The organism is Marinobacter litoralis (assembly GCF_016427555.1).
In the GTDB taxonomy this organism is placed as follows: domain Bacteria; phylum Pseudomonadota; class Gammaproteobacteria; order Pseudomonadales; family Oleiphilaceae; genus Marinobacter; species Marinobacter litoralis_A.
The window spans coordinates 1-179,554 of sequence record NZ_JAELVS010000006.1; the positions used below are offsets into that span (position 1 = coordinate 1).

The 179,554-nt window shown below is 54.1% G+C and carries 163 protein-coding genes, 5 tRNA genes and 1 riboswitch; of the genes, 41 read left to right on the forward strand and 127 right to left on the reverse strand.

Annotation, left to right across the window (positions count from 1 at the left end):
- Positions 1–194: 194 nt before the first annotated feature.
- From JAO79_RS14020 to JAO79_RS14045, 6 genes are all read right to left on the reverse strand, one after another.
- Positions 195–812, reverse strand: a complete 618-nt coding sequence (locus JAO79_RS14020) for a sulfite oxidase heme-binding subunit YedZ (protein WP_199007888.1) — start codon at positions 810–812, stop codon at positions 195–197.
- Complete coding sequence (gene msrP, locus JAO79_RS14025) at positions 812–1,783, reverse strand: protein-methionine-sulfoxide reductase catalytic subunit MsrP (RefSeq protein ID WP_199007889.1); 972 nt, start codon at positions 1,781–1,783, stop codon at positions 812–814. Before msrP ends, JAO79_RS14020 begins: the two co-directional genes overlap by 1 nt.
- A gap of 92 nt (positions 1,784–1,875) precedes the next feature.
- The gene (gene pssA / locus JAO79_RS14030; protein WP_199007890.1) at positions 1,876–2,688 is read right to left on the reverse strand and encodes a CDP-diacylglycerol--serine O-phosphatidyltransferase; all 813 of its coding nucleotides are present in this window, start codon (positions 2,686–2,688) and stop codon (positions 1,876–1,878) included.
- A gap of 90 nt (positions 2,689–2,778) precedes the next feature.
- Positions 2,779–3,795, reverse strand: a complete 1,017-nt coding sequence (gene ilvC / locus JAO79_RS14035; protein WP_199007891.1) for a ketol-acid reductoisomerase — start codon at positions 3,793–3,795, stop codon at positions 2,779–2,781.
- A 67-nt stretch (positions 3,796–3,862) separates the two neighbouring features.
- Positions 3,863–4,354, reverse strand: a complete 492-nt coding sequence (ilvN, locus tag JAO79_RS14040) for an acetolactate synthase small subunit (RefSeq protein ID WP_199007892.1) — start codon at positions 4,352–4,354, stop codon at positions 3,863–3,865.
- A gap of 2 nt (positions 4,355–4,356) precedes the next feature.
- Positions 4,357–6,075: an acetolactate synthase 3 large subunit gene (locus tag JAO79_RS14045; RefSeq protein WP_199007893.1), complete on the reverse strand. Its 1,719-nt coding sequence runs from the start codon at positions 6,073–6,075 to the stop codon at positions 4,357–4,359.
- A 470-nt stretch (positions 6,076–6,545) separates the two neighbouring features.
- Between JAO79_RS14045 and JAO79_RS14050 the strand changes: the two genes are divergently transcribed.
- Positions 6,546–7,001 carry a DUF4124 domain-containing protein gene (locus tag JAO79_RS14050; RefSeq protein ID WP_199007894.1) on the forward strand — a complete coding sequence of 152 codons (456 nt, stop codon included), beginning with the start codon at positions 6,546–6,548 and terminating at the stop codon, positions 6,999–7,001.
- A gap of 95 nt (positions 7,002–7,096) precedes the next feature.
- On the opposite strand, the gene clpB is transcribed toward JAO79_RS14050, so the two are convergent.
- From clpB to rluD, 3 genes are all read right to left on the reverse strand, one after another.
- A complete protein-coding gene (clpB, locus tag JAO79_RS14055; protein WP_199007895.1) occupies positions 7,097–9,673 on the reverse strand; it encodes an ATP-dependent chaperone ClpB in 2,577 nt (858 codons plus the stop codon).
- 158 nt (positions 9,674–9,831) lie between these two features.
- Positions 9,832–10,587 (reverse strand): peptidoglycan editing factor PgeF, encoded by a 756-nt coding sequence (pgeF, locus tag JAO79_RS14060; RefSeq protein WP_199007896.1) that lies wholly within the window; start codon positions 10,585–10,587, stop codon positions 9,832–9,834.
- On the reverse strand, positions 10,577–11,554 hold the full coding sequence (gene rluD / locus JAO79_RS14065; protein WP_199007897.1) for a 23S rRNA pseudouridine(1911/1915/1917) synthase RluD: 978 nt from the start codon (positions 11,552–11,554) through the stop codon (positions 10,577–10,579). The genes pgeF and rluD overlap by 11 nt, the downstream gene beginning before the upstream one ends.
- Positions 11,555–11,725: 171 nt before the next feature.
- On the opposite strand from rluD, the gene JAO79_RS14070 reads away from it, so the two are divergent.
- Positions 11,726–12,559, forward strand: coding sequence for an outer membrane protein assembly factor BamD (locus JAO79_RS14070; protein WP_199007898.1), 834 nt, complete (start codon positions 11,726–11,728; stop codon positions 12,557–12,559).
- Positions 12,560–12,570: 11 nt separating this feature from the next.
- On the opposite strand, the gene JAO79_RS14075 is transcribed toward JAO79_RS14070, so the two are convergent.
- The gene (locus tag JAO79_RS14075; RefSeq protein WP_199007899.1) at positions 12,571–14,235 is read right to left on the reverse strand and encodes an NAD+ synthase; all 1,665 of its coding nucleotides are present in this window, start codon (positions 14,233–14,235) and stop codon (positions 12,571–12,573) included.
- A 94-nt stretch (positions 14,236–14,329) separates the two neighbouring features.
- Here JAO79_RS14075 and JAO79_RS14080 point away from each other — a divergent pair, with 94 nt between their 5' ends.
- The 3 genes from JAO79_RS14080 (at position 14,330) to JAO79_RS14090 (ending at position 18,086) form a co-directional block, all read left to right on the forward strand.
- The gene (locus JAO79_RS14080; protein WP_199007900.1) at positions 14,330–15,973 is read left to right on the forward strand and encodes a sensor histidine kinase; all 1,644 of its coding nucleotides are present in this window, start codon (positions 14,330–14,332) and stop codon (positions 15,971–15,973) included.
- Between the two features lie 52 nt (positions 15,974–16,025).
- Positions 16,026–17,405 carry a sigma-54-dependent transcriptional regulator gene (locus JAO79_RS14085; RefSeq protein WP_199007901.1) on the forward strand — a complete coding sequence of 460 codons (1,380 nt, stop codon included), beginning with the start codon at positions 16,026–16,028 and terminating at the stop codon, positions 17,403–17,405.
- A gap of 111 nt (positions 17,406–17,516) precedes the next feature.
- A complete protein-coding gene (locus JAO79_RS14090; RefSeq protein WP_199007902.1) occupies positions 17,517–18,086 on the forward strand; it encodes a GspH/FimT family pseudopilin in 570 nt (189 codons plus the stop codon).
- A 19-nt stretch (positions 18,087–18,105) separates the two neighbouring features.
- On the opposite strand, the gene JAO79_RS14095 is transcribed toward JAO79_RS14090, so the two are convergent.
- The 12 genes from JAO79_RS14095 to murJ form a co-directional block, all read right to left on the reverse strand.
- Complete coding sequence (locus JAO79_RS14095) at positions 18,106–18,573, reverse strand: type IV pilin protein (protein WP_320158968.1); 468 nt, start codon at positions 18,571–18,573, stop codon at positions 18,106–18,108.
- 68 nt (positions 18,574–18,641) lie between these two features.
- Entirely contained in the window at positions 18,642–22,307 is a 3,666-nt protein-coding gene (locus JAO79_RS14100; RefSeq protein ID WP_199007903.1) for a pilus assembly protein, read from the reverse strand.
- Between the two features lie 36 nt (positions 22,308–22,343).
- Positions 22,344–22,901 (reverse strand): PilX N-terminal domain-containing pilus assembly protein, encoded by a 558-nt coding sequence (locus JAO79_RS14105; RefSeq protein ID WP_199007904.1) that lies wholly within the window; start codon positions 22,899–22,901, stop codon positions 22,344–22,346.
- A 5-nt stretch (positions 22,902–22,906) separates the two neighbouring features.
- Positions 22,907–23,929 carry a PilW family protein gene (locus tag JAO79_RS14110; protein ID WP_227664690.1) on the reverse strand — a complete coding sequence of 341 codons (1,023 nt, stop codon included), beginning with the start codon at positions 23,927–23,929 and terminating at the stop codon, positions 22,907–22,909.
- Between the two features lie 11 nt (positions 23,930–23,940).
- The gene (gene pilV / locus JAO79_RS14115; RefSeq protein WP_199007906.1) at positions 23,941–24,342 is read right to left on the reverse strand and encodes a type IV pilus modification protein PilV; all 402 of its coding nucleotides are present in this window, start codon (positions 24,340–24,342) and stop codon (positions 23,941–23,943) included.
- Between the two features lie 27 nt (positions 24,343–24,369).
- The gene (locus JAO79_RS14120) at positions 24,370–24,828 is read right to left on the reverse strand and encodes a GspH/FimT family pseudopilin (protein WP_199007907.1); all 459 of its coding nucleotides are present in this window, start codon (positions 24,826–24,828) and stop codon (positions 24,370–24,372) included.
- Between the two features lie 128 nt (positions 24,829–24,956).
- Complete coding sequence (ispH, locus tag JAO79_RS14125; protein ID WP_199007908.1) at positions 24,957–25,907, reverse strand: 4-hydroxy-3-methylbut-2-enyl diphosphate reductase; 951 nt, start codon at positions 25,905–25,907, stop codon at positions 24,957–24,959.
- An 11-nt stretch (positions 25,908–25,918) separates the two neighbouring features.
- A complete protein-coding gene (gene fkpB / locus JAO79_RS14130; RefSeq protein ID WP_199007909.1) occupies positions 25,919–26,371 on the reverse strand; it encodes an FKBP-type peptidyl-prolyl cis-trans isomerase in 453 nt (150 codons plus the stop codon).
- Positions 26,372–26,375: 4 nt separating this feature from the next.
- Complete coding sequence (lspA, locus tag JAO79_RS14135) at positions 26,376–26,900, reverse strand: signal peptidase II (RefSeq protein WP_199007910.1); 525 nt, start codon at positions 26,898–26,900, stop codon at positions 26,376–26,378.
- Entirely contained in the window at positions 26,900–29,719 is a 2,820-nt protein-coding gene (gene ileS / locus JAO79_RS14140) for an isoleucine--tRNA ligase (RefSeq protein ID WP_199007911.1), read from the reverse strand. The genes lspA and ileS overlap by 1 nt, the downstream gene beginning before the upstream one ends.
- Before the next feature lie 34 nt (positions 29,720–29,753).
- On the reverse strand, positions 29,754–30,722 hold the full coding sequence (gene ribF / locus JAO79_RS14145) for a bifunctional riboflavin kinase/FAD synthetase (RefSeq protein ID WP_199007912.1): 969 nt from the start codon (positions 30,720–30,722) through the stop codon (positions 29,754–29,756).
- 118 nt (positions 30,723–30,840) lie between these two features.
- Positions 30,841–32,430, reverse strand: coding sequence for a murein biosynthesis integral membrane protein MurJ (gene murJ / locus JAO79_RS14150; RefSeq protein WP_199007913.1), 1,590 nt, complete (start codon positions 32,428–32,430; stop codon positions 30,841–30,843).
- Between the two features lie 265 nt (positions 32,431–32,695).
- Between murJ and rpsT the strand changes: the two genes are divergently transcribed.
- Positions 32,696–32,965: a 30S ribosomal protein S20 gene (gene rpsT / locus JAO79_RS14155; protein ID WP_199007914.1), complete on the forward strand. Its 270-nt coding sequence runs from the start codon at positions 32,696–32,698 to the stop codon at positions 32,963–32,965.
- Positions 32,966–33,040: 75 nt separating this feature from the next.
- Here rpsT and proB read toward each other — a convergent pair whose 3' ends face one another.
- From proB to rplU, 4 genes are all read right to left on the reverse strand, one after another.
- Entirely contained in the window at positions 33,041–34,165 is a 1,125-nt protein-coding gene (gene proB / locus JAO79_RS14160) for a glutamate 5-kinase (protein ID WP_199007915.1), read from the reverse strand.
- 31 nt (positions 34,166–34,196) lie between these two features.
- A complete protein-coding gene (gene cgtA / locus JAO79_RS14165) occupies positions 34,197–35,387 on the reverse strand; it encodes an Obg family GTPase CgtA (RefSeq protein WP_199007916.1) in 1,191 nt (396 codons plus the stop codon).
- A 135-nt stretch (positions 35,388–35,522) separates the two neighbouring features.
- On the reverse strand, positions 35,523–35,783 hold the full coding sequence (gene rpmA / locus JAO79_RS14170) for a 50S ribosomal protein L27 (protein WP_114335894.1): 261 nt from the start codon (positions 35,781–35,783) through the stop codon (positions 35,523–35,525).
- A 35-nt stretch (positions 35,784–35,818) separates the two neighbouring features.
- On the reverse strand, positions 35,819–36,130 hold the full coding sequence (gene rplU / locus JAO79_RS14175) for a 50S ribosomal protein L21 (RefSeq protein ID WP_114335893.1): 312 nt from the start codon (positions 36,128–36,130) through the stop codon (positions 35,819–35,821).
- 241 nt (positions 36,131–36,371) lie between these two features.
- Here rplU and ispB point away from each other — a divergent pair, with 241 nt between their 5' ends.
- Positions 36,372–37,340, forward strand: coding sequence for an octaprenyl diphosphate synthase (ispB, locus tag JAO79_RS14180; RefSeq protein ID WP_199007917.1), 969 nt, complete (start codon positions 36,372–36,374; stop codon positions 37,338–37,340).
- A 126-nt stretch (positions 37,341–37,466) separates the two neighbouring features.
- Entirely contained in the window at positions 37,467–38,993 is a 1,527-nt protein-coding gene (locus JAO79_RS14185) for a WS/DGAT/MGAT family O-acyltransferase (protein WP_199007918.1), read from the forward strand.
- 32 nt (positions 38,994–39,025) lie between these two features.
- On the opposite strand, the gene JAO79_RS14190 is transcribed toward JAO79_RS14185, so the two are convergent.
- Positions 39,026–39,667 carry a DUF2057 family protein gene (locus tag JAO79_RS14190; RefSeq protein WP_199007919.1) on the reverse strand — a complete coding sequence of 214 codons (642 nt, stop codon included), beginning with the start codon at positions 39,665–39,667 and terminating at the stop codon, positions 39,026–39,028.
- A gap of 112 nt (positions 39,668–39,779) precedes the next feature.
- On the opposite strand from JAO79_RS14190, the gene JAO79_RS14195 reads away from it, so the two are divergent.
- Positions 39,780–39,980 (forward strand): DUF6316 family protein, encoded by a 201-nt coding sequence (locus tag JAO79_RS14195; protein WP_199007920.1) that lies wholly within the window; start codon positions 39,780–39,782, stop codon positions 39,978–39,980.
- A gap of 33 nt (positions 39,981–40,013) precedes the next feature.
- Here JAO79_RS14195 and JAO79_RS14200 read toward each other — a convergent pair whose 3' ends face one another.
- From JAO79_RS14200 to glyA, 8 genes are all read right to left on the reverse strand, one after another.
- A complete protein-coding gene (locus JAO79_RS14200) occupies positions 40,014–40,526 on the reverse strand; it encodes a phosphatidylglycerophosphatase A (protein WP_413785060.1) in 513 nt (170 codons plus the stop codon).
- Between the two features lie 11 nt (positions 40,527–40,537).
- Positions 40,538–41,488, reverse strand: coding sequence for a thiamine-phosphate kinase (thiL, locus tag JAO79_RS14205; RefSeq protein WP_199007922.1), 951 nt, complete (start codon positions 41,486–41,488; stop codon positions 40,538–40,540).
- A gap of 3 nt (positions 41,489–41,491) precedes the next feature.
- The gene (gene nusB / locus JAO79_RS14210) at positions 41,492–41,968 is read right to left on the reverse strand and encodes a transcription antitermination factor NusB (RefSeq protein WP_199007923.1); all 477 of its coding nucleotides are present in this window, start codon (positions 41,966–41,968) and stop codon (positions 41,492–41,494) included.
- Positions 41,968–42,444 (reverse strand): 6,7-dimethyl-8-ribityllumazine synthase, encoded by a 477-nt coding sequence (gene ribE, locus JAO79_RS14215; protein ID WP_199007924.1) that lies wholly within the window; start codon positions 42,442–42,444, stop codon positions 41,968–41,970. The genes nusB and ribE overlap by 1 nt, the downstream gene beginning before the upstream one ends.
- 49 nt (positions 42,445–42,493) lie before the next feature.
- On the reverse strand, positions 42,494–43,609 hold the full coding sequence (gene ribBA, locus JAO79_RS14220) for a bifunctional 3,4-dihydroxy-2-butanone-4-phosphate synthase/GTP cyclohydrolase II (RefSeq protein WP_114335884.1): 1,116 nt from the start codon (positions 43,607–43,609) through the stop codon (positions 42,494–42,496).
- A 60-nt stretch (positions 43,610–43,669) separates the two neighbouring features.
- Entirely contained in the window at positions 43,670–44,785 is a 1,116-nt protein-coding gene (gene ribD / locus JAO79_RS14225; RefSeq protein WP_199007925.1) for a bifunctional diaminohydroxyphosphoribosylaminopyrimidine deaminase/5-amino-6-(5-phosphoribosylamino)uracil reductase RibD, read from the reverse strand.
- 2 nt (positions 44,786–44,787) lie between these two features.
- On the reverse strand, positions 44,788–45,297 hold the full coding sequence (gene nrdR / locus JAO79_RS14230; RefSeq protein WP_199007926.1) for a transcriptional regulator NrdR: 510 nt from the start codon (positions 45,295–45,297) through the stop codon (positions 44,788–44,790).
- A 72-nt stretch (positions 45,298–45,369) separates the two neighbouring features.
- Complete coding sequence (gene glyA / locus JAO79_RS14235; RefSeq protein WP_199007927.1) at positions 45,370–46,623, reverse strand: serine hydroxymethyltransferase; 1,254 nt, start codon at positions 46,621–46,623, stop codon at positions 45,370–45,372.
- Between the two features lie 374 nt (positions 46,624–46,997).
- Between glyA and ettA the strand changes: the two genes are divergently transcribed.
- Positions 46,998–48,659 carry an energy-dependent translational throttle protein EttA gene (ettA, locus tag JAO79_RS14240; protein ID WP_199007928.1) on the forward strand — a complete coding sequence of 554 codons (1,662 nt, stop codon included), beginning with the start codon at positions 46,998–47,000 and terminating at the stop codon, positions 48,657–48,659.
- The gene (gene radA / locus JAO79_RS14245; RefSeq protein WP_133006471.1) at positions 48,659–50,038 is read left to right on the forward strand and encodes a DNA repair protein RadA; all 1,380 of its coding nucleotides are present in this window, start codon (positions 48,659–48,661) and stop codon (positions 50,036–50,038) included. Before ettA ends, radA begins: the two co-directional genes overlap by 1 nt.
- Before the next feature lie 269 nt (positions 50,039–50,307).
- On the opposite strand, the gene JAO79_RS14250 is transcribed toward radA, so the two are convergent.
- From JAO79_RS14250 to JAO79_RS14305, 12 genes are all read right to left on the reverse strand, one after another.
- Positions 50,308–50,676, reverse strand: a complete 369-nt coding sequence (locus JAO79_RS14250) for a PilZ domain-containing protein (RefSeq protein WP_199007929.1) — start codon at positions 50,674–50,676, stop codon at positions 50,308–50,310.
- A gap of 278 nt (positions 50,677–50,954) precedes the next feature.
- Entirely contained in the window at positions 50,955–52,022 is a 1,068-nt protein-coding gene (gene hemE / locus JAO79_RS14255) for a uroporphyrinogen decarboxylase (RefSeq protein ID WP_199007930.1), read from the reverse strand.
- 125 nt (positions 52,023–52,147) lie between these two features.
- Entirely contained in the window at positions 52,148–53,566 is a 1,419-nt protein-coding gene (locus JAO79_RS14260; protein ID WP_199007931.1) for an FAD-dependent oxidoreductase, read from the reverse strand.
- A gap of 75 nt (positions 53,567–53,641) precedes the next feature.
- Positions 53,642–58,090, reverse strand: coding sequence for a glutamate synthase large subunit (gltB, locus tag JAO79_RS14265; protein ID WP_199007932.1), 4,449 nt, complete (start codon positions 58,088–58,090; stop codon positions 53,642–53,644).
- A gap of 186 nt (positions 58,091–58,276) precedes the next feature.
- A complete protein-coding gene (locus JAO79_RS14270; protein ID WP_199007933.1) occupies positions 58,277–59,692 on the reverse strand; it encodes an AAA family ATPase in 1,416 nt (471 codons plus the stop codon).
- A 39-nt stretch (positions 59,693–59,731) separates the two neighbouring features.
- The gene (gene aroB, locus JAO79_RS14275; RefSeq protein ID WP_199008011.1) at positions 59,732–60,808 is read right to left on the reverse strand and encodes a 3-dehydroquinate synthase; all 1,077 of its coding nucleotides are present in this window, start codon (positions 60,806–60,808) and stop codon (positions 59,732–59,734) included.
- A complete protein-coding gene (gene aroK / locus JAO79_RS14280) occupies positions 60,795–61,379 on the reverse strand; it encodes a shikimate kinase AroK (RefSeq protein ID WP_199007934.1) in 585 nt (194 codons plus the stop codon). The genes aroB and aroK overlap by 14 nt, the downstream gene beginning before the upstream one ends.
- 126 nt (positions 61,380–61,505) lie before the next feature.
- On the reverse strand, positions 61,506–63,617 hold the full coding sequence (pilQ, locus tag JAO79_RS14285) for a type IV pilus secretin PilQ (protein WP_413785061.1): 2,112 nt from the start codon (positions 63,615–63,617) through the stop codon (positions 61,506–61,508).
- Entirely contained in the window at positions 63,617–64,174 is a 558-nt protein-coding gene (locus tag JAO79_RS14290; RefSeq protein WP_227664675.1) for a pilus assembly protein PilP, read from the reverse strand. Before JAO79_RS14290 ends, pilQ begins: the two co-directional genes overlap by 1 nt.
- Positions 64,175–64,176: 2 nt before the next feature.
- A complete protein-coding gene (locus JAO79_RS14295) occupies positions 64,177–64,788 on the reverse strand; it encodes a type 4a pilus biogenesis protein PilO (protein WP_199007936.1) in 612 nt (203 codons plus the stop codon).
- The gene (locus JAO79_RS14300) at positions 64,788–65,351 is read right to left on the reverse strand and encodes a PilN domain-containing protein (protein ID WP_199007937.1); all 564 of its coding nucleotides are present in this window, start codon (positions 65,349–65,351) and stop codon (positions 64,788–64,790) included. The genes JAO79_RS14295 and JAO79_RS14300 overlap by 1 nt, the downstream gene beginning before the upstream one ends.
- On the reverse strand, positions 65,351–66,415 hold the full coding sequence (locus tag JAO79_RS14305) for a pilus assembly protein PilM (RefSeq protein WP_133006481.1): 1,065 nt from the start codon (positions 66,413–66,415) through the stop codon (positions 65,351–65,353). The genes JAO79_RS14300 and JAO79_RS14305 overlap by 1 nt, the downstream gene beginning before the upstream one ends.
- Positions 66,416–66,684: 269 nt before the next feature.
- On the opposite strand from JAO79_RS14305, the gene JAO79_RS14310 reads away from it, so the two are divergent.
- A complete protein-coding gene (locus tag JAO79_RS14310; RefSeq protein WP_199007938.1) occupies positions 66,685–69,189 on the forward strand; it encodes a penicillin-binding protein 1A in 2,505 nt (834 codons plus the stop codon).
- Between the two features lie 90 nt (positions 69,190–69,279).
- On the opposite strand, the gene JAO79_RS14315 is transcribed toward JAO79_RS14310, so the two are convergent.
- Both JAO79_RS14315 and rpmE read right to left on the reverse strand, forming a co-directional pair.
- Positions 69,280–70,545, reverse strand: coding sequence for a malic enzyme-like NAD(P)-binding protein (locus JAO79_RS14315; protein WP_199007939.1), 1,266 nt, complete (start codon positions 70,543–70,545; stop codon positions 69,280–69,282).
- A 215-nt stretch (positions 70,546–70,760) separates the two neighbouring features.
- On the reverse strand, positions 70,761–70,982 hold the full coding sequence (gene rpmE, locus JAO79_RS14320; RefSeq protein WP_114335865.1) for a 50S ribosomal protein L31: 222 nt from the start codon (positions 70,980–70,982) through the stop codon (positions 70,761–70,763).
- Positions 70,983–71,215: 233 nt separating this feature from the next.
- Here rpmE and JAO79_RS14325 point away from each other — a divergent pair, with 233 nt between their 5' ends.
- The 6 genes from JAO79_RS14325 to hslU all read left to right on the forward strand — a co-directional run bounded on the left by JAO79_RS14325 (position 71,216) and on the right by hslU (position 79,902).
- Positions 71,216–73,387: a primosomal protein N' gene (locus JAO79_RS14325; protein WP_199007940.1), complete on the forward strand. Its 2,172-nt coding sequence runs from the start codon at positions 71,216–71,218 to the stop codon at positions 73,385–73,387.
- 448 nt (positions 73,388–73,835) lie between these two features.
- Positions 73,836–75,494, forward strand: coding sequence for an Ig-like domain-containing protein (locus JAO79_RS14330; RefSeq protein WP_413785062.1), 1,659 nt, complete (start codon positions 73,836–73,838; stop codon positions 75,492–75,494).
- Between the two features lie 134 nt (positions 75,495–75,628).
- Positions 75,629–77,314 carry an arginine--tRNA ligase gene (gene argS, locus JAO79_RS14335; RefSeq protein ID WP_199007942.1) on the forward strand — a complete coding sequence of 562 codons (1,686 nt, stop codon included), beginning with the start codon at positions 75,629–75,631 and terminating at the stop codon, positions 77,312–77,314.
- Positions 77,315–77,321: 7 nt separating this feature from the next.
- Entirely contained in the window at positions 77,322–77,969 is a 648-nt protein-coding gene (locus tag JAO79_RS14340; protein ID WP_114335861.1) for an SPOR domain-containing protein, read from the forward strand.
- A gap of 62 nt (positions 77,970–78,031) precedes the next feature.
- Positions 78,032–78,562, forward strand: a complete 531-nt coding sequence (gene hslV, locus JAO79_RS14345; RefSeq protein ID WP_199007943.1) for an ATP-dependent protease subunit HslV — start codon at positions 78,032–78,034, stop codon at positions 78,560–78,562.
- An 11-nt stretch (positions 78,563–78,573) separates the two neighbouring features.
- Positions 78,574–79,902 (forward strand): ATP-dependent protease ATPase subunit HslU, encoded by a 1,329-nt coding sequence (gene hslU, locus JAO79_RS14350; RefSeq protein ID WP_199007944.1) that lies wholly within the window; start codon positions 78,574–78,576, stop codon positions 79,900–79,902.
- Positions 79,903–79,985: 83 nt separating this feature from the next.
- On the opposite strand, the gene JAO79_RS14355 is transcribed toward hslU, so the two are convergent.
- The 3 genes from JAO79_RS14355 to JAO79_RS14365 form a co-directional block, all read right to left on the reverse strand.
- Complete coding sequence (locus tag JAO79_RS14355) at positions 79,986–81,227, reverse strand: patatin-like phospholipase family protein (RefSeq protein WP_199007945.1); 1,242 nt, start codon at positions 81,225–81,227, stop codon at positions 79,986–79,988.
- A gap of 91 nt (positions 81,228–81,318) precedes the next feature.
- Positions 81,319–83,616, reverse strand: coding sequence for a phosphoenolpyruvate--protein phosphotransferase (gene ptsP / locus JAO79_RS14360; RefSeq protein WP_199007946.1), 2,298 nt, complete (start codon positions 83,614–83,616; stop codon positions 81,319–81,321).
- A 12-nt stretch (positions 83,617–83,628) separates the two neighbouring features.
- Positions 83,629–84,159 (reverse strand): RNA pyrophosphohydrolase, encoded by a 531-nt coding sequence (locus JAO79_RS14365; RefSeq protein WP_114335856.1) that lies wholly within the window; start codon positions 84,157–84,159, stop codon positions 83,629–83,631.
- 182 nt (positions 84,160–84,341) lie between these two features.
- On the opposite strand from JAO79_RS14365, the gene JAO79_RS14370 reads away from it, so the two are divergent.
- Positions 84,342–84,998, forward strand: coding sequence for an HAD family hydrolase (locus tag JAO79_RS14370; protein ID WP_199007947.1), 657 nt, complete (start codon positions 84,342–84,344; stop codon positions 84,996–84,998).
- Between the two features lie 154 nt (positions 84,999–85,152).
- On the opposite strand, the gene JAO79_RS14375 is transcribed toward JAO79_RS14370, so the two are convergent.
- From JAO79_RS14375 to JAO79_RS14385, 3 genes are all read right to left on the reverse strand, one after another.
- Entirely contained in the window at positions 85,153–86,349 is a 1,197-nt protein-coding gene (locus JAO79_RS14375) for a class I SAM-dependent rRNA methyltransferase (RefSeq protein ID WP_199007948.1), read from the reverse strand.
- 186 nt (positions 86,350–86,535) lie between these two features.
- A complete protein-coding gene (gene gcvH / locus JAO79_RS14380) occupies positions 86,536–86,928 on the reverse strand; it encodes a glycine cleavage system protein GcvH (protein ID WP_199007949.1) in 393 nt (130 codons plus the stop codon).
- A gap of 47 nt (positions 86,929–86,975) precedes the next feature.
- Positions 86,976–87,866: a LysR family transcriptional regulator gene (locus JAO79_RS14385; RefSeq protein WP_199008013.1), complete on the reverse strand. Its 891-nt coding sequence runs from the start codon at positions 87,864–87,866 to the stop codon at positions 86,976–86,978.
- Between the two features lie 114 nt (positions 87,867–87,980).
- Between JAO79_RS14385 and metE the strand changes: the two genes are divergently transcribed.
- Positions 87,981–90,251: a 5-methyltetrahydropteroyltriglutamate--homocysteine S-methyltransferase gene (gene metE, locus JAO79_RS14390; RefSeq protein ID WP_199007950.1), complete on the forward strand. Its 2,271-nt coding sequence runs from the start codon at positions 87,981–87,983 to the stop codon at positions 90,249–90,251.
- A 73-nt stretch (positions 90,252–90,324) separates the two neighbouring features.
- On the opposite strand, the gene JAO79_RS14395 is transcribed toward metE, so the two are convergent.
- The 6 genes from JAO79_RS14395 to thiC all read right to left on the reverse strand — a co-directional run bounded on the left by JAO79_RS14395 (position 90,325) and on the right by thiC (position 97,619).
- Complete coding sequence (locus tag JAO79_RS14395) at positions 90,325–90,921, reverse strand: DUF2931 family protein (RefSeq protein ID WP_227664679.1); 597 nt, start codon at positions 90,919–90,921, stop codon at positions 90,325–90,327.
- Positions 90,922–90,933: 12 nt separating this feature from the next.
- The gene (locus tag JAO79_RS14400; RefSeq protein ID WP_199007951.1) at positions 90,934–93,015 is read right to left on the reverse strand and encodes a T6SS phospholipase effector Tle1-like catalytic domain-containing protein; all 2,082 of its coding nucleotides are present in this window, start codon (positions 93,013–93,015) and stop codon (positions 90,934–90,936) included.
- Positions 93,016–93,157: 142 nt separating this feature from the next.
- Positions 93,158–93,964 carry a 3',5'-cyclic-AMP phosphodiesterase gene (gene cpdA / locus JAO79_RS14405; protein ID WP_199007952.1) on the reverse strand — a complete coding sequence of 269 codons (807 nt, stop codon included), beginning with the start codon at positions 93,962–93,964 and terminating at the stop codon, positions 93,158–93,160.
- A 174-nt stretch (positions 93,965–94,138) separates the two neighbouring features.
- The gene (locus JAO79_RS14410; RefSeq protein WP_199007953.1) at positions 94,139–94,624 is read right to left on the reverse strand and encodes a DUF1249 domain-containing protein; all 486 of its coding nucleotides are present in this window, start codon (positions 94,622–94,624) and stop codon (positions 94,139–94,141) included.
- Positions 94,621–95,241 carry an NUDIX domain-containing protein gene (locus JAO79_RS14415; RefSeq protein WP_199007954.1) on the reverse strand — a complete coding sequence of 207 codons (621 nt, stop codon included), beginning with the start codon at positions 95,239–95,241 and terminating at the stop codon, positions 94,621–94,623. The genes JAO79_RS14410 and JAO79_RS14415 overlap by 4 nt, the downstream gene beginning before the upstream one ends.
- A gap of 500 nt (positions 95,242–95,741) precedes the next feature.
- Positions 95,742–97,619: a phosphomethylpyrimidine synthase ThiC gene (gene thiC, locus JAO79_RS14420; RefSeq protein WP_199007955.1), complete on the reverse strand. Its 1,878-nt coding sequence runs from the start codon at positions 97,617–97,619 to the stop codon at positions 95,742–95,744.
- Positions 97,620–97,698: 79 nt separating this feature from the next.
- Positions 97,699–97,812, reverse strand: a riboswitch (TPP riboswitch).
- A gap of 183 nt (positions 97,813–97,995) precedes the next feature.
- Here thiC and JAO79_RS14425 point away from each other — a divergent pair.
- Entirely contained in the window at positions 97,996–99,360 is a 1,365-nt protein-coding gene (locus tag JAO79_RS14425) for a TolC family outer membrane protein (RefSeq protein WP_199007956.1), read from the forward strand.
- A 47-nt stretch (positions 99,361–99,407) separates the two neighbouring features.
- On the opposite strand, the gene waaA is transcribed toward JAO79_RS14425, so the two are convergent.
- Positions 99,408–100,661 (reverse strand): lipid IV(A) 3-deoxy-D-manno-octulosonic acid transferase, encoded by a 1,254-nt coding sequence (gene waaA / locus JAO79_RS14430; protein ID WP_199007957.1) that lies wholly within the window; start codon positions 100,659–100,661, stop codon positions 99,408–99,410.
- 102 nt (positions 100,662–100,763) lie between these two features.
- On the opposite strand from waaA, the gene lpxL reads away from it, so the two are divergent.
- From lpxL to JAO79_RS14470, 8 genes are all read left to right on the forward strand, one after another.
- Positions 100,764–101,729, forward strand: coding sequence for an LpxL/LpxP family Kdo(2)-lipid IV(A) lauroyl/palmitoleoyl acyltransferase (gene lpxL, locus JAO79_RS14435; protein WP_199007958.1), 966 nt, complete (start codon positions 100,764–100,766; stop codon positions 101,727–101,729).
- Entirely contained in the window at positions 101,726–102,682 is a 957-nt protein-coding gene (locus JAO79_RS14440) for a mitochondrial fission ELM1 family protein (protein ID WP_199007959.1), read from the forward strand. The genes lpxL and JAO79_RS14440 overlap by 4 nt, the downstream gene beginning before the upstream one ends.
- Entirely contained in the window at positions 102,679–103,797 is a 1,119-nt protein-coding gene (locus JAO79_RS14445; RefSeq protein ID WP_199007960.1) for a glycosyltransferase family 4 protein, read from the forward strand. The genes JAO79_RS14440 and JAO79_RS14445 overlap by 4 nt, the downstream gene beginning before the upstream one ends.
- A complete protein-coding gene (locus tag JAO79_RS14450) occupies positions 103,794–104,822 on the forward strand; it encodes a glycosyltransferase (RefSeq protein WP_199007961.1) in 1,029 nt (342 codons plus the stop codon). Before JAO79_RS14445 ends, JAO79_RS14450 begins: the two co-directional genes overlap by 4 nt.
- Positions 104,819–105,541 carry a YrbL family protein gene (locus tag JAO79_RS14455; protein WP_227664680.1) on the forward strand — a complete coding sequence of 241 codons (723 nt, stop codon included), beginning with the start codon at positions 104,819–104,821 and terminating at the stop codon, positions 105,539–105,541. Before JAO79_RS14450 ends, JAO79_RS14455 begins: the two co-directional genes overlap by 4 nt.
- 84 nt (positions 105,542–105,625) lie before the next feature.
- Positions 105,626–107,047: a mannose-1-phosphate guanylyltransferase/mannose-6-phosphate isomerase gene (locus JAO79_RS14460; protein WP_199007962.1), complete on the forward strand. Its 1,422-nt coding sequence runs from the start codon at positions 105,626–105,628 to the stop codon at positions 107,045–107,047.
- Positions 107,044–107,949 (forward strand): lysophospholipid acyltransferase family protein, encoded by a 906-nt coding sequence (locus JAO79_RS14465; RefSeq protein ID WP_199007963.1) that lies wholly within the window; start codon positions 107,044–107,046, stop codon positions 107,947–107,949. Before JAO79_RS14460 ends, JAO79_RS14465 begins: the two co-directional genes overlap by 4 nt.
- Before the next feature lie 2 nt (positions 107,950–107,951).
- The gene (locus tag JAO79_RS14470) at positions 107,952–109,943 is read left to right on the forward strand and encodes an O-antigen ligase family protein (protein WP_199007964.1); all 1,992 of its coding nucleotides are present in this window, start codon (positions 107,952–107,954) and stop codon (positions 109,941–109,943) included.
- A 20-nt stretch (positions 109,944–109,963) separates the two neighbouring features.
- On the opposite strand, the gene JAO79_RS14475 is transcribed toward JAO79_RS14470, so the two are convergent.
- The 3 genes from JAO79_RS14475 to JAO79_RS14485 all read right to left on the reverse strand — a co-directional run bounded on the left by JAO79_RS14475 (position 109,964) and on the right by JAO79_RS14485 (position 112,956).
- On the reverse strand, positions 109,964–111,055 hold the full coding sequence (locus tag JAO79_RS14475; RefSeq protein WP_199007965.1) for a CDP-glycerol glycerophosphotransferase family protein: 1,092 nt from the start codon (positions 111,053–111,055) through the stop codon (positions 109,964–109,966).
- Entirely contained in the window at positions 111,055–112,149 is a 1,095-nt protein-coding gene (locus JAO79_RS14480) for a glycosyltransferase family 4 protein (RefSeq protein WP_199007966.1), read from the reverse strand. Before JAO79_RS14480 ends, JAO79_RS14475 begins: the two co-directional genes overlap by 1 nt.
- Positions 112,150–112,245: 96 nt before the next feature.
- Positions 112,246–112,956 carry a 3-deoxy-D-manno-octulosonic acid kinase gene (locus tag JAO79_RS14485; RefSeq protein WP_199007967.1) on the reverse strand — a complete coding sequence of 237 codons (711 nt, stop codon included), beginning with the start codon at positions 112,954–112,956 and terminating at the stop codon, positions 112,246–112,248.
- Positions 112,957–113,127: 171 nt separating this feature from the next.
- On the opposite strand from JAO79_RS14485, the gene JAO79_RS14490 reads away from it, so the two are divergent.
- From JAO79_RS14490 to JAO79_RS14510, 5 genes are all read left to right on the forward strand, one after another.
- Positions 113,128–113,889: a hypothetical protein gene (locus JAO79_RS14490; RefSeq protein ID WP_199007968.1), complete on the forward strand. Its 762-nt coding sequence runs from the start codon at positions 113,128–113,130 to the stop codon at positions 113,887–113,889.
- Positions 113,890–114,039: 150 nt separating this feature from the next.
- Positions 114,040–114,843, forward strand: coding sequence for a lipopolysaccharide core heptose(II) kinase RfaY (locus JAO79_RS14495; RefSeq protein WP_199007969.1), 804 nt, complete (start codon positions 114,040–114,042; stop codon positions 114,841–114,843).
- 84 nt (positions 114,844–114,927) lie between these two features.
- Positions 114,928–115,977, forward strand: a complete 1,050-nt coding sequence (locus tag JAO79_RS14500; RefSeq protein ID WP_199007970.1) for a glycosyltransferase family 9 protein — start codon at positions 114,928–114,930, stop codon at positions 115,975–115,977.
- Positions 115,968–117,296 (forward strand): O-antigen ligase family protein, encoded by a 1,329-nt coding sequence (locus tag JAO79_RS14505; protein WP_199007971.1) that lies wholly within the window; start codon positions 115,968–115,970, stop codon positions 117,294–117,296. Before JAO79_RS14500 ends, JAO79_RS14505 begins: the two co-directional genes overlap by 10 nt.
- Before the next feature lie 23 nt (positions 117,297–117,319).
- Positions 117,320–118,288 carry a glycosyltransferase family 8 protein gene (locus JAO79_RS14510; RefSeq protein WP_199007972.1) on the forward strand — a complete coding sequence of 323 codons (969 nt, stop codon included), beginning with the start codon at positions 117,320–117,322 and terminating at the stop codon, positions 118,286–118,288.
- A gap of 66 nt (positions 118,289–118,354) precedes the next feature.
- On the opposite strand, the gene JAO79_RS14515 is transcribed toward JAO79_RS14510, so the two are convergent.
- The 3 genes from JAO79_RS14515 to glnE form a co-directional block, all read right to left on the reverse strand.
- A complete protein-coding gene (locus tag JAO79_RS14515; protein ID WP_199007973.1) occupies positions 118,355–118,762 on the reverse strand; it encodes a DUF6165 family protein in 408 nt (135 codons plus the stop codon).
- Between the two features lie 87 nt (positions 118,763–118,849).
- Positions 118,850–119,776, reverse strand: a complete 927-nt coding sequence (locus tag JAO79_RS14520; RefSeq protein WP_199007974.1) for a branched-chain amino acid transaminase — start codon at positions 119,774–119,776, stop codon at positions 118,850–118,852.
- 80 nt (positions 119,777–119,856) lie between these two features.
- A complete protein-coding gene (gene glnE, locus JAO79_RS14525) occupies positions 119,857–122,751 on the reverse strand; it encodes a bifunctional [glutamate--ammonia ligase]-adenylyl-L-tyrosine phosphorylase/[glutamate--ammonia-ligase] adenylyltransferase (protein WP_199007975.1) in 2,895 nt (964 codons plus the stop codon).
- 80 nt (positions 122,752–122,831) lie between these two features.
- On the opposite strand from glnE, the gene JAO79_RS16465 reads away from it, so the two are divergent.
- The gene (locus tag JAO79_RS16465; protein WP_199007976.1) at positions 122,832–123,983 is read left to right on the forward strand and encodes a potassium channel family protein; all 1,152 of its coding nucleotides are present in this window, start codon (positions 122,832–122,834) and stop codon (positions 123,981–123,983) included.
- Positions 123,984–124,000: 17 nt separating this feature from the next.
- Positions 124,001–125,350 (forward strand): magnesium transporter, encoded by a 1,350-nt coding sequence (gene mgtE / locus JAO79_RS14535; RefSeq protein ID WP_227664685.1) that lies wholly within the window; start codon positions 124,001–124,003, stop codon positions 125,348–125,350.
- Here mgtE and JAO79_RS14540 read toward each other — a convergent pair.
- The 5 genes from JAO79_RS14540 to typA form a co-directional block, all read right to left on the reverse strand.
- Complete coding sequence (locus JAO79_RS14540; RefSeq protein WP_199007977.1) at positions 125,343–126,203, reverse strand: CYTH domain-containing protein; 861 nt, start codon at positions 126,201–126,203, stop codon at positions 125,343–125,345. The two genes, mgtE and JAO79_RS14540, sit on opposite strands and share 8 nt — an antisense overlap.
- Positions 126,204–126,295: 92 nt before the next feature.
- Positions 126,296–127,276 carry a porin gene (locus tag JAO79_RS14545; RefSeq protein WP_199007978.1) on the reverse strand — a complete coding sequence of 327 codons (981 nt, stop codon included), beginning with the start codon at positions 127,274–127,276 and terminating at the stop codon, positions 126,296–126,298.
- 400 nt (positions 127,277–127,676) lie between these two features.
- Positions 127,677–128,132, reverse strand: coding sequence for a D-aminoacyl-tRNA deacylase (gene dtd, locus JAO79_RS14550; RefSeq protein WP_199007979.1), 456 nt, complete (start codon positions 128,130–128,132; stop codon positions 127,677–127,679).
- A 109-nt stretch (positions 128,133–128,241) separates the two neighbouring features.
- On the reverse strand, positions 128,242–129,204 hold the full coding sequence (pip, locus tag JAO79_RS14555) for a prolyl aminopeptidase (RefSeq protein WP_199007980.1): 963 nt from the start codon (positions 129,202–129,204) through the stop codon (positions 128,242–128,244).
- 182 nt (positions 129,205–129,386) lie between these two features.
- Positions 129,387–131,198, reverse strand: coding sequence for a translational GTPase TypA (gene typA / locus JAO79_RS14560; protein WP_199007981.1), 1,812 nt, complete (start codon positions 131,196–131,198; stop codon positions 129,387–129,389).
- A gap of 392 nt (positions 131,199–131,590) precedes the next feature.
- On the opposite strand from typA, the gene glnA reads away from it, so the two are divergent.
- The 4 genes from glnA to ntrC all read left to right on the forward strand — a co-directional run bounded on the left by glnA (position 131,591) and on the right by ntrC (position 136,484).
- Complete coding sequence (gene glnA / locus JAO79_RS14565; RefSeq protein WP_199007982.1) at positions 131,591–132,994, forward strand: glutamate--ammonia ligase; 1,404 nt, start codon at positions 131,591–131,593, stop codon at positions 132,992–132,994.
- 197 nt (positions 132,995–133,191) lie between these two features.
- On the forward strand, positions 133,192–133,716 hold the full coding sequence (locus JAO79_RS14570) for a DUF4124 domain-containing protein (protein ID WP_199007983.1): 525 nt from the start codon (positions 133,192–133,194) through the stop codon (positions 133,714–133,716).
- Positions 133,717–133,953: 237 nt separating this feature from the next.
- On the forward strand, positions 133,954–135,054 hold the full coding sequence (gene glnL / locus JAO79_RS14575) for a nitrogen regulation protein NR(II) (protein ID WP_199007984.1): 1,101 nt from the start codon (positions 133,954–133,956) through the stop codon (positions 135,052–135,054).
- A complete protein-coding gene (ntrC, locus tag JAO79_RS14580; protein WP_199007985.1) occupies positions 135,051–136,484 on the forward strand; it encodes a nitrogen regulation protein NR(I) in 1,434 nt (477 codons plus the stop codon). The genes glnL and ntrC overlap by 4 nt, the downstream gene beginning before the upstream one ends.
- A gap of 81 nt (positions 136,485–136,565) precedes the next feature.
- Here the strand turns inward: ntrC and ssb are convergent, their stop codons facing one another.
- Positions 136,566–137,102: a single-stranded DNA-binding protein gene (gene ssb / locus JAO79_RS14585; RefSeq protein WP_199007986.1), complete on the reverse strand. Its 537-nt coding sequence runs from the start codon at positions 137,100–137,102 to the stop codon at positions 136,566–136,568.
- Positions 137,103–137,159: 57 nt separating this feature from the next.
- Entirely contained in the window at positions 137,160–138,530 is a 1,371-nt protein-coding gene (locus JAO79_RS14590) for an MFS transporter (protein ID WP_199008017.1), read from the reverse strand.
- Between the two features lie 179 nt (positions 138,531–138,709).
- On the opposite strand from JAO79_RS14590, the gene uvrA reads away from it, so the two are divergent.
- Positions 138,710–141,532, forward strand: a complete 2,823-nt coding sequence (gene uvrA / locus JAO79_RS14595; protein ID WP_199007987.1) for an excinuclease ABC subunit UvrA — start codon at positions 138,710–138,712, stop codon at positions 141,530–141,532.
- 217 nt (positions 141,533–141,749) lie between these two features.
- Here the strand turns inward: uvrA and rplQ are convergent, their stop codons facing one another.
- From rplQ to JAO79_RS14855, 52 genes are all read right to left on the reverse strand, one after another.
- Complete coding sequence (rplQ, locus tag JAO79_RS14600; RefSeq protein WP_199007988.1) at positions 141,750–142,145, reverse strand: 50S ribosomal protein L17; 396 nt, start codon at positions 142,143–142,145, stop codon at positions 141,750–141,752.
- 33 nt (positions 142,146–142,178) lie between these two features.
- Positions 142,179–143,183, reverse strand: coding sequence for a DNA-directed RNA polymerase subunit alpha (locus JAO79_RS14605; RefSeq protein ID WP_133006537.1), 1,005 nt, complete (start codon positions 143,181–143,183; stop codon positions 142,179–142,181).
- A 35-nt stretch (positions 143,184–143,218) separates the two neighbouring features.
- Positions 143,219–143,839 carry a 30S ribosomal protein S4 gene (rpsD, locus tag JAO79_RS14610; RefSeq protein WP_199007989.1) on the reverse strand — a complete coding sequence of 207 codons (621 nt, stop codon included), beginning with the start codon at positions 143,837–143,839 and terminating at the stop codon, positions 143,219–143,221.
- 18 nt (positions 143,840–143,857) lie between these two features.
- Positions 143,858–144,247: a 30S ribosomal protein S11 gene (gene rpsK, locus JAO79_RS14615; RefSeq protein ID WP_004580767.1), complete on the reverse strand. Its 390-nt coding sequence runs from the start codon at positions 144,245–144,247 to the stop codon at positions 143,858–143,860.
- Between the two features lie 13 nt (positions 144,248–144,260).
- The gene (rpsM, locus tag JAO79_RS14620; RefSeq protein ID WP_029655315.1) at positions 144,261–144,617 is read right to left on the reverse strand and encodes a 30S ribosomal protein S13; all 357 of its coding nucleotides are present in this window, start codon (positions 144,615–144,617) and stop codon (positions 144,261–144,263) included.
- 140 nt (positions 144,618–144,757) lie between these two features.
- Entirely contained in the window at positions 144,758–144,871 is a 114-nt protein-coding gene (rpmJ, locus tag JAO79_RS14625; protein WP_008174902.1) for a 50S ribosomal protein L36, read from the reverse strand.
- 31 nt (positions 144,872–144,902) lie between these two features.
- Positions 144,903–146,225, reverse strand: coding sequence for a preprotein translocase subunit SecY (gene secY, locus JAO79_RS14630; protein ID WP_199007990.1), 1,323 nt, complete (start codon positions 146,223–146,225; stop codon positions 144,903–144,905).
- A 17-nt stretch (positions 146,226–146,242) separates the two neighbouring features.
- A complete protein-coding gene (rplO, locus tag JAO79_RS14635) occupies positions 146,243–146,677 on the reverse strand; it encodes a 50S ribosomal protein L15 (RefSeq protein WP_199007991.1) in 435 nt (144 codons plus the stop codon).
- 1 nt (position 146,678) lies between these two features.
- Positions 146,679–146,867 carry a 50S ribosomal protein L30 gene (gene rpmD / locus JAO79_RS14640; protein WP_007153997.1) on the reverse strand — a complete coding sequence of 63 codons (189 nt, stop codon included), beginning with the start codon at positions 146,865–146,867 and terminating at the stop codon, positions 146,679–146,681.
- Positions 146,868–146,871: 4 nt separating this feature from the next.
- A complete protein-coding gene (rpsE, locus tag JAO79_RS14645) occupies positions 146,872–147,372 on the reverse strand; it encodes a 30S ribosomal protein S5 (protein WP_114335802.1) in 501 nt (166 codons plus the stop codon).
- A 12-nt stretch (positions 147,373–147,384) separates the two neighbouring features.
- Positions 147,385–147,732: a 50S ribosomal protein L18 gene (gene rplR / locus JAO79_RS14650; RefSeq protein ID WP_114335801.1), complete on the reverse strand. Its 348-nt coding sequence runs from the start codon at positions 147,730–147,732 to the stop codon at positions 147,385–147,387.
- A gap of 9 nt (positions 147,733–147,741) precedes the next feature.
- Entirely contained in the window at positions 147,742–148,275 is a 534-nt protein-coding gene (gene rplF / locus JAO79_RS14655) for a 50S ribosomal protein L6 (RefSeq protein ID WP_199007992.1), read from the reverse strand.
- A 9-nt stretch (positions 148,276–148,284) separates the two neighbouring features.
- On the reverse strand, positions 148,285–148,677 hold the full coding sequence (rpsH, locus tag JAO79_RS14660) for a 30S ribosomal protein S8 (protein WP_114335799.1): 393 nt from the start codon (positions 148,675–148,677) through the stop codon (positions 148,285–148,287).
- 88 nt (positions 148,678–148,765) lie between these two features.
- Positions 148,766–149,071 (reverse strand): 30S ribosomal protein S14, encoded by a 306-nt coding sequence (gene rpsN, locus JAO79_RS14665; RefSeq protein WP_199007993.1) that lies wholly within the window; start codon positions 149,069–149,071, stop codon positions 148,766–148,768.
- 12 nt (positions 149,072–149,083) lie between these two features.
- Positions 149,084–149,623 carry a 50S ribosomal protein L5 gene (rplE, locus tag JAO79_RS14670; protein ID WP_133006544.1) on the reverse strand — a complete coding sequence of 180 codons (540 nt, stop codon included), beginning with the start codon at positions 149,621–149,623 and terminating at the stop codon, positions 149,084–149,086.
- Positions 149,624–149,638: 15 nt separating this feature from the next.
- Positions 149,639–149,959: a 50S ribosomal protein L24 gene (rplX, locus tag JAO79_RS14675; protein ID WP_114335796.1), complete on the reverse strand. Its 321-nt coding sequence runs from the start codon at positions 149,957–149,959 to the stop codon at positions 149,639–149,641.
- A 17-nt stretch (positions 149,960–149,976) separates the two neighbouring features.
- Positions 149,977–150,345, reverse strand: coding sequence for a 50S ribosomal protein L14 (gene rplN, locus JAO79_RS14680; RefSeq protein ID WP_114335795.1), 369 nt, complete (start codon positions 150,343–150,345; stop codon positions 149,977–149,979).
- A gap of 18 nt (positions 150,346–150,363) precedes the next feature.
- Positions 150,364–150,630, reverse strand: a complete 267-nt coding sequence (gene rpsQ / locus JAO79_RS14685) for a 30S ribosomal protein S17 (RefSeq protein ID WP_114335794.1) — start codon at positions 150,628–150,630, stop codon at positions 150,364–150,366.
- Position 150,631: 1 nt separating this feature from the next.
- The gene (gene rpmC, locus JAO79_RS14690) at positions 150,632–150,823 is read right to left on the reverse strand and encodes a 50S ribosomal protein L29 (RefSeq protein WP_114335793.1); all 192 of its coding nucleotides are present in this window, start codon (positions 150,821–150,823) and stop codon (positions 150,632–150,634) included.
- A complete protein-coding gene (gene rplP, locus JAO79_RS14695; RefSeq protein WP_199007994.1) occupies positions 150,823–151,236 on the reverse strand; it encodes a 50S ribosomal protein L16 in 414 nt (137 codons plus the stop codon). Before rplP ends, rpmC begins: the two co-directional genes overlap by 1 nt.
- Before the next feature lie 12 nt (positions 151,237–151,248).
- Positions 151,249–151,932, reverse strand: a complete 684-nt coding sequence (gene rpsC / locus JAO79_RS14700; protein ID WP_011784249.1) for a 30S ribosomal protein S3 — start codon at positions 151,930–151,932, stop codon at positions 151,249–151,251.
- 11 nt (positions 151,933–151,943) lie between these two features.
- The gene (rplV, locus tag JAO79_RS14705; RefSeq protein ID WP_044387658.1) at positions 151,944–152,276 is read right to left on the reverse strand and encodes a 50S ribosomal protein L22; all 333 of its coding nucleotides are present in this window, start codon (positions 152,274–152,276) and stop codon (positions 151,944–151,946) included.
- Between the two features lie 16 nt (positions 152,277–152,292).
- Complete coding sequence (gene rpsS, locus JAO79_RS14710; protein WP_114335791.1) at positions 152,293–152,568, reverse strand: 30S ribosomal protein S19; 276 nt, start codon at positions 152,566–152,568, stop codon at positions 152,293–152,295.
- 23 nt (positions 152,569–152,591) lie between these two features.
- Positions 152,592–153,419 (reverse strand): 50S ribosomal protein L2, encoded by an 828-nt coding sequence (gene rplB / locus JAO79_RS14715; RefSeq protein ID WP_199007995.1) that lies wholly within the window; start codon positions 153,417–153,419, stop codon positions 152,592–152,594.
- A 17-nt stretch (positions 153,420–153,436) separates the two neighbouring features.
- On the reverse strand, positions 153,437–153,730 hold the full coding sequence (rplW, locus tag JAO79_RS14720) for a 50S ribosomal protein L23 (protein WP_114335789.1): 294 nt from the start codon (positions 153,728–153,730) through the stop codon (positions 153,437–153,439).
- The gene (gene rplD / locus JAO79_RS14725) at positions 153,727–154,332 is read right to left on the reverse strand and encodes a 50S ribosomal protein L4 (protein ID WP_114335788.1); all 606 of its coding nucleotides are present in this window, start codon (positions 154,330–154,332) and stop codon (positions 153,727–153,729) included. Before rplD ends, rplW begins: the two co-directional genes overlap by 4 nt.
- Before the next feature lie 11 nt (positions 154,333–154,343).
- Positions 154,344–154,982 carry a 50S ribosomal protein L3 gene (gene rplC, locus JAO79_RS14730; protein WP_114335787.1) on the reverse strand — a complete coding sequence of 213 codons (639 nt, stop codon included), beginning with the start codon at positions 154,980–154,982 and terminating at the stop codon, positions 154,344–154,346.
- 75 nt (positions 154,983–155,057) lie between these two features.
- Positions 155,058–155,369 (reverse strand): 30S ribosomal protein S10, encoded by a 312-nt coding sequence (gene rpsJ / locus JAO79_RS14735; protein ID WP_041341420.1) that lies wholly within the window; start codon positions 155,367–155,369, stop codon positions 155,058–155,060.
- Positions 155,370–155,556: 187 nt separating this feature from the next.
- The gene (gene tuf, locus JAO79_RS14740) at positions 155,557–156,753 is read right to left on the reverse strand and encodes an elongation factor Tu (RefSeq protein ID WP_199007996.1); all 1,197 of its coding nucleotides are present in this window, start codon (positions 156,751–156,753) and stop codon (positions 155,557–155,559) included.
- Between the two features lie 35 nt (positions 156,754–156,788).
- On the reverse strand, positions 156,789–158,894 hold the full coding sequence (fusA, locus tag JAO79_RS14745; protein WP_199007997.1) for an elongation factor G: 2,106 nt from the start codon (positions 158,892–158,894) through the stop codon (positions 156,789–156,791).
- Positions 158,895–158,912: 18 nt separating this feature from the next.
- Positions 158,913–159,383: a 30S ribosomal protein S7 gene (rpsG, locus tag JAO79_RS14750; RefSeq protein ID WP_114335783.1), complete on the reverse strand. Its 471-nt coding sequence runs from the start codon at positions 159,381–159,383 to the stop codon at positions 158,913–158,915.
- A gap of 111 nt (positions 159,384–159,494) precedes the next feature.
- Positions 159,495–159,869, reverse strand: coding sequence for a 30S ribosomal protein S12 (gene rpsL / locus JAO79_RS14755; RefSeq protein ID WP_012139854.1), 375 nt, complete (start codon positions 159,867–159,869; stop codon positions 159,495–159,497).
- 172 nt (positions 159,870–160,041) lie between these two features.
- On the reverse strand, positions 160,042–164,256 hold the full coding sequence (gene rpoC / locus JAO79_RS14760; protein WP_199007998.1) for a DNA-directed RNA polymerase subunit beta': 4,215 nt from the start codon (positions 164,254–164,256) through the stop codon (positions 160,042–160,044).
- A 77-nt stretch (positions 164,257–164,333) separates the two neighbouring features.
- Complete coding sequence (gene rpoB, locus JAO79_RS14765) at positions 164,334–168,410, reverse strand: DNA-directed RNA polymerase subunit beta (RefSeq protein ID WP_199007999.1); 4,077 nt, start codon at positions 168,408–168,410, stop codon at positions 164,334–164,336.
- Positions 168,411–168,652: 242 nt separating this feature from the next.
- A complete protein-coding gene (gene rplL, locus JAO79_RS14770; RefSeq protein ID WP_199008000.1) occupies positions 168,653–169,027 on the reverse strand; it encodes a 50S ribosomal protein L7/L12 in 375 nt (124 codons plus the stop codon).
- A gap of 39 nt (positions 169,028–169,066) precedes the next feature.
- The gene (gene rplJ, locus JAO79_RS14775; RefSeq protein ID WP_199008001.1) at positions 169,067–169,597 is read right to left on the reverse strand and encodes a 50S ribosomal protein L10; all 531 of its coding nucleotides are present in this window, start codon (positions 169,595–169,597) and stop codon (positions 169,067–169,069) included.
- A 214-nt stretch (positions 169,598–169,811) separates the two neighbouring features.
- A complete protein-coding gene (gene rplA, locus JAO79_RS14780) occupies positions 169,812–170,510 on the reverse strand; it encodes a 50S ribosomal protein L1 (RefSeq protein ID WP_199008002.1) in 699 nt (232 codons plus the stop codon).
- 1 nt (position 170,511) lies between these two features.
- Complete coding sequence (gene rplK, locus JAO79_RS14785; protein WP_199008003.1) at positions 170,512–170,943, reverse strand: 50S ribosomal protein L11; 432 nt, start codon at positions 170,941–170,943, stop codon at positions 170,512–170,514.
- A gap of 118 nt (positions 170,944–171,061) precedes the next feature.
- On the reverse strand, positions 171,062–171,595 hold the full coding sequence (gene nusG / locus JAO79_RS14790; RefSeq protein ID WP_114335776.1) for a transcription termination/antitermination protein NusG: 534 nt from the start codon (positions 171,593–171,595) through the stop codon (positions 171,062–171,064).
- Between the two features lie 11 nt (positions 171,596–171,606).
- Positions 171,607–171,975 carry a preprotein translocase subunit SecE gene (secE, locus tag JAO79_RS14795; RefSeq protein ID WP_199008004.1) on the reverse strand — a complete coding sequence of 123 codons (369 nt, stop codon included), beginning with the start codon at positions 171,973–171,975 and terminating at the stop codon, positions 171,607–171,609.
- A 33-nt stretch (positions 171,976–172,008) separates the two neighbouring features.
- Positions 172,009–172,084 (reverse strand) — tRNA-Trp (locus JAO79_RS14800).
- A 51-nt stretch (positions 172,085–172,135) separates the two neighbouring features.
- Positions 172,136–173,332 (reverse strand): elongation factor Tu, encoded by a 1,197-nt coding sequence (gene tuf, locus JAO79_RS14805; RefSeq protein ID WP_199007996.1) that lies wholly within the window; start codon positions 173,330–173,332, stop codon positions 172,136–172,138.
- 52 nt (positions 173,333–173,384) lie between these two features.
- Positions 173,385–173,460: transfer RNA gene (locus JAO79_RS14810), tRNA-Thr, on the reverse strand.
- Between the two features lie 12 nt (positions 173,461–173,472).
- Positions 173,473–173,547, reverse strand: a tRNA-Gly gene (locus tag JAO79_RS14815).
- 10 nt (positions 173,548–173,557) lie between these two features.
- Positions 173,558–173,641 (reverse strand) — tRNA-Tyr (locus tag JAO79_RS14820).
- A gap of 40 nt (positions 173,642–173,681) precedes the next feature.
- Positions 173,682–173,757, reverse strand: a tRNA-Thr gene (locus tag JAO79_RS14825).
- 31 nt (positions 173,758–173,788) lie between these two features.
- Positions 173,789–174,406, reverse strand: a complete 618-nt coding sequence (locus tag JAO79_RS14830; protein ID WP_199008005.1) for an SPOR domain-containing protein — start codon at positions 174,404–174,406, stop codon at positions 173,789–173,791.
- Positions 174,407–174,423: 17 nt separating this feature from the next.
- On the reverse strand, positions 174,424–175,158 hold the full coding sequence (locus tag JAO79_RS14835) for a type III pantothenate kinase (protein ID WP_199008006.1): 735 nt from the start codon (positions 175,156–175,158) through the stop codon (positions 174,424–174,426).
- Positions 175,155–176,120: a biotin--[acetyl-CoA-carboxylase] ligase gene (locus JAO79_RS14840; protein WP_199008007.1), complete on the reverse strand. Its 966-nt coding sequence runs from the start codon at positions 176,118–176,120 to the stop codon at positions 175,155–175,157. Before JAO79_RS14840 ends, JAO79_RS14835 begins: the two co-directional genes overlap by 4 nt.
- 106 nt (positions 176,121–176,226) lie before the next feature.
- On the reverse strand, positions 176,227–177,597 hold the full coding sequence (locus tag JAO79_RS14845) for a hypothetical protein (protein WP_199008008.1): 1,371 nt from the start codon (positions 177,595–177,597) through the stop codon (positions 176,227–176,229).
- Positions 177,598–177,667: 70 nt separating this feature from the next.
- Positions 177,668–177,874 (reverse strand): DUF6160 family protein, encoded by a 207-nt coding sequence (locus JAO79_RS14850; protein ID WP_199008009.1) that lies wholly within the window; start codon positions 177,872–177,874, stop codon positions 177,668–177,670.
- 14 nt (positions 177,875–177,888) lie between these two features.
- A complete protein-coding gene (locus JAO79_RS14855; protein ID WP_227664686.1) occupies positions 177,889–178,887 on the reverse strand; it encodes a hypothetical protein in 999 nt (332 codons plus the stop codon).
- Between the last annotated feature and the right edge of the window lie 667 nt (positions 178,888–179,554).

Sequence of the window (179,554 nt, forward strand, 5' to 3'; positions counted from 1 at the left end):
CTTTCTTCAACACTTTCAAGCAGTTATCGCTGCGTTGCTGACCGTATTTAGTGGCTAGCCCCTCAAGCGAGATGCGCATTCTACAGAGCCCAGCTGAGGAGTCAACAGACTTTCTGAAGAAATCTTACAACGCTTCGGTTTCCACCTACTCGCATGCTCAAAAGACCAACAGAACGATCAAATAACAGTCGAAATCAGGCCTTTTTCAAGGGCACTAGCGAAGACACTCCAAACCAATACACTCGGACCAACAACAAAAGCATCAACACAACGCCGTAAATCACCATTTCCAACACGTCGCTTCTTGCCTGCCAGAGAAAATGCAGCCACACAAAGATAGACGACAGATAGATAAGGCGATGTAACGGCTTCCAGCCTCGCCCCATTCGCTTCATCATCTTTTGAGTTGAGGTCAGCGCCAATGGCACCAGCAAAATAAATCCCGCGGCACCCATAATGATGTAAGGGCGACGGGTGAAGGTTGCCCACAAATCACCCCAACCTAAAATCAACTGCAAGAAAGCCATCACATGCAACACGGCATAGAAGAAAACAAACAACCCAAGCATTCGCCGGCAACGAATCCATCCAGCCCAACCGGTCAGTTTGCGTAAAGGTGTCATAAACAATGTCGCCAATAACAACTGGAACGCAGCCTTACCCAAGCTTTCCGTGATCGCCTGACCTGGATCAGGGCCTAAATCCCCAACCACAATGCGCTGGATCAAAATAAACAACGGAATCAAAGCCGCAATGAAAAGCCCGACCTTCACCACACGCAGCGTGGCTGCTTTACTCCAATTATCCAACATCAATAGTACTTCGCCAAATCCATACCCTTGTATAGGTGCGCCACTTGCTCACCATAGCCATTGAACTTCTCTGTTTCCCGCCAATTAGGGCTGAAGATACCAGACGGCAGCCTGCGCTCTCGTTTTTGACTCCAGCGTGGATGATCGACTTCCGGATTCACATTGGCGTAAAAACCATATTCGTTCGGAGCGATCATCTCCCAACTGGTTTTTGGCCGCTGTTCCATAAACCGGATCCGTACAATCGACTTAATGCTTTTGAATCCGTATTTCCAAGGCACGACCAAACGAATGGGGGCACCGTTCTGATTCGGCAGCTCACGACCATACAAACCGACGGCCAGGAACGACAACTCATTCATGGCTTCGTCCATCCGCAACCCTTCCCGATAGGGCCAATCGATGGTACTGAACACAGACCGCTGCCCCGGCATTTGCTCCGGACGCTCAAGGGTTTCGAAATAAACGTACTTCGCCTTTGATGTCGGCTCTAACTGCTTCAGCACATCCGCCAAAGGAATACCGACCCACGGAATAACCATCGACCACGCCTCAACACATCGTAGCCGGTATATGCGCTCTTGGTAGCTATGAGGTTTCAACAACTCGTCCAAAGCGTATCGCCCGGCGCGGGCGCACTCGCCTTCAACCTGGATAGTCCATGGGTCAGTCACCAACTGATCAGCATGGCGGGAAGGATCGTCTTTACCCGGCCCAAACTCATAGAAATTGTTGTAACGGATGACGTCTTTGTAGGGCGTAAGATCTTCGTTGGGCGCGTACTGATTCGCTTTCTTATAATCCAAAGCGGCCAGCTTGTCCTTTGAATTGGCCAACACAAGCCCGGGTGCAGCCAAAGCAGCGGCTGATACCGCAACGCCCGACATAAACATACGGCGGTTCAGGTAGACAGACTCAGGGGTGACTTCGGATTCTGAAATAGCCCAGGACGGGCGTTTCTTGAAATGCATTTGCAGGCTCCAGATGTCGTGGTTCTATCAGTAGACCACACTTCTCCGGAGAAATTCCCGCCCAATGACAATGGGCGGGAATGATTTAACAATTATGCGCGCTTGCCTTTGCGGCGGAACAACGCTCTTACTGGCCCGGAGGCCGCGTAAATCAAAAATGCGGAGAACAACACTGTCGCCGGATCCAGCGCAATCACCACAAAGATGAGCACGACCAAAAGAATCGCAGCAAAAGGCACCCTGCCCCGTAAATCCAGATCTTTAAAGCTGCGGTACAGAATATTACTGACCATCAGCACACCGGTTCCGCCCACAACGATCATGGTCAGTGCGGTCAACCAAACAGCTGGTTCAAACGTATGGAAACTCCACACCAGGCCCGCCACACAGGCAGCAGCAGCGGGACTCGCCAAGCCAACAAAGTACTTCTTGTCAACTGAGCCAATTTGGGTATTAAAACGCGCCAAACGAAGGGCTGCGCCAGCCACATAGATGAAGGTAACGGCCCATCCCAACTTGCCCATACCATTCAGCAGCCAGAAAAACGCCACCAGCCCCGGAGCGACCCCGAAAGCAACCATATCCGCCAGGCTGTCGTACTCCTCGCCGAATTTGCTCTGGGTATTGGTCATCCGCGCAACCCGACCATCAAGACCGTCAAGAATCATGGAAACGAATATCGCGATGGCGGCATTATCGAACACGCCGTTCGAGGCAGAGACGATTGCGTAAAAGCCCGAGAACAGCGATGCGGTTGTCAGAGCGTTGGGCAGTAAAAAGATGCCTTTGCGGCGGACCTTTGCACCCTCAACCACTTCCTCTTCTACCACCTCTCCCGCTTCAATCTCTGCTTCAGAGGCCAGGTGGGGATCAGTCTTGTTTGTCGATGTATTCTGTTCTGTCATTCCTTCAACTCCGGAAAGCATTTGTGCGGAGTATATACGAAAAACGCGGCCACTAGGGCCGCGCTTTCAAACCGTACCGGAAATTCCGGATCAGTTCTTATCCTTGTCCACGATTTTATTCGCGGAAATCCACGGCATCATGGAACGCAGCTTTTCACCAACCACTTCAATTTCGTGAGCGGCGTTTTCACGACGGCGCGCTGTCATTGACGGGTAGTTCAGAGCGCCCTCAGAAATGAACATCTTGGCGTATTCGCCACTTTGGATGCGCTTCAGAGCATTACGCATCGCTGCGCGGGACTCGTCGTTGATCACCTCTGGGCCAGTTACGTACTCGCCGTACTCAGCGTTGTTAGAGATGGAGTAGTTCATGTTGGCGATGCCGCCTTCGTACATCAGGTCAACAATCAGCTTCAGTTCGTGCAGACACTCGAAGTACGCCATTTCCGGAGCGTAGCCTGCTTCGGTCAGGGTTTCGAAACCGGCTTTAACCAGCTCAACCGCGCCACCACACAGAACAGCCTGCTCACCGAACAGGTCGGTTTCGGTTTCGTCTTTGAACGTGGTTTCGATGATACCGGTACGACCACCGCCTACACCGCTGGCGTAGGACAGAGCAACGTTCTTGGCGTTGCCAGACGCATCCTGGAATACGGCGATCAGATCAGGAATACCGCCACCTTTGGTGAATTCGGTACGTACAGTGTGGCCCGGAGCCTTAGGAGCAACCATGATTACGTCCAGATCTTTACGGGGAACGATCTGGTTGTAGTGGATAGCAAAACCGTGTGCGAAGGCCAGAGTAGCGCCCTGCTTCAGGTTCGGCTCGATTTCGTCGCGGTACAGTTCAGCCTGGAACTCGTCTGGTGTCAGAACCATAACAACGTCGGCAGAAGCAACGGCGGAGGCTACGTCGCTGGTTTTCAGGCCGTAGGCTTCAGCTTTAGCAATAGAAGAAGAACCCGCACGCAGGCCAACGACTACGTCTACGCCAGAATCGTTCAGGTTGCACGCGTGAGCGTGGCCCTGGGATCCGAAACCGAGGATGGCAACTTTCTTGCCTTGGATGATAGAAAGATCACAATCTTTATCGTAATAAACCTGCATTTCAAACCTCAACTTTTATAAGTATTGGCCGCGAGCGGCCAGGGTATTCGAATGTTCTTCCAGCCTATCAGAGGCTGAGTACCTTTTCGCCTCGCGCGATACCGGATACACCGGTACGCACCACTTCCAAGATTCCAGACGTGCCAACTGCCTGAATAAAGCCATCGAGCTTGCTGCTATCGCCCGCCAGCTGAACGGTATAAACCGAGCTGGTGACATCAACAATCTGGCCACGAAAGATATCCACCGTACGCTTGATCTCGGCGCGCTGAGAGCCTGTCGCCTTCAGCTTCACCAACATCATTTCCCGCTCGATGTGGGCACCTTCGGTCAGGTCCACCAGCTTTACCACTTCAATCAGCTTGTTCAGCTGCTTGGTGATTTGCTCGATAACCTTGTCGGAACCGGTCGTGGTGACGGTCAATCGTGACAAAGTAGGATCTTCAGTAGGCGCTACCGTGAGCGTCTCAATGTTGTAGTTGCGCTGGGAAAACAGCCCAACCACTCGAGACAATGCACCCGGCTCGTTCTCCAGCAATACAGAAATGATTCGACGCATGATCACACCCTCTCCGTCTTGCTGAGCCACATATCTTTCATCGAACCACGGGCAACTTGCATCGGGTATACATGCTCAAAACGGTCAACATAAATGTCTACGAACACCAGCTTGTCTTTCATCGCCAGAACTTCTTTCAGCTTGGGCTCAAGATCTTCTTTGCGATCGATGCGAACACCTACATGGCCGTACGCTTCCGCCAGCTTGATGAAATCCGGGAGAGATTCCATATAGGACTGCGAATGGCGCGACTCGTAGTTCATGTCCTGCCACTGCTTCACCATGCCCAGCGCCTGGTTGTTCAGGTTAATGATCTTGACCGGCAAATCGTATTGCTTGCAGGTAGACAGCTCCTGGATGTTCATCTGGATACTGCCTTCGCCGGTGAAGCACAAGACTTCGTCATCCGGGTGGGTCAGCTTGATGCCCATCGCCGCTGGCAAACCAAAGCCCATCGTGCCCAAACCACCGGAGTTAATCCAGCGGTTCGGCTTGTCGAACTTGTAGTACTGCGCGGTAAACATTTGGTGCTGACCAACGTCGGTGGTCACGAACGCATCACCGTTGGTGAGCTTCCAGAGCATCTCAACCACTTCTTGCGGCTTGATCACATCCGGGCTGGTTTCGTAACGCATGCCATGGAAAGCGCGCCATTCGTCGATTTGCTTCCACCAGGCTGCCAAGGCATCGGCGTCTGGTTTTTCTTTGGACTCTTTCACCAAAGCCAGCATTTCTTTGAGCACAGCATCCACCGGGCCAACAATCGGCACATCAACATCAATGGTTTTGGAAATCGATGCGGGATCGATATCAATGTGGATAATGCGCGCACCCGGGCAGAACTTCTCTGTGGCGTTGGTAACCCGGTCATCGAAACGGGCGCCTACGCAGAGAATCAGGTCCGAGTGGTGCATGGCCATGTTGGCTTCATAGGTACCGTGCATACCCAGCCAGCCCAGATGCTGCTTGTCCGTCGCCGGGTAACAGCCAATACCCATCAATGTGTTGGTAATCGGGAAGCCAAGCTTGCGCGTCAGGTCGGTTAACTGGTCGGAAGCCTTGCCAAGAATGACACCACCACCGGCATAGATCACCGGGCGCTTGGCGGCCATCAGCATATCAACGGCTTTCTTGATCTGCCCTGCGTGACCACGAACGGCCGGGTTGTAAGAACGCAATTTGACCTTTTTCGGGTACGAATACTCGAAACGCTCGTTGGGCGCGGTCATGTCCTTGGGAATATCGACGACAACCGGGCCTGGTCGGCCAGTTGAGGCAATGTAATAAGCCTTGCGGATAATTTCCGGGATTTCCTCCGGGTGCCGGACGCTGAGGTTGTGCTTAACCACGGGGCGGGACACACCGATCATATCGGTTTCCTGGAACGCATCCTCACCAATCAAGGTGGATGCAACCTGGCCACAAAGAACCACCATAGGAATGGAATCCATAAAAGCGGTGGCAATGCCAGTAATCGTGTTGGTAGCGCCAGGGCCAGAGGTCACCAGGACGGTACCTGGTTTTCCGGTTGCACGGGCATAGCCGTCGGCCATATGGACCGCTGCCTGCTCATGCCGCACCAGAATGTGTTTGACTTTATCCTGCCTGAACAGCGCATCATAAATATGAAGGGCTGCGCCACCCGGATAGCCGTATACGTGCTCGATACCTTCATCTTGAAGGGACCGGATCAACATATCGGCACCAGACAATAACTCCACGTTTTCTACCCTCTTCTACAAGTGAATGAGCCGGGATTCGCCCCGGTTGCCTGGATCCACGGTTTACCAGCTTCTTGTGAAAGCCGGACCGGCGTACTCCTCCACACCAATTCTTTAGAGGTTGTCTCTGGGCCAGCCGCACTCCTGAGGGTTGCGGAGAACGGCCAGCAACGGGTTGCAACGGTAGCAACAACCATCGCCCGCCTAGTAATGGCGCACTCGGTGTGGTGATTAACGGGGGATACTTATTCGGGATTGCCGAGCCGTATTTACCCCTATCTTCAGGCAGTCGGTAATTCTGACAGCGGGAAACTCGCTGTCAATAGCCGTTGTGGCTTAATTGGCACCATTTTATGCGCTTCTCTGCCATACTGCGAAAATAACCATGCTAGAGTTTTGAACCAGACGAAAGAAAAGTCCTCGCTCTGGTGGCACTATTTACAGGCGATAAACGAACAACGGGCAACGACATGAACCGAAAGATACTGATGTTTTCTATTCTGATGGCCGCGACTCCCGGCCTGGCCGCTGATAGTTCAGTATACAAATGGACAGACGACAACGGCGTAACCCATTTTGGCGACCGGCAACCCACCGGCAAGACAGCCGAACAAGTAAATGTTCGCTCGGGCACCAGCCGAAACTCCGGTTCTGAACGTGCTAGCCCGCAAGAGCGACTAAACCAGTTCGAAGAACAACAGCAAGCATCAGCGGAACGCAAAAAAGAAACCGCCGTTGAAGAAGCCAACCGAAAGCAACGTGAAGCCAACTGCAAAACGGCGAAAGAAAACCTGAAGGTGATTAGCAGCAACGCGCGCATCCGCGTGGAAGAGAACGGAGAACAGCGTTACCTGAGCCCCGAAGAAATCGACGAGCAACGGAAAAAGTTTGAAGCGTTTGCCGAAGAGAACTGCGGCCCGGCGTAAGGCGATAACACCGAACCACCACGGCGCCCTGAGCACATAAAAGCCAGAGAACGTTTATTCTCTGGCTTTTTATTTCAGTAGCTTTCGCGTTTACCTTATTCCTTAGTAAACGTCAGCTCACTGCCATCTACCCTTGCCTTGACGGTATCACCCGACACAAACTCTCCCTGCAAAAGCTTCTGCGCCAGCGGGTTTTCTATCAAGCGCTGGATAGCCCGCTTCAACGGCCGTGCTCCGTATACCGGATCGTAGCCCACTTCTGCCAGCAGATGCAGAGCATCTTCGCCTAATTCCAGATTCATATCCTGTTCGTTCAGGCGTTTTGCCAGATTCTCGATCTGGATACTGGCAATACCTTGAATTTGGCTTTCGGCCAGCGGATGGAACACCACCACATCGTCCACCCGGTTGATAAACTCCGGACGGAAATGGGTACCCACAACTTCCATAACGGCGGATTTCATCGCCTCGTAATTCTCTTCCCCGGCTTTCTCCTGAATGATGTGAGAACCCAGGTTTGAGGTCATCACCACCACCGTATTGCGGAAGTCCACCGTGCGACCCTGGCTATCCGTCAGGCGGCCATCGTCCAGCACCTGCAGCAGGATGTTGAAGACATCCGGGTGCGCCTTCTCCACCTCATCCAGCAACAGCACGGAGTATGGCCGGCGTCGAACCGCTTCGGTCAGATAACCACCTTCCTCATACCCTACGTAACCCGGGGGTGCACCAATCAGGCGAGCCACGGCGTGCTTTTCCATGAACTCGGACATATCGATGCGCACCATGGCGTCTTCGGTATCAAACAAGAACGCCGCCAACGCTTTACACAGCTCAGTTTTACCGACACCTGTGGGCCCAAGGAACAAGAAGGAACCGTTGGGGCGGTTGGGATCCGACAAGCCAGCGCGAGAACGGCGTACGGCGTTAGAAACCGCCTCCACCGCTTCGTCCTGACCAATCACCCGACCATGCAGCGCCTCTTCCATGCGCATCAACTTATCGCGTTCGCCTTCCATCATCTTGGAGACGGGAATACCGGTCCACTTGGAAACAATCTCGGCAATTTCTTCCTCGGTCACGCGGTTGCGCAGCAGCGTCATCTCCATCATTTCAGCCTGGCTGGCCATATCCAGCTGCCGCTCAAGCTCCGGAATCTTGCCGTACTGCAGCTCCGACATTTTGCCGAGATCGCCACTGCGGCGAGCGTTTTCCAGATCGATTCGCGTCTGCTCCAGCTCGCTTTTGATTTTCTGCGAACCGTGCAATGCGGCCTTTTCCGTGTTCCAGACTTCTTCCAGATCCGCATACTCACGTTCGACATCGCCAATCACTGACGACAACTCATCCAAACGCTTTTTGGATGCTGCATCGGTTTCTTTCTTCAGTGCTTCCCGCTCAATTTTGAGCTGAATCAGGCGTCGCTCGAGACGATCCAGCGCTTCCGGCTTGGAATCCATTTCCATGCGGATCTGACTGGCAGCCTCATCCACCAAATCAATCGCCTTATCTGGCAGCTGGCGATCGGTGATGTACCGATGGGATAGTTTGGCCGCAGCAATGATGGCGCCGTCTGTGACTTCCACACCGTGGTGTACTTCGTAGCGCTCTTTGAGACCACGCAGAATGGCAATGCTGTCTTCTTCCGTCGGCTCACTGACCAGCACTTTCTGGAACCTGCGCTCCAGGGCAGCGTCTTTCTCGATATTTTCCCGATATTCGTTCAGGGTTGTGGCACCCACGCAATGCAGCTCCCCGCGAGCCAACGCAGGCTTCAGCATATTGCCCGCATCCATCGAGCCTTCCGCCTTACCGGCACCCACCATGGTATGAAGCTCGTCGATGAACAGAATGATCTGACCTTCCTGTTTCGACAGTTCGTTCAGAACCGCTTTCAGACGTTCTTCAAATTCTCCGCGAAACTTGGCTCCCGCAATCAGGGCGCCCATATCCAGCGACAACACTTTTTTCTCTTTCAGGCTGTCCGGCACTTCGCCATTCACAATGCGCTGCGCCAAACCTTCGACAATGGCGGTCTTACCGACCCCCGGCTCACCGATCAATACCGGGTTGTTCTTGCGGCGACGCTGCAGCACTTGAATGGTGCGGCGAATCTCATCGTCCCGGCCAATCACCGGGTCCAGCTTGCCAGCAACAGCCTGCTCAGTCAGGTCGATGGTATACTTGGATAATGCCTGTCGGTTTTCTTCCGCACCGGGATCGTTCACAGCTTCACCACCCCTCACCTCATCAATGGCCTTTTCCAAAGCGACTTTGTCTACTCCGTGCTCACGCAAAATACGGCCTAGCGAGCCACGATCTTCAACCGCCGCCAGCAAAATCAGCTCACTGGAAATAAACTGGTCGCCACGCTTCTGGGCCAATTTGTCGGAGATGTTGAACAATCGCCCCATGTCGTTCGACATGGACACGTCCCCGGCGTTACCTTGCACTTCCGGCAGGGTTCCAATTTCATTCGCAACTGCCTGTCGTACCCGATTTGGCTCCACACCCACTTGTTGCAACAGTGGCTTGAGGGAACCACCCTGCTGGTCCAGTAGTGCCAGCATCAAATGCACCGGCTCAATAAAATTGTGGTCTTTTCCGACCGCAATGGACTGAGCGTCTGCAAGAGCGCTCTGCAACTTACTGGTCAACTTATCAATTCTCATAATGTCTTTTCCCCAAATAGCTCTTGCGCGCCGACATTTCCACACTTGGCGAGACACGTGGCATGAACGGCATTCGCGATGTCTTGATAACTAATGTAGGGGCTAGAAGAGGGACTTCAAGGAAGTAACCAGAAATAATGTCAGAAAATTGACGCCCGTCAGTCGAGCCAGATCAGGGTTGCCATGCGGCCGGTTTGGCCGTCTCGGCGGTAGGAGTAAAATCGTTCAGCGTCGTTCACGGTGCACAATCCGCCCCCGAAGACTTCGGACACCCCTGCGCGAGACAACCGCAAGCGGGCCAATTCGTATATGTCTGCGACAAAGTGGCCGGGGCGAGCACTTTGCTCGGAGAAAGCGTACTCGGCTTCGGCCTGCTGCTCGACAAAAGCCGCTCGCACCTCCGGGCCTACTTCAAAGTTCGTTGGCCCGATAGATGGCCCGAACCACGCGATCAGCCTTGAGGGCTCCACCGCCATGGCTCGAATCAGGTTCTCCAACACGCCGCCGCACAGACTGCGCCAACCGGCATGAGCGGCACCAACCACTTCGCCATCACGGTCCGCCAAAATCACGGGCAAGCAATCCGCGGTCAGGATGGCGCAAACCACGCCTTGCTCGCGAGTGAAGCTGGCGTCGGCATCGGGGCAGTCGTTCAGGTTATCGCCCACAAGCTCTACAACGCGAGTGCCGTGCACCTGATTCAGCCAACCAATTTGACCTGCTTCAACACCCATGAGCGCGGCCAAACGCTGGCGATTCTCCGTTACATTGGCCGGGTTATCGCCAACATGGCTGCCAAGATTCAGAGAATGCCAGGGCATCTGGCTAACACCACCCTTACGAGTCGTGCTAAGCGCCTGCACGGCTACAGATGCGGGCCAGTCAGGCCGGAGCAGATCGCTCTCAGAAATCATTTTCTTCCAACTCGCGGGCGTGCTTGCGCAAAGCCGCGATGAGTTGAACCATATCTTCCGGCAACGCGACTTCCCAGCTAAGAGTTTCACCGGTTTCCGGGTGCTCCAGCGTCAACTTGCGCGCGTGCAAAGCTTGGCGATTGAACGCAGCCAGTTCGGCTCGAAGCTCCTCGGTTGTGCCTTTCGGCAGGCGCAGGCGCCCGCCATACACCGGGTCACCCACCAGCGGATGCCGCACATGGGTCATGTGCACACGGATCTGGTGCGTTCGGCCACTTTCCAGTTTACAGCGCACATGGGTATGGGCTGCGAAACGTTCAATCAAACGGTAATGAGTCACGGCCGGCTTACCGGAAGACACCACCGCCATACGCTTGCGATCTTGCGGGTGGCGTCCAATCGGAGCATCTACCGTGGCACCGCCGGTCAGAGAACCCACCACAACGGCTTCGTATTCCCGGCCCATGGTGCGTTCCTGGAGCTGGTTTACCAGTGAGGTGTGAGCAATCAAACTCCGGGCCACCACCATAATGCCCGAGGTGTCCTTATCCAGCCGGTGCACGATGCCGGCGCGAGGCAGGTTTTCCACCTCTGGTGCATAATTCAGCAATGCGTTTACCAAGGTGCCATCGGCATGGCCCGCCGCAGGATGAACCACCAAACCCGCTGGTTTGTTGATCACCAGCAAATGCTCATCTTCGTAGACGATATCGAGCGTGATGGGCTCGGCTTCCCAGGTCACTTTCACTTCAGGCTCTGCATCCAGCTCAATCACATCATTGAGCATCACTTTGTCTCTGGGCTTGCAGGTTTTGCCATTCACGGTCAGTACGCCGCTTTTAATCCACGACTGCAAACGGGAGCGGGAGTGCTCGGGCATCAACTCGGCCGCCGCCTGATCGAGTCGTTTATCGCTCAACCCCGGGGGGATTTTGAACTGCCCGGTGATTCTGTTTTCGGAAGACATCAAGCCTCGCTTCGCCACTATGCTTTCAAATTTGAGGACACCGGCTTTGTACCGATGTTACGTTTCGGTCAGATTAGCCGGAGATACTTGCTTTAGCACTGCACATAGGCAGCCTTCCCCGTTACAATGGCCAATCCAATCATAAGTCTGACCATTATACGGGATTCCGGCATGAGATCAGTTGTCCGTTTACTGCTACTTTCCACCATCATTGCGCTGGCTGCCGGCTGCGCCTCCAATAAAGACGTGGAAGTACTCCCGGAACAAACCTACTACGAGAACGCCCGCAAGGCCATGAACGCCGGCAACTTCAACGAAGCCGAGCAAAACCTGGATGCACTAGAAACTTACTATCCATTCGGTCGTTATGCAGAGCAAGCCCAGCTGGATCTTATTTACGCTCGCTACCAGAACCTCGATCTGGAAGGTGCCCGGGCAGCTGCAGACCGCTTCATGCGCCTGAACCCGCAAAGTGAGCAGCTGGACTACGCCCTCTATATGCGCGGTTTGGCCTCTTACAACCTGGATTTAGGCTTGGCCGCCCGTTACTTCCCGATCGACGCCTCCGCCCGCAACCCCGGTGAGCAGCTGCAGGCTTTCCGCGACTTTTCACGGTTACTGAGCCGGTTCCCGGATAGCCAGTACGCGCCGGATGCGCGCCAGCGGATGATTTCGATCCGTAACCGCATGGCCGAACTGGAAATACACGCTGCACGCTACTACATCAAGCGGGAAGCCTATGTGGCAGCCAATAACCGCGCTCGCTACGTCGTCGAGAACTACCCGTCTTCGCCGGCCGTTGAGGATGCCTTGGTGATTCTGGCCGATACATTCCTGTTTATGGATCTGAACAAGGCCGCCAACGATGCCATTGCCACATTGCGCAAGAACTTCCCGAACAGCGAAGCCTTCGACGAGGACGGTCAATTCCAGGCGAACCAGTTCGAGCGGCAAAACCGCTCGCTGCTAAACGTTGTCACCTTCGGATTACTGGGCGACGAGTAAGGCGATACGCCTTACTTGCCTATCTTCCAGCCGTTGGTAATCGGATACCGGCGGTCTTTACCGAAGCCCCGCTCAGTGATACGCACACCAATCGGCGCCTGCCGGCGTTTGTATTCGTTGACATCCACCAAGCGAATCACCCTCTCGACGTCGGCACGCTCATACCCCTCCGCCACAATGGCCTCAGCGCTGTAATCCCGCTCAACGTATAGATTCAGGATGGCATCAAGAGTGTCGTAACCGGGCAGGCTGTCTTCGTCTTTTTGATCCGGCGCCAGCTCAGCCGAGGGCGGCCGAGTAATTACTCGCTCCGGAATCACCGGCGATAGGCTGTTTCGGTAACGTGATAAACGAAACACCAGGGTTTTGGGCACGTCTTTCAGCACATCAAAACCGCCAGCCATATCGCCGTACAGGGTGGAATACCCCACGGCCAGCTCGCTCTTGTTGCCGGTGGTTAATACCAGCGAACCAAATTTGTTGGACAACGACATCAACAACACGCCGCGCAAGCGAGCCTGCAGGTTTTCCTCTGTAGTATCCGGCTGGGTACCTTCAAACGGTGCTGCCAGAGTTTGCATGAACACGTCGTACATCGGCTCAATAGAGAACACGTCATACTGAACCCCCATAGCGGTCGCCTGAGCTTCTGCGTCTTCCAGGCTGGCACTGGAGGTGTAGCGGAACGGCATCATCACCGCCCTGACCCGCTCCTTTCCAAGCGCATCCGCCGCAACCGCCAAGGTCAAGGCCGAGTCGATGCCTCCAGACAAACCCAGCACAACCGATTTAAAGCCGTTTTTATTGACGTAATCCCGAACGCCGGTCACCAGAGCGTTATACACATTAGCTTCGAGAGACGGCTCAGGACAAAGCAGCTGAGACACCGGCTGACAATGGTGTTCGCACAAAAACTCAACCGGGAACAAACCTTCTTTAAATTGCGGCACTTCGACGGCTACCGTTCCCGAGTGGTCTACCACCATTGAACCGCCGTCGAACACCAACTCGTCTTGCCCGCCCATCAAATTGACATAAACAATACTGACGTTGTTGTTGGCGGCTTTGCGCTCCAGAAGGGCTTTTCGCCGAGCCTGTTTGTCGATGTCATACGGTGAGGCGTTCAGATTTAAAATCAGCTGGGCGCCTGCAGCGGCTGCGTCTTCGACCGGACCATCAGCCCAGATATCCTCGCACACGGTAATGCCGACCGGCACCCCTTTGATCTCCAGCACTTTGGCATTCCGGCCTTCGGCAAAATAGCGCTTCTCATCGAACACCTGATAATTAGGCGGGCATCGTTTGAAGTACTGCCCGGCCAAGTCGCCATTTTCAATCACCAGCGCCGCGTTGTAGAGCAAACCACCCGAACGCACCGGCGCCCCGATGACAATGGCCGGCTCCAGCTTCGCCTGCTTCAGCTGTTCCAGCGCATCCGACACACGAATACCCAAACTTGGCCTAAGCAGCAGATCCTCCGGCGGATAGCCGGTAATACACAGCTCCGGAAAGACCACGATATCGGCCTGGTGCTCCTGCCACGCATCTCTGGCGGCTTGGATAACCCGCTCTGTGTTACCGGGTATATCCCCTACCAAAAAATCCAATTGAGCCATCACCACCCGCAATTTTTTCACGGAATTAGAGGCTTCGGATGCTTTACCGGGTGCCGACATGCAAAAAGGCTCCTGTAACTTGTTGCCGTTAAAAGGCTATTATAACCACGCACCGACGAGGAATTCTCCTGACTGACAACAGATAACTTCCGATATGGCTTCAGACTCCCCTACAAGCGCTGCACGCTCGCCCTTCGGGCCTCACGCAAAATTCCAGCAAGCCAGATTATTTCGGATCTATAACCACTATCGGCTGGTTATCAGTGCCTTGCTGGCAGGCCTGATATTTATCGAGCCCTTCATGGCGGAAGCCAAATTTCGCTGGCTCGATACCTACCAAGTCGGTGCGCTGTCGTACTTTGCCGTCAACGGCTTTATTGCTTTGATACTACTTGCCGGCTTTCATCCCCGCCAGCGGCACATTACCCTATCTGTGCTGGCCGACATTCTTATCATTCACGGTTTGTTACTGGCCAGTTCAGGCATCACCAGTGGCTTGGCGAATCTGGTCATTGTCTCCGTAGCCGCGGGCAACATTCTTGCGCCGAACCGTCTCGGTACCTTTTACGCGGCGCTGGCGACCCTCTGTTCACTGGGCATTTCCATCTGGGCCACGCTGACCCTCCATGCCTCTGCTGACGATATCGTGCGGGCCGGCTCTCTGGGCATTTTGTATTTTGCCGCTGCTTTTGTTTTGCAAGGTATCTCAAAACGGGTTATCCGCAGCGAAGCCCTGGCCACCAGTCGCGCCAAAAGCATTGCCGAGCTTGAGCAAATTAACCAGCAGATTATTCAGCGCATGCGTACCGGTATTTTGGTGTTGGATCGATTTGGCCAGATTCGGTTGGCTAACGCCGCCGCCGAAGAAATGCTGTTTGAAGAAGCCGCCACCAACCCCTATGGCATGCGCCAGGCGCGTACGCTGCCGGCGCCATTGAAAGACGGTCTGGACATCTGGTTGCACGACCACCACGCCAAGATTGAGCCGTTCCAGGCCAACCCAACGTCTCCGCTGTTGCAAGCCAACTTTACTCAGCTGGATCAGGACCGCGGCGATCAGATCCTGGTGTTTATCGAAGACATGAGCAAGGTTACCCAACAGGCCCAGCAGATGAAGCTCGCGTCTTTGGGGCGGCTAACCGCAGGTATCGCCCATGAAATCCGCAACCCGCTAGGGGCCATCAGCCATGCCGCGCAACTCATGGAAGAATCACCTCACATAGATCCAGGCGACCAGCAAATGCTCGACATCATTCGGCGCCACTCCAAGCGGGTTAACGGTATTATCGAGAACGTTCTGGATCTGTCGCGACGGCGTATGGCCAACACCGAGCTTGTCGATGTCCAAGCGTGGTTAACGAGCTTTTGCAACGATTTCCAGCAAAGTCAGGCCGGCAGCATTCCCGCGAACATTGAGTTGCTGATTGAAGACGAGGTGCCCGGCGCCCGCTTTGATAAAAGCCAGATTGAACAAGTCATGGTTAACCTGTGCGACAATGGTTTGCGGTACAGCGAACAGAACACCGGTGAAAAAAGGATACAATTGCTGGTTGGCGCAACTCCCGACGGCGAGCGGGCTCGCATTGATATTCGGGATTTTGGAGCCGGCATAGCCCCCGAGTATCGCAACTCGGTCTTCGAACCGTTTTTCACCTTGGATAAGAACGGAACCGGGCTTGGGCTTTACCTTGCGCGAGAACTGTGTGAAGCCAATCAAGCACACCTGTCGCTGGTGGAAGACGAACAGCCGGGGTGCCGCTTTCGCATCACGTTCGCGCATCCCGGGCGGATGATTTAAGCAACAACGACCATCGGGCGTTAGCAATTCAACAGGGAACCGGTAACACATCATGAGTAACCAAACCGCGCTGATCGTAGACGACGAACCGGACATCCGCAGTCTCCTGGAAATTACTCTGGGGCGGATGGGCATCACCACCTACACCGCCGCCGACCTGAGCAGCGCGCGCGCCCTTCTGGAAGAACACAAACCCCAGCTGTGCCTGACCGACATGAACCTGCCAGACGGCAACGGCATCGAACTGGTGCAATGGATTCAACAACACAGCCCCAGCACCCCCGTGGCCGTTATCACCGCCTATGGCAGCATGGATACCGCCATTGAATCACTTAAGGCAGGGGCGTTTGATTTTGTCTCCAAACCGGTCGAACTGCCCCGACTACGTGAGCTGGTGAACAGCGCCCTGAAACTGTCGGAACCCAAAACCGAAACGACGGCCGAGGCAGACAATCCCGGCCTGCTGCTGGGCAACTCCCCGGAACTGCGCAAACTTCGCAACCAAACCCGCAAGCTCGCCCGCAGCCAGGCACCGGTGTTTATCAGCGGTGAATCCGGCAGCGGTAAAGAACTGGTTGCCCGAATGATCCATCTGCAAGGCCCGCGCGCGGAAGCGCCGTTCGTCGCCGTTAACTGCGGCGCGATCCCCTCAGAGCTGATGGAAAGCGAATTCTTCGGGCATAAAAAAGGCAGCTTTACCGGTGCCGTGGAGAATAAAGATGGCCTGTTCCGAAGTGCCGATGGCGGCACCCTGTTTTTGGACGAAGTGGCCGATTTGCCACTGGCCATGCAGGTAAAACTACTGCGCGCTATTCAGGAGAAAGCGGTTCGGCCAGTTGGCGATACCAAGGAAATTCCGGTAGACATTCGGGTGCTGAGCGCCACCCACAAGAACCTGCCGGAATTGGTGCTATCCGGAGACTTTCGCCAGGATTTGTTTTACCGCATCAACGTAATCGAGCTGGCCGTACCCGCACTTCGCGAGCGGCGAGACGACATTCCTCTGTTGGCCGAGCATATACTGGAGCGCATTGCCGGAGAGTATGAGTGTGATCCGGCCACCCTAACGTCTGCCGCTATTGACCGGCTGAAAAGCTATGACTTCCCGGGCAATGTGCGTGAGCTCGAGAATATTTTAGAGCGTGCCTTTACGCTGTGTGATGAGGACCGTATTGATGCCGACGACTTGCATCTTGGTGGCGCAGTGGCGCAAGGCAGCGCCGCACGTGGGCCAGGTAACGGCGGAGGTGAGCTGTCGGATTTAGTACCAGAAGGCGAAATTGACCTGGAAGACTATCTTGAAACCATCGAACGGCAGGCCATTGAGAAGGCGCTTGAAGCAACACGCTGGAATAAGACCGCGGCGGCCAAGAGGTTGGGGATCAGTTTTCGGGCGATGCGGTATCGGTTGAAGAAGTTGGGGATGGAGTGAGCTGAGACAAAGTTCACGAATTTACAACTCACTCGCCCTAAAACCTCTCAGCCTGATAACCTTTACGCCTTAGGAGCAGGATGCTCCCCGTACACACAAGGATGTAAGGTAATGCATAACCGCACTAACAAAACTTGCGGCTTCACTCTTGTGGAGCTGCTGGTCGCAATCGTCATCATTTCCGTCATCGCCAACTACACAGTTCCTTCGTTAGGCTCACTTCTGAACAGTGCTCGCCGCCAGAGCGCGGTTAGTGACATGATCGCCCTGATCAACTTCGCAAGAAATACCGCGATCATGGAGCAACGCACCATTACCATGTGCCCTTTAGACCAAACCAATCGTTGCTCAAACAACTGGAACAATACCCCCATAACTGTATTTCGAGACTCAGATGCAGACCGGGTGCTCTCGAGTACGAATGACGTTGTCAGGATAAAAGAGCTGACCAAAGGTGGCACCTGGAAAGCCAGTACCGCTAACCGCTCATACTTCCGCTTCTTTGCAACCGGGCAAGCAAGCTATGCGATCGGCAATATGGTTTGGTGCCCTGACAATAAGAACAGCGGGATGGCAGCCCAGGTTATCATCAACATGGGCGGCCGCCCACGACTATCAGGCGACCAAGACGGAGACGGTATATTAGAAGATGCTAATGGGAATCCGGTGGTCTGCAGGTGAGCCACTTCAGGTCACCAAATTAATCCGACCAAGTCGCCTCGCCGGCACCAATAGAACCTGAATTATCGGCATCCCACTCCCTTACTCCATTGGAGCGGAGTTGAAGGAACCCATCTCCTGCTTGACCATTTTTAGGAACCGCTCTCAAAATGAACGAGTTCGCCTGCAAATCAAAAATACGGATATCGTAGAATTTCACGCTACCGTCAAGCGGGGCCTCCGACGGGAATAAAGCGGCCGGGGGCGCGGTAAGAGTTGCAGTTATAGCGCTAGTACCGCCATCCGCCCCAATGTAGGTATTGTTCTGCGTATAAAAACGCTCCATCGCACTCGCGAATTGCATTAGTACCGCTTTTGCATCACCACGCCGGGTTCGCTCAACATACTCTTGATAACTGGGGTAAGCGATTGCCGCAATAATTCCGATGATCGCCACCACAATCATCAGTTCAATGAGCGTAAAACCCTGTGAACCTTTCAGCCTCATCAACCGTTATCCTTTTCATCTAAATGCTATAAAAATACAGGGCGGAACAAGTCCGCCCTGTAACATCATCAGTCATACAGCTCTTGCCAACTTCTACGGCCTGTTGCGGCCGAGCTTGCTCCCACATCAATTTCATCCGGCAAAATCTCGCTATTAGACAGCGGAGTTAATGCGTAATCATCGATAAAGCTTGTCTGGTTCGGTATACCGCCCTCTACTTTGTAACCAGCAACCGGCTTTCCAAGCTTTGGCCATATCGTTCTGTCCGCGGTTCTACCATCGAGGCCGAATGCCATTAACCATCCTTCACCGCCGATGTCACAAGGATTAGTCGTAGGAACCAGCGAATTCACAAAAATGTAGTCTCCCCGGACCTGTGCAGACAAATTGATTCGCTCTCCCGAATCAATCAGATCAACATACCATCCAGAATGGGTGGTCGGGTCGAAAGCATCGCCACCGGAGTAACGTACATCGTAATCAACCCCGTCTACAGTTACCTGCCCTGCACTCAACGTCCGATCAAGAAGATCACTTCGGTCAAGAGCTGCAGTGTTATCAAAAACACCGTAAAAAGACTGTACGTCTGTATTATTTACGTCGCCGAGCTCCAGGTATTTACCGGTACCAAAAAGCACCATGACCTTGGAATTGCTCCCTGAGTTACCACCGCCCTTATTACCACTCACGGTTTCAGGGTAACGAATCGCCAATGGAGCTGCAGTAATTGGCTGCGGGGTTGTAATAACTGCTTGAGGACTCTGGCCTCCTGTTGCCGTGAACAACGGCCCCCTGTAGGGATTCCCCCACCCTTGGTTGCCTAGCGTAGCTACCCAAAGATTTCCCTTTAGGTCACCAGCATAGATTCTATCGACAATACGATCACTGCCCTCAAGATCCACCTGACGTATCGGCGAGAGCCCCGTAGCATCAGTAGCGCTATCAAATTCAATGTATTTGTAGTCCGAACCCTCAGACCAAGTTCCATCTAGCCCACCCTCAATATCGAGCATGAAGAAGCCGGTGCTTGGGGTGTCTGACATATAGCCATTCGGCAAGAAAACCGTCCACTTGTTTGAACCGCCGCCCCAGTCCGCTAGCGAGATCGTTGGCGGCTCGGTGATGTAGCCCAAGCGAGAATCGTCAGCCGCAGAAAACTCCCACATAGGGATATTTGATGCCCCGCTGGCAAAACCATTCGGGTCTGTAATATCCAGAGCAAAAATACCTTTTCCGCCGGTCCGAGCTCCGCCTATAAGAACGCTACGCCAAGCTGCTGCGGATCCTCCAGCACCCTGGCTTTTAACTTCTGAAACCACTGGCGACAAATCAACGTAATAACGATGGGTATAAGCAGGGTCTGTCAGGTAGTGAAGCCCCTCTTGAGCGGTGTCGGAGGCAATAAATTCCGGGATATAGGCAAACAGCTCCTCTCCGGTATCCGCTGCAAACGCATGTAACATCCCATCATTGCCACCAACATAAATAACGCCCTTCCGGTTTTCATACGTTTTCGCGAAATTGGCGTGGGATCCCGAGTCAGTCCCAAAAGCGGAACTCTCTGGCCAGTTCATAGAGGGAGCCTCAATGTACACTGGCGTCGAGTTAACAATATCGCCTAACCGGCTGATCCTCGAACGCATCCCATCTATTGCTTCACCGCGCAGATACCTTATGCGTTTCTCAGCCAAATCCGAATCACCGCCAAATTCCAAATCATCCTGCATGGCCTGGGTCAGGCTAGCCAGGTTGCCGGCTGTGAACTCTACTCCACTGGTGCCGTTAAACGTGTATATGTTTCTCGGCTCCGCCACTAAATCCCTTTGGTCCAGAACCGCCCCAGCCTCCCATGAGTATGTGTTTGCAATTTTTGGAGGACCCGAGGCCGCGCGCTGAATAGACGTTGCAAATAATTTTCCGGTCCAGCTTGCGGAGTTAAATTGCGCTCCAAATAACAGGGTGTCGGACTCTATCGTAGCGGTATTAAAGGTTACTGCGGTTGAAGTACCTTCTGCATCAGAAACGATATTTTTAAAAGCTTCTTCTAAGCTTTCCACCATTTTTTCCGCATTGCCAGCCGTGTAGAAGTTTTTAGGGCGCTTCATGGTTCCATTGTTTGCGCACGCTAAGGTATCCCCATTGGTCCACCAGGATTCGGGCAAATCATCAGTACGGCTTGCATCGTAATCATCAGGCAGAGTGAAACCACCATACTTTGTTGCCAGGTAATACTGATTTCTTGTGGCACACTCCAGTTTCTGGTTTTCCATAACGTCCACCCAGTGGGTCGTCGCCAGCTGATCACCATCCAAATCAGGTCGCATATCATTTATCCGATTGTCATACGCCAACCCAGCGATATACGCCGTGTTTCTGCGGCCAGTGAACTCACCGTTCCCCAACGTGCCGTCCAACCCTGGCTCCATCACGCCGATAAGATTGGTCATTTCCGTTACATTGACGGTATTGTCTGCCGAAACCTCACTTGGAATCGCTGGCTCATCAACACTTCGGTAACTTGAACCCGGCAAATTTCCATCTCGGTGTGTATTTGCATCACCAATACCCAAAATAGCAGTAGGCTGACACTCGTAGGATACGGGATCCGTCCAGTTGGTTATCACTGGAAAGTTGTCTTTATGCTTTTCAGTTGGGTTACTCGAATAAGCCGCTACGTTCCCTTGGTTTTTCAAGTATCTTGTTGCGGCATAATAAAGTTCACTAACCGGGTCATAGGACTTATGGCTATTCGTGTTTAATTGTCCAAACTTGTTTATATAGTTGATAACGCCACTGTTTCCTTCGGTTGCGTTATCAGGGTTGTCGAAGATAATACCAGTTTGGGGGTCCCACTCAGCACTCACGTCTCGCTGGTCAGCCCTTAAAACCGCCCCATCACGCTTTACATTATTATCATTCAAGTAACCGAACACACTGTAATTCAAGCTATTCACATTGGCTTGTATCAAGCCTTCAGGCTTCCAGTTATTGCCATACTGAACACAGTTAGGCTCCAACCCAACATTGGCATCGCATACCTTAACGCGAACAGCTGCCATATAATTATCATCGGTATTTATCGGAACGTTAGGATCATAATCCTCCAGATCACTAGCCCCCCTCGATTTAAACCCGCCACTACCTAAATAAAATTGCAGGGATTTCTCCATGCCTTGAATTTTAAAATGCACAGTATCGGTAAAAGGCGTAGCCTTAGCCGCTTCAACGCCGCTTATGGAGCGCTCCGCGACATTCGAATTTCCTGCATGCCGGGCTTTTTCCAGCCAAGTTTCAGTCGCTGTGTCCTTGACTCGATAGCCGCCGGTCAATGCTTTTCGGAACGGGTCAATGGTTTGTGTTGTTACCCAGTTCAGGAAGTTACCGCTCCACTCGTTAACCCCGGAACACGCTCGGCTAGTTGCGATAGAACTCGGGTAAAAATGGCGTTCAGATTCGGTGCTGGAATAGCTGTACTTGTAGCATTTTTCAGAATCGAAATAGCCTACAAAAGCTTTATCCCGAGTATAGCTTCCGAGATTGGCCAAACTTTGTAGCGTTGGGAACTCAACGGACGGTGTTAAAACCAGATTCCCAGGAACGCCGCGCCCGCCAGCAAGGTAAAGAGGCCTATCGGCGAACGCTGAAATCCCCGTACCTGAGGCATTAGCATTCGCACTAATTGAACCAACAATTACAGCTAGCATGAGCCTCAACACATTTTTCGTATTGTTCATTTAGAACCTCCCAAGCGCGCCCTAAGGCACCCCTTATTAAATATTGCGAACATAATGGGCCTGAATAACCCGTTGTGCCTCGCCTGAAGAGCCCCCTGTCCACACAACAATCCGAAATGCCTGAGCCTCACCCGCTGCAGCACCTTGCTGCGCACCGGCGTGGCCTACGGCAATCGAGTCATGTTTTTCTTCGGTTACAGCATCACCCAAGTGCTGGATGAAGTAGCGTGGTGTCACGCCCCCTACCGCGCCGGCGTCCAACACATCATTGCTATTCGCCCAATCATAAGTTAGAGGGTCCGGCGTTGCGTTGTCCGCACCGTACAGTCCATTGGTGCCGTCGAATATTGCAGGGATATTGAAAACGGCCGGGATGTTCATTCCGTCAAGTGCCTCTTCCGCACTTCTTAATCCTGCCTCTGCAATTTCTAAGGACTCAATACCTCCAGTAAAGCCAGACACCATTCGCTGCTGCATGACGCTTCCCTGCATACTTGAAAGTGCAAGCAAGGTCAGAATAAGCAAAATAAGCAGGGATAGAATCAGCGCTGCTCCGGCTTGCCTTATTCCCATATTCTTTGTGCAATTTTTCATGACCATTAAATCCGGTTACGCATGGTGGATGTCGTGGTATACACACGGTACAAAAAAGTATCGTTCGCTCCAGCGGTAGTTAGTAGTGATGCATCGTTGGCACAATCAAGCCACCCGGGATAACAATAGCTCTGACCTCCGTCCGTCACCCTGTCATCTGGAGAACGAATAAGAAGACTAATCCTGATCGCAATTGCTTCATCCGCTTGATTAGGGTCACCAGGATCTGACCACACGTTCACCTGACCATTACCGTTGGTGTCACGGCCGTACTGAAACTGGAAGTTTCGAACGTCTTCAAACAGCGCAACAGAGCCTGCCGAGCCGAGAAGCGCCACTCCATCACGCACCAACTCACGTCGACCGGTTGTTACATTGTCCTGCAAATAATAGCTGCGTTTAGTAGGCTTGAATAAGAAGGCGCCATTCGGATCGTCGTTGTAACTCGGTTGGATATCTTTAAAGGCGTTGCCCGGGCCGGACGACACATTCCCGGTGTTGTGCACAACAACTTTTTGGCCGTTATTTTGCTTATCAGGCTCATTTGTTACCTGAAACATATGCCCACGCTGACAGTTAGTAACTAGGACAATATCGTTTTCCTTGAGTCCAGTAACTTCTGAAAGATGGAGATTTGCTGAGTTGCCACTAGGCTGCTTTACCACCTTGAGCGCTGAGTTAGGGTCTGTTCCCGCCAAAGAGAGAACATCCGAACCGCCAGGCCCCGTATCATTCTCCCCATCCACCCCACGAAGTATCGCGTCAACACCCGCAGCAGGATTCAACATATTAACTATATTACCCGCCATAACCCCTTCTGAGCTTTGGCACCCCCAATAATCAGCATTCCGTATCTCCCTCGACAAAATAGAGAGCGCAAGCCGACCAGTTTCCTGAGTCCGAGCACCCGCTTCACTCACATTGAAAGTCCTGCTGTTCGCCACAAATATCTGGGTAAGGCCCGCAATAAGAATCAACGATAGCGTGAGGGCGATCATGATCTCGATAATTGTGAAACCTTTCTGCATATTGTTCACTGTTAATCCACCCTCGCCGCTACTGTCATGGTTTGGGTTTCAGAGTCATTGCCTAAGTTTCTCTCATCCCAAGTGACCGTAACGGCTGCCGTTACTTCACTACCATTTATCGTAAAATTAACAGTCCCTGAGGCAGTAGGGACATCCTGTATCAGCTCAGCCTCCCAGGCATCAACACTTGAAGAATCCAAGGCGGCACCATCATTCGCTCGAATCAACTCAACCATGCTCTGTGCGTGCATCGCGACCTGTGAACGCAAATGGGTGTTGTTGACCTGCTTCAAAGAAAGGTATTGCATCCCAACAACCCCTAGTAGCCCTATAAGCAAAATCAACAAGGCCACCAAGACCTCGATCATGGTAAAGCCTGACTGCTGCGGAGTTTTCAAATCGCTTTTTTTCATGCTGTTTCTCAATGCTATTACCGCCTCTTAAGAACAAGCTGTTACAGGGATCCGAGAATTCAATCTGCCGCCAGGATCAACCACGATTTCCCGTCCCTCTGCATCACCAGAGCACACCCTGATCACAATCTCTTGATTGCCTGCCATACCGTTAGAGCGAAATACAACTTCGTTTGCTGCAATTGAAGTCACGACTGTAGTTCCGCTTTCCATAGTTTCAATAGCACGAATCACAGTACCGTCTTGTAGCTGAGCTGAAATCGGGTCGGCAGAAAAATCTACTTCTACGAGAACATTTCGCCTGATCGCCTCACCGCGCGCAAAGTTAAGTAGACCAACAATAGAATTGGTTTTTGACACCACTCGGTTACGTTCGATCATGTTTCCGAACTGTGGCACGGCAATAACCGCGATGATGGCGATTAAAGCTATTGTTACCAGCAACTCAATCAACGTAAAACCGCGCTGGCTCGTTAGCTTGGGCATGAACCCGCTCCCTGAATATATTTTCATCTTTAAAGAATATAAGAGCACAAAAAAACCGCCAGCGGTCATCGACAAGTGGCGGTTCGGGGAGGATAAGCGGTCAGCAACACATCAAAACATGATTGCCATCACACATTCACCGCATCAATCCGCAATTCCTTAGGCATAGAAAACACTATATTCTCTTCCCGCCCAGCAATCTCCTGCGGCTCTTCCCCGCCCAATTCCTTCAAGCGGTTAATCACATCCGCCACCAGCACTTCAGGCGCAGAAGCCCCGGCCGTCACACCCACCGCTTTCTTGCCTTCCAGCCACTGCTTATCGATTTGCGCTGCTTCGTCAATCAGGTAGGCGGGAGTGCCCATACGTTCCGCCAGCTCGCGCAAGCGGTTGGAGTTGGAACTGTTCGGAGAGCCTACCACCAGCATCAGGTCGCAGTCGCCGGCCAATTGCTTTACCGCATCCTGACGGTTTTGCGTGGCGTAGCAAATGTCGTCTTTGCGCGGGCCTTCAATTTTCGGGAATCTGGCTCGCAGGGCGTCAATTACTCGAGCGGTGTCGTCCATGGAGAGCGTGGTCTGCGTCACGTAGGCCAGGCGTTCGGGGTCTTTCACTTCCAACTTTTCTACATCGCCTTCGTCTTCAACCAGGTAAATGTTGCCGCCGTTGCTGTGATCGTACTGACCCATGGTGCCTTCAACTTCGGGGTGGCCGTGGTGGCCAATCAAGATGCATTCCCGGCCGTCGCGGCTGTTGCGCATGACTTCCATGTGCACTTTGGTGACCAGTGGACAGGTGGCGTCAAAGACTTTGAGGCCACGGCGAGCGGCTTCGTTTTGGACTGCTTGGGATACGCCGTGGGCGCTGAAAATCACCAAGGTGTCGTCTGGCACTTCGTGCAGTTCGTCGACAAATACGGCGCCCCGATTGCGCAGGTTATCCACCACGAATTTGTTGTGGACAACCTCGTGGCGCACGTAGATGGGCGCACCGAAGACGTCGAGCGCGCGGTTTACGATTTCTATGGCACGGTCTACACCGGCACAGAAGCCACGGGGGTTAGCTAATCGGATTTGCATATCTTTGCCCTTCAGTGTGTTTGCCCAGCGGGCTCCACATCGATGATCTGTACTTCAAAGCTCAGTGTACGCCCTGCCAGCGGGTGGTTGAAGTCGACTTCCACTTCATCGCCTTCCACTCGGCTGATCACGCCGGGCAGTTCCTGCTGCCGGGCATCGGCGAAGGAAATCACGACACCCTTCTCCAAGACCATGTCGGCACTGAATTCGTGGCGTTTGAAGGTTTGCAGGTTGCTCGGATTGTGCTGGCCGAAGGCTTTTTCCGGTGGCACTTCGAAGGTTTTGTGGTCGCCGGCTTTGAGGCCCATCAGGTAGGCTTCGAAATTCTCCGGCAGGTTCTCGTCGCCGATTTCCAGCGTCGCAGGCTGTTTATCAAAGGTGGAATCCACAATCTCGCCATCTTCAAACTTAAGGGCGAAATGCAGGGTTACCCGGGTACCCTTGTCTATTGGCAGGTCGTTCATAGGATCAGTTACTCCTGTCAGCATCCCCGCTGTCTCCAGCGGGTTTGCGGAATGCATCAAGTACCATCATAGCCGCGCCGATGGTGATGGCGGTGTCAGCCAGATTGAAAGCGGGAAAATGCCAGTCCTGCCAATAGAAGTGCAGAAAATCGACCACGTAACCGTGAACCACTCGGTCATACACGTTGCCGATGGCCCCTCCCAATATCAGCACGATGGCGATGGCGGTCCAGGTTTCATAGGCTTTAAGCTTCTTTAGCCAACCAATCAGAACCACGCTGACCACCAACGCCAAAGCCACGAAGAACCAACGCTGCCAACCGGCCGCATCGGCCAGAAAACTGAACGCCGCGCCCGTATTGTGCAGCAAGGTCAGGTTGAAACTGGGCATCACCGGTATCGGGTTGCCGTAGGTAAGCAAGGCGGTGGCCAGGTACTTGGTCCCAAGGTCCACCGCGATCACCAGTACGGCCAGCCACAGCCACTTCAGTTTGCTGCCTTCGCGCTCATCCACCATGACGGTATCCATCAAGCGTAGGCGCGGGTTTCGCCCGGGCCTTCCACGTTGCTGACACAGCGGCCACACAGGTCGGCATGGTTTTCATGCTGACCAACATCTTCGCGGTGGTGCCAGCAGCGCTCACACTTGGAGTGAGAGGCCGGGGTCACTTTCACCAGCAAACCTTCAAGGCTGGTCTGCTCCGCACCGTTAGCTTCGCTGACTGGCTTAACCGTCGCTTCGGAAGTGATCAGAACAAAGCGCAGCTCTTCACCCAGGAAGTTCAGGCGCTCGGCCAGACTACCTTCGCAGTACAAGGTAACTTCCGCACTCAAGGAGCCTTTGATATCACCACGAGCACGAACGTCTTCGAGGCATTTGTTCACCGCCTCTTTTACGCTGAAAATTTCACGCCAGTAGTCACGGCCCAGCTCTGCATCTTCCGGCAGTGCGGTCAGGCCTTCGTACCAGGTTTCGTAGAACACGGTTTCACCACGTTTGCCGGGCAGGTGCTGCCAGATCTCGTCAGCAGTAAAGCTGAGGATCGGAGCAATCCAACGCACCAATGCTTCTGCCACATGATAAAGCGCAGTCTGACACGAACGGCGTGCAACGCTGTCCGCCTGCGTGGTGTACTGGCGATCTTTGATGATGTCCAGATAGAAGCCGCCCAGCGTCGATTCACAGAAGTTGTACACTTTCTGGTAAATGCGCAGGAAGGCGTAGTTTTCGTAGTCTTCTTGCAGTTCGTCTTGCAGCTGCAAAGCGCGATCGACCATCCAGCGATCCAGCGCGATCATGTTTTCCGGTGCCACCATGTGCTGCTCCGGCTCAAAACCATTCAGGTTGCTGAGCAAGAAGCGGGCGGTGTTCCGGATACGGCGGTAACCGTCTGCAGTCTGGCGCAGAATGTCTTTGGATACCGACATCTCACCGCTGTAATCGGTGGCCGATACCCACAAACGCAGAATGTCAGCACCCAATTCGTTCATCACTTCCTGCGGCGCGATCACATTGCCCATCGATTTGGACATCTTGTAGCCCTTGGCGTCCACGGTGAAACCGTGGGTCAACACTTGCTTGTAAGGCGCTACGCCATTCATCGCGATCGAGGTTTTCAGGGATGACTGGAACCAACCGCGGTGCTGGTCTGAGCCTTCCAGATACAAGTCTGCCGGGAACTGACCCAGTTCCTCGCGCGCGCGCAGGACAGATTCGTGGGTGACACCGGAATCAAACCAAACGTCCAAGGTATCAAGCACCTTGTCGTACTGGTCAGCATCGTCTCCGAGTAATTCGCTTTGATCGATGTCGTACCAAGCGTCAATGCCATCGGTCTCAACCGCTTGCGCAACTTTTTCGATCAATTCCTGGGTGTTCGGGTGCAGGTCCTGAGTTTCCTTGTGGATAAACAAGGTGATCGGCACACCCCAGGTGCGCTGACGGGAGATACACCAGTCCGGGCTCTGCTGGAACATGGCCTCGATGCGGTTCTGGCCCCAGCCAGGCACCCAGCGGATACCTTTGATGGCTTCCAGTGCGTCGTCGCGCAGATTGAGTTTGTCCATGCTGATGAACCATTGCGGCGTCGCACGGTAGATCAGCGGTGTTTTGGTACGCCAGCAATGCGGGTAGCTGTGGCGGAATTTCTCGGCACGCACCAGTTTGCCTTCACGCTCCAGCGCAGAGCTGACCGGCTCGTCGGCTTTGTAGACGTGAATGCCGGCAAATTCGCCAGCGGCGTCGGTGTAGGTGCCGTCGGCTTTGACCAGGTTGATGGTTTCAATGCCGTAGGCCTTACCCACTTCAAAGTCTTCCATACCGTGGTCTGGCGCGGTATGAACTGCACCGGTACCGGCATCCAAAGACACGTGGTCACCCAGAATCAACGGTACCTGCTTGTCGTAGATCGGGTGATGCAGCAGTTGGTTCTCAAGCGCGGAGCCGCTGACATTGGCCAGCACGCGGAAATCTTCCACACCCCAGCGGGCCATGATGCCTGCAACCATGTCTGTGGCCAGTACCATCCGCTCAGGGCCATTGCCGGTGTCCACCTGCACCAAGGCGTATTCCAGATCAGCGCCTAGGGAAACCGCCTGGTTAGCCGGAATGGTCCAAGGCGTGGTGGTCCAGATAACCACGGAAACGTCGCCTTCTCCTTCGCTGGTCCCAAACAGCTTGAGTACCGCCGCCTGATCAACCGCAGTAAAACGCACGTCAATCTGGGTAGAAGTTTTATCCTGATACTCAACCTCGGCTTCTGCCAGTGCGGACTGACCAACCACACTCCAGTAAACCGGTTTGAAACCACGAACCAGATGACCTTTGGCGACGATCTTACCGAGGGCGCGAACGATGCCAGCTTCTACTTTCGGGTCCATGGTCAGGTAGGGCTTATCCCACTCACCCATCACACCCAAACGGATGAAGTCGGCTTTCTGGCCATCAATCTGTTTTGCGGCGTAATCACGGCAAGCCTGGCGGAAGGTTTTGTAGTCGACTTTCACACCGGCTTTGCCGATTTCCTGCTCGACCTTGTGCTCGATGGGCAGACCGTGGCAGTCCCAGCCCGGCACGTAAGGCGCGTCGTATCCCATGAAGCTGCGGGATTTAACGATCATGTCCTTCAGAATTTTATTGACCGCATGCCCGATATGAATGCTGCCGTTCGCATAAGGAGGGCCATCGTGCAGGATGAATTTCTCCCGGCCTTCGCGCTGCTTGCGCAGGTTGCCGTAGACATCGAGATCCTGCCAGCGTTTGAGCATATCCGGCTCACGCTTGGCCAGGTTACCGCGCATCGGAAAGGCGGTTTCCGGCAGATTCAGGGTATGCTTGTAGTCGCTCATGTTTGTGTGCGCACTCTCTGGTTGGTCAGTTAAATCAGTTATTGGGCCGGGCGGGATTATCCGCCAGCCAGGCCCGGGCATGCTCGAAATCCCGGGCGATCTGTTGCCGCAACTCATCAACAGAATCGAATTTCACTTCGTCCCGCAGGCCGTGGCGAAACACTACATTTATATGCTGGCCGTAGAGTGTGCCAGCAAAGTCGAACAGGTGCACTTCCAGCGCCGGCCGCTTGCCGTCCACCGTTGGGCGAAGGCCAATGTTTGCTATCCCATCTTGCCATTCGCCCGTCTCAAGGCGGGCGCGAACCACATAAACGCCGCGCAATGCGGGCATACGATTCAGCAAGATATTGGCCGTGGGTGCGCCCAACTGTCGTCCAAGCTGTCGGCCATACACCACCCGGCCGTGAATCCGGTAAGGGTGCCCCAAAAGGCGCTCAGCTTCCTCAAGCCCGTTCACATTCAAAACCTTGCGCACCCGGGTGCTGCTGACGCGCTCTCCATCCACCGTTACCGTGCGTGTATTCTCAACGGTGAAGTTGTACTCCCGCCCCACTTGTTCCAAAAGACGGAAGTCTCCCGACCGATCACAGCCGAAACGAAAATCATCCCCTACCACCAGATGGCGAACCGCCAAGCCGTGAATCAGCACGTTTTCGATGAATTCCATGGCCGAGAAACTGCGGAAGGTGTCGTCAAAACGAATGCACAGCACAATGTCGATGCCTTCCGCCAACAGCGCTTCGAATTTCTGCCGGAATGGCATCAGCCGGGGCGGCGCGTCACTGCCTTGGAAAAACTCCCGAGGCTGAGGCTCGAAAAACATCACCACCGACGGAACCCCCAACTCCAGCGCTTTTTGCCGCACCTGCTCGATAATCGTTTTGTGGCCCAGATGAACGCCATCAAAGTTACCGATGGTTGCAACGCAGCCACTCGCGAGCGGCGAGTCCGCTGATGCGGACAAACGCTTAAGATTGGTGAGGCCTCGGATCAGACGCATCTACTGCGAACCTTTACTTGCCAGCTGGCTTTGGGTGCACACACCTACGGAATATGCACTGGTGAGAAAACGCGCGATTATACCCCAGTCGCGAGTATGGTAAAAATCGTGAAGACGCTTACCTCTGCCGGAACTGACTCAGGCGCACGCCACACAGCAGCAATGTCACGAAATACGCCGCCACGCCGGCCGCTACGAGCACGGCCATATCAGCCGTTCTTTGCAACCCCCCGGAGACCAGCCAATCGGCCACCGGCGCATTCAACCAAACAACCACAGCAGCCAACACACTGTTCGCCACCATTAGTTGAATCAAAAACTTAGGCCAGCCCGGCTGACTTTCCCAAACACCGTCTTTGCGCAATCCACGCCACAAAAGATAGCCGTTCAGCCACGCAGACATAGACGTAGCCAAAGCCAGCCCGGCATGAGCCAAAGGTACAATCAATGCCAGATTAAACGCCATGTTGGCGACCATCGCGATAATGCCAATTTTGACCGGGGTTTTGGTGTCCTGACGGGCAAAAAAGCCCGGAGCCAGCACTTTGATCAACATAAACGCTAACAACCCGGCTGAGTAGGCCCGCAAACTTTGGGCTGACATAGCCACATCACGATCGGTCACTTCACCGTAATGGAACAACGTGGCAATCAAAGGCTCCGCTAACAGCGCCAGCGCCAGCGCCGCCGGCACTCCGATTAACAGGACTGCCCTGACCGCCCAATCCAGTGTGGCGGCAAACTGATCTTTTGACTCCGCCGCATGCTTGCGGGACAGGCTGGGCAAAATTACCGTTGCGATGGCGATGCCAAACACACCCAATGGCAATTCCGACAAGCGATCGGAATAATACAACCAGGACACGCTGCCAGTTTGCAGGAACGAAGCCAACACCGTATCCAGCAACAGATTGATCTGACTCACCGACACCCCGAATAGGGCCGGCATCATCAATTTCAAGATCCGGCTTACCCCTTCATGGCGATAATCCACCCGCGGCCGAGGCATCAAGCCAAGCCGCATCAGAAACGGCAGCTGGAAAAACAACTGCAGCGCACCAGCAATAAATACGCCCCAGGCGAGCGCCATAACCGGTTCGCTCATCAGCGGCGTAAGGAAAACGGCCGCCGCGATCATCGCGAGATTGAGCAATACCGGTGTGAATGCCGGCACGGCGAAACGGTCGTAGCTGTTGAGGATGCCGCCCGCGAACGCGGTAAGCGAAATCAATAGAAGATAGGGAAAGGTAATGCGCAGCATATCGCTGGCCAGCGCAAACTTCGTATCGTCTTCAAGAAATCCGGGCGCAAAGACAGCGGTCAGCACCGGCGCGCCCAGCATAGCCACCAACGTTACCGCCAAAAGCACCAACCCGAGGGAGCCAGCCACCGCATCAACGAGCCGTTTCACATCAGAAATGTCGCCCTTCTGACGATAGGACGACAACACCGGCACAAAGGCCTGCGAGAAGGCCCCTTCTGCAAACAATCGGCGCAGAAAATTCGGAATTTTAAAGGCTACGAAAAAGGCGTCCGCGGCAGTGCCGGCGCCAAAATAACGGGCGATGACCATATCCCGTACCAAGCCCAGCACCCGAGACAGCATGGTCATAACACCCACCACGCCAGACGAACGCAACAAACCGGGCGGTTTGGGCGGCTCTTTTCTAGGCGACGGAGCTTGTGCTGGTTGCGGTTCCGAGGACATGTTGCGAAAATCCAAATTCAGAGTTCAGGCCTGAGCGGCGTTTCGGTATTCCACAGGGCGGGCCTGGGCGCCGCAGTATGCCCCGTGCAGCGATGCGCGAGTGTACCACAGGCCTGCAGTACGCGGGGATTACTACGCCAACAACCTTGACATTTCAAGCTTACGGCGGCATAGTTCCGCGTCATTTATATCGACGCGCTCGTTATGGCGCGCCCGCGATCTAAACATATTCCGTTTTTATAGCAACGAATTCAGGAGTTTTACGGTGGCAAATACCCCGCAAGCCAAAAAGCGCGCTCGTCAAAACGAGAAAAACCGCAAGCACAACGCCAGCCTGCGTTCCATGGCACGTACTTACATGAAAAAAGTTGACGCCAAAATCAAGGCCGGCAACTACGAAGAAGCCCAGGCAGCCATGAAAGAAGCCCAGCCAGTTCTGGACAGCATGGTCAACAAAGGCATCTTCGCCAAGAACAAAGTTGCTCGTCATAAGAGCCGTGTGAACGCAAAAATCAAGGCTCTGAAAACTGCCTGATTTTGCGATCAAATAAAAAAACCGGCTAACGAGCCGGTTTTTTTATGCCTGAAATTTGGAGCACACCCTGTAGCGCTACACAACCACCAGATTATCCCGATGAATCATTTCCTCATCGGACACATACCCCAGCAGTTCGGTAATACGGTCACTGGAATGACCAGCAATCACACCCGCTTCGTCCGCATCGTAATTGACCAGCCCGCGAGCAATCTCACGCCCGGCCAAATCCACACACATAACCATTTCACCGCGACGAAACTTTCCACTAACCGCCTTTACGCCAACCGGTAACAGGCTACGCCCACCCTGACGCAACACCTTTACCGCCCCATCATCCAAAACCAGCGTGCCACGAGTCTGCAAATGACTGGCAATCCACTGTTTTCGAGCCGCCAACCTGCCCTGCTCGGGCAACAGCAAGGTGCCAATGACATCGCCTTGCCTTAAGCGATCAATCGCATTCTCGATACGACCACCCACAATCACCGTAAACGCACCCGAACGCGCCGCCAACCGGGACGCCCGCAACTTGGTCAACATACCGCCCCGCCCCAACGCTCCGGCGCCACCGCCCGCCATCGCATCCAACTCGGGATCTTGCGCCTTACGCTCGGTTACCAGTTCGGCATCTTCGTGCTTGCGGGGATCCTTGGTGAACAAACCCAACTGGTCGGTCAGAATGATAAGACCATCCGCTTCAACCAGATTCGCAACCAGCGCACCCAAGGTGTCGTTGTCACCAAAACGGATTTCATCGGTGACCACCGTATCGTTCTCGTTAACGATCGGCACCACACCATAATCCAGAAGCGTGCGCAGCGTACTGCGGCCGTTCAGATAGCGCTTTCGGTCAGAAAGGTCGTCGTGAGTCAGAAGAATTTGCGCGGTATGAATGTCGTGGCGCTTGAACTGGGCCTCCCAGGTTTGCACCAAGCCCATCTGGCCCACTGCAGCCGCCGCCTGGAGCTCGTGCAAATGCTGCGGCCGCTCACTCCAGCCCAACCGGCTCATACCTTCCGCCACAGAGCCGGACGACACCACCACAACTTCGACGCCGCTGCGTATCAGCCCGGCAATCTGATCGACCCAGTGGCCCAGCGCAGCAACATCCAGCCCTTTACCGTCATCGGTCAACAAAGCACTGCCAATTTTTACCACCAATCGACGGGCTTTCTTAAGCTGAACGCGTTCACTCATGACAGCAGCAATATCTCTTCAGGTTTGCGGGTTATTCGGGAGCGTAAACCACTTCGACGTCATCATCGTCGTCAAAGTCGTCATCGTCATCTTCTTCACGAGCCGCCCGACGGGCATTGCGGTCGGCCTCAATTTTGGCCCGCGCCTCATCATCCATCTGGCGGCGACGAGCAGCTTCCTGCTCAGCAATTTCCGGATTCTCAGCTTCTTCTTCCGCCTGCTCTTCAATCCAGCGCATCACCGCCTGAACCAAAGGCTTCGTACCCTCACCGGAAAGCGCAGAGACAATAAACACCGGCCCTTCCCAGCCAAGCTCATCTACAATCGCCTGGCAGTGCGCCTCTCGGTCTTCCTCGGGCACCATATCGACCTTATTGAGCACCAACCAACGGGGGCGATTGGCCAGGGTTTCGCTGAACTTTTCCAATTCGTGCGCAATTGCATTAACGGCCTGCACAGGCGAAGAGCCGTCGTAAGGCGCCACATCGACCAGATGCAACAGCAACCGGGTACGCACCAAATGCTTCAGGAACCGAATCCCCAAGCCAGCACCTTCTGCAGCACCTTCAATCAGCCCCGGAATATCCGCGATCACAAAACTTTGATGCGCCTGCACACTGACCACCCCCAAATTGGGAACCAATGTGGTGAACGGGTAATCAGCCACTTTAGGCTGCGCCGCAGACACCGAACGAATAAATGTGGACTTACCGGCATTGGGCATACCCAAGAGCCCCACGTCCGCCAGAACCTTCAGCTCCAAGCGCAAATTCCGGGCTTCACCCTCAGAACCTTTGGTGGTCTGGCGCGGCGCCCTGTTGATCGATGACTTGAAGCGAGTATTCCCAAGGCCGTGGAAACCACCCTGAGCCACTTTCAAACGCTGCCCTTCTTTGGTGAGATCACCCAGAACCTCATGGGTATCCATATCCACCACCGTGGTACCCACAGGCACCGGCAACTCAAGATCATCTCCTTTGATACCGGTACAGTTCCGACCTGCCCCCGGCTGACCGTTCTGCGCTTTGTGTTTGCGCTGAAAACGATAGTCGATCAGGGTATTCAGATTACCGTCCGCTACCAGATAGACGGAACCGCCATCCCCGCCGTCACCGCCGTCGGGACCACCCTTAGGTACGTATTTTTCACGCCGAAAACTCAGGCAACCATGGCCGCCTTTTCCCGCTTCAACAATGATGGTGGCTTCGTCTACAAATTTCATACGTAAAACGCCTTTGCATAAACTAAAAAGCCCCGCAGCCTCATGGAAGCTTTGCGGGGCTCCGGATTCACCTGAGGACTGATCAGATCAGCATATCAGGAAATCCAAGGTTCGACAGAACCGGATCGCCGCTGCTTACGCAGCCGGAACGATGCTCACGAACTTGCGGTTCTGCGGGCCTTTAACTTCGAACTTCACCTGACCTTCTGCTTTCGCAAAAAGGGTGTGATCCTTGCCAAGGCCTACGTTGTTGCCAGCGTGGAAACGAGTGCCGCGCTGACGAACAATGATGCTACCTGCAGATACAGTCTCGCCGCCGTAGCGCTTTACACCAAGTCGTTTCGACTCGGAATCGCGACCGTTACGGGTACTACCTGCTGCCTTTTTATGAGCCATTACCAGCCTCCTTCTTTAAGGGGTATGTTCAGAGCTTAACCCTGAATGCCCGTGATCTTAACTTCAGTAAACCACTGACGGTGGCCCTGACGCTTCATGGAATGCTTACGACGACGGAACTTGATGATGTTGATCTTGTCGTGACGCCCGTGGCTAACCACTTCCGCAGTCACTTTAGCACCATCAACAACTGGAGCACCGACTTTAACGTCGTCGCCATTGGCTACCAGCAGAACACGATCAAACTCAACAGAGCCGCCGGTTTCAACTTCGAGCTTTTCCAGCTTCAGTGTTTCGCCTTCTTTCACACGGTGCTGCTTGCCACCGCTAACAATAACTGCGTACATTTTCTGTCTCCGCGATTGACCCATCCCTGCTCTTATCCGCCTGGTTCTAAGGGAAGCGCTTCGGCAACCCTATTGCAGGGAGCGCAGGTTGGGATGAGTTGGGCGCGTGATTGTACGAAAAGCCGCCGACCAATACAAGGGAGTTTACGCTTCAAGTTGACACTCTAGGCAGCAATACCTAGCATTGCCGCGTCCTGCCCGAAAACTCAACGTACATACCAGTAAGGGACTTATCAGCCCCATGACAGCCCAGCGCATCCATGACACGGTAGCGGAAGACTTCAGCCGCGTGAACGATCTGATCATCCAGCGGCTTGCCTCGGATGTCCCGATGGTCGAGAAAATCGCCCAATACATCATCGAAAGCGGCGGTAAGCGCTTGAGACCTTTGCTGGTTTTACTTTCCAGCCAAGCGGCTGGCTACAGCAAAGACGACCACCTAAAACTGGCTGCGGTGATTGAATTTCTGCACACCGCCACGCTTTTGCACGATGATGTTGTCGATACCTCCGACATGCGCCGGGGCCGCAGCACTGCCAACGCAAAATGGGGCAACGCGCCCAGTGTTCTGGTAGGTGATTTCCTCTACGCCCGTGCTTTCGAGATGATGGTCGAGCTGCAAAGCCTTCCTATTATGAACGTTCTGTCGCACGCCACCGCCGTGATTGCCGAGGGCGAGGTGATGCAGCTAATGAACGTGAAAAACCCGGACCTCACGGAAGACCAGTACATGGTCGTCATCCACAACAAAACCGCCATGCTGTTCGAAGCTTCGTCCCACACAGGCGCCCTGCTCGCAGGAGCCAACGATGAACAGGAAACGGCCCTGAAAGATTACGGCAAGCATCTGGGGCTAGCGTTTCAACTGGTTGATGACGTATTGGACTATCAGGGCGATGCCGAAGCCATGGGCAAAAATGTGGGCGACGACCTGGCCGAAGGCAAAACCACGCTACCTCTCATCTACGCAATGGAAAACAGCAGTGAGGACGAGCGCCAACTGATTCGCCAGGCCATTCGCAAAGGCGGCCTGGACGACCTCCCCAAAGTCCTCAGCATCGTGAAAGCGTCCGGCGCCATTGAATACACTATGAACAAAGCAAGAGAAGAGGCCGAAACCGCTCGCAACCTGCTAAATTGCTTGCCAGACTCACCTTATCGTGATGCTCTGGAGGCACTGACGGAAGCCGCTGTCGCTCGTGTAAGCTAACCCATACAGAGCCCCGAGACTGGCCGCACAGCATCTTGATCGAAGGCCTTCGGGCCAACCAAGATACCTCGCCTTCTGCGCTATACTGCCGCAGCCGGTCACATATACGCTATAGGGAATCTCTGCATGCACCAGCTGTCAGAACTGGACGCCTCGTTTCTGTACCTTGAATCAGAAACCACCCCGATGCACATCGGAGGCGTTTACCTTTTCGACGCCAGCGGGCTGGAAACTCCCGTTTCTTACGCAACGTTTATCCAATACATCTGCAGCCGCCTGCATGTGGCTCCGATCTTTCGGCAAAAACTTAAAGAAATTCCGCTGCGGCTCGGCCGCCCGTACTGGGTGGACGATGCCGATTTCAGTATCGAGCGCCACTTGGCCTACGTTTCACTTGGTGACCGCGGCACTGATACCTGCATCAAAGCTCTGGCCGCAAAGATTCTGGAGGACCCCCTCAAACGGGACCGTCCTCTTTGGCAGATTACCTTTGTCGACGGTTTCAAGCTGGATACTCCAGATGGCAACAAAGACGGCTTTGCCCTGATAGTTAAACTGCACCACGCCTCAATCGACGCGTTTAGCGGTGAGGAAATTATGGGCAAGCTGCTTGAGTATTTGCCAGCACCCAGCGCCATTAACCCGCCGCGCCCCTGGCAGCCTCGCCCTGAACCCTCTGAAGAGCGCGTCTTTCTGCAGGCAGGCGCTAACATGCTGAAGGCCCCGATGCAGCTCGCATCGCTGGCTTATAATACGGCCGAGGCAGCGACCCGCGGACTCATCCAGAAGCAGATTCACAAGCTGCCCTTGCCAGCCTCACTGTTTTCAGCTCCTCACTGCCCGTTCAACCGGCAGATCACGGGCAACCGGAAGATTGTCTCGGCCAGTATCGAGTTGGCACGCCTGAAAACCATCAAAGCCCAGTTAGGCGATGTCACACTCAACGACGTGGTACTTGGCATCTGCGCGGAAACCTTGAACAGATACCTGATTACCCAAGGCGCGCAAACCACCAAACCTCTGGTGGCAATGACCCCGATCTCCGTGAGATCCAGCAGCCTGCGGCGCGCCACCGGCAATCAAATGTCTGCAATGTTGCTGAACCTTGCAACAAACGAAGCCGACCCAGCGCTCAGGATCCGCTACATTCACCGAAACGCCGTTGAGAGCGAACCCTACCGGGAAGCTATCGCCGCCGACCGGCTGACAGAATTGCTGCCGTCCACACTGCTCGCGCTTTCCGCACGCCTGTATTCGGAGCTTCGGGTTGCGCAGAGCTATCAGCCCCTGTTCAACCTTCCGATCACCAACGTACCCGGCCCGCAAGTGCCAATGTACCTGCAAGGGGCCAAGCTGGTTCAGCAATTCAACAGTGCCCCGCTGTTTGACAGCATGGGGCTTGTCATCGTGGCAGTCAGCTATGAAGGAATGGTGACGCTCAACTTTACCCTGTGTCCGGATGTCGTCAGCGATGGCGGAAGTCTGGAGAGCTTGGTGCAGGACAGCGTTACTGCGATTGAAATGCGCGCTGAAGCGGCGGGAGAAGCTGTTATTGACGATCCCGGGGCCGGCCACCCCAAAACCCTGTCCGATGAAATCCTTGGCTATCTTGAAGGATTGCTCAAAAAAAGCCCCATCGGCTTTAAGCGCTAGCCCACTGGCTAGCGCTGTTACAAGCTACAGTTTTACTCGAACGCCCAACGAAGGAAGGTCTTTTTCTCTTCGTCTGTCGCCTCGCCCCACAGGCGCTTCATTTTCTCAAGCGTCGTGCCGGAGCCTGCTTTGTAATCACTTTCACCGCCGCCAAATACCGGGGTGCGGTTTGCCTCCGGCCCTTTCCATTCAGAGGCCTCAGCTACCGAAGCTCCACCAGAGGTCACAATGGTTGCAGAGAAATTTTCGCGGAGCGCTTCCGCTTCAGCACGGGTGGCGGGTTTCTCTACCGAAAACTGATAGGTCATCCCCGGCTCGGCGTCGAAACGTACTACCTGAGGTGCGGTTTCAATTACATGTACTTTTGACTCACCATTGTCTACTACGCCCGATTTCGCCCAGATGGTCTTGTAGGAAAACACCACCTCATTGCGACCCGGAAGCAATCCGTAATCCAACGCCAGATCGTCCATAAGGAAATTCGTCATGGCTTTGCCATTGACCTTGCTCACTTGAATGGTCCCGGGGGCTTTTAGCACGGCAGGCTCGGTCGCGGCCGGCAAACTGCCTTCCCAGGTATCGATGCGGGTCAAAGAAGATGCACAGCCCGCTACCAGCACGGTCAAAACGGCCAGCACTAATTTGTAAAAACCACCAACGTGACACATACTCATTTACACATCCTTTTTGAGAATAAATTTGAATTCGGTCGTATTTAGGCTAATGCTAAACAGGATACGCCAAACACCTTGATGCCCGAACCCCAAACCAACATGAGGAGGAGTTATGGACACCCAACAAAGGGCCGGCGAAAAAGCCCCCCCACCGTTTCGTAGCAGTCGCTTCTTTTGTGTCGGTAGCAAATGGTACTTCACCACCCGCGAGGGCTTCGACAGCGGCCCCTTTGCCTCAAAAGAGCGAGCCGAAATCGGCCTGAAGCGCTTTCTCCACGTCGTTAAACTTCTGCCCGAAGAACAACTTCACTAACAACGCCCCTGCCTCCATTTAGCGCCATGCCCGTCACACCATGAACGGCATGATCCAATAGTCAATCGCGGCAAGGCAGCCTAGTGCCATAAAACCAGCAACCACATCATCAAACATGATACCCAAGCCACCGGGCATACGGGCATCCAGCCAACTGATCGGCCACGGCTTCAGCACGTCAAATAACCGGAACAGCATGAATGCCATCAACACTCCGTAAACCTGGTCCGGAAACAGCCCCAAGGCAATCCACATGCCCACGAACTCGTCCCAAACGATGCCGCCGTGATCGTGAACCTTCAAATCATCGGCGGTTTTACCGCACAACCAGATACCGACAAAAAATGCCGCCAGCACAACCAGCCAATACGCCATCGGCGGCAGCCACGCAAAGCAGTACCAAACCGGAATAGCGGCAAGACTTCCCCAAGTGCCCGGAGCCTTGGGCGCAGCCCCACTACCAAGCCCGAAAGCCAGTAAATGTACCGGATTTCGCAAGAACCCCGGAGGCAGAATCGCTTTCACATTGTCTGGCTCTTGTACCACGTTATTATCCGTCAATCAGACCTCCCAAAATGATCAAACCCCTGGCGGAAGCCAAGAGTTTCGGCATTAGCCACCCTCAAACCTGGCTCCGACTGTATTCGTCCAATAACGGTGAGCTGATTACGATTATGCGAATTCAGCTCCGCCAACTTGTCGTCCGGAATTGTCAGGCATAGCTGGTAGTCATCACCTGCACTCAAAGCCAAGCTTAGCGCCTCGTCACCCTTTAGTGCCACCAAGGCATCAGAAAGCGGAATGCTGTTAGCGTCGAGCTCCGCCCCGACATTGGATGCGGCCAGAATATGCTTCAGATCAGCAAGCAATCCGTCCGAGATATCGATGGCGGCGGACGCCTTGCCAACCAAAGCTCTTCCCAGCTGCAACTGAGGCTCCGGATAATGGTAGCTCGCAAGCACCGCTTGCTGGTCCTCTGTGGGCGCTGTATGCCCCAGAAATTCCAAGGCTGCCCCCGCGTCACCCAGCGGCCCGGTTACACAAACCACATCACCGGCGCGCGCTCCAGAGCGCCGCAACGCCAAACCCTGCGATACCGTCCCGTGTACCTGGAGAGTGATTGTAAGCGGGCCTCGAGTGGTATCTCCGCCCGCCAGAGCAATGCCAAACGCATCACTGGCTCGGGCCAAGCCTCGGGAGTACCCGGCCAGCCATTCCGGCTCGGCACCGGGTAACGAGAGCGCGAGTGTAAAACATACGGGGTCGGCACCCATTGCGGCCAGATCACTGACAGCGACGGCTAATGACCGCCAGCCAAGGTATTCGGGAGGATAATTCGGGGGGAAGTGAACGCCCTCAACCAGAGTGTCCACCGAAAACACTAAATCTCGCCCCGACGGGACGCGCTGAATCGCGCAGTCGTCGCCGGGGCCTAGAATGAGCTGCCCTTGCCGTGCTTTGTCAGCCAGCGGCTGAAAATACTGGCGAATCAGCTCAAATTCACCCATAAATCAGCGGGGACGAGTTTCAGCCAACCGCAATCGACGGCTGAGTTTGTCCAGAATGCTATTCACAAACTTATGACCCTCGGTGCCGCCAAAACGCTTAGCCATTTCAACGCCTTCGTTGATGACCACTTTATAGGGCACATCAATACGGTACTTCAGCTCATAAGCACCCAACCGAACGATAGCCAACTCAACCGCGTCTACTTCTTTCATAGGACGATCCAGGAAAGGCTCCACAAGCCGGTCCAGTTCCGCCTGCTCGCGGTGCACCCCCCTTAAAATGTCCCGGAAATACATGACATCCACCTTGCTCATGTCGTTATCGACCATAAACTCGGCTTCAATATCTGAAATAGGGGTTTTGCTGAAATGCCGCTGGTACAACCCCTGCATTGCCAGTGCCCGGGCACGGCGGCGATCGCCGGCCTTTGGCTTGCTGGTATTCCCCGGTTGGGGACTGCTATCGCCTGCTTCGCTCATTACTCACCCAACTTCTTGAACAAACTGACCATTTCCAGGGCAGTAATTGCTGCTTCCGCGCCTTTGTTGCCAGCCTTCGTTCCTGAACGCTCAATTGCCTGCTCGATGGAATCCACGGTCAGCACACCAAAGGTGACTGGCACGTCGGTTTCCAGGCTCACCGCACCCAAGCCACTGGACGCTTCACCGGCCACGTATTCAAAGTGCGGCGTGCCACCACGGATAACAGCACCCAACGCGATGATGGCATCGTAGTCAGAAGTTTCTGCTACGCGCTTAACCGCAAGCGGCATTTCATAAGCGCCCGGTACGCGAATCACAGTGATATCGCTTTCAGCGATACCGTGACGGCGCAAAGTGTCGATCGCGCCTTCTACCAGGCTCTCAACGACGAAGCCGTTAAAACGGCCAACGACCAGTGCGTAACGTCCGCCGCACTGGGTAAAATCACCTTCAATTACTTTGATATCTGCCATCTCGGGCTCCTTCGCGGGCAGCAGCAGGTTCCGGCTGCTGCCAGATTTATCATTCGGGGGTGTAAGGTACGTATTCCACAACTTCCAGGTCGAAACCGGAGATAGCCGAGAATTTTACGGGCGGGCTCAGCAAACGCATTTTGCCAACACCAATATCACGCAGTATCTGAGAACCCGTACCGACGGTAAAGTACACACCGGAGCTGCCCTTGCCCGAAGACCCACGGCCCTCGTCAAAAAACTCCTGCATGCGATCTTCCAGGTTACGGCTGTCTTCTGCGCTGTTCAAAAGCACGACCACGCCTTTGCCTTCGTTGGCGACCTTCTCCAACGCATGGTGCAATGGCCAGCTTCGGGAATCCTTGCGGCGCGCGCCCAACAAGTCACGCAGGGTGTCCGTGATATGAACTCGAACGTGAACCGGCTCTTCAGAGCTGATGTCACCCATCACCATCGCAAGGTGGGTTGAACCCTGAATGTTGTCCCGGTAAGTGCGCAACTTGAAGACACCGTATTCGGTGTCCAGATCATTCTCTTCCACGCACTCCACGGTTTTCTCGTTCATGGTGCGGTAGTGGATCAGATCGGCAATGGTGCCGATCTTCAGATCGTGCTCTTCCGCAAACTTCTCGAGATCTTCACGACGGGCCATCGAGCCGTCATCGTTCATGATTTCGCAAATCACACCGGCGGGTTCACAGCCCGCCAGCGATGCCAGATCACAAGACGCTTCGGTATGGCCAGCCCGGCTCAAAACACCACCGGGATCAGACATCAGCGGGAAAATATGCCCCGGCTGAACCAGATCCGATGCTTTCGCATCGCGCGCCACGGCGGCTTGAACGGTACGGGCACGATCCGCTGCGGAAATACCTGTGGTTACGCCTTCACGGGCTTCAATCGACAAGGTGAACTTGGTGCCAAAACCAGACGCATTCTGCTGAACCATCAACGGCAAGCCTAGCTGCTCGCAACGCTGCCGGGTCATTGGCATACAAATAAGGCCACGGCCAAAACGCGCCATGAAGTTGATCGCTTCCGGCGTGCAATGTTCTGCAGCCATCACCAGATCACCCTCGTTTTCGCGGTCTTCGTCATCCATCAGGATGACCATCTTTCCCTGTCGAATATCTTCGATGATGTCTTCAATGCTGTTCAGTGCCATACGCTTCTGCACCCTGTCACCCCGGCTGTTCGCAACAACCCGGAGGAATGAATTGAATGATTAACTGCGAGCGAGGATCAATCGTTGATCTTCACCCACCTGACGGCGGTCCAGCACCTTCCATTGCACTTTGTCTGCCATAACTTCTATGGGTAGATGAGCCGTTGGCCGCCCTGTACTCCCTAAAAACACCGGGGCCTGGTACAACCAAAGCTCATCCACTAAATTCTCGTTGATAAAGGTACCCGCCAACGTTGGCCCGGCCTCTACCAGCAATTCGTTTATGCCTTTCTCTCCGAGGGCGTCCAGTAGTTCGACCACGTCCACCCCGTTATCTCTCCAGGCCACACCGGCAATACTCACACCCAGCGCGGCCAAGTCCTGTGCGGGTGCCGTTGGCCGAGTGGAACTGGCGCAGAACACCTGAACATTGCCGCCCCGAAGAATGCGGGCTGACGTTGGCGTTCGTGCATCCCGATCGGCAATCACTCGCAGCGGCTGGCGTGATGGCGCCGCAGCTTCTCCCAAATCGCCCATGTCATCGAGGCGCACCGTTAACGCGGGATCATCGGCCAACACCGTACCTACGCCCGTGAGAATGGCATCGCTCATGGCTCGCAGGCGCTGCACATCCCGGCGCGCCTCGGGGCCGGTAATCCACTGGCTTTCACCCGATGCCATGGCCGTTCGACCATCCAGGCTAGCCGCCATCTTCAAACGTACCCACGGCCGGCCGGTATTCATGCGCTTCATAAAGCCCGGGTTCAGGCGCGCAGCTTCTTCGCTTAACACACCTTCGGTTACCCTGATGCCAGCGTCGCGCAGCATATCCAGCCCCCGGCCAGAAACCGTCGGATTCGGATCTTTCGTTGCCACGAACACTTGGGCCACACCCGCCTCCATCAACGCCTTTGCGCATGGCGGTGTCCGGCCATAATGACTGCACGGCTCCAAAGTCACATAGGCCGTTGCGCCTCGCGCTTCCTGCCCGGCCTGGCTCAATGCATGCACTTCGGCATGCGCCTCACCGGCACGCTCGTGCCAGCCTTCACCCACTATACGGTTGCCTCTGGCAATCACGCATCCTACACGTGGATTAGGATGCGTGGAGTAACGACCGCGCCAAGCCAACTGGATAGCCCGGGCCATCATCGCCCTGTCGCGGTCTGAAACCATATTTACCCTTTCCCTGTCGGGTTTTCAGCCAACGCACGCGCCACATCTGCGGCATCGCCGTTGCCTTGGGACAAACGTTCAATCTCTTCTTTGAACTCGTTAATGTCCTGAAAGCTGCGATAAACCGAGGCAAAGCGAACGTAGGCCACTTTATCCAGCTGACGCAGCTCGGTCATCACCTCTTCGCCCAGCTGCATCGACTTCACTTCACGCTCGCCGGTCGCTCGCAACCGATATTTAATTCGGTTCAGTGCCGCCTCGATCGACTCAATACTGACCGGGCGTTTTTCCAGAGCTTTCATCAATCCGGCCCGCAACTTTTCTTCGTCAAAAGGTTGCCGGGTCCCGTCTTGCTTCACCACGCGCGGCATCACCAGTTCGGCGCTTTCAAACGTGGTAAACCGTTCATGGCAGGACAAGCACTCCCTGCGGCGACGCACCTGATCGCCCTCGGCCACCAGACGCGAATCAATCACTTTGGTATCGGCTTCACCACAGAAAGGACAATGCATAGTTCAGGCGCTCCGGAAAAAAGGGCCCGGGAAGCCCCAAAAGGACACCCGGGCAGACTCACTCAGTGCAAATCAAGCGTAAACCGGGAAACGCGCGCACACTGCCTCAACCTGCTCGCGTACACGGTTGATCGTCGCTTCGTCTTCAAGGTTGTCGAGGATGTCGCACATCCAGCAGGCCAGATCACGACACTCCTGCTCACCGAAGCCACGAGTGGTAACCGCCGGAGTACCCACACGCAAACCAGACGTCACGAACGGAGAACGTGGATCGTTCGGAACTGCGTTCTTGTTCACTGTGATGTGAGCACGGCCCAGTGCCGCATCCGCATCTTTACCGGTGATGTCCTGCTTGATCAGACTAACCAGGAACAGATGGTTCTTGGTGCCGCCGGAGATCACATCGTAGCCGCGCTCGATGAACACGTCGGCCATGGCCACAGCATTCTTCACAACTTGCTGCTGGTAGGCTTTGAATTCGTCGCTCATGGCCTCTTTGAAGCAGATGGCCTTAGCGGCAATCACGTGCATCAAAGGACCACCCTGGCCGCCCGGGAATACGGCAGAGTTCAGTTTCTTCTGCAGGGCTTCGTCGTCACAGGCCAGAATCAGGCCGCCACGGGGGCCGCGCAGGGTTTTGTGCGTGGTGGTCGTCACAACGTGAGCGTGAGGAACCGGGTCCGGGTATACGCCTGCAGCAACCAAGCCCGCAACGTGCGCCATATCCACGAACAGGTAAGCACCCACCTTGTCAGCAATCTCGCGGAAACGGGCAAAGTCCAGTTCCTGAGAGTAGGCAGAGAAACCGGCAATGATCATCTTTGGCTTGTGCTCAACCGCCAGCGCTTCCAGTTCGTCGTAATCGATCAGGCCAGTTTCCGGGTTCAGACCGTACTGTACGGCGTTGTAGATTTTACCGGAAAAGTTCACGCTGGCGCCGTGGGTCAGGTGGCCACCGTGGGCCAGACTCATGCCCAGAACGGTATCGCCCGGCTGAACCAGTGCCATGAATACGGCGGAGTTCGCCTGAGAGCCCGAGTGCGGCTGTACGTTAGCGTAAGCAGCACCGAACAGTTCTTTGGCGCGATCAATCGCCAGCTGCTCAGCCACGTCCACAAACTCGCAACCACCATAGTAACGCTTACCGGGATAACCTTCGGCATACTTGTTGGTCAGCACACTGCCCTGAGCTTCCATCACCCGAGGGCTGGTGTAGTTTTCGGACGCGATCAGTTCGATGTGCGCTTCCTGACGCTTTTCTTCCGCCTGCATGGCGTTCAACAGTTCGTCATCGAAACCGGCGATTTTCATATCACGATTAAACATGGAGTGCTGCCCCTGTCTGAATGGCTGGTCCGGCCTACCCTTGTGATAAGCCGCAACCCCTGAAAAATTGGGCCGTCATTCTATCTCGAATGCGGGTCAAAAATCATCCTTTATACCGTCCGCAGATACCGACACGCCGGCAATCCCGGTTTCCACTCAATTGCTATCACGGAACGCTTTAGATACCTTACCGGGTCAAAAGCACGCGGTCAGATCGAGGGTTGCGGGGCAGGCCTTCAGGGATCGTCAAAATCACGGATGATTTTGTCGAGCGTACATGGACGTATTCACAGCGTATCCCTGAAGGCCTGCCCCGCAACCCGCGCCACCGCATCCGGAACTCAAGAACCTGATCTCAAAGGGGTTTAGCCGATATGGCCCAGTACGTATACAGCATGAACCGCGTGGGCAAAGTGGTACCGCCCAAGCGGGAAATCCTGAAAGACATTTCTCTTAGCTTCTTCCCGGGCGCCAAAATTGGCGTTCTCGGCCTGAACGGCGCAGGTAAATCCACCCTACTGCGCATTATGGCCGGCGTTGACCAGGATTACATCGGCGAAGCACGCCCCCAGCCTGGCATCAACGTGGGTTACCTGCCTCAGGAGCCGGAGCTGGACGAAGAGAAGACCGTCAAAGAAATCGTAGACGAGTCGGTCGCTCACGTTCATAACGCCTTGGCCGAACTTGATCAGGTTTACGCCGCCTACGCCGAACCAGACGCCGACTTTGACGAACTGGCCAAGAAACAGGGTGAACTGGAAGCGATCATCCAGGCCACCGACGGCCACGACATCGAACGGAAGATGGAAGTCGCAGCCGATGCCCTGCGCCTTCCAGCTTGGGATCAAAAGGTAAAAGTACTGTCCGGTGGTGAGCGCCGCCGAGTGGCCCTGTGCCGCCTGCTCTTGTCTGGCCCGGACATGCTGCTGCTCGACGAGCCTACCAACCACCTGGACGCAGAATCCGTCGCTTGGCTGGAACGCTTCCTGCACGACTACGAAGGCACCGTGGTAGCCATCACCCACGACCGTTACTTCCTCGACAACGTAGCGGGCTGGATTCTCGAGCTGGACCGTGGCCAGGGCATTCCGTTTGAAGGCAACTACAGCCAGTGGCTGGAGAACAAAGAAAAACGTCTGGAGATGGAATCCAAACAGGAAGCCGCTCACCAAAAAGCTGTTAAGCAAGAGCTGGAATGGGTTCGCTCGAATGCCAAAGGCCGCCAGTCCAAGAGCAAGGCGCGCTTGGCTCGTTTCGAAGAAATGAGTTCTCAGGAATTCCAGAAGCGTAACGAAACCAACGAGCTGTACATCCCACCCGGACCGCGCTTGGGCGACAAAGTGATCGAAATTGAAGGCATCAGCAAAGCCTTCGGCGACCGCCTGCTGTACGAAGACGTGTCACTGACCGTACCACCCGGCGCCATTGTGGGCATCATCGGTGGTAACGGCGCCGGTAAGTCCACCCTGTTCAAAATGATCACCGGTATGGATCAGCCAAACTCTGGCACGATCACTGTGGGTGAAACCGTTGAGCTGGCCTACGTCGATCAGATGCGCGATCTGGATGGCAGCAAAACCGTTTGGGAAGAGCTGTCAGACGGCAACGACATCATCAAAGTCGGCAACTACGAAACCCCGTCCCGCGCCTACGTGGGCCGTTTTAACTTTAAAGGCACCGACCAGCAGAAGCGCGTTGGCGACTTGTCCGGTGGCGAACGTAACCGCCTGCACCTCGCCAAGCTGCTGAAACAGGGCGGCAACGTCTTGCTGCTGGACGAACCCACCAACGACCTCGACGTAGAAACCCTGCGCGCACTGGAAGAAGCGCTGCTGAACTTCCCGGGCTCTGCGCTGGTGATCTCGCACGACCGCTGGTTCCTTGACCGTGTGGCAACACACATCCTAGCGTTCGAAGACGATGGCGAAGTGGTGTATTTCGATGGCAACTTCACGGAATACGACGCCGACTTCAAGAAGCGTAAGGGCGACTCGGCCATGCAGCCCAAGCGCATGAAGTACAAGAAGCTGGCGTAATGGCGAAAACCAAAACCGCGTACGTCTGCACCGAGTGCGGCGCTGATTACTCCAAATGGCAGGGCCAATGCACTGCCTGCCAGGCCTGGAATACCGTCAGCGAAGTACGCGGCATCTCCGGCAACAACGCCAAAGGCGCTCGAGGCATTCGCTTCGAGGGCTACGCGGGCAGCTTGTCGGAGGTTAAAAGCCTAGACGAGGTCAGCCTGGCCGAACAAGCCCGCATCAGCACCGGCATGCAGGAGTTTGACCGCGTGCTCGGTGGCGGCTTGATCGAAGGCTCCGCCGTGCTGATGGGCGGCCACCCGGGCGCAGGCAAAAGTACCTTGTTGCTGCAAGCGGTGTGTCAGTTGGCTGCTCAGCACCCTGCTCTGTATGTAACGGGTGAGGAATCGCTGCAACAGGTCGCCATGCGCGCCAAACGCCTTGGTTTGCCCACCAAAGATCTGAAAATGCTGTCGGAAACCAGCGTGGAGCGGGTCATGCAAGTGGCCGAAGCGGAAAAACCACGCATTCTGGTGGTGGACAGTATTCAGGTTATGCACGTTGCCGACATCGAATCGGCGCCGGGCTCTGTCTCGCAAGTGCGCGAAAGCGCCGCATACCTGACTCGCTTCGCAAAACAAACCGGCACCATTCTATTTCTGGTAGGCCACGTCACCAAAGACGGCAGCCTGGCCGGGCCGAAAGTGCTGGAACACATGATCGACTGTTCGATCTTGCTGGAAGGCTCCAGCGACAGCCGTTACCGCACCCTGCGGGGCATCAAGAACCGATTCGGTGCGGTGAACGAACTGGGCGTTTTCGCGATGCTGGAACAGGGCCTGAAAGAAGTGAAGAACCCCAGCGCCATCTTCCTGAATCGCGGCGAGGAAGCGGCTCCGGGTAGTGTGGTGATGGTGGTCTGGGAAGGCACGCGGCCGATGCTGGTGGAGATTCAGGCATTGGTGGATATGGCTCAGGGCAGTTACCCACGACGGGTTGCAGTTGGTTTGGATCAGAATCGTCTGGCGATGCTGTTAGCGGTTCTGCACCGTCATGGTGGTATGCATGTGGCGGATCAGGATGTGTTCGTGAACGTGGTAGGCGGCGTGAAAGTAGCTGAGACCAGCGCGGATTTGGCGCTGTTGGCTGCGGTTGTTTCGTCTTTCCGTAACAGGGCTTTGCCGCAGGACTTGGTGATCTTCGGGGAAGTTGGCCTTTCCGGTGAAATTCGCCCGGTGCCCAGTGGGCAGGAGCGGATTTACGAGGCTTCCAAGCATGGCTTCACCCGGGCACTGGTTCCAAAAGCTAATGCACCACGTAAGCCTATCGAGGGGATGAAGGTCATTCCGGTGACCAAACTATCGGATGCGCTTTCGGCATTGGAGGAGTTTTAACTTCGCTCCCAGCCTGTTAGTTTCGTGCGAGGCCCGCACAGGGATCGCTTTCCAAAAACCGCTACGAGCCCCCGCAAGCGGGTCCGGCCAGCAATCATAGATTGCTGTCGTTCGTCGGCGCATGAAGCTGCGCTTCATAAACGCTTGTCTCACCCATGTGCGCTTCTCTTCGGCCATCCATGGCCTACGACATTTTTGGAAAGCGATCCCTGCGCGAACCAACCTAGCCTCGGAAATATACGCTCAAAAAAACAATCAGCGCGCACCCGCTAGTCAATCAGATGCGCGAGCTCTCGCTCCAACAACTCCGGATCGCCCAGATTCAACTCTACCAACCGCCGCAAATGCATCGCACTTTCGATATCGATGTACTGGCACTTAAAGCCCAGACGATGCCCTTCAACGTGCACTAACTCCACCGCCATCACAATGCCCGCCTCGTGGCCGTTCAGCTGTATAACAAGCTCACAGGGCTCACCGAGTGGCACGCCCCAGCCTTCTGGTCGCTCCACAAGCGCCCCTTTGAGGGATATATCCAACACCTCCGTTGACCACACCTGCTCCTGCCAATGCAGCTCACAGGGCGCATCGAAGCTAATGCGATGGAAACGACGGTTATCGGGATTTTGGACGGCCAAGGGGTGTCTCCGAGTCTTGAACGGTTCTGCTATGACTATAGACCGGTCACACAAGGGAATCCATCGGAAGAAAACCCGGAAAACTAAATGACTTTTTGGAGGGCAAATCCACGGAGTAAGACGTGGCTTGGCGGGACGGCCTCCAAAAAATTTCGGAGGCCATGGATGGCCGGAGAGAAGCGCACATGGATGTGCTCGTAGCGGTTTTTTGGAGGCCGTCGCGCCGAGCCACTAACGCCGAACTAGCAAGCTGGCGGACGAAAAACTCCAAACTTCAATTACTGCTGATGATACTTGGCACTCAGCTCAACAACCGCCTCAATGAACGCACCCGCATGCTCCGGATCCACCTCAGGCGTAATACCGTGGCCCAAGTTGAAGATGTGCCCGGTGCCCTGCCCGTAACGGGACAGAATGTCTTCCACCTCTTCACGGATACGCTGCTTAGGCGCATACAACATCGTCGGGTCCATGTTGCCCTGCAGAGCAACCCGATCACCCACTCGTGCACGAGCGTTGCCAATATCCGTAGTCCAGTCCAGACCAACCGCATCACAACCCGTGTCGGCAATCGACTCCAGCCACTGACCACCGTTCTTGGTGAACAGGATCACCGGCACGCGGCGACCTTCGTTTTCGCGAATAAGGCCATCAACAATCTTCTTCATGTAGCGCAGCGAGAACTCTTCATAGGCCCAACCGCTCAATACGCCACCCCAGGTATCAAAAATCTGCACAGCCTGAGCGCCGGCTTTGATCTGGCCATTCAGGTAGTCGATCACAGAATTCGCAAGGTGATCCAGCAAACGATGCATCACTTCAGGCTGACCGTATGCCAGCTTCTTGGTTTCGCGGAAATCTTTGGACGAACCGCCTTCTACCATGTAAGTGGCCAACGTCCAGGGGCTACCGGAAAAACCGATCAACGGAACACGGCCATTCAACTCGCGGCGAATGGTCGATACCGCATTCATCACGTAGTCCAGATCCGACTCCGCTTTCATGTTCGGCAATGCATCTACATCGGCTTCCGTGCGAATTACTTTCCGGAATTTAGGGCCTTCGCCGGTTTCGAAGTACAAACCAAGCCCCAACGCATCGGGGATGGTCAGAATATCCGAGAACAAAATCGCCGCATCCAATGGGTAACGCTCCAACGGCTGCAACGTCACCTCGCAAGCCAACGGCGTGTTTTTGCACAGACTGAGGAAGTCACCCGCCTGGGCCCGGGTTGCGCGGTACTCCGGCAGGTAACGGCCCGCCTGACGCATCATCCAAACCGGGGTACGGTCTACAGGCTGGCGCATCAGGGCGCGCAGGAAGCGATCGTTCTTCAACTCAGTCATAGTTACAGTCTTCTCATCGTTTATGGGTCAGAGACAATGGGAGCCAATGATACCCCGTTTGCGCCAATAAAAAAGGGCGGCTTTCCCCTAGGAAGCCGCCCTTCTGACACCGATCAGGATTTTACTCAGACATCCAGGTAGTCAAGAATGCCTTCTGCGGCCTGCCGGCCTTCCCAGATAGCGGTGACCACCAGATCCGAACCGCGAACCATATCGCCGCCGGCGAAGATCTTCGGGTTGCTGGTCTGGAACGGCAGCTCCGCGTCTTCTGGTGCGGTTACGCGGCCGGACTCGTCGGTGTTCACACCGAGTTCCTCAAACCACGGTGCCGGGCTCGGGCGGAAGCCAAAGGCAACCAGCACCGCATCGGCCGGAATCACTTCCTCGCTGCCGGGCACGACTTCCGGACGACGGCGGCCGTTTTCGTCAGGCGCCCCCAGTTCGGTAGTGACCACTTTAACGCCTTCCACTTTTTCGTCACCGACAATTTCCACCGGCTGACGATTAAAGAGGAACTTCACGCCTTCTTCTTTGGCGTTCGCCACTTCGCGACGGGAACCCGGCATATTCTCTTCGTCCCGACGGTAAGCACAGGTTACGCTTTCCGCCTGCTGACGAATGGAAGTACGGTTGCAGTCCATAGCCGTGTCACCACCACCCAGAACTACCACACGCTTACCTTTCATATCGATGAAGTCCGCTGGCTTCTTTTCAAAGCCCAAACGGCGGTTCACGTTGGAGATCAGGTACGGAAGTGCATCGTGGACACCCGGCAGATCTTCACCGGGGAAGCCGCCTTTCATATAGGTGTAGGTGCCCATGCCCATGAAGACCGCATCGAACTCGTCAAGAATGCTCTTCAGCGACACATCTTTACCTACTTCGGTGTTCAGGCGGAATTCCATGCCCATTTCTTCGAACACCTGACGGCGACGGGCCATCACGCTCTTCTCGAGCTTGAACTCAGGAATACCGAAAGTCAGCAGGCCGCCGATTTCCGGATAGATATCAAATACCACCGGCTTTACGCCGTTGCGCACCAAGACGTCCGCGCAACCAAGACCTGCCGGACCTGCACCAATCACAGCAACCTTCTTGTCTGTCCAGCTCACTTTGGACATATCGGGCTTCCAGCCCAACGCGAAGGCGGTGTCGGTGATGTATTTTTCAACCGAACCAATGGTTACCGCTCCAAAGCCGTCGTTCAGGGTACAGGCACCTTCACACAAGCGATCCTGCGGACACACTCGGCCACACACTTCGGGCAGGGAGTTGGTCTGATGGCACAACTCGACCGCTTTCATGATGTTGCCTTCCGACACCAGCTTCAGCCAGTTCGGAATGTAGTTGTGCACCGGGCACTTCCACTCACAGTACGGGTTACCGCACTCCAGGCAACGATGCGCCTGAGAGGCCGCATGGGTTTCGGTGAACGGATGATAAATTTCACCGAACTCTTTCTTCCGTTTTTTCGCCGGAACTTTCTTCGGGTCAACCCGCCCTACTTCGACGAACTGGAAGTCATTATGAAGTCGTTCTTTCATAGTGTTGCTCTCATACTTTCGATTTCGACGCGGACTGCGCATCTGGCGCAGCCCAACTCACAGTTTTCCCGGAGCTTATTCCGGGCGGGCTCGGGTGCTGGCCAGCAGGCTGCGCAAATTTGCGGCCTTCGGTTTAACCAGCCAGAACCGGTTGATGTAATCGTCGAAATCATCCAGAAGATGTTCAGCCCAGGCACTTCCGGTTTCGGAAATGTGTTCCCGAATCACACCGCGCAGGTGGTTCCGGTAGGCTTCCATGTCTTCTCGCGCAATACGCTGAATCTCAACCAACTCATGGTTGTATTTGTCGACAAACGTATTATCGAGGTCCAGAACGTAGGCGAAACCACCGGTCATACCCGCACCGAAGTTGTAGCCTGTTTCGCCCAGAACCGTCACCAAACCGCCTGTCATGTATTCACAGCAGTGGTCACCTGCGCCTTCCACAACCGCGTGAGCGCCAGAGTTACGAACCGCAAAGCGCTCGCCCGCAGTACCCGCCGCAAACAATTTACCGCCAGTTGCGCCGTACAGGCAGGTGTTACCTACGATAGACGTTTCCTGGGTTTTAAAATCGCTGCCACGGGGCGGCTTGATCACCAGCTTACCGCCGGTCATGCCTTTGCCCACGTAATCGTTGGCATCGCCATGCAGAACCATGTTCAGGCCACCCACGTTCCAGACACCGAAGCTCTGGCCGGCGGTACCTGTCAGGTCGAGGGTGATCGGAGCGTCCGACATGCCTTTGTTGCCGTATCGGGCGGCGATTTCACCAGACAAACGGGCACCGATTGAACGGTCACAGTTGGTCACCTTGTAAGTCCAGGCGCCACCGGATTTTTCATTCAACGCGGCTGCCGTGTCTTTCACGATCTGCTCAGCCAACTTACCTTGGTCGAACGGCAGGTTCCGCTCTACCTGACAGGTCTGCGGCTTGTCGGCCGGGATGTGGTCGTTTTCCAGCAAGCGGGTCAGGTCGAGCTTCTTCTGGCGCTCGGTATTACCCGGCAGACGCTCCAGAAGATCAACACGACCAACCAGCTCTTCGATGCTGCGAACACCCAGCTTGGCCATCCACTCTCGGGTCTCTTCCGCAACAAAGCGGAAGAAGTTCATTGCCATCTCGACGGTGCCTTTGAAGTGCTCTTCACGCAGGTAGTCGTTCTGAGTGGCGACACCGGTCGCACAGTTGTTCAGGTGGCAAATACGCAGGTACTTACAACCCAGAGCCACCATTGGCGTGGTACCAAAACCGAAGCTTTCCGCACCCAGAATCGCAGCCTTCACCACATCCAAGCCGGTTTTAATACCGCCGTCTGTTTGCAGGCGAATCTTTCCGCGCAAGTCGTTGGCACGCAGCGCTTGCTGTGTTTCAGTCAAACCCAGCTCCCACGGGGAGCCGGCATACCGGATCGAGGTCAGCGGGCTGGCTGCTGTACCGCCGTCATAACCGGAAACCGTAATCAGGTCGGCGTAGGCCTTGGCCACACCGGCGGCAATGGTACCGACACCCGGCTCGGACACCAGCTTCACTGAAACCAACGCCTCGGGGTTAACCTGCTTCAGGTCGAAGATCAGCTGAGCCAAATCTTCGATTGAATAGATGTCGTGGTGTGGCGGCGGTGAAATCAAGGTCACCCCCGGCACCGAGTAACGCAAGCGAGCAATCAGGTCGTTCACCTTGCCACCGGGCAGCTGACCACCTTCGCCCGGCTTGGCACCCTGAGCCACTTTAATCTGCATAACATCTGCGCTTCGCAGGTACTCAGCGGTAACACCGAAGCGACCAGACGCAACCTGCTTGATCTTCGAGCGCTTGTTGGTGCCGTAACGGGCCGGGTCCTCACCACCCTCACCGGAGTTGGATCGACCACCCAAGGTGTTCATGGCCACAGCCAACGCCTCGTGGGCTTCCGGAGACAGCGCCCCCAGAGACATCGCGGCTGAATCGAAGCGCGGGAAGATGTTTTCCACCGGCTCAACTTCCGCAATATCGATGGACTTAGTGCCCTCTTTGAACACCAGCAAGTCACGCAGGGTCGCAACCGGGCGCTCGTTCACCAAGCTTGCGTATTCACGGTAATGGCCGTAGTCACCACTGATCACCGCGTCTTGCAGTTTACCCACCACGTCCGGGTTGAACGCATGGTATTCCTGGCCGTGAATGTACTTCAGCACACCACCGGGCGACAGCGGCTTACGAGGCTTCCAGGCAACGGAAGCAAGCAGCTCCTGGTCTTGCTGGAAGTCTCCGAAATCCGCACCCTGGATACGGCTCGGAACGCCCTTAAAGCAGAGATCAACCACGTTATCAGCCAGACCAATGGCTTCAAACAACTGCGCACCACGGTAAGAAGCAATAGTGGAGATGCCCATTTTGGACAGGATTTTCAGCAGACCCTTGTTGATGCCCTTACGGTAATTGTTCTTGGCTTCGATCGGGTCCATCATCAGCTCGCCCGTGCGAATCAGATCGTTCATCACCTGATACGCCAGGTACGGGTAGACCGCAGTTGCACCAAAACCGAACAGTACGGCGAAGTGATGCGGGTCACGCACCCATCCACTCTCGATGATGAGGTTGGTATCGCAACGCAGACCGTTCTGTGACAGGTGGTGATGAACCGCCGCGGTGGCCATCAGGGCATTCACCGGCAGTTCACCTTCCACCAAATCCTTATCACTCAGGATCAACAGTACCTTGCCGTCACGAACCGCCGCGGCCGATTCTTCGCATACACGAACAATCGCCTGCTCCAGGCCTTCTTCCGGACGGTAGCTCAACGCCACCCGTCCGACTTCAAAGCCAGGACGCCTATTATTGGTCAGCTTAAGGAACTTGGCTGGCGACAGTACCGGCGTTGTCAGAATAACCCGATCCGCGTGCTCAGCGGTTTCTTCGAACACGTTCCGCTCCGCACCCAGACAGGTCTCGAGCGACATCACGATGGTTTCACGCAGCGGATCGATCGGCGGGTTGGTCACCTGAGCGAACTTTTGACGGAAGTAATCCGCTACGTGCCGCACCTTGCTTGAAAGTACCGCCATAGGCGTATCGTCGCCCATCGAGCCAACGGCCTCCTGAGCACCTTCAGCCAACGGGCGAAGTACCTGATCACGCTCTTCGAAAGAAACGTTAAACATCTTCTGGTGAACGAGCAGCTCTTCGGATTCCATCAATTTGAATTCCGGAGACTCCTGATAAAGCGTGGACTCCACTCGCAGCGCGTTTTCTTTCAACCAGCGACGATAAGGCTGGGCATTTTTCAGACGGTCGTCGATATCCGGTGTATGCAGAACCTCGCCGGTTTCGGTATCGATGGCCAGCATCTGCCCAGGACCAACCCTACCTTTGGCCACAACGTCAGACGGTGCGTAATCATAGGTACCCACTTCCGAAGCCAAGGTAATGAAATCATCCTTGGTAATCACCCAACGTGCCGGGCGCAAGCCATTCCGATCGAGCATACATAGTGCGTAGCGGCCGTCAGACATAACCAAACCGGCAGGGCCATCCCAGGGCTCCATGTGCATGGAGTTGTACTCATAGAAAGCACGCAGATCCGAATCCATGGTATCCACGTTCTGCCAGGCGGGCGGAATCATCATGCGCACCGCGCGGAACAGATCAACGCCACCGGCAAGCAGGATTTCCAGCATGTTGTCCATACTGGACGAATCCGAGCCCGCCAGATTGACCAGCGGCTGCAAGGTTTGCAGATCCGGCAAATCCGGCGAACTGAATTTCGCGGCACGGGCGATTGCCCAGTTCCGGTTGCCATCAACGGTGTTGATTTCACCGTTGTGGGCAAGATAGCGGAACGGCTGGGCCAACGGCCATTTGGGCATGGTGTTGGTAGAAAAACGCTGGTGGAACACGCAGATTGCGGTTTCCAGATCCGGGTCACCCAGATCTTTGTAGAAGTTGGCCAGATCAGCCGGCATCATCAGGCCTTTATAGGCCAATGTGCGATGAGAAAGACTACAGATGTAGAACTCGGAATCGTCAGCCATGTCTCGCTCAGCGTAACGACGGCCAAGGAACAAGCTGATCGCAAATTCTTTCTCTGTTTTAGCGCCGGGCTCAACGAACACCTGTTCGATGCGCGGCAAGCAGTCTTTTGCCATCGGCCCCAGACAACTGTCATCAACGGGCACTTCACGCCAGCCCATGATGTCGAGGCCCTGCTCGGTCAATCTTTGTTCTATTGCAGCGCGACCGGCGGCCGCTTTACCTTCCTCTTGGGCTAAAAAAACCTGGCCAACTGCAAATAAGTCGCCAGGTTTTTTACCAAACGCTGCTTCAGCAGCTTTAACCAAGAAGGCCTTGGGGCTCTGCAACAGCAGACCACAACCATCACCGGTCTTCCCGTCGGCAGCGATGCCTCCACGGTGAGTCATGCAGGTGAGTGATTCAATAGCTGTTTCCAACAACTTATGGCTAACCTCGCCCTTCATGTGGGCTATCAGGCCAAAACCGCAGTTGTCCCTGAATTCATCGGGATGATACAAGCCTGTCGTCATAAGCGTTCTCTCACGTAAAAAGCATTCCCGCCACCCCGTTTTGCACCACTGTAGTGCACAAAATGAGCTGACACTTTAAAAAAGGGGGAAGGGATTATACGTATAGAAAACGAGCACGCAAGGAAAATTTAAAAGTTTCGTAATCGACGAAGACAGAGTGCACCAGATAGGTGCACTCCTGTCGAATTAAAAGCTTTCGTAGGTGCGAATCCAGGGCTTATCGACCTTTAATGCATCAGGAAGGGTCGCCGCAGCGGATTCGGCCTCATTCCGGGTCGCGTAATTGCCGTACACCAACATGAACCACGGCTTGCCGTCGCGTTTGCCGACGGTATAACGCAACTTGTTGTCGTTCGGCAATCGGCCAAGCACGTTAAGGACGGTTTGTTCCAAGCGCCCGGCGACCAACTGAAGCGTCCAGCCCTGGCGCTGCTGCAAGCGATCAAGCGCAACAAACCGCTCCGGCACCATGGGGATAAATGAGGGCTCTGGCTCTGGCTCTGGCTCTGGCTCTGGCTCTGGCTCTGGCTCTGGCTCTGGCGCAGTTTTCAACGGTTCCGGCGGCACGTCCAGCACAGCGGGCGGTTCCGATACCACATTGAGGTTCGGCGCCACGGCATCTTCATGCTCTTTTAGCGGAGACTCGGGCCCGATCGTGATACTTTTGCGAACACGCTCAGGTGCAGTCTTGGCATCCGGCAGATTTTCCACCGTTTGGTCGTACTGCAGAGACACTAACCACCAGGAAATACCCAGCAACAACAGAGCAATGGCCGGCCAGCGAAGACTTTGAACGGACGGCAAATTAAACCGGGTCATCCTTGGCGCACCCGCGACCATGTCGAGCCAAACACCGGGGGCCACACGCTTTAACCGGCCAAAGCTACCCTGACTCAAAGCATGGATCTGCTTCAACCGGGAAGCAGACAACAATTCGTCCACAGACCCGCCCGCTTTCGTAACGCGGACCTCTAAATACGCATAGACGTCTTCTTTATTAAGCGCAGGCAGCGCAAGATGGTGCACATAGCCCGCATCAGGCTCTGACGAAAGCACTCGTTCAACTGCATCGCTACCGGCAAATACAGGGACGGCCGCCGCCGTCCGGTCGGCCGCGACAAATGCGGAGAGGATAAGATTCAGAACATCCGGCGGACATCGATCGGCATCATCGATCAAAAGAACCTGGCGCTGACCACGCTCGACACGACTCTCCGACCACGAAAAATAACGATACACCGCTTCACGGGGCTCGAAATCTTCGGGAATAGCCGAGCGAGCTACGCGCTTGAGCTCCCGAGCCAAGGCCGCGGCACTTGTCAGAGCCGTTACCGGCAATGGGTGAAAGTCCAAACGTGACGATTCACTCCGAACCAACTCGGCCAACACACGCGTTTTCCCGGCTCCGGGCGCTCCTGTAACAACCAGCACCATGTCGCCGAAGCCACAGAGATGGCGCAGAGTTTCAAGAGCATGCTGGCGCATCGCACCAGAAAAGAAAGGCGCGTCCATCTCAAGCGGATTCTCGCTCAATCCGTAACGCTGTTGCAGACGCGGAAACAAGCCACCGCCATCCAGACTGTTTAACGTGTCCTCAGCCACACCTCATCCCTGCATTATTATTTTTGATAAGACAGTCGGTTAACCGGTAAACGCTTGCAAGGTTGCACGCAAATTCTCGGGCTTGGAATCCGCTGTCACCCAAGCGTCTCCCAGGGCGCGCATCAGCACCAAACGAATCTGGCCATCAACATTTTTCTTGTCCACAGCCATCAAACGCATGAAATCATCTTCCGCCATCCCTTCCGGCGCTTTCTCTGGCAGACCGGCACTACGGATCAAGGCATCTGCACGGTTTCTGTCTGCTTCGCTGATAAACCCTTCGCGCACAGACAAATCGGCTGCCATCATCATGCCGGTTCCAACCGCTTCTCCGTGCAACCAGTTGCCGTAACCGGCGAAGGTTTCGATCGCATGGCCGAAGGTGTGCCCGAGATTTAAAATGGCTCGCAGGCCACCTTCTTTCTCGTCCAGTGAAACCACTTCCGCCTTGCACGCGCAGGAGCGGTAAATGGCTTCGCCCAAGGCGTCCGTATCGAGGGCGCGAAGCGCTTCAATGTTGTCCTCGAGCCAGCCCAGGAATTCAGGAGTACGAATCAAACCGTACTTGATGACCTCCGCCAGGCCTGCAGATACTTCCCTCGCGGGTAAGGTGGCAAGCGTATCGGTATCAATCAGGACGGCTTGCGGCTGATGGAACGCGCCCACCATATTTTTGCCGAGCGGATGGTTGATACCCGTTTTACCACCGACAGACGAGTCCACCTGCGACAAAAGCGTGGTAGGGATTTGAACAAAAGGCACTCCACGCTGATAACACGCCGCGGCAAATCCGGCCATATCTCCCACCACGCCACCACCCAGCGCGGCAATGGTGGTATGACGGGTATGGCGATTCTCCAGTAAGCCGTCAAAAATCAGATTCAGCGTCTGCCAGTTTTTACACTCTTCACCATCTGGCAGCGTAACTACATCAACCTGTTTACCCGGAAAACACGCTCTCGCCTTTTCCAGATACAACGGCGCGACTGTATCATTGGTGACAATCATCACCTGACTGCCACTCACCCAGGGCGTCAGATCGAATGCACCCAGCAATCCCGATCCAATCACAATCGGGTAGCTACGCTCACCAAGATCAACGTTAAGTTCTTTCAGTACCTTGTACATGCTGACGACCTTCCTTCCGCCTTTGCCTTCTATGCCTTGGAGTTTTGGGACTGATCCTGTTCACCAGTTGCCGAACTACGAGCCGTGGGCTTTTTCGATCGGTGTACATCACGATATCCGCTAACTGGGTGTATAGAGGATCCCGGATCGCAAACAACTTTCGTAACACCCCTTCTGGATCATCATTTTGGAGAAGAGGCCGATTGCGATCTTTTTTGGTTCGCTCTACCTGCTGCTCTATCGAGGTTTTCAGATAGACAACCACGGCGTCTTTTCGCAATAACGGGTGGTTTTCAGGGCGCATCACGGCGCCACCCCCTGTTGCTAAAACCACGTCGGCTTCAGCCGTCATCTCGTCAAGCATAGCGGTTTCTCGTTGCCGAAAGCCGCCTTCTCCCTCTACGTCGAAAATCCAAGGGATGTTTGCCCCACACCGCTCTTCGATAACCCGGTCCGAATCCAGAAAACGATAACCAAGCTCTCTGGCAAGCAAACGGCCGATAGTGCTTTTTCCGGCCCCCATGGGCCCAACCAGAACAACGCGTTTGGGCAAAGACATAACTTTCCGCTCAACAATTTTTCAGGCGGATGAGAATAGCACAGGGCGCGCCAATCCATAACCTCGCCAAGGCACAGACACAAAAAAGCCGCCGGTTTTAGCGGCGGCTTTCAGGTATTGACCCAGTTACTGGATCAGATCGCTCTTGATGATCTTCGGTGTGATAAAGATCAGCAGCTCACTGCGCTCATCTACATGCTCAGTGCGCTTGAACAACCGACCCAGGTATGGAATGTCACCAAGGAACGGCGTTTTGGTTGTTTGCGTAGCAACTTCAGACTGGAAGATGCCACCAAGCACCACGGTTTCGCCGTTCGCAACCAGTACCTGCGTAGTAACCTCGTTCGTGTTGATTGACGGAATACCAGCTGTCACCTCACCACGCGAATCCTGATTAACGATCAGATCCATTATAATCTTGTCATCCGGGGTAATCTGAGGCGTTACCTCCAAGGAAAGTACCGCTTCCTTGAACGACACAGATGTGGCGCCGCTTGAAGAGGCTTCCTGATAAGGAATTTCTTCACCAGACTTGATCGATGCGCTTTGGCGATCCGCAGTCACAACGCGAGGCTGCGAAACGACTTCCGCACGGCCGTCACTTTCAAGTGCGGACAGTTCAAGATCTACCAGGAAGTCATCGCTACCCCAGCCGATGGCAAATGACGAGGCACCCTCGCCCGTTACACCGAGATCCACTCCCAACGCACCCGGGAAAGAAATGGTATTACTGCCACCGCTTGCGGCATCACGTGCTTCGCTGAGGGTTCCAAGGGAGCCACCAACGGTCACAACATCGTTACCACTCACATCGTAGGCGGCGCCGCCCCACCGAACACCCAAATCTTCGGCCACATTGGTCTGGGCACGAACAATGCGAGCTTCAATAGACACCTGACGCACCGGAACGTCCCATGTACTCACCAAGCGACGAATTTCTTCGAGCTTATCGGCGGTTTCACGAACCGTAATGGTGTTGGTGCGTTTATCCGAGGACACGAAACCTCGGGAGGAAATCAATTCTGCGTCAGCCTGGATAAGGCTCACAATCTCATCAGCCTTCGCGTAGTTGACCTGAATAATATCAAGGCGAACCGGGGCCAGTTCAGCAATCTGCTTATTGGTTTCCAGCTCAAGCTTCTCACGAGTCGCAATTTCTTCAGCGGGCGCGACCAGCAGCACGTTACCAATCTGACGCTTATCCAGACCTTTAGTCTTCAATATCAGATCCAGCGCCTGATCCCAGGGCACGTTCTGCAAGCGCAATGTAATGCTACCGCCCACGGTGTCACTGGCCACCAGGTTCAAACCGGTGAAGTCAGCGATCAGCTGCAGCACCGAACGGACCTCGATGTCCTGGAAGTTGAGCGACAGCTTTTCGCCCGAGTACGGGAACTTCTCTTCACGACGGGTTTCCGCCTCTTCTTGAGAGATTTCTTCCACGCTAACCGTGAACTCGCGGCCAGACTGATAGGCGATGTAGTCGTAATCCCCTTCCGGGCGAATTTCTACAACCGCATTGCCATCTTCCATAAAGGTATCGATGCGAGTAACAGGCGTTGCAAAGTCCGTCACATCCAGCCGACGGCGCAAATCGACGGGGACATCCAGGCCCGGCATAGTCAGGCGAATACGGCCACCCAGCTCTGTCAGGTTGACGGCCGAGGAGCTACTACCCAAGTCAACAATCACTCGCCCTTCGCCAGCCTTACCCCGACGAAAATCGATGCCGGCCAGCGCGTTCGCTCCGGATTGCGCCGGAGCGCTCGTCTGTTGCGTGCTGGGCGCGGACGCGACCGAAGCAGCTGCGCCACCACCGATGGTCATAACCAGTGAGTTGTTGCTACGGGTCGTCTCGTGAGGAACCAACTCAACCAAATTGAAGATCAAGCGGGTGCGATCCTTGGTTTCCACAACAGTGACGCTCTGGGCATTGCCGGATCCCAGAGGAATGCTGCGCTTATTGATCGCACTGGTCGTATCTTTCAGGTCAACGGTAATACGTGCTGGCCGCTCGATGGTGTAGCCAGTCGGCTCCGGCGGTGTACCGTCGAATTCCATGGTCACTTCCAAGCGCTCACCCGGCAGCGACGAAAACGTGACGTCCTGCAGCGTGACCGCGCTGGCCAGGCTGCTCCATAACCCCACGGCAATAATACCTACGGAGACATTTAGTTTTTTGAACATCGCTAGCCTCGACCCTAAACCTGTTTGTTCTTGCATGTTTCTTGTAGTCATCATCCTGCCGCTCCCGAGCCCTCATCCAAAGACAAAGAGCGGGGGCGTTCAACCCATCCACCCCGGCCATTCGGAACGATTTCAATCAATTCGATGCGCGTTTCACTGACGCCAACGATACGACCGTAGTTCTGCCCCATGTAGTTACCAACCCGCACCCGATGGATGCCCGATGCACCATCCCGCACCAAGGCATAAAGCGTTCCGCCGGCACCTTCCAGGGTTCCCACCATGTTCAGCGATTTCAGATCGAAGTTCTCAAGCACCTCTCTCGGGCGATCAAGATCAGGCTCCACATCGGTGATCGGCTTTTCATCCACCATGGTGAGCTGGACATCGACGGGCGGCTCGAACGGCGCTCGACGATCTGCAGCCGTGTAACTGAAGGCCTCATAGGCCTTGAACTCTGGCAAGGGCTCTACGTGCCCCCGGGGTTTTGCCCGGGTATCCGCCATAAACTTGTCCAAATCCGAGAAGCCGTTTCCCTGGGAACAAGCCGTCAGTAACGACGCCAGACACACACCCAGCCAGGCTTTTCCTGCATGCTTCTTCGCCATGCTTACTCTCCAGCCCGGTAACGGTAGGTACGAGCGAGAACTTGCATATCAAGCTGCTCACCGTTTCCACCAATTGGTTTGATAGTCAAATCGTGCAGCGTCACGATACGCGGCAAGCTCGCCACGCTGCTAATGAACGAGGCCAGTTCGTGATACGAACCCGAAACCCGCACGTTAATAGGAAGTTCAGAGTAAAAATCTCTTTGGCGTTCTGGCTGCAGTTTCACCTCCTGCAAGCTCAGACCACTGCCCAGAGCGGTATTGGTGATATCTTCCAGCAAGCCCGGCACTTCGGTTTCACTAGGCAACTGTCGCACCAGTGCACCGAAGGTTTCTTCCATTTCCACCATTTGAGCTTTGAAGACCCCCAGATTGGCAACCCGGTAGGCTTTCTGCTCGTATGTTTGCTTCAACTCCTGTTCTTTTCTTTCAACCCGATCCAGCTGGGCATACTGATCCTTAATGAAGAACCAATATCCACCGCCGAGAATGAGACCAAACACCAAGAGGAACACGATAGCCTTGATCGGTGCTGGCCAAATGCCTGCATTATTGACATCCAGATCATTGATATCGAATTCATTGAGACTTTTCAGTGAGTCCGCGAGGCTCATTATTTATCCTCCCCTTCGGGCTCTGGTGTTTTCTGCTGGACCGATAGATTGAACTGACTGTAACCAGCACGGCGATTGTCTGCAGCAGCGACGTTGGTCAGATTTGGTTCCGTAAACCAATCGGATTCGTCGAACTGACGCATCAGATTAGAAATGCGGCTGTTGGACTCTGCCATGCCCACAATATCGAGGCGTTCGCCTGTCTTTTTCAGGTCGGTGAAGAACAGACCATCCGGAAGTGTCCGAACCAACTCGTCAAACACCCGAACAATCACCGGGCGCTTACCCTGCAAATCTTGAATCACCTTCATCCGAGCGAGCAATTCGTCGCGCTGACGTTTCAGGTTCTCGATTTCTTTGATCTGCTTATCCAGCTGCTTCGTAGCGGTTTCAATGTAGGCGTTGCGAGACTGCTGGTAAGCGATCCGATTGTCTGTGTCGGTTTTCCACAAGAACACCAAACCGGCCGCAATAATGACGGCGCCCAGCATCATCACCACAAACTGTTTCTGCTTTTCAGCGCGCAGTTCTTCGCGCCAGGGCCTGAGGTTAATTTTTGCCATCAGTCGAAACTCCTCATTGCCAGTCCACAGGCAATCATCAACGATGGAGCGTCGTTGCTCAGCGAGGATGCATTCACCCGGGACCCCACCGCCATATCGGCAAACGGGTTAGCAACCAACGTGGGCGTTCCTGTTTTCTCTTCGACCATTTCGGTAAGCCCCTGAATCGAAGCCGTACCACCCGCAAGTACCACGTAGTCGACAGCGTTATATTGGCTGGCACCGAAGAAGAACTGCAGCGCTCGTGCCACCTGCTGAACCACCGCTTCCCGGAACGGGTTTAGCACTTCGGTTTCATAGTCGTCCGGCAAACCACCTTGTTTTTTGGCAAGCCCGGCTTCTTCTGTAGACAAACCGTAACGGCGCTGAATTTCCTCGGTGAGCTGCTTGCCCCCGAAGATCTGTTCGCGGGTGTAAACCGTTTTACCCTCTGCGAGAACGCTCAATGTGGTCATGGTGGCGCCGATATCCATGATCGCCACCACCAATTCTTCACCTTGCGAATCCAGTTGCGGTTCGATCAACTCATAGGCCCGCTCGAGCGCATAGGCTTCAACATCAACCACTTTCGCGTTCAGCCCTGCAATTTCAAGAGCATCTTCACGAACGTCAACGTTTTCTTTGCGGCAAGCGGCAAGCAGCACATCGACCTGATCCGGATTACTCTCGGACGGCCCCTGTACTTCGAAATCAATCGCCACTTCATCAAGGGGGTATGGAATGTATTGATCCGCTTCCAAAGCAATCTGGTCTTCCATCTCGAACTCGTTGAGCCCGGAGTCCATTTGAATCACTTTGGTAATGACCGCCGATCCGGAGACTGCAACAGCCACCTGTTTGACACTGGTGCGGGACTTAGACGCAACACGTTTGAGCACTTCGCCCACCGCCTCTACGTCTGTAATATTTTTCTCGACAACTGCGTTGGCCGGAAGAGGCTCAACAGCGTAGCTTTCGACCCTGTAACGGTCGCCCTGCTTTGACAGTTCGAGGAGTTTTGCTGAACTGGAGCTAACATCAACCCCAAGAACAGAACTGGATTTTTTTCCTATCAATCCGAACACGCGCTCACCCTATACCTGGTTGAATACACCCGGCGTTGGAGCCCCTCGGCTTCTCACTTGTTCGCGGCAGAAGTCTCGAGATCGCTCTCTTAGATTTATGCAGTTTCCCTGCTTGTTATCTGTTTTATATGTAAGAGAATTTCTTATTCATTCCGTCTACAATGCAATCTCTCGATTTTAAGAGAGGCATTGCACATTTGAAGGCCGCCAAACCTTCCTAAAGCAATTTCTCAAATAATAGACCTATATCTAACAGATGTCAGAAAAAAATGTCTCATTTGATGCGTACATCTCGTGTTTTTGCCTGGATCATTCTTACCGGCCTGAGTGTCGCTGTCATTTTGTCTGCAAGCTTGTACCTGTATTTGCGGCCAAGCTTGCCTCCGGTCGAACAACTTCTCGACGTCAAACTGCAAACGCCTTTGCGGGTATACAGCCATGACAACAAATTAATAGCAGAATTCGGCGAAAAGAGAAGGACGCCAGTCACAATCGAACAGATCCCTACACTTCAGTTACAAGCCTTTCTGGCGGCGGAAGACGCCCGTTTTTACGAGCATTTCGGAGTGGACATCAAAGGCCTGACACGGGCTGCCATAGAATTGATCTCCACCGGATCGATTCAATCCGGAGGCAGTACCATCACCATGCAGGTTGCAAAAAATTACTTTTTGTCACGCGACCGGACCTTCATTCGCAAGTTCAGCGAAATACTTCTGGCCATTCAAATCGAGCGCGAACTGAGCAAAGAAAAAATTTTCGAGCTGTATCTGAACAAAATCTATCTGGGCAACCGCGCTTACGGCATAGCGGCCGCCGCCGAGGTGTATTACGACAAACCGGTTAATGAACTCTCCCTGGCACAGATGGCCATGCTGGCCGGCTTGCCGAAGGCCCCTTCTGCCTATAACCCGATCGCCGATCCCGAGCGTGCGCTTGTCCGCCGCAACTGGATACTCGGGCGCATGGAAGACCTGGGCTTCATTACCAGTGACGCCCGGGAACTGGCCTCCGGCGCACCGATCACCGCAAGCTACAACGCCCGAGAAACAGACGTGGATGCCGATTATGTTGCCGAAATGGCCCGCTCGGAAATGGTTCGCCGATTCGGCGACACGGCCTACACTGACGGCTACAGCGTCACGCTCACCGTTGACAGCCTGAAGCAGCAAACCGCTACTGACACGCTAAGAGCCGGCCTGGAAAATTACGATCGTCGCCACGGATTCCGCGGCGCAATCGCACAAGTAGACATTGACGGCCTGACTCCCGCCGAGCTTTCCGGGGAGCTGGCAAACTACCCCAGTGTTGAGACTTTGCTGCCAGCAATAGTAACGGCGATCGATGACAAGAGCGGGGAAGTGCAAACCCACACTCGTGCGCTGGGTCCCACCACCATGGCCTTTGAAACCATGAAGTGGGCGCGCAAACACCGCACCCAAAGCCTGACCGGTCCGGAACCGAAGAAACCGTCTGATGTTGTCAGTGTTGGCGACGTTATTTATGTAAAAGCACTCGACCCGTCCCAGGGCGCCGAAGACACGACAACCATCACGCAAAACGTTGCTTTGGCTCAAGTGCCCAACGTTGAAGGTGCCCTGATTTCACTGAACGCGAAAACCGGGGCCATTGAAGCCCTCACCGGAGGCTACAGCTTCGGGCAAAGCAAATACAATCGCGCGACTCAGGCCAAGCGGCAACCGGGTTCCACGTTCAAACCGTTTTTGTATCTGGCAGCGCTCGAGAACGGGCGCACACCCGCCACCATCTACAATGACGCACCAATCGTGCTCAACAACGCCGATCTGGAAGGTTCATGGCGCCCTCAGAACGCGTCCGGCCAGTTTTATGGCCCAACCACCTTGCGCAAAGGCCTGTACCGCTCGCGAAACCTGGTTTCCATTCGGTTACTGCGGGACTTGGGCATCCGCACCACTCTGGACTACCTGGAACAGCTCAAAATCCCGACAGACAATATGCCTTCAAATTTGTCTTTGTCGCTGGGAAGCGGCCTGCTTACCCCCATGGAACTGGCGCGCGGCTTTGCGATCATCGCCAACGGCGGTTATGACGTTCAGCCCTATTTGATCGAAAGTATTCGTGAATCCAATGGCACTGTGATTTATGAAGCGCCCGAAACCATTCTGTGCGACCAGAACTGTGATGCCCTTGAGGAACAATACGGTTCGGCTGATGCAGAAGCTCCGGCAACCGACGAAACAGAGCCGAAAGCCGATGGCATTACCCTTCCGGCTTCACGTGATTCCGATACCCCCAGAATCATGCGCAAGCTGGCGGATTCCCGCTCGGTTTACATCATGCATTCCATCATGCAAGACGTGATTCAACAGGGTACCGGCCGTCGCGCCAAAGCCCTTGGGCGAAGCGATCTCGCCGGAAAAACCGGCACCACCAATGAACAGAAAGACACCTGGTTCGCCGGCTATAACCACGACGTAGCGACAACGGTCTACGTCGGCTTCGACCAACCGGCACCCTTGGGTCGCGGAGAATACGGCGCCTCCACCGCATTGCCCATCTGGATTGACTACATGAAGGTTGCACTGGCAGACACATCACCGGCACTAATGCCACGGCCCAACGGCCTGGCCAACATTCGCATCAATCCCGAAACGGGCGAACGCGCGCACCCGAACGAAGACGGCGTTTTTGAGCTCTTCAAAGAAGAGAACGTTCCTGCGCCATTAACCGCCGACGAACTTGAAAACCCCTCAGGCACTACGCCGGAAAGCTTCTCACGGCAGATTTTCTAAGCCGGAAAGCCCAGGAAAAACAGATAGCCATAAAAAAACCGGCGGGATCACCTCCGGTTTTTTTATGCATGAAGCTGAACTACATCCGAGTTAGATGATGTCGTCCATAGACTTCAGCGGGTAGTGCGCAGGGTATGGTTGACCCGCTACACCAGAGTCTACAGCAGCGCGGGCTACCGCAGCAGGTACAACTTCCAGCAAGCGGACATCCATCGGCTTCGGAATGATGTAATCCTTACCGAATTCCAGGCTGTCTACGCCGTAGGCTTCACAGATTTCCTGGGGAACCGACTCTTTTGCCAGTTCACGGATAGCGTTCACCGCCGCCACTTTCATTTCTTCGTTGATGCAGGTCGCGCGAACGTCCAGAGCACCACGGAAAATGAACGGGAAGCCCAACACGTTATTCACCTGGTTCGGGTAGTCTGAACGGCCAGTAGCCATAATCAGATCGTCACGGGTAGCCATGGCCAGCTCGTGATTGATTTCCGGATCCGGGTTGGAGCATGCGAAAACGATCGGGTTAGCGGCCATCTTCTTCAGCTGTTCCGCTGACAGAAGATCAGGACCGGACAGACCCAGGAATACGTCTGCGCCATCGATAGCATCGTCCAGCGTGCGCTTGTCTGTGTCGTTCGCAAACATCGCTTTATACTGGTTCAGATCATCACGGCCAGAGTGGATCACACCCTTACGGTCGAGCATGAAGATGTTCTCAGAGCGAGCACCACAGCTGATCAGCAACTTGGTGCAGGCAATGGCGGCTGCGCCAGCGCCCAAGCAAACAATTTTCGCGTCTTCAATGTTTTTGCCCTGCAGCTCAAGGGCGTTGATCATGCCAGCCGCAGTTACGATCGCGGTACCATGCTGGTCATCATGGAAGATGGGCACATTGCACTTTTCGATCAGTGCGCGCTCAATTTCAAAGCACTCAGGGGCTTTGATGTCTTCCAGGTTGATGCCACCAAAGGTGTCTGCGATGCGCTCAACAGTTTCAATAAACGCTTGCGGGCTTTCGGAATTAACTTCGATATCGAATACGTCAATTCCGGCAAAGCGCTTGAACAGTACGCCTTTGCCTTCCATTACCGGCTTACTCGCCAGAGGACCGAGGTTACCCAGGCCCAGGATAGCGGTACCGTCAGAAATAACGGCTACCAGGTTACCCTTGGCAGTATATTTGTATGCGTTCTCGGGGTCCTTCGCGATCTCGCGGACCGGCTCGGCAACTCCAGGACTGTACGCCAGAGATAGATCGCGAGCTGTTTGAGTAGGCTTAGTGACTTCTACACTCAGCTTACCCGGCCGCGGTTTGGCGTGATATTCAAGGGCTGCTTCTTTCAGATCTTGAGACATTGCCACTGTTCCGTTTGTCACGTTTAAAAGTAAAAGCCGCCTGACCTCAGGTCGACGGAGCGCGACATTATGGCGCGCTCGCCTAAAAACGACAAGCTAAACCCGAATATTTTATAGCCAGTCAATAGGGCATTTTGCGTATAACGATTCTTATTGCCTGAATTCCGCACACAAAAAAAGCGCCCGCAGGCGCTTTTTTTACGTTCCGGCTATGCTCAGTCTTTCTTAGCACCGATACGACCGCCGAAACGCTTGTTGAACTTATCAATACGACCACCGGTGTCCATAACCTTCTGCTTGCCAGTGTAGAACGGGTGGCACTGGGAGCATACGTCCAGCTGCAGGTCGTGACCAACAGTAGAGCGGGTCTTGATCACGTTACCGCAAGAACAGGTAGCAGTGATGTCTTCGTACTTAGGATGAATACCTTCTTTCATGGCGAACCTCTTTCGGGCATGCCGCTACCTGATCACCTCCGGAAAAACCGGTTTTTGGGTCAGGCACCGCAATTTTGAATCAATTGAAAGACCGCGCACTACCACGCCCGGCCAGAAACAGACCGCGAATCTTACTGGCAAAGCCGGTCACAGGCAAGTATCTTCCGCAGTGTCTATTGCGGCAAAACCATCCGCCGGCGCTATTTCACCGATTTTCAGGATACGCAGATACCGTGACACAACCCCAAACCGCACGCATCGCCTTGAACCGCCCCCTGCGCCGGCTGTTCGATTACCGCATCCCGGACAATCTGGAGCTGATACCCGGCCAGCGAGTTAAAGTGCCTTTTGGCCGACAAACATTGACCGGCCTTGTGGTTGAAACCGGTGTGCAGCCGCCGGAAGGCATCACCCTAAAACCCATACAAGCAGCACTTGAGCCGTGGGCGACCCTTCCAGCCGACACCTTCCGCCTGCTCACCTGGGCCAGCGACTACTATCAACACCCACTGGGGGAATGCCTGTTTACCGCCCTACCCCCGGCGCTTCGGCGAGGAAGACCCGCAGCTCTGAAACCCGACGAGCAATGGCAAACCACCGCAACCGAAGCGGCACTGCCAGCAAACGCCCATCGTCAAGTCGCACTCTTCAACACCATAAAAGCCACGCCCGGCGTCACCACCAGCGCACTGGTGCAGTCTGGCTATAGTCGGGCCCAGATTCGCTCGCTGGAACAAAAAGAACTGATCCAGCAATACACCACTACGAGTACACAGTCGCGCACGCCAGAAGCCGCACTTCCGGCTCCCGTGCTATCCGACGCCCAACAAAAAGCCGCAGAACAATTGCCCGAAAGCACCGAACGGTTTTCCGCCAGCTTACTGTTCGGCATCACCGGAAGCGGCAAAACCGAGCTATACCTGCACTATTTAAAAACCCGTTTGCAGCATGACGAACAGGCGCTGGTACTGGTACCGGAAATTAACCTGACACCGCAAACCGTCGCCCGGTTCCGGCTCTATTTCGGCAACCGTATTCAGGTTTGGCACTCAGCCCTTAACGACGGCGAACGCCTGAGCACCTGGCTAAAAATCCGTAACAGCGACCCAATCATTCTTATCGGCACCCGGTCCGCCGTACTGCTTCCCTTTATTAACCTTCGCACCATCATCGTGGATGAAGAGCACGACAGTTCCTACAAGCAAGGCGAAGGCTTTCGCTACTCAGGTCGCGATGTGGCCGTTTACCGCGCCCACCTGAACCAGTGCCCGGTGATTCTCGGCTCGGCAACGCCTTCACTGGAATCCTGGCACAACGCCAGCCAAGGCAAATACAACCTTGCCCGCCTCGAACAAAGAGCCGGTAACGCCAAACCGCCTGAACTGACGCTGCTGGATATTCGCAGCCGCCCGCTGGAAGCCGGGCTGGCCCGCCCTGCCCTGACGGCTATCAAGGAAACACTGGATAGAGGTGAGCAAGCACTGGTATTCGTGAATCGCCGCGGCTTCGCACCCATCATGATGTGCTTTGACTGCGGCCACATGGAAGAATGCCCTCGCTGCGACACGCGCCTGACTTACCACCGGCGCGACCGGGCCATGCGCTGCCACCATTGTGACTACCAAACCGCGGCAAGCCACTCTTGCCCCAAATGCAAAAGCGAAAACTTCAAGCCAGTGGGCCAAGGCACCGAACGCACCGAAGAAACGCTGGCGGAACAGTTCCCCGATATCCCCATTGTTCGGGTGGATCGAGACAGCACACAGCGCAAAGGCAGCATTCACGCCATACTGAAACAGGTAAACAGCGGCGAACCCTGCATTCTGGTGGGCACTCAGATGCTCGCCAAAGGCCACGACTTCCCGAACGTTACCTTGGTTACGGTAGTCAACGCGGACGGCGGCTTGTTCAGCGTAGACTTCCGTGCACCGGAACAGATGATTCAAACCTTGCTACAAGTCAGCGGCCGCGCCGGCCGAGGCGACAAACCGGGCAAAGTGCTCATCCAAACCTGCCACAGCGACCACCCTCTGCTGAACGCCCTTTGTCAAGGAAACTACCCGGCCATTGCGGACCAGCTTCTGGCCGAACGGGAATCCGGACTCCTGCCCCCATTCCGCGCGATGGCCATCCTGCGCGCAGAAGCCGACACCATGCAAAACAGCCTGCAACTATTGGACTCCCTCAAGCCCATGGCCAGCTCGCCCGGCGTCGAAGTGTGGGGCCCATTACCTGCAGTCATCGCAAGAAAAGCCGACCGCCATCGCGCGCAACTTATTTTGGTCAGCGATCATCGCAAACAACTTAACCGGCTACTCACCTATCTTTGCCAACATTTGGACCAAACCAAACTGCCCAGCAGCACCAAATGGATGGTAGATGTAGACCCACAGGAAACCGGCTAAGCATCCCAAATTGCGAAACAGCGCAGGCTGTGCAAAACGTTACAATCTTTTTCACAATTTTGACCGTGCGAGCATTCCATTTCTGGTAGCTGTGCTATGATTTTCAGCAATCTAACCGATAAAGCTGAATAACAACTGAGGTTGCGGTTCTCTCGCGGGGAATGCGCGGCGAAAAGGCTTTTGCTGTAACGAACACTGGAGATAAATAATGTCAGGGAAAATCCTTGCGCGTGCGTCAGCGTTGTCGCTGGCTTTTGTATTAGCTGCTTGTGGAGGTGACGATAGCTCGACCCCTCTGGCCGGCGGAGGCAACGGTGGGAGCAACAACGACGGCAACACCGACAGCAATGGCGAAGACATAACGAATGAAGTTCAAGTACAAGTCGGATCTATCGACTTGTTCGCCAACCCAGTTCGCATCAATACATCATCATCAGCCAACTCTGCAATAACAGCACGAGTCAAAAATGAGAATGGAGTTCTGCTTGCGGATATTCCAGTAACATTTGCTGCGCCACAAGGCGGAACACTGCAGGTTACACAAGCAACAACGGACGAGGCAGGGATAGCAACAGCTCAGTTGACCGGCGACAATGACCGCAGAAACACCACTCTAACGGTAAACGCTTCGGCTGGCGGGGTCAGTGAATCCGTTGCCATCGAGGTCACGGGAACAACTCTTACTCTGAAGGGCCCTCAATCCATATCTTTCGGCAATAGTGACAGCTACCAAGCTGTTCTTCTGGATTCAGAGGGCAATGGCATTGCGGATCAAGTTATCTCGATATCAACCACTCTCGGCTCAATCAGCTCCCAAACACTAACAACCGAGAACAATGGCGCTGTAGCATTCGAACTTTCAAGCGCGAGTTCCGGCGGCACTGCAAGCTTAACTGCCACTGCGTTTGAGGGTGAAAGTGCTTTGCGTACGACATTGGACGTGGCTATTTCAAGCGATGATTTCACTTTCTCGTCGCCAGCTAACGGATCTGAATTAGACATTGGAGCCCCCTCAACGCTTTCAGTTAGCTGGGAAAGAGATGGAACCCCAGTTCCAGATGGCTCAACTATCAATTTCAGCACTACACGCGGAACTCTAACCCCAGCGGATGGCACCGTAACAACCTCAGGGGGAGTCGCAACAATTGATATCGCATCTTCAAGCGCCGGCCTCTCAACCATTACGGCGAGAGATCCGTCCTCTGGCCTCACCACCTCTCTAGACGTTGAATTTGTTGCCACGACCCCCGAGACTCTTAGCGTTCAGGCCACGAAAACTCAACTAAGCCTAAATGACTCAACCGAAGTGACCGCAATCGTGCGTGACATCGATAACAACCGCGTCAAAAACCAAGTGGTCAATTTTCTCTTAGTAGCTGATGAGAGCAATGGACGCCTGTCTGATAGCGTAGCGATCACAGACTCCCAAGGCCGAGCATCAACAACTTTCATCGCAGGCTCTAGCATTAGCGGCCGCGATGGCGTGGAGATCAAGGCATCGACAAGCAATAATACAATAACTGATACAACAGCACTCACCGTCGCTCGCCAAGCATTACGACTTGCAATTGGAACAGGTAACGAACTCGAAGAACCAGACACCGTACGCTATAAGAAGCCTTACGTTGCAATCGTTACTGACGCAAACGGCGCCCCAATTAACAATGCCGAGGTGGAACTAAGCGTACTGCCAATCGGCTATAAAAAAGGCAGCTATCAAGCTGAAGATGACAAATGGGTAGAAGCTCCCGGAGCGGTATTTTGCCCGGCTGAAGATATAAACCAAAATGGACAATTAGATTCAGGAGAGGACACGAACGGCAGTGGTAAGCTGGAGCCTACTAATTCAGCTACGACAAGCTCCTCTACAATCACCACCGCCACTGATGGCTCTGCCGATTTTGACTTGCTTTACCCGCAGAGTCATTGTAACTGGGTTCAAGTGCGCTTAACGGCAACGGTGAAGGTCGGCGGTACAGAAAACGAAGAATCCACAGAATTCTTCCTCTCTTGCCTCGCCAGTGACCTTAGCAACACTGACATTTCGCCTCCTGGCGGAACAAGTGGCCTGTACGGATCTGCCCCGAACTGCGCGAATCTAGATTAACCAATATAAAAAGCCCGGCCTAACCGCCGGGCTTTTTGCTTACACTCCAACTTTCCGCGATAATACGCCTCTTCTATTTTCAACGGGCGCCCTGCCCTGACACCCACTCTTCTGAAAACCGAGTCGTCTGACGCATGAAAGAGACCGTATCCGAGCTTCTCCAGTCTGCACTGGCCACACTTCAATCCGAAGGCACCTTGCCGGCTGACCAAACTTTCACGCCGCAGGTTGGCAACACCAAGGACAAATCCCACGGGGATTACGCCTGCAATATTGCCTTGGTGGCCTCCAAGGCCGCTGGCTGCCCTCCGCGAAAGCTGGCCGAAGCGCTAATCGCTGCGTTGCCCGAAAGCGACGCGGTTGCCAAGGTGGAGATTGCCGGGCCAGGGTTTATTAACTTTTTCATGAGCACCGCCAGTGCGTTCGGGATTGTGAACACGATTCTGGATGAAGCGGAGCAATTTGGCCGTAACAACAACGGCAAGGGCGAAAAGGTTCAGGTCGAGTTTGTTTCCGCCAACCCGACCGGCCCCCTGCATGTGGGTCACGGCCGTGGCGCGGCCATCGGCGACTGCCTGTGCCGCCTGTTGGAAGCCAACGGTTACGATGTTACCCGTGAGTTTTATTACAACGATGCCGGTGCCCAGATCAACAATTTGGCGCTGTCGGTTCAGTCCCGGGTAAAAGGCCTGACGCCTGAGCATGAAAGCTGGCCGGAAGACGGGTACCGGGGCGATTACATTGTTGATGTGGCCAACGCCTACCTGGCCGGTGAAACTGTGGTCGCAGACGACCGTGAAGTAACAGCCAAAGCGGACCCCGATGACCAGGCTGCCATTCGCGAATTCGCCGTGGCTTACCTGCGCCGGGAACAGGATCTGGACCTGAAAGCCTTCGGCGTTCAGTTTGATGTGTATTTCCTTGAATCGTCGCTATACGACGACGGCAAAGTAGAAGCTACCGTTGAGCGCCTGAAAGCCAACGGCTACACCTACGAGCACGAAGGCGCCATGTGGTTGAAAACCACCGAGTTCGGCGATGACAAAGACCGCGTGATGCGCAAGAAAGACGGTGGCTACACCTACTTCTTGCCAGACGTGGCTTACCATCTCGATAAGTGGCAGCGCGGTTTTACCACCGTGATCAACGAGCAAGGTGCAGACCACCACTCCACCGTAACGCGGGTTCGTGCCGGTTTGCAGGCACTGAAAGCCGACATCCCTCAGGGGTGGCCAGACTATGTGCTGCACCAGATGGTGATGGTTACCCGTTCCGGGCAGGAAGTGAAAATCTCCAAACGTGCCGGTAGCTACGTCACCGTGCGTGACTTGATCGATGAAGTGGGCCGCGATGCGACTCGTTTCTTCCTGGCCGCGCGCCGGGTGGACTCTCAGTTGACCTTCGATATTGACTTGGCCCGCTCTCAGACCAATGAAAACCCGGTGTATTACATCCAGTATGCCCACGCTCGGATCTGCAGCGTGTTGCGCAAGCTGGAAGCCGAAGGCGTTCAGCGCGGTCGCACGGAGTGTGTAGGCGATCTGAGCCAGCTGACACTGGACGAAGAGAAAGAGCTGGCGAATCAGCTGGCGAAATACCCGGAACTGATTGCCAATTCCGCCGCGCAGCGTGAACCGCATCATCTGACGCACTATTTACGCGACCTGGCAGGGCAGTTCCACACCTACTACAACGCTCACAAGGTGCTGATCGAAGACACCGCGCTTCGCGATGCACGGGTGAGCTTGTATCTGGCGGTCCGTCAGGTAATCGAGAACGGCTTAGGCCTGCTGGGCGTAAGCGCCCCAGAGGAGATGTAAGCAGCTCATGGCCAGAGATTATGCCAAGAAAGACCGACCATCCGGCAGAGGTGCCGCTGCACCTAAAAAGCGGACCGCCCAGCCTCGCAACAAAGCTGCGGCCAAGCCGAAACGCAGTGCGCCTTCGCACTCCCAACAGGGTGGCTTGTCTGTGAAGTGGATTTTATCTCTGGCCGCGGTTGGCGGCTTTATGGGCTTCATTGTGTATTTGAACACGCTGCCGACAGGGCAGGAAGTTCGCCAATCGCCTCCCTCTCAGGCGCATCAGACACAGCCCCAAACCATTCAGAAGCAGCCCCCGGCGCAAACCGCCCGCAAGGAACGTGACTTCCGGTTCTACGAAATGCTACCGGAATCTGAAGTGGTGCCGCCCAAGGTGGAGGAGTACACCCCAGGCCCCGCCAAACAGGCCTACGATTATGTGGTGCAATCCGGCTCCTTCCGCAGTAAGCAAGATGCCGAGCGCCAGCGCGCTCAGATCGCATTTCAGGGTTTGCGTGCACACGTTCAGCACGTGGTTCAGGACAACGGCAGCGAATGGTACCGGGTGAACGTGGGGCCCTTCACCTCACGAAGCCAGATGAACTCCGCGGTGGATAAGCTGGTGGGTATAAATATTCAGCCTCTGGTTCGAAAGATTCCCAAGAAAGGTTGAATTCACATCAAGCGCCTCCATAACGTCTGAATACCAATCTTCATCAGGCAACTGGAGCCACAATGACTACGATTGTTTCCGTCCGTCGTGACGACGAAGTCGCTATGGGAGGTGATGGCCAGGTTTCACTGGGCAACACCGTTATGAAAGGCAATGCCCGCAAAGTACGCCGGCTGTATAACGGCCAGGTGATTGCCGGGTTTGCTGGCGGCACCGCCGATGCCTTTACCCTTTTCGAACGCTTCGAGGCCCAGCTTGAAAAGCATCAGGGCAATCTCACCCGAGCGGCCGTAGAGCTCGCCAAAGACTGGCGATCCGACCGCGCACTGCGCAAGCTGGAAGCCCTGCTGGCCGTTGCCGACAAAACCGCCTCCTTAATCATTACCGGTAATGGCGATGTGATTGAGCCCGAACAAGGCTTGATTGCCATTGGTTCCGGCGGCCCCTTTGCTCAGGCCTCCGCCCGCGCATTGCTTGAAAACACCGATCTGAGCGCACACGAAATTGCCGAGAAGGCTCTGGAAATTGCAGGGGACATCTGCATTTACACCAACCAGAACCGCACTCTGGAAGTGCTGTCCATCCAAGACTGACCGGAGCGACCATGTCTGCAATGACTCCCCGTGAAATCGTTCACGAACTGAACAAACACATCGTAGGCCAGCAAGAGGCCAAGCGCGCCGTTGCCATCGCCTTGCGTAATCGTTGGCGCCGGATGCAGCTGGACAGCAGCCTGCGCGATGAAATTACCCCGAAGAACATTCTGATGATCGGCCCCACCGGTGTCGGTAAAACCGAAATCGCCCGCCGTTTGGCGAAATTGGCCGACGCGCCTTTCCTGAAGGTGGAAGCCACGAAGTTTACCGAAGTGGGTTATGTGGGCCGCGATGTGGAATCCATCATCCGTGATCTGGCGGATATGGCCGTTAAAATGCTCCGTGAAAAGGAGATGAAGCGCCACGAGAATCAGGCGCTGGACGCCGCCGAAGACCGCATTCTGGATGCTCTGCTGCCGCCTGCCCGTGATTTTAACGAAGACAGTGCTCGCAACAACGATTCCGCCAGCCGTCAGATGTTCCGCAAGAAACTTCGCGAAGGCGACCTGGACGACAAGGAAATTGATATTGATCTGAGCAGCGCTGGCCCGGGTGTAGAAATCATGGCACCGCCGGGTATGGAAGAAATGACCAACCAGCTGCAGAGCATGTTCTCCAACATGGCCTCGGATAAGCGCAAAACCCGTAAAATGAAAGTGGCAGACGCCATGAAACGGGTTAAGGACGAAGAAGCCGCCAAGCTGGTCAACGAAGAAGAGATCAAACAGAAAGCCCTTCAGGCTGTTGAGCAGAACGGTATCGTGTTCCTGGACGAGATCGACAAGGTGGCCAAGCGTTCCGAAAACACCTCGTCAGACGTTTCCCGTGAAGGCGTTCAGCGTGACTTGCTCCCGCTGATTGAAGGCAGCACCGTGAGCACCAAATACGGCGCGGTTCGGACCGATCACATTCTGTTTATCGCCTCGGGCGCATTCCACCTGGCCAAGCCGTCCGATTTGATCCCGGAGCTTCAGGGCCGTTTGCCTATCCGGGTTGAACTGCAAGCGCTGACACCGGATGATTTCAAGCGGATTCTGACCGAGCCGGACGCCTCTCTGGTGCAACAGTACGAAGCACTGATGGGCACCGAGGGCGTTAAGCTGAACTTTGCAGAAGACGCCATCGCCCGCATCGCCGAGATTGCCTGCAAGGTAAACGAAACCACCGAGAACATTGGCGCCCGCCGCTTGCACACTGTGCTTGAGCGCTTGCTGGAAAGCTTGTCGTTCGAAGCCGGCGATCAGGTGACTGACGGTTTTGAAGTAACGGCTGCGTACGTGAACGAGAAACTGGGCGAGCTGGCCGAAGACGAGGATTTGAGCCGGTTCATTCTGTAACCCCCTCGCCCTCAACGCAAAAAGCCCGGATGACCTCCATCATCCGGGCTTTTTTGTATCCATTTACTTATCGGGTTTTCCCGCTACTGCGCCTTGGAAAACAGGTGCGACACGTTACTCAAGCCGCTGGCCAAACGACCTTTCTGCGTCTGTTTTTTGCGACCTTTGGCCACATACAGCGGTAATAACTCACCGTACAGACTGGTGCTGATGGTGCGCTGCTCGTCTTCCAGGCGATCCCGGCGCAGCTTGATGCCGTATTGCGCCAGCTTCGGTTCGAGCTCATCAGCACGATTCAACAGATCGCGACGGGTCATCTGGTAAGCGTGCTCACACACCATGCGGCGACTCTGGAAACTGAACACATTAGAGAAGAACAATTTAGCATCGTCCCGCGTGGGCTCGAACAACAGAATGTCTTTATCCGGGTAGTCTCTGGCGTACTGTGCAATCCCGGACTGCATACGCGAGTACACCATGGTGCGGAAAGTCTGTGACAGCATGTTCGGCATGCCGGAGTGTGTCAGATCACCGGCCTTCATCGAACCGGCACGGACAGCCGCACTGGCATCAATCGGCACCTGCGGGTTGATCGCGAAGACCAGATCAGCGCCATCCTCAAACGCTACGGACGCGTGTAGCCCTTTTCTCAGAGTGCCATCCACATAGTAGCGGCCATCGATCTCAACCGGCACATACAAACCCGGGGAGGAGGTGCTGGCCTGAACCGCTTTGGAGATGGGCACGTGATCAAAACCGGGCGCCCCAAAGCACACCGCGTCGGAACTCTCTACGTCCGCTGCCACAATGTACAGGCTGCGTTTGAGCTGACGAAAATCGTTGGTACGGCCGAGCATGGTAAACGCACGGCGCAGGTAATCGTGCAACCCTTCGTTATCAAACAACCCGGCTGGCGCCGCCTGAGCCAGAATAGTCAGCGCTTCCAACAAACTTTGGTCATAGGGGTTGTTGATAAAACGGCTGACCGCTGTGCTCAGTAGCTTGGGTACCGCTAACAATCGGCTGCCGATCTCGCGAAACGCCGGGCGATAGAACACATCCGGATGGAAAGGATGCACTTCGGCCTCGTTGCGAACGAAAATACGGCACAACTGAGCGGTGGTGACCTGGTTGGCCAGGTGAGAGGCCACAAACGAGCCGGAGCTCACGCCAACATAGACGTTCAGCTCATTAAAGTTAAGACCATCAAGCGCCTCGTCGAGCGCTCGCAATGCGCCGATCTCATAAATACCACCCAACGGCCCTCCGCCGCCCAGGGCAAGGCCTATTTTTGGTGCTGGTTTGAGTTCGGTCGCGTCTGTCATCAACTATCCTTTGTAGGTACTGCAGATCAGATTAACAGCTCTAAGCTACCAATTGATTTTAGAGTAAACACACTAACCGGGAAAATACGACTTAAAGCGCGGCCGGCTCGCACACGGGTGTTTTAACAGGACGAAGGTATCGGCCAAAGCCCGCGTTTCGAAGCGCCAGATCCACGCAGCTCTTTATAACGTGAGGTGAATCCAGCAACAGCACATCTTGCAACAGCTGAACCGCCCACTCACGATCCACGCTGCGAATTACGGATTTCACTTTCGGCAAACTCGCCGCGTTCATCGACAACGAGTCATACCCCATGGCCATCAGCAACAAGGCCCCGCCCGGATCACCGGCCAGCTCGCCGCAGATACCAACCGGTTTACCAACGGCGTGGGTGTCTTGCGCTATGCGCACCAAGGCCTGCAAAACGGCTGGATGGTAGGAATGGTAAAGTTGGGCAACCCGAGGGTTGTTGCGATCGACCGCCAGCAAATACTGCGTGAGGTCGTTTGAACCCACTGACACGAAATCCACGCGATCAGCCAGCTCTCGAATCTGGTACACAGCCCCCGGCACTTCGATCATCACGCCTACTTTGGGCATGTGGACATCGTAGCCTTCTTCGCGGACTTCGTGATACACCCGATAAATCAGGTGCAGCGACTCCTCCACCTCGGAGACGTTACTGATCATCGGTAGCATGATTTGCAGATTGTTCAGACCTTCACTGGCTTTGAGCATTGCCCGAACCTGCAACAAGAAGATTTCCGGGTGATCCAGTGTTACCCGGATGCCGCGCCAACCCAGAAACGGGTTTTCTTCCTGAATCGGGAAATACGTCAGAGCTTTGTCGCCGCCGATATCCAGAGTTCGCATGGTCACGGGATTCGGGGCAAAGGCTTCGAGCTGCTCCCGATAATATTCCCGCTGCTCTTGCTCGGAGGGGAAGCGGTCTTTGATCATGAACGGCACTTCGGTGCGGTACAGACCAATACCTTCAGCCCCGTGGGAAAGAGAACGCACCACATCGGTCATCAAACCAGTATTGACCAGCAGAGGCACCCGGTGACCATCCAGGGTTTCACAAGGCTTATCCCGCAGCTCTTCGAGCCCGCGAAACAGTTCGTCTTCTTCTTCACAAATTGCCTGATAAAACGCGCGAAGATCAGCCGAGGGCGAGGCAAAGATTTGCCCTTCGAAACCATCCACCACCAGCTCACGCCCACCCAACTGGTTGACGGGAATATCCACCAGGCCCATAACGGTTGGCACACCCATCGCCCGCGCCAAAATGGCGACGTGAGAGTTGCTGGAGCCTTTTACCGACACCAACCCCACCAACTGCCCTTTTGGTACTTCGCCCAGCATTGCCGGGGTTAGCTCTTCACTCACCAGAACGGTGCGTTCGGGGTATTCCAGATGCTTCTGCTCGCCTTCCTGCATGTGCGATAAAAGGCGACGGCCCAAGTCACGGATGTCCACCACCCGCTCTTGCAGGTATAAATCGTCCATCATTTCAAAATGACGAATGTACTGCAGAATCACCTGCTTCAAGGCACCCTGCGCCCAAATACCTTCCTGAATCTTGCTGACGACTTCGCCGGGAAGGGCACTTTCATCCAGCATCCGCAGGTACACGTCAAACAGTGCCTGCTCTTCCGGCCGCAGCTGCGAGGCCAAACGATTGGCCACGCGCTGGATATCTTCTTTAACCGCTTGGACCGCGCTCCAGAACAGCTCCAGTTCACGGTCTATATCTTCGGCGGGCTTCTCGGGCACCACATCCAGATCGGCCGAAGGGTACACCACCGTGCCCGTACCAATAGCGACACCGGGCGCACCGGGCACGCCGTTAAAACATACGTCGTGGGCTTGTTCGCCGGTTAATGACAGGCCGCTGATGGCTCCTGTGGCTTCGCTGTGTGCGATAACCCCGGCCAATTGAGCCGAGATGGTGACCAGAAAAGCTTCTTCGCCCTCATCAAAACAACGGGAGTTTTCCCGCTGCTGCACCACCAGAACACCCAATACGGCGCGGTGGTGGATGATGGGCACACCGAGAAACGAGCTGAAGCGTTCTTCGCCGGTTTCAGGGAAGTAACGATAACGCGGGTGGGAAGGTGCGTCTTCGAGGTTTATGGGCTCCTCACGGGAGCCGACAAGCCCGACAAGACCCTCGGAATGAGCCAGGCTGACATGGCCCACCGCGTCTTTGTAGAGACCTTCGGTGGCCATGAGTATGTAGCGGTTTGAGGCCGGGTCCAGCAGGTACACCGAACAGACTTCGGTTCCCATGGCTTTCTGCACTCGCGAAACAATGATATCGAGTGCCTCGTTCAGATCACGGGCGCTGTTTACCTCTTGTACAATTGTTCGCAAGATGCCGAGCATGGGGCTAGTCCATCATTTTTGGTGTTCCTTCAAACGCCGGTTTGACTCTCCTTTTTGCCACTGTTCCATGTTGTGAAACAGTCTGGGGGCCAGTTCTCTCAGCGCGCGCCTGTACACTTCTCTTTTAAATGAAATCACTTGTCCCAACGGGTACCAGTAGCTCACCCACTGCCAACCGTCGAATTCGGGTGAATCTGTACCATCTACGCGAACATGCGCATCTGGTGACAACATCCGCAGCAGGAACCATTTCTGTTTTTGCCCCACACATACGGGGTGCGAGTTGTGGCGTACCATCCTTCTGGGCAGCCGGTACCTTAGCCACCCTCGTGTACATGTGATGATCTCCACATCATTGGCACTAAGGCCAATTTCCTCTTCCAGTTCCCGGTACAAGGCCTCTTCAGGCGACTCATTCGGGTTAATACCGCCTTGCGGAAATTGCCAGGAGTCCTGCCCTATTCGCCTTGCCCAGAGCACTTCGCCCCTGTGGTTGGCCAGAATGATTCCGACGTTGGGTCTGAAACCGTCTGAGTCGATCACGGCACAGTCCTCGTAAAGTCGGTGGCCGGTTGCTTTTGCAACCGACGAAATTTGTCCAAGTTGCTCTCATTCTTACAGAAACCCAATGGTTCAGCAAACGCTGCTGCGTTCAGCACACCTTGTCAGAGCCGTGCTAGACTGTCAGCTTTGCTTAAAAGCCTGTGACAATGGGAGGACGCGGCTTGACGCTCGCAATTTTTGATTTGGACAACACTCTGCTGGCCGGCGACAGCGACCACGCCTGGGGCGAGTTTCTGGTAGAGGAAGGGCTGGTAGACGAAGAGGTGTACCGCCAGGCAAACGATCGGTTCTATCAGGAGTACCTGAATGGCGAGCTGGACGTGTTCGAATACCAGCGTTTTGCCCTGCAACCGTTGTCTATCCACACTATGGATGAGCTGGAATCCTGGCGCGAAACGTTCATGGCGAAAAAAGTCCGGCCGATGATGCTGGAGAAAGCCGCCAAGTTGCTGGCCGACCATCGCGCTCAGGGCCATACCCTGATGATCATCACCGCCACCAACCGGTTTATTACCGAGCCGATTGCGGAGCTTTTGGGTGTGGATTATCTGATTGCGACCGAACCGGAGTTGGTGAACGGCCGGTTTACCGGGGAAGTAGCGGGTACGCCGAGTTTTCAGGAGGGCAAGGTTGTGCGCCTGAACGACTGGCTAGAAGCCTTCGATGAGACTTTGGACGGTGCTTGGTTTTACAGTGATTCGCACAATGATGTGCCGCTGCTGAAATTGGTGCAGAACCCGGTGGCTGTAGACCCAGACCCTACACTGGAGAAACTGGCCAATGAGAAGGGTTGGCCGGTGATGTCGCTTCGGGACTGATGCTTTAAAGCACCTTGGCCCGGTCACCAGCGGGGCAGTTTTTCCGGGATACGCGGTGAACACATCCCTGTACGCTCGACAAAATCATCCCTGATTTTGACGATCCCGGAAAAACTGCCCCGCCGGTGACCTACACTGGGTGCAGCTCTCGCCTTTATAGAAACCCGGTCAGCGAACGCACGAAGCAAGATTTGATGTAATCCGTTTCAGGAATACCGGGCACAACCGGATGATCCGGTGCCTGATGGCCCTGCTCCAGCAACTGCACAAAACGATCTATCTTGCGGCCACTGCCGCGAATGATATCGATCAGCTTTTCCTGCGACAAATGCATGGAGCAAGACGCAGAAACCAGCAATCCATCCCGCTCGAGCAGCCGCAAACCCAGCTGATTCAACCGGGCATACGCCTGTTCACCGGCTTTCTGATCACGACGGCGCGGAATCAACGCGGGCGGGTCCAGCACCACGATGTCGAACTTCTCTTTCTCATCCGTCAGCGCTTTCAAGGCATCAAAGGCATCGCCTTCAATGGTGTCCACATTATCCAACCCGTTCAGCTTGGCGTTGTGATGCACCGAATCTACGGCGGATGATGACGCATCTACACAAGTCACCTGCGAAGCACCGGCACACGCGGCCTGAATACCCCAACCACCCACGTAACTGAACACATCCAGCACCCGCTTACCGGGCGCATAGGCCTGCAGCCGCTGACGGTTCATCCGGTGATCGTAAAACCACCCCGTCTTCTGCCCGCCAGCCAACGGCACCTCAAACTGCGCGCCGTTCTCTTCAACCCGCAAAACGTCTGTCTCTGGGCCATGAGCAAATTCCACGTAGCTGGAAAGTCCTTCCACCTTGCGCATCTTGCCATCGTTCTTCAACACCACCACACGAGGATGCGCCAAACGCTGAACCGCCCGCACAATGGCATCTTTCATCAGCTCCATGCCCGCGGTGGAGATCTGCACCACCACAACGTCATCAAATCGGTCCACCACCAGCCCAGATAAACCATCGCTGTCACCAAAAACCCAGCGATAAAACGGCTTAGCAAACAACCGCTCCCGCAACGAAAGCGCCGCCTCCATCCGATCCGTCAAGCGTTTGGGAGTCATACCGTGAGCAGGTTCCCGACTGATCAAACGGCCACAAATCAACGCATGGGGGTTCACAAAAACCGTTCCCAGCGGCTTGTCGTTCGACGCCCGCAACTGAGCCTGCGCGCCGGCTTCGAACTCGGTTAACGGGCTGCGTTTGATATCCACCTCGTTACTGTAAACCCACAAGTGGCCAGCACGGAGACGGCGTTCTGCGCCTTTGCGCAGATAGAGAATCGGGAAATCCATTAATTAATTACCTGTGAGAACATTCGTTTTGAGGACTACTGCGCAGCTTGGGCGAGTTTCCGGGGGCAGGCCTCACGAAACTGTGCGGAGCCAGGGATGGCGGAGCCCAAGCGTCACATGGATGTGCCGAAGGAGCGTGTTTCGGGAGGCCTGCCCCCGGGAACACGCTTGCACCAATTTTCTGACTTAGCCTTCTGAAGCCACGTGCTCAGCGTATGCATCCGGATCCATCAAGCCGTCCAGCTCGCCCTGATCCGCCAGCTTAACCTTGAACATCCAGCCTTCACCATAAGGATCATCATTGACAATCTCCGGCTCGTCCTCAAGCTTCTCATTCACCTCAAGAACCTCACCCGTCACCGGGCTAAACACATCCGAAGCCGACTTCACCGACTCCGCAACACCCGCTTCCTCACCGCCGTTAACCGCAGCCCCAACTTCCGGCACTTCGATAAAAACCACATCACCCAACTGCTCCTGGGCAAAATCGGTAATACCAACCGTAGCGGTGCCATCAGCCTCAACCCGCACCCACTGGTGCGTATCGATATATTTAAGATCCGCAGGGATATTGCTCATAATCTGTGTGTCCTGTTGAAATTTTTTGCGCAGTTTAACCGAAGAGCTTAGTTCCAGCGAATGCTACGGGCCAGCTTCATAAATGCAACCAGATAATCCACTTCCTGATCCCGCTCCCGGAAGCCCAGAAATATCTGCTTCGGCATGCCCTCTTCACCTAACCGCAAAGCCTTAATCGGCATTTTCTGCGCGTATTCATCCACCAACCAGCGTGGCAACGCAGACACGCCCCGGCCCGCAGCGACCATCTGCAGCATAATGTCGGTGGTTTCAATCGTTTTATGGAACGCCGGGGCCGCGTGGGCGGGTAAAAAGAACCGGGTAAAAATATCCAGCCGCTCGGGTGCCACCGGATAGGTGATCAGTGTTTCACTCGCTAACTGCTCTGGCTCTACCCACTCACTTTCCGCCAATGGATGATCGCTCGCCACCACCAACACCTGCTCGTAATCGAACACCGGCTCAAAGCACACACCGGGACGATGCAGCGGATCAGGCGTCACCAACAAATCAATATCGTGCCCGAACAGCGCCCCCATTCCGCCAAACTGAAATTCTTGTTTCACGTCTACATCCACATCCGGCCAGTGCTGCAGATAAGGGCCGACCACTTTCAGCAGCCATTGATAACAAGGATGGCACTCCATGCCCACGCGCAAACTACCACGCTGGCCCTTGGCCACTTGCCCGACCAGCATTTCCGCGTGTTCAAACTGCGGCAATAGCCGGTTTGCAAGCGACAGCAGTTGCTCGCCGGCCTGGGTAAAGCGCAATTGCCGCCCTTCCCGCAACCACACCGGGGTTCCCAATTGCTGCTCCAGTTTGCGAATCGCGTGGCTCAACGCGGATTGCGTCAAATGTAGCTGCTCGGCCGCTGCGGTGAGCGAACCCTGCCGCTCAACCGCTCGAAATATTTCTAAGTGACTACGCTCAATCATGCCCAAACCGTGAATTCTACTCATAGATTGTTGAGATAATACCATTTTTATTCATTACAGAAACTTTCTAATCTAGCTCACCTACTTACAGCAGAAACCACTAAGGACAGCATCATGGTGACAACACACAATCTCGGCTTTCCGCGCATCGGCGGTCAACGAGAACTGAAATTCGCACTGGAACAGTACTGGGCCGGACGTAAAACTGAACAAGATTTGGCCGCAACCGCCGCGGAGCTTCGCCAGACTCACTGGCAACAACAATCTGGCCTCGACTTTGTGCCTGTGGGCGATTTCTCGCTCTACGATCAAGTACTCGACATGTCTGTCACGCTGGGCAACCTGCCAGCTCGTGCCGCGGACAAAGAAGGAAATGAATTAGACGCCTACTTCCGAGCCGCCCGCGGCCGCGGTGCCAACGACAGCTCCTGCTGTGCCATCGCTGCCGGCGAAATGACCAAGTGGTTCGACACCAACTATCACTACATTGTGCCGGAGTTCACTGCTGACACTGAGTTCAAGCTGAACCCTGAGCGACTCATCAATCAGTTGGCGGAAGCACAACAGCAAGGCGTGTCAGCGAAACCGGTGATTATTGGCCCCGTTACTTACCTGTGGCTTGGCAAAACCTCTGACGGCAGCAATCGCCTTGATCTATTGGAGCGCCTGCTTCCTGCCTATTCACAATTGCTGGAAATTCTCGCTGATGCCGGAGCCGAATGGGTTCAAATCGACGAGCCTGCGCTGGTAACCGAGCTGGATGCCAACTGGCGTTACGCGTTTAACCTGGCCTACCACCAGCTGAAAGCGAACCGCCCGAAGCTGTTGCTGGCCACCTACTTTGGCGAGCTGCGCAACAATCTGCAACTGGCCTGCGAGCTGCCGGTAGCCGGGGTTCATCTGGATGCCATCAGCGCCCCGGATGAAGTTAACCGCATTGCGGATTGGCTGCCGACGCACAAGGTGCTGTCGCTGGGTGTTATCAGCGGTCGAAACATCTGGAAAACCGATCTGAATAAAACGCTGAACTGGCTAGAGCCGGTGCACGAAAAACTTGGCGAGCGCCTGTGGCTGGCACCGTCTTGTTCCTTGCTGCACGTGCCCGTTGATTTGTCGCAGGAAACCGGTCTGGATCCGGAAATTAAAAACTGGCTGGCCTTTGCTCTGCAGAAGCTGGATGAGGTTCAGGTGCTGACCCGCGCTCTGAACGAAGGCCGCGAATCCGTACAACAGCAACTGACACAGAATCAGACTGCCATCGACAGCCGCCGCCATTCAACCCGCGTTACCAACCCGGACGTGCGAGCCACCGTCGCAAAGATCACTGCAGAACTCGGGAACCGAAAGAGCCCTTATTCGCAACGGATCTCGCTTCAGCAAGCGAAGCTTCAGCTACCGGCGTTCCCGACCACGACCATTGGCTCGTTCCCACAAACCCCGGAAATCCGCCAGGCCCGCTTGCAGTTCCGCAAAGGCGATTTGGCAGCAGCCGATTACGAAGCCCAAATGAAGGCAGAGATCGAACGCTGCATTCGCAATCAGGAAGCCTTGGGCCTCGACGTTCTGGTGCACGGTGAAGCCGAGCGTAACGACATGGTGGAATACTTTGGTGAGCAGCTGGACGGCTACGCGTTTACCCGCTTCGGTTGGGTTCAGTCCTACGGTTCTCGCTGTGTTAAACCGCCCATCCTGTTCGGCGACATCCGCCGCCCGAAAGCCATGACCGTAGACTGGATTCGTTACGCTCAGTCACTAACAGATAAGCCGGTAAAAGGCATGCTGACCGGGCCTGTGACCATTCTGAACTGGTCGTTCGTTCGGGACGACCAACCCCGCAAGGATTCATGCCTGCAACTGGCACTGGCCATTCGCGAAGAAGTGCAGGATCTGGAAAAAGCGGGCGTAGGTATCATTCAGATCGACGAAGCCGCCCTGCGTGAAGGCTTGCCACTGCGCCAATCAGACTGGGAAACCTATCTGGACTGGGCCATCAACAGCTTTCGCATCGCCGCCAACGGCGTCGAGGACAGCACACAGATTCACACGCACATGTGCTATTCGGAGTTCAACGACATCATCGAGGCCATCGCCCGTATGGATGCCGACGTGATTACCATCGAAACCTCACGATCCGACATGGAGCTGCTGGATGCCTTCAAGAGCTTTGAGTACCCGAACGACATCGGGCCCGGGGTGTACGACATTCACTCGCCCAACGTTCCCGACAAAGAGCAAATCATCAACCTGATGAAGCTCGCCGCGGAGCGGATTCCGGCGGAACGGCTGTGGATCAATCCGGATTGCGGACTGAAAACACGGAAGTGGGAGGAAGTGACGCCCGCGCTGGAAACCATGGTGGCCGCGGCTCAGGAGCTGCGGGCATAAATGGAACTTCGAAGAGGGTACGTCTTGCGGCGCACCCTCTTTTTTATTTTCGACGAATGAGGAAGGTGATGATTTACCAACCCTCTAGGGGTACGCCGTGTTCTTTGAGGTAAGCTCCATGTTCTTTTAAATACTCTGCTGTGCCTTCTTTAAACGCATCTACATCACCTTCCACTTCAACCGCTGATAAACGCATCACCTCCACCGCATTCGTAATCTGGTTCATCATCCACACTACAACTTCCCCGCCGGGAGCCAATCCTAAAACCAAAGTGCTTCTGGGCTTAAAACTAACCGTGCCGTCTGGGTTCAGGCGTTTTGCTGGCTCTAGCATCCGCTCCTTCAAATCCGGCGGCACTCGTATCAGAATTGCGTAGTACTTCTGTTCAGGAAAAGAGAACCAATGAAGTGCCATTAAATTGGGAAAAGGCTCCATTGAACCACCTCCTCCACTAGGCCCATAAGGGCCCTGCCAGCAACACCCCAAAAAACCTACCGGCACACGCCAGCTTCGTTCACCCGATTTTTCTAAATGCAAATTAAGCACCCACACGTCATAGTGCTGAGGCGCTGCCACGCGTATATACCAATGGGGACTCTCTTCCTTGAAAGTACTGCAACCAACCAGTAGCAAGTACGCAGCAATCAGCATCAGATTTCGAATAATCAAGGCAACCGTTCCTTAAACATTGGGGTAAACGACTCGCTCACCGGAATCAGTGGGCGCGTTCGGACTGAAATTACGACCTAAACGAAGCGAAGTCAGTGTATACCCAAGAACAAACTTGAGCGGGTTGTAATGAGCGGAATAGTGGGTATAACGTTGCCTGATTAGGCTTCGGTGCTCCATGGTTAACGCTGGTTTATCAATCCCCTCTGTGACCTGCTCAATAATCACGCCAGCTACGGGCTCTAGTTCTTCAGGCAGTCGGTTTTCATCTCCCCCCATTGCAATCGCATTGAAAGGGACCCCCTGCTTGGTCGCTAGTTCATGCATCACCTTTAGCCCCACCCGAGAGTATTCACCCCGTATTTGTCTATCCATTTTCAAGCCGAGTTCCACCCTACCTCTTGGAACGGGGTGTTCTTGCCTGTACGTCACTACGGTAATACTGGGCTCGATTTCGGCTTTACGAGCATCGGAAGCAGAGTGACGGCCCACGGACGATGTTGGAGGCAGACTAAACGAACCAATCCATCCTTCTGCAATCTTTTCTTGCTTTAGTGCTTCAAGGTTATCCCATTGCATCGTTTGTTCTGGCCAATCCACCCGATTCGGCGGAACGAGATACAGAGGGCTTATCAGCACCTGCTCACGCTGAGTATCAGGGTAGCCCCCACCTATGTCTGAATGGACACCTGGCAAGCTAATTTCACGGAAATTATCCGAGAGACTGCCGTTGGCTGCTCTTAGGCTATTTAACGCAAAGTTTTCTCGGTGCTCATCCTCAGCCACTAGCTGAACGGCATGCCCAACCTTTGTAGGGTCTAGGTATATCTGAACAGGATCATTTCGATGATTGCCTGCCCCAAAGTCCAGAGCCTTCGGATTGATTACCGCCGCAACAGTATCAAACAACCCTATAAACCTAATCACCACTTTGTTCGGCCAATCAATTTGGTACTTTGCGAGAGCACGACCCAGCGCACCATGTTTACGCAGACCAATTTCATGAACAGCATGGCGCGCCGCCGCGGCCCCTCGACTAAAACCAAACAAATCAACGTTTAATACATCAATTGGAGCCGCAAGGGACAACTCACTGATCTGATTAGCTAGATCCGCGAACGCTTCTTTGACCTGGTTAATTATTCCAGTATCGCCCATCCCAGTAGCGGCCCCGAACAAGGAGTCTGCCTGTCCGGTTTTGGTACCTACACCCCCCACATATACCGAGCGTCGATGGATAGTTTTGTTTGAGTCGGTTGAGCTCGACCGATCGTAAAGATCGGCCAATTTGGCCACGTTAGTGGGCGCATTCCCATAACTTCCACCGAGTACCAGCGAGAGACGGTATGAACACTCTTCCTCCGATATCTCCCCTCGCTCGTACGACTGCACACACTCCTTGGCAACACGCTCCTCCAGCTCTTTCGAGTTCTCGGCGTTATTCAACGTACCATCTGTGAAAATGCCGACTTCAAGGTGGATTTCCTGCGAGAGTTTTGTTGTTTCGGGGTCTTCATTCAGCGCTGTGGATAATGCGAGTGCTGCCGGGTATTGCGAGGGAAACTTCGAGATTAGATTTGGGGGTGAAGATTGTTGTTTACGCGCTTCTTCTTGCTTTCGTTCCCGATATTCTGAACCGAACTGGCTGGCACTCAGATGCCCAACACTTCCAATGCCTTGAGAGGCTAGCTGCTGCGGTGTAATGCCATGTCGATTCAGTGCATCCACGCTACTGCGTATTTCGGAGTTAACTACACCGTCACCTACAGCCCACTGTGCCTGCCCATCGTCAGAGCTCCTCCAATACACCGCCGGAGCTGAGGGCGCACCATCAACAACCTCATGGACTAACCAGAGTTCACCGTCATCAATTCTACGCACGATCTGGTCAACTAACGCGGCACGGTAGTGTCGCGAGGCGCGACTTCCGCCGGGATACGCACCGGATCTACCAAGTAAGCGTTCAAGGTCGCTGAAGTTGGCATCGTGTGCGTGATCAGAGATCAGGTTTTTGGTTTTGGCGGCAGCCAAAAACGGGGATTCCAACCTGGGCAGATCTGCGGCACGCAAATCCCAGGCACTTACTATTTTCATGGCTCGTCATCCGTTGACTGAGGGGGTTCATCCTTGTGAAAGCGTATTCACAGTGTGGTTATTGTAGCGATCTGACCGTGCCGATCAGTGAACTGCCTTCCATTGGCACACTGACGGTTAACGGCAAAGGTGCTGGCTTCGCTCAATACCCGGAGCTGCTTTCGTCCAGTTCGAACTTGAACTGAGTGGCTCTGCGAACTTCGGTAGAAACGTTCCCTGACGGATCCAGCTCAATCCACCGATAGCCCGGCGCGCGCGGCTCTACCGAAAAATCGCTGGCGCCAGCGGTAAATTGAATGCAGGTGGACGGCGTCGCGAGTAATTGCACGCCATTGCGCTGTTGATGAAGCTCCTGATGAATGTGCCCCCAAAGCACAACTTTCACCTGCGGATGTTTATCGATAATCCGCCAAAAGGCCTCGCGGGTTTTAAGGCCAATTTTTTCCATCCAGTCGGAACCGATGTCCACAGGGTGATGGTGCAGGCACACCATGGTTGGCAATTCAGGCTTTTCGGAAAGTGTCTGGTCGAGGTGGGCAAGCTCCTCGTCTGATAACTCACCAAATACCTTTCCATGAACGGAAGAGTCGAGCATGACAAAGTGCCAGCCGCCCTGCACCCGTTGACGCTGATCGGCTTGATACTCTGCCGCAATCGAACTCATCAGGGGGGTATCATCGTGGTTACCGGCGATCCAGAGCGAAGGGCACTCAAATGCTTTCAACTGCTCGCCGAAATACCGGTAAGCTTCCTCCGAAGCGTCTTGGGAGATATCGCCTGTCGCCAATACCAAGTCGGGTTGCCCGTGTACCTTCAACGCTTCCGCAATAACGGCCGCTAAACTGTCTCGGGTGTTCACACCCAGTAAGACTCCGTTTGACTGCGCGGTCAGGTGAGGGTCCGTCAACTGGAGCACCCGTAATGGGCGCTTGGAATCAGAATGGGTCATGAAAGCCCTGCTGTTGTCTCTGCAACTGGTTATTTGTTTTTAGTTTACGATGGCTGGCGCTCGTTGCATTAGCTGCGAATTAAGCATGTGTCACATTCTCGCCAATCGCGCCTGATATTTTGCAGTATTTGACAACTACGGCACAGGCCAAGATGCCCGCAATAGAAATTCAGCTCAGTCTCCGCCCTGCCCTGCAGTCCAGGCAGCCTGTTCCAACGGCAAGTGGCCGAAGCGCAAACAGTAGTCCAGCCAGTCGGCGAGAAAACCGTTGATCTGGACCTTTTCATCCGGGTGATGCATGAAGCGATTGGGGTAATCGTTAACGGGGGCAATGTGTCGGTGGCGATAACAACTGATCACCTCCGCCATGGTCGCATCGTGATACACACGCACGGTCATTTTCGGATTGTTGAGCCAGCGGCCACTGTTATGCACCTGCTCTAGCAACAAGGTTTCAGTGAACCTTGCGGTTTGCAGACGGTCAATGCGAACCCGGCCGAGATACTGGTCTTCCCGATGCAGTTCGATTTCACATACGGCTTCGTCATCCGTAGCGAGCTGCCTCAACTTACGCAGACGGTGGTAGTTGCCATCACACAACGCACCGAGCTGGCGCAGGTCGGGAACGTATCGCTTTGGTCGCTTTACCCATTCGGTCATGATCGCCACTCCTTTCTCAACCGGTCCCGATTCAATTGCAACCACTGAATAGCAATGATGGCAGCCGCGTTGTTGATCCGGCCATCGGCGATCATGGCGAAGGTTTCTTCTGCAGAAACCACATGGGAGAGAATGTCTTCATGCTCGTGTTCAACGCCAAAAACACCTCCAGCGCCGGCTGTGCTGACTTGTCCACAATAGAGGTGAATCATTTCAGTGGTGCCGCCGGGCGATGCCATGTAGTCACAGATTTTATCCAATCGGCTAAAGCTCAATCCGGCTTCTTCCTGGCCTTCACGCTGCGCAACGTCTTCCGGGCTTTCGCCCTCTTCGTTCATGCCCGCCACCAGCTCGAGCAACCAGGGGGATTGGTTACGCCCCAGTGCGCCGAGCCGGAATTGTTCAAGTAATACGACTTCGTCCCGTTCCGGATCATAGGGCAGTACGCAGGTGGCATCGCCGCGTATGAAGAGCTCGCGGGTGAAGGTGGGCATTTCACGGCCATCAAAGCGCGGATGGGTCAGCCAGAGCTTGTCCATGCGGAAAAAACCCTGGAAGACGGTTTCGCGTTTTTCGATTTTGACGTCGTTGGCTGTGAACTGGAACGGTTTCGGCATCGGTTCTTCCGGTTTGGTAATCGGTTTTGAACGATAGCCGTTATTGTGGGGATGCTGCAAGTTACCGCACTAGCCTGCATGCTTGGTGTTAGGCAGGCCTTGGGACAGGCATTCCAAAAACCGCTCCTGCGGCACCCCTCCGGGGTCCGGTCCGCAATCGCAGATTGCGGTCGTTCGGCTGTCGCATGAAGCGTTGCTTCATAAGCGCTCGGCCGAACCCCTGTGGCGCTTCTGCTCCGCCATCCCTGGCTGCGCACATTTTTGGAATGCCTGTCCCAAGGCCTGCCGCTGACTCCGCGCAGTTCGTAACACTAAAAAGCCTTTCCCGATAATTCTCCAGAAGCTTAATTGAGCTGGGGTGGTGGGGCGGTTCAGAAATTTGCGGAGCCATGGATGGCGGAGCAGAAGCGCCCACGGATGGCTCGAGCGTTTTCTGAACCGCCCCACCACCCCAGCTCACATCTCCCAGCCAACAGGCTAGGAGACGTAAAGCACCAAAGTCAGACCTTGTCGTAAAGCTTAGAGCCGGATTCCACAAACTCGCGGGATTTCTCCTGCATGCCTGCGTCGATGGCACTCACCTCATCCATGCCCTGCTCTGCTGCGTAATCCCTTACTTCCTGCGAGATCTTCATGGAGCAGAACTTCGGCCCGCACATTGAGCAGAAGTGTGCCACTTTGGCTGAGTCTTTCGGCAAGGTTTCATCGTGGAACTCCCTCGCCGTGTCCGGGTCCAGCGCCAGGTTAAACTGGTCTTCCCAACGGAACTCGAATCGTGCCTTAGACAACGCATTGTCACGGATCTGCGCACCCGGATGGCCTTTCGCCAAGTCAGCCGCGTGGGCGGCGATTTTGTAGGTGATGATGCCGGTTTTTACATCGTCTTTGTTGGGCAAGCCCAAATGCTCTTTCGGGGTGACGTAACAAAGCATGGCACAACCAAACCAGCCGATCATTGCCGCACCAATACCCGAGGTAATGTGGTCATAGCCCGGCGCGATGTCTGTGGTCAGTGGTCCAAGCGTGTAGAACGGCGCTTCGTCACAGCACTCCAGCTGCTTGTCCATGTTCTCTTTGATCAAGTGCATCGGTACGTGGCCGGGACCTTCGATCATGCATTGCACGTCGTGCTTCCAGGCAATTTTGGTGAGTTCGCCCAAGGTTTCCAGCTCACCAAACTGGGCTTCGTCGTTGGCATCGGCGATGGAACCGGGGCGCAGGCCATCGCCCAGACTGAAGGACACATCGTAAGCCTTCATGATTTCGCAGATGTCTTCGAAGTGTTCGTACAGGAAGCTCTCTTTATGGTGCGCCAGGCACCATTTGGCCATGATGGAACCACCGCGGGAGACGATGCCGGTGGTACGCTTGGCCGTGAGTGGCACGTGGTGCAGACGCACGCCGGCATGGATAGTGAAGTAATCCACACCCTGCTCGGCCTGTTCAATCAACGTATCCCGGAAGATTTCCCAAGTCAGGTCTTCGGCAACGCCGCCGACTTTTTCCAGTGCCTGGTAGATAGGTACAGTGCCGATGGGAACCGGAGAGTTCCGGATGATCCATTCACGGGTTTCGTGGATGTTTTTGCCTGTGGACAAATCCATCACGGTATCGGAGCCCCAGCGAATGCCCCAGGTGAGCTTCTCGACTTCTTCCTCAATGGAAGATGTAACCGCGGAGTTGCCGATATTGCCGTTGATCTTTACCAGAAAGTTCCGGCCGATGATCATCGGTTCAGTCTCGGGATGGTTGATGTTGGCAGGGATAATCGCGCGACCGCGGGCTACCTCTTCCCGAACGAATTCCGGTGTGATTTCCGCCGGGATGCTGGCACCGAACGACTGGCCCGGATGCTGATCATCCACCAATCCCTGCTCACGGGCCTCTTGAAGCTTCAGGTTCTCCCGAATGGCGATGTATTCCATTTCCGGGGTGATGATGCCTTGGCGGGCGTAGTGCATCTGAGTGACATTCTTGCCAGGCTTCGCCTTAAGGGGCTTTCGCTCGTCCATAAAACGAAGCGGATCCAGAAGTGGATCTTTCATGCGGCGGCGGGTGAACTCGGAGGTGTAGCCATCCAGTTGTTCGACATCGCCACGTTCGGCAATCCAGTTGGCACGAACCGGCGCCAGACCTTTGCGCAGGTCGATAATTGCTTCCGGGTCAGTGTAGGGGCCAGACGTGTCATACACCAGCACCGGCGGATTTTTTTCACCGCCCATTTCAGTCGGGGTATCGCCCACCGTAATTTCCCGCATTGGCACCCGAATGTCGGCTCGGCTACCCTGCACGTAGATTTTTCGTGAGCTTGGTAATGGTTTGATTGCTGCCGAATCCACTTTTGCGGAGTCGCTGAGGTATGCTGGTATGTCCGTCATGTCTGCTCCCAGGATATCTGAGGTGTCAGGTCGCGCATGACGGAGCACTGCCAAAACGCCTTTTGGGGCTGCTTGGCACTGTTCGTGCGGTCTTAATCCCTACGCCGGTATTATCCGGATCAGGTCGCGGGTTCTGCGTTGCAATCTCAGCCTATCACCGATTTGTGGCGATTCAGCACCCCGTCAAGACGCGAAGATAGAATTCGTTGCCCACACAATGTGTGAGCATCTCAAGTGTAGAGACGGGGCACATTATTGTCCATAATGTGCCACCGATACTTTTGGCCCATACTGTCGCATTAGCTTTCGACACGATGGCCTTCCGACCCTTGTATCCAGATCACGGATGCCCGGAGACAGTTTGTCAGGAGATACAATGAAAAAACGCTTACTTCCAGGACTGATCGCCCTGCTTGCAGCTCAGCCTGCGTTCTCTCTGGATTTGATGGAGACCTACGAAAAGGCGCTGTCTTACGACTCGGGCATTGCTTCGGCCATGGCAAGATTCCAATCCCAGCAAGCCGCCAGTGACGTAAGCAAAAGTGCCTTGCTGCCGCAGATCGGTGCTTATGCCGACGCGAACCACATCGACTTCGATGCGGATAACGGCCAGGGCAGCGATAGCTACAAATCCCTGAACTACGGCGTACAACTCACTCAGCCGATCTTCCGGGCAGATAGCTGGTTCCGCTACGACGCCAGTAAGTTCCAGACCGACGCCGCACAGGCCCAATACAACCTGGCGCAGCAGCAATTAATTCTTGATGTGGCCACTGCTTACTTCAACGTATTGCGCGCCCAAGATACCGTGACCACTGCTCAAGCCACCGAAGCGGCCATTCAACGCCAGTTCGAGCAAGCACAGGAACGCTATGACGTTGGGCTGATTGCCATCACCGAAGTGTATGAAGGTCGTGCCAGCTACGACGACAGCAAAAGTCTGCGCATTGCCGCCGAGAACCAGTTGAATGTGGCTCGCGAACAACTTGCCCGCCTGACGGGCGAGTATGCTGCAGACTTGGAGAATCTGCGGGAAAACTTCCCGTTAGGCCGCCCCGACCCGATGGACCCGGCATCCTGGGAAGCCACCGCTCTGGAGCAGAACTGGTCTATTCAGGCAGCTATGCATCAGCTTAACGCCAGCGAAGCCAATCTGAAAGTTGCCAAAGCCGGCCATATGCCAACGCTTGATCTGGTTGCTTCCTACGGCGAAACCGAGCTTGAAAATGCCAAGGTTCCGCAGCAGGAAGGCACGCAAGGAGTGATTGGGCTCAAGCTGAACGTTCCACTGTATATGGGCGGCGGAACCCAAGCGGGTGTGCGTCAGCAACGCTCATTGGTCACCGTGGCCGAGCAGGATCTGAACACGGTTCGCCGGGATGTTCAGGTAAACACGCGCAGCTTGTTCCTGACCATCAACAACAACGTGGAAACCGCCTCTGCGCTTGAACAGACCATCATCTCCCGCCGCAGTGCTCTGGATGCAACGCGGGCCGGTTACGATGTGGGTACACGGAACATTGTGGAAGTGCTGGATGCCGAGCGTGCTTTCTACGTGGCGCTGCGGGATTACGCCAATGCCCGTTATGACTACGTGATCAATTCACTGCAGTTGAAGCAGGCAGCCGGAACGCTCAGCCCGCAGGATCTGATTGAGCTTAACAACTGGCTCAGTGAAGGTGCCCGCGGTATTGAAGCAATGGCAAGCGACGGCAAAACTCTGGAAGATCCCAGCGAGTAATTTCCGCCGGTTATGACGTATACCCGGGCCGCAGTAGGGCTCGGGTATTACACCCTTTCGATGATTCCTTCGACCACCTTATCCAGCGCACCGCGATTATTATTGACGACGGCCAGCGCTCTTTCTCCATAAGCTTTGCACTCCTTGTCATCCGCCATTAACCGACTGACAGCCTGCGCCAGCCCCTGACAGCCATCAACTATTTGCACGCCCTGTTCAGCAGTCAGCCGATCAAAAATGGTTTCAAAGTTGAAAACGTGAGGTCCGGAAAACACCGGCATCCCCCAAGCAGCCGGCTCCAGCGGGTTGTGTCCGCCGCGCTCAATCAATGAGCCACCAACAAAGGCGATATCACTGGCGCCGTACAGCATCATCAGCTCGCCCATGGTATCGCCAAGGTAGACCTGTGCCTGCTTCGGACTTTCATTGCGGGACCGACGGGCTACCCGAAAGCCCTTTTCTTCGGCCATGGCTGCTACCGTGTCGAAGCGCTCAGGGTGCCGGGGCACGATAATCAACAATGCGTCAGGGTGCTGTTCAAGAATACGCTGGTGGGCACTCAATAATTGCTCGTCTTCACCACTGTGAGTACTGCCGGCAATCCAGACTTTACGGCCCTCAAGTGATTTTCGGGCGGCGTCGGAGGCTTTCCGGACATCGTCTGGGATATCCACATCAAACTTTACACTGCCCGTAACTTCGACCCGATCCGCTGCAACACCAATGCGTCGAAAACGCTCTGCATCAGGCTCTGCCTGAGCCGCCACCCAGCTGATGCTCTTCATCACAGGCGCCGCCAGCCCTTTTACCTTCTCGTAGCCTTGCGCTGAACGTTCAGACAAACGGGCATTGATCAGGAACACCGGCACCCGGCCCCGCCGGCACTGACGGATCATATTGGGCCAAATTTCGGTTTCGAGAATAACAAGGATGCCGGGGTTCACGCGGCGCAGGAATCGCCGAATTGCACCGGGGGTGTCGTAAGGGGCGTACGCATAAGCGACCTTGTCCCCGAACATCTTGCGCGCCTGAGCCAACCCCGTGTCGGTCATGGCGGTCATCAGTATGGTTGCGCCCAATTCCTTTGCCAGGAGCCTTCGAACCAACGGTCCTGCGGCGATGGTTTCACCCACCGATACAGCATGAACCCAGATCACCGGCCCGGACATTTCCGGAACCACACCAAGGCGATGCTGCCAATCCTTGCGCAAGGCGGGCGCTTTCCGGCCCTGCCACCAAAGCCGAATCAGGATAAAGGGCAGAACCAGCCGGATCAGCTGGGAATAGAGAAAATGAAACACGCAGGACTCCCGGCAAAACAGTGCGTTATCATAGAGCGAAATTTGTCGAGTGGCTGCATCTTGCCCTCGGGCGTCACGTTTGTCGATTCAGGATTCATTATTTTGAACAAGAAGTACCGCAAACAACCCAGAAACACCGATTACTCAGCTTACCGCCATCCTCGTTGGTGGCCAACCTGGCTAGGCCTATCGATTATGTGGCTGTTTGCCCAATTGCCCATTCGTTTTCAGTGGTGGCTGGGCAAGATCGCGGGCTTGCTGGCGTGGAAACTGGCGAAGAGCCGCCGACACATCACCGAAGTAAACATCCAACTTTGCTTTCCCGAATTGTCGGAAGCAGAACAAGCAGAACTCGTCCGAAAATCGTTTATCGCCAATGGCATCGGTTTGATGGAACTGGGTATTGCCTGGTTCCGCGACCCCAAAAAACTCACCGGCATCACCCAAGTGCACGGGCTCGAGCACTTTGAAAAGGCCATGGACGAGGGCCATGGCGTGCTGCTATTAGGGGGCCATTACAGCACCCTCGATCTTGGCGGCAGCCTGGTCACCGAGTTTATTGATGCCGACGTGATGCAGCGAGACCACAACAACCCGCTGACCAACGCGGTGATGACACGAGCGCGGGGCCGCCGGTACGGAACGGTTTTATCCTCCAAAGACCTGCGTGGCCTGTTCCGAAGCCTGAAGAAAAATCACGCTGTCTGGTACGCTACCGATCAGGATTATGGCCGCAAAGACATAGTCTTCGCCCCCTTCTTCGGCATTCCCACCGGCACCATTACTGCCACATCCCGAATCGCAGACCGCAGCAAATGCCGGGTTGTGCCTTTCAGTCACTTCCGCCGTGAAGATAAACCGGGCTACGACATCTACTTCCACCCGGCTCTGGAAAACTTCCCCAGCGGCAACGATCTGGATGACGCCACCCGCATTAATGCCATCATAGAACAGGAAATCCGAAAGGCTCCGGACCAATATCTGTGGATGCATCGCCGGTTTAAAACCCGCCCCTCAAAAGAGGATCCGGGCTTCTACAAAAAACGGAAGAAAAAAGGTAACCCGTGAACCCTGACACGCGGGCTCCGGCAATCTGGCTGATTACTGACAACAAGCCAGGGCACAAAAACCAGCTTAAAGGGCTGGGCAACCGCTTGCGGGTGCTCACCGGCGCCAGCATTCATTGGGTTAACGCGGCCGATTATTCAGTGCCGCTCTGGCGCGCACTTCTGGGCGTGGCACCCGCGTTGGACACTTCGCTGCCGGCGCCCGTTATGATTGTTGCTGCGGGTTCGGGTTCGCACCGGTTGCTGCTGGCTTTTCGGCGTAAAGCTTCCACGGTGGTTTTGATGAAGCCGGCATTCCCGCTCGCCTGGGTAGATGCTGCTATTATTCCCGCCCACGACAAGACAAAACCATCGCGCAGGACACTGGTTACCGAGGGCGTCATCAACGCCGTCACTCCAATGGCCCAGTTGACCAGCAAACCCGAGGCCCTTATTTTGATTGGCGGCCCGTCCCCTCATTTTGACTGGGACGACGATGCCGTTTTCTCCGAGATTACCGACTTGATCGACCGTTACCCTGAATGGCGATGGACTATCAGTGATTCTCGTCGCACTCCTGCAGCCCTCACAAGCAAGCTAAACGACCTTCAGACGACAAAGGTAACCTTCCTGAGCCATGCACAAACCCATGAAAACTGGTTGAATCACCAACTGGCCGGATCCCGGGCTGTCTGGGTGACTCCGGACAGCGTCTCCATGGTTAGTGAAGCCGCCACTTCCGGGGTACCAACCGGCTTGCTGAACCTACCTGCCCGATCGAACAGCCGAGTCGCCAACGGCATTCATCGACTCGCCGAACAAGGTTGGGTTTACTTTTGGCAAGATCATAGCCGTGTCATGACGGAACATCCCGAGCATCACGTGCGGCTTTGGGAGGCGGACCGTGCTGCGCGTTGGCTGATCCAACGTTTCAAAAGCCTATCTCAGGTCGCCAACAAGGAGGCGTTGCATTGAGAATACTTCAGGCACTCCCAGCGCTATACAGCGGCGGTGTTGAAAGGGGTACAGTGGAATTTGCGGCCGAGCTGGTCAAGCGAGGCCACGAATCTTTCGTGGTTTCAAACGGCGGGCCAATGGCAGAACAGGTTCGCGGCCAAGGTTCCACACACCTTTATATGCCGATTCACCGCAAGACTCCTGCATCTTTTGGCCAGATTCTACCGATGCGACAACTGTTGCAGAGCCTCAAACCGGATATCGTGCACGTTCGCTCCCGTATGCCTGCGTGGATCGTTCATCTGGCTATGAAGTCGCTGCCTGCAAGCGAACGCCCGGCTGTCGTCTCAACGTTTCACGGTATGTACTCGGTGAATCCCTACAGCGCGGTGATGGCGAAAGCGGATCACGTCATTGCCGTCTCCAACTGCGTGAACGACTACGTCCTGAACAACTTCCAGGTACCAGAAGACAAGTTGACCGTGATTCAACGCGGAGTCGATATTGACGCCTTCCGCCAGCGCGCGATTAACGAACAATGGCGTGAGATTTTACTGTCACGATACCCACAGCTTGAAAACAAAAAGATCATCATGATGCCAGGTCGAATTTCCCGCTGGAAAGGTCAGCTGGATTTTCTGAAAGCCATGGAAACGATCGTGCGCAACCGCCCCGATTGCCACGGCATCATTGTGGGCGGGGCGGAGCCCGGGAAGGAACGTTTTTTACAAGAGCTGGAAACCGAACGAAGCCGGCTAAACCTGACCGATCAGGTTTCGTTCCTTGGCCAGCGCAACGACATGACCAACCTGTATTTGTTGGCGGATGTGGTCTGCCACATGTCGACCAAGCCGGAACCTTTCGGCCGCACGGTGACAGAAGCTCTGGCCTCAGGCACACCAGTGGTCGCCTACAATCGCGGCGGCGCAGCAGAAACGCTTCAGGCCTGCTTCCAAGAGGGATTGGTCACACCGGATGATACGCTGGCTTTCGCGCACACCGTTCTCAGTCTCCTCGATAAACCAAAGCAGGACGTTGAGCTACCCGAACGTTTTTTGTTGCGGGCGCAGACGGAAGGCACACTGAAGGTCTACGAAAACGTTCTCGCGCAAAAAGATATTCACCTGCGATGAAAGTTTTAATGCTGATGCTTTCAGACAACCCCGGAATTGGCGGTCTTGAAAAGCACTCCAGAGAACTGGCCTCCGCACTCACTGATCTAGGCCATTGCGTTTCTATAGCGGCTGCGCCGCAGCACCTCGCGCCTATGGGGGGCGTTCGCCGCATTCCCGTGAACGCGCAACGGTCACGGAACTCCATCCCGTTACTGATGACAATCTTGAGAATTATTCGGCAAGGAGATTACCAAATCCTTCATGCCCAAGGCTCCAAAGCGGCATCTGTCCTGCAGAGGCTCGCGCCGTTCATCAGGAATCACGCTCGCGTGGCCAGCCTCCACGGCTTCAAGTCACGCTACCCGAAAACCGGTGCTTTTGATCAGTTGATCGCGGTCAGCCGGGCTCTTGCATACGATATTAACCAACCCGAAGTTACGGTGGTCTTCAACGGCACATCAGTGCCTCATCCCGCTCCTGCAAGGCTACCCGGAAAACCAATCAGTCCGGTGTGGCTGGCGGTTGGACGCCTCGCACCGGTGAAGGGTTTTGACTTTCTGATTGATGCTTTTCAGTTTTGCCAAGGCACTTTGTTGATAGCGGGCGACGGCCCGGAACATCAACGACTCCAATCGCTCATCGACGCCACAGGTCAAGCTGGCAAGGTTAAGCTTTTGGGATTCCGCACAGACATTCCCTCGCTCATGGCCGCCGCCGATGGTGTCGTGATCAGCTCGCAGCGAGAAGGATTTTCCTATGTCTGCGCAGAGGCGCTTCTGCTTGGCAAGCCTGTTGTTTCCACCAACGTCCCGATTGCCAATGAAGTTCTGCCCAAATCTCATATCCTTCAAGGCCGCAATCCAACAGAGTTTTCAAGGCTACTGAATCTGGATTTACAGTCTGTATCTGAGGAGCAAACCGAAGCAAGAGCCTTCGCCTACGAAAAACTGTCGTTGTCCGCCATGGCGACGAATACGGTCGCGGTTTACCGGAAAGCTTCAGAGGCGTTTGTTCAATCAGATTCGGAGCGTCGGAATAAATGAAAAACCATACTGAGACACCCCGTTTTGCGTCGCAAAAAACTAAAAAGATGCTCAACCTTTCAAACCAACAGCCCTTTGCGCAGGGTTCCAACCGGAAGTGCTATACCCATCCGCTAGATCCAAACCGGTGCCTGAAAGTCATTCGACCGCAAAATATAGCCGCGCGCTTCGAACGACAATCACCGGCAAAACGACTACTTGGAAAAAAGCGACTCAACGATAACGCTCAGGAAATCCGGGCTCACCACCAGCGCGCTATCCAACAATGCTTGGAGCAAAACGATGAAGGATCGGCCTGGGCACATCTGCCCAAATTCTATGGCAGTGTTCAAACCTCACTGGGCAAAGCCAATGAAAGTGAGCTGATACGCTGTGCTGACGGCAACATTGCACCGACTCTGGAGCGACTGATCAAAGAACAAGGTCTTACTCCTGAGTTGCACCAGGGCATCGAAGAGTTTCTGTCGTGGATGCGGCAAACCAAGATTCTGACCCGAAATCTGCTCCCGCATAACTTGGTGGTTTCAGATCGATTCGATCACCCTCGCCTTTTTCTGGTTGACGGGCTGGGCGCACCAACCATCCCGCAAGCATTGGATTTCGTGCCCGGCTGGAGTTCACGTTACATTTCCCGAAAAATCGAACGATTCAGGAAAAGACTGGCCTGGGAACAAAGCAATGAGGGCCTATCGTGGGAAGATTTCCAAGCCTTAAGATAAACCGCACTAGGCCAGCATGTTAGTATATTGCCCACTTTGAATATAAACGAAACTGTTCAACAGTTAATCGCGCGGAGTGCACACATGATTCATCCTGTCATCATGGCCGGCGGCACCGGCTCTCGCCTATGGCCTTTGTCCAGGCAATTGAATCCGAAGCAGTTCCTCAAGCTGACGGATGATCATTTGTCGATGTTGCAGCTCACTGTGGCCCGTTTGGACGGTATGGAGTCTGCAGACCCACTTCTGATCTGCAACGAAGACCACCGGTTTCTGGCGGCCGAACAGATGCGGCAGGCGGGTTATAACGATGCACGCATTATCCTGGAGCCATGCGGGCGTAATACCGCACCGGCGATTGCCCTTGCAGCCCTGCAACTGGTGAAGGCTATCGATGACAGTGCCGACGACCCACTAATGCTGGTATTGGCCGCAGATCATTTGATCCAGGACGTTGCAGCTTTCCAGCAAGGCATCCAGAAGGCGATTCCTCTGGCACGGCAGGGAAAACTCGTCACCTTCGGCATTGTTCCCAGCCACGCAGAAACCGGTTACGGCTACATCGAACAAGGAAAAGAGCTTGAAGACAGCTGCTTCAGTGTCGATCGTTTCGTGGAAAAGCCCGACCTGGCCACGGCACAAGACTATCTGGCATCCGGTGACTACCTGTGGAACAGCGGCATGTTTATGTTTGGCGCACGCCAGTACCTTGCAGAGCTAGAAAAGCACCGCCCTGATATTCTATCGATTTGCCAGGCAGCGGTTGAAGATGCCAACGAGGATCTCCACTTCACACGGGTTAACGAGGCAATATTCGCCGAATGCCCTGAAGATTCCATCGATTATGCGGTGATGGAGAAAACCCAGAATGCGGCAGTTGTTGCGTTAGATGCGGGCTGGAGTGACATTGGCTCCTGGTCTGCCCTGTGGGACGTGTCCGAGAAAGATGCCAACGGCAACAGCTTGCTGGGCGATGTGATTGCCCACGACACCACCAGCACCCTGGCTCGCTCAGAAAACCGCTTGATCGCTACGGTCGGTGTGAGTGATCTGGTGATTATCGAAACCAAAGACGCCCTGCTGGTTGCCCACAAAGACAAGGTGCAAGACGTTAAAAAGATCGTCGAGAAACTGAAAAACGAAGGCCGTAATGAGCACATCAACCACCGGGAAGTTTACCGTCCGTGGGGCGTCTACGACTCCATTGACAGCGGTGAGCGTTACCAGGTCAAACGCATTACAGTGAAACCCGGCGCAAAGCTGTCCGTTCAAATGCACCATCACCGCGCGGAACACTGGATCGTGGTGAGCGGTACCGCCAAAGTGACCAATGGCGAAAAGACTTACTTGGTGACGGAAAACCAGTCCACCTTCATTCCGGTTGGCCAGGTCCACTCACTGGAAAATCCTGGTGTCATCGACCTCGAATTAATCGAAGTTCAGTCCGGCTCCTATTTGGGTGAAGACGACATCGTACGCTACGAGGATCGGTACGGCAGGTCATGAGCAAACTGAAGTACTTTATGATCGCGGGCATTTTAAGGCTCGTGAGTTTTTTGCCTTTGCGGGCCGCTCAATTTATCGGCAAATGGCTTGGTGCGCTGGGCTGGGCCATGAATGGCAGGTCACGCAAGACGACCGACACCAACATTCGCATCTGCCTACCCGAATTGTCTTCGGCGGAGCAACGCCAGCTGTCCAAAGATTCCATGGCGCACACCGGCATGACCGCCGCAGAAATCCCGCTAATGTGGGAGTGGCCGGTAGATAAGTGCCTGGGGCTGATCAAGGAAACCAGAGGGTTGGAGCTGGTAGATGAAGCGCTGGCCTCCGGCAAAGGCCTGATCTTGCTGGCACCCCACATTGGCAATTGGGAGTTGGTCGGCTTACTGTTCTCGTCTCGCTATAAAATGGCCTCGCTTTATAGCCCCCCGCACATTAAAGAATTTGAGGATTATATGATCCGAGTTAGGGGCCGCGTTGGCTCCGAGTTGGTGCGCGGCGACCGCCGGGGTTTACTCAGGCTGATGGGCATTCTCAAAGAAGGCGGCGTAGCAGGAATTCTCCCCGACCAGTCGCCGCGGGGCAAAACCAACGCCTACGCGCCTTTTTTCGGAATGGAAGTGCGTACGATGACGCTGGTCAATAAACTCATGCTTAAAACGGGCGCCAACGTTCTGGTAGCCTTCGCCGAGCGGCTCCCGCAAGGCCGGGGATTCCGCATCGTCGTCGAAGAGGCAGAGCCCGGCAACGGCGATCCCGACGCCATTGCGGCAGCAACAGCTCTCAACAAATCAGTAGAGAAAGTCGTCCGGATGGCACCAGCTCAGTATCAATGGGAGTATAAGAGGCTGAGGCACCGGCCGCCTGGAAATCCGAACCCGTATTATCCTGATCGGACCTGTTAATAATGACGTGTCATCACTCTATCGCCCCAGCCCTCTTGTTCACAGGATTAGCGGGAGCGCTCGCATCCTCTAGCCTGCTTGCCGCCAGCATCTTAGCGCTCGCAGTCCTCGGTATTTACCTGATTCAAAAAGGTACCCTAAAAAAACACGAATGGGATACCCCAAAGGAGCTACGCCTAATCCATTTCGGGTTCTGGTTTTTTGTTCTTTCCAGCTTTATAAGCTGGACCATCGAAGGTTTTTCTTATGAGGGGGCGAAGACCTTCGGAACCCATGCCCGATTTATTCTTTTCTGGCCCTTAATCATTGCTCTGACTGCATCAGGTATACGTGCAAAGCAACTGTTCACTATCTTCGGCGGCTCTTGTCTGATGATCCTCGCCCTTTTCGCCTATTACACGCTGGCCAGCCCTCTTCCCTCGATGAGCTTCCTGCAGGAGCGGTTCGGCGCAGCCATCAACCCGATACAGTTTGGAAATCTGGCCCTTTTGCTCTCGGCCATTGGCGGGGTATCGGGCCTCTTTCTTTTGCGGAACCATCAGCGCGGTTTCGGCACAACCATCATTGTTCTTGCCGCTGGCGCGTTCTACGTAGCCCTACTAAGCCAAACACGCAGCAATCTGCTAGCTCTGCCCGTTCTCTTGTTGCTGGCGATGTTATTGGTCCCGAAGCCAGCTCGGCTTCCCTATGCCGCACTACTCATTGTTCTAGGAGTTATCGCCACCTTAGCAAGCGATCGCTTCACCAATTCCGCTGAAGACATGCTTGCAGGTGAGTTCGATAGCAGCATAGAGCTACGGTTTGAAGCTTGGGAGACCGCAACAAAAGTATTTGCAGAGTACCCGCTTTTAGGTTCCGGACTAGCCGGCTACCACGAGGCGGCCGTAACCCGCAGCTCTCCAGAATTTCTTGCTTGCTGCACTGATCACGCCCATAACGACATACTGCACATAGCCGCTAACAAGGGATTGGTTGGTGTTCTTAGCTGGCTTTTTTTAATCATCATTCCGTTTGTAGCATTTATACGGCAAACCAATCCTCGAAATTCGAACACCGTTCGAAGCCTGGCTACTGCTGGAGCAATGATACCGGCTGCCTATTTTATATTCGGCCTTACCGAGGCTACGTTTGACCAAAGCCTATTTCTAACTTTTTACCTAGCGAGCGTAGCTGCAATTGCGGCGGCACTATTTAACGAGCTAGCGTCCTCTTACACCCGCTCCCGAAAAGTCAAAGTTTCCGCCACGATCATCACAATGAACGAAGAGGATCATATTGAAGCGTGCCTAGCATCCGCTCGACAGGTGGCCGACGAAATTATTGTACTGGATAGCGGCAGCTCAGATCGGACGGTTGAGATCGCCCAAAAATATGCAGATATTGTGGAAGTCACCGACTGGCCCGGCTTCGGCATCCAAAAGCAACGAGCACTGGAGAAAGCTACCGGCGACTGGGTTCTGTCGATTGATGCCGACGAGCGCATCACGCCACAACTCGCGCAAGAGATCAACCACACGCTTTCTAGCCCAGATGCAGATGCCTACAAGCTGCCATGGGCGGTAACGCTGTACGGTACGAGACTTGACTTCGGGCGCAGTGGCCGTGCCCCTTTGCGGCTTTTCAGAAGAGATGGTGTCCGCTTCTCTGATGCAATGGTTCACGAAAAAATTCTAATTCCATCCGGGCGGACAACGAGAGCCCTCAGAGGCCGCCTCACCCACTATACACATAGGAATTTCGGGCATGCGTTGGAAAAAAGTGCAAAATACGCGTGGCTAGGATCACAAGAAAAATTTAGGAAAGGCAAAAGAACACGAACGCTTATCTACCCAAGTTTCCGAGGGATCCTAACGTTTGTGCACGTCTATTTTATTCGCGCGGGCTTTTTGGATGGAGCTGTGGGCTTTCTGGTAGCTGTTACCTACGCGCAAGGCTCTTTTAACAAATACGCTGGGCTCTGGACATTAACCCGAACAGAGTCTTCAAAAAAATAGCGCCCAAGACAAAGCGTCAGTCACTTACTAGCGCTTTGTCTATCGAGTGCCCCTTGCTTCTTCAACTCACCACGAAATTTTTGCCACAGCTTGATACGACGCAGGATATTCAACGGTTTTTTCTTAAGTGGCACTGGAGTTTCCAGCATCTCTTCTACAGCATCAAGAACACGAGCAGACGAACACCCATCCGCAAAGCTATGAAGCCTCCCAAAATACTGGCGCATAGCCTTTAGCAACTCTGGCTCGCGCTTTAGCGCCAGCTGCAATGCCGCTTCAACTTCTTCAGGCCGCTCAATATCAATCACTTGAGGGCCGGGTATTTTAGTCCGATAAGTAACCACAGGAATGTCTAGCGCCATGAACTCATACATGATAGACGATGTATCGCACAGCATGACATCTGCAACGCGCATGTAAGGAACGAAATCATCAGTACTTTCAATAAACACCAAGCGTTCATTAGCTAGCTCGCGGTACTGAACCACCACATTTTCACACATTTTGGGATGTAGCGTGACGATGAAATTCCATCGACCCGAATCACGCATTTGCGAGATCGTTTTGACCAGGTCAGGAGCAGATGTCACGTCCCTGGTGAATGTAGATGCGTAAAAAACGACCGGCAGATCAGAACCTGGAAACAATGTCGCTTTCCTAACATTCGCAGCCGGACGAATAATACTATCCAGCTTCGGCCAACCGGTTTTACGGACAACAAAATGAGGATGTTCCTTTGCCCTCAGCCCGAACTGCTGCGTATCCACTTCCGCCATGGTGCAATACAAATCAAACCAACCACGAATCCGATAGTGGGATTGGCGCGATGGATCCATCCCCCTTTTGTTGATGGGAAAGCCGTGAAAAACTTTCACTTTGAGTCCCGGAAACGAGGGGGGCACCCAATCGCCAGGCGCAAAAACAGCCTCCGGTTGGAATGCCACAACATCGGAAACAGAGTTGAGTCGAAGCTCCGTTGGTAAAAGGGGACTAGCGCTACACCCCGCTATAAACCACGCCACCTCTCCTCCTCGTTTACGAATCTCGTCTTGCAAGGGCCTCAGGATCGAATATGAATAGGACTGATTTACAAAGAAAAGATAACGTCGCATTAGATCAACTCATTAGTGAGTTCACGGATCAGCTGAATTGTGTTGCTAACTGTCATTTCGAGAGAAAAATCCATTTCGATACGCATACGCCCCCGCTCGCCCATCCGCTTTGCTTGATCAACGTTACTCGAAAGTCTCACCAATGCATCGGCCAAGGCCTTCGGATCTCGCGTGGGAACAACATAGCCTTCAACGCCATTGGTAACCAGTTCCGGCATCCCTCCCGCCTGAGTGACGACAACCGGCCGGCGATAAGCCATTGCTTCAATCACCACTCTTGGTAGGCCTTCGCTTTCGGAAGGTAGTACCAGCGCATGGGTCGCGCCAGCGACTTGAGGAGCGTCTGTTCTGTAACCTGAAAAGCGAATGCGCTCACTATGCCGACACGCTTTCACCTGCGCGACTAATTCCGCATTCTTTTCTAAATCGCCTACGAGGAGAAGATGTAGCTGGCAACTATCCGGCACCAGATCCATTGCTTCAATGAGCGTTGAGAATCCTTTACCCGGTCTATCCCGTCCGATGCAACTGACAACGAAAGCATTTTCTGGAAATTGGAACGCACTTAAGCTGGCTGGAGGAGTATCGTACCAAGACAGGTCATGGCCTTTATAGATTGTGACTGCTTTACGCGAGTTTCCTGTGAAAGGCAGCTTCCCAACCGATTCTACGTAACGTTGAACCGCTTTAGACACGCAGACAACACGATCTAAACGAGGGTGAAGAAAGGTAGTCCAAGACTCCGGCTTGAGAAGCCCCAAGTTACCGATCACCCCACGATAAGCCATCACCTTTACATCAAAGCCCTTGCTTGCCCGCAGTGCACAAGCCAATGCCCTAGGGTTAAATGCATAGATTACCGTGTATGAGGCAGCCTTCAGCACCTCTCGAATAACAGCCGTTCCGCCGCGATCAAAGCGACCTTTTAGTTGAAGCGGCCTAACATCTACCCCCCCATCAATAAAAGCGCTATAGTTTTTTCCTGTGTCATTTGCCAACAGAGTCAACGGTAAGCCAGCTTCTGCCATACCTATGATTAAACGGCTTTCTGCAAGGTCCGATCGGTCGGTAACAATTAACGCTCGAGCTTCCATTAAATTAATACTTACTGTTTCGGCTGATGTTTCACAGGACAACCAAGTACCTTCGGGCTCAAGGCAACCACGGGACCTGCACTAATTTTGGGTTACTCACTTGTTCCCTTCATAGCCATCCATAAATGACTCCCAGACTAGGGATACCAAATCATCGCCCGAGACTTTCCTTAGAGAGCGCGCAAACCGATTCAGATTGTCGACTTTCCACTTCTGCGATGCGCCGGCGGGCATAATATTGCCCTTATCAAAATCGATCAGGAAAAAGTGATGCCCTACAACCAATACGTTAAAGCAGTTCAGGTCAGCATGCCGCACTTCTGCATCGTGAAATCGGCGAATCGTTTGACCGAGCCTGCGCCAGTCAGCAGGCTCAAGCGAACCTATGATATCCCCCAAAGGCTCAGCCCCTTCTATACGCTCTATGATAATGGCGGCTTGATACTGAATAGGTGACAGTTTCTTATACCAAGCAGCCACTGGTGCAGGCACAGGCAAACCGATAGCTTGCAACTGACTAAGAATCCGAAATTCTGAGAACGAACGGACATTCCTTTCGCCCGTGTACATGTAGGTTCTCCGGAAAATACGGGCAACAAGCCCACCACGCAGATATGCCCGCAAAACGAACTGATCGTCCCCAGCACGGATAAACCAAGCACCACCGCGCCCTCCACTGCTTACGGGTGCTGCCTTATCCCCCCAAAATTCCGGCACAAACCAATCTGCGGTTATTTCATGGCCGAACTCGGGGTTAGTCAGCATGGAAACGTTGGCATCGATGTTTGGTACTTCAGGCTCGGACATACATTCCCGTGTAGCTGTGATATAGAACCATACACACCATTACCACCACTAGGACGGCAGCAAGCAGGTAAGATAGAATACGGTATAGTTTATCAATGAACTGACACAAAGCTCCACCAGCGGTTTTTTTTGAGCCCGCTGGTTTCGCATCGGATAAGGTTTGCCTAAGAAGTGAGTCAACACAAAACGAATACAGCCAGTCGTCTCCCTCCTGCATGGCACCCGGATGAGCTGCACTTTTTAGAACAGCAGGGAATTTCAAACGCAAATCTTCACGCAGCTAACCTCACCCGTGTCAAAGAGCGGTGGATCCATAACACGCTTCGAGAGGTGTTTCTATCAAACAACGGCTACGTTTTAAAACGATACTCACACTTTCCTGGGCGCAAAGATTACCGCAAAGTTTGGAAACGAGAACATGATGCCCTTTGCCGCCTAGAAGGTCTGAACACTCCTACATCCAAGAACTATATAAGCGTACAGCATACCGCGGGCATTTCGAGTACCCTGCACGTACGAACACTTCTACCGGGCGCAACTGTTTCTTGGGACTCCGATGACGACCTCGACCACCTAGCAAAGTTTATGTCTGCCATTCACTGGCGGTACGTGGTCACGCTGGACCCTCAACAAGAAAATTTTATTCGCACAGACAATCCGGAATACCCCATCGGTTTCATAGATTTCGGCAGAGCCCGAACTTACAACGGCATGACACCTTTTATGCTCATCAATATTGGCAAAGATCTCGCCAAGCTCAGTATTGAGGGCGGCCTAACTCCCCAACAATTTGTGACGTTTTCTAACCACTATAACCGCTACATCAACCTCAATCCTTTACAGGACGCTCTCGTCCGGTTAAGCATTCGCTACTGGAAAGGCCGGCATAATCGAAAGCAAAACCGCAAAATTTCCCGCGCCCATAAAATCTAAAAACATTAACGCTGAGTCTAGTTCAATTTGGTGCACAGCCCACTGCGCGTCGGCTCAGGAGCCAAAGTAGGTGAATTCCACTACATTTCGCTAAAAACTTGCTTCACGAGTATAATAGTCTTCAAATTTTTTGTTCGAGCTGTGGTATCCATGACGACTAGATTGCATTATCGCGGTTACTCTGTCGCAACCTCGCTGCCCGATCCTGCGGCAAAGGAGCTTATGGATAGCTTTCTAGACAATAGCTATGAGAAAATTAAAATAATAAAGGATAACAAGCACAATTTCGTAGCTCAGGCCCAAACTCCTAGCCTCCCTAACGTGATCGTGAAACAGCCACGCAAACGCAACTCGAGGCGCTGGGAGCGGTTCCTTACTCTTTTCCGACCCGGCGAAGCTGTCCGGATATACAATAGCCATCTCAAGCTTCTGGAACTTGGATTTAATTGCCCAGAGCCGCTTTTGGCAGCCGAGCAGCAACGCGCAGGCATGGTTAGAGACAGCGTTGTTGCTTACAGATTTCAGGAAGGACGCTCAGCACGCGGTGAAGATACCGAGCTCGTCTCATACGAACTACAACGCTTACATCAGAAAGGCTACACACGAGGTGACCCAAAAGCCTTGAATTTTATAGTACACGACGGAAGCGTTTACTTCATAGATTTCAAACTGGCAAGGCCGTCCTGGTTCAGAAAACACTCCATCCGCATGGAGTATGCGCACTTCCTACATACAATGCCTGAAGGCATCCGATATCTACCCCCAAAAGAGCAACATTCGCCAGGATTTTTGTTCGCTGCTTGGCTACGTAGAACGGTTTCCAACCTTAAGAAGAAGAAAAGGATTTGGCGGGAAACGACTCAAAACCGAACAAGGAAACTCAAAATCACTCGAAGAGCCGTTTGGGTTATCGTGGGAGCCATCTTTATGTACCAAGCCTTTCTCTCAACATAATTTATTCCTAGGCGGACCGGTCATTAGGCGCTAGCAACCGCCATCCCGCTATCTGTTGAAGCCGCACTCTCTGAGGTAACCGTTTTGGGCAAATCTGTTTGCATCCTCCGCCTATCCGCCATCGGCGATGTCACTCACGTCATCCCGGTTGTGCTGAGCCTCCAAGAACAACTCCCCGGCGTCCAAATCACGTGGGTCATTGGCAAAATCGAAGCCAAACTCATTGGTGATTTACCGGGCGTCGATTTCGTCATCTTCGACAAAAAAGCCGGCCGTCAGGGCTATGCAGACTTGCGAAAGCAGATAAAAGGCCGCCAGTTCGATGCCTTGTTGCACATGCAGGTGGCGCTGCGGGCGAACCTGGCCGCCGCGTTGATTCCGGCGAAGATCAAAGTTGGCTACGACAAAGCGCGCAGCAAAGATCTCCACAGCCTGTTCATCAATAAACGCATCGCTCCGGCGCCCAAGCAGCACGTCAGGGATTGTCTGGCGAGCTTCCTTGAACCATTGGGGCTCAAAGCCGCCCCACCCCGGTGGCACATTCCGCTGTCGGATGCCGATCATGAGTTTGCGCGTAGCCACTTGGCAGCCGACCGTAAAAACCTGATCATCAGTCCCTGTGCCAGCCACACACTCAGGAACTGGCCAGCGGAGCGCTACGCACAACTGGCAGATTATGCCATCGAAACTTACGGCATGAAGGTCATTCTCGTCGGCAGTCCGGCGCCCTTTGAAGCCGAGTACTGCTTGGCGATCGAAAGTGCCATGAAACACAAGGCGCACAATATCTGCGGCAAAGACACTCTGAAACAGCTTACGGCTTTAATGAGTGAGGCTGATCTTGTGGTTGCACCGGATACAGGCCCTGCTCATATAGCCAGCTCGGTTAAGACTGATGTCCTGGGAATATTCGCTGCCAGCAACCCTCATCGGTCAGGGCCATACAATTCTCTGAAATGGTGCGTAAATCGCTATCCGGAAGCACTCCAAAGGTTCACAGGCAAAACGGTGGAAGAAGCGCGCTGGGGCGCCAAGGCAGAGTTCGAGGGGGCGATGGACTTGGTGTCCGTTAAAGACGCTACCGGAATGCTCGACCTCTGGGCGCGTGAAGGAAGGCAAATGTCATGCAGCTAACCTACCAGCGGTTGCTAGAACATTCTTCTGGGCACTTGCACGCTGGATTGATCTGGGTGTCAATGATTTTCTGCGCAACCTACGCCTTCGCGGAGCTCATCTACCCGGATATCGGTAGACTTGCTGAAGGGGGGCTGTTGGCGGCTACAGCATTCGCGCTAATTTTCGGCATGCGCGCAAAACATCTTCGTATTCCCCTCGCCCTTTTGGCTTTAAGCTTAGTAGCAGAAAGTGCTAGCTGGGTGGCATCGTTAAACTCACCCGCTTTCGGATTTGAGCCTGATGCAGCCCCAAGGATAGACCTACTGAGTAAGTGGTTTCTGTTTTTAGTTATGGCCTTCTGGCTATACCGCTTCCCTTTCGGTGTCAGATTCTTCTGGTTAGCCGCAATAGCCGGCACTAGCCTCTTGCCGTGGGTAAACGGCGATGCTCTACAGGAATTCCAATTGGCCCTCAACAACCAGCGCATTGATGCCGGCACAATGAATGCTCAACATGCCGCAATGATCTCTGGGATATTATTGATCGGCGGTTTGGCCCTATTTATCCAGTTAGCACAGAGTCGTCAGCGCAAATATACGTTTGCTCTCGCGGCAATATACCTTGTGACATCTGGGCTATTCTTCCTCTTCGCAACGCAAACACGAGGAGTGTGGCTTGGGACAGCCATAGCTTCGGTCGTCATAATAGCGCTCTATTTCTTTCTCACCAAGAAATCTCGCTCTCGATCATTATCGAAACTCTCACTACTGGCCATCCTCACGGTATTACTCTGCGGCGTGACACTCGCACTCAACTCCAACCTTGCAAACCGAATACATAATGAGGGCAGTTCACTTGAACTTGTCCTTGAAGGAAAAATAGACCAGCTGCCACTTGATAGCACAGGAGTGCGGGTGCGATCTTGGTATTACGCTATCCCTTGGATTGCTCAGAAACCGTGGTTCGGCTGGGGCCCTGATGGAAGCAAGCTCATAATGCAGGAGTCGGCCGCCCTCCCCGAATCGCTCAAATCGAAATTTGGCCACTTACACAACACCTATTTAGACATACTGGCGCAATATGGTTTTTTCGGATTGTTACTTTACTTTGCATTGTTGATCTGGCTTCTTATGCATATAGCGACATCTTACTCTCAAGGCGCCATGCCGCTGAGCGCATTCCTCTTCGGCGCAGGAACGCTTATATACTGGCTCTTTATCAATTTCTTCGAGTCCTACATATTTTTCTCAAGCGGGAAGTATGCGCTCACTATTGTGTTTGCAGGACTCTCATCATTCACACTATCGCCAAACGAACCTCGAAGGTTAAGCGATTAAAAGATTCTCTTTGAAGGCAAGCTATGACCAACCAAACAGCAGCCCCGACAGATCCGGTCCATATCGCTCTATGCTGCGATGAAAACTATGCTGCATACGCGACAACTGTGATGATATCAGCGCTGGAAAACACACAACGACCCGAGCGTCTCAATTTCTTTCTGATTGCTAACAAAATTCAGGATAAAACCAAGCTTCAGATGAAAAATGAAATATCGAAACGCGGTTCGTCTCTGGCCATGCTTGAAGCCACAGACACGACATTTGACGGGCTTCCGGTACATCGTTTCGGTCAAGCTGTTTACCAGAGAATCCTGCTGGGTGAATACTTACCTAAAGATATCAAAAAGATCATCTATCTCGATTCAGACTTAATGATTCGCGATGACATATGCCTTTTATGGGAAACAGACCTTGCAGGTCTTCCAGTTGCGGCCGTCGAAGACCTCTCAAGATCTGCAAGCACCACTATCGGCGTTCCACGTCAAGAGTACTTCAACTCAGGAGTACTTGTAATGGACCTAGAACAGTGGCGTGACAAGGGGATTCACTGGAAAGTTGCGGATTTCGCAGCAGAGAACGCTCACAGCCTTCAATATGTTGACCAATGCAGCCTAAACGCCATACTTCACGCAAGTTGGAAAAGGCTCCACCCACGCTGGAACTCTCAAGCCAACATCTACAAAATTCTCAGAAAATACACAGAAGGCAGTGGCTACAGCGTTTCAGAACTCGAAGAGGCTGTTGCTTGGCCCGCCATCATTCATTACACCGGCAAGAAAAAACCGTGGCTTAAACACTGCTTCCACCCCTACAAAGCAGAGTTCTTAAAAACGCTAAACGAAATATCTTGGGCGACGCAGCATCCATCATTAAAAGACACCCAAGAGGCGGTGCGATACTACTCAGCGATCCGCGATCACTGGAAAAATGCGAGCAGGAAAAGGCAAGCAAAAAACCTCCGGGAAAAAGTCCAAAAACCAGCAAGCTGATCACGGCGCTCTTGCGCCCCTTAATTAGGGGGCAAGAGCATGTCTGTCAAAAATCAGCCACCCGCTTTACTTACGAGCGGTGTAATCCTGATAAGACTTCTCTTCAACAAAGCGTGAGCCCAGCGCCAGGTTCACTTCTTTCTTGATGGCCGCTCGCTTGTCGTTGGTCACATAGACAGCACGAGCCAGCTCAATGAAACGTGGGCCGAAGTTCTGGTCCGCTTCTTCATCGCGAATGTCGTCTTCGATTACCCAAAGCTCTTCGTTAACCGCTTTCAACTGCTGACGAAGATCCGCAATCTCGGCTGCTTTATCTTTTACAGCCTCATTCCAGGTTGCGCTCAACTCATCCAGCTCCAAACGCACGTTCTGGAGCTTGGCTTCGTCTTTGATGCGTTCGGATTTGATCTCAAGGATCGTGATTTTATCCAACACTTCACCGAAAGAAACCGGTACCTTAATTACATCTGCCATTGTCTTGCCCTGTTTTTCCGTGAATTCAATATAACGAAGCCGCCGGAACTGAAAGCACCGGCGGCCACTTTGGAACAGCTAACAGCCTTACCCTTTGACGTGAGTCAGCCACTCAGAATGCTGAGCCAGCTTACCCTTAACCGCGTCAAAATACATGCTTTGAAGCTTTTCAGTAATCGGGCCACGCTTGCCTTCGCCAATGGCTCGACCATCCAGCTCGCGAATCGGCAGAACTTCGGCTGCGGTTCCGGTAAAGAAGGCTTCTTCCGCAACGTACACTTCGTCACGGGTGATCCGTCGTTCTTTCACCTGCAAGCCCAACTCTTTGGCGAAATCGATGATGGTGGCGCGGGTAATACCTTCCAGACAAGAGGTCAGCTCAGGCGTATGCAGCACGCCGTCACGCACGATAAAGATGTTCTCACCGGAACCTTCCGCAACGTAGCCTTCGTTATCCAGCAACAAAGCTTCTTCGGCACCGCCGGAGATGGCTTCGTTCAACGCCAACATGGAGTTAATGTAGTTACCGTTCGCCTTCGCCTTACACATGGTGATGTTCACATGGTGGCGCGTGTATGAAGAGGTGCGCACCTTGATGCCCACTTCTTTAGCTTCAGGCGACATGTAAGAAGGCCAGCTCCAGGCAGCAACCATCACGTGCACTTTGAGGTTGTCGGCACGAAGGCCCATGCCTTCGGAACCCAGAAATACCATGGGCCTCAGATAGGCTTCGTCCAGATTGTTTTCACGAACAGCCGCGCGCTGGGCTTCGTTGATTTCGTCTTTGCTGAACGGCATCTGCATGTTCAGGATGTGGGCCGAGCGGAACAGTCGGTCGGTGTGCTCTTTCAGGCGGAAAATCGCCGGGCCATTGGCGGTATTGTAGGCTCGCACCCCTTCAAAACAGCCGAGGCCGTAGTGCAAGGTATGGGTAAGGACGTGAGTTTTGGCTTCGCGCCATTCAACCATTTCACCATCCAGCCAGATAACGCCATCGCGATCAGCCATCGACATTTCTTTTCTGCTCCTAAAAAAGCGATTTTCGGGGAACTCGCATTCTAGCAGGAATACCGGCCAGAAATAAATTTAGCTTGCTAATCGAGCATGACTTTTTTCCACATCTTTTCGATATAACCACGCTCTTCGGCAAACCGCTCCCCCTCAACCCGGCTGCTCAGGTTCTGCAGTGCCCGCCGGTGAATCGTTGACCGCAAGACAATGAACGCTTCTCGCAGCTTCTCAGTATCCGCCACTTCGAGCACTCCTGCCCGCCCTAACTCCTCTAATTGGCGAATGTTATCGCTCCATTGAGTCAACTCCGGGTGCTCGCTACTCCAGGCCAGCATCAGGTATTGCACCATGAATTCGATATCCACAATGCCCCCGAAGTCGTGCTTAACATGAAACTCTTCGGTCCTTTTCAACTCAGGCGTGCCGAGGTTGGCACGCATTTTCTCTCGCATATCGACAACTTCCTTACGCAACGCCGGTTTGTCACGCTTGGCACATAAAATGTCGTGTCGCACGCGCTCAAATGCTGCCAAGGTATCACTACAACCGGCAACCCCTCGTGCGCGTGCCAGAGCTTGATGCTCCCAGGTCCATGCATCCTTCTGCTGATACTTCTCGAACGACTGCAGCGTGCTAACTAGCAGCCCCGAATTGCCCGACGGCCGCAAGCGCATATCCACTTCGTACAATTGCCCGGACGGCGTTTGCGTGCTGAGAATGTGCACAATGCGCTGGCCGAGTCGGGTATAGAAAATGGCATTATCAATCGGCTTGTCACCGTCTGTCGTTAACAGCGGATCGGACTGATGCACAAACACCAAATCCAGGTCCGAGGTGTACCCCAGCTCGATGCCGCCTAGCTTGCCGTAGCCCAGGATGGCGAAGTCAGTATCGCAGGCAGTGCCATCTGAGCGTTGGGGACGTCCGTGCCGGCTCACCAGATTCGAAAAGGCCACATCCACCACATGGTCCAGCACCACCTCGGCGATCCAGGTGAGATAATCACTTACCTTCATCAGCGGTAAGGTGCCTTTAATCTCCGAAGCAGCTACTCGTAGTGTGTGGGCTTTTTTAAAGTGCCGAAGGGACTCCATTTGCTCTTCAAGATCTTCATACGGAATGCGCAACATCTGTTGGCGCAAATCATCCTGTAGCTCTTCTTTTGCCGGCGGGCTGTAAAGGCTTTCTGCATTCAACAATTCGTCCAGCAGCAGCGGCGTATCCGCCAACAGTTTGGCAATCCACGGGCTTTCACTGCACAACCTGACCAACTGAGTCAGCGCATTGGGGTTTTCAACCAGCAGAACCATATAGGCGGTTCTGCGCAGAATAGCCTCCACCAGCAGCAATACCCGCTCCAGGGTTTCCGAAGCGTTGTCCACGTCGGTGAGCGCGCTCAGCAGCAACGGCATGAACTGGTTAAGCCGCTTGCGGCCCTGGGTTTGCATCGTTTGCACGGTGCGACCGTTATGCAAAGTTGCCAGCAACCTATAACTGCCTTCGGCGTTTTCGTAGCCTTGCTCAGCCAACCACTCGATGGCCGTAGCCTCATCCATTTCCCACAACCACAACTCAAACCAGCCATCGTCTACCGATGCATCGCCCTCACTTTCGTCATCTTCGGTGGCGATGATGTTGGCAAAATGCAGCGCTACCCGCTCCCGATGGCTGGCAAGCGCCGTCTCGCAAGCGGTCCAATCGTCAAACCCCATAATGCGCGCGATCCGGGCCTGGCACAGGGGGTTGTCCGGCAGGGTTTGGGTCTGCTTGTCTTCCACCCCTTGCAAGGCGTGCTCGATGTTTCTCAAGAACACATAAGCTTCGCGAAGCTCCTTCACCACCGACGAGGGCAACAGTTCCAGCTCTTCCAGTTCTTTGAGTATATTCAGCAACTCGCGCTGCTGCAGTTCGCGATCACGTCCGCCGCGGATCAACTGAAAGGCTTGCACCACAAACTCGATTTCGCGGATACCGCCGCTACCCAGCTTGATATTATCTTCCAGCCCTTTGCGGCGCACTTCCCGGCTGATCATCGCCTTCATATTCCGGAGGGACTCAAACGCACTGAAATCGATGTATTTTCGATACACAAACGGGCGCAGGCTTTCGATAAGAACGGCGCCCGCACGCTGATCACCCGCGACCACTCGCGCCTTCACCATGGCGTAGCGCTCCCAGTCGCGGCCCTGGTCCTGATAGTAGGTTTCCAGTGCCGCGAAACTCAGCGCCAAGGCCCCACTCTGGCCATAAGGCCGCAACCGCATATCAACCCGAAATACAAAACCGTCGGCAGTGATTTGATCCAGAGCCTGAATCAAGCGCTGCCCCAGGCGAATGAAGAACTGCTGATTATCCAGAGCGCGGCGACCGCCCCGGGTCTCGCCGTTGGATGGGAAAGCGAAAATCAGATCGATATCCGAGGACACATTCAGCTCACGCCCCCCGAGTTTGCCCATGCCCAGCACCACCATACGCTGGGGCGCATCCTCTCCGGTGACCGGGTCTTTACCCCAAGGCGTGCCAAATTCATCGCAGGCTTTGCTATAGAGCCAGTCCAGTGCCCCATCAATACACACATCCGCAAAAGCACTGGTGGCAAGCATGGTTTCGTTGAGATCTGCCCAGCCCATCAGATCGCGCCAGATAATGCGAAACTGTACTTCACGTCGAAACCGGCGCAACGCACTGTGCAAATCCGGCTCGGCTTGAACCGAATCCAGATAACTGGCCCAGCGTTCCGTCAACCATGCCTCGGTGGTGGGCTCGGTCATTGGGCGACTGGCAAACACTTCCCGCATGCAGTCAGGGTGGCGCTGAAGGGTTTGACGCAAAAACACGCTGCGCGCCATCGCATCTGCTATGTCCGGCCCGGATATCACGGTCAGCCACTCGGGCACACCGCTTGGAAATACCGACGACCAGCAGGCCGACACATCTTCAGCAAGCACGGCCGGTAGCGATTTCCATGGCTCGGACATAACGCAACTCCCTTATCTCTCTGATATATTCCAAGTACTGTATAACGAACTCGCCAAGGACTGAACAGGCCCCAACCTTCATGATGAGAAATAAGCGACCGCTAAATCCGGAGCACACTCAGTCGCACCTGCCGATGGGAGGGCTGATTCGCCAACGGGTCAAGCGCTTGTTCCTGACACTCGCGGCACTGACCTGCACGCATATTCTAATTCTCTGGGCCTTTGAACCCCTGACGCTGTTCGAGTCCGCATGGCTAACCATGACCACACTGGTCACTGTGGGCTATGGCGACTTTGCCCCGGTGACAGCGGTTGGGCGCATCAGCACGGTATTGCTGATGTTCATTTCCTCGATCACCCTGCTGACTCTGATCGTCAGCGACTACATTGAGTACCGTTTCTACCGCCGCGAACGCATTCTGACTGGACGCTGGATCTACAACATGAAAGACCACATCGTAATCATCAACACTCCCCGCAGCGGAGGCGAGCAGTACTTCATGCGCTTCGCTTCGCAAATTCGATCCATTCCGGAATACCATACCGTTCCGATCATTCTGCTGACTCGCCAGTTCCCCGGCGGCTTACCGGCCGAACTGAGGGACTGCGGCATGGTGCACTTTCATGGTGCGGGCAATGATCCGGACGCACTCAAAGCCGCGCATGCGGGCGACGCCCGGCACATCATTGTGCTTGCCGCCGATGAAACCGATGCGTTCTCCGACAGCCTGACCTTTGACATATCTCACCGCTTAACGGAATCCAATCTGGGCAGCCGTACCACTGTGGAGTGCGTCAGCGATGTTAACCGGGACCGCTTCAAAACCCTTGGGGTGCGCACCGTGATCCGCCCTGTTCGTACCTATCCGGAAATCATGGTGCGCGCCGTGGTAGCGCCGGGCTCGGAAAAAGTGCTCGAGGATATGTTCAACTATGAACGGGACCATCCTCACCGCTATGAACTCGAACTGGATGACCTGACCTGGGCAGACATCGTCAGCGCCCTTGTCCGGCACGGCATCGGAACAGCCTTGGCCTATATTGATCACGACAACGAGGTGTATTGCCACCCCGCCTCAAATGCAGAAGTAAAAGGCAAAGGGCTGATTGTGCTGGTAAGCTCCAGCGACACACCGACGGTGACGGTGGTCGAAGAGGCCCTCGACCGATATCGGGCGTTTCTCAAGAAATGGCGTGAATTGCAGGGCAACGGCATCGAACAGGCCGAATAGATCAAACGGGGTTATCCATGTCATTTCTGGACGCTGAATTCTTCCAGCCTTTACTGGCTGCACTCGCGACAGGCGAAGACAATCAGATTCAAATCGCCGCATCCTCCTTTAATGCCGCCGATTTGGCCGACTTCATAGAAGCGCATCCGGATTCAGGCATCCGCTTGCTAAGCGCTCTACCTACCGAGCAAGGCGGCAAAGTACTGGGATACATTGGCCCGGCCACACAAACCCTGATCGCCCAGCAATTACCGACACGCAGCCTGACCGAACTGGTCACGGCAATGCCGTCCGATGAGCGGGCTGACTTCTTCCAACTCCTGGATGAACGCAAGCAGCACAGCCTGTTTCAATCTCTGGCCAGCAAAGAACGGGAAGATCTCCGTCGCCTCGCCAGTTTCGAAGAGGGCACCGCTGGTGCCTTGATGAGCTCCGATTACGCGATGATCAGCACCGGCGTAACCGCCAGCACGGCCATCGATTTGTTGCGTAAAACCGCCCCGGACAAAGAAACCATTTACCACGCTTATGTGGTAGGCGGGAATCACACGCTGCTGGGGGCCGTATCACTCAGAAACCTGATCACAGCCACACCCAGCGCTTCGGTGAACGATCTGATTGCAACCGGGCTTGTGACCGCCACTACAGACACGCCCCAGGAAGAGGTGGCTCGTCTAATCTCCCGATACGACTTGTTAGCCTTACCCATAGTCGATCACCACAATCGCTTGGTCGGCATTGTCACCTACGATGACGCCATGGATGCGGCCGAAGCCGAAGCGACAGAAGACATGCATAAGGGTGCAACGGTGGGAAAACTCACGGGCACCCTGCGAGACGCGTCGCCGTTTTCACTCTACCGCTCTCGCGTGCAGTGGCTGGTCATTCTTGTGTTCGCCAACATCTTTACCGGTGCGGGCATCGCTTACTTTGAAGGCATTATCGCCGAGCACATTGCCCTGCTGTTCTTTATGCCCTTGCTGGTTGCCAGCGCGGGGAATGCCGGCGCCCAGTCGGCCACCTTGATGGTGCGCGGCATGGCCACGGGCGACGTAACCGTAACCGATTGGGGGCGCTTGCTGGGTAAAGAAACCTTGGTAGCCACCGGCCTTGGCTTGACCATGGCCGCAGCCGTGTCAGTGGTCGGACTGCTTCGAGCAGGGCCTGAGATTGCCACGGTGGTCGCGGTGACCATGATTGTTGTGGTGATGGTGGGCAGCCTCATTGGCATGCTGCTGCCTTTCCTGCTCGACAAACTGAAATTCGACCCGGCAACCGCCAGCACGCCGCTGATCACAACCATTGCAGACGTGAGCGGCGTGTTGATTTACTTCAGCATTGCAACGGCCTTGCTGGATATCAGCTAGCGGTAGCCATCGCCAGCTGGAACTCGCCCAGACGAGGAATTTTCTTCACTACATCGTCAACAAGGAGGCCACGGATCAGCTCAGGCAAAAGCTCGGCCCATAAGCCCTGAAACCCCATCTCACCTGCCAACTTTTGTACACCGGTCAACGATTGCGTAGTAAAGACCACTGGCGCCTTTATTAGCCAGGCGAGACTGAGCTGGTGCAGAAAGTCCGTCACCGAGAGTACTTCCTCGCTTTGGCGAAGGGTTGGCTGATGAATGCCCGCCAGGTGATAACCTTGCTCTGCTTTACTTACCAGGTTGAGAAAAACCGGAACCTCTCGGGACAGAGCAGATGCCCAAACTATTAGAGACTCGGAATTACCGGACTTCAACTCAAACTCCACTTCGTGCAACGGCCTGGCACCGCCTCCGCCTGTGATTTCTCCAGCGTCCACCGCAACCTCAATAACCGCATTCGCCGTATTCAACATGACGATCTGGCGCGTGAAATTCGTTTCGAATGCCAGCTGCAGCTCGGACAGATCCAGCTGATTGTTGAGCGGGGTTTGCTCGAGCAACATCAAATCCAGCTCTTTACTCGGGATCTCCCACTCCCACTCTTCCCGCCGATGGGCCCCGTCAACAAACTCGCCTTGGGTTTTCAGGGTTTGGATGTACCGACCGCCAATCTCACGCACACGCAGTGCCGCTCTGGCGCGATTGAGTACTGCGTTTGGAGTGTCGTAGTAGCGGTTCATCAGCACCTTTCTGGCGCTTTCAGAGGCTTCTGGCTGAGCCAGCAGCCATTCTAGCGCTTCAGTCTGGGATTGCTCAGACAAGGTGAGTTTGATTTCGAGCTCGGTGGCCATAGTGCAGTCCTGAAAATGGTGGGGCTAAAAATACAAAAACCGGTGACCTGAGTCACCGGTTTTCGATACTACTGGATTAGCAGGTTAGCTGATCAGAAGTAGTAAACTGCACCCAGCGCGATAGTAGAGCGCTCATCGCCGGTAAATGCGCCATTACCAACGTCATACACTTTGTCTTCATCTGCACTTGATACGTAGCCTTCAACGTATACGTACATGTGGTCTGACAGGTTGTGCAAAGCCTGCAGGCTAATTACGTCTTCCTTATCACCGGAGTCTTCATCAACCAGTTGGTATCCAAGAGCAAATTGATTAGCTCCGAGAGTATACACACCCATAACGCCAAAGGTATCGGCTACGTCTTTACGAGTCTCGAACTGACCGGTCAAACGCAAGTCTTCCAAGTTGAAGCTAGCACGTAGGCCATAAGAGTTTTCGTTGTTGCCAGCGCCGTCGTTGGAATCTACCGCGAAGGCGAGCTCCAATGCGTCAACGTTATACATGGCAGCCAACTGCCATGGGAAGGACTTCTTACCACCATTCAGAGGGTCTTTGTCACCATTAATCTGAACGGCAGCACCCAGCTTCAGGCCTCCGAAGTTTGGAGAAAGGTATTGAACCAAGTCACCCTCTCCAGTGTCATAGTCGTTACCAATGCCGCTACCAACTTCCCAGAATTCCCCAATTTCATCAACAGAAGTTTCGTACATGGAATCGTCAGAACCAACCCACACCTGACCGAAATTATCGCCTTTCACACCAACATAAGCTTCATCAAGTTTGATGATATCCTTCTTGGCGCCTTTGTTATCAGCACCGAAACCATCAACTTCTAACTTGAAGAAACCAGTGATGCCAGGTGCGATTTCGTGATCGTGCGCAACACCCAAAGTGGTTCCGTTGTCAAAGTGCTCTAGTCCGTGACTAGAAGTACCGGCCTTGGTCTCTGCATCGGTATAAGTCAGAGCATACTGAATGTTACCGTAAACAACCGGCAGGTTGATTTCCTGTGCCATAGCAGCGCCAGAGAAGGTTGCAGCTGCAATCGCAGAAGCAAGGATAGTTTTTTTCATGTTGCATCTTCCTTTGTGAGTTAACTCAGGTTCTTCGACGGGTCTTAAGGCCCGGTCTTTTCTTTTTATCTAACAAGGCGAACAGCTGGCCTTGATTCTCAGTCACTTACAGAACTCTGTTAAAGTCCCCTGTGATGATCCTTTTTTAATACAACAATTACATTTTTGCAAATTTTTGGCGGTTAATTTTTAACCTAACCAAGCGTTCAACTGAAAACCTGTGAACCTACCAACACTTACAGCAATAATGGCCTACTAAAGCATAATTCAGGCCGAAATTAACGTTTTTCTTTCATACCAATAAGTTACGAATCCAGCTTCTTTTTACCTGAGCCCCACCATTCGTCATACACAGCTCAGATGCCAAAGAGCGCCCTAATCCCGGGCATAGTTACATCACTTACACACTGGGCCCTGACTCCAATAAAAACGTCACCGGCCCGTCATTGACCAATCCCACTTGCATATCTGCGCCAAACTCACCGGTTTGCACGCGCTCAGTTCCCAGCAGACGCTTCGCCTGAGCAACAAACTCTTGGAAAAGCCGGTTAGCAACATCGGGGGAAGCCGCCAGAGAAAAGCCCGGCCGGGTTCCGGAGGAGGTATCTGCGGCTAAAGTAAACTGGGGAACAATCAAAAGGGCACCGCCGGAATCCTGAACATTTACGTTCATGCGGCCTTGGTCATCGGGAAACACCCGGTACGAGAGTATCTTTCGGCACAATTCCTTTGCCTCTGCTGATGCGTCATCCCTTTCCACACCCAATAGCAGTAAAAGCCCATTGCCAATGCTGGCAATTTGGCGGCCCCCTACGGCGACATTTGCCTCCGATACTCGCTGGATCAAACCTTTCATTTAGTCCCTTGGCAATCTGGCTCGCAGGGTTAAAACACGGTAACGAGCCAGAGTGTATAGGGGCCATTCGCCGGTCGCAACCCCGCCAAGTCAACAAAAAGTCTAATAATCAACCAGCTGAAGGTGCGCCTTTGGCGATAATTTGTTCAACGCCGCGAATCAATGCGTCAACGATAGCCGGCTCAGAGGCAGAGTGCCCGGCATCGCGAATGATTTTCAATTCGGCTTCAGGCCACGCTGCACTAAGGTCGAAGGCGTTATCTAGCGGGCATACCATGTCGTATCGACCGTGCACAATAATGCCCGGAATATCCGCCAGCTTATCGGTGTTATTAACAATTTGGTCAGGCTTCAAAAAACCGTGATTCATGAAGTAATGACACTCAATTCGGGCCAAAGCGATCGCAACATGAGGGTGTCCGAAATGCTCCACCACATCCGGGTTGGGCTGCAGTGTCGCGCAGCGCCCCTCCCACACAGACCACGCTTTCGCCGCCTGAATCTGTTCAAGTTCATTATGACTGGTTAAACGCTGGTAATAGGCTGCAACCATGTCGTGCCTTTCAGCCTCGGGGATCGGCGCTTGAAAAGCTTTCCAGTAATCGGGAAACACCCGACTTGCCCCTTCCTGATAAAGCCATCCGATATCTTTTGGTCGACAAAGAAAGATACCTCTTAAGACCAAACCCAACACCCGCTCCGGATGCGTTTGCGCATACACAAGACTGAGCGTGGAGCCCCAGCTACCCCCAAACAATAACCACCGGTCCACTCCGAGGAATTGGCGCACCTTCTCCATATCCTCCACCAAATGCGCAGTGGTGTTTCTTTCCAGCTCCGCCAGCGGCGTCGATCGCCCTGCACCGCGCTGATCCAACAGGATGATCCGAAAACGCTCAGCATCAAAAAAACGGCGATGGTAATCCTCACAGCCGCCACCGGGACCACCATGCACAACAAGCACCGGCGTGCCTTCCGGATTACCGGACTCTTCCAGGTACAGTTCATGAACATCATCCACTGAGAGGTGATGACGGGCATAGGGCTGGATTTCGGGATAGAGAGTAAGCATGACCGACTCCGATGATTGAATACCGGAAGTCTAGCCGAGAACAGAGAGAGGGATCACAGATTTAATGCTGGGGCACAGAAACAAAGAACGAAAACTAATCGGCCCGGAGCAGGCAGACATCACGACCCAGAAAGACTACACCTTCCTTAACGTGATGATCTGCCCTTCCGGGCCAACGATTCCTACTTCTTACCGGCGCGCTTACGCTCGTTTTCGGTCAGAAGCTTTTTACGCAGACGGATCGACTTGGGCGTTACTTCTACCAGCTCGTCGTCGTCAATAAACTCAAGTGCCTGCTCAAGCGTGTGCTTGATGGGCGGTACCAGACCAATCACTTCGTCTTTACCAGACGCACGCATGTTATCCAGTTTCTTACCCTTGGTCGGATTAACCACCAGATCACTGTCACGACTGTGAATACCGCACAACTGACCCTCGTAGATTTCCTGGCCCGGCTCGAGGAACAGTTTGCCTCGGCTCTGCAGGGTTTCCAGCGAGTACGTCAACGCCGTGCCGGTCGCCATGGAAACGATAACACCGTTCTGGCGGCTAGTGACTTCACCCAGCTTCACAGGACCGTAATGGCTGAAAGTCGAGGTCAGGATACCGGTACCCGAGGTCATGGTCAGGAAGGCGTTCCGGAAACCAATCAAACCACGGGCGGGAATGGTGTATTCCAGACGCATGCGGCCTTTGCCATCAGGAATCATATTAGTCATATCGCCACGGCGCAGACCCATTTGCTCCATGATGGGGCCTTGGTGCTGCTCCTCGATGTCGATGATCACGTTTTCATACGGCTCTTGCTTCTCGCCGTCTACTTCTTTGATCACCACTTCCGGACGACCCACCGCCAGCTCGAAGTTCTCGCGGCGCATGTTTTCGATCAGTACCGACAGGTGCAGCTCACCACGGCCAGATACTTTGAACTTGTCCGCGGAGTCGCCTTCTTCAACGCGCAACGCCACGTTGTGCAGCAACTCTTTTTCCAGACGCTCTTTAATATTACGACTGGTTACGTACTTGCCTTCTTTACCAGCAAACGGAGAATCATTGACCTGGAAAGTCATTGAAACCGTTGGCTCGTCAACGGTCAGTGCAGGCAACGCTTCAACATTCGAAGGATCACACAAGGTGTCAGAAATGAAGAGCTGGTCCAGACCACTGACACACACGATGTCGCCCGCCTGCGCTTCATCGACTTCCACGCGCTGCAGACCGGAGTGGCCCATGATCTTGAGGATTCGACCGTTGCGTTTTTTACCATCAGCACCGATCGCCACAACCGGCGTGTTGGTCGCAACTTTACCGCGTGCGATGCGGCCGATACCGATCACACCCAGGAAGCTGTTGTAGTCCAGCTGGGAAATCTGCATCTGAAACGGCTTGTCCAGATCAACATCAGGTGCTGGCACATAATCCACGATAGCCTGAAAAACGGCATCCATGTTGTCTTGCAGGTCTTCGTGGTCCATACCGGCAATGCCGTTCAGGGCACTGGCGTATACGATCGGGAAGTCGAGCTGTTCGTCGGTTGCACCCAGGTTATCGAACAGGTCAAACACCTGATCCACTACCCAGTCCGGACGCGCGCCAGGGCGGTCAATCTTGTTCACAACAACAATCGGGCGCAAACCTGCCGCGAACGCTTTTTGCGTTACGAAGCGTGTTTGGGGCATGGGGCCGTCAATGGAATCGACCACGAGCAGCACACTGTCTACCATGCTCATGACTCGCTCAACTTCGCCACCGAAATCAGCGTGTCCCGGGGTGTCCACGATGTTGATGTCGTAGTCTTTCCACTTCAGCGCGGTGTTCTTCGCCAGAATGGTAATTCCACGCTCTTTTTCCTGGTCATTGGAATCCATAACCCGCTCGTTCTCGAGCTCTTTACGGTCCAAAGTACCGGACTTGCGCAACAATTGGTCAACCAGGGTCGTTTTACCGTGGTCTACGTGGGCAATAATGGCAACGTTTCTAAGCTTATCAATCACAACTGGTATCCTGCAGAAATTAGCGGGACGCAGTATATCGAAAAGTCCATGTCGATAATATGAAGATTAGTGCTTAATATGTAATCAATCACGAAGCGCACTGTTATCAGGCATTTATTGGTCGAACGCACCATTTTGGCGCACAAAAGCGCGCTCCGGATCGCGACACCAAGCACCCGGAGCGCCCCGACATCGTCCGAAATCCCCGTTGCTGCGCTTTTGTGAGGCAATTTTAAAAAACTGGCAAGCCACTTGCTTAGGGATATCCAGCCGCAATTGAAAGGTAAGGGCCGCCAGCTTCTGATAAGCTGCCCTCACCTGCAAGCAGATCGGGGCTCAGTTCGCTGAACGATCCGGCACAACGAATATGTATAACTTACGGAGCATGCACAATGTCCAAGACTGTTGATTTGATCAAAGAGCACGAAGTCAAATGGGTCGACTTGCGTTTCACCGACACCCGCGGTAAAGAGCAGCACGTAACCCTGCCCGCGTCTGAAGTTGACGAAGACTTCTTTGCCGATGGCAAGATGTTCGACGGTTCCTCCATCGCCGGCTGGAAAGGCATCAACGAATCCGACATGATCCTGATGCCGGACGACAGCAGCTCCGTTCTGGATCCCTTCACCGAAGAAGCCACCCTCAACATTACCTGCGACATCGTGGAACCTACCACCATGCAAGGTTATGAGCGTGATCCCCGCTCTGTTGCCAAGCGTGCAGAGGAATACCTGAAGTCTACCGGCATCGCCGATGGCGCCCTGTTCGGTCCAGAGCCCGAGTTCTTTATCTTCGATTCCGCCAAGTGGAAAACCGACATGCAGGGCTCTATGTACGAGCTCTATTCTGAAGAAGCCGCCTGGGTATCCGGCGAAGACTTTGATCGCAACAACATCGGTCACCGTCCAGGCGTTAAAGGCGGCTACTTCCCGGTACCACCGGTAGACAGCCTGCACGATCTGCGCGGAGCTATGTGTGCGGCCATGGAATCCATGGGTCTGACCATCGAGGTTCATCACCACGAAGTCGGCACCGCTGGTCAGTGTGAAATCGGCGTTGGCCCTAACAGCCTGACCAGTAAAGCTGACGAAGTTCAGATCCTGAAATACTGCGTGCACAACGTTGCTCACGCTTACGGCAAGACCGCAACCTTCATGCCTAAGCCGGTTGTCGGCGACAACGGTTCCGGCATGCACGTGCACATGTCTCTGAGCAAAGATGGCAAGAACCTGTTCGCCGGTGACAGCTATGCGGGCCTGAGTGACGAAGCACTGTACTACGTTGGCGGCATCATCAAACACGCCAAGGCCATCAACGCCTTCACCAACCCGGCCACCAACAGCTACAAGCGTTTGGTACCAGGTTATGAAGCCCCGGTTATGCTGGCCTACTCGGCCCGCAACCGTTCCGCCTCTATCCGTATCCCGTACGTGAACAGCGCCAAAGCTCGTCGTGTGGAAGTTCGCTTCCCTGACCCGGCTGCCAACCCGTACCTGGCCTTCTCTGCACTGATGATGGCTGGCCTGGACGGCATCCAGAACAAGATCCATCCTGGCGATGCCATGGACAAGGATCTGTACGACTTGCCGAAAGAAGAAGCACTGAACATTCCGAAGGTTGCCGAAACTCTGCAAGAAGCTCTGGACGCCCTGAAAGACGACCACGAGTTCCTGACCCGTGGTGGCGTGTTCACCGAAGACATGATTGCTGGCTACATTGACCTGAAGCGTGCCGAAGTTGAGCGTATCAACATGACCACGCACCCGGTTGAGTTCGAGCTGTACTACTCCTGCTAATGAATCGCACCACTTAGGTGCGTTTCAGCAAGAGAGAAAAACCCGCTTCGGCGGGTTTTTTTGTGGCCGGCTCCACAAAACCCAACGAACACCTGTCGCTCTTAACGAGATGTAACCAAGCGAGCCATCCTGAGCGTTGATATCCCTTTCCTTGCGCCTGATAATCAAATGAGTTCACCAGAACACAGGCCACGACCATGAAAGCTCTTATCACGCTCGCATCCGGAATGCTGCTACTTACTGCATCAACCTGTTGGGCGGAGGTTTATCGTCACGTTGATGCGCAAGGCAACGTCACCTACTCCGACGAACCCATGAAGGGCGGCGAAACCGTCAAAGTGAAGCCCGTCACGACCATCACATTGCCCAAGCCCGAGGCTGTTCGGGAGCCCCAAAAACTACGGGAAGAGGTGAAGCGCAAAGGGGCGTCTTATGACGATCTCGGCTTTGCTTACCCGCAAGATGATCAGGCCTTTCACAGCGGCAACGGCACAGTCACCTTCGAAGTACGCAGCACACCGGGCCTGAAGCCCGGCCACAAATACGAGATCACACTCGACGGCCAGCCGGTCGGCCAGAGCACGTCCGGCTCCGTTACCGTGCCGAACATCGATCGGGGCACTCACAACGCAGCTGTCCACATCGTTGATCGCGACGGCGTACAGGTCAAAACCGGCAAGCCGATTCGTTTTACCGTGCACCGCCCCTCCATCGCACGGTAACCAGAACGCACCACTTTAGTGCAAAGGCACCACATTAGTGCCATGCTATAGGCGGCTGAAGGGCAAAACCCGGGCCGCTTGGCGCCTCACCCCCCTGCTTTGCATCGATTCAAAGCACGAATGGCCTCTCCCGGGCACTCCCTCACTCATTAACGTTGCGAATTGGACGAGACCGGAAAACTGGTTCGTTTATTGCTAATCATAATTATAACCCTGAGCGCCCAACGGGATTCTTTCATGTCGTTTCGACCGTCTACCACCCTGGAAACCGGGTACAAAAACATTCTCGACAGCCTAACCACAGCGGTATTGGTCCTTGGCGATGACCTAACCATCCGCTACTTGAACCCGGCTGCCGAGAACCTTTTTGAAACGAGCCTCCTGCGAACGCAAGGCACACCGCTGAACGGCGTGCTTATCGATTCCGAAAATGCACTCAGAACGCTGCACGCCGCAGCACGGAATGGCCAATCCTACACGCGGCGCGAAGCTGAATTCGCTTTGCTCACCGGCTCCCGTCTGATGGTGGACTATTCGGTCAGCCCCATCAGCATCGACCCGATTGAACTGCTCATCGAATTGCAACCTATCGACCGCCAGTTACGCATCAGCCGGGAAGAAGACATCATCTCCCAGCAGGAAGCCTCCCGCATTCTGGTCCGCGGCATGGCCCACGAGATCAAGAATCCCTTGGGCGGCATCCGGGGTGCAGCGCAACTGCTCGACCGAGAACTCGATAGCGCTGACCAACGGGAATACACGCAAGTGATCATTAATGAGGCCGACCGATTGCGGAGCCTGGTCGATCGCATGCTCGGACCCAACAAAGCGTTGCAGATTGCGCCCACGAATATCCATGAGGTTCTTGAGCGGGTGCGCACCCTGATCGAAGCCGAAAGCCGGGGCAAAGTTCAGCTGTTACGAGATTACGATCCCAGCATTCCGGAATTCTCCGGCGATAAAGAGCAGCTCATTCAAGCGGTTTTGAACATTGCCCGAAATGCCATGGAGGCCGCTTTTGAGAACGAGACCGCTCCCGGCACCAAACCCGCTCCGACGATCACGTTCCGTACACGCACCTTGCGGCAGTTCACCATCGGTCATCACCGCCATCGACTGGTTTGTCGCATCGATATAATCGACAACGGGCCCGGCATTCCCGCCGACCTGCTGCAAAATGTTTTTTATCCCATGATCAGCGGCCGGGCCTCCGGCACAGGCTTAGGACTTTCAATCACCCAAAGCATCATTGGCCAGCATCGTGGCCTGGTGGAATGTGAAAGCGAGCCAGGGAAAACCGACTTTATAATCTTCCTGCCTCTGGAGGACACTTTATGAATCAGCCAGAAAACGTCTGGATCATCGATGACGACAAGAGCATCCGGTGGGTGCTCGAACGGGCGTTAAGCCAAGCGGGCATGCACGTACAAGCGTTTGACAGCGGCGAAGGCATCATCGCCCGTCTGGAGCGTGAACGCCCCGACGCTATTGTCAGCGATATACGGATGCCCGGCGTTGATGGCATTACATTGCTTTCCCGGATTGTTGCGCTGCACCCGGACGTTCCCGTCATCATTATGACCGCCCACTCAGACTTAGACAGCGCTGTGACAAGCTATCAGACCGGTGCGTTCGAATATCTGCCCAAGCCTTTCGATGTAGACGAAGCGGTTGCTCTGGTCAAACGCGCCATTGCCCACAGCCATGAGCAAAGAGCCTCGGCCGAGCCTCAGATCGAAGAAGTGCAGAAGAGCACCGAAATCATCGGCGAAGCTCCGGCCATGCAGGAAGTATTCAGAGCCATAGGCCGACTCTCAAACTCGAACATCACCGTGCTTATCAATGGTGAAAGCGGCACAGGTAAAGAGCTGGTTGCCCAGGCGCTGCACAACCACAGCCCCCGAGCCCGCAACCCCTTCATTGCGTTAAACATGGCCGCGATTCCTAAAGACCTGATCGAGTCGGAACTGTTTGGCCACGAAAAGGGTGCCTTTACCGGCGCCGGAGGCACGCGCCAGGGGCGCTTCGAGCAGGCCAATGGCGGTACCTTATTTCTGGATGAAATCGGCGACATGCCCGCCGACACCCAGACTCGGTTGCTGCGCGTTCTGGCGGATGGTGAGTTCTACCGGGTCGGCGGAACCACTCCAATCAAAGTAGATGTCCGCATCATTGCCGCAACACACCAGGATCTTGAGAAACTGGTCAATGCCGGCAGCTTCCGGGAAGACTTGTTTCACCGCCTCAACGTCATTCGAATTCATTTACCCAAACTCGCCGAGCGGCGCGCAGACATTCCCCGCCTGGTGCAACATTTTCTCGAACAGGCTGCCAAAGAGCTGGCGGTAGAGCCCAAAATTCTGCGTAAAGACGCCGAGGAGTATCTGTCAACACTGCCTTGGCCGGGTAACGTTCGCCAACTTGAAAACACCTGCCGCTGGCTCACCGTCATGGCAAGCGGGCGTGAAATCCATGTCGCAGACCTACCACCGGAGCTACTGGACCAGGCTGAATCGGAAAACGACGCCACCGGCCAAACCTGGCAAGAGGGTTTGAAAAACTGGGCGGAACAGGAACTCAAGCGGGGCAAGAAGAGCGTGCTGGACAAAGCCGTACCGGAGTTCGAAAAGATCATGATTGAAACTGCCCTGAAGCACACCGGAGGGCGACGTCGTGACGCCTCCATTCTGCTTGGCTGGGGTCGAAACACCCTGACCCGTAAGATCAATGAACTTGGCCTGGATCATCCGGAAGCGACTGAAGAATAACGCTAAACGGGCCCAATCGAATGCCATAAAAAAACCGAGCCGCGGCTCGGTTTTTTTATGTGACGCTACAGATAATACGAGTCAGAACGGAATATCGTCGTCAAAATCGTCAATGGGCTCCGGCATACTGCCCGCTTGTTGCTGCGGCGCAGGGTTGTTATACCCGCCCTGCTGCTGAGGTTGCTGCGGCGCATTATACGGCTGCTGGGGTGCTTGCGGCTGTTGCTGAGGACGGCCCTGCGGAGCGCTTTGATTCATTCCGCCTTCGCTTCCGCGGCTATCCAACATCTGCATCTGGCCGTTGATATCCACAACGATCTCGGTGGTATAGCGATCCTGACCATCCTGGCCTTGCCACTTACGCGTTTGCAGCCGACCTTCGATGTAAACCTTGGAACCTTTACGCAGGTACTGCCCGGCAACTTCCGCAACCTTGCCGAAAATAACAACCCGGTGCCATTCGGTTCTCGGCACCATCTGACCCGTCTGGCGATCCTTGTAGCTTTCGTCGGTCGCCAGGTTCAGGTTAACCACTGCGTTGCCATTTGGGGTGTATCGGGTATCCGGGTCCTGGCCCAGGTTACCGATCAGAATTACCTTGTTTATGCCTCGTGCCATGTTCTGCTCCTGGTGTTTTTTGACCGAATGCCTGCGCTCCCTGCAGACATCCAATGTTTAAGTATTGTCACCCTGCCGCACAAATTCCAGACGCGCAAGCTGATCTTCACTAAAGTGCTGACGATCCACCTTCAGGTAGGCCGTCGAGGCCTCTTCCACAATAACCACGTCTGCCACGCCAGACAGGCCGCGCAGGCGCTGATCGATATCGTCAAAAGATGTGGCCACCACATCTCGTAACTGCACGACAAAACTGGTGGTGTAACTGGGCGCCGGCATGGTAAGTGCCACCAGCAACCAAACCACCAACGCGCCAGCCATCAACCACAATACGCCCTCTAAACCGGCCTGCTGCAATAAATAGCCACCGAGCGCGCCCCCGAGAAACGCACCCAAAAACTGGGACGTCGAATAAACGCCCATCGCCGTGCCTTTGCTTGCGGGAGGCGCTTCCTTGCTGATCAATGACGGCAAACTCGCTTCCAGCAAATTAAACGCCATAAAAAAGAAGAACAAAACAACCCACGCCAACCCCAGACTGCCAGTCACACCGGTCATCGCAGCCGTCGCCACTGCCAGCAACGCAATCGCGCCACACAGCACTGGCTTCATTTTACGCTTTTTTTCACCCATGATGATAAAGGGCACCATGGCAAAAAAAGACGTAATCATTACCGTGAGGTAAAACCACCAGTGGGACGTCGCAGCCAACCCCAATTCATCCTGGAGCAAGGTGGGAAAAACCAGGAACAAAGAGGTCAGCACAAAGTGCAAGGCAAAGATACCAAAGTCCAGCCGTAACAAGCGGCCATCCGCCAAGACCTTGCCAACCATTTCCCGCGCTGGATGCGTATCCGCACTCACCTTGCTCTGGTGTGGTGTCGGCACCACCTTCGCCACCACTGCCAATGCCAGCATCGCCAGCACCGCCGTGGTAAAGAAAATACCCGACAATCCCCAAGCGGCGCCGAGCAAAGGCCCCACCACAAGGGAAACTGAAAAAGACAAACCAATGGATATGCCCACGGTTGCCATCGCCTTGGTTCGCTGCTCTTCCCGAGTCAGATCGCTCAGCATCGCCATCAAAACGCTGGCAATAGCACCGGCCCCCTGCAAGAACCGCCCCGCAATCACCCCGTAAATGGAATCTGTAGCACCGGCCAACACACTTCCCGCTGCGAACAGAATCAGGCCAAGATAGATCATTCTCTTACGCCCAACCCGGTCCGACATCAAACCGAACGGAATCTGAAGAAGCGCCTGACTCAGCCCGTAAGCACCAATCGCAAACCCGATCAATGCCGGCGTTGCACCCTGCAAATCATCGCCCAGTAACACGAACACCGGCATAACCATGAACAGGCCCAGCATACGCATGGCGTATACGGAAGCCAGAGCTGCGACTGAGCGTTTTTCAAGCGCGTTCATATAACCCGTGCCGGAGTGAATGAATGGGGTTGCAGCCGTGGCCGCGGGCGCGCATTGTACCAGAAGCGAGCCCATGACGGGACTACTCACATTGGTGGGCAGCCTACGTAATGTCGGCAACTTAGCCGCGCCCTTCTGAACACGATATACTGATCGTTTTTTATCGGAAGCGAGGTGTTATGGACCATATCCAGATCAAGGGCGCGCGCACCCACAACCTGAAAAACATCGACCTGGATATGCCGCGGGACAAACTCATCGTGATTACCGGGCTATCCGGCTCCGGGAAATCATCGTTGGCGTTCGATACGCTCTATGCAGAAGGCCAGAGGCGCTACGTAGAGTCCTTATCCACTTACGCACGCCAATTTCTCTCGATGATGGAAAAGCCCGATGTGGACCACATCGAAGGTTTATCGCCGGCCATTTCCATTGAGCAGAAGTCTACATCCCACAACCCACGATCCACCGTGGGTACCATCACCGAAATTTACGACTATCTGCGATTACTGTTCGCACGTGCGGGTGAACCACGCTGCCCCGACCATCATCAACCCCTGGAAGCTCAAACCGTCAGTCAGATGGTTGACCAGGTACTGGCACTCCCTGAAGACAGCAAACTGATGATTCTTGCCCCTGTTATCAGGGACCGGAAAGGTGAGCACCTGCAGGTTATCGATACCATGCGTAGCCAGGGTTTCATCAGACTGCGGGTTGACGGAACCGTCTATGATATTGACGATGTTCCTGCGCTCGACAAGAAACGTAAACACCAGATCGACGTAGTGGTCGATCGCTTCAAAGTAAAATCCGGCTTGGAACAGAGGCTCGCTGAGAGCTTCGAAACCGCTCTTGAGCTATCCGACGGCATCGCCCTCGTTGCCCCCATGTCGGGCGAAGGCGAGGAGCACACTTTTTCTGCCCGCTACGCGTGTAATCAGTGCGGCTATTCCTTGAGCGAACTTGAGCCGAGACTGTTCTCTTTCAACAACCCTGCCGGCGCCTGCACCACTTGCGACGGATTGGGCGTTCGACAATTCTTCGACCCTGAAAAAATCATTCAGCATCCGGAAGCGACGCTTGCCGCAGGCGCGATCAAAGGCTGGGACCGCCGCGCGGTTTATTATTTCCAGATGCTAACCAGCGTTGCCGAGCACTACGGCATGGATCTGGAAACACCTTGGGAAGAACTCCCCGAAGATTTCCAACACGCCTTACTGCACGGAACCGGAACTGAAGAGGTGATTTTCCGGTACGTGAACTCACGTGGCCAGATCATCGAAAAGGCCCACCCTTTCGAGGGCATTTTACCCAACCTTGAGCGCCGATACCGGGAAACTGAATCCCAAAGCATGCGCGAAGAGCTGGCTCGCAACCTCAGCACCCAACCGTGTAAAGACTGCCACGGCTCGCGCTTACGACAGAGCGCCCGGCACGTATTTATCAAAGAACAAAACCTGCCAGACGTAACCCACATGCCAGTAGGTGAGGCACACGAGTACTTCGGAAACCTCACCCTGTCAGGGCGCAAAGGCGAAATCGCCGACAAAATCCTGAAAGAAGTCCGCGAACGACTCCAGTTTCTAGTAAATGTCGGCCTTGAATACCTCACACTCGAACGGAGCGCCGATACATTATCCGGCGGCGAAGCCCAGCGCATCCGCCTCGCCAGCCAAATCGGCGCCGGCCTGGTTGGCGTTATGTACATCCTAGACGAGCCCTCCATCGGTCTACACCAAAGGGATAACGACCGACTGCTCGCCACCCTCACCCACCTGCGGGATTTAGGCAACACGGTGATCGTAGTAGAACACGACGAAGACGCAATCCGCGCCGCCGACTACGTCATCGACATCGGTCCCGGCGCGGGCGTACATGGCGGTCAAGTGGTCGCAAGAGGCACTCCGGCCGACATCCTCGCTAACAAAGACTCCTTGACCGGCCAATACCTCAGCGGCGAGAAAAGTATCGCGATTCCACCTGAGCGAAACCCAGGAAACGGAAAAAACCTTGTATTGACGGGCGCCACAGGAAACAACCTGCAAGACGTCACGCTAACACTACCATTAGGCATCATGACTTGCGTAACCGGCGTATCCGGCTCCGGCAAGTCCACCTTGATTAACAGCACGCTGTACCCTGTCGCAGCCGCGAAACTCAACAAAGCCACCAGTTTGAGCCACGCTCCCTACAACAAACTCAAAGGGCTCGAGCACCTGGACAAAGTCATCGACATTGACCAAAGCCCCATCGGCAGAACACCCCGCTCTAACCCGGCAACCTACACGGGCCTGTTCACCCCAATACGTGAATTATTCGCCGGAACCCAGGAAGCTCGCTCAAGGGGATATAAAGTTGGCCGTTTCTCCTTCAACGTCAAAGGCGGACGCTGCGAAGCCTGCCAAGGCGATGGCGTCATCAAAGTAGAAATGCACTTCCTACCCGACGTATACGTACCCTGCGACATCTGCAAAGGTAAACGTTATAACCGGGAAACCCTGGAAGTTCGCTACAAAGGGAAAAACATCCACGAAGTGCTCGATATGACCGTCGAGGAAGGCCGAGAATTCTTCGATGCCGTGCCTTTCTTAGCCAGAAAACTACAAACGCTGATCGACGTAGGCCTTTCCTACATCCGCCTGGGGCAAAGCGCAGTCACGTTGTCTGGCGGTGAGGCCCAGCGTGTGAAGCTCGCTAAAGAACTGTCAAAACGGGACACTGGCAAGACTCTCTACATCCTGGACGAGCCAACAACTGGCCTACACTTCTACGACATTCAGCAACTACTGAACGTCCTGCAACGGTTACGGGACCACGGCAACACCATAGTGGTCATCGAACACAACCTGGACGTCATCAAAACCGCAGATTGGATCGTCGATCTAGGCCCAGAAGGCGGTTCTGGCGGCGGTCAGATTATTGCGGAAGGTACGCCGGAAGATGTAGCGAACAACGCAAACTCCCACACCGGCAAATACCTAAAACCGATGCTGGAAAAATAGGGAAACCTGCACAAAGCTACGTCGGCCTGGGGTGCTGTGTGTATTTTCTGCCGGAAAAAGATGTCTGAGCGCAGCGAGTTATTTTTCCAAAGAAAATACACACAGCACCCCAGGCCAGCCCGCCAAGCGTAACCACCCAGTGAACAGCAAATCCCAGACACAAAAAAACCGGGAACCCTTCGGATCCCGGCCTTTTCAAGAAACAGCCTAAACGATTTTACTCGTCGTCGCCCATCTCTTCAGCTTCGATGTCCAGAGGACGACCGACCAGCTCAACAAATGCCATAGGGGCATTGTCGCCAGCACGGAAACCGCACTTCAAGACACGAAGGTAACCACCCGGTCGCTCGCTGTAACGGGGACCCAGCTCATTGAAAAGCTTGGCTACCGCTGCATCGCTACGCAGGCGCGCGAACGCCAGACGACGGTTTGCAACCGAATCATTCTTTGCGAGCGTGATCAATGGCTCTGCTACCCGACGCAATTCTTTCGCTTTCGGGAGCGTCGTTTTGATCAGCTCGTGCTCAACCAGTGACGCAGTCATGTTACGGAACATGGCCTTGCGATGCGCACTGGTCCTGTTGAACTTACGACCACTCTTACGATGACGCATTGCTCTGATTCCTTACCTTAAACTAATCGGCGATTAACCGCCCAGAACCCGGTCATCACCACGAAGGCTTGCCGGCGGCCAGTTATCAAGACGCATTCCCAATGACAGACCACGGGACGCTAGAACGTCCTTGATCTCGGTCAGCGACTTTTTGCCAAGGTTAGGCGTCTTCAGCAGCTCCACTTCTGTGCGCTGAATTAGATCGCCGATATAGTAAATGTTTTCTGCCTTCAAGCAGTTAGCTGAACGTACAGTCAACTCAAGATCATCAACCGGACGCAACAGAATCGGATCAATTTCTTCCTCTTCTTCTACACGCTCTGGCTCTTTCTCATGATCGAAATCGACGAATACAGCCAATTGCTGCTGGAGGATAGTCGCGGCCCGGCGAATTGCTTCTTCCGGATCGATCGTACCGTTAGTCTCCAGATCAATAACAAGCTTGTCGAGATCTGTACGCTGCTCAACCCGTGCACTTTCAACCGCATAAGACACTCGGCGTACCGGGCTGAACGTAGCATCAAGCTGCAAACGCCCAATGGCACGAGTTTCGTCCTCGTCCAGTCCACGCTGATCAGCTGGCTCGTAACCGCGACCACGAGACACGCGCAAGCGCATGTTCAGTTCGCCGTTCTCGCTCAGGTGACAGATAACGTGTTCCGGGTTAGCGATTTCAACGTCGTGATCCAACGTGATATCACCAGCAGTTACAACGCCCGGACCTTTTTTGCTGAGTGTCAGCTCAGTGTCATCACGTCCGTTCATCTTTACGGCAACGCCTTTGAGGTTCAAAAGAATCTCAATGACGTCTTCCTGGACACCCTCGATGGCACTGTACTCGTGCAGGACACCGTCGATCTGTGCTTCAGTCACGGCGCAGCCTGGCATCGAAGACAGAAGAATGCGACGAAGCGCACTGCCCAGGGTATGGCCGAAACCGCGTTCAAGCGGCTCCAGCGTAACCTTGGCACGCAAAGCGCCGGACTCTTTCACGTCGATCGTACGAGGTGTCAATAACTCATGTACTGAACGCTGCATAGACGCCCCTATCTGCTATCGTTGCTAACTGGGCTTTACTTAGAGTAAAGCTCGACGATGAGGTTCTCGTTGATGTCGGCAGGCAGTTCAGTACGCTCAGGTACTGACTTGTAAACGCCGGACATCTTGTTGGCGTCAACCTCTACCCAGCTCACCGGCGCGCGGCTGCTAGCCAGTTCCAGAGCGCCTTTAACGCGCAACTGGTTCTTGGCCTTCTCGCGCAGACTCACAACATCACCTGCTTTAACCTGATAAGACGGAATGTTTACCGGCTTATCGTTAACCAGGATCGCTTTGTGAGAAACGAGCTGACGGGACTCAGCACGGGTAGAACCAAAACCCATGCGATATACAACGTTATCCAGACGGCCTTCCAGAAGCTGCAGCAGGTTTTCACCCGTTGCACCCTTCCGACGGGCTGCCTCTTTGTAGTAACCACGGAACTGCTTCTCAAGCACACCGTAGATACGACGAACTTTTTGCTTCTCACGAAGCTGCAAGCCGTACTCGGACAGACGACCGCGACGCGCGCCGTGCATACCCGGCGGAGTCTCGATGTTGCACTTGGAATCGAGCGCGCGAACACCGCTCTTCAGAAAAAGATCTGTCCCTTCACGACGAGACAGCTTGCACTTCGGGCCTATATAACGAGCCATATTTCACTGTCTCCTGTGTTAGACGCGGCGCTTTTTGGGCGGACGACAACCGTTATGGGGAATCGGCGTCACATCAGTGATGTTAGTGATCTTGTAGCCACACCCGTTCAGGGCACGAACTGCAGATTCACGTCCGGGCCCAGGACCCTTAACCTCTACGTCCAGGTTTTTAAGGCCGTATTCAGCAGCCGCATTACCGGCTCTTTCAGCTGCTACCTGCGCAGCAAAAGGTGTGCTCTTACGTGAGCCGCGGAAACCGGAACCACCTGAAGTGGCCCAGGACAATACGTTGCCCTGACGGTCCGAAATGGTCACGATGGTGTTATTGAAGGACGCGTGAATGTGCGCGACGCCATCAACAACCGTCTTTTTCACCTTTTTACGGGTACGTGTACCTGGCTTTGCCATGTTTGCCTACCTGTTACTTACGAATAGGTTTGCGTGGACCTTTACGGGTGCGGGCGTTGGTCTTGGTGCGCTGGCCGCGAACTGGAAGTCCGTGACGATGGCGCAGACCACGGAAGCAACCGAGATCCTTCAAACGCTTAATGTTCATCTGTACTTCACGACGCAAATCGCCTTCGACGGTGAACTTGCCCACTTCAGTACGAAGTGCTTCAAGCTGCTCGTCGCTAAGGTCTTTGACCTTGACGTCCGGCTTAACGCCGGTTGCATCGCAAAGCTTCTGGGCTGTTGTCTTGCCGACACCAAAGATGTATGTCAGTGAGATAACAGCATGTTTGTGATCGGGTATATTGACACCGGCTATACGTGCCATCCAAATTACTCCGCGTTCAAAGCTTTGCTGTGTGAATTTTCCGCCACAAAAAGGGCGCGAAATAATAACGCTTGACTCAGGCATGAGTCAAGCGCCTTATTCCGAACCCCTTTTACAATGTCAGTTCTGATCCCGGAGGATTAGCCCTGGCGCTGCTTGTGGCGAGGCTCCGAGCAGATGACTCGCACTGAGCCATTGCGTCGAATTACTTTGCAGTTACGGCAAATTTTCTTTACCGAAGCGCGTACTTTCATTGTCGACTCCAGTTTTCAAGGGGAACGGCTATCAGCCGTTCCGTCCATAGCCCTTGAGATTGGATTTCTTCATCAGCGATTCATACTGATGAGACATCAGGTGCGACTGAACCTGAGCCATGAAATCCATCACCACGACTACAACAATCAGCAGTGAGGTACCACCAAGATAGAAAGGTACGTTACCTGCAACCATCAGGAACTGAGGGAACAGGGACACCGCCGCGATATACATAGCCCCGAACAACGTAAGACGAGTAAGAACACCATCGATGTACTTCGCCGTCTGCTCTCCCGGACGAATCCCCGGAATGAACGCGCCGGAACGCTTGAGGTTATCCGCAACTTCTTTAGGGTTGTACATCAGCGCTGTGTAGAAGAAGCAGAAGAAAACAACTGCTGCTGCGAACAGAATAATATACAAAGGTTGGCTCGGAGCCAATGCCTGCGAGATATCGCTCAACCATTCCATACCCTCACCTTGCCCGAACCACTGACCCAATGACGCCGGGAACAGTAGGATCGAAGAAGCAAAGATCGGCGGAATAACACCAGCCATATTGACCTTGAGAGGCAAATGACTGGACTGCTGTGCAAATACCTGACGTCCCTGCTGCCGTTTTGCGTAATTAATGGTCAGGCGGCGCTGGCCGCGTTCCATAAACACTACGAATCCGACTACAGCAACGGCAAGCACGCCAATACCGAGTACAACCAGCAGACTCATCTCTCCGTTACGTGCCTGCTCCAGGGTCTGACCTATAGCCCCCGGCAAGCCCGCGACGATACCTGCAAAAATAAGCAGGGAGATACCGTTTCCGATACCACGCTCAGTGATCTGCTCACCAAGCCACATCATGAAGACGGCACCACAAACGAAAGAGACAACTGCCACAAAGTGGAAGCTGAAGCTATCGTTGAACGTAACACCTTGAGAGGCAAGCCCCACCGAAATACCAAAGCCCTGAACCAGGGCCAGGATAACCGTACCATACCGAGTGTACTGACTGATCTTGCGGCGACCAGCCTCACCCTCTTTCTTCAGCTGCTCAAGCTGCGGACTAACCGCAGTCATGAGCTGCATGATAATCGAGGCCGAAATGTACGGCATGATACCGAGTGCGAAAATACTCATGCGCTCAAGCGCACCACCGGAGAACATGTTAAACAGACTCAGGATTGTACCCTGATTCTGATCAAACAATGCCGCCAAACGGTCTGGATTGATGCCCGGCACCGGAATATGAGCACCGATGCGGTACACCAACAACGCCAGAAAGACAAACCAGAGCCGCGAACGCAGCTCTGCAAATCCTTTTCCAGCGCCCGCAGGCAATGATGCTGTCTTGGCCATTTAGTCCTCGACTCGTCTTAGTCTTCGACTTTCCCACCCGCGGCAACAATTGCCTCGCGTGCGCCTTTAGTGACACGTAGTCCTTTCACGGTTACCGCACGGTCCAGCTCACCAGATAGCATAACCTTCGCAACGCGAATTTCTTCACGAATGATGTCAGCTTTCTTCAGTGCAGCCAGATCGACTACGTCACCCTCTACCTTCGCCAGTTCGTTCAGGCGAATTTCAGCAACGTAACGCTGCTGACGGGAGGTGAAACCGAATTTTGGCAGACGACGGGCCAAAGGCTGCTGACCACCCTCAAAACCGGGGGCTACAGAGCCACCGGAACGGGATTTCAGACCTTTATGACCGCGACCGCCCGTTTTACCGAGTCCGCTACCGATACCACGACCAACGCGCTTGGCGCTAGGACGTGAACCAGGTTCCGGAGCAAGTTCGTTCAGACGCATCTTAGTTCTCCTCAACCTGCACCAGGTAATTAACCCGGTTGATCATACCGCGAATCGAAGGAGTATCTTCTACTTCAACAGTGTGACCGATTTTACGAAGACCCAAGCCCTTAACACAAAGCTTGTGCTTAGGCTGGCAGCCGATTGGGCTGCGGGTCAGAGTTACTTTGATCGTTTTTGCGTTCGCCATGACTTCAACCCAGGATTTCTTCGACGGATTTACCGCGCTTGGCTGCAACATCTTCAGGCGCATTCATTGCCTGCAGACCCTTAATGGTTGAACGTACAACGTTCACCGGGTTGGTAGAGCCGTAGCACTTGGATAGAACGTTTTGAACGCCCGCTACTTCAAGTACTGCACGCATCGCACCACCAGCAATAACACCGGTACCTTCAGAGGCCGGCATCATGAACACTTTAGAACCGCCGTGCTGAGCACGTACCGGGTACTGAAGCGTGTTGCCGTCTAGGGCGACGTCTACCATGTTTTTACGCGCGGCTTCCATAGCCTTCTGGATCGCGACCGGAACTTCACGGGCCTTACCACGACCAAAACCAACGCGCCCTTTACCATCACCCACTACAGTCAGTGCAGTGAAGGCAAAGATACGGCCGCCTTTAACAACTTTAGCGACTCGATTGACCTGAACCAGCCTTTCCTGGAGCTCAGGCGCCTTCTGTTCGTTAACGCTCATCTTCTCCACCTCTTAGAATTGCAAGCCAGCTTCACGAGCACCGTCGGCCAAAGCCTGAATGCGACCGTGATAACGGTAACCTGAGCGGTCAAATGCGACCTTCTCAATGCCTGCCGCCTTAGCGCGCTCAGCAATCAGCTGACCGACTTTTTTAGCGGCGTCCACGTTACCGGTTGCACCCTGGCGCAGTTCCTTATCCAACGTGGAGGCAGTTGCCAGCACTTTGCTGCCATCTGCTGTAGTAACCTGGGCGTACATGTGACGCGGCGTGCGGTGAACGCACAGACGGTCAGTACCCAGCTCACGAATCTTCATGCGCACTTTACGTGCGCGACGCAGTCTTTCGTTATTCGCGCTCATAGTCCCGCCTTATTTCTTCTTGGCTTCTTTGCGTCTTACCTGCTCATCCGCATATCGAACACCCTTGCCCTTATAAGGCTCGGGCGGACGGAACGCGCGAATGTCTGCAGCGACCTGGCCAACCTGTTGCTTGTCGATACCGCGAATAACAACTTCCGTATTAGACGGAGTTTCAGCGGTAACACCCTCGGGAAGCTCATATTCAACCGGGTGGGAAAAACCCAGTGTCAGATTGAGCTTTTTGCCTTGCGCCTGAGCACGGTAACCTACGCCTGCCAGTTGAAGCTTACGCTCCCAACCTGTAGACACGCCGTTAACCATATTGTTAACCAACGCCCGAGTAGTACCAGCAAGAGCGCGGGACTTTTTAGCACCATCGCGAGCTGCAAAGCGAAGACGGCCGTCTTCCTGCTTAACCTCAACCGCTTGGTGAATTGTGAGTTCAAGTGCTCCTTTGGAGCCCTTTACATTGATTTCCTGTCCGTTCAGCTTAACCTCAACACCGGAAGGCAGCACGACAGGATTATTGGCAACCCTGGACATGTGATTCTCCTAGAATACGGTGCAGATGACTTCGCCACCCACGCCAGCAGCTCGTGCGGCGCGGTCTGTCATAACGCCCTTGGACGTTGAGACAATCGCGACTCCCAGACCACCGGATACTTTCGGCAGTTCCCCAGCGCCCTTGTACTGGCGCAGACTCGGACGGCTAACCCGCTTGATCTCTTCAATAACCGGCTTGCCACCGAAGTACTTAAGATTGATCGTTAGCTGGGGCTTCGCGTCAGCTGAAACGGAAAATTCTCCAACGTAACCTTCGTCCTTCAGGACCTGAGCCACGGAGATTTTCATTTTGGAAGACGGCATGACCACATCGGCCTTCTGTGCCATCTGAGCATTACGAATACGAGTAAACATATCCGCAAGCGTATCTTGCATACTCATTACAATGAGTCTCCTGATCTTTTTAGTTGTGCAGCGGCGCGCCGCACCGCTTACCAACGGGCTCCTGACCGAAGTCAGGATGCCTGTCTTACCAGCTAGCCTTGGTCAGCCCTGGAACGTCACCGCGCATGCCGTATTCACGGAGCTTAATCCGTGAAAGCTCGAACTTGCGCAGAACGCCGTGAGGACGACCAGTCACCTGGCAACGATTCCGAAGACGTGAAGGGCTCGCATTGCGAGGCTGCTGCTGCAGCTTCATCTGCGCGTCCCAACGATCTTCGTCGCTGGTATTAGGGTTTTTAATAATTGCCTTGAGCTCAGCGCGCTTGGCTGCGTACTTCGCAACAGTCTGCTCACGCTTAAGCTCGCGGTTTTTCATTGAAACCTTAGCCATGTCACTCGTTCCTTATTTCTTGAACGGAAAGCCGAAGGCTTTCAACAGTTCGCGACCTTCGTCGTCGGTACCGGCAGAGGTAGTGATGGTGATATCCAGCCCGCGGACCTTGTCGACTTTGTCGTACTCGATCTCAGGGAAGATGATCTGCTCACGTACACCCATGCTGTAGTTACCGCGACCGTCGAAGGATTTCGGATTGAGGCCACGGAAGTCACGAATGCGGGGAACCGCAATGTGAACCAGGCGATCAAAGAAATCCCACATACGCTCACCGCGCAGGGTCACTTTACAACCAATCGGCCAACCTTCACGGATTTTAAAGCCCGCTACAGATTTTCTTGCCTTGGTCACAACAACTTTTTGACCTGCCAGACGCTCAAGATCTGCGACGGCATTTTCAATCAGCTTTTTGTCACCAACAGCTTCACCGACACCCATGTTCAGGGTGATTTTTTCGATACGCGGAACCTGCATAACGTTCTTGTAGCCGAACTCTTTCTGCAGGGCGGGTACCACTTCCTTTGAATACTGCTCTTTCATGTTAAGCATCGTAACCACCACCGCTTACTGGTTATCGACAGGTTCTTTCGTGGACTTGAAGATCCGCACTTTAGTGCCGTCTTCCTTGATCTGGAAGCCAACACGATCGGCTTTGCCGGTCTGCGGATTAAAAATAGCCACGTTGGAAGCCTGGATAGGCGCTTCTTTTTCGACGATACCACCTGGGGTGCCGAGCATCGGGTTAGGCTTCGTGTGCTTCTTGATCATGTTGATACCAGAAACAATCACGCGACCGTCGTCCTGAACCTTCAGGACTTTACCACGTTTCTCTTTGTCTTTCCCCGCGGTGACGATTACTTCGTCATCTCGTTTAATCTTTTTCATAACCGGCCTCTGGTCCTTTAAAGTACTTCGGGTGCCAGTGAGATAATCTTCATGAACTTTTCGTTTCGCAGCTCACGAGTAACCGGTCCGAAGATACGGGTACCAATGGGCGCGTCCTGAGTGTTCAGAAGTACCGCCGCGTTACCGTCAAAACGGATCAAAGAACCGTCTGGACGACGCACACCCTTACGGGTACGTACTACAACAGCCTTAAGGACCTGGCCTTTCTTCACCTTGCCGCGCGGGATGGCTTCCTTAACGGTCACCTTGATGATATCCCCAACGCTGGCATAACGCCGGTGAGATCCGCCCAGGACCTTGATACACATAACTTGACGTGCACCGCTGTTATCCGCGACTTCAAGCATTGTTTGAGTCTGAATCATGGTTGTTCTCCGGGCGAATTACACCTTGGAAGCGCGTTCGGTGACCTCAACCAGAGCCCAGCTCTTAGTCTTGGAGACCGGACGGGTTTCCTCGATGGTTACGGTGTCGCCGATGTTGCACTGATTGCTTTCATCGTGCGCATGGATCTTGGTTGAACGCTTCATGTACTTACCGTACAGAGGGTGTTTTACCTGACGCTCAACCAGGACCACGATGGACTTGTCCATCTTGTTGCTCACGACCTTCCCGCTCAGAGTTCTGGCAGTTTGGGTAGCTTCGGTCATGTCACTGTCCTGCCTTTTCATTCATTACCGTTTTAACGCGCGCAATGTCGCGTTTCACGTTGCCGAGGAGATGAGACTGATTCAGCTGACCTGTTGCTTTACGCATACGCAGGTTGAACTGCTCCTTCAGGAGGTTGATCAGCTCGCTGTTCAGCTCCTCAACGGACTTTTCACGCAGCTCTGTTGCTTTCATCACATCACCGTCCTCGTTACAAAGGTGGTCTGTACAGGCAGTTTGGCCGCTGCCAATGTGAAGGCTTCCCGAGCCAAATCCTCGGATACACCTTCCATTTCGTAGAGCATGCGGCCTGGCTGAATTTCAGCCACCCAATACTCGACAGAACCCTTACCTTTACCCATTCGAACTTCGAGTGGCTTACCGGTGATCGGCTTATCCGGGAAAACCCGAATCCAGATCTTACCGCCCCTCTTGATCTTACGAGTCATGGTACGACGCGCTGCCTCAATCTGACGCGCAGTTATACGTCCACGGGTTGTCGCTTTCAATCCGTATTCACCGAAGCTCACCTTAGTAGCTCGCTGAGCAAGACCGGTGTTACGGCCTTTCATTACCTTGCGAAATTTGGTGCGTTTTGGTTGCAGCATAAGAGTGCCCCTTTACTTAGAACCTTTCTTCCCAGAGGCTTTCTTGTCAGCACGGACCTGTTCCATACCACCAAGAATCTCACCTTTGAAGATCCATACCTTCACGCCGATAACGCCGTAAGTGGTGTGCGCTTCATAGGTTGCGTAATCAATATCTGCACGCAGTGTGTGCAGAGGAACACGACCTTCGCGATACCACTCGGAACGTGCGATTTCAGCACCCCCAAGACGACCACCAACCTGAATCTTGATACCCTTGGCACCCTGACGCATGGCGTTTTGTACCGCACGCTTCATAGCGCGACGGAACATCACACGACGCTCGAGCTGACCGGCAACGTTTTGCGCTACCAGGCGGGCATCCAGGTCCGGCTTGCGGACTTCTTCGATGTTGATGTGCACAGGCACACCCATCATGTCGCTAACTTCGCGACGCAGACGGTCAACATCTTCACCCTTCTTACCGATAACAATACCGGGACGGGCGGTATGGATCGTGATCCGGGCGTTCTGAGCAGGGCGCTCGATCACGATCTTGCTGACAGACGCCTTAACCAGACGCTTGTCGAGGAACTCGCGAACCTGAATATCATTCAACAGGTTTTTCGCGTAGTCCTTTTTGTCGGCGTACCAAACTGAGTTGTGCTCTTTAATCACACCCAGGCGTATGCCGGTCGGATTTACTTTATGACCCATCTGAGCATCTCCTACTTGTCGGCGACCTTGACGGTGATATGACAGGTGCGCTTCATAATACGGTCAGCGCGCCCCTTGGCTCGAGCTTTGATTCGCTTGAGCGTTGGGCCTTCATCCACCATGACAGTGGAGACCCGCAGATCATCAACGTCCAGACCTTCGTTGTGCTCAGCGTTAGCGATGGCAGATTCAAGAGCTTTCTTGATCACGCCAGCCGCCTTCTTCGGGCTGAAAGTCAGAATATTCAGGGCGTCCTCAACAGCCTTGCCGCGTACTTGGTCAGCGACAAGACGCGCTTTCTGAGCTGAGAGGCGAGCGCCCTTATACTTGGCTGCTACTTCCATTTCTATTACCTCAGGATCAGCGTTTAGCTTTCTTGTCGGCCGCATGACCACGATAAGTACGCGTTGCCGCGAACTCACCCAGCTTATGTCCAACCATATCTTCGGTGACATAAACCGGCACGTGCTGCTTGCCGTTGTGGACTGCAATGGTCAGGCCTACCATCTCTGGGAAAATCGTCGACCGGCGGGACCAGGTTTTAATTGGACGCTTGTCGCTTTTTTCCAGAGCTGCCTCGACCTTCTTCAACAGATGCAGGTCTATAAAAGGACCTTTCTTTAAAGAACGTGGCACAGCAATTACCTCTATGTAGTCGTTTACTTGGCCGAACGACGACGTACTATCATCTTATCAGTACGTTTGTTCTTACGAGTCTTATGCCCTTTGGTCGGAACACCCCACGGAGTAACCGGGTGACGTCCACCAGAGGTACGCCCTTCACCACCACCATGCGGGTGGTCAACTGGGTTCATAGCAACACCACGTACTGTTGGACGTTTACCGCGCCAACGTGATGCACCCGCTTTACCAAGCTGCTTCAGACTGTGCTCACTGTTGGATACTTCACCCAACGTGGCGCGACAATCTACAAGCACCTTACGCATTTCACCTGAACGCAGGCGGATAGTGGCGTAAGCCCCTTCCCTTGCAACCAGCTGTACGGATGCGCCCGCAGAGCGAGCCAGCTGAGCACCTTTGCCAGGCTTGAGTTCGACGCAGTGAATCACAGAACCAACCGGAATGTTCCGGAGCGGCAAAGTGGAACCCACCTTGATCGGCGCGTCGACGCCGGAGCGCACAGGATCGCCAGCCTTCATGCCTTTAGGAGCGATGATGTAACGACGCTCGCCATCGGCATACTTGACCAACGCAATGTGCGCTGAACGGTTAGGATCGTATTCCAGGCGTTCAATGACCGCCGGGATACCATCTTTAGTCCGCTTAAAATCGATTACACGGTAGTGCTGCTTGTGGCCACCACCAATGTGACGACTGGTAATACGGCCATTGTTATTACGGCCACCAGTCCTACTCTGTGCTTCTACCAACGACTGGTATGGGCGCCCTTTGTGTAAATCCGGGTTGTAAAGCTTTACAACGTGACGGCGTCCGGCAGATGTTGGTTTGGTCTTGACGATCGGCATATTACGACCCCTTTACCTTATTCCACATCCAGAAAATCGATGTCCTGACCTTCTGCCAGCTTAACGTAAGCCTTACGAATGTCATTACGCTTGCCGAACCCGCGGATAGTGCGCTTAAGCTTACCCTTACGGTTCAGAACCTGAACACCTTCTACGGTGACGTTGAACAGCTGCTCAACGGCTTTCTTGATCTCGGGCTTGGTCGCATCAGGGGCAACACGAAAAACCACCTGGCCGTGCTCCGCTACGCGAGAAGCTTTCTCTGATACGAGTGGTCCAAGCAGGACCTTGTAAATACGTTCCTGATTCATCCCAGCATCTCCTCGATCTTCTTCAGAGCGGGAACAGTGACCACGACCTTCTCGTAGGCAACCAGGCTAACAGGGTCCAGACCTGCAACGTCGCGAACGTCCACGTGAGGGATGTTGCGAGAAGCAAGGTGCAGGTTCTGCTCAACGGTCTCAGACAGAATCAGGGCATTGGAAACACCCAAATCTGCGAGCTTCGCTGTGAACACCTTGGTTTTCGGAGTATCGACGCTGATCTCGTCAACCACTACCAGACGCTCCTGACGAACCAGCTCGGAAAGGATCGAGCACATGGCCGCACGGTACATCTTACGGTTAACTTTCTGTTCAAAGTCGCGAGGCTTGGCAGCGAACGTTACGCCACCTGAACGCCAGATCGGGCTACGAATGGTGCCAGCACGTGCACGGCCGGTACCTTTTTGACGCCAAGGCTTCTTACCACCACCTCTGACTTCAGAACGTGTCTTCTGAGCCTTGGTACCCTGACGGCCAGCTGCCATGTATGCAGTAACCACCTGGTGAACCAGAGCTTCGTTAAAATCTTTGGCAAACGCAGCATCGGAAACAGAGATTCCCTTGCCGCTACCAGTAATTGTCAATTCCATCGAACCGCTCCTCAGGCTTTGACTGCAGGCTTGATGACAACATCGCCGCCAGTTGCGCCGGGTACGGCACCACTTACTAGCAGCAGGTTGCGCTCGGCATCGACACGGACAATCTTGAGGTTTTGCACGGTAACCTGCGCATTACCCATCTGACCGGCCATCTTTTTACCCTTGAATACCTTACCCGGAGTCTGGTTCTGACCAATAGAACCCGGAGCACGGTGAGAAAGGGAGTTACCGTGGGTAGCATCCTGCATGGAGAAGTTCCAGCGCTTAACACCGCCCTGGAAGCCCTTACCCTTGGAACGACCAGTAGCATCAACTACTTGACCGTCTTCGAATACAGAGACTGTCAGCTCGCCGCCAGCGGCCAGCTCTTCACCTTCACCATCTGCCAAACGGAATTCCCAGGAACCACGACCAGCTTCAACACCGGCTTTAGCGTAGTGACCTGCTTCCGCTTTAGTAACACGGGAGGAACGACGAGAACCTACGGTTACCTGAACTGCACGATAGCCGTCGTTTTCGAGAGTTTTGAGTTGAGTAATCCGGTTAGGTTCAACCTCGATTACTGTAACAGGCAGCGCCTGTCCATCTTCCGTAAAAATACGGGTCATACCGGCCTTACGACCGACAACACCAATTGCCATGTTTCACCTCTTAAGTGTACGGGGCTCGCACCCTCTATGGCCTATGACAGTTACACACACCAATACCGAAAGGTATTAGCCGAGGCTGATCTGAACGTCTACACCTGCTGCCAGGTCCAACTTCATCAGAGCATCCACTGTCTTTTCCGTAGGCTCAACAATGTCGAGCAAACGCTTGTGCGTACGAATTTCATACTGATCACGCGCGTCTTTGTTGACGTGCGGGGATACCAGTATCGTGTACTTTTCCTTCCGCGTCGGCAGAGGAATAGGACCACGTACTTGAGCGCCAGTCCGCTTAGCGGTATCGACGATCTCCTGCGTGGACTGGTCGATAAGGCGATAATCAAACGCCTTCAACCGGATTCGAATTTTTTGGCTTTGCATGATGCACCAAACTCCACTCGTAGCAGCTACTAGTTAGCCGACCTTCAAAAAAAGGAGCCGCATTGTATGCATAATACCCAACCGTGTCAACTGCCGAAGCAATTGACACGGTTGGGATAGCTTTGCGACCTAAACAGAAAAAGGGGCTGAGAATTTTCAGCCCCTTTTTCCTGATCAACCGAGCCTATTACTCGATGATCTTGGCAACAACACCGGCACCAACGGTACGGCCGCCTTCACGAATCGCGAAGCGCAGACCATCTTCCATGGCGATCGGAGCGATCAGAGTAACAACCATCTGAACGTTGTCACCTGGCATTACCATTTCAACACCTTCCGGCAGTTCACAAGAACCGGTCACGTCAGTGGTCCGGAAGTAGAACTGAGGACGGTAGCCCTTGAAGAACGGAGTATGACGACCACCTTCTTCTTTAGACAATACGTACACTTCACACTCAAACTTGGTGTGCGGGTTGATAGAACCCGGTACGCACAGAACCTGACCACGCTCAACGTCGTCACGCTTGGTACCACGCAGCAGAACACCTACGTTCTCACCAGCACGACCTTCGTCGAGCAGCTTACGGAACATTTCAACGCCAGTACAAGTAGTCTTCACGGTATCCTTGATACCAACGATTTCCACTTCTTCACCAACCTTGATGATACCGCGCTCTACACGACCGGTTACTACAGTACCACGGCCAGAGATAGAGAATACGTCCTCGATCGGCATCAGGAACGGCTGATCAACAGCACGCTCAGGATCCGGGATGTACGCATCCAGAGCTTCTACCAGCTTCTTAACAGCGGTAGTACCCATTTCGTTGTCGTCTTTGCCTTCCAGAGCCATCAACGCAGAACCGGTAACGATCGGAGTGTCGTCGCCCGGGAAGTCGTACATGCTCAGCAGATCACGAACTTCCATCTCAACCAGCTCAAGCAGCTCTTCATCGTCTACCATGTCCGCTTTGTTCAGGAACACAACGATGTAAGGAACGCCAACCTGACGAGACAGCAGGATGTGCTCACGAGTCTGCGGCATTGGGCCGTCAGCTGCGGAACAAACCAGGATCGCGCCGTCCATCTGAGCCGCACCAGTGATCATGTTCTTAACATAGTCAGCGTGGCCCGGGCAGTCTACGTGCGCGTAGTGACGGCTTGGGGAATCGTACTCAACGTGTGACGTGGCGATGGTTATACCACGTGCACGCTCTTCCGGTGCGTTATCGATCTGGTCGAACGCACTTGCAGAACCTGTGCCCCAAACTTCGTGACATACACGAGTCAGAGCAGCGGTCAGAGTGGTCTTACCATGGTCAACGTGACCGATGGTGCCGACGTTAACGTGCGGTTTACTACGTTCAAATTTTTCTTTAGACACGGTTACACCTCTTCCTGTTTCTTAAGTCCTGGGGATCAACCCTTTTTAATGATCGCTTCGGCAATGTTCGAAGGAGCTTCCATATAACGGGAGAACTCCATCGCATAAGACGCCCGACCCTGTGTCGCTGAACGCAGATCAGTGGCGTAACCAAACATTTCCGACAACGGAACTTCTGCGCGGATGATCTTGCCCGCAGGGCCGTCATCCATACCCTGGATCAGGCCACGACGACGGTTCAAATCACCAACGACGTCACCCATGTATTCTTCAGGGCTGACAACTTCAACTTTCATGATCGGCTCCAGAAGCGCAGGATTGGCTTCCAGTGCACCCTTCTTCATCGCCATGGAACCGGCAACTTTAAAGGCCATTTCGTTGGAGTCAACATCGTGATACGAACCGTCGTACAGAGTCGCCTTGATGCGAAGCAACGGATAGCCTGCCAGGCAGCCATTTTGCATTTGCTCAGCAATACCCTGCTGTACAGCCGGGATGTATTCCTTAGGAACAACACCACCAACGATTTCGTTCACGAAGATGAAGTTTTCGCCATCTTCCTCGTCCAACGGCAGCGGCTCAAGCTTAACCTTGACGTGACCGTACTGACCGCGACCACCAGACTGACGAACAAACTTACCTTCGACATCAACCGGCTTACGGATGCACTCGCGATAGGCAACCTGAGGCTTACCAATGTTGGCCTCTACCTTAAATTCACGACGCATACGGTCAACGATGATGTCCAGGTGCAGCTCACCCATACCGGAGATAATGGTCTGACCAGATTCTTCATCAGTGCGAACACGGAAAGAAGGATCTTCCTGGGCCAGCTTACCCAGCGCCACACCCATCTTCTCCTGGTCGGCCTTAGACTTAGGCTCAACAGCTACGGAGATAACCGGCTCAGGGAACTCCATGCGCTCGAGAATGATCTTATGATTCTCGTCACACAAAGTATCACCAGTGGTGACGTTCTTCAGGCCGATTGCCGCAGCAATATCGCCCGCCAGAACCTCTTTGATCTCCTCACGATCGTTAGCGTGCATCTGAACCATACGGCCCACACGCTCTTTTTTGCCTTTCACGGAGTTGAATACGGAGTTACCGGATTCCAACTTACCGGAGTAAACACGGAAGAAGGTCAAAGCACCTACGAACGGGTCAGTCGCAATCTTGAACGCCAGAGCGGCGAACGGTGCGTTGTCGTCAACTGGACGAGTTTCCTCGGTACCTTCGTCGTCAACTTCACCGCGGATTGCACGAACTTCGTCAGGAGCCGGCAGATATTCGACAACCGCATCAAGAACAGCAGGAACACCCTTGTTCTTGAACGCAGAACCACAGCAAGCCAGAACGATCTCGTTGGCCAAGGTACGAGCACGCAGACCCGCCTTGATCTCTTCCAGAGTGAGCTCGCCACCCTCGAGATACTTGTCCATCAACTCTTCGTTAGCTTCGGCTGCAGCTTCAATCAGCGCTTCACGGTACTCTTGAACCTGGTCAACCATATCCGCAGGAACTTCGTCCTCACGGTAGGTCATACCCAGATCGTCATCGCTCCAGTAGATCGCCTTGTTACGCAGCAGATCTACAACGCCCGCAAACTGGTCTTCAGCACCGATTGGCAACTGGAGAGGCACAGGAGTCGCGCCGAGACGAGCTTTAATCTGCCCAACCACACGCAGGAAATCTGCGCCGGCACGGTCCATCTTGTTCACGAAAACCATGCGAGGCACTTCGTACTTGTTCGCCTGACGCCAAACAGTCTCGGACTGAGGCTCAACACCAGAAGAACCACAGAACACAACTACCGCACCATCCAGAACACGCAGGGAACGCTCAACTTCGATCGTGAAGTCAACGTGGCCCGGGGTGTCGATGATGTTTACGCGGTGCTCATCGAATTGCTTGTCCATACCCTGCCAGAATGTCGTAACAGCGGCAGAGGTGATGGTAATACCACGCTCCTGCTCTTGCTCCATCCAGTCAGTGGTAGACGCGCCATCATGGGTTTCACCCATCTTATGGCTACGACCCGTATAGTAAAGAATACGTTCGGTCGTGGTGGTCTTGCCCGCATCAACGTGCGCACAGATACCAATGTTTCTGTAACGTTTAATCGGTGTTTTGCGTGCCACTGTATAAACCTCGGCTGTTTAGAAACGGAAGTGAGAGAAGGCCTTGTTGGCTTCTGCCATGCGATGTACGTCTTCACGCTTCTTAACTGCAGAACCTTTGCTCTCGGCCGCATCAAGAATTTCGCCAGCAAGACGCTGAGCCATGGACTTTTCACCACGCTTCCGAGAGAACTCCACCAACCAACGCATGGCCAGCGCATTCTGACGGGAAGGCCGTACTTCTACGGGCACCTGGTAAGTAGCACCACCCACACGACGGGACTTAACCTCAACCATCGGCTGGATGTTTTCCAGGGCCTTTTCGAACATTTCGATCGGCTCTTCGTTAGACTTCTCGGCAACAATTGTCAGAGCACCGTAAACAATGCGCTCTGCAGTTGACTTCTTGCCGCTTTCCATCACGTGGTTGATGAACTTGGCAAGACGTGCACTGCCGAATTTAGGATCGGGAATAATCTCCCGCTTTGCTGCAACTCTTCTTCTAGGCATCGATAAGCCCTTATATTTAAAGGTCTTCAGGAACCCCTGAGATAGCAATAGCTACTCAGCCTTACTCTTACCGTTCTGACAAGCAACGATAAAAGACACCCGTCTGGGACATTAGGACTTGGGTCGTTTAGCACCGTACTTGGAGCGGCCCTGCTTACGGTTTTGAACACCCTGGGTATCCAAAGTACCGCGAACAGTGTGGTAGCGCACACCCGGAAGGTCTTTTACTCGACCGCCACGGATCAGCACAACACTGTGCTCCTGAAGGTTGTGACCTTCACCACCAATGTATGACGAAACCTCGAAGCCGTTGGTCAGACGAACACGGCACACTTTACGCAATGCTGAGTTCGGCTTCTTCGGCGTTGTGGTGTATACACGAGTACATACACCACGGCGCTGAGGACAGGCCTGAAGAGCAGGAACATCGCTCTTGGCTACCTTGCGCTTACGAGGCTTACGCACCAACTGATTAATCGTTGCCATGTAAGCAAACTCCAAAAAACCATACCAATGAAACTTACCCTCTAAACAGAGGGTAAAATTTAGGGTCGCAAGTTTAAGCCTGCGCCCGGGCACAGTCAAGATGACTGTTCTCTTTTTAACCACTCCCCGTGTAGGTATCTACCCGGGGGTGGCACGCTTTTTCAATCAGGAATCAGAGTTCGCGATTGAGTTCTGCGCTCAGAGCTTCTTCGACATCCGCAGCGGTTACGCCCTGCTCTTCCAGGTCGCGGCGGCGACGTCTTGCACTGTGATAAGCCAAACCGGTACCTGCCGGAATCAGTCGACCCACCACAACGTTTTCTTTCAGGCCGCGCAGGTAATCACGCTTACCAGTGACCGCACCTTCGGTGAGAACCCGCGTTGTCTCCTGGAACGAGGCCGCCGAAATGAACGATTCGGTCGCGAGCGATGCTTTGGTGATACCCAACAGCAGGCGATCGAAACGGGCCGGCTCTTTATCAGCCGCTTCCGCTTTCTCGTTCTCTTCCAGAACGTGGGTGATCTCAACCTGATCACCTGCCAACAAGGTGGTGTCGCCCGGATCGGTGATTTCCACTTTGCGCAACATCTGACGAACGATAACTTCAATGTGCTTATCGTTGATCACAACGCCCTGCAGACGGTAAACATCCTGAATTTCGTTGGTGATGTATTTCGCCAGTTCAACCACACCCAACAGACGCAAAATGTCGTGCGGGTTGGATGGGCCGTCGGAAATTACCTCACCCTTCTCAACCGTTTCACCTTCAAACACGTTCATCTGACGGTGTTTCGGAATCAGAACTTCATAAGGATCGCCATCTTTCGGTGTCAGAACCAGACGCTTCTTGCCTTTGGTTTCTTTACCGAACGACACAACACCACTGATTTCAGCCAAAATGGCAGACTCTTTCGGGCGACGCGCCTCGAACAAGTCGGCAACACGTGGCAGACCACCGGTGATGTCTCGGGTCTTGGAGCTTTCCTGAGGGATACGGGCTACAACGTCACCCAGTTCCACTTTCGCGCCGTTCGACATGCTCACCAGAGCGTTCGCTGGCAGGAAGAAAATCGCAGCACCACCACCCGGCAGCTCTGCCTCTTCGCCATTCTCATCCAGCAACTGAATCGCAGGACGGATATCTTTACCGGCAGCAGGACGCTCTTTCGCGTCAATCACTTCCATGGTAGACAAGCCGGTCAGTTCATCAGCCTGGGTGCGGACAGTAATGCCCTCTTCCATGTTGACGAACTTGGCCGTACCTTTCGCTTCCGCGATGATTGGGTGCGTGTGCGGATCCCATTTCGCAACCGCAACACCCGCTTCTACCTCGTCACCGTTTTTAACAGACAGCACGGCACCGTACGGCAGCTTGTACCACTCGCGCTCACGGCCCTGCTCGTCGGCGATCGCCAACGCAGATGAACGAGAGATAACGACCAGTGAACCATCGGTCTTCTCGATCGATTTCAGGTTATGCAGGCGAACCGTACCACCGTGCTTGACCTGGATGTTATCGACCGCAGACGCCCGGCTCGCCGCACCACCGATGTGGAACGTACGCATGGTCAGCTGGGTACCCGGCTCACCGATGGACTGTGCAGCGATAACACCGACAGCCTCACCCACGTTAACCTGGTGACCACGAGCCAAATCACGGCCGTAACACATAGAACAGATGCCGTGGCGAGTCTCACAGGTAATCGCAGAGCGTACCCAGATCTCGTCCACACCCGCGCGTTCAACCAACTCGACAGTCTTCTCGTCAAGCAGCGTGCCGGCTTCAACAACGGCATTTTCTTTATCGGTCGGGGTGAATACATCCCGAGCCGTAACACGACCCAGCACACGATCGCCCAGCGGCACAACAACGTCACCACCTTCGATGTGCGGTGTCATCAGCAGACCTTCGTCGGTACCACAGTCTTCTACCGTGACAACCAGATCTTGAGATACGTCAACCAAACGACGGGTCAGGTAACCGGAGTTCGCGGTTTTCAGTGCGGTATCCGCAAGACCCTTACGAGCACCGTGAGTCGAGATAAAGTACTGGAGTACGTTCAGACCTTCACGGAAGTTCGCTGTGATCGGTGTTTCGATGATCGAACCATCCGGCTTCGCCATCAAACCACGCATACCAGACAACTGACGAATCTGTGCTGCGGAACCCCGAGCACCGGAATCGGCCATCATGTACACGGAGTTAAACGACTCCTGCATCAGCTCACTGCCGTCTTCGCCTTTAACCGGCTGACCGTCAGGACCAATAACCTGCTCCTGGGACAGTCGCTCCATCATCGCTTTCGAGACTTTATCGTTAGCGCGCGACCAGATATCGATAACCTTGTTGTACTTCTCACCCTGCGTCAGCAGACCGGAGGCGTACTGGTTTTCAATATCTTTTACTTCGTCAGAAGCTGCGTCTACCAGCTCGTACTTCTCTGGCGGGATCTCGAAGTCGTTAAAGCAAATCGAGATACCGGAACGAGTTGCGTAGTGGTAACCCATGTACATGAGCTGGTCGGCAAAGATAACGGTATCTTTGAGGCCAGCATCACGGTAACAGGTGTTGATCAGGTTCGAGATCGCCTTCTTGACCATCGGCTTGTTGACGATGTCGAATGGCAGGCCATCAGGAACGATGTCAAACAACAGCGCACGACCAACCGTTGTATCAACGATACGGTAGGCTTCGCTGCGGGACCCGTCTTCCGCAATCGCAACTTCCTTAACACGGATCTTCACTTTTGCCTGAAGATCAACCTTACCGGCGCCGTAAGCACGGTGGGCTTCTTTCACGTCTGAGAATACGATGCCTTCACCGACAGCCGCATGGCGCTCACGCGTCATGTAATACAAGCCCAATACAACGTCCTGAGAAGGAACGATGATCGGCTCGCCGTTGGCTGGCGACAACACGTTGTTGGTAGACATCATCAACGCGCGGGCTTCAAGCTGAGCTTCCAGGGTCAGCGGTACGTGTACCGCCATCTGGTCACCGTCAAAGTCGGCGTTATAGGCCGCACAGACCAGTGGGTGCAGCTGGATCGCTTTACCTTCGATCAGTACCGGCTCGAATGCCTGGATACCCAAACGGTGCAGTGTAGGCGCACGGTTCAACAGGATCGGGTGTTCACGGATAACTTCATCCAGAATATCCCAGACCACACCTTCTTCGCGCTCAACCATTTTCTTGGCGGCTTTGATGGTAGTGGCCAGTCCACGATGCTCAAGCTTGGAGAAAATAAACGGCTTGAACAGCTCCAGAGCCATCTTCTTCGGAAGACCACACTGGTGCAAACGCAGGTAAGGACCAACCACGATGACCGAACGGCCTGAGTAGTCAACACGCTTACCCAGCAGGTTCTGACGGAAACGACCCTGCTTACCCTTGATCATGTCTGCCAGCGATTTCAGCGGACGCTTGTTGGTGCCGGTGATGGCACGGCCGCGACGACCGTTGTCCAGCAGCGCATCAACCGCTTCCTGAAGCATACGCTTCTCATTGCGCACGATGATGTCCGGAGCATTCAGCTCCAGCAGGCGCTTAAGACGGTTGTTACGGTTGATGACGCGACGGTAGAGATCGTTCAGGTCGGACGTAGCAAACCGACCGCCGTCCAGAGGTACCAGCGGACGCAAATCCGGTGGCAGAACGGGCAGAACAGTCATCACCATATCACCCGGCTTATTGCCGGAGTACAGGAAGGCCTCAAGAATCTTCAGACGCTTGCTGAACTTCTTGATCTTGGTTTCGGAGTTGGTCTGAGGAATCTCTTCACGAAGACGATCCACTTCTTCCTGCAGGTCGATATCCTGCAGCAACTCTTTAACGGCCTCGGCACCCATACGGGCGTCAAATTCGTCACCGAATTCTTCCAGGGCTTCGTAATACTGCTCATCGTTAAGCAACTGACCCTTTTCAAGGGTAGTCATACCCGGATCGATAACGATGAAGCTCTCGAAGTACAGGACCCGCTCGATATCACGCAGGGTCATGTCCAGCATCAAACCGATACGGGACGGCAATGACTTCAGGAACCAAATGTGTGCAACCGGACTCGCCAGCTCGATGTGACCCATACGCTCACGACGAACGCTGGCCAGTGCAACCTCTACGCCACACTTCTCACAGATAACACCGCGATGCTTGAGTCGCTTGTACTTACCGCACAGGCACTCGTAATCTTTGATCGGGCCGAAGATCTTGGCACAGAAAAGACCGTCACGCTCCGGCTTGAAGGTACGGTAGTTAATGGTCTCAGGCTTTTTCACTTCGCCAAAAGACCAGGAGCGAATCATATCAGGCGATGCCAAACCAATACGGATGGCGTCAAATTCCTTGCTTTGATTCTGGCTCTTGAGAAGATTCAGTAAATCTTTCATCAGTAAAAGCTCCGGATGGCGTTAATCTCGGGCGGGCACACTCAGTGCCCGCTCACGCTGCCAAAAAACTATTCGGCTCACTCGGATTCCAGCTCGATGTCGATACCCAACGAGCGGATCTCCTTGACAAGAACGTTGAAGGATTCGGGCATGCCCGGCTCCATGCGATGGTCTCCATCGACAATGTTCTTATACATCTTGGTCCGGCCGTTGACGTCATCGGACTTAACGGTAAGCATTTCCTGCAGGGTGTAGGCGGCACCGTATGCCTCCAACGCCCAGACTTCCATCTCACCGAAACGCTGACCACCGAACTGAGCCTTACCACCCAGCGGCTGCTGGGTAACCAGGCTGTAAGAACCGGTCGAACGCGCGTGCATCTTGTCGTCAATCAGGTGGTTCAGCTTGAGGATGTACATATAGCCAACTGTGACCGGGCGATCGAACGCATCGCCGGTACGGCCGTCGTACAACTTAGTCTGACCTGTCGTGCTCAGACCGGCCAACTCAAGCATCCGCTTAACCTCTGCTTCCTCGGCACCATCAAATACCGGGGTCGCCATTGGCACACCGCCACGCAGGTTGTTACAAAGCTCCAGAATTTCCTTATCGCTAAGGCTATCCAGATCCACCTTGAACACCTCATCCGAGTGGTTGTAGATCTGATCCAGAAGCTCGCGAAGTTCAGCGACTTTGCGCTGTTCGTCAAGCATCAGACTGATCCGCTCACCCAGACCCTTGGCTGCGGCACCCAAATGGGTTTCCAGTACCTGACCAACGTTCATCCGCGACGGTACACCCAGCGGGTTCAGAACGATATCAACGGTATTACCGAATTCATCGTAAGGCATATCTTCGATCGGCATAACCGCAGAGATAACACCTTTGTTACCGTGACGGCCAGCCATCTTGTCACCTGGCTGGATACGACGCTTAATCGCCAGGTACACCTTAACGATCTTCAGCACGCCCGGAGCCAGGTCGTCGCCTTGCTGCAGCTTGCCTTTTTTGTCGTCGAAGCGCGCCTCATGCTCTTTCTTACGCTCTTCAAGACCTTGCTCGGATTTTTCCAGAAGCTCATTCAGAGCTTCGTCTTTCATCCGCAGCTTGAACCAGTCGGCACGTGGCAGCTCTGCCAAGTACGCCTCATCCAGCTTAGCACCCTTTTTCAATCCGGGGCCGCTGATGACCTCCTGGTCCTTCAAAGCAACCATCAAGCGCTCGAAGGTGGCGCCTTCAACGATGCGGTATTCGTCTTTCAGATCTTTGCGGTACTTATCAAGCTGCTCTTTTTCAATCGCTTGAGCGCGGGCATCTTTTTCGATGCCATCGCGGGTGAAGACCTGAACGTCAATCACCGTACCACGGGTGCCCGTTGGGACCCGCTGTGACGTGTCTTTCACGTCAGAGGCTTTCTCACCGAAGATCGCACGCAGCAGTTTCTCCTCAGGAGTCAGCTGGGTTTCACCCTTAGGTGTCACCTTACCCACCAGGATATCCCCAGGGCCTACTTCCGCGCCGATGTAGACGATGCCAGACTCATCCAGCTTAGCCAGTGCGCTTTCACCGACGTTTGGAATATCCGCGGTGATTTCTTCACTACCCAGCTTGGTATCACGAGCCACACAGGTCAGTTCCTGAATGTGGATGGTGGTCAGGCGATCTTCCTGAACCACTTTCTCGGAGATAAGGATGGAGTCCTCAAAGTTGTAACCGTTCCACGGCATGAAAGCGATGCGCATGTTCTGGCCCAGAGCCAGCTCACCCAAGTCGACAGACGGACCATCAGCCAATACGTCACCACGCGCAATTTCATCGCCTTCACGAACGATGGAACGCTGGTTAATACAGGTGTTCTGGTTCGAGCGGGTGTACTTGGTCAGGTTGTAGATATCCACACCTGCGTCACCGGCTTCTGTTTCGCTTTGGTTTACACGAACAACGATACGCGCGGCATCCACGCTTTCAATCACACCGCCACGACGTGCGGTCACACACACACCGGAGTCTTGGGCAACGGTACGCTCAACACCGGTACCTACCAGAGGCACCTGAGAAATCAGAGTCGGAACCGCCTGGCGCTGCATGTTCGCGCCCATCAAGGCGCGGTTAGCATCGTCGTGCTCAAGGAACGGAATCAAAGACGCTGCAACCGATACAACCTGGCGTGGAGAAACGTCCATGAAGTTGACCGCTTCTGGCGGTGCAACGGTAAATTCGTTCTGGTGACGCACGGTAACCAGCTCGTCGGTCAAGCGCTTGCCTTCATCGGTGGCAGCACTGGCCTGAGCGATCACGTAATTGCTTTCTTCAATCGCGGACAGGTAAACCAGCTCATCGGTGACAACGCCGTCGACTACTTTTCGATACGGACTCTCAAGGAAACCGTAGGAGTTAGAGCGGGCATAGGTTGCCAGCGAGTTGATCAAACCGATGTTCGGACCTTCCGGCGTTTCGATTGGGCACACACGACCATAGTGGGTCGGGTGAACGTCTCGAACCTCAAAGCCTGCACGCTCACGGGTCAGACCACCTGGGCCCAACGCGGAAATACGACGCTTGTGTGTAACCTCGGAAAGCGGGTTGTTTTGGTCCATGAACTGAGACAGCTGACTTGAACCAAAGAACTCTTTAACGGCCGCCGCAACCGGCTTGGCGTTAATGAGATCCTGAGGCATCAGGCCTTCGCTCTCAGCCAGACTCAAACGCTCACGTACCGCACGTTCAACACGCACCAGGCCTACACGGAACTGGTTTTCCGCCATCTCACCAACACAGCGAACACGACGGTTACCCAGGTTATCGATGTCATCGACCTGGCCTTGACCATTACGAATCGCGATCAACGTTTTAAGAACGTCGATGATGTCTTCGTGTGTCAGGATGCCTTCGCCGGTGCTTTCTTCACGACCCAGACGACGGTTCAGCTTCATCCGGCCAACCGCAGACAGATCGTACCGCTCTTCGGAGAAGAACAGGTTGTTAAACAGATTTTCCGCAGATTCTTTCGTTGGCGGCTCGCCAGGACGCATCATGCGGTAGATCTCTACCAACGCTTCCAGCGGCGTCCGAGTCGGATCGACACGCAGGGTGTCGGACATGAACGGACCACAGTCAAGGTCGTTGGTATAAAGAGTTTCAAGCTCGGTGACACCGGCGTCGAGGATCGTATCCATCACCTCTTCGGTGAGCTCGGTGTTGCACTCAACCAGCACCTCACCGGTAGACGCATCGATCATGTCTTTGGCAAGAACGCGGCCGTACAGGTATTCGGTTGGCACTTCCAGCTCGGTAATACCCGCTTTTTCAAGCTGCTTGATATGGCGAGCGGTAATCCGGCGACCTTCCTCGGCAATGACATTACCTTCGTTATCTTTAATATCGAAGGTGGCTATGTCACCACGCAGACGGCTTGGAACCAGCTCGAGGTTACAAACCTCTTTGCCTATCGTGAACTTACTGGTCTCGAAGAACATGGCCAGCGTTTGCTCGGATGTGTAACCCAGAGCACGCAACAAGATAGAAGCCGGCAGCTTACGACGACGGTCGATACGAACGAAAACGGAATCTTTCGGATCAAATTCGAAGTCCAACCATGAGCCACGGTAAGGAATCACTCGCGCTGAATACAACAGCTTACCAGAGGAGTGGGTTTTACCCTTGTCGTGGTCAAAGAACACACCCGGCGACCGGTGCAGCTGGGAAACAATAACGCGCTCGGTACCGTTAATAACGAAGGTACCGTTCTCGGTCATCAGGGGCATTTCGCCCATGTAGACTTCTTGTTCTTTAATGTCCTTGATCGCCTTGTTAGACGATTCTCTATCATAAATGATCAAGCGGACTTTCACCCGCAGCGGCGCCGCGTATGTAACGCCCCGGAGCTGACATTCCTTGACGTCAAATACCGGCTCGCCGATCCGATAGCTCACATACTCGAGCGCGGCGTTGCCAGAGTAGCTGACAATCGGGAATACGGATTTGAACGCTGCGTGAAGACCGGTTTCCCGGCGGTCCTCAGGAACGGCTTCCATTTGTAGGAAGTCCCGGAACGAATCCAGCTGAATAGACAGCAAATAGGGGACGTCCATCACGGAAGGCAATTTACTGAAATCTTTGCGAATCCGCTTTTTTTCGGTGTAGGAGTAAGTCATCTGCATTCCCCAGCTTTAGACCTGATACCTGGTATCAAGAAGCAATCATGTGTTCTGCTTCGGGGCCGAGTTGCTCGGCATATTGCGCCGCCTTGAACAAGACTCTGGTTGCAGGTTATACATCTGAAATTAACCTGATATAGCCCACCAGACTCTATAGCATATACAACACAAAAAGGCCGGTGGCATATTGCCACCAGCCTCGCCGCGCCTAAGGCGCGGTGTCGATCAACAACCGACTATTACTTAAGCTCAACAGAAGCGCCTGCTTCCTCAAGCTTCTTCTTGGCTTCTTCAGCCTCTTCCTTGCTAGCGCCTTCCTTAACAGTAGAAGGAGCGCCATCAACCATTTCTTTCGCTTCTTTCAGGCCAAGACCTGTCAGTTCACGAACGGCCTTGATGGCGTTAACTTTCTTGTCGCCAGCGCCGGTCAGAACAACGTCAAATTCAGTCTGCTCTTCAGCGGCTTCGCCACCACCAGCAGCTGCAGGCGCAGCAGCAACAGCTGCAGCGGCAGAAACGTTGAACTTCTCTTCCATAGCTTCAACGAGCTCAACAACTTCCATTACGCTCATTTCAGCAATTGCATTCAAAATATCGTCTTTAGACAGAGCCATGACTTTCTCCCAAAAAATAAAATATGGTGTTCAACAGAATCAAGCAGCGTCTTGCTTCTGGTCGCGAACTGCAGCTACTACACGTGTGATTCTGCCCGGAATATCGTTCAGAGTACGTGCAAGCTTGGTTACTGGTGCCTGTGTAACAATAGCCAGCTTCGTCAACGCTTCGTGCAGCGTCGGCAGAGTGGCCAGGCGATCGATTTGCTCTGCACCCATCAGCTCACCGCCGACGGCCAGACCTTTGATCTCGAAAGCCTCTTTTTCTTTGGCGAAATCCTTCAACAGGCGCGCAGCGGCACCCGGATCTTCCATTGAAAAAGCCAGAATGGTAGGACCAACCAACGCAGAATCGATGCACTCGAACTCAGTACCTTTAATCGCAATCTTGGCGAGGTTGTTACGAACAACCTGCAGATGTACGTTTTCAGCACGAGCCTTGGCACGAAGCGCCGTCATGTCACCAGAGGTAACACCACGATAGTCAGCCAAAACCACAGACAGAGCAGCACCAGCAGTCTCGTTGACTTCAGCGACGATCGCTTTCTTGTCTTCGAGTCTAATTGCCACTGGATTTCTCCTCGATTTCGCCGGGACAACCCCGGCAAACCCATCATTGCCCTTCAGAAAAGGGCGCCTTACGGTGTTTGGGTTCAGAGAGAACGTCTTCACACCGTCTGCGTAGGCGTTGCTTTAACCCGTATGGCTCTTGTTACCAAGAGCCTCAGGGGCCTACGGTCTTTGACAGCCTCGGCTTCCGCCTAGACTACAAAGTAACTACTAATCAGAGGCTCAGTGAGCTTTGATCAATAGTCAGGCCAGGACCCATGGTCGAAGAGATAGTGATCTTCTTCAGATACACACCTTTAGACGACGCAGGCTTGGCCTTTTTAAGATCTGCAACCAGAGCTTCAAGGTTCTCCTTGATGTTCTGAGCAGTAAATTCAACATTACCCAGCGGAGCGTGGATGATACCGTTCTTATCAGTACGGTAGCGAACCTGACCAGCCTTGGCATTTTTAACTGCAGTTTCAACATCAGCAGTCACAGTACCAACCTTCGGGTTAGGCATCAGGCCACGAGGCCCCAGAATCTGACCCAGCTGACCTACAACACGCATTGCGTCCGGGGTTGCGATAACCACGTCAAAATCCATGTTGCCTTTCTTAACTTCTTCTGCCAAATCGTCCATACCAACAACGTCGGCACCAGCGGCAGTTGCTTTCTCAGCGTTTGCACCCTGGGTAAAGACAGCGACACGTACAGTTTTACCTGTGCCGTGCGGCAGAACCGTGCTGCTACGAACGACCTGGTCAGATTTACGTGCATCCACACCCAGATTTACAGCAACATCAACAGACTCTTTGAACTTTACGGCCTGACCCACTTCAGCCAGCAGGGCAACCGCCTCGTCTACAGAGTATGCACGGGTAGAGTCTACTTTTTCAGCGATCAGCTGCTTACGCTTGCTCAACTTAGCCATCTTATAGACCCTCCACAGTCAGACCCATACTACGGGCTGTTCCGGCAATGGTACGAACCGCAGCGTCCATATCTGCTGCTGTCAGATCCGGCTCTTTGGTCTTGGCAATTTCTTCAAGCTGAGCGCGCGTTACGGTACCAACCTTTTCAGTGTTGGGACGACCAGAACCACTCTTAACACCAGCGGCCTTCTTCAATAGAACTGGCGCCGGCGGAGTTTTAGTAATAAAGGTAAAGCTGCGATCGCTGTACACAGTGATAACAGTAGGAATCGGCAGACCAGGCTCTACACCTTGAGTCTGGGCGTTAAACGCCTTACAGAATTCCATGATGTTTACGCCGCGCTGACCCAGTGCAGGACCAACGGGGGGACTTGGGTTGGCCTGACCGGCAGCAACCTGAAGCTTGATATACGCTTCAATCTTCTTTGCCATGATAGTTCTCCTATGGGTTCAAACGCCTTTCGGCTCCCCGGTGATGACGCCTGCACTCTGCAGACACAAAAAGCCCGCTACGCCGTGGCGAGCGAGCTCTAATTTTCCAAGCTTGCCGTCAGTCTTTCTCGACCTGACCAAACTCCAACTCTACTGGAGTCGAACGACCAAAGATCAGCACAGCAACCTTGACACGACTCTTGTCGTAATCCACTTCTTCGACCACGCCATTGAAGTCGGCGAAAGGCCCTTCGATAACCCGAACAACCTCACCCGGCTCAAACAGCGTCTTGGGCTTGGGCTTGTCCGCACCGCTCTCTACGCGGCGGAGAATAGCCTCTGCCTCACGCTCTGTGATCGGGGCTGGCTTTTCTTTAGTGCCACCAATGAAGCCAAGCACTCGCGGGGTATCTTTAACCAGGTGCCACGACTCGTCATCCAGCTCCATTTGAACCAGAACGTAGCCGGGGTAAAACTTCCGCTCGCTCTTGCGCTTTTTCCCGTCACGCATCTCGACAACTTCCTCGGTCGGAACCAGGATGTCGCCAAATTTGTCTTCCATGCTTTCAAGAGCAACTCGCTCTTTAAGAGCGCGCATTACCTGCTTCTCAAAGCCAGAATACGCATGTACGACGTACCAGCGCTTAGCCATTGACACTCCTGTTAACCGATAAAGCCGGCGACGAGCCAACTGATCAGCGAGTCCATACCCCACAAAATCAACGAGACAACCAACACAAAAACCACAACAATAACGGTGGTCTGCACCAGCTCAGGTCTTGTGGGCCACACTACCTTCCGGATCTCTACACGCGCTTCTTTTAGCAGCGTCGCAAAACGGCGACCTTTATCGGTCTGCAGCGCAACATAAGCCGCCACAACACCCAACGCCACGAGAGCCAAAACCCGGTACAGCACGGACTCGGAACTGAAATACTGATTACCCACCACTCCGGCGGCAATCAAAACGAAAACAACCAGCCATTTCACAAGGTCGAAACGACTGGATGATTGAACGGCTCTTGACTCCATAGGAATCAGCTTATGTATCCGGATGTTAAAAAATGGCAGGCCAGGAGGGAATCGAACCCCCAACCTGCGGTTTTGGAGACCGCTGCTCTGCCAATTGAGCTACTGGCCTGCACCGAAACAACTCAGTGCAACACTACACTGTACGCGAGTAACCCGAAGGTTACTCGATAATTTTAGCTACCACACCGGCACCAACGGTACGGCCGCCTTCACGAATCGCGAAGCGCAGACCATCTTCCATGGCGATCGGAGCGATCAGAGTAACAACCATCTGAACGTTGTCACCTGGCATTACCATTTCAACACCTTCCGGCAGTTCACAAGAACCGGTCACGTCAGTGGTCCGGAAGTAGAACTGAGGACGGTAGCCCTTGAAGAACGGAGTATGACGACCACCTTCTTCTTTAGACAATACGTACACTTCACACTCAAACTTGGTGTGCGGGTTGATAGAACCCGGTACGCACAGAACCTGACCACGCTCAACGTCGTCACGCTTGGTACCACGCAGCAGAACACCTACGTTCTCACCAGCACGACCTTCGTCGAGCAGCTTACGGAACATTTCAACGCCAGTACAAGTAGTCTTCACGGTATCCTTGATACCAACGATTTCCACTTCTTCACCAACCTTGATGATACCGCGCTCTACACGACCGGTTACTACAGTACCACGGCCAGAGATAGAGAATACGTCCTCGATCGGCATCAGGAACGGCTGATCAACAGCACGCTCAGGATCCGGGATGTACGCATCCAGAGCTTCTACCAGCTTCTTAACAGCGGTAGTACCCATTTCGTTGTCGTCTTTGCCTTCCAGAGCCATCAACGCAGAACCGGTAACGATCGGAGTGTCGTCGCCCGGGAAGTCGTACATGCTCAGCAGATCACGAACTTCCATCTCAACCAGCTCAAGCAGCTCTTCATCGTCTACCATGTCCGCTTTGTTCAGGAACACAACGATGTAAGGAACGCCAACCTGACGAGACAGCAGGATGTGCTCACGAGTCTGCGGCATTGGGCCGTCAGCTGCGGAACAAACCAGGATCGCGCCGTCCATCTGAGCCGCACCAGTGATCATGTTCTTAACATAGTCAGCGTGGCCCGGGCAGTCTACGTGCGCGTAGTGACGGCTTGGGGAATCGTACTCAACGTGTGACGTGGCGATGGTTATACCACGTGCACGCTCTTCCGGTGCGTTATCGATCTGGTCGAACGCACTTGCAGAACCTGTGCCCCAAACTTCGTGACATACACGAGTCAGAGCAGCGGTCAGAGTGGTCTTACCATGGTCAACGTGACCGATGGTGCCGACGTTAACGTGCGGTTTACTACGTTCAAATTTTTCTTTAGACATTCGACCAATCCCCCTAATCAACCAGGACCGTAACGTTGACCGGAATTAAAAGTGGAGCTCATGACCGGAATTGAACCGGTGACCTCATCCTTACCAAGGATGTGCTCTACCGACTGAGCTACATGAGCGAAAAACTAAATTGGAGCGGGCAGCGGGAATCGAACCCGCGTCATCAGCTTGGAAGGCTGAGGTAATAGCCACTATACGATGCCCGCGAGCAATAAGTGGTGGAGGGGGCTGGATTCGAACCAGCGAAGCTTTCGCGTCAGATTTACAGTCTGATCCCTTTGGCCACTCGGGAACCCCTCCAATACAAACCCGCTTCGCGGATCTGCTTAAAACTAAAAAGTGGAGCTGGCGGACGGAATCGAACCCCCGACCTGCTGATTACAAGTCAGCTGCTCTACCAACTGAGCTACGCCAGCTCACATTCGCTCGTTCAGCGAGGGCGGTATACTACGGATTTTTTTCGGATGTTGCAACACCTTCGCAAGCGTTACGTTCGATGAAATCGAAATCTCCCTCAAAACCCGCTTCAACCGCTTGAAGCACTTCGGTTTCCCTCAGCGATTCAACCTTGAAAGCGAGCGCGTATCCTATCCGATTACGAGGGAACTTGGCCAGTGTTACATGCAAATTTTCCGACTTTTTTTCGCTCACCAGCTTTTTTGCCGCTTCAAGAGACTCAAACATGCCCAATGAAACCGCATTTTTGTATTGCCCCCTGGTAACGACGTAAACATCGGCGCCTCGAGACCTCAAATCCTCCGCGAGCGCCCGGGCATCCGGTTCAGGTTGAGGTGGCACCAAAACCCAGTGCAATGGCTGCAACGACGCCACCTTCGATTTCACCTGGTATTCCAGATCAGTGGCTCGCCCAAGGGCATTCACCACGGAAGGCGAACGGAACCAACCAATGGTGAGGCAAACATATTCCCTTTCAAACTCAGGCTTCGGTTGTTGAGCCGCTTTTAAACTGGCCACCCGGGGCAAACTACCAGCGACCGTTGCACTCACTGTGGGCAATGCCAATCTTTCGGGCAAAAACCACAGCAACACATTCAGCATCGCCATGCATAACGCCAACCACTTCATAGCAAGCCATCCTGTTCGACAACTCGCTGCAGCCCGTCGAGCACAAGCTCCGGGACATGTTCGGCCCGCAATCCCAGCTGAACAAACCGGCTTGCGTCGCCCCCGGTTATCAGCACATTCTGCAATCCGTAGGTCTCTGCATCCCTGTGCGCTTGACGGATAACACCTTCGGTCAGCCATGCCAAACCATGATTGGCACACTCCCCCGTTGTTTGTCCAGGGCGAGTATTGAGCTGGTCATCTACGTCAAAACCGATTCTTGCCGCGTCTAACTTAAGACTCCGGCGCATCATCCCCAAGCCCGGCAGAATAAATCCACCCAGATGCATCCCGCCCCCATCGATATAGTCCACGGTCACAGCGCTACCCGCATCAATAATCGCGCATCCCCCGCAGTAACGGCTCCAGGCAGCAACCATAGCATGCCAGCGGTCCGCACCCATTCTTGAGACATCCTGATAGGAGTTTTGCAGTCCGTTTCGCTCAGCTTCGCTCCAGAAGAAATGGATTGGCGCCGGCGTCAGCTTGGCGACCTCTGCTTCCAGAGCCTTCCGGCTGGCTTCCGATGCGACCGTTGAGACGCAAACCCGGCTGACCTGATCTGCGAGTGGCGCCAGCGTGCTAAACGGTTCAGGGGCACGTAAATCAGCTGCGCCAACCGCTACCCGGTCCATGCCGCTCATCAAACGCCATTTAATTCGGGTATTTCCGGAATCGATTAGTAAGATCACACGCTCTCCCGCAGACTGATATCACCCGCCATCACCGATACCCGACCCGCTTCGGTATCCAGCTGATAGTTACCACCCGAATCCACTCCTGCACCAACCCCGGCAAGTGTTCCGTCTTTTGCGCATAACGCCTTACCGAGAAAGATGTCATGCCTCTGCCACTCATCTCTGAACGCTGAAAAACCACCATTCCGGAATTGCGTCATCACGCTGGCCACCTCATTAATCACCGAAGCGGCTATTTCGTTACGAACCCAAACCTGATCCGGCCAGTGCCTGGCGAGACTGGTCCAAGGCTGATCGACATCCGCTGCCTCAGTCATGTGGACGTTAATTCCGAGCCCGGCAATCACCTGAACCTGCCCTTCCTGTAACTCACCCTGTATCTCAACCAAAATCCCGCCAAATTTCTTTCCGCCTGCATAAAGATCATTTGGCCATTTCAATCCCGCGCCCTTTACTCCCAAAACATTTAGCGCTCTGACCACTGCCACACCCAGCACCAAACTCAGCCCGCTCAGGCCTTCGAACCCACCCCGAAGCGTCAGCCCCATGCTCATATACAAATTCTGGCCTTTGGGGCTGGACCAGTTGCGGCCCCGCCGGCCACGTCCCTCAGTTTGGGCATCGGCCAATACCACCGGCATTGCCAATCCGGGTGCCGACAACTTTCGCGCAACTTCGGCATTTGTCGAGTCGACTTCCTTCAACACCACCAGGTCCACATCGGCGGAGTCTACTTTCACCAAGTTATCGGTGATTTTGTGCTGATCCAGTAAGTCGAGCGCGGTCACTAGCTGATACCCCTGGCCACGGATCGTTCTCACTTCAATGCCTTCGGCCACTACTTTTCGGATCTGTTTCCAAACCGCCGTGCGCGAAACCCCTAACTGTTGGGCTAGCGACTCGCCGGAGTGAACGCGATGGTCGCCGAGTAGGTCTAACAAGGTATTGGGTTTCATTCAATTGCTTCCAGACAAGAAATGACTGTGCAGGATTAAACAACAGGATGCGCAAAAAAACAAAAGGGCAGCGTATTTGCTGCCCTTTCGGAATTTTGTTTAGTATCTAGGGAATGGGCGTTGCCGTCAGGTTCGCTCGGATATCGAAGTTCTGGAGTTTCGCCCCATAGAGTCCTGTGCGAGCGCCACCGTTGTGGTGAATGAGGTCAACATTATTGATCGTCAGCTCTTTGAAGCGGCTCTGTGCCTTTACTGCAAAACCTAGAGGTCTATTGGCCTTATCAGCCGCCGTCGGCTGAGCGACGTATCGATACCCCTGCGATGCGCCGGGGTCCATAATCTTCTCGTCGCCTCGGTTACCGATAACGCCAAGGGAATCGGGACCGTCCTGTTTTTTCGTAACCTTCGTCTGGTGAACATCAACCGCAAGGTCTGTCTGGATTCCGTAGGCGTTTTCTTCAATGCCGTCGCCATTGAAATCACCACCATCACCCGTGTGGATATCGTTAAAATACAAACCTGTGCCGGAACCGTTTACAGCCTTTCCTTGCCCGTCTCGGGTACGATTTGTTTCCCAGAGCAAGGCATTCCTTTTATCAGGCCCCTCTGCCCGTGCGAGCACCTTCTTCATGCCGACAGACACACCCTCCGAACCGCGTTCCTCCCAGTTGCCGCCTGACGCATCACACGCGGTCGATGTGGCGCCAGATCCACCCACGCAGACACTTCCAGCCCCTCCCGGAGCAATGACTATCGAACTCCCCTTTTCGTAACTTTGCAGACGTACCCGACCAAAACTTGCGCCGGCATCTGCGGTTCCAACACGAACATCACCAATGTCCATGGTACTCCAGGCCTCTCCGGTTTCTATGACAAGCCCCTGTTCGGACATATCGACGGTCATATCTCTTACATGCCCTTCATAGGTCACATCCGTTAGCCAAAGACCTTTCTGAGCGGTTTCTCCAGCCCCCTCGTCATAGGGAGCGGCAATCACAGCGGCCTTGCCGTTTCGGATGTAGATGTCCGAGTTGACTGTCAACCCGTCACCGGATGCCCCGCCCGCAGCGAGTGTAATATGCCCATCCATTTCAAATTCGTAGGCAGGGTATACGCCAAGCGCAAGGAGCAGCTCTGTGCCGCCCTGAAGAGGCGCATCCTCGCCCCCCACCCTCAGGCCATTAATTCGGTATCCAGCTTTCAGGCCATCAAACCCGACCCTCAACCCATCGTAAAACTGGGTGCCGTTTTTAATTTCTTCTCGAGTCACGTTTACGGTGACATCCCCCTGCCCCCACGATTGAAGGCCACTTACGTATACCTGGTTACCATCCTCTGTGTAGCCCAGATCCAGGCCACTCAGACTCCACTGTGCAGCGATCCTTAAGCCTTGCGGGCCAGCATCAGGGTGACCTCCTCCCTGCAAGTAGAATGCATTGGTGTAGGCTTTCCCGTTAAAGGTACGATCCTCAAACACAAAACGCAGGTTAACCGAACCGAACCGGTTGCCACCTGCCTCCGCCTGTCTTCTACAAGGTAAGTCAGGTTCAAAGCCCCGGCCGAGCTGACATCAAAAGCCGCCTTGTGGAAAGCTCCATTTCCGGCGTGATGCCACTTTGCCCCTGAACCCGGGACAACGCCGCATCGTCCAGCGACTGCATATCTGCCCTTACCAGTCCGGATACCAACACCACGGGCCCCGCCATAAGCAGCCATCGGCAGATCAAAGGAGTCGTTCTTGAGATAGTCGTCATGCCACAACCTCGGTCTATGGATTTCCGTGGGGGAAGACAAGCAGATTACCTTGCATGACTATATCGCCTCGCATTTCCGCGGCGAAGATCGTCGTCTGCTGGAAACCGGGGTCCGTAGGCCGCGCGGTACTGCTGGTTGCCGGATCGCTGTCGGCGCGCTGACCGCTCTCGCCGATCGTTCCAGCAGCAGGAATTGCAATCGGATCAACTTCAAGGAGAAAGTTACCCGTTCCATCCACATCAAAAAACGCCGGCTGTAGGCTATTGCCAATAGGAAGCTCCATGACGAAATCAGACATTGTGATTCTGGAACTGCATGCGCTGCCGTCTTGGGAACAGGCGTTGATTGAGACTTCCGGCGAATAGAGATTCAATCGGAATTGGCCGGCCATCTGTCGACGCTGGTCATCGCCCCAAAGACGAATATAGCTACCATCAACGACCGCGCTGCGGGCATGAATGTTGAGGTTTGGCGAACGGTCGTTTCCGACAGCAACGTTCATCTGGACGCCTATGTCCGCTCGCTCCCCCCTCCAGGTATCTGTTGCGGGCCGACTGGAACACTGACCGGAACCGGCAACAGCGGAGGTTGAAAGGCAGTCAAAGCCTTCAGTGGCCGACATCAGCGCTGGCGCTGCCAGCTCAAGAATTGCTGTAGCAGGGACACCGATGTTGTCTCCATCGACCACATCAATGCCCCAGGGATTGTTGAGACGCCCGAGGTTTACCGGCGTCAGTTGTTCACCATAATTACTCCCTGCTCCGGCGATATAGAGATGATTGACGGTTATATCAACATCTTGGCCATCACTGCTTTTAATACCGGTAAGCCGGAAGACTCTGGCCTGATCACCATTGACATCTGGCTTGTCGGTACCGTGTGAAAATAAAAAGCTGTCGAGCACTAGCCCGATACCCACACCATCGACTTCCGACAACTCGTTGTCATCCAATATCTTCAGTTCGGCTAATGAGGGTATACACCACACGACGGCGATAAACAGGCACAGCATCCTCGAAAACCTTTAGCCCTTTAAGGCGAGAGGGGTTCGCGCATTCATCAGAACAGACCTCGGCCACGATCAATATATTCGGAACGCAAGCGCGGAATGCCATCGAATGCCTGCTCAAGGTTAAGAACCGTGGCGCCGTTAGGAATGTTAAATAAGGCGCCCTGTGTTGCCCGAACGAAGTCTTCCGGAGAAAGGTTTTGCTTTTTTACGTCTTTCAGCCATTCGAGGTCTTTGGTCTGAAGAAAGTTTGGAAACAGCGCTTGAGAAGTTAGAAGGCCGCAAACCAGATATCATACTCGCCGACTACCAGTTGGATGACAACTGAAACGGCCTTGACGCTATGGATAGTGTCCGAGTGGAGTTGGGTAACGGGATCCCGGGCAAAAACAAGCAAAGTAACAGAGCAGTGCCTACTCGATTACGGAGAATATTCTATACACGTCTCAAATTGGCGCGAGGGCACGCACTGTTTATCGAACACCCGTCAGCGGCGTTAACCATTCGCGCGCGCCTGCTTGGTCGCGCCGTACGCCTAACATCCAGCAACGCACTAACATAGCGATGGCCGTTTTAACGATCAAGAAGTTGCTGCAGCAGATGATAAAGGCAAGGTTTTAAAGTATCAGAAACGAAAAAAACCCCGATAGCGTAGCTATCGGGGGTTTTA

Coding starts and splice junctions, on each gene's coding strand:
- JAO79_RS14355 (WP_199007945.1), bottom strand. CDS start 81,227: ATGACAGACGCGACCGAACTCAAACCAGCACCAAAAATAGGCCTTGCC.
- thiL (WP_199007922.1), bottom strand. CDS start 41,488: ATGGGTGAATTTGAGCTGATTCGCCAGTATTTTCAGCCGCTGGCTGAC.
- JAO79_RS14455 (WP_227664680.1), top strand. CDS start 104,819: ATGAAAAACCATACTGAGACACCCCGTTTTGCGTCGCAAAAAACTAAA.
- nusB (WP_199007923.1), bottom strand. CDS start 41,968: ATGAGCGAAGCAGGCGATAGCAGTCCCCAACCGGGGAATACCAGCAAG.
- JAO79_RS14100 (WP_199007903.1), bottom strand. CDS start 22,307: ATGAACAATACGAAAAATGTGTTGAGGCTCATGCTAGCTGTAATTGTT.
- msrP (WP_199007889.1), bottom strand. CDS start 1,783: ATGCATTTCAAGAAACGCCCGTCCTGGGCTATTTCAGAATCCGAAGTC.
- ribF (WP_199007912.1), bottom strand. CDS start 30,722: ATGCGTCTGATCCGAGGCCTCACCAATCTTAAGCGTTTGTCCGCATCA.
- JAO79_RS14510 (WP_199007972.1), top strand. CDS start 117,320: ATGACCAACCAAACAGCAGCCCCGACAGATCCGGTCCATATCGCTCTA.
- tuf (WP_199007996.1), bottom strand. CDS start 173,332: ATGTCTAAAGAAAAATTTGAACGTAGTAAACCGCACGTTAACGTCGGC.
- rplE (WP_133006544.1), bottom strand. CDS start 149,623: ATGCTTAACATGAAAGAGCAGTATTCAAAGGAAGTGGTACCCGCCCTG.
- glnE (WP_199007975.1), bottom strand. CDS start 122,751: ATGTCCGAGCCATGGAAATCGCTACCGGCCGTGCTTGCTGAAGATGTG.
- ettA (WP_199007928.1), top strand. CDS start 46,998: ATGGCCCAGTACGTATACAGCATGAACCGCGTGGGCAAAGTGGTACCG.
- hemE (WP_199007930.1), bottom strand. CDS start 52,022: ATGACTGAGTTGAAGAACGATCGCTTCCTGCGCGCCCTGATGCGCCAG.
- rplO (WP_199007991.1), bottom strand. CDS start 146,677: ATGCGTCTGAACGAACTTGCTCCGGAACCTGGTTCACGTCCTAGCGCC.
- ssb (WP_199007986.1), bottom strand. CDS start 137,102: ATGGCACGAGGCATAAACAAGGTAATTCTGATCGGTAACCTGGGCCAG.
- rplU (WP_114335893.1), bottom strand. CDS start 36,130: ATGTACGCAGTTATTGTTAGCGGTGGCAAGCAGCACCGTGTGAAAGAA.
- ribD (WP_199007925.1), bottom strand. CDS start 44,785: ATGGTTTCAGACCGCGACAGGGCGATGATGGCCCGGGCTATCCAGTTG.
- rpsJ (WP_041341420.1), bottom strand. CDS start 155,369: ATGCAAAGCCAAAAAATTCGAATCCGGTTGAAGGCGTTTGATTATCGC.
- ribE (WP_199007924.1), bottom strand. CDS start 42,444: ATGGCAGATATCAAAGTAATTGAAGGTGATTTTACCCAGTGCGGCGGA.
- rplP (WP_199007994.1), bottom strand. CDS start 151,236: ATGCTGCAACCAAAACGCACCAAATTTCGCAAGGTAATGAAAGGCCGT.
- rpsD (WP_199007989.1), bottom strand. CDS start 143,839: ATGGCTCGTTATATAGGCCCGAAGTGCAAGCTGTCTCGTCGTGAAGGG.
- ntrC (WP_199007985.1), top strand. CDS start 135,051: ATGAATCAGCCAGAAAACGTCTGGATCATCGATGACGACAAGAGCATC.
- rpsE (WP_114335802.1), bottom strand. CDS start 147,372: ATGAGCGTTAACGAACAGAAGGCGCCTGAGCTCCAGGAAAGGCTGGTT.
- JAO79_RS16465 (WP_199007976.1), top strand. CDS start 122,832: ATGATGAGAAATAAGCGACCGCTAAATCCGGAGCACACTCAGTCGCAC.
- rpmJ (WP_008174902.1), bottom strand. CDS start 144,871: ATGAAAGTACGCGCTTCGGTAAAGAAAATTTGCCGTAACTGCAAAGTA.
- argS (WP_199007942.1), top strand. CDS start 75,629: ATGAAAGAGACCGTATCCGAGCTTCTCCAGTCTGCACTGGCCACACTT.
- cpdA (WP_199007952.1), bottom strand. CDS start 93,964: ATGACCCATTCTGATTCCAAGCGCCCATTACGGGTGCTCCAGTTGACG.
- JAO79_RS14190 (WP_199007919.1), bottom strand. CDS start 39,667: ATGAGTATGTGTCACGTTGGTGGTTTTTACAAATTAGTGCTGGCCGTT.
- JAO79_RS14830 (WP_199008005.1), bottom strand. CDS start 174,406: ATGGCGATGCTGAATGTGTTGCTGTGGTTTTTGCCCGAAAGATTGGCA.
- ispH (WP_199007908.1), bottom strand. CDS start 25,907: ATGCAAATCCGATTAGCTAACCCCCGTGGCTTCTGTGCCGGTGTAGAC.
- rpsH (WP_114335799.1), bottom strand. CDS start 148,677: ATGAGTATGCAAGATACGCTTGCGGATATGTTTACTCGTATTCGTAAT.
- JAO79_RS14590 (WP_199008017.1), bottom strand. CDS start 138,530: ATGAACGCGCTTGAAAAACGCTCAGTCGCAGCTCTGGCTTCCGTATAC.
- JAO79_RS14290 (WP_227664675.1), bottom strand. CDS start 64,174: ATGGCGAAGAAGCATGCAGGAAAAGCCTGGCTGGGTGTGTGTCTGGCG.
- JAO79_RS14840 (WP_199008007.1), bottom strand. CDS start 176,120: ATGAAACCCAATACCTTGTTAGACCTACTCGGCGACCATCGCGTTCAC.
- proB (WP_199007915.1), bottom strand. CDS start 34,165: ATGAGTGAACGCGTTCAGCTTAAGAAAGCCCGTCGATTGGTGGTAAAA.
- JAO79_RS14340 (WP_114335861.1), top strand. CDS start 77,322: ATGGCCAGAGATTATGCCAAGAAAGACCGACCATCCGGCAGAGGTGCC.
- JAO79_RS14460 (WP_199007962.1), top strand. CDS start 105,626: ATGATTCATCCTGTCATCATGGCCGGCGGCACCGGCTCTCGCCTATGG.
- JAO79_RS14295 (WP_199007936.1), bottom strand. CDS start 64,788: ATGAGCCTCGCGGACTCACTGAAAAGTCTCAATGAATTCGATATCAAT.
- JAO79_RS14020 (WP_199007888.1), bottom strand. CDS start 812: ATGTTGGATAATTGGAGTAAAGCAGCCACGCTGCGTGTGGTGAAGGTC.
- rplA (WP_199008002.1), bottom strand. CDS start 170,510: ATGGCTAAGTTGAGCAAGCGTAAGCAGCTGATCGCTGAAAAAGTAGAC.
- gcvH (WP_199007949.1), bottom strand. CDS start 86,928: ATGAGCAATATCCCTGCGGATCTTAAATATATCGATACGCACCAGTGG.
- nrdR (WP_199007926.1), bottom strand. CDS start 45,297: ATGCATTGTCCTTTCTGTGGTGAAGCCGATACCAAAGTGATTGATTCG.
- rpsN (WP_199007993.1), bottom strand. CDS start 149,071: ATGGCTAAGGTTTCAATGAAAAACCGCGAGCTTAAGCGTGAGCAGACT.
- rpsL (WP_012139854.1), bottom strand. CDS start 159,869: ATGGCAACGATTAATCAGTTGGTGCGTAAGCCTCGTAAGCGCAAGGTA.
- pgeF (WP_199007896.1), bottom strand. CDS start 10,587: ATGATTTCTGAGAGCGATCTGCTCCGGCCTGACTGGCCCGCATCTGTA.
- clpB (WP_199007895.1), bottom strand. CDS start 9,673: ATGAGAATTGATAAGTTGACCAGTAAGTTGCAGAGCGCTCTTGCAGAC.
- JAO79_RS14090 (WP_199007902.1), top strand. CDS start 17,517: ATGCATAACCGCACTAACAAAACTTGCGGCTTCACTCTTGTGGAGCTG.
- rplR (WP_114335801.1), bottom strand. CDS start 147,732: ATGAGCGCGAATAACGAAAGACTGCGTCGCGCACGTAAAGTGCGCATG.
- aroK (WP_199007934.1), bottom strand. CDS start 61,379: ATGTCTTTGCCCAAACGCGTTGTTCTGGTTGGGCCCATGGGGGCCGGA.
- JAO79_RS14475 (WP_199007965.1), bottom strand. CDS start 111,055: ATGCGACGTTATCTTTTCTTTGTAAATCAGTCCTATTCATATTCGATC.
- JAO79_RS14520 (WP_199007974.1), bottom strand. CDS start 119,776: ATGTCGATGGCTGATCGCGATGGCGTTATCTGGCTGGATGGTGAAATG.
- JAO79_RS14505 (WP_199007971.1), top strand. CDS start 115,968: ATGCAGCTAACCTACCAGCGGTTGCTAGAACATTCTTCTGGGCACTTG.
- pssA (WP_199007890.1), bottom strand. CDS start 2,688: ATGACAGAACAGAATACATCGACAAACAAGACTGATCCCCACCTGGCC.
- JAO79_RS14605 (WP_133006537.1), bottom strand. CDS start 143,183: ATGCAGCGTTCAGTACATGAGTTATTGACACCTCGTACGATCGACGTG.
- ileS (WP_199007911.1), bottom strand. CDS start 29,719: ATGAGCGACTACAAGCATACCCTGAATCTGCCGGAAACCGCCTTTCCG.
- murJ (WP_199007913.1), bottom strand. CDS start 32,430: ATGTCCTCGGAACCGCAACCAGCACAAGCTCCGTCGCCTAGAAAAGAG.
- JAO79_RS14425 (WP_199007956.1), top strand. CDS start 97,996: ATGAAAAAACGCTTACTTCCAGGACTGATCGCCCTGCTTGCAGCTCAG.
- glnL (WP_199007984.1), top strand. CDS start 133,954: ATGTCGTTTCGACCGTCTACCACCCTGGAAACCGGGTACAAAAACATT.
- rplN (WP_114335795.1), bottom strand. CDS start 150,345: ATGATTCAGACTCAAACAATGCTTGAAGTCGCGGATAACAGCGGTGCA.
- ilvN (WP_199007892.1), bottom strand. CDS start 4,354: ATGCGTCGAATCATTTCTGTATTGCTGGAGAACGAGCCGGGTGCATTG.
- JAO79_RS14260 (WP_199007931.1), bottom strand. CDS start 53,566: ATGAAAGAACGACTTCATAATGACTTCCAGTTCGTCGAAGTAGGGCGG.
- JAO79_RS14495 (WP_199007969.1), top strand. CDS start 114,040: ATGACGACTAGATTGCATTATCGCGGTTACTCTGTCGCAACCTCGCTG.
- rpsK (WP_004580767.1), bottom strand. CDS start 144,247: ATGGCAAAGCCAGGTACACGTACCCGTAAAAAGGTGAAAAAGACGGTT.
- rplD (WP_114335788.1), bottom strand. CDS start 154,332: ATGGAATTGACAATTACTGGTAGCGGCAAGGGAATCTCTGTTTCCGAT.
- gltB (WP_199007932.1), bottom strand. CDS start 58,090: ATGACGACAGGCTTGTATCATCCCGATGAATTCAGGGACAACTGCGGT.
- fkpB (WP_199007909.1), bottom strand. CDS start 26,371: ATGAACGACCTGCCAATAGACAAGGGTACCCGGGTAACCCTGCATTTC.
- uvrA (WP_199007987.1), top strand. CDS start 138,710: ATGGACCATATCCAGATCAAGGGCGCGCGCACCCACAACCTGAAAAAC.
- rpmE (WP_114335865.1), bottom strand. CDS start 70,982: ATGAAAGAAGGTATTCATCCTAAGTACGAAGACATCACTGCTACCTGT.
- JAO79_RS14540 (WP_199007977.1), bottom strand. CDS start 126,203: ATGGCCACCGAGCTCGAAATCAAACTCACCTTGTCTGAGCAATCCCAG.
- JAO79_RS14300 (WP_199007937.1), bottom strand. CDS start 65,351: ATGGCAAAAATTAACCTCAGGCCCTGGCGCGAAGAACTGCGCGCTGAA.
- JAO79_RS14315 (WP_199007939.1), bottom strand. CDS start 70,545: ATGTCTCAAGATCTGAAAGAAGCAGCCCTTGAATATCACGCCAAACCG.
- rpsQ (WP_114335794.1), bottom strand. CDS start 150,630: ATGACCGAAGCTACCCAAACTGCCAGAACTCTGAGCGGGAAGGTCGTG.
- glyA (WP_199007927.1), bottom strand. CDS start 46,623: ATGTTTAATCGTGATATGAAAATCGCCGGTTTCGATGACGAACTGTTG.
- glnA (WP_199007982.1), top strand. CDS start 131,591: ATGTCCAAGACTGTTGATTTGATCAAAGAGCACGAAGTCAAATGGGTC.
- JAO79_RS14095 (WP_320158968.1), bottom strand. CDS start 18,573: ATGAGGCTGAAAGGTTCACAGGGTTTTACGCTCATTGAACTGATGATT.
- JAO79_RS14465 (WP_199007963.1), top strand. CDS start 107,044: ATGAGCAAACTGAAGTACTTTATGATCGCGGGCATTTTAAGGCTCGTG.
- JAO79_RS14195 (WP_199007920.1), top strand. CDS start 39,780: ATGGACACCCAACAAAGGGCCGGCGAAAAAGCCCCCCCACCGTTTCGT.
- rplF (WP_199007992.1), bottom strand. CDS start 148,275: ATGTCCAGGGTTGCCAATAATCCTGTCGTGCTGCCTTCCGGTGTTGAG.
- JAO79_RS14470 (WP_199007964.1), top strand. CDS start 107,952: ATGACGTGTCATCACTCTATCGCCCCAGCCCTCTTGTTCACAGGATTA.
- rpoC (WP_199007998.1), bottom strand. CDS start 164,256: ATGAAAGATTTACTGAATCTTCTCAAGAGCCAGAATCAAAGCAAGGAA.
- rplK (WP_199008003.1), bottom strand. CDS start 170,943: ATGGCAAAGAAGATTGAAGCGTATATCAAGCTTCAGGTTGCTGCCGGT.
- mgtE (WP_227664685.1), top strand. CDS start 124,001: ATGTCATTTCTGGACGCTGAATTCTTCCAGCCTTTACTGGCTGCACTC.
- lspA (WP_199007910.1), bottom strand. CDS start 26,900: ATGGATACCGTCATGGTGGATGAGCGCGAAGGCAGCAAACTGAAGTGG.
- JAO79_RS14485 (WP_199007967.1), bottom strand. CDS start 112,956: ATGTCCGAGCCTGAAGTACCAAACATCGATGCCAACGTTTCCATGCTG.
- rplC (WP_114335787.1), bottom strand. CDS start 154,982: ATGGCAATTGGTGTTGTCGGTCGTAAGGCCGGTATGACCCGTATTTTT.
- rpsM (WP_029655315.1), bottom strand. CDS start 144,617: ATGGCACGTATAGCCGGTGTCAATATACCCGATCACAAACATGCTGTT.
- JAO79_RS14480 (WP_199007966.1), bottom strand. CDS start 112,149: ATGGAAGCTCGAGCGTTAATTGTTACCGACCGATCGGACCTTGCAGAA.
- JAO79_RS14080 (WP_199007900.1), top strand. CDS start 14,330: ATGGCTTCAGACTCCCCTACAAGCGCTGCACGCTCGCCCTTCGGGCCT.
- JAO79_RS14385 (WP_199008013.1), bottom strand. CDS start 87,866: ATGATTGAGCGTAGTCACTTAGAAATATTTCGAGCGGTTGAGCGGCAG.
- ribBA (WP_114335884.1), bottom strand. CDS start 43,609: ATGGCACTGAACAGCATTGAAGACATCATCGAAGATATTCGACAGGGA.
- pilV (WP_199007906.1), bottom strand. CDS start 24,342: ATGAAAAAAAGCGATTTGAAAACTCCGCAGCAGTCAGGCTTTACCATG.
- JAO79_RS14375 (WP_199007948.1), bottom strand. CDS start 86,349: ATGGATTTCCCGATTCTCTATCTGCGCAAAGGCGCAGAACGCCGTCTC.
- hslU (WP_199007944.1), top strand. CDS start 78,574: ATGTCTGCAATGACTCCCCGTGAAATCGTTCACGAACTGAACAAACAC.
- JAO79_RS14075 (WP_199007899.1), bottom strand. CDS start 14,235: ATGTCGGCACCCGGTAAAGCATCCGAAGCCTCTAATTCCGTGAAAAAA.
- rpmD (WP_007153997.1), bottom strand. CDS start 146,867: ATGGCGAACGCAAAAACGATCAAAGTAACTCTGACCCGCAGCCCAATC.
- JAO79_RS14415 (WP_199007954.1), bottom strand. CDS start 95,241: ATGCCGAAACCGTTCCAGTTCACAGCCAACGACGTCAAAATCGAAAAA.
- JAO79_RS14450 (WP_199007961.1), top strand. CDS start 103,794: ATGAAAGTTTTAATGCTGATGCTTTCAGACAACCCCGGAATTGGCGGT.
- dtd (WP_199007979.1), bottom strand. CDS start 128,132: ATGAAAGGTTTGATCCAGCGAGTATCGGAGGCAAATGTCGCCGTAGGG.
- rpsG (WP_114335783.1), bottom strand. CDS start 159,383: ATGCCTAGAAGAAGAGTTGCAGCAAAGCGGGAGATTATTCCCGATCCT.
- ptsP (WP_199007946.1), bottom strand. CDS start 83,616: ATGCTCGGCATCTTGCGAACAATTGTACAAGAGGTAAACAGCGCCCGT.
- ispB (WP_199007917.1), top strand. CDS start 36,372: ATGACAGCCCAGCGCATCCATGACACGGTAGCGGAAGACTTCAGCCGC.
- rplV (WP_044387658.1), bottom strand. CDS start 152,276: ATGGAAGTAGCAGCCAAGTATAAGGGCGCTCGCCTCTCAGCTCAGAAA.
- rpmC (WP_114335793.1), bottom strand. CDS start 150,823: ATGAAAGCAACAGAGCTGCGTGAAAAGTCCGTTGAGGAGCTGAACAGC.
- thiC (WP_199007955.1), bottom strand. CDS start 97,619: ATGACGGACATACCAGCATACCTCAGCGACTCCGCAAAAGTGGATTCG.
- JAO79_RS14410 (WP_199007953.1), bottom strand. CDS start 94,624: ATGACCGAATGGGTAAAGCGACCAAAGCGATACGTTCCCGACCTGCGC.
- JAO79_RS14050 (WP_199007894.1), top strand. CDS start 6,546: ATGAACCGAAAGATACTGATGTTTTCTATTCTGATGGCCGCGACTCCC.
- pilQ (WP_413785061.1), bottom strand. CDS start 63,617: ATGACTACAAGAAACATGCAAGAACAAACAGGTTTAGGGTCGAGGCTA.
- JAO79_RS14545 (WP_199007978.1), bottom strand. CDS start 127,276: ATGAAAAAAACTATCCTTGCTTCTGCGATTGCAGCTGCAACCTTCTCT.
- JAO79_RS14185 (WP_199007918.1), top strand. CDS start 37,467: ATGCACCAGCTGTCAGAACTGGACGCCTCGTTTCTGTACCTTGAATCA.
- rpoB (WP_199007999.1), bottom strand. CDS start 168,410: ATGACTTACTCCTACACCGAAAAAAAGCGGATTCGCAAAGATTTCAGT.
- JAO79_RS14105 (WP_199007904.1), bottom strand. CDS start 22,901: ATGAAAAATTGCACAAAGAATATGGGAATAAGGCAAGCCGGAGCAGCG.
- JAO79_RS14400 (WP_199007951.1), bottom strand. CDS start 93,015: ATGAAAATAGTAAGTGCCTGGGATTTGCGTGCCGCAGATCTGCCCAGG.
- JAO79_RS14070 (WP_199007898.1), top strand. CDS start 11,726: ATGAGATCAGTTGTCCGTTTACTGCTACTTTCCACCATCATTGCGCTG.
- rpsC (WP_011784249.1), bottom strand. CDS start 151,932: ATGGGTCATAAAGTAAATCCGACCGGCATACGCCTGGGTGTGATTAAA.
- cgtA (WP_199007916.1), bottom strand. CDS start 35,387: ATGAAATTTGTAGACGAAGCCACCATCATTGTTGAAGCGGGAAAAGGC.
- JAO79_RS14310 (WP_199007938.1), top strand. CDS start 66,685: ATGTCTCATTTGATGCGTACATCTCGTGTTTTTGCCTGGATCATTCTT.
- metE (WP_199007950.1), top strand. CDS start 87,981: ATGGTGACAACACACAATCTCGGCTTTCCGCGCATCGGCGGTCAACGA.
- JAO79_RS14570 (WP_199007983.1), top strand. CDS start 133,192: ATGAAAGCTCTTATCACGCTCGCATCCGGAATGCTGCTACTTACTGCA.
- JAO79_RS14515 (WP_199007973.1), bottom strand. CDS start 118,762: ATGGCAGATGTAATTAAGGTACCGGTTTCTTTCGGTGAAGTGTTGGAT.
- rplW (WP_114335789.1), bottom strand. CDS start 153,730: ATGAATCAGGAACGTATTTACAAGGTCCTGCTTGGACCACTCGTATCA.
- rplQ (WP_199007988.1), bottom strand. CDS start 142,145: ATGCGTCATCGTAAGAGTGGTCGTAAGTTCAACAGGACCAGTGCGCAT.
- rpmA (WP_114335894.1), bottom strand. CDS start 35,783: ATGGCTCATAAAAAGGCAGCAGGTAGTACCCGTAACGGTCGCGATTCC.
- JAO79_RS14085 (WP_199007901.1), top strand. CDS start 16,026: ATGAGTAACCAAACCGCGCTGATCGTAGACGACGAACCGGACATCCGC.
- pip (WP_199007980.1), bottom strand. CDS start 129,204: ATGCTTACTCTCTATCCCGAAATCCAGCCCTATGCCCGTCATCACCTC.
- ilvC (WP_199007891.1), bottom strand. CDS start 3,795: ATGCAGGTTTATTACGATAAAGATTGTGATCTTTCTATCATCCAAGGC.
- secY (WP_199007990.1), bottom strand. CDS start 146,225: ATGGCCAAGACAGCATCATTGCCTGCGGGCGCTGGAAAAGGATTTGCA.
- radA (WP_133006471.1), top strand. CDS start 48,659: ATGGCGAAAACCAAAACCGCGTACGTCTGCACCGAGTGCGGCGCTGAT.
- secE (WP_199008004.1), bottom strand. CDS start 171,975: ATGGAGTCAAGAGCCGTTCAATCATCCAGTCGTTTCGACCTTGTGAAA.
- rplX (WP_114335796.1), bottom strand. CDS start 149,959: ATGAAAAAGATTAAACGAGATGACGAAGTAATCGTCACCGCGGGGAAA.
- JAO79_RS14110 (WP_227664690.1), bottom strand. CDS start 23,929: ATGCAGAAAGGTTTCACAATTATCGAGATCATGATCGCCCTCACGCTA.
- JAO79_RS14855 (WP_227664686.1), bottom strand. CDS start 178,887: ATGCTGTGCCTGTTTATCGCCGTCGTGTGGTGTATACCCTCATTAGCC.
- JAO79_RS14120 (WP_199007907.1), bottom strand. CDS start 24,828: ATGCCCAAGCTAACGAGCCAGCGCGGTTTTACGTTGATTGAGTTGCTG.
- rplL (WP_199008000.1), bottom strand. CDS start 169,027: ATGGCTCTGTCTAAAGACGATATTTTGAATGCAATTGCTGAAATGAGC.
- JAO79_RS14850 (WP_199008009.1), bottom strand. CDS start 177,874: ATGACGACTATCTCAAGAACGACTCCTTTGATCTGCCGATGGCTGCTT.
- rplB (WP_199007995.1), bottom strand. CDS start 153,419: ATGCCGATCGTCAAGACCAAACCAACATCTGCCGGACGCCGTCACGTT.
- nusG (WP_114335776.1), bottom strand. CDS start 171,595: ATGGCTAAGCGCTGGTACGTCGTACATGCGTATTCTGGCTTTGAGAAG.
- hslV (WP_199007943.1), top strand. CDS start 78,032: ATGACTACGATTGTTTCCGTCCGTCGTGACGACGAAGTCGCTATGGGA.
- rluD (WP_199007897.1), bottom strand. CDS start 11,554: ATGTCTTCCGAAAACAGAATCACCGGGCAGTTCAAAATCCCCCCGGGG.